At 59.9% G+C, this 171734-nt stretch carries 152 protein-coding genes, 4 tRNA genes and 1 pseudogene (1 of these 157 only partly in view); 69 read left to right on the plus strand and 88 right to left on the minus strand.

Going from position 1 to position 171734, the window contains the following annotated elements:
* The 16 genes from JJB09_RS09040 to JJB09_RS09115 form a co-directional block, all read right to left on the minus strand.
* Positions 1–730 carry the 5' portion of an FGGY-family carbohydrate kinase gene (locus JJB09_RS09040; protein ID WP_201656356.1) on the minus strand. The gene continues 782 nt to the left of window position 1, outside the view, so 730 of the gene's 1512 nt are visible here — the first part of the coding sequence; its start codon is at positions 728–730; its stop codon lies off the left edge, out of view.
* A gap of 31 nt (positions 731–761) precedes the next feature.
* On the minus strand, positions 762–1604 hold the full coding sequence (locus JJB09_RS09045) for a class I fructose-bisphosphate aldolase (protein ID WP_246748632.1): 843 nt from the start codon (positions 1602–1604) through the stop codon (positions 762–764).
* Complete coding sequence (locus JJB09_RS09050; RefSeq protein ID WP_201656359.1) at positions 1577–3319, minus strand: glycerol-3-phosphate dehydrogenase/oxidase; 1743 nt, start codon at positions 3317–3319, stop codon at positions 1577–1579. The genes JJB09_RS09045 and JJB09_RS09050 overlap by 28 nt, the downstream gene beginning before the upstream one ends.
* Positions 3320–3336: 17 nt before the next feature.
* Positions 3337–4332: an aldo/keto reductase gene (locus tag JJB09_RS09055; protein WP_201656362.1), complete on the minus strand. Its 996-nt coding sequence runs from the start codon at positions 4330–4332 to the stop codon at positions 3337–3339.
* Positions 4329–5339 (minus strand): sugar-binding transcriptional regulator, encoded by a 1011-nt coding sequence (locus JJB09_RS09060; RefSeq protein ID WP_201656365.1) that lies wholly within the window; start codon positions 5337–5339, stop codon positions 4329–4331. Before JJB09_RS09060 ends, JJB09_RS09055 begins: the two co-directional genes overlap by 4 nt.
* A 2-nt stretch (positions 5340–5341) precedes the next feature.
* Complete coding sequence (locus JJB09_RS09065) at positions 5342–6331, minus strand: ABC transporter permease (protein WP_201656367.1); 990 nt, start codon at positions 6329–6331, stop codon at positions 5342–5344.
* Between the two features lie 28 nt (positions 6332–6359).
* Positions 6360–7892 (minus strand): sugar ABC transporter ATP-binding protein, encoded by a 1533-nt coding sequence (locus JJB09_RS09070; protein ID WP_201656370.1) that lies wholly within the window; start codon positions 7890–7892, stop codon positions 6360–6362.
* Positions 7893–7951: 59 nt separating this feature from the next.
* On the minus strand, positions 7952–8980 hold the full coding sequence (locus JJB09_RS09075; RefSeq protein WP_201656373.1) for a substrate-binding domain-containing protein: 1029 nt from the start codon (positions 8978–8980) through the stop codon (positions 7952–7954).
* Between the two features lie 467 nt (positions 8981–9447).
* Positions 9448–9522 (minus strand) — tRNA-Val (locus JJB09_RS09080).
* Between the two features lie 153 nt (positions 9523–9675).
* Positions 9676–10704: a histone deacetylase family protein gene (locus tag JJB09_RS09085; RefSeq protein ID WP_201656376.1), complete on the minus strand. Its 1029-nt coding sequence runs from the start codon at positions 10702–10704 to the stop codon at positions 9676–9678.
* A gap of 67 nt (positions 10705–10771) precedes the next feature.
* A complete protein-coding gene (locus JJB09_RS09090; protein ID WP_201656379.1) occupies positions 10772–11806 on the minus strand; it encodes an ABC transporter substrate-binding protein in 1035 nt (344 codons plus the stop codon).
* Between the two features lie 19 nt (positions 11807–11825).
* Entirely contained in the window at positions 11826–12626 is an 801-nt protein-coding gene (locus JJB09_RS09095; RefSeq protein ID WP_201656382.1) for an ABC transporter permease, read from the minus strand.
* Positions 12619–13539 carry an ABC transporter permease gene (locus JJB09_RS09100; protein WP_201656385.1) on the minus strand — a complete coding sequence of 307 codons (921 nt, stop codon included), beginning with the start codon at positions 13537–13539 and terminating at the stop codon, positions 12619–12621. The genes JJB09_RS09095 and JJB09_RS09100 overlap by 8 nt, the downstream gene beginning before the upstream one ends.
* Position 13540: 1 nt before the next feature.
* Positions 13541–14635: an ABC transporter ATP-binding protein gene (locus JJB09_RS09105; RefSeq protein WP_201656388.1), complete on the minus strand. Its 1095-nt coding sequence runs from the start codon at positions 14633–14635 to the stop codon at positions 13541–13543.
* A gap of 207 nt (positions 14636–14842) precedes the next feature.
* Entirely contained in the window at positions 14843–16516 is a 1674-nt protein-coding gene (locus tag JJB09_RS09110) for an amidohydrolase (RefSeq protein WP_201656391.1), read from the minus strand.
* A gap of 21 nt (positions 16517–16537) precedes the next feature.
* A complete protein-coding gene (locus tag JJB09_RS09115; protein WP_201656394.1) occupies positions 16538–17896 on the minus strand; it encodes a glutamine synthetase family protein in 1359 nt (452 codons plus the stop codon).
* A gap of 202 nt (positions 17897–18098) precedes the next feature.
* On the opposite strand from JJB09_RS09115, the gene JJB09_RS09120 reads away from it, so the two are divergent.
* Both JJB09_RS09120 and JJB09_RS09125 read left to right on the plus strand, forming a co-directional pair.
* Positions 18099–19460 carry an aspartate aminotransferase family protein gene (locus tag JJB09_RS09120; protein WP_201656397.1) on the plus strand — a complete coding sequence of 454 codons (1362 nt, stop codon included), beginning with the start codon at positions 18099–18101 and terminating at the stop codon, positions 19458–19460.
* Between the two features lie 130 nt (positions 19461–19590).
* Positions 19591–20397: a phosphodiesterase gene (locus tag JJB09_RS09125; protein WP_201656401.1), complete on the plus strand. Its 807-nt coding sequence runs from the start codon at positions 19591–19593 to the stop codon at positions 20395–20397.
* Between the two features lie 108 nt (positions 20398–20505).
* Here the strand turns inward: JJB09_RS09125 and JJB09_RS09130 are convergent, their stop codons facing one another.
* Genes JJB09_RS09130 through JJB09_RS09145 form a run of 4 tightly spaced genes read right to left on the minus strand, consistent with a single transcriptional unit; the run spans position 20506 to position 25581 of the window.
* Entirely contained in the window at positions 20506–21867 is a 1362-nt protein-coding gene (locus tag JJB09_RS09130) for an FAD-linked oxidase C-terminal domain-containing protein (RefSeq protein ID WP_201656404.1), read from the minus strand.
* Positions 21864–23048: an alpha-hydroxy acid oxidase gene (locus JJB09_RS09135; protein ID WP_201656407.1), complete on the minus strand. Its 1185-nt coding sequence runs from the start codon at positions 23046–23048 to the stop codon at positions 21864–21866. Before JJB09_RS09135 ends, JJB09_RS09130 begins: the two co-directional genes overlap by 4 nt.
* A 20-nt stretch (positions 23049–23068) precedes the next feature.
* On the minus strand, positions 23069–23992 hold the full coding sequence (locus tag JJB09_RS09140) for a dimethylarginine dimethylaminohydrolase family protein (protein ID WP_201656410.1): 924 nt from the start codon (positions 23990–23992) through the stop codon (positions 23069–23071).
* Positions 23993–24009: 17 nt separating this feature from the next.
* Positions 24010–25581, minus strand: coding sequence for a zinc-binding metallopeptidase family protein (locus tag JJB09_RS09145; protein ID WP_201656413.1), 1572 nt, complete (start codon positions 25579–25581; stop codon positions 24010–24012).
* Between the two features lie 135 nt (positions 25582–25716).
* On the opposite strand from JJB09_RS09145, the gene JJB09_RS09150 reads away from it, so the two are divergent.
* From JJB09_RS09150 to JJB09_RS09185, 8 genes are all read left to right on the plus strand, one after another.
* On the plus strand, positions 25717–26622 hold the full coding sequence (locus JJB09_RS09150; protein ID WP_201656416.1) for a LysR substrate-binding domain-containing protein: 906 nt from the start codon (positions 25717–25719) through the stop codon (positions 26620–26622).
* Between the two features lie 106 nt (positions 26623–26728).
* Complete coding sequence (locus tag JJB09_RS09155; RefSeq protein ID WP_201656419.1) at positions 26729–27802, plus strand: ABC transporter ATP-binding protein; 1074 nt, start codon at positions 26729–26731, stop codon at positions 27800–27802.
* 67 nt (positions 27803–27869) lie between these two features.
* Positions 27870–28985 (plus strand): ABC transporter substrate-binding protein, encoded by a 1116-nt coding sequence (locus JJB09_RS09160; protein WP_201656422.1) that lies wholly within the window; start codon positions 27870–27872, stop codon positions 28983–28985.
* Between the two features lie 203 nt (positions 28986–29188).
* Positions 29189–30013, plus strand: a complete 825-nt coding sequence (locus JJB09_RS09165; protein ID WP_201656425.1) for an ABC transporter permease — start codon at positions 29189–29191, stop codon at positions 30011–30013.
* A 9-nt stretch (positions 30014–30022) separates the two neighbouring features.
* Positions 30023–30826: an ABC transporter permease gene (locus JJB09_RS09170; protein ID WP_201656428.1), complete on the plus strand. Its 804-nt coding sequence runs from the start codon at positions 30023–30025 to the stop codon at positions 30824–30826.
* Between the two features lie 76 nt (positions 30827–30902).
* Complete coding sequence (locus JJB09_RS09175; RefSeq protein WP_343229002.1) at positions 30903–32519, plus strand: 5-guanidino-2-oxopentanoate decarboxylase; 1617 nt, start codon at positions 30903–30905, stop codon at positions 32517–32519.
* A 206-nt stretch (positions 32520–32725) separates the two neighbouring features.
* Positions 32726–33670: an agmatinase gene (gene speB, locus JJB09_RS09180; protein WP_201656431.1), complete on the plus strand. Its 945-nt coding sequence runs from the start codon at positions 32726–32728 to the stop codon at positions 33668–33670.
* 125 nt (positions 33671–33795) lie between these two features.
* Positions 33796–33957, plus strand: a complete 162-nt coding sequence (locus JJB09_RS09185) for a hypothetical protein (RefSeq protein ID WP_201656434.1) — start codon at positions 33796–33798, stop codon at positions 33955–33957.
* A 2-nt stretch (positions 33958–33959) separates the two neighbouring features.
* Here the strand turns inward: JJB09_RS09185 and JJB09_RS09190 are convergent, their stop codons facing one another.
* Positions 33960–34619, minus strand: coding sequence for a TetR family transcriptional regulator C-terminal domain-containing protein (locus tag JJB09_RS09190; protein ID WP_201656437.1), 660 nt, complete (start codon positions 34617–34619; stop codon positions 33960–33962).
* Between the two features lie 314 nt (positions 34620–34933).
* On the opposite strand from JJB09_RS09190, the gene JJB09_RS09195 reads away from it, so the two are divergent.
* The 6 genes from JJB09_RS09195 (at position 34934) to JJB09_RS09220 (ending at position 41894) form a co-directional block, all read left to right on the plus strand.
* Positions 34934–36079, plus strand: coding sequence for an aromatic ring-hydroxylating oxygenase subunit alpha (locus tag JJB09_RS09195; protein ID WP_201656440.1), 1146 nt, complete (start codon positions 34934–34936; stop codon positions 36077–36079).
* 73 nt (positions 36080–36152) lie between these two features.
* Complete coding sequence (locus tag JJB09_RS09200; protein ID WP_201656443.1) at positions 36153–37256, plus strand: polyamine ABC transporter substrate-binding protein; 1104 nt, start codon at positions 36153–36155, stop codon at positions 37254–37256.
* Between the two features lie 24 nt (positions 37257–37280).
* Positions 37281–38441: an ABC transporter ATP-binding protein gene (locus JJB09_RS09205; RefSeq protein WP_201656446.1), complete on the plus strand. Its 1161-nt coding sequence runs from the start codon at positions 37281–37283 to the stop codon at positions 38439–38441.
* A 2-nt stretch (positions 38442–38443) separates the two neighbouring features.
* Entirely contained in the window at positions 38444–39406 is a 963-nt protein-coding gene (locus JJB09_RS09210) for an ABC transporter permease (protein ID WP_201656449.1), read from the plus strand.
* Positions 39403–40242 (plus strand): ABC transporter permease subunit, encoded by an 840-nt coding sequence (locus JJB09_RS09215; protein WP_201656452.1) that lies wholly within the window; start codon positions 39403–39405, stop codon positions 40240–40242. Before JJB09_RS09210 ends, JJB09_RS09215 begins: the two co-directional genes overlap by 4 nt.
* A gap of 17 nt (positions 40243–40259) precedes the next feature.
* Positions 40260–41894: an amidohydrolase gene (locus JJB09_RS09220; protein ID WP_201656455.1), complete on the plus strand. Its 1635-nt coding sequence runs from the start codon at positions 40260–40262 to the stop codon at positions 41892–41894.
* Between the two features lie 146 nt (positions 41895–42040).
* Here JJB09_RS09220 and JJB09_RS09225 read toward each other — a convergent pair whose 3' ends face one another.
* On the minus strand, positions 42041–42478 hold the full coding sequence (locus JJB09_RS09225; RefSeq protein ID WP_201656458.1) for an EamA family transporter: 438 nt from the start codon (positions 42476–42478) through the stop codon (positions 42041–42043).
* Between the two features lie 96 nt (positions 42479–42574).
* Between JJB09_RS09225 and JJB09_RS09230 the strand changes: the two genes are divergently transcribed.
* The 12 genes from JJB09_RS09230 to JJB09_RS09285 all read left to right on the plus strand — a co-directional run bounded on the left by JJB09_RS09230 (position 42575) and on the right by JJB09_RS09285 (position 63181).
* Positions 42575–45895 carry a transglutaminase family protein gene (locus JJB09_RS09230; protein WP_201656461.1) on the plus strand — a complete coding sequence of 1107 codons (3321 nt, stop codon included), beginning with the start codon at positions 42575–42577 and terminating at the stop codon, positions 45893–45895.
* 15 nt (positions 45896–45910) lie between these two features.
* The gene (locus JJB09_RS09235) at positions 45911–48295 is read left to right on the plus strand and encodes a circularly permuted type 2 ATP-grasp protein (RefSeq protein WP_246748633.1); all 2385 of its coding nucleotides are present in this window, start codon (positions 45911–45913) and stop codon (positions 48293–48295) included.
* 4 nt (positions 48296–48299) lie between these two features.
* Positions 48300–49181: a transglutaminase family protein gene (locus JJB09_RS09240; RefSeq protein ID WP_201656468.1), complete on the plus strand. Its 882-nt coding sequence runs from the start codon at positions 48300–48302 to the stop codon at positions 49179–49181.
* A gap of 120 nt (positions 49182–49301) precedes the next feature.
* A complete protein-coding gene (locus tag JJB09_RS09245; protein ID WP_201656471.1) occupies positions 49302–50471 on the plus strand; it encodes a vWA domain-containing protein in 1170 nt (389 codons plus the stop codon).
* 275 nt (positions 50472–50746) lie between these two features.
* Complete coding sequence (locus JJB09_RS09250) at positions 50747–53212, plus strand: glycogen/starch/alpha-glucan phosphorylase (RefSeq protein ID WP_201656474.1); 2466 nt, start codon at positions 50747–50749, stop codon at positions 53210–53212.
* Positions 53213–53266: 54 nt separating this feature from the next.
* Positions 53267–55522: a 1,4-alpha-glucan branching protein GlgB gene (gene glgB / locus JJB09_RS09255; RefSeq protein WP_201656477.1), complete on the plus strand. Its 2256-nt coding sequence runs from the start codon at positions 53267–53269 to the stop codon at positions 55520–55522.
* Between the two features lie 25 nt (positions 55523–55547).
* The gene (gene glgC, locus JJB09_RS09260) at positions 55548–56807 is read left to right on the plus strand and encodes a glucose-1-phosphate adenylyltransferase (protein WP_201656480.1); all 1260 of its coding nucleotides are present in this window, start codon (positions 55548–55550) and stop codon (positions 56805–56807) included.
* Positions 56808–56811: 4 nt separating this feature from the next.
* Entirely contained in the window at positions 56812–58263 is a 1452-nt protein-coding gene (gene glgA / locus JJB09_RS09265) for a glycogen synthase GlgA (protein ID WP_201656483.1), read from the plus strand.
* Positions 58260–59888 carry an alpha-D-glucose phosphate-specific phosphoglucomutase gene (locus tag JJB09_RS09270; RefSeq protein ID WP_201656486.1) on the plus strand — a complete coding sequence of 543 codons (1629 nt, stop codon included), beginning with the start codon at positions 58260–58262 and terminating at the stop codon, positions 59886–59888. The genes glgA and JJB09_RS09270 overlap by 4 nt, the downstream gene beginning before the upstream one ends.
* Positions 59885–60103, plus strand: coding sequence for a DUF6500 family protein (locus JJB09_RS09275; RefSeq protein WP_201656490.1), 219 nt, complete (start codon positions 59885–59887; stop codon positions 60101–60103). The genes JJB09_RS09270 and JJB09_RS09275 overlap by 4 nt, the downstream gene beginning before the upstream one ends.
* Positions 60104–60136: 33 nt before the next feature.
* Positions 60137–62083, plus strand: a complete 1947-nt coding sequence (gene glgX / locus JJB09_RS09280; RefSeq protein WP_201656493.1) for a glycogen debranching protein GlgX — start codon at positions 60137–60139, stop codon at positions 62081–62083.
* 45 nt (positions 62084–62128) lie between these two features.
* On the plus strand, positions 62129–63181 hold the full coding sequence (locus JJB09_RS09285) for a DUF2332 domain-containing protein (RefSeq protein WP_201656495.1): 1053 nt from the start codon (positions 62129–62131) through the stop codon (positions 63179–63181).
* Positions 63182–63187: 6 nt separating this feature from the next.
* Here JJB09_RS09285 and JJB09_RS09290 read toward each other — a convergent pair whose 3' ends face one another.
* The 4 genes from JJB09_RS09290 to JJB09_RS09305 are packed head-to-tail and all read right to left on the minus strand — an operon-like array spanning position 63188 to position 68305.
* Positions 63188–63733, minus strand: coding sequence for a sarcosine oxidase subunit gamma (locus JJB09_RS09290; protein WP_201656498.1), 546 nt, complete (start codon positions 63731–63733; stop codon positions 63188–63190).
* Positions 63726–66722 carry a sarcosine oxidase subunit alpha gene (locus tag JJB09_RS09295; RefSeq protein ID WP_201656501.1) on the minus strand — a complete coding sequence of 999 codons (2997 nt, stop codon included), beginning with the start codon at positions 66720–66722 and terminating at the stop codon, positions 63726–63728. The genes JJB09_RS09290 and JJB09_RS09295 overlap by 8 nt, the downstream gene beginning before the upstream one ends.
* On the minus strand, positions 66719–67039 hold the full coding sequence (locus JJB09_RS09300) for a sarcosine oxidase subunit delta (protein WP_201656504.1): 321 nt from the start codon (positions 67037–67039) through the stop codon (positions 66719–66721). Before JJB09_RS09300 ends, JJB09_RS09295 begins: the two co-directional genes overlap by 4 nt.
* 12 nt (positions 67040–67051) lie before the next feature.
* Positions 67052–68305: a sarcosine oxidase subunit beta gene (locus tag JJB09_RS09305; RefSeq protein WP_201656507.1), complete on the minus strand. Its 1254-nt coding sequence runs from the start codon at positions 68303–68305 to the stop codon at positions 67052–67054.
* A 295-nt stretch (positions 68306–68600) separates the two neighbouring features.
* On the opposite strand from JJB09_RS09305, the gene rpsU reads away from it, so the two are divergent.
* Both rpsU and JJB09_RS09315 read left to right on the plus strand, forming a co-directional pair.
* Positions 68601–68840 (plus strand): 30S ribosomal protein S21, encoded by a 240-nt coding sequence (rpsU, locus tag JJB09_RS09310; RefSeq protein ID WP_201656510.1) that lies wholly within the window; start codon positions 68601–68603, stop codon positions 68838–68840.
* Between the two features lie 113 nt (positions 68841–68953).
* Complete coding sequence (locus tag JJB09_RS09315) at positions 68954–69844, plus strand: tetratricopeptide repeat protein (protein ID WP_201656513.1); 891 nt, start codon at positions 68954–68956, stop codon at positions 69842–69844.
* A 100-nt stretch (positions 69845–69944) separates the two neighbouring features.
* Here JJB09_RS09315 and JJB09_RS09320 read toward each other — a convergent pair whose 3' ends face one another.
* The 6 genes from JJB09_RS09320 to JJB09_RS09345 form a co-directional block, all read right to left on the minus strand.
* Entirely contained in the window at positions 69945–70316 is a 372-nt protein-coding gene (locus JJB09_RS09320) for a glyoxalase/bleomycin resistance/dioxygenase family protein (RefSeq protein WP_201656516.1), read from the minus strand.
* Between the two features lie 194 nt (positions 70317–70510).
* Positions 70511–71911, minus strand: coding sequence for an NAD(P)(+) transhydrogenase (Re/Si-specific) subunit beta (locus JJB09_RS09325; protein ID WP_201656519.1), 1401 nt, complete (start codon positions 71909–71911; stop codon positions 70511–70513).
* An 11-nt stretch (positions 71912–71922) separates the two neighbouring features.
* Positions 71923–72330 (minus strand): NAD(P) transhydrogenase subunit alpha part 2, encoded by a 408-nt coding sequence (locus tag JJB09_RS09330; RefSeq protein WP_201656522.1) that lies wholly within the window; start codon positions 72328–72330, stop codon positions 71923–71925.
* Position 72331: 1 nt separating this feature from the next.
* A complete protein-coding gene (locus JJB09_RS09335; RefSeq protein ID WP_201656525.1) occupies positions 72332–73492 on the minus strand; it encodes a Re/Si-specific NAD(P)(+) transhydrogenase subunit alpha in 1161 nt (386 codons plus the stop codon).
* A 94-nt stretch (positions 73493–73586) separates the two neighbouring features.
* A complete protein-coding gene (locus tag JJB09_RS09340) occupies positions 73587–73808 on the minus strand; it encodes an aa3-type cytochrome c oxidase subunit IV (protein WP_201656528.1) in 222 nt (73 codons plus the stop codon).
* A 244-nt stretch (positions 73809–74052) separates the two neighbouring features.
* Positions 74053–75159: a TRAP transporter substrate-binding protein gene (locus tag JJB09_RS09345; RefSeq protein ID WP_201656532.1), complete on the minus strand. Its 1107-nt coding sequence runs from the start codon at positions 75157–75159 to the stop codon at positions 74053–74055.
* 239 nt (positions 75160–75398) lie between these two features.
* On the opposite strand from JJB09_RS09345, the gene JJB09_RS09350 reads away from it, so the two are divergent.
* Complete coding sequence (locus tag JJB09_RS09350; protein WP_201656536.1) at positions 75399–76178, plus strand: gamma-glutamyl-gamma-aminobutyrate hydrolase family protein; 780 nt, start codon at positions 75399–75401, stop codon at positions 76176–76178.
* Here JJB09_RS09350 and msrQ read toward each other — a convergent pair.
* The 6 genes from msrQ to JJB09_RS09380 all read right to left on the minus strand — a co-directional run bounded on the left by msrQ (position 76130) and on the right by JJB09_RS09380 (position 80315).
* Positions 76130–76720, minus strand: coding sequence for a protein-methionine-sulfoxide reductase heme-binding subunit MsrQ (gene msrQ / locus JJB09_RS09355; RefSeq protein ID WP_201656846.1), 591 nt, complete (start codon positions 76718–76720; stop codon positions 76130–76132). The two genes, JJB09_RS09350 and msrQ, sit on opposite strands and share 49 nt — an antisense overlap.
* Before the next feature lie 68 nt (positions 76721–76788).
* Complete coding sequence (gene msrP, locus JJB09_RS09360) at positions 76789–77736, minus strand: protein-methionine-sulfoxide reductase catalytic subunit MsrP (RefSeq protein WP_201656539.1); 948 nt, start codon at positions 77734–77736, stop codon at positions 76789–76791.
* 148 nt (positions 77737–77884) lie between these two features.
* Positions 77885–78088: a hypothetical protein gene (locus tag JJB09_RS09365; protein ID WP_201656542.1), complete on the minus strand. Its 204-nt coding sequence runs from the start codon at positions 78086–78088 to the stop codon at positions 77885–77887.
* The gene (locus JJB09_RS09370) at positions 78085–78777 is read right to left on the minus strand and encodes a GNAT family N-acetyltransferase (RefSeq protein ID WP_201656545.1); all 693 of its coding nucleotides are present in this window, start codon (positions 78775–78777) and stop codon (positions 78085–78087) included. The genes JJB09_RS09365 and JJB09_RS09370 overlap by 4 nt, the downstream gene beginning before the upstream one ends.
* Positions 78778–78865: 88 nt before the next feature.
* Complete coding sequence (locus JJB09_RS09375) at positions 78866–79579, minus strand: tellurite resistance TerB family protein (RefSeq protein ID WP_201656548.1); 714 nt, start codon at positions 79577–79579, stop codon at positions 78866–78868.
* Between the two features lie 97 nt (positions 79580–79676).
* Positions 79677–80315: a 2-dehydro-3-deoxy-phosphogluconate aldolase gene (locus tag JJB09_RS09380; RefSeq protein WP_201656551.1), complete on the minus strand. Its 639-nt coding sequence runs from the start codon at positions 80313–80315 to the stop codon at positions 79677–79679.
* A 147-nt stretch (positions 80316–80462) separates the two neighbouring features.
* On the opposite strand from JJB09_RS09380, the gene JJB09_RS09385 reads away from it, so the two are divergent.
* From JJB09_RS09385 to JJB09_RS09395, 3 genes are all read left to right on the plus strand, one after another.
* A complete protein-coding gene (locus tag JJB09_RS09385) occupies positions 80463–81167 on the plus strand; it encodes an HTH domain-containing protein (RefSeq protein ID WP_201656849.1) in 705 nt (234 codons plus the stop codon).
* A gap of 65 nt (positions 81168–81232) precedes the next feature.
* Positions 81233–81601 carry a VOC family protein gene (locus JJB09_RS09390; RefSeq protein ID WP_201656554.1) on the plus strand — a complete coding sequence of 123 codons (369 nt, stop codon included), beginning with the start codon at positions 81233–81235 and terminating at the stop codon, positions 81599–81601.
* Positions 81598–82023, plus strand: a complete 426-nt coding sequence (locus tag JJB09_RS09395; RefSeq protein WP_201656557.1) for an EVE domain-containing protein — start codon at positions 81598–81600, stop codon at positions 82021–82023. The genes JJB09_RS09390 and JJB09_RS09395 overlap by 4 nt, the downstream gene beginning before the upstream one ends.
* Before the next feature lie 6 nt (positions 82024–82029).
* Here the strand turns inward: JJB09_RS09395 and JJB09_RS09400 are convergent, their stop codons facing one another.
* The 3 genes from JJB09_RS09400 to JJB09_RS09410 all read right to left on the minus strand — a co-directional run bounded on the left by JJB09_RS09400 (position 82030) and on the right by JJB09_RS09410 (position 84761).
* Entirely contained in the window at positions 82030–82479 is a 450-nt protein-coding gene (locus JJB09_RS09400; RefSeq protein WP_201656560.1) for an RrF2 family transcriptional regulator, read from the minus strand.
* Between the two features lie 183 nt (positions 82480–82662).
* Positions 82663–84090 carry a hypothetical protein gene (locus JJB09_RS09405; RefSeq protein ID WP_201656563.1) on the minus strand — a complete coding sequence of 476 codons (1428 nt, stop codon included), beginning with the start codon at positions 84088–84090 and terminating at the stop codon, positions 82663–82665.
* 188 nt (positions 84091–84278) lie between these two features.
* Complete coding sequence (locus JJB09_RS09410; protein WP_201656566.1) at positions 84279–84761, minus strand: Lrp/AsnC family transcriptional regulator; 483 nt, start codon at positions 84759–84761, stop codon at positions 84279–84281.
* 145 nt (positions 84762–84906) lie between these two features.
* Here JJB09_RS09410 and JJB09_RS09415 point away from each other — a divergent pair, with 145 nt between their 5' ends.
* Positions 84907–85647, plus strand: coding sequence for a tryptophan 2,3-dioxygenase family protein (locus JJB09_RS09415; protein WP_201656569.1), 741 nt, complete (start codon positions 84907–84909; stop codon positions 85645–85647).
* A 139-nt stretch (positions 85648–85786) separates the two neighbouring features.
* On the opposite strand, the gene JJB09_RS09420 is transcribed toward JJB09_RS09415, so the two are convergent.
* Positions 85787–86254, minus strand: a complete 468-nt coding sequence (locus tag JJB09_RS09420; protein WP_201656572.1) for an Rrf2 family transcriptional regulator — start codon at positions 86252–86254, stop codon at positions 85787–85789.
* An 89-nt stretch (positions 86255–86343) separates the two neighbouring features.
* On the opposite strand from JJB09_RS09420, the gene hmpA reads away from it, so the two are divergent.
* A complete protein-coding gene (hmpA, locus tag JJB09_RS09425; RefSeq protein WP_201656575.1) occupies positions 86344–87579 on the plus strand; it encodes an NO-inducible flavohemoprotein in 1236 nt (411 codons plus the stop codon).
* Between the two features lie 316 nt (positions 87580–87895).
* Here hmpA and JJB09_RS09430 read toward each other — a convergent pair.
* Together JJB09_RS09430 and JJB09_RS27035 are read right to left on the minus strand one after the other, a co-directional pair.
* Positions 87896–87970: transfer RNA gene (locus JJB09_RS09430), tRNA-Gly, on the minus strand.
* Positions 87971–88097: 127 nt separating this feature from the next.
* Positions 88098–88787 (minus strand): FCD domain-containing protein, encoded by a 690-nt coding sequence (locus tag JJB09_RS27035; protein WP_201656578.1) that lies wholly within the window; start codon positions 88785–88787, stop codon positions 88098–88100.
* Between the two features lie 321 nt (positions 88788–89108).
* Between JJB09_RS27035 and JJB09_RS09440 the strand changes: the two genes are divergently transcribed.
* Both JJB09_RS09440 and JJB09_RS09445 read left to right on the plus strand, forming a co-directional pair.
* Positions 89109–90095: a phosphotransferase gene (locus JJB09_RS09440; RefSeq protein ID WP_201656581.1), complete on the plus strand. Its 987-nt coding sequence runs from the start codon at positions 89109–89111 to the stop codon at positions 90093–90095.
* Positions 90096–90099: 4 nt separating this feature from the next.
* Positions 90100–91416: an aspartate aminotransferase family protein gene (locus JJB09_RS09445; RefSeq protein WP_201656584.1), complete on the plus strand. Its 1317-nt coding sequence runs from the start codon at positions 90100–90102 to the stop codon at positions 91414–91416.
* Between the two features lie 240 nt (positions 91417–91656).
* Here the strand turns inward: JJB09_RS09445 and JJB09_RS09450 are convergent, their stop codons facing one another.
* Both JJB09_RS09450 and JJB09_RS09455 read right to left on the minus strand, forming a co-directional pair.
* Complete coding sequence (locus JJB09_RS09450) at positions 91657–91893, minus strand: hypothetical protein (protein ID WP_201656852.1); 237 nt, start codon at positions 91891–91893, stop codon at positions 91657–91659.
* 211 nt (positions 91894–92104) lie between these two features.
* A tRNA-Gly gene (locus tag JJB09_RS09455) sits at positions 92105–92179 on the minus strand.
* A 251-nt stretch (positions 92180–92430) separates the two neighbouring features.
* Between JJB09_RS09455 and JJB09_RS09460 the strand changes: the two genes are divergently transcribed.
* Genes JJB09_RS09460 through JJB09_RS09475 form a run of 4 tightly spaced genes read left to right on the plus strand, consistent with a single transcriptional unit; the run spans position 92431 to position 94860 of the window.
* Complete coding sequence (locus JJB09_RS09460; RefSeq protein ID WP_201656587.1) at positions 92431–92940, plus strand: prolyl-tRNA synthetase associated domain-containing protein; 510 nt, start codon at positions 92431–92433, stop codon at positions 92938–92940.
* A gap of 39 nt (positions 92941–92979) precedes the next feature.
* The gene (gene trxA / locus JJB09_RS09465; RefSeq protein ID WP_201656590.1) at positions 92980–93942 is read left to right on the plus strand and encodes a thioredoxin; all 963 of its coding nucleotides are present in this window, start codon (positions 92980–92982) and stop codon (positions 93940–93942) included.
* A gap of 44 nt (positions 93943–93986) precedes the next feature.
* The gene (locus JJB09_RS09470) at positions 93987–94664 is read left to right on the plus strand and encodes an LON peptidase substrate-binding domain-containing protein (RefSeq protein ID WP_201656594.1); all 678 of its coding nucleotides are present in this window, start codon (positions 93987–93989) and stop codon (positions 94662–94664) included.
* 7 nt (positions 94665–94671) lie between these two features.
* On the plus strand, positions 94672–94860 hold the full coding sequence (locus tag JJB09_RS09475; protein WP_201656597.1) for a Trm112 family protein: 189 nt from the start codon (positions 94672–94674) through the stop codon (positions 94858–94860).
* Here the strand turns inward: JJB09_RS09475 and JJB09_RS09480 are convergent.
* From JJB09_RS09480 to rplU, 8 genes are all read right to left on the minus strand, one after another.
* Complete coding sequence (locus JJB09_RS09480; RefSeq protein WP_201656854.1) at positions 94857–95453, minus strand: nicotinate-nucleotide adenylyltransferase; 597 nt, start codon at positions 95451–95453, stop codon at positions 94857–94859. The two genes, JJB09_RS09475 and JJB09_RS09480, sit on opposite strands and share 4 nt — an antisense overlap.
* A 41-nt stretch (positions 95454–95494) precedes the next feature.
* Complete coding sequence (locus tag JJB09_RS09485; protein WP_201656600.1) at positions 95495–96772, minus strand: glutamate-5-semialdehyde dehydrogenase; 1278 nt, start codon at positions 96770–96772, stop codon at positions 95495–95497.
* The gene (gene proB / locus JJB09_RS09490; RefSeq protein WP_201656603.1) at positions 96765–97925 is read right to left on the minus strand and encodes a glutamate 5-kinase; all 1161 of its coding nucleotides are present in this window, start codon (positions 97923–97925) and stop codon (positions 96765–96767) included. Before proB ends, JJB09_RS09485 begins: the two co-directional genes overlap by 8 nt.
* Positions 97915–99015 carry a GTPase ObgE gene (obgE, locus tag JJB09_RS09495; protein ID WP_201656606.1) on the minus strand — a complete coding sequence of 367 codons (1101 nt, stop codon included), beginning with the start codon at positions 99013–99015 and terminating at the stop codon, positions 97915–97917. The genes proB and obgE overlap by 11 nt, the downstream gene beginning before the upstream one ends.
* A gap of 210 nt (positions 99016–99225) precedes the next feature.
* Positions 99226–99906 carry a GNAT family N-acetyltransferase gene (locus JJB09_RS09500; RefSeq protein ID WP_201656609.1) on the minus strand — a complete coding sequence of 227 codons (681 nt, stop codon included), beginning with the start codon at positions 99904–99906 and terminating at the stop codon, positions 99226–99228.
* The gene (locus JJB09_RS09505; protein WP_201656612.1) at positions 99903–100538 is read right to left on the minus strand and encodes a GNAT family N-acetyltransferase; all 636 of its coding nucleotides are present in this window, start codon (positions 100536–100538) and stop codon (positions 99903–99905) included. The genes JJB09_RS09500 and JJB09_RS09505 overlap by 4 nt, the downstream gene beginning before the upstream one ends.
* A 131-nt stretch (positions 100539–100669) precedes the next feature.
* A complete protein-coding gene (gene rpmA / locus JJB09_RS09510; protein ID WP_201656615.1) occupies positions 100670–100942 on the minus strand; it encodes a 50S ribosomal protein L27 in 273 nt (90 codons plus the stop codon).
* Positions 100943–100972: 30 nt separating this feature from the next.
* Positions 100973–101284, minus strand: a complete 312-nt coding sequence (rplU, locus tag JJB09_RS09515) for a 50S ribosomal protein L21 (protein ID WP_201656618.1) — start codon at positions 101282–101284, stop codon at positions 100973–100975.
* 324 nt (positions 101285–101608) lie between these two features.
* Here rplU and JJB09_RS09520 point away from each other — a divergent pair.
* Positions 101609–101698: transfer RNA gene (locus tag JJB09_RS09520), tRNA-Ser, on the plus strand.
* Between the two features lie 295 nt (positions 101699–101993).
* Here the strand turns inward: JJB09_RS09520 and JJB09_RS09525 are convergent.
* From JJB09_RS09525 to JJB09_RS09540, 4 genes are read right to left on the minus strand one after another with little or no spacing between them, the layout of a single operon-like run.
* Positions 101994–103019: a branched-chain amino acid ABC transporter permease gene (locus JJB09_RS09525; RefSeq protein ID WP_246748635.1), complete on the minus strand. Its 1026-nt coding sequence runs from the start codon at positions 103017–103019 to the stop codon at positions 101994–101996.
* Positions 103016–103882, minus strand: a complete 867-nt coding sequence (locus JJB09_RS09530; RefSeq protein ID WP_201656621.1) for a branched-chain amino acid ABC transporter permease — start codon at positions 103880–103882, stop codon at positions 103016–103018. The genes JJB09_RS09525 and JJB09_RS09530 overlap by 4 nt, the downstream gene beginning before the upstream one ends.
* On the minus strand, positions 103882–104598 hold the full coding sequence (locus tag JJB09_RS09535) for an ABC transporter ATP-binding protein (protein WP_201656624.1): 717 nt from the start codon (positions 104596–104598) through the stop codon (positions 103882–103884). The genes JJB09_RS09530 and JJB09_RS09535 overlap by 1 nt, the downstream gene beginning before the upstream one ends.
* Positions 104579–105319 carry an ABC transporter ATP-binding protein gene (locus JJB09_RS09540; RefSeq protein WP_343229004.1) on the minus strand — a complete coding sequence of 247 codons (741 nt, stop codon included), beginning with the start codon at positions 105317–105319 and terminating at the stop codon, positions 104579–104581. Before JJB09_RS09540 ends, JJB09_RS09535 begins: the two co-directional genes overlap by 20 nt.
* 191 nt (positions 105320–105510) lie before the next feature.
* Here JJB09_RS09540 and JJB09_RS09545 point away from each other — a divergent pair, with 191 nt between their 5' ends.
* From JJB09_RS09545 to JJB09_RS09565, 5 genes are all read left to right on the plus strand, one after another.
* Positions 105511–106374 (plus strand): intradiol ring-cleavage dioxygenase, encoded by an 864-nt coding sequence (locus JJB09_RS09545; RefSeq protein ID WP_201656630.1) that lies wholly within the window; start codon positions 105511–105513, stop codon positions 106372–106374.
* 62 nt (positions 106375–106436) lie between these two features.
* A complete protein-coding gene (locus tag JJB09_RS09550; protein ID WP_201656633.1) occupies positions 106437–107609 on the plus strand; it encodes a muconate/chloromuconate family cycloisomerase in 1173 nt (390 codons plus the stop codon).
* Positions 107610–107612: 3 nt separating this feature from the next.
* Positions 107613–108005, plus strand: coding sequence for a hypothetical protein (locus tag JJB09_RS09555; protein ID WP_201656636.1), 393 nt, complete (start codon positions 107613–107615; stop codon positions 108003–108005).
* Entirely contained in the window at positions 108002–108877 is an 876-nt protein-coding gene (locus JJB09_RS09560; protein WP_201656639.1) for an alpha/beta fold hydrolase, read from the plus strand. The genes JJB09_RS09555 and JJB09_RS09560 overlap by 4 nt, the downstream gene beginning before the upstream one ends.
* On the plus strand, positions 108858–109766 hold the full coding sequence (locus JJB09_RS09565; protein ID WP_201656642.1) for a LysR substrate-binding domain-containing protein: 909 nt from the start codon (positions 108858–108860) through the stop codon (positions 109764–109766). Before JJB09_RS09560 ends, JJB09_RS09565 begins: the two co-directional genes overlap by 20 nt.
* A 13-nt stretch (positions 109767–109779) precedes the next feature.
* Here JJB09_RS09565 and JJB09_RS09570 read toward each other — a convergent pair whose 3' ends face one another.
* From JJB09_RS09570 to JJB09_RS09585, 4 genes are all read right to left on the minus strand, one after another.
* The gene (locus JJB09_RS09570) at positions 109780–111063 is read right to left on the minus strand and encodes an ABC transporter substrate-binding protein (RefSeq protein WP_201656644.1); all 1284 of its coding nucleotides are present in this window, start codon (positions 111061–111063) and stop codon (positions 109780–109782) included.
* Positions 111064–111206: 143 nt separating this feature from the next.
* Entirely contained in the window at positions 111207–111761 is a 555-nt protein-coding gene (locus tag JJB09_RS09575; protein WP_246748636.1) for a flavin reductase family protein, read from the minus strand.
* Between the two features lie 27 nt (positions 111762–111788).
* Positions 111789–112391 carry an FAD synthetase family protein gene (locus JJB09_RS09580; protein WP_201656649.1) on the minus strand — a complete coding sequence of 201 codons (603 nt, stop codon included), beginning with the start codon at positions 112389–112391 and terminating at the stop codon, positions 111789–111791.
* 4 nt (positions 112392–112395) lie between these two features.
* The gene (locus JJB09_RS09585; protein ID WP_201656652.1) at positions 112396–113196 is read right to left on the minus strand and encodes an IclR family transcriptional regulator; all 801 of its coding nucleotides are present in this window, start codon (positions 113194–113196) and stop codon (positions 112396–112398) included.
* 330 nt (positions 113197–113526) lie between these two features.
* Between JJB09_RS09585 and JJB09_RS09590 the strand changes: the two genes are divergently transcribed.
* On the plus strand, positions 113527–115080 hold the full coding sequence (locus JJB09_RS09590) for a 4-hydroxyphenylacetate 3-hydroxylase N-terminal domain-containing protein (RefSeq protein ID WP_201656655.1): 1554 nt from the start codon (positions 113527–113529) through the stop codon (positions 115078–115080).
* Between the two features lie 226 nt (positions 115081–115306).
* Here JJB09_RS09590 and JJB09_RS09595 read toward each other — a convergent pair whose 3' ends face one another.
* The 11 genes from JJB09_RS09595 to JJB09_RS09645 all read right to left on the minus strand — a co-directional run bounded on the left by JJB09_RS09595 (position 115307) and on the right by JJB09_RS09645 (position 133050).
* Entirely contained in the window at positions 115307–116404 is a 1098-nt protein-coding gene (locus JJB09_RS09595; protein ID WP_201656658.1) for a GSCFA domain-containing protein, read from the minus strand.
* 396 nt (positions 116405–116800) lie between these two features.
* Positions 116801–118660, minus strand: a complete 1860-nt coding sequence (gene recQ / locus JJB09_RS09600; RefSeq protein WP_201656661.1) for a DNA helicase RecQ — start codon at positions 118658–118660, stop codon at positions 116801–116803.
* Between the two features lie 177 nt (positions 118661–118837).
* Positions 118838–123619, minus strand: coding sequence for an NAD-glutamate dehydrogenase domain-containing protein (locus JJB09_RS09605; protein WP_201656663.1), 4782 nt, complete (start codon positions 123617–123619; stop codon positions 118838–118840).
* Between the two features lie 330 nt (positions 123620–123949).
* A complete protein-coding gene (locus JJB09_RS26905) occupies positions 123950–124312 on the minus strand; it encodes a cupin domain-containing protein (RefSeq protein ID WP_201656665.1) in 363 nt (120 codons plus the stop codon).
* 27 nt (positions 124313–124339) lie between these two features.
* Positions 124340–125728, minus strand: a complete 1389-nt coding sequence (locus JJB09_RS09615; protein ID WP_201656666.1) for an NAD(P)/FAD-dependent oxidoreductase — start codon at positions 125726–125728, stop codon at positions 124340–124342.
* Between the two features lie 143 nt (positions 125729–125871).
* The gene (locus tag JJB09_RS09620) at positions 125872–127539 is read right to left on the minus strand and encodes an amidohydrolase (RefSeq protein ID WP_201656668.1); all 1668 of its coding nucleotides are present in this window, start codon (positions 127537–127539) and stop codon (positions 125872–125874) included.
* A 57-nt stretch (positions 127540–127596) separates the two neighbouring features.
* Positions 127597–128625: an extracellular solute-binding protein gene (locus tag JJB09_RS09625; RefSeq protein ID WP_246748637.1), complete on the minus strand. Its 1029-nt coding sequence runs from the start codon at positions 128623–128625 to the stop codon at positions 127597–127599.
* 24 nt (positions 128626–128649) lie between these two features.
* The gene (locus JJB09_RS09630) at positions 128650–129456 is read right to left on the minus strand and encodes an ABC transporter permease (RefSeq protein WP_201656670.1); all 807 of its coding nucleotides are present in this window, start codon (positions 129454–129456) and stop codon (positions 128650–128652) included.
* Complete coding sequence (locus tag JJB09_RS09635; RefSeq protein WP_201656673.1) at positions 129453–130349, minus strand: ABC transporter permease; 897 nt, start codon at positions 130347–130349, stop codon at positions 129453–129455. Before JJB09_RS09635 ends, JJB09_RS09630 begins: the two co-directional genes overlap by 4 nt.
* A 9-nt stretch (positions 130350–130358) precedes the next feature.
* Positions 130359–131435 carry an ABC transporter ATP-binding protein gene (locus tag JJB09_RS09640; RefSeq protein WP_201656676.1) on the minus strand — a complete coding sequence of 359 codons (1077 nt, stop codon included), beginning with the start codon at positions 131433–131435 and terminating at the stop codon, positions 130359–130361.
* Between the two features lie 82 nt (positions 131436–131517).
* A complete protein-coding gene (locus tag JJB09_RS09645; protein WP_246748654.1) occupies positions 131518–133050 on the minus strand; it encodes an aldehyde dehydrogenase family protein in 1533 nt (510 codons plus the stop codon).
* A 412-nt stretch (positions 133051–133462) separates the two neighbouring features.
* Here JJB09_RS09645 and JJB09_RS09650 point away from each other — a divergent pair, with 412 nt between their 5' ends.
* Together JJB09_RS09650 and JJB09_RS09655 are read left to right on the plus strand one after the other, a co-directional pair.
* Positions 133463–134194: a TetR/AcrR family transcriptional regulator gene (locus JJB09_RS09650; RefSeq protein ID WP_201656681.1), complete on the plus strand. Its 732-nt coding sequence runs from the start codon at positions 133463–133465 to the stop codon at positions 134192–134194.
* A 368-nt stretch (positions 134195–134562) separates the two neighbouring features.
* A complete protein-coding gene (locus JJB09_RS09655; protein WP_201656684.1) occupies positions 134563–135468 on the plus strand; it encodes a LysR family transcriptional regulator in 906 nt (301 codons plus the stop codon).
* Between the two features lie 14 nt (positions 135469–135482).
* On the opposite strand, the pseudogene JJB09_RS09660 reads toward JJB09_RS09655, so the two are convergent.
* Positions 135483–135685: pseudogene (locus tag JJB09_RS09660) on the minus strand (IS30 family transposase); the annotation flags it as partial.
* 102 nt (positions 135686–135787) lie between these two features.
* Between JJB09_RS09660 and JJB09_RS09665 the strand changes: the two are divergent.
* The 4 genes from JJB09_RS09665 (at position 135788) to JJB09_RS09680 (ending at position 140583) form a co-directional block, all read left to right on the plus strand.
* Positions 135788–136573 carry a DUF2092 domain-containing protein gene (locus JJB09_RS09665; protein ID WP_201656686.1) on the plus strand — a complete coding sequence of 262 codons (786 nt, stop codon included), beginning with the start codon at positions 135788–135790 and terminating at the stop codon, positions 136571–136573.
* Positions 136574–136744: 171 nt separating this feature from the next.
* Positions 136745–138226, plus strand: a complete 1482-nt coding sequence (locus JJB09_RS09670; RefSeq protein ID WP_201656689.1) for a DUF3300 domain-containing protein — start codon at positions 136745–136747, stop codon at positions 138224–138226.
* 21 nt (positions 138227–138247) lie between these two features.
* Positions 138248–139192 carry a DUF2950 family protein gene (locus JJB09_RS09675; RefSeq protein WP_201656691.1) on the plus strand — a complete coding sequence of 315 codons (945 nt, stop codon included), beginning with the start codon at positions 138248–138250 and terminating at the stop codon, positions 139190–139192.
* A 197-nt stretch (positions 139193–139389) separates the two neighbouring features.
* Positions 139390–140583 (plus strand): hypothetical protein, encoded by a 1194-nt coding sequence (locus JJB09_RS09680; protein ID WP_201656694.1) that lies wholly within the window; start codon positions 139390–139392, stop codon positions 140581–140583.
* 63 nt (positions 140584–140646) lie between these two features.
* Here the strand turns inward: JJB09_RS09680 and JJB09_RS09685 are convergent, their stop codons facing one another.
* The gene (locus tag JJB09_RS09685) at positions 140647–141453 is read right to left on the minus strand and encodes a transporter (RefSeq protein WP_201656697.1); all 807 of its coding nucleotides are present in this window, start codon (positions 141451–141453) and stop codon (positions 140647–140649) included.
* A gap of 320 nt (positions 141454–141773) precedes the next feature.
* On the opposite strand from JJB09_RS09685, the gene JJB09_RS09690 reads away from it, so the two are divergent.
* Positions 141774–143708 carry an adenylate/guanylate cyclase domain-containing protein gene (locus JJB09_RS09690; RefSeq protein WP_201656700.1) on the plus strand — a complete coding sequence of 645 codons (1935 nt, stop codon included), beginning with the start codon at positions 141774–141776 and terminating at the stop codon, positions 143706–143708.
* 19 nt (positions 143709–143727) lie between these two features.
* Here JJB09_RS09690 and JJB09_RS09695 read toward each other — a convergent pair whose 3' ends face one another.
* Positions 143728–144315, minus strand: coding sequence for an IMPACT family protein (locus tag JJB09_RS09695; RefSeq protein ID WP_201656702.1), 588 nt, complete (start codon positions 144313–144315; stop codon positions 143728–143730).
* 249 nt (positions 144316–144564) lie between these two features.
* Here JJB09_RS09695 and JJB09_RS27105 point away from each other — a divergent pair, with 249 nt between their 5' ends.
* From JJB09_RS27105 to JJB09_RS09735, 8 genes are all read left to right on the plus strand, one after another.
* Positions 144565–144651 carry a potassium-transporting ATPase subunit F gene (locus JJB09_RS27105; protein ID WP_201656864.1) on the plus strand — a complete coding sequence of 29 codons (87 nt, stop codon included), beginning with the start codon at positions 144565–144567 and terminating at the stop codon, positions 144649–144651.
* A gap of 27 nt (positions 144652–144678) precedes the next feature.
* The gene (kdpA, locus tag JJB09_RS09705; protein ID WP_201656705.1) at positions 144679–146388 is read left to right on the plus strand and encodes a potassium-transporting ATPase subunit KdpA; all 1710 of its coding nucleotides are present in this window, start codon (positions 144679–144681) and stop codon (positions 146386–146388) included.
* Between the two features lie 28 nt (positions 146389–146416).
* A complete protein-coding gene (gene kdpB / locus JJB09_RS09710) occupies positions 146417–148456 on the plus strand; it encodes a potassium-transporting ATPase subunit KdpB (protein WP_201656708.1) in 2040 nt (679 codons plus the stop codon).
* Positions 148457–148458: 2 nt separating this feature from the next.
* Complete coding sequence (gene kdpC, locus JJB09_RS09715) at positions 148459–149028, plus strand: potassium-transporting ATPase subunit KdpC (protein ID WP_201656711.1); 570 nt, start codon at positions 148459–148461, stop codon at positions 149026–149028.
* Between the two features lie 15 nt (positions 149029–149043).
* The gene (locus JJB09_RS09720; protein ID WP_201656714.1) at positions 149044–151737 is read left to right on the plus strand and encodes a sensor histidine kinase; all 2694 of its coding nucleotides are present in this window, start codon (positions 149044–149046) and stop codon (positions 151735–151737) included.
* Positions 151734–152426 (plus strand): response regulator, encoded by a 693-nt coding sequence (locus JJB09_RS09725; RefSeq protein ID WP_201656717.1) that lies wholly within the window; start codon positions 151734–151736, stop codon positions 152424–152426. Before JJB09_RS09720 ends, JJB09_RS09725 begins: the two co-directional genes overlap by 4 nt.
* 99 nt (positions 152427–152525) lie before the next feature.
* Positions 152526–152807, plus strand: coding sequence for a hypothetical protein (locus JJB09_RS09730; protein WP_201656720.1), 282 nt, complete (start codon positions 152526–152528; stop codon positions 152805–152807).
* 57 nt (positions 152808–152864) lie between these two features.
* Positions 152865–154073 (plus strand): TIGR03862 family flavoprotein, encoded by a 1209-nt coding sequence (locus JJB09_RS09735; RefSeq protein ID WP_201656723.1) that lies wholly within the window; start codon positions 152865–152867, stop codon positions 154071–154073.
* Positions 154074–154078: 5 nt separating this feature from the next.
* On the opposite strand, the gene JJB09_RS09740 is transcribed toward JJB09_RS09735, so the two are convergent.
* A complete protein-coding gene (locus JJB09_RS09740; protein WP_201656726.1) occupies positions 154079–154480 on the minus strand; it encodes a (R)-mandelonitrile lyase in 402 nt (133 codons plus the stop codon).
* Between the two features lie 153 nt (positions 154481–154633).
* Here JJB09_RS09740 and ggt point away from each other — a divergent pair, with 153 nt between their 5' ends.
* Positions 154634–156379, plus strand: a complete 1746-nt coding sequence (gene ggt, locus JJB09_RS09745; RefSeq protein WP_201656729.1) for a gamma-glutamyltransferase — start codon at positions 154634–154636, stop codon at positions 156377–156379.
* Here the strand turns inward: ggt and JJB09_RS09750 are convergent.
* From JJB09_RS09750 to JJB09_RS09785, 8 genes are all read right to left on the minus strand, one after another.
* Positions 156373–157110 (minus strand): copper homeostasis protein CutC, encoded by a 738-nt coding sequence (locus tag JJB09_RS09750; protein ID WP_201656732.1) that lies wholly within the window; start codon positions 157108–157110, stop codon positions 156373–156375. The two genes, ggt and JJB09_RS09750, sit on opposite strands and share 7 nt — an antisense overlap.
* A complete protein-coding gene (locus JJB09_RS09755) occupies positions 157094–158017 on the minus strand; it encodes an ROK family protein (RefSeq protein ID WP_201656735.1) in 924 nt (307 codons plus the stop codon). The genes JJB09_RS09750 and JJB09_RS09755 overlap by 17 nt, the downstream gene beginning before the upstream one ends.
* 211 nt (positions 158018–158228) lie before the next feature.
* Positions 158229–159230, minus strand: coding sequence for an ABC transporter ATP-binding protein (locus JJB09_RS09760; RefSeq protein WP_201656738.1), 1002 nt, complete (start codon positions 159228–159230; stop codon positions 158229–158231).
* A 15-nt stretch (positions 159231–159245) separates the two neighbouring features.
* Entirely contained in the window at positions 159246–160304 is a 1059-nt protein-coding gene (locus JJB09_RS09765) for a Gfo/Idh/MocA family protein (protein ID WP_201656741.1), read from the minus strand.
* Positions 160301–161140: a carbohydrate ABC transporter permease gene (locus JJB09_RS09770; protein WP_201656744.1), complete on the minus strand. Its 840-nt coding sequence runs from the start codon at positions 161138–161140 to the stop codon at positions 160301–160303. Before JJB09_RS09770 ends, JJB09_RS09765 begins: the two co-directional genes overlap by 4 nt.
* 10 nt (positions 161141–161150) lie before the next feature.
* Positions 161151–162101, minus strand: coding sequence for a carbohydrate ABC transporter permease (locus JJB09_RS09775; RefSeq protein ID WP_201656747.1), 951 nt, complete (start codon positions 162099–162101; stop codon positions 161151–161153).
* A 182-nt stretch (positions 162102–162283) separates the two neighbouring features.
* Positions 162284–163543 carry an ABC transporter substrate-binding protein gene (locus tag JJB09_RS09780; protein ID WP_201656750.1) on the minus strand — a complete coding sequence of 420 codons (1260 nt, stop codon included), beginning with the start codon at positions 163541–163543 and terminating at the stop codon, positions 162284–162286.
* A 58-nt stretch (positions 163544–163601) separates the two neighbouring features.
* Positions 163602–164492, minus strand: coding sequence for an N-acetylmuramic acid 6-phosphate etherase (locus JJB09_RS09785; RefSeq protein ID WP_201656753.1), 891 nt, complete (start codon positions 164490–164492; stop codon positions 163602–163604).
* Positions 164493–164698: 206 nt separating this feature from the next.
* Between JJB09_RS09785 and JJB09_RS09790 the strand changes: the two genes are divergently transcribed.
* The 4 genes from JJB09_RS09790 to nagA are packed head-to-tail and all read left to right on the plus strand — an operon-like array spanning position 164699 to position 168549.
* On the plus strand, positions 164699–165586 hold the full coding sequence (locus tag JJB09_RS09790; RefSeq protein ID WP_201656756.1) for a glucosamine kinase nucleotide-binding domain-containing protein: 888 nt from the start codon (positions 164699–164701) through the stop codon (positions 165584–165586).
* Complete coding sequence (locus tag JJB09_RS09795; protein WP_201656759.1) at positions 165583–166347, plus strand: GntR family transcriptional regulator; 765 nt, start codon at positions 165583–165585, stop codon at positions 166345–166347. The genes JJB09_RS09790 and JJB09_RS09795 overlap by 4 nt, the downstream gene beginning before the upstream one ends.
* Before the next feature lie 28 nt (positions 166348–166375).
* Positions 166376–167398: an SIS domain-containing protein gene (locus JJB09_RS09800; protein ID WP_201656867.1), complete on the plus strand. Its 1023-nt coding sequence runs from the start codon at positions 166376–166378 to the stop codon at positions 167396–167398.
* Complete coding sequence (gene nagA / locus JJB09_RS09805) at positions 167395–168549, plus strand: N-acetylglucosamine-6-phosphate deacetylase (protein ID WP_201656762.1); 1155 nt, start codon at positions 167395–167397, stop codon at positions 168547–168549. The genes JJB09_RS09800 and nagA overlap by 4 nt, the downstream gene beginning before the upstream one ends.
* On the opposite strand, the gene JJB09_RS09810 is transcribed toward nagA, so the two are convergent.
* From JJB09_RS09810 to JJB09_RS09820, 3 genes are all read right to left on the minus strand, one after another.
* Complete coding sequence (locus tag JJB09_RS09810; protein WP_201656764.1) at positions 168550–170463, minus strand: FUSC family protein; 1914 nt, start codon at positions 170461–170463, stop codon at positions 168550–168552.
* Positions 170460–170909 (minus strand): MarR family winged helix-turn-helix transcriptional regulator, encoded by a 450-nt coding sequence (locus JJB09_RS09815; RefSeq protein WP_201656766.1) that lies wholly within the window; start codon positions 170907–170909, stop codon positions 170460–170462. The genes JJB09_RS09810 and JJB09_RS09815 overlap by 4 nt, the downstream gene beginning before the upstream one ends.
* Before the next feature lie 125 nt (positions 170910–171034).
* Positions 171035–171262 (minus strand): hypothetical protein, encoded by a 228-nt coding sequence (locus JJB09_RS09820; RefSeq protein WP_201656767.1) that lies wholly within the window; start codon positions 171260–171262, stop codon positions 171035–171037.
* Between the last annotated feature and the right edge of the window lie 472 nt (positions 171263–171734).

Below are 171734 nucleotides of genomic sequence, written 5' to 3' on the forward strand. Positions count from 1 at the left end.
TAACATCGAACAGCCCGCCCACGACAGGCGTACCCGCAGCCAGGCCGGTCAGCGCGGCGGCGGTCTGTGTGACACGGCCGGCGATCTCGTCGCTTTCCACCAGCCGCGGCAGAAGATCCATGCAGTCACCGAGACCATAGGCCTCCATCAGCCGCTGGTCGTAGCGCCGTTCGACGACATTCAACAACCCGCAACCGATCATGTCGGAGACTTCGCTGATCCGCTCGCCGGTCAACCGGTTGGTGATGAAATCCTTGCACAGCAGCACCGTGCCGATCCGGGCGAATTGTTCCGGATCGTGGCGCTTCAACCAGGCAAGCAGCGTCGGCGTCTGCGACGGCCACGGCCGCTGCTGGCAAATCGGATAGGCGATATCGCCAACCCCTGCCGCCTCCAGCTCGTCGGCGAGCTGCGAGGCGCGCGTATCGAGAGACTGGATGGCGATCAGCGGTTCGCCCGCCTTGTCCAGGGCATAGAGACCGTTGCCGTGGCCGGCACAGCCGATCGCGGCGATTTCGTCGGCCGCGATACCGGATTTCTCGATGCAGGCGCGGATGACCGTCTGGGCATTTGCCCAGAGCTCGCCCAGCCCACGCTCGACATGACCGGGCTTCGGCATCCGGCTATGGCCTTCCTCCGCGACATAGGCCAGTTCCCGGCCGCCAAGGTCGAAGATCACGGCTTTGATAACGGTGTTGCCGGCATCGAGGCCGAGCAGGTACTTACCCATGCGGAACCCCTCCCAAGGTTCGAATATACAATTATCCCTGCTCATACACCGAGTAGGCATCCGCGCCGCTGGCGTCGTCATGGATGATGGCCATCAGCCCCCTCACGACAGCGCTCGGATTGGCGTGCTGGTAGATGTTGCGGCCATAGACCATGCCCTTCGCACCCTGCTTCATCAGCGCCGCCGACTTGTCGAACACGACACGCAGATCCTCCTTGCCGCCACCGCGCACTAGAACCGGGCATCGCGCCGCCTCGACCACCTTATGGAAATCTTCCGCATTGTCGGTCGGGTCGGCCTTGATGATATCCGCCCCCATTTCACGCGCAAGCCGGGTCAGCGTGACGATCTTTTCGCAATCGCCGTCGACCATGTAGCCACCCTTCTCGGTAACCGGCTGCATGACGAGCGGTTCAATCATCAGCGGCATGCCGTATTTGTCGCAATCGGCGCGAACGCGTGCAATGTTCTGGACGCACTGTTTGAACAGTTCCGGCTCGTCCGGCAGCATGAACAGATTGACGACGACGCAGGCTGCATCCATGGCCAGCGCGCCGATCAGCGGCTCGGCTTCGTTCTGCAGCACGGCCCACATGTGGCTATGGCGGATCTTGTTGTAGGGATTGCCCATGTCGATGCGCATCACCAGCGCCGGCTTGTCCTTGCCGGCGATGTCCTGCAGCAGGTCGGCCTGGCCGAAATTCATCTGGATCGCATCGGGGCCGGCATCCACCAGTGCCTTGACCACGCCTTCGACATTCTCAAGCCCATTGAGGAAGGTCGGTTCGTTGCAGACACCGTGGTCGATTGCGACATCGAGGCAGCGGCCACCGCCGAACAGCCGGTTCATCCGGACTTTGCTGTTGTTTCGCATGGGATACTCCTGTCTGTGTTCCTTAAGTGTAGTGTCTGTTCGCTGACGCCGTGGCGCTCGGCAAGCAGGATGAGAAAACGTTTGTGCTCCGCGAGCCTGCGGCCCAGATCCCAGCCGCGTTCGGCGGCAAGGAGGTCGAGCGCCGCATCGGCCATCGCCAGCGAAAGCTGGCCGGAAATGGCCAGCGTCGTCCGACGAAGCAGAAGATCGTCGAGATGCTCAACACCTTCGCTGCGGATGAGGAAGAGCATTTCGCGGGTGGTGTAGTCGGCGTCCGGCAGCGCCGCGTCCGCCTGCCGGGCAATGAATTCCGCCACCTGTGTCGCAGCGGTTCCATAGCGCTCGAACAGTTGTTCGATCCGGGTTGAAGCCAGGCCGGTCGTCGCCGCGAGCGCTGCAATCCAGCTTTTCCGACTGGTAGGGAATTCGCGGCCGCCGCCGATCTGTCTGTCCTTGGTGTCGATACGGCGCGATTTCCCCAGACGTTTCAGCGTCATGTCGGCCGCGAGTTCGCCGAAGGACCGGAAGGTCGTCCATTTGCCCCCGATCATGCAAAGCACCGGCGGAGTTCCATCGGCTTCGACGAACGTACAAAAGTGATCGCGCGGAATGCGCCCGGTAAAGCTGTCGTTGCTGGCCGGCAACGGCCGGACGCCGGCAAACTGGAAGACGATATCCTCGGGCGCAATACGGATGTGCGGCAGCACGAAAGCGAGCGATTGCAGGATATAGTCCCGCTCGTCGGCTTCGCAGCGCACCGTGCCGGGATCGTCGACGCGAATATCGGTCGAGCCAACCAGAACCTTGCCGAGATAGGGAAACAGGATGCAGATGCGCCCGTCCTCGTTTTCATAGTAAAGCATATGCCCGCCGAGCGCGGCCATCAGCTCGGCATTGTCGATCATCAGGTGCGAGCCCTTGGTGCCGCCCATCAGCGGCCGCGCCGGTTTTTCGGCAAGGATCTGGCGATTGGTCAGATCGATCCAGCCTCCAGTTGCGTTGATGACGATCTGCGGTTCGATTGGCGTGGTGCGACCGAGCACGGCATCATGGAGCATGAGCGACCCGTCAGCCTGCCGCGTGACCTCCGCATAGTTCAGCGCGCGGGCATGCAGTCCGGCGGTCAAGCCATCGTCAAGGAGTTCCATGCCCAACCGTTCCGGATGGCTGACCTGCGCATCGTAGTAGGTCGCCGAGGCGATGAGATCGGGGTTTATCGCCGGCCACTTCGCCAGCGTCTTGCGCTTGCCGCGAAAGGTGTGCTTCGGCATCATGGCCCGGGTGCGGGTGAAGAAATCGTAGATCGCCAGCCCGGTCTTGATGACCACCGCGCCGCGTCGGCTCGGTCGGCGCCCCAGCCCGAGAAATCGCACGGCGCCATTGGCTATGCCCGAAAAGGCATCGAAGACCGGCACCGTCGTCGGTAGCGGCGAGACGTAGTGCGGGGCATTGGCGAGCAACCGGTCGCGCTCCTCAAGCGATTCCCGAACCAACTTGAATTCACCGTTTTCAAGGTAGCGCAAGCCGCCATGCACCATGCGCGAAAGTGCGGCGCTGGCGCCGGAACAGTAATCGTTCCGCTCGACCAGCAGCACGTCGATGCCCTGCAGTGCCAGCTCGCGGAACACGCTGATGCCGTTGATGCCGCCGCCGATAACCAACACTTCTGCCTTCGGGCGTCTTGCGAGCCCGTTGAATATCTCTTCGCGATTCATTGGTGCCTGTTTCCCCGTCACCCGTCGATGACGGATAGCCATGAGGCTATGGCCGCATCGATGGTGGAAATCTCTTCGCTCGAAAGCCTTATGGTTCCGGCGCGCGCATTATCGCGCGCCTGTGCCGGATTGCGCGCGCCGCACAGCGCAAACGTCACGCCGGGTTGGCCAAGCGTCCAGGCAATGACCACCTGTGCGATTGTTGCGCCATGCGCTTCGACGACCGCCTGAATGGCCTGAGCAAACCCCGCAACCTTCCGGCGGTTTTCGACCGAAAAGCGCGGATTGTCCTTGCGCTGGTCGTCACCGCTGAAAACCCGCTCAGGCCCGATCATGCCCGATAGCAAGCCAAGCGCCAGCGACGAATAGCTGAGCGTTGCAATGCCATTCGCACGCGTCAAGGGCAGCAGGTCCGCTTCGATTCCGCGATCGATCATGCTGAAGCGTTCCTGGATCGCGTTCAGCCCGCCAACATCGATATAGGCCTTGAGATCCTCGGTGCTGACATTGCTGGCGCCGATTGCCCGGATCTTGCCGGCCTTCTTCAGATCATGAAGCGCTTCCATCGTCTCGGCGACCGGCGTCGTCGGATCCTGCCAATGGGTAATGTAGAGATCGATGTAATCGGTCTTGAGCCGGCTCAGGCTTTCGTCGACCTCATGAAAGATCGCGTCGCGCCCGAGAAAGCGATGTACCGGCTTGCCGTCCTGATCGAAGAAGTGCCGGCCTTTCTGCGTGTGCCAGACCAGACCGCATTTGGTGGCGATGACGGCCTTGTCGCGGCGACCAATGAGCGCCTTGCCGACGATTTCCTCGGCGCGGCCGAGGCCATAGGCCGGCGCCGTGTCGATCAAGGTTACGCCCTCGTCGAGCGAAGCCTGGATGGCGGCGATCGATTCCGCCTCGTCCGTGCCGCCCCACATCCAGCCGCCGATCGCCCAGGTGCCCAGGCCGACCGCCGATGCGTTCACTCCGGATGCGCCGATCGCGCGCGTAATCTGCGTTGCTGTCATGCGCCAATTCCTTCTGCATTCGCAATTTCAATAATTTTCGCGCCCGTGGCTTCGTCCGTCACCAGCGTATCGAGGTGGCCGCCGCGCATGACGCTGAGGATCGGCCCAGCCTTGTTCGGGCCGCTGGCAATACCGATCTTGGTCGGGATCTGCGCGAATTCCTCAAGCGTCAGCGACACCAGCGACCGGTTGAGCGCGTAGTCACAGACCTGTCCCTGCTTGTCGAGAAGATGCGCGAGCAACTCGCAATAGGCCCCCGACTGCTCGATCGCGGCACGATCCATCCCGGAAGACGGATGCAGGTCGTAGTAACTGGAATCGTCAGACAGGATCGAGCCGATGCCGACCACGGCGATCTTGGCCTCGCGTGCCTTGCGAAAGACATCGGCCACCGAACGCATTCCGATCAGCATCGCCTGCTGGCCGGCATCGTCGGCAAACAGCGGCGCGTGGATCTGGTAGGATTTGCCGCCGAGCCGTTCAGCCATCAGGGCAGAGACGTGATTGACGTCGGTGTAGTGCTTTCCCTGCACGCAGCCGGTCGCCGGGATCACCTCGACATTGAAGCCGTGCGGCCCATGCAGGCCGGCAACAACGGCGCTCACGCCCTTGCCGCCGGTGATGCAGATCGTGTCACCATCGGCGATCAGCTCCAGCAGCAGCCGTCCGGCGGCCTCGCCGACCGCCTGTAAGGCTGTCTGCGGATTGTCGGAAACCGTCGGCACCACCACGGCGCGGGAAATCCCGCCAAGCGCCAGCAACTGCTCCTCCATGTCGACGAGCGGCTCCATCGGCGACTTGATCTTGATCTCGACCAGGCCGAGCTGACGGCCGCGCTTGATCAGCCGGTTGACCGTCGCATGCGAGATGCCGAGCCGGTCGGCGATCTGCGCCTGGGTCAGTCCCTCGAGAAAATGCATGACCAGCGCCTGGTGCATCTGGCGGGCGATGACCGCCTCCTCGCGCGGAATGCTGACGACTTTGGATTTGGGTCTGGCGATGGCCATGGTCATGCCTTGCGCTTGTGGAGATAGTGATCGACGGAGACTGCGGCGAGCAATATGCAACCTTTGATCATGTCCTGCCAATAGACGGATACGTCGAGCAGGATAAGCGATGACGACACGACGGACAGCAGCGCGATGCCGAGGATCGCGCCGAAAATAGTGCCCGATCCGCCATTGAGCGACGCCCCGCCGATGACGGCCGCGGCAATGATGTTGAGCTCCATGCCGACGCCGAAGGTGGGCGTGGCCGAGCCGAAGCGCGACATGTAGATCACGCCTGCCACGCCGGCGAGCGTCGAGCACATGACGGTGACCCAGAACTTCACATGGTTGGTCTTGATGCCGGAATAGAGCGCGGCCTTTTCGTTGCTGCCGGTGTAGAACACCTTGCGGAACGCGGTGGCCCGACGCAGCAGGAAGTCGAAGATCACGACGACGGCGAAGAAGATCAGGATCACATAGGGAATGCCATAGATCGAGCCCTGCCCGACCGCCTTGAACGACGGCGGCAGCGTAAACAGCGAAATCGGCGTGCCCTTGGTCACGGCCAGGCAAAGCCCGCGAACGATGACCATGGCCGCCAACGAGGTGATGAAGTGATTGAGACCGACCACGGTGACGAAGAAGCCCATGATCGCCCCGATCACCGCGCTCATCAGGATACCGAGCAGCGACGACGTCCACGGATCCAGCCCCAGCATGAACATCGAGCCGGCAAACACCATCGCGAAGCACACGACCGATCCGACCGCCAGATCGATGCCGCCGACGATCAGCAGCACCGTCATGCCGACCACCACGATGCCTTCGACGGAGAAGGACATCAGCATCGCTCGGAAATTGCCGAGCGTCAGGAAATGCGGCGAGGCAAACGTCATCACCACGCAAAGCGCCAGGATGATCGCAACCAACCCCGCCTCGCGCATCGAGCCCACCCGTTTCCACGTCGCAACGCGCCGCTCGGATTGTGCCGTCATCGTATCGACCGCCATGTCTTCTCCTCCCGTATTCCTAACTGTCTCAGGCAGCATGATCCGCCGCCTGTCTGCTGCCGGCCGGCCCGACGCCCGATGCGAGCATCATCACCGCCTCCTCCGACATGTCTTCTGCGACGAGCTCCCCCGCCAGCCGCCCCTCATGAATGACCACCACCCGGTCGCAAAGTCCGAGCAGCTCCGGCAATTCGGACGAGATCACGATAATGCCGATGCCGCTTTGCGCCAGTTCGCGCAGCAGCTTGTGAATTTCCGATTTCGCCCCGACATCGATGCCGCGCGTCGGCTCGTCCATGATGATGACCTTCGGGCCGACAGCGAGCTGCTTGGCAATCGCCACCTTCTGCTGGTTGCCGCCGGAGAGCGAGGAGACGGGATAATCGATCCCGCCCATCCGGATCCCCAGCCGCGCCGCAAAGCGCCTGGCCATATCCGCCTCGGCCTTCTTGTCTACGAGGCCGAGCCGCGTGACCTGGCCCAGATCCAGAACCGAAATATTGCTGGCGATGGGCAGATCGAGAAACAGCCCCGACCCCTTGCGGTCCTCGGAGAGGTAGACGATACCCGCCGCAACCGCATCGGCATATCGAGCGATCGACTGCCTGGCGCCCGCGAGCACGATCTCGCCCGACTTTATCGGCCGCAAGCCGCAGATGCCTTCGGCGATCTCGGTGCGGCCCGAACCGATCAGGCCGCCGATGCCAAGGATTTCGCCCTTTTTCAGATCAAAGCCGATATCGGCAAACCGTGCGTCATCGCCGAGGCCGCGCACCGACAGAACCGCATCTTCAGAGCGGTCCTGGTCAGCGAGCTTGGGCGGATAGAGCCGCGTGATCTCGCGGCCGACCATCCGGCGCACGACATCGTCAGGCGTGATCTCGGCAATCTTTTCGGTGCTGACGTAACGCCCGTCGCGAAACACCGTCACCCGATCGCAGAGCGAAAAGATCTCGGCCATGCGATGGCTGATATAGATGATGGAGATGCCCTGCGCCTTCAGGCCCCGGATGATGCCGAACAGCACCTGCGCCTCGGTTTCGGTCAACGCCGCCGTCGGTTCGTCAAAAATCAGCACGCGACAATCGAGCGTCAGTGCCTTGGCGATCTCAACGAGCTGCTGGCTGGAGATCGGCAGTTCGCTCACCTTGCGGCGCACATCGATCCTTGCCAACCGGTCCATCACGGCTTGTGCATCCCGCACCAGAGCCTTGTAATTCATGAGGAATGAGCGACGACGGCCGGTCGCGGCCATGTACATGTTCTCGGCAACCGTCGCATCCGGGCAAAGCGCGATTTCCTGATGGACGAGCCCGATCCCTAGCGACTGGGCCGTCGAGGGCGAACTGACGACCACCTTGCGGCCATCCATCCGGATCTCGCCTGCATCCGGCTGCAATACGCCAGCGATGATATTCATCAGCGTCGACTTGCCGGCGCCGTTTTCACCGCAAAGCGCGTGGATTTCGCCTTTTTCCAGCGAGAACTCGACGTCCGTCAGCGCCTTGACCGCACCGAAATGCCTGGAAACACCGCGTATCTGCAAAACCGGCTCTGTCATCGCCCACTCCTTCGCGTCTTCAAGGGGCGCATTTGCGCGCCCCTCGTACTTGGCTGCTATTATTCCTCGATGCCCTTGGTGCCGCGACGCTTGAGGTACTTGTCCCAATAGAAGTCGTCGGCATTTTCCGCCGTGACAATCGACAGGCCGTTATCGACCACCGGAATGCTCATCGCGTTGAAGCCCGAGCGCTTGGCGTCGTTCATTGGATCGATCAGTTCCGGATGCTTGGCAAGCCACAGCAGCATGAAGCCCATGTAACCCTGCATGCCCTGGTTCGGATTGATCGAGCCGAACACTTCGCCGGCCTTGATCATGTCGAGGATGTTGGCGTTGACGTCGGCGCACATGACCAGAACCTTACCGCCGTTTTCCTTGCTGGCCTGAGCCGCGCCGATGGCCGAGTTGGCTTCCGGCATGAACACGGCGTTCAGGTTGGGATTGGCCTGAATGAGGCTCGACAGGGCCTGATAGGCCTTGGTCGGGTCCTGGTTGGAGGCGGCACGGCCGACCAGCTTCATGTCAGGATACTTTTCCTGCATCCGGGCAACGAAAGCGGCGATGCGCTTGTCGTGATTGTCCTGGCCCGGATTTTCGAGCACCGCATACTCGCCCTTGCCGCCCAGCTTGGTGGCGATCGCATCAGCGGCGTAAGTGCCTTCGCGGGTGTTGTCCGAAGTGATGAAGGAGATGCGCTTGGAGAGCGGCGCGTCAGCCGCGAAAGTCACGACCGCCGTGCCCTGATCGATAGCACGATTGATCGGCTCGATGAACGGATCGGAATTCATCGGATGGACGAGGATGCCGGCCGGGTTCTGGGCAAGCGCCTGATCGAACGAAGCGATCTGCTTGTTGACGTCATATTCCGGCGTGCCGGTATAGGCGGTTTCGCAGCCCATTTGCTGGCCGGCCTGCTTGAACATTTCATAGACCGGGAACCAGTATTCGACGCCCGAGACCATGACGTTCATGACGTATTTCTCGCCGGGCTTGCACTTGAACGGGCTGTCGGCGGCGAGAGCCGCACCCGACATGAATGTCGCCGATGCCAGAACGGCCAAAGCGGTTGTGCTGAAAAATTTGCGCAAAGTTCCTCCTCGAGGCCGAAGCCCCTCCCAAAAAAGCCCGTGGCGCCTGAAAAGGCTGCCTTTGATCATGTGGATCCGGCGCTCCTCCTCGAGCCCCGGTGAGAGGACATAAACACACCGAAAATATCCCGTCAATATAATTCATGCCGAGAAATATATTTCACAAACTAGCAGCATTCAATGACGTCGGGAAAGCTGCGGCACCAACTCGGGTAAGGGTATAGTTGTCAGTGGAATGATGCTGCCCGGATGGATCTCCCCAATCCTAGTCGCCTGGCGAGGTTCGGCAAGGAAGCGAATGGCATTTTCGACTTGCGTGGGACCAGCGCCCCATCACTCGCCAACGCATCCACGCAGCTTGACTGAAAGTCTTTAGCTGAAAAGGCTGTAGGTTCACCCGAAACTGCGGAGCACTTCGTAAATTGCGTTGCGAAAGTCGTCAACGAACTGGAAATCTCGGGCTAGGATGGTGGGCGTGACAGGGATCGAACCTGTGACCCCTTCGGTGTGAACGAAGTGCTCTCCCGCTGAGCTACACGCCCATCCCTTTGAAAAACAACGACAAACCATTGCTCTTCATCTGCGGTGCCATGCCACTAGCAGCTTTCGCCAATCAATGCAAGCGCCGCATTTGAAAATGACAGGCGAGATGCGGGTGGCCGGGATCGTCCTCGATAACAGCCACCTGCAAGATGTCAGCTTTCGAAGCCGGTCAGCACGCCCACGGCGTTGACGCCGATATCGGCCACCGCATAGCCGCCTTCCATGACGAACAGCGTCGGCAGGCCGAGCTTGGCGATACGCGCGCCGATCTTGGGGAAATCCTCGGTTTTCAGCTTGAACTTGGAGATCGGATCTTTTTCGAACGTGTCGACGCCGAGCGAAACGACCACCACGTCGGGCGCATAGTCCTCGAGTTTCTTGCAGCCATCATCGAGTGCAGCACTCCAGGTTTCCCAGCTCGTGCCCCAGCGCATCGGATAGTTGATGTTGAACCCCTCACCGGCGCCCGCCCCCTTCTCGTCGGCATGACCGAGGAAGTAGGGATATTCCTGCATCGGATCGGCATGCAGGTTGATCACCTGCACGTCTGCGCGCTGGTAGAAGATCTCCTGGGTACCGTTGCCATGGTGATAGTCGACATCGAGGATCGCGACACGCTTGGCGCCTTGGTCGAGGAACCATTGGGCGGCGACGGCGGCATTGTTGATGTAGCAATAGCCCGCCATGAAGGCGGCACCCGCATGATGGCCCGGCGGTCGGCAGAGCGCAAAGGCGGTCCGCTCGCCGCCATGCACGAGGCCGGCAGCCGTCAAGGCAACATCATGCGACGACTTGATTGCATCCCAGCTGCCTTCGACGATGCCGCAGCCACCATCGAAGGAATAGTAGCCGAGCTGGCCGTCGATGAACTCCGGCACCACGTCGCCGCGCAGTCCGCGCGTTGGCCAGGTGAACGGGATGGCGGTTCCATCGCGCCCTTCCGCCTTCCAGCGTGCGTAAATGGTCGGCAGGAAATCGAGATAGGCCTTGCTGTGCACCTTGGCGGCGGTGGACAAGTCATGCTCGACCGGATCGATCACCGGGCCAAGCTTCACCTCTGTCAGGCGGTTCATGATGAACTCGGCCCGGGACGGCATTTCGAAAGCCGGTACGATGGCACCGGCGACAAGCTCCATGTTGCCGGAATGACCGAGGTGGCGGGGAGAAAATACAGTTTTCATGATGTACTGCCGCAATTGAAAAGGAAAAGGCCGCCCCGCATGGTGTGCGGAGCGGCCCGGTCACAGATTACTTCTGCAGTTCGGTCCAGATCTTGGTGTAGATTTCCTGGGTTGCCGGTTCGCAAAGCCGCATGAACTCGGCCTTGGACTTCATGTCCTCAGGCACGTTGAGTTCCGGCGCGCCCTTCATCTCGGCAGGCATGAATGGCTCGGAACCCTCGATGCCGTTGGCGTAGCGGGCAAATGCCGAAATCATCGCCGCATTTTCCGGATCCATGATGAAGTTCTGGAAAAGCTTGGCGTTCTCGACATTCTTGGCGTCCTTCAGCACCACCGCATTGTCGGACCAGTAGGTGAAGCCTTCCTTGGCATAGCCGTAGTGGATCGACGGCTTCTGCAGACGCTGGCGCAGCACCGAGCCGTTCCAGTCGGTGGAGGCGGCGATGTCACCGGCGAGCATCTTGTCGATGACCGCATATTCCATCGAGATCCAGTTGGGCTTGGCGTTGACAAGCGCATCGCGTGCCTTCTTCAGCACGGCCTTGTCGTCCGTGCACCAGTCACCACCGACATACTTGATGGCTGCATAAATCACGTCGTTCATTTCCGGTACGACGTTGATCTTGCCCTTGAGTTCGTCGGGCGTATCGAACACCAAGCCCCAGGTGTTGATGTCGCCCTTGTAGACGTCGGAGTTCACTGTCACGCCGACCGTGCCCCACTGCCACGGAACCGAGTACTTGCGGCCCGGATCGAAATCGGGATTGGCCCATTCCTTGGCAATGTTCTTGCCATTTTCCATCTGGGCAGGATTGGTTTCGAGCAACAGCCCCTCAGAGATCCAGATCGGCAGATGGCTCTGCGACGGCATCACGACGTCGAAGCCGGAGCCGCCTTGGCGCACCTTGGCAAGCGCCGTCTCGTTGGAATCGTAGTCCGTCACCGTGACCTTCACGTCATAGGCTTTTTCGAACTTCTTGATCATGTCGGGGCTGGTGTAATTGCCCCAGTTATAGATGTGCAGTTCGCCTGCCGCATGGGCAAAGCTGACGGATGCAAGTAGCATCGCACCCGCCGTCAGGATTGTCCTACTGTTGTTCATTATGGTTCCCTTTCCGCTTTTATTGAGCGCGTTTCTGATTGATGAAGAAGAAGATCGTCACCGCCGCGATGGACAGCAGCAGGAAGACGGCCGAGATCGCATTGATTTCCGGCGTCGTCGAACGGCGGATTTGCCCGAGCATGTAGGTCGGCAGCGTATCCTGGCCACCGGACTTGACGAATTCGGTGATCACCACGTCGTCGAGCGAGATGACGAATGCCAGCATGAAGCCGGCAATGACACCGGGCCATAGCAGCGGCAGCGTCACATAGCGGAATGCCTTGATCGGCGTTGCGTAAAGATCCGCAGCCGCCTTTTCGAGCGTCAGGTCCATGCTTTCCAGCCGCGCCCGGATTGGCAGGTAGGCGAAGGGAATGCAGAATGCCGTATGCGCCGCAATCAGATAGCCAAGGCCGGTATAGCCGGTCCAGATCTTCACCCGCGAGAAGAAGATCAGCAACGCCACCGCGGTGACGATTTCCGGCACCATCAAAGGCAGGTTGAGGAACGCATACTTTGCCGTCATCCCCCGATAGGCCGCGGTTCTCGTCGTGGCAAGCGCCGCCAGCGTCGCGGCGAATGTGGCTATGACGGCAGCGGTTACGGCGATCTTCAGCGAATTGATCGAGGCATCAATCACCTCGCTGTTTTGCGCCGCCTTGCCGAACCAGCGAAACGAAAACCCCTGCAATGTCGATAGGCTCTCGCCGGCATTGAAGGCATAGACGACCAGCACCGCGATCGGCAGATAAAGTGCGAAGAACGAGATCATCGCGATGGTGGTGAAGCCGCGCTGGCGACGAACGCTGAAGCTAGCCATGGGCGCGTCCTCCGGAACTGGCATTGCGCACATAGGCGAGCAGCGCCACCATCACGATCAGCATCAGCGCGATCGACAGAGACGATCCCAGCGGCCAGTTTCTGCCCTGCCCAAACTGAAGTTCGATCAGGTTACCGATCATCATGTTTTTGCCGCCGCCAAGCACCGACGGCGTCACATAGGCGCCGAGCGAGGGGATGAAGACGAGGATCGAGCCCGCAATCATGCCGGGCTTGACGAGCGGAATGATGACATTGGTCAACACCTTGAATGGCGTGGCATAGAGGTCATAGCCCGCTTCCACCAGCCGGAAGTCAATCTTCTCCATGCTGGCGTAAAGCGGCAGCACCATCAGCGGCAGATAGACGTAGATCATCCCGATCAGGATGGCGCCATCGGTAAACAGCATCTGGATCGGCGTATCGATCAGGCCAAACTTCATGCCCAGCGTGTTGATGACGCCCTCGTTGCGGATCACCTGCATGACAGCGAAAGTGCGGATGAGAAGATTGGTCCAGAAGGGGATAGTGACCAGAAACAGCCAGAGTTCGCGGCTGCCGGCCGGGCGCGTCGCAATGAAATAGGCGGTGGGGAAACCGAAAACGAGGGTCGCGACCGTCGTGATCAGCGACAACTTCACCGAGCGGATGAAGATCGTCATATTCGCATCGGCGAAGGTCAGCGTATCGTCGAAGATATCGCGTTCCATCAACACCCCGAACCAGCCATCGGTCGAGAATTTCCACACCACGTCGCCATAAGGCCCCGGTGTCAGAAAGGAATAGACAAGTACGATCAGCAGCGGCCCGACGGCCGCCAGCAGAATGATCAAAAGGGCAGGAAGCGACAGGAGCCAGCGATTGCGGATGTCGCGCCTCTGTTCATTTTCGATGAGTGCGCTTTCACCTGCCATGTCAGCCTCTCAGCACCCGTATGGCATCCGACGGGAAGCTGATCCCGACAATATCGCCCTCGGAGCGCCCGCCTTCCTCGCCGGGACGATTCTGCTGGCGCACGGTAAACAGGCTGCCGTCGGACAGGCTGACGTTGAAATAGGTGTCGGTACCGAAATAGATGATATTGGCCAGTGATCCGGTGAGTATCGCATTCGGATCGTCAGCGCCGACCAGCCGCGCATGTTCAGGCCGCAGCATGACGGTAACTTCGTCCCCTGCCCGGCTCGCTTCGGGCGCCGGTGCAGACAGCGTCGCGCCGCATGTCATGGCAACCTGGGCTTTTCCTTCGTTCAGCGCAGTGATCTTGCCCTTGAGGAAGTTGGTCTCGCCGATAAAATCTGCGACGAACCGATCCGCTGGACGGTCGTAGATATCACGTGGCGCGCCGACCTGCAGGATCTTGCCTGATGACATGACCGCGATGCGGTCCGACATCGTCAGCGCCTCTTCTTGGTCGTGCGTCACGAACACGAAGGTGATGCCGGTCTCGGCCTGCAGACGCTTGAGCTCGATCTGCATTTCCTTGCGCAGCTTGTAATCGAGCGCCGACAACGGCTCGTCAAGAAGCAGCACTTTGGGCGACGGCGCCAGAGCGCGGGCGAGCGCCACGCGCTGCTGCTGCCCGCCCGAAAGCTGGCTGGTGGCGCGTTTGGCGAGATGCTCCATCCGCACGAGTTTCAGCATTTCGCTGACGCGGGCCGCAATGACGTCCTTGCCCTTGCCGAGCATCTTCAGTCCGAAGCCGATATTTTCGGCCACCGTCAGATGCGGAAACAACGCGTAGTTCTGAAAAACGGTATTGATGGGCCGCTTGAAGGGGGGCATCGCAGCGATATTTTCGCCATGCAGAACCAGTTCGCCTTCGCTCGGAAACTCGAATCCGGCGATCAGCCGAAGAAGCGTAGTCTTGCCGCAGCCGGAAGGCCCAAGCAGCGTGAAGAACTCATTTTGTCGGATGGAGAGATTGGCGCCGTCGACTGCGGCAAAACGGGCTTCTCCGTGCCCAAAATGTTTGAAAACGTCGCGAATGTCGATCGCGCTCAGGTCCGCCATAAAGCTTTGCCCACCATCCAGTTGTATCCCGGCTCCCTCATGGGCCGGGCGTCCCCGCCCCGCTAACCTGCCCGTTATTTTAATGTTTTCGGAACAGGCCCTTCAACAGAGGCCGGGCTAGATGATCACAGCGAAACAAAATTGACAACGGGGATTCGGAGTGCAGTCACGGAATTTTTCCGCAACTGCACAACCGTTACGCGACCATCAGGCCTGATAGGTAACGCGGCCCGCGCAAACCACGACGGCCGGCCGAATCTCGGCGATCCGATCCATAGCCTGATCCTCGATCGAACTGTCGAGCAGCGTCAGATCGGCAAAATAACCCTTGCGGATCATTCCCTTACAGCCTTCCTTGAACTCGGCATAGGCGCCCTCGCTGGTATAGGCAGCAATCGCCTCCTCCAGCGAGAAGCTCTGGTCGGGATCGCTCTCCGCCCACTTCTTGCGTGTCACAGCCGCCTGAATTCCATGCAGCGGATCGATGGGCGACACGGGCCAGTCCGAGGCAAAGGGAATATGCGCGCCGGCGTTCTTGAGCGTCCGCCAGGCATAGGCATAGGGCCAACGCTCCCGGCCGATCATCGATACGGTCGGTTCGAGCGGCAGGCCCATCGCACCCGGCGGATGCGGAGGCTGCATGGAGGCGATGATCCCCATTTCGCCGAACCGGCTGATATCGTCGGGATGTACGACCTCGATATGCTCGATGCGGTGTCGGCTGTCCCTTTTGCCGTTCGCCTTCTCGGCCGCCTCGACACCGTCGAGCACGGCGCGCACCGCGCCATCGCCGATCGCATGCACGGCCACCTGCAGCCCGCGCCGGTCGATTTCGACCACCGCCGCCTTCATTTCCTGGGCAGTAAACAGGCTTGGACCACCCAGGCTGTCGGGCTTGTTGGCATAAGGCTCGACCATGACTGCCGTCCAGCTTTCCAAGACGCCGTCATAGAACATCTTGACGACGCCGGAACTCAGGAATTCGGACTTGTAGGTCGCCGCCATGTCGGATGCCTTTTCCAGCATGCTAAGGGGCATGAAATTCTTGAGATGGAACGGGATCTGCACGCGGCACGGAAGGAAGCCATCACGCTTCTCTATCTCCGCCAGCAACTGCAGCTGATAGAGGTTTCCATCCATGCATTGCAGCGAGGTGAAGCCATGACGGGCGCAATAATCCAGCCCGCGCCGCATCACCAGGATGTCCTTCTCCCACTCCGCCCCCACCGGATAGGGATCGGGCTCGCCACCGGTTGACAGTCCCAGCCTGTAACGGTCGAAGCCGGAGGCCGCGAACACCGGGCCGAATGCCTCCATTTCACGCAATTCACCGGTTGCCAGCCCATCCTCACCCATGACGACTTCGTTGCCCGGACCAAGCTTGCGGCCATGCATCAGCCCGGCCAGTTCAAGCGCCTTGGTGTTGGCCCAGACGGTGTGGTGGTCGTAGGCGACGATGGCAAACGGTCGGTCTGCGATGATCCGGTCGAGATGTTGACGGGTCAGCCGTTCACCGGCACCCATGATGGTGTAATCGGCGCCCTGCGCGTAAAGCACGGTTTCCTCAGGCCTTGCTGCGGCATAAGCCAGCGCCTTTTCCTTCAGCGCTTCGAAGCCAAACACGCCGCCCAATTGCAGGTGATCGAGCTCGGCAGACCCCGAGAACAGATGCAGGTGGTTTTCGGAAAAACCCGGAATCAGCGTGCTGCCCTTGGCATCGATCACTTGCGCGTCCGCGCCAGCAAGTGCCTGCATTTCGCCATTGGTGCCGACACCGACGATCCTGCCGCCCTCGGCATATACGGCTTCCGCACGCGGGCTGTCCGGGTCCATCGTCAGAACCTTGGCATTGAGAATAAGAAGTGGTTTGAGGTTGGACATTGGGTACTCCAGATATGCAAACTAGATGCGCGGCAGATAGGCTTTGTAGTCGAAGTCCGAGACCGTCCTCAGATAGGTGATGGCTTCCTTACGTTTCGTGTCGGCATAGAGCTTCTGGTATTGCTTGCCGAAGATATCGCCGATGAACGCGGATGCCGCGAAATCCTCGACTGCCGTCAGGAAGTCATGCGTAAGCCGATCGCATTTTTCAGGCCGCGACGTGGGCGTCGTGACCGGACCGGGATCGAGCGTTTCCTCTATGCCGAGCAGCATGCCGCCGAGGATTGCCGTCAGCAGGAAGTACGGATTGGCGTCGGCGCCGGCAACGCGGTGTTCGACGCGTGCGCCCGGCCCGTCCTTTTCCGGGATGCGGATCGCGGTGCCGCGGTTTCCGTAGCCCCAGTCGACATCCACAGGCGCAAACGACCCCGGCTGGAAGCGCCGGTAGGAATTGGCGAATGGCGCAAAGATGAGTTGCGCCTCGCGCATTGTCTTGAGCATGCCGGCGGTCACAGAGCGCAACAGCACATCGTCGCCACCCTTGGCATCCAGCACGTTGTTGCCGTCCCTGTCGATCAGGCTCGCATGCACATGCAGGCCGGACCCCGCCTGGTCTGAATAAGGCTTGGCCATGCAGGTGGACTTCAGGCCGAACTTGCGCGCCGCCTGCTCGACCACCCGCTTGAGATAGATGCAATCGTCGGCAGCCGACAAAGCGTCAGGCTTGTGGTTGAGATTGACCTCGTATTGCCCTGGCCCGAATTCGGCGATCGTTGCATCCGCCGGCAGGTTCATTGCTTCGCAATAGGCACGCACGAGATCGAGATAGGGCTGCATGTTGTCGACCGCGTCCATCTCGTAGAGCTGGAAGCCGTTCGGCTCACCCTTGCAGGTCAGGATCGAGGGCGGCACGGGAATGCCGGTCTCGCGCGATGAGCCGTCCATCACATAGAATTCGAGTTCGGTGGCCACGACCGGCGTCAGTCCCTTCGCCTCAAAGCGCTTGAGCAGGGCGGCCAACATGCCGCGCGGATCGCAGAAATGCGGCTCCCCTTCCAGCGTGTGCATCGTGGCCAGCACCTGGCTTGAACCAGCAGGCGCCCAAGGAATGGCCACATGCGATTTTTTGTCCGGGATCACGGCACCGTCCGGATCGCCGAGCGTCAGCGAAATTCCGGTGAGATCGTCGTTGTCGTCGCCCCAGATATCCAGAGATTGCGTCGAGGCCGGCAGCCGCACGGCGCCCTGCCAGACCTTCTTTTCGCCTTCCAGCGGGATCTGTTTTCCGCGTAGTCTCCCATTCATGTCAGCCAGCAGGATTTCAATTCGCGGCGGGGTGGAGACGTCCGCAAGTAATGCAGCCGGTTTCTTGTCATTCATGATGGGAATTGGCCTCGCTGGAAGTAACTAGAAGGGATTTGCGGACTCAAAACGGCAAAAGGCTTGCCAAAATCGCCCGACAAGGCCATTTTCGTAGCTGATAACACGCCGCCTTTCAATCAGGCAAAAGCACAGCATGCAACAACCTGCGATAAGACCATCGCCGGACAAGCATACTGTGGAACAGGGGAAACGAGAAAAAATGACTACACCGAATGCCGTATTGTCCAATCTTGGCGCCATCGACGCCGCTCATCACATTCATCCCTTCTCCGACATGAAGAAGCTGAATGCGGCCGGCACGCGTATCATCCAGCGTGGCGAGGGCTCACATATCTTTGACAATCACGGCAAGAAGTATCTCGACGCCTTTGCCGGCCTGTGGTGCGTCAACATCGGCTACGGCCGTCGCGAAATCGCCGACGCCGTTTTTGCGCAGATGAACGAATTGCCCTACTACAACTGTTTCTTCGGCACCACGACGCCGCCGACCACGTTGCTGGCCGAAAAGATCGTTGCCCATGCCGGACCGAATATCAACCACGTCTTCTTCACCAATTCCGGTTCCGAGGCGACTGACACCTGGTTCCGCATGGCGCGTGTCTACTGGGCCCATCTCGGCAAACCGACCAAGACGATGGTGATCGGCCGCAGAAATGGCTATCACGGCTCGACCGTGGCCGGCGCCAGCCTCGGCGGCATGAAATACATGCATGAGCAGGGCGCGCTGCCGATCGAGGGCATCCATCATATCGGCCAGCCCTACTGGTATGCCGAGGGCGGAGATCTCACACCGGCCGAATTCGGCCTCAAGGTCGCGCGCGAACTCGAAGCCAAGATCGACGAGCTGGGCGAAGACAATGTCGCCGCTTTCGTCGCCGAGCCGATCCAGGGCGCCGGCGGCGTGATCGTGCCGCCGGAAACCTATTGGCCCGAGATCAAGCGCATCTGTGCCGCCCGTAACATCCTGCTGGTTGCCGACGAAGTGATCTGCGGATTCGGCCGCACCGGCAGCTGGTTCGGCCATCAGCATTTCGGTTTCGAGCCGGACCTCGCGCCTGTGGCCAAGGGCCTGTCTTCAGGTTACCTGCCGGTCGGCGGTGTGCTGGTCAGCGACAGGGTTGCCAAGGTCATCACGTCCACCGACTTCAACCACGGCTACACCTACTCCGGCCATCCGGTCTGCGCAGTGGCGGCTATCGAGAACCTGCGCATTCTCGAAGAGGAAAAGCTCGTCGAGCGCGTCCGCGACGATATCGGCCCGTATTTCGCCAAGTCCTGGTCGAGCCTTCTCGATCACGACATGATCGGTGAAGCCCAGTCCGTCGGCCTGATGGGCGGCCTGCAGATGGCCTTCGACAAGAAGACCCGCCAGCGGTTTGAAAAACCCGACGATGTCGGCACCTGGGTGCGCAACAAGTGCATCGAGGCCGGCCTGATCATGCGCGCCACCGGCGACCGCATGCTCGCCTCCCCGCCGCTGATCATCACCCACGAGGAAGTGGATTTCATGACGAGCACGCTGCGCACAGCGCTCGACGCGGCGTGGAAAGAACTGAAATAAGACTGTCATAGTCGCAGTTTAATAAGCTCCCCCATGGGCTTCTTGATAGCTTTTATCGAACGATCCGGCGCATATCGCGCCGGATCGTTCGCAGTCCTACGATTATCGAATTGCCGCCTGGGAGCCTCGCATGAAATTTATTCACTTTACCGACCTGCACCTCGTTGCGCCGGGCGCAAAACTCTGGGGTCTCGACCCCTCGGCAAATCTTCGTGCATGTCTTGACGATATTGCAAAGCATCACCCGGACGCAGAATTTTGCGCCATCACCGGCGACCTGACTGAACGGGGCGACACGGAAGTCTACAGCTTTCTGTCACAGACGCTCGCCGCCTTTGCGCTGCCAACCCACGTCATCCTCGGCAACCACGACGACCGCGACAACTTCAAGACCGCCAATCCGGACCATCCAGTAGACCATGCTGGTTTTGTCCAGCATGCGATCGAGAAGGACGGGCGCGTGTTCCTGTTTCTCGATACGCTCAAGGGCCCACCCTCGTCGGCCGGACTCTATGACGCGCCACGCCGGGAGTGGCTGAAATCCGAGCTGGAAAAGGCTGCGGGCAAGCCGGTCTATCTGTTCATGCATCATCCGCCGTTTGCCATCGCCCATCCCCTGATGGACCTGATCATGCTTGATGATCCGGAAGATTTCGCCGCCCTGCTGAAGGGCCACGATGTCAGGCACATCTTCTTCGGCCACGGCCATCGCGCCGTCAGCGGCACCTGGCGCGGCATCAGCTTCTCGGCGCTGCCGTCGCTCAACCACCAGCTACCGCTTGTCGGCGGATCGGTGCAGACGGTCTATAGTGTCGAACCGCTGGCCTATTCGGTCGTCCACATCACCGATGACGGCATCATCATCCACAACGACGCCTTCCTCGACCGGCAACCGGCGGCGATGGCAGCCGATGCCGAACGCGGCAATTGGTATTGAATCACCATGGGCCTTGATGGACCGGGGAGCCGATGCGGCTTCGGCGTTCGAACGCTAACGATCATCCGGCACTATTGCGCCGGATGATCGTTCTTGCGATACCGTCATTCAAGCGACCGGCAGAACCTTTCCGGGATTCATGATCCCGTTCGGATCCAGCGCCGCCTTGATCCGCCGCATCAAGTCCAGCTCCTCGGCACTGCGCGAATAGGGCAAATAGTCACGTTTCAAGGTGCCGATGCCATGCTCGGCCGAGATCGAACCCTGATACTGGCGGACATGCTCGTAGACCACGGTATCGATGCGATGCTCGGTAGCTTCGTCGATCTCTCCTGCCGACGCACAAAGGTGGATATTGCTGTCGGCGACGTGACCGAAGACCGACACATGGATGCCAGGAAACTCCTGCTCCAGCGACGCGGTCACCTCGGTGGCAAATTGATCAAGCACTCCGATCGGCAGGCTGACGTCGAAGTTGATCAGCCGCGGCAGGCTGTCGAATGTCGCGCCTTCGCGGACCTTCCAGAACCGTTCGCGATCCTTTTCGGATTGGGCGATCAGCGCATCCGATATCAGCTCCTTCTCGAACATTTCGCCGAGAAACGCTTCGAAAGCCTCGTCGCTGCCGCCGGATTGCTCGATGATGACAGTGAAGGGATAGTCCGCCTCGAAGAAGCTCAACCCTTCGCCTTCGCGGCTGAAACGGAAGTAGGCTTCCCACATCAGTTCGAACGCTGAAAGTCCGCTCAAACCCTTGCGCGCTTCGTGCAACAGCGCAAGCACATCCTCGAAGCGGTTCAAACCGCACAAGGCCGTTGCCCGCCCATCCGGCAGTGGCTTCAGCTTCAGCACGGCGCGGGTGATGATGCCGAGCGTGCCCTCCGAGCCGATAAACAACTGCTTGAGGTCATAGCCGGTATTGTTCTTCTGCATGCGGTTGAGCGAGGAAATCACCGTGCCATCGGCCAGCACTGCCTCCAGCCCCAGCACGTTGTCGCGGGTGACGCCATGGGTGATGACCCGGATGCCGCCGGCATTGGTGGAAAGATTGCCGCCGATCTGGCAGGAACCGCGCGCTCCGAGATCGATCGGCAACAGGAAGCCAGCCTCTTCGGCCGCCTTTTGCGCGACTTCCAGCACGGTTCCGGCAAAAGCCGTCATCGTACCGGCAGCGGCATCGATATCCTCGATACCCGCGAGACGATCGAGCGAGATCACCACATCGCCGGAACGCGGGTTTGCCCCGCCGGCCAGCCCGGTCATGCCGCCTTGCGGCACGACCGCCTGCCCATGCGCATTGCAGATCCGAAGCGCGGTCGCCACCTGCTGGACGGTCGTCGGTCGGATGACCGCAAGCGGCAGGTGCTTGCCCGACAAACTCTGGTCGCTGCGCGACTTCTCGGGAATCCGGTCGCCGGCAAGCACGATCGCTTCGCCAAGCTCCGCAGTTAGGGCGTTAACCACAGTCACGGCTTGATAACTCCAAATGGATTGACATGCAGGAACTCTGCAAGATCGCTGAGCCGCTCGCAACCCATCTGCGCCATGGTCAGCGTCAACTCCTGCTTCAATACGTCGATCAGGTGCGCGGGGCCGGGATCGCCGATCGCGGCGGAGGCAAAGATGAACGGGCGGCCCATAAACACATAGTCGGCGCCGAGCGCGAGCATCCGGGCAACATCGAGGCCGGAACGCACGCCCCCATCGACCATGACGATCGCATCCTTGCCGAGACGCTGGCGAATTGCCGGCAACATCGAGACGGAGGATGGCGCCGCATCGAGCTGACGGCCGCCATGATTGGAAACCACGATGCCATCGGCGCCGAGCGCAACGTAGGCTGCGGCCTCCTCCGGATCGAGAACGCCCTTGACCACGATCTTGCCGGGCCATTGGTCGCGAATGCGCTTGAAGCGCTCGGAAGTGATGTGACCGGCCAGCAGCCCGCCGAGGAACTCTCCGAACTCCTTGATCGACAGGCCTTTCGGCGCATAGGGCTCAAGGTTTTCAAAGTGCGGAATACCGTGCTTCGCCAACCGCGCCAGCCAGTGCGGCCGCGCCAGCATGTGCAGTCCCGTCCGCAATCCCAGTTCGGGCGGCACCGACAGGCCGTTGCGGATGTCGCGGTCCCGGCGGGTGGAGGATGGAATATCGACCGTGACCACAAGCACATCGTAGCCGGTGCGCTTGGCCCGGTCGATCATGTCGGCTTCGATCTTGGCATCGTTGGGCGCGTAGAGCTGGAACCAGCCGACCGGCCCGGAATGCACCTTCATCTTTTCCAGGCTCTGGGTCGCATGTGTCGACAGCACATGCACGACGTTGTGGGTCCGCGCCGCCTTGGCGATCGGCGGCTCACAACCAGGCCACTGCAATCCGGCCAGCCCCACAGGCGCGACCCCGAAAGGAGCCGCGTACTGCTGGCCGAAGATTTTGGTGGAAATATCCGGTGCGCCCGCGTCGCTGAGGTAGCGGGGCATGAACTGCACCTGCTGGAGATCGTCGGCATTGCGCCGGACATTTTCCTCCAGGCCGATGCCGCCGGTCATGTATTCCCATGCGAAGCCCGGTATGCGCCACCGGGCTTTCGCTTTCATGTAGGGGATCGATGGAAACCGCTTTGGTATTTTAGCCAGTGATCCGCCGTGCATGCACTTTCCTCTTGATGCCTTTATGCCGCCTCGCGGCGCAGCGCCTGCGCCATGCAGTGGATGCCGCCGCCGGTCTTGGAGATTTCGGCGGTATCGACAGCCGCAACCTCGAAACCGCGTGCCTTCAGCTGTTCGATCAGCGTCTTGCTTGCGGTCGGCGCGATGATCTTGCTGTTGCCGAGCGACATGAAATTGCAGCCCAACGCCATCGTATCCTGGAACGGAACGTTGACGATATCGTGCCCCTTGCCCTTCAGCCAGGTTACGATTGCCGGATCGGTGCAGTCAAGGCAGACGGCCGTCAGCTTGTCGGCAATCGGCACCACCATCAGGTCGATATGCACATAATATTCATCGATGAAGGCAAGCCGTGTTTCCCAGCCTTCCTTGTCGAACCATTCCTTGACCTGGCGGGCGCCGTCTTCATTGGTGCGGGCGCCACCGCAGCCGATCAACACCACGCCATCCTCGATAACGTTGAAATCGCCGCCTTCGAAGGTTCCGGCGGTGACCATGTCGTAGATCGGAATGCCGAGCTTTTCAAAGGTGCGGATCGCCGCGTAGTTTTCGCCACGGCGCCAGGGCTGCGACATGGCGGTGATGATCATGCCATAGGGCGTCATGACGGCGGAATCGCGCGAATAGACCTGCATCGGCAGTTCGGGCGTCGGCTCATGCCAATGCACACGCACGCCGAAATGCTCATAAGCCGAGACAAGTTCCTTGTGCTGGGCTTGTGCAGTCTGGATGTTGCAGGGATTTTCCCTGAGGTGCTTGCGCGACAGCGATGAGGTGGCGAGATGGCGCAGATAAGCCGGCGAGCCGAGCAGGACGTCGGTCAGCTTGTCGGTCTCATTGGCGAAACCCCAATGCTTCAGGCGTTCGGTCTTGCCCTTGAGGTTGCGGCGCTGCAGGGAAAACGGTTCATTGAAAGTCGTCGTCATCGAGATATCTCCAACGTTTAGAATGAGGGAATCCACCAGTCGCGACCACGCGGCGTGGTCACATATTCAGGCCAGCGGAAGTTGATCGGCGGGTCGTAATCGCAAAGCGGCGCAATCCATTTGCTTCCACCCACACCGCCGCCGGTCCGGGTCTTGAACTCGTCCATCGCCGCGTTGCGGGCAACTTCATCCTCGAGCAGGCGCAATGCCGACGAAGCCAAAACCTTGGCGGCCGTCGTCACCATCGGGTCGATGGTCGCAGGAATACCGCCGAGCGCATTCATTACCCAGTTGGGGTAACGATAGCCCGAAGGGGCCTTGAGCGCCGGACGGGCGATGTAGAAACGGGCCAGCGGTGCATGCCAGGACATGTCGGTATAGTCGTCCGATGTCGAGTTGCGCTGCGACGGCGGCAGATCATTCCGCAGAATCGCCTCGGCGGCTTCCGGGTCGATCAACCGCTCGAGCTCGTCGATGAACGGATTGTCCATCGGTTCAAGGCCGAGATTGGTCTGGATCTCGCGGGCGACGGAACGAGCCCTCTCATCCCAGGTCGGCGCGCCGACGTCGCGCATCGAATCCCACACGACATTGGCCATGGCGTGATTGGCAAGGCCGGGACGCGACTTGCACACCCAGTGGCGTTCCCAGCGGCAACCGGTCATGTCGGCAGCGGCCTGGGCATTGCGGTCGAACACCGCCGTCACCTGCTCGGCCATCTCGATCGTCGGCACACGCATCATGTACTGGATTTCGGCGAGACCGGCCGGCAGATTGTCTGCCGTCGCCTGCCCTGCCGTCAGGAAGGCTTCGCTGATCGACCAGCCGCCCTGGTGCGGCAGCATGGAATCGCGCAGCGCCTTGGAAGCATTGTACATTGTCATTAACGCATCGTTGGCGCCTGGCGCCCGCACGGCGGAATGCGACTGCGGGATCGGCGCACCGTCGTGACGGCCCCAATTCTCAGGCTGATCACAGATGAACCGGTAGATCATCGAATAGGCCGCGCCGCAATGTGTCTCCCAGCGGACAGTATTGCACATCGGCAGCATGTAGAACGGATGAAACGACAGCATTGCATCCAGCCCGTCATAATACCCCTTGGCGGCATGGATCGGCTTGGAGCCGCGCACCTTTTCCGCTGGCTCACCGGTGAAGCGCAACGTGCCCTTGATGCCATGGTGCTCCATGGCTGCCTTGGTGGCGAGCAGCCCGCCAAGGCCGGCCAGCCCTAGCCCGGAATGCGGATCCGTATGCCCGCCGGCATGTATGGAAAGACCTTTGCGCGGCTCGCTTTTCGTGGACGCTGCCTGGCAATTGCCGGGCACCGCATCATATTCCGCATACATGCCGATCGAAGGGCCGGCACCATTGGTCCAGTGCGCGGCAAAAGCGGTCGGCATACCGGCCGAGCCTTCCTCCACGGAAAAACCGTTCGCACGCAATGTCTTCACATACCAGTCGGCCGATTGGTATTCGCGCCAGGCGGTTTCGCCGAAATCGAAAATCTTGGCGGTCCAATCGGACAGATCCTGCCGGATGCTGTCGACATGGTTGCTGGCAAAAACCTGCGCGGCCGAATGGGACATTGCAATTCTCCTTTATGCGGCCAGTGAAACCCAGTTCGAAAATTTGAAAAAGTGAAATATTTTCCACGGACCGGCAAATTTTGTTCACCATTGCCCAATTTGTGGGTAGGGTTTGCAGCCTTGGGGGAGCAGACAATGAAACATATCCCGTCGACACAGTCGCTGAGGGCGCTCGACAGTTTTGCGCGCCACGGCTCCGTGTGGAAGGCAGCCGATGAACTGCATCTGACCCGCAGCGCCGTCAGCCACCAGCTACGGCTGCTGGAGCGTGACCTGGGCTTTCAATTGCTCAACCGGGTCGGCACCAAAGTCGAATTGACCGAACAGGGATTGGGATATGCGCTCGACATTCGCCGGGCACTCAATACGATCTCCGGCTCGGCGGTTCGTCACTCCAATCGCGGCCTCACGGGCACCGTCAATGTTTGCTGCTCTCCCGGTTTCGCCTCAAGCTGGCTTTGCGCGCGCATAGCCAGCTTTCAGGAGGCCCATCCCGACGTACGGCTGATGATCCAGACGCCACACCGGCTGGACGACGTCAGCAATCCCGATGTCGACGTCTTCATTGCATTCGGCACCGGCTACTGGCCGGACATGCAGGTGGAACTGCTGGTGGAGGTCGAGTTCACCCCGCTCTGCAGCCCCGTGCTGCTCAACAAGACGGTCAGCCTCGCCGATCCTTCGGACCTCAGAAAAACCTGCCTCCTGCATCTGGTGGACAACGACGATTGGGAAAGCTGGCTGACGATTGCCGGCGTCGATCCGTCACTCGCCCAGACAGGCATCGTCTTTTCCGACATGAACCTTGTCTATTCCGCTGCGATGTCGGCGCAGGGCGTGGCAATGGGCGACGAATTCATCTGCCGCAATGCCATGGCCAACGGCTATCTGGTCCGGCCGTTCGATATAAACATCAAGTCGAAGCGATCCTACTACCTGGTGGTCTCGGAAGCCAAAGCCGATAGCAAGGCCATCATGGCCTTTAGCGACTGGATAAAGGAAGAAGTGCTGAAAAATGATGCGGGTTCGATATCGAGCTGACGCTTAAATTAGCTGATAGGTGAATAGAATTTGTCAAATGGGCGAAAATATTTCGTTTGCCCTGCGATAATTTCCTCCATACGCTCAATAAAAAAAGGGAATGGCTATGCAGGCTACAAAGCGGGCGGCAGAACTCAACGCCCAGGGGATTGGCAAGACCTATGGTGATTTCCACGCGCTCAGCGATATCTCGCTGACCATCGGGCGTGGGGAGTTTCTGACATTGCTGGGACCATCGGGCTCCGGCAAGACGACTTTTCTCATGATTCTTGCGGGCTTCGTGTCCGCCACTTCGGGCGTGCTCCTGAAGGATGGAAGCGAAATCACCAAGCTACCCGCAGAAAAGCGCGCTTTCGGTATGGTATTCCAGGGATATGCGCTCTTTCCGCACATGTCGGTCGAGAAGAATATCGCCTTTCCCTTGCAGATTGCCGGCAAGAGCGGTCCCGAAATCCAGGCGCGCGTCAACGACATGGTCGACAAGGTGGGCCTTCGTGGTCACGAGAAGAAGCGCCCGGCGGATCTTTCGGGCGGCCAGCAGCAGCGCGTGGCGCTTGCCCGCGCGCTCGCCTTCGAGCCATCAGTCCTTCTGCTCGACGAACCGTTCTCGGCACTCGACAAGAACCTGCGCGGCTCGATGCAGGACGAGGTTCGTCGGCTGCATCAGGAAACCGGCACGACGTTCGTCTTCGTCACCCACGACCAGTCCGAAGCCTTGGCGCTGTCGACGCGCGTGGCGATCTTCAATCAGGGCAAGCTGCAGCAGGTGGCGACGCCGCGCGACATCTACGAGCGCCCAACCAATCGCTTCGTTGCCGAATTTCTCGGCGACATCAACATCCTGCCGCTGTCAGGCGCTTCGGCGATTGCCAACGGAGCCGAGGCAAAGTGCGGCGATCAGGTGATCCGCGCCGCCGCCAGCGCAGGCACGCCGACGGCCAACCTCGCCATCCGTCCCGAACATATGTGCCTGCAGGCAGAAAAGCCGGCGACAGGTAACGCCCTGCCGGTGACCATCGAAAGCGTCACCTATCTGGGCTCGGTGACCCGTTTCGCCGCCCGGTCGAACGTCGGCCCGGCACTGGTGCTCGAAACACCTACCCACGCCGCGGCTCCGGGCCTAGTAGCCGGCAGCCAGGCCTGGGTCGGCTGGAAGGAGGAACAGGGCTACTTCCTCTAGGAACAGCCCCGTGAAATCCCGGCAACTGAATCCAAGCATGTCAACCATAACAATAGAGGTGAACACTATGACTGACAATTTCGAGAAAGATTGCCTTGCTATTCTGGAGCAGAAAGCCGCGCGTGGGGAGATTTCGCGCCGCCGTTTCACTCAGCTTGCCGCCTTCCTGCTGATCGGCGCTCCTGCCGCGTTGAAGGCCAAGGGCGCGCTCGCCGCTGCCAATGAACTGGTCTTCGTCAACTGGGGCGGCGATGCCGGCACGGCCTACGACAAGGCCTATGGCGCACCGTTCCTCGCTGAAGCCGGCGTCACCGTCAAGCAGGACGGTTCAGGCCCGACCGAAGGTGCCATTCAGGCGCAGTTCGAAAGTGGCAAGCCGAGCTGGGATATCGTTGACGTCGACCCCTTCTCTGCCGAAGCGCTCGGCAAGAAGGGCATGATGGAGCCGATCGACTATTCGATCGTCGACAAGAACAAATTCCGCCCCGGCTTTGGCTGGGAATATGCAGCGTCGACCTACTTCTTCTCCTATATCATCGCATACGACGCTTCCAAGTTCGGCGACAATGTGCCGACCGGAATGGCCGACTTCTTCGACGTCGAGAAATTCCCGGGCAAGCGCGCGCTCTACAAGTGGGGCGTTGGCATGTGGGAAGCTGCCCTGCTGGCCGATGGCGTGCCGGCCGACAAGCTCTACCCGCTCGATCTCGACCGCGCCCACAAGAAGATCGCGGCCTTCAAGGACAACATCGTCTCCTATTGGGGCGGCGGCTCCGAAAGCCAGTCCGTGCTGTTGAACGGCGAAGCCTCGATGGCACTGATCTGGTCGACCCGCGCCGGCCTGATCGAAAAGGATTCCGGCGGTTCGATCAAGTTCGTCTGGGATCAGGGCCTGATCTCGCCGGGCGCAATGGGCGTCATCAAGGGCAACCCGGGCGGCAAGGAAAATGCGATGAAATTCATCGCTTCCGCCCAGGATCCGAAGAAGCAGGTCATCATGTTCGACATGCTCGGCCAAGGCCCGGCAAACCCTGAAACCGATGGCCTTCTGACCCCGGAACAGGCTCGCCTGAACCCGGTCGATCCAGCCAACATGTCCAAGCAGATCGCCCTCGACATGGCCTGGTACGAAACCAACTACGGCCCGGCACTCGACGCCTACACGAAGATCATCGCGGCTTGATCTCAGGGGATAATTGCCCCTCACCCTAACCCTCTCCCCGTTGAAACGGGGAGAGGGAATCTGCTCCGAGCTTGTGCAGCTGCACGTCTTTCCGCGGCATCTTATGGAGCCACGAAGCGATCGCCCATCGTCCCCTCGCCCCGCCTGCGGGGAGAGGGCCAGGGTTAGGGACATTTTATTTTCACTGGAAAGGAGGCGGTGCCATGCGCGACTACCTGAAACCCACGCTCTTGATAGCGCCGCTTTTGCTGTTCCTGGCCGTCGCCTATATCGTGCCATTCCTCGGAGTGGTCAGCTGGAGCTTTACGCTGCCGCAACCCGGTATCGGCAACTATACGAGCGCCGTGACCGATCCGTTGATCATTTCCGTTTTTGTCAGAACGTTCCGCATCTGCCTCTTCGTCACCGTCTTCGCTGTGATCATGGCCTATGCCATCGCGCTGATCTGGGTGCGCGGCACGCCGACGCAACGACTGATCGCCGAACTTTGCATTCTCATTCCCTTCTGGATCTCGGTGCTGACGCGTGCTTTCGGCTGGGTGGCGCTGCTGTCCAACCGTGGCCTGATCAACACCTGGCTGACCCAACTTGGCGCCATTTCCGAACCGCTGACACTTGTTCGCAACGAGTTCGGCGTCATCCTCGGCATGGTGCATTTCCTCATTCCCTTCGCCGTCTTCCCGATTGCTTCGGCCATGCGCAGCCTCGATGAGCGCGTGCTGCTGGCAGCGCGCGGCATGGGCTCGTCGCGTACCCGCACCTTCTTGCAGGTCTTCCTGCCGATGACTGCCCCTGGCATCCTCGGCGCCGCGATCATGGTATTCGTTTTCTCGCTCGGCTTCTTCATCACGCCAGCCATCCTCGGCGGTGGCCGCTCGGTCATGGCAGCCGAACTGATCTATCTGCGCATCTTCCAGAGCCCGAACTGGGGACTGGGTGCAGCGATCAGCGTGTTGATGATGGTGATCGTCGGTCTGCTGCTGACGTTGCTGATGCGCTATGCCCGCCCCAAGAGCATGCTGAGCTGAGGTAAGACAATGTACAAGCCAAGCACCCTCGCCCTCGTCCTCGCAGCTTTCGTGGCGATCTTCCTGCTGCTGCCGCTGTTCGCCGTTGTGCCGGTGTCGTTCACCCCGGCGCGCTTCCTGTCGATGCCGAACGGCAACTGGTCGCTTCGGCACTATCAGTCGCTGATCGACAACCCGGCCTGGCTGACCGCGACCTTGCTGTCGATCCGCATTGCCATCATGAGCGCGACCATCTCGACAGCGCTGGCGCTGGCCTTCAGCCTCGGCATCTGGATGTTCCGCCCGTGGTTTGCCAGCCTGCTGATCGGCCTCGTGCTGATGCCGATGGTTGCTCCGCCGGTCGTCTCGGCCATCACGCTCTATTTCTTCCTGATCTCGCTTTCCCGGCTCAATGATTTCGTCGGCTACGATACACCGGTCGGCGTCGCCATCGCCCATGCGGTGATGATCGCCCCGTTTGCAGTCGTATTGATCACGGTAGCGTTGGCGCAGGTGGACCGCCGCATCGATCTGGCCGCACGCGGCTTCGGCGCCGGCATCTTCCAGCGCGTGTTCAAGATCATCGTTCCCAATATCCGTTTCGGCCTGCTGACCGCCTTCTTCCTCGCCTTCGTGCTGTCATGGGAAGAAATCGGCGTCACGCTGTTCATCACCTCGGTCAACGCGGTGACGCTGCCACGCATGATGTGGATGGGCCTGCGCGACAACATCGACCCGGCCATCGCCGCCATCTCGGTCCTGCTGATCATTCTGGTGGCAGCCGTCATCCTCGGCAAGACAGCGATTTCCACCCTCGCCTCCGGCAAGAAGTGAAAATCCCTCTGGCGCACAGACGCGCTTAGAATTATACAATTGTAGAATTAAAAGAATCCTGGACTGGGAGAATGACGTGATTAGCACCGGTATGTATCTGACGAAGCTTCTTGAGGCCTATGGGGTGGATACCGTCTTCGGCATTCCCGGCGTCCACACGGTCGAACTCTATCGCGGCCTCGCCGGCTCCAATGTGCGCCACATCACCCCCCGCCATGAACAGGGCGCCGGCTTCATGGCCGATGGCTATGCGCGCGTTTCCGGCAAGCCGGGCGTCTGCTTCATCATCACTGGCCCCGGCATGACCAATATCGTCACCGCCATGGGCCAGGCCTACGGCGATTCCATCCCGATGCTGGTGATTTCCACCGTCAACAGCCACGGCCACATGGGCTCGGGCGAAGGCTGGCTGCACGAATTGCCGAACCAGCAGGCGCTGGTCAACAATGTTGCGGCCTTCAGCTACACGGTCAACCGCCCGGAAGAATTGGCGCCGGCGCTGGCGCGCGCTTTCGCGGTGTTCGACAGCGCCCGGCCCCGCCCCGTGCATATCGAGCTGCCGATCAATGTCATGCTCGCGGCAGCTGACCACCTGCCTGTTCCGGAGAAGGTTGCGCGCCTGAAGCGCCCTGCCGCGCAAGCCGACGAGATCGCCGCCGCAGTAGCCCTTCTCGATGGCGCCAAGGCTCCGATTATCCTTGCCGGTGGCGGCGCGGTCCGTGCTTCCAAGGAAATTCGGGGGCTCGCCGAGAAGATCGATGCCCCCGTCTGCATGACCACCAACGGCCGTGGCATCCTGCCGCCGGCCCATCCGCTTGGCATTTCCACCTCAGCGAGCTTCTCTGCTACCCGCCAGTTGATCGAAGCCTCTGATGTCGTGCTCGCCATCGGCACCGAATTCGGCCCCACCGACTACGACATGTACGAGGACGGTTTCTTCAAGATCCCCGGCAAGGTGATCCGTATCGACATCGACCCCAAGCATATCATGCGCACGGTGCTGCCGGAGATCGGCATTGTCGGCGATGCGGCAACCAGCGCCGCCCAACTCAGCGCTGCGGTGGCTTCAGGCAAGCGCGACGGCGCCGCCCGCGCCGCCAAGGTTCGGACCAATCCGAACAGCGACCTGACCCCGGCGATGCTCGGCGACATCCACATCCTCGAAGCCATCCGCGACCAGTTTCCGGATGTGATCTTCGTCGGCGATTCCACCCAGTTGGTCTATTCCGGCAACCTCGGCTACACCTCGGCCTCGCCGTCCTCGTATTTCAATTCGGCAACCGGCTACGGCACGCTTGGTTATGGCATGCCCGCGGCGATCGGCGCCAAGGCCGCGGCACCGAACCGGCCGGTGATCGCGCTTGCCGGCGACGGCGGCTTCCAGTTCTCGGTCGCCGAACTCGCATCGGCCAAGGAAGCGGGCCTACCGATCATCGTCCTGCTGCTCAACAACAATGGCTACGGCGAGATCAAGTCCTACATGGTGTCGAAGAACATCCCGACACTCGGAGTCGACCTCTACACGCCCGATTTCATCGGCATCGGCAAGGCCTATGGCTGGACGACAGAGACAGCCGGCAATCTTGCCGACCTGCTTGCCATGGTCGAGAAAGCCGCCTCCAGCACCGAGCCGACGCTAATCGTCTTCGGCGAGGACGTGCGCAAGGAAGCTGTGACGAAGACGACGAAGTAGAGTTTTTACCTTGGGACAAGTCCCCTCCCCACCCCCTCCCCACAAGGGGGAGGGGCGAACTGAGGCGCCGCCTCGCTTGCTATCAACCTACACTCATAGTGCTGGCGTTGTTGCAGGGTGAGCGAGCGCCGCAGGTTAAACCCCTCCCCCTTGTGGGGAGGGGTTGGGGAGGGGTTCTATCCCAACAAAGCGCGAAGGATTTTACCATGACCACCTTCAATCAGCCGCTCGGCGGCAATGAAATGCCCCGTTTCGGTGGCCCCGCCACCATGATGCGGCTGCCGACGCAGGCGACCGCCGAGGGCCTCGATGCCTGCTTCGTCGGCATTCCGCTCGATGTCGGCACCTCCAACCGTCCCGGCACCCGCCTCGGGCCACGGCAGATCCGGCAGGAATCCTGCATGCTCCGGCCCTACAACATGGCGACGGGTGCGGCGCCTTTCGAGCATCTGCAGGTGGCCGATATCGGCGACGTCGCCATCAACACCTTCGATCTCAAGAAGACCGTCGACATCATCACCGAGGCTTATCACAAGATCCTCGCGCACAATTGCATCCCGCTCACCCTCGGCGGCGACCACACGCTGACCTACCCGATCCTCAGGGCGATCGCCAAGAAGCACGGCCCGGTGGCACTGATCCATGTCGATGCCCATGCCGACATCAACGACGAAATGTTCGGCGAAAAGATCGCCCATGGCACGCCGTTCCGTCGCGCGTTCGACGACGGCCTGCTCAACAACGACAAGGTGTTCCAGATCGGCCTGCGTGGCACCGGCTATTCACCAGAGGACTTCAACTGGGCCCGGTCCCAGGGCTGGACGGTGATCCAGGCGGAAGAGTGCTGGGGCAAGTCGCTGAAACCGATGATCGACGACATCCGCGCCAAGATCGGCGACACGCCCGTCTACCTGACCTACGACATCGACAGCCTTGATCCGGCATTTGCGCCCGGTACCGGCACGGTCGAGATCGGCGGCCTGACGACCTGGCAGGCGCTGGAAATCATTCGCGGCTGCGCCGGGCTCAACCTCGTCGGCTGCGATCTGGTGGAAGTATCGCCGCCGTTCGATCCCTCGGGCAATACCGCACTGATCGGCGCCAACCTGTTGTACGAAATGCTCTGCGTGCTGCCAGGCGTGAAGCGTTAGCCATTGTGCTGGGGATCCCGGATGGGAGATCCCTGGCATTTTCCGCCCTCGCAATCATCACGGCCTGATTGCAGACGGTGATTAATGTCGCTATTCTCTCCGCGAAATAGTGGAGAAAAATCAAGATGAAGACACTGCCCGTCTTGCTGTCGTGCCTTGCAGCTATTGCAATCCTGCTTTCGAGCTGCGTCGGCGGCCGAACAGCCGCAGACGATGAGAAGCATCCCGACTCATGGAAGCGGAAAGAGTCGCGCTACAATTCGCGTCACAACGGCACGCAATACTAGGGTCAGTCCGTTATCGCTCCATGTTTGCCGAAATGTTTCGGGAAGAAGGCCATGGCCAGTTGGAACATGGCCTTCAGCGCTTCACCAACCGGATAGGGCTCGACGGTGTTCATCAATTCGAGCCATAACCCTTCGAGCGACACGCGCACAACGCGCGAAACAGCCTCGACATCGCATGGGTAGCCGCCCTCCTGGATCAGTTCTGAGCAGAGCCTCCTGACGGTTGCCGCATATTCGACATCGAAATCGGCGCCGTGCTCACGATATATAGGTCTGCTCTGGATCTCGCCCCACAGCGCCGACCAGGCACCCAGCCGCTCTGGATTGCAGATCGAATCGACGAAGTCCGCACGCATCAGCGCCTCGAGTTGCGCCGCCGGACGTGCCGGCGCCTGCGCCAGCGACTGCGTCCAGTTGTCCCGATATTCCCTGGCAAGGTAAATCAACGTTTCGGTGAGCAGCTTCTCCTTCGTCTCGAAATGGAAAATGATCAACCCATGCGACAGGCCTGCGGTCTGGGCGACTTCGGTCAGCGTCGTTCGCGCATAGCCGTTGCGCGCCAGCGTCGCGATCGTCGCCTCGATGAACTGCTGGCGCCGCATCTCGCGACTGGCCTTTCGGGAACCCGCCTCAGGGCGCGTGATTTTATTGGCAGCAGTCATTGGCGAGCCCCGTGGTTATGCGCCTTCAATCCCTTGCATGGACGCAAGCTCGATGAAAAGCAGAATCTGCCCGCCCACACAATTATACTGATTGACAGTTCAGTCAAAATGCAAAAAACTGACCTTGTAATCACGTCTGGCGCTGCTAGGCTGAACATGCCTTCAGGGCTGACCGAACAAAAAGAACGGGAACACTAGATGCCATCACCGGGACGCGATTTGCGATTTGGTGTGCTTGAGGAGTGCCGGATGGCCTCACGAGCAAGCTTCTGCCTTTCCCGCTTTGGCGCGATGCGCTAACCGGGGTGGCTGACATGAACCAGATGCACATGCCCGATACCGCCTCCCCGCTTCTGGATCATTGCCCACCGACACTCCCCGCCGAATGCTATTTCGATCCTGACTGGTTCGCGTGCGAGCAAAAACTGATCTGGTCCCGGCAATGGGTCTACGTCGGCCGCTTCAACGACCTGCCCGAAATGACGATGCGCCGCATATCGGTTGCCGGCGAAAACCTGATCCTGATCCGCGACCGCGACGACAACGTCACCTGCTTTCACAACACCTGCCGGCATCGGGGATCGGAGCTCTGCACCGCCCAACAGAAGCAGCTATCCTCCAAGCTGATTTCCTGTCCGTACCATCAGTGGAGCTATGGATTTGACGGGCGTCTGGTCAGCACGCCGTTCATCTCGCTCACCGACGATTTCCGCAAGGAGGATCATGGCCTGTTCCGGGTCGCGGTGAAACTCTGGAATGGCTTCCTTTATGTTTGCCTCGCCGATGATCCTCCGGATTTTGATGCCGCGCCGGACCTGGGTCCCCATGCCTTCGACAATTGGCCGATGGCTCGCCTCGTCACCGGCCACGTCATGACCAAGGAACTCGCCTGCAACTGGAAGATCTTCTGGGAGAACTACAACGAATGCCTGCACTGTCCCGGCATCCACCCCGAGCTTTCAGACATGGTGCCTATCTATTCCAGGGGCTACATGGCGCCGAACGAAGCCCCGGGATGGACGCCCGAGGCCAATCATGACCAGCACGTCCTGAAGCAAGGCGCCCGCACGTGGTCGATGAATGGTCAAACCTGCGGCCCTGAATTTGAAGGGCTGACCAACGCCGAGCGTGCTGCTGGTCAAACGTTCGTAACCCTGCTGCCGACGATGTTTGTCGTCGCCCATGTCGATTACGTCAGGACGGTTGCGCTGCGGCCGCTTGGCCCCGAGCGCACCGAACTTCGAGCCGAATGGCTGTTCTCCCCCGAGACCCTTGCCCAACCGGATTTCGATCTCGCCAACGTCGTCGATTTCGCCACGACGGTCATGCTGCAGGACGGAGACGCCTGCGAAATGAACCAGCGTGGCCTACGGAGCTCAAAGTATCGCCAAGGCCGGCTGATGCCGCAGGAGTTCGACGTCTTCCGCTTTCAGCAATGGATCCGGGAGCAGATGAAATAACAAGAAGAAGGCGCCGTGCTTGCCGGCGTCCGCATGAAGTCAGGGACGACAAAAACAAAAAAGGGAACATATCATGCCACTTCTGAATAGACGCACCGTACTCACGCTCATGGGCGGCACTGTGCTCGCGGCTCCTTTCGTCAAGCGCGCACGCGCCGAAGGGACGCTGGCCGTCTACAACTGGGCCGATTACATCGGCGAGACCACGGTCGAGGATTTCCAGAGCGCCACGGGTATTCCCGTCACCTATGACCTCTATGCCTCTGCAGAAGAAATGCAGGCCAAGATGCTGGCCGGCGCCACCGGCTACGACGTGGTGGTGCAATCGGGCCTCGGCATGCCGAACCTTCTCAAGGCGAACATCTACGAAAAGCTCGACCGATCCAAGCTGCCGAACTGGAAAAACCTCGATCCCGCCATCCTGAAGATCCTCGAGAGCTGGGATCCCGGCAACCTTTATGGCGTCCCCTACATGTGGGGTTCGGTCGGCATGAGCTACAACGTCGACATGGTCAAGGAACGGCTGCCGAATGCTGACCTTGAATCGCTGGACGTCATCCTCAAACCGGAAAATGCCGAAAAGCTGGCCGATTGCGGCATCTCGATCCTCGATAGTCCGACGGACTTCCTGTTCATGGTGCTGAAGTATATCGGCAAGAACCCCGACACGGCCACCGAAGCCGACTTCAGAGCGGCCGCCGAGGTCCTCAAGCCGGTCCGCAAATACATCAAGACCTTTGACAACGCCAATTACCTCAACGCGATCCCCAACAAGGAACTCTGCGCCATCAACAACTGGTCGGGCGACTACGCCACCGCGCAGACCCGCGCCAAGGAGGCTGGCGTCGAGATCAATCTCGCCTATTACGTCCCGAAGACAGGCGCGCCCGCATGGGTCGACAATGTGTGCATTCCGAGCGATTCCGCCAACAAGGACAATGCCCACGCATTCATCAACTACCTGATGGACCCCGAAGTCATCGCCAAATGCTCGAACTTCACCAACTACGCCAACGGCAACCTCGCCTCGAAGCCATTCCTCGACAAGGCGATCATCGATAATCCGGCAGTCTATCCCGATGCCGAGACGATGAGCCGCCTCTATGCGCCCAAGGCGCCAACCGAGGAACAGGAGCGCATCTTCACCCGTGTCTGGACGGACATCAAGTCCGGCTGATCCAGCTTTCAAGCGAGGTGAAAAATGAACGTCATTGCTCCTTCGAAGACCGGCAAATCCAGCACTAGCCCGGCGCCGGACACCAATCCAGCCTCCTCCTTCGTCAAGATCGACAAGGTCACCAAATCCTTTGCCGGCATTGTCGCCGTCAACGAAGTCAGCATCGATATTGCCAAGGGCGAGCTTTTCGCCCTGCTCGGCGGCTCGGGTTGCGGCAAGACTACCCTTCTTCGCATGCTGGCCGGCTTCGAGACGCCGACCAGCGGTCACATCCTGATAGATGGCAGGGACATGACCGACGTGCCGCCCTACGAGCGCCCCGTCAACATGATGTTTCAATCCTATGCGCTCTTCCCCCATATGACGGTCGAAAAGAACGTCGCCTATGGCCTCAAGCACGAGCAGATGACGGATGCGCAACGAAAGGACCGGGTCAGGCAGATGCTTGACCTGGTCCAGCTCTCCGAACTCGGCCACCGCAAGCCGCACCAGATCTCCGGCGGACAGCGCCAGCGTGTCGCACTCGCCCGCTCACTGGCAAAGAGTCCCAAGGTGCTGCTGCTCGACGAGCCGCTGGGCGCGCTCGACAAGAAGCTTCGCGAACACACTCAGTTCGAGATTGCCAACATCCAGCACAAGACCGGCATCACCTTCGTCGTCGTCACCCACGACCAGGAAGAGGCGATGACGCTCGCAACCCGCATCGCAGTCATGGACAAAGGCGTTGTCCGCCAGATCGGCTCGGCAACCGAGGTCTACGAATACCCCAACAGCCGGTTCGTTGCGGGCTTCATCGGCTCCATCAATCTGTTCGACGGCGAGGTGCTATCGGTCATCGAAAACATGGCGACCGTGCGGGTACCGGCGCTGGGCGTCGATGTCACCGGCGTGGCACCGCGCCACATCGCCACCGGCCAGAAGATTTCCGCAGCCATCCGCCCGGAAAAGATCCACATTTCGCGCGAAGCCCCACCGACATCAAGCAATGTCGTACAAGGCACGGTCGATGACCTCGGCTATTTCGGCAAGGATTCGCTCTACCGCATCCGGCTGGATACCGGCACCGTGCTGGCCGTCAATTCGGTCAACGCCCGTAGGCGCCCTGAAAACGAACGTGTCGCGCAATGGGAAGACAGGGTTTGGCTGGCCTTCGACCCCACGTCCGTCATTCTCCTGAAGGATTGATCATGGCGACCATCGAGCAATCCCCGAGCGTCGCGCCGCTGGGCGAGACCGGTATCAGGCACTGGTTCAACCGGGTTGGCTGGCGGCAGACCATCATCGCCACGCCTTACATATGGTTGTTCTTCTTCTTCTTCGTGCCGTTCCTGATCATCTTTGCCATCAGCCTGGCGAAGACCGCGCCCACATCGCCACCGTTCCAGTACCAGGCGGAGTGGCCCTACATCTATCTCGACGGCTACCAGAGGCTTTTCACCGACAGCCTCTATATCAGGTCCTACCTGATTTCGGTCTACAATGCCGGTATCGCCACCGTACTTTGCCTGCTGATCGGTTATCCGATGGCCCTGGCGCTGACGCGGATCAGCCGCACATGGCGGAACTTTTTCCTGATCCTTGTGATCCTGCCCTTCTGGACGTCCTTCCTGCTTCGCGTTTATGCCTGGATCGGACTTTTCGGCTCCAACAGCTGGTTCAACAAGGGACTGACCTCTATCTACAATGTCGTCGTGCCCTCGCAATGGGCGCTCACCAGCATTCCCATGATGAACACGAACTTCGCCGTGGTGCTGGTGATGGTCTATTCCTACCTGCCGTTCATGATCCTGCCGCTCTATGCGAACCTGGAGAAGCTGGACCTGACCCTCAACGAGGCGGCGATGGATCTCGGTTCCCGGCCCTCGCAGGTGTTCCGCGACGTAACCTTGCCACTGTCGATTCCCGGCATCATCGCCGGGGGGCTGCTCGTCTTCATTCCGGCCTGCGGCGAGATGATCATCCCGGGCTTGGTTGGCAATGCCTATGACCCGATGATCGGTCGCGTCATTTCTGACGAATTCTCCTCGGCGCGCGACTGGCCGATGGCCTCGGCCGTTGCCGTGGCGCTGCTGATGCTGCTCGTCCTGCCGATGATGGCCTACAACCATTTCGATGCGCGGGCGCAGGCTGGAAGCGAGGGCCGCAAATGAACCGGCGCCCCGCCTTCCTGCTGACCTGCCTTTGGCTTGGCCTAGCCTTCTTCTACATCCCGATCTTCTCGATGATCGTCTATTCCTTCAACAAGTCGCGGCTGGTAACCGTCTGGGGCGGCTTCTCGACGCAATGGTACGGAAAGCTTTTCGCCAACAACCAGATCATCGATGCAGCTCTTTTGTCTCTGAAGATCGCACTGGTCAGCGCCACCTTCGCTACCATCCTCGGTACGATGGCTGGCATCGCGCTCGCCCGCTTCGGTCGTTTCAAGGGTCGCACGGTGTTTTCCGGTTTCGTCACCGCGCCGCTGATCCTGCCGGAGGTGATCACCGGCATTTCGATGCTGATGCTGTTCATCCTGATGGCGCAATGGATCGGCTGGCCGGGCAAGCGCGGCTTCACCACCATCACGATGGCGCATATCACCTTCTCGATGACCTATGTGACGACCATCGTGCAGTCGCGGCTTTCGAGCATGGACGCTTCCATTGAGGAGGCCGCACTGGATCTCGGCTCCAAACCCTGGCAGGTGTTGAGGGACGTAACGCTGCCGATCATCTTTCCGGCCATCATGTCCGGCTGGCTGCTGGCGTTTACGATCTCGCTCGATGACGTGGTGATCACCAGCTTCACCACCGGACCGGGATCGACCACGCTGCCAATCCTCATCTGGAGCAAGGTGAAGCTGGGCGTTACGCCCGACATCAACGCGCTCGCGACCCTGATCATCGTCAGCGTCGGCTTCTGTGTCGCCGTGGCAGGCTTCATCATGAGCCGCGCGGAGCTGCGCAAGCAGCGCGATTACCATCTGGCAGCCGCAGCGAATGAATAGCAACAATGGATAGTATTATGCCTACCCCTGACCTGATCCTTTTCAATGCCAATATTGTCACCATGGACCCGCTGACACCGAAGGCGCAGGCACTCGCAGTCAAAAACGGGCGTGTCATTGCGCTCGGTGCAGATAAGGAGATCCGTGCGCTTGCGAGTGAGAACACGCGCATCGTTGATGCGGGTGGACGACTGGTTTTGCCAGGCTTTCAGGATACCCATATCCACTTGCAGGACAGCGGTCGCGACTATGCCCAGAACGCAGGCCTGGACGCGGCACGCACGATCGACGAACTGGTTGCGACGATGAAAACCTTCAGCGAGAGCCATGATGGCACATGGGTCAACGGCGTCGGCTGGTACACGGGCATCTTCCATGACGGCAATCTCACGCGGCAGGTGCTGGATCTCGCGGTACCCGACCGCCCCTCCTTCATCCTCGCCTCCGACGGCCACAATGCCTGCCTGAACTCCCGGGCGTGCGAACTGCTCGGGCTGGTCAGCGGGATCGACGATCCCTTCAACGGCCACTTCGTACGCGATGAAAACGGCGTGCCGACGGGCATGCTGCATGAAGACGCGATCAAATGGGCCGAGGCGAAGATGCCGCAGCCGACGGACGAGGATTTCGTCTTCGGCATCAAGTTTGCGCAGTCCCTCGCCAATCGCCATGGCATCACCGGCGTGCTCGATGCCTCGGTTCGCGAACGCCATGCCCGCGTCTATTCCGGCATGCAGGAACGTGGCGAGTTGACGGTCCGCGTCTGCGCCACCGCCCGTGTCGAACCCTACGAAAAGACGGTCGACGCCGTTGCCCGCCTTCAAGCGCTGCGTGCCGCCAATCAGTCCGAGATGTTCACCATACACTCGGCCAAGTTCTTCCTCGACGGCGTGATGGAAAATCGCACCGCTGCAATGATCGAGGACTATTCGGATGCTGCCGGCGGCAATGCGCCGCTGATGTTTTCGCATCCGCAAATCCTCGAACTGTTCACCGCTTTCGATGCCGCCCGCTTCCAGATCCATGTCCATGTGATCGGCGATTATGCTGTCCGCGCCGCCCTCGACGGGCTGGAAAAGGCACGATCTGTCAACGGCCGCTGGCCGAGCCTGCACCAGCTGGCGCATATCCAGTGCATCGATCCGTCAGACATTCCTCGGCTCGCCGAACTGGGCGCCGTGGCCAATGTCCAGGCGCTCTGGGCCCGGCACGAGCCGTCCGTCACCGATATCGCCCTGCCGATCGTCGGCGAGGTGCGCGGCAAGTGGATGTATGCCTTCCGCTCTCTGATCGACGCCGGCGCACCCTATGCGTTGTCCTCGGATTGGGGCGTATCGACGCTCAACCCCTTCGAAATTATCGAAACCGCGATCACCCGCCAGCCGCCGGGCCGGCCGAACACACATCCGGTATTCCTGCCCGAACAGCGGATGACCCGCGAGGAATGCATCAAGGCCTATACGATCCATGCCGCCGCAGCGGCCTGGCGCTCAGCCGACACGGGCTCCCTGAGCCTCGGTAAATATGCCGATCTGATTGTGCTCGACCGCGACATTCTCACCTGCGATGTCTACGATATCGGCGACACCAATGTGCTTCTGACGCTGCTTGGCGGCAGGCAAGTGCATCGGGATGTGGGGTTTGCGGGATAAGTTGGATCGAGGTCCAAGTCCAAGCCCTTCCGGACGACATGGGCGCGAGTGCGCCACCCTGCCCCGGCTGAACGGGCCCCGATGTTCCCGGATCTTCCGATGCCGCGAGATGGCCGGCGCACCGTTTTCGAAAGGCTCGGAAGGACTCATGCTTTTTGCGCGATCAGCACGACGCCGAGAAAGATCAGCACGATGCCCGCCCAGTTGACCAGCGACGGCCGCTCGCCGAGAAACAGGAAGGCGAAGATCGCCACCAGCACCACGCTGAGCTTGTCCACCGGTGCGACCTGCGCCGCATTGCCGATTTTCAACGCCCGGAAATAGCAGAGCCAGGATGCCCCGGTGGCAAGCCCCGACAGGATGAGGAAGGTCCAGGTCCGGCCTGAAATCTCGGCCGGCGACTGCCAACCGCCCAACATTGCAAGCAGCGCGCCGACCACGACAAGGATGACGATCGTGCGGATGAACGTCGCGAAATCCGAGTTGATGTTCTCGATGCCGATCTTGGCGAAGATCGCCGTCAGTGCGGCAAAGGCGGCGGAAAGCAGGGCCCATACCTGCCATGACAGAAGAAGATTTTTCATCTAGTCGGCACCCGTGTTGAACTGCGTCAAATACCTGCTTGCTTTCCTTGTTTGCATTGCACAAACTCCAGTACAAAACAGGGAACGGCTGAGCATATGTCCATCAAGGCCAGTATTTATCATCTGACCCACTATATCTACGACAATCCGGTCATGTTGAGCCCGCAGATCATCCGGCTGAAGCCCGCGGCGCATTCGAAGACCAAGGTTTTGAGCCATTCTCTCAAAATCTCGCCCGAGAATCATTTCGTCAACCTGCAGCAGGATCCCTACGGCAACTACCTCGCCCGCTTCGTCTTTCCCGAACCGGTGCGCGAACTGAAGATCGAAGTCGATCTCGTCGCCGACATGACGGTCTACAATCCCTTCGATTTCTTTATCGAGGAATCCGCCGAGATGTGGCCCTTTGCCTATCCGGAGGATCTGAGCGAAGACCTGTCGATCTATATGAAGCCAGAGCCAGCAGGGCCGCACCTGCAGGCCCTGCTCGACACAATCGATCGCTCTTCAATGAAGACCATCGACAAGGTCGTCGGCCTCAATCATCAGCTTCAGCAGAAGATCGGCTATGTCATCCGCATGGAGCCCGGCGTCCAGGAACCGGAAGTGACGCTTTCGAGCGCGCTTGGATCCTGTCGTGACAGCGGCTGGCTACTGGTGCAGATCCTGCGCCATCTGGGTTTTGCGGCGCGCTTTGTCTCGGGTTACCTGATCCAGCTCGCGCCCGATATCAAGGCGCTCGACGGCCCCTCGGGCACCGAGGTCGATTTCACCGACCTGCATGCCTGGTGTGAAGTTTATCTTCCCGGCGCAGGTTGGGTCGGTCTTGACCCGACATCGGGCCTACTGACCGGGGAGAGCCACATCCCGCTGGCCGCCACCCCGCATTACAAAAACGCCGCGCCGATCTCCGGCGGCTATTTCGGCCAGGCCAACACCTCCTTCGATTTCGACATGAAGGTGACGCGGGTGTCCGAACATCCGCGCATCACCAAGCCTTTCCCCCAGGATAGCTGGGAGCACCTCAATGCGCTCGGCGGGGAGGTCGATGCATTCCTGAAGAGCGAAGATGTCAGGCTGACGATGGGCGGTGAGCCGACCTTCGTATCGATCGACGATTTCCAGTCCGAGGAATGGAATACCGATGCGGTCGGACCGCAGAAACAAGGCCTCGCCGATACGCTGATCCGGCGACTGCGCGACCGTTTCGCCCCGGGCGGCTTCCTGCACTTTGGCCAGGGAAAGTGGTATCCAGGAGAAAGCCTGCCGCGCTGGACCTTCTCGCTCTACTGGCGCCGCGACGGCAAGTCCGTATGGGAAAATGAAACGCTGATCGCCGAGGAAAGCAAGACCTATCCGGTGGGCGCGGAAGATGCGGAAAAGTTGCTGGCCGCGATCGCCACCGAGCTGCGCGTCGATCCGGCTCTGGTCGTGCCCGCCTTCGAGGACCCCGCCGAATGGGTCATCAAGGAAGCCAACCTGCCGGAGAATGTCGATCCGGCCAACTCAAAACTGGAAGACCCGGAAGAACGCGCCCGCATCGCCAAGGTCTTCTCCAACGGACTGACAAAGCCCTCGGGTTTCGTGCTGCCGATACAGGCGTGGAATGCCCGCGCCGAACGGCGGCGCTGGATCTCCGAGAAATGGGAAACCCGGCGCGGGCGTCTTTATCTGGTGCCTGGCGATTCCCCTGTCGGCTATCGCCTGCCGCTGGGTTCCCTGCCCTATGTGCCGCCGTCACAGTATCCCTATATCCACCCCGTTGATCCCACCGTCCCGCGTGCCGCTCTGCCGGATTTCCACGACAGCCCGGGCCGGGCACTGTCCGCTCATTCGACGCAGTCGGCCACGCCGCATCAGACCCAGACGGGACAATCCCTGGAGGAAATAGACGGCCGCGTGCGAACCGCCATCAGCGTCGAGGTGCGCGACGGCCGGCTCTGCGTCTTCATGCCGCCGACAGAAGCGCTCGAGGATTATCTCGACCTCATCGCGTCGGCGGAGCGCGCAGCCGCCGCCTTCAAGCTGCCCGTCCACATCGAAGGCTACACGCCCCCGCATGACGAGCGGCTGAACGTCATCCGTGTCGCTCCCGATCCTGGTGTCATCGAAGTCAATGTCCATCCCGCCTCGAACTGGCAGGAATGCGTCGACATCACCACCGCGGTCTATGAGGAGGCGCGGCAGTCCCGCCTCGGCGCTGAAAAGTTCATGATCGACGGCCGTCACACCGGCACCGGCGGCGGCAACCATGTCGTGGTCGGCGGCGCCAACCCGAATGACAGCCCGTTTCTGCGCCGGCCCGATCTGCTGAAGAGCATCGTGCTTTTTTGGCAGAGGCACCCCTCCCTCTCCTACCTGTTTTCGGGCCTGTTCATCGGTCCGACCAGCCAGGCGCCGCGCATCGATGAGGCGCGCCACGACGGGCTTTACGAGCTGGAAATCGCGCTATCGCAGGTGCCGGCGCCGGGTGGCGATGCGGCGCCGTTGCCGTGGCTGGTCGATCGCCTGTTCCGCAACCTGCTGGTGGATTCATCGGGCAATACCCACCGCGCCGAGATCTGCATCGACAAGCTGTTTTCGCCGGATGGGCCGACAGGTCGTCTGGGTCTTGTCGAATTCCGCGGCTTCGAGATGCCGCCGGACAGCCGCATGAGCCTGGCCCAGCAGCTTCTCATCCGGGCGCTGATCGCCCGTTTCTGGAAGGCGCCGCTGGATGGCACGTTCACACGGTGGGGCACCACGCTGCATGATCGCTTCATGCTGCCGCACTTCGTCTGGCAGGATTTCCTCGACATCCTCGCAGACTTGAAAAGCCATGGTTTCGCCTTCCGCCCGGAATGGTTCGAGGCGCAACTCGAATTCCGCTTTCCTTTCTATGGCGAGGTGGAATTCGAAGACACCAGGCTCGAACTCCGGCAGGCGCTCGAGCCGTGGCATGTCACCGGCGAAACGGGCGCCGTTGGCGGCACGGTGCGCTTTGTCGACTCCTCGGTCGAACGTCTGCAGGTGAAGCTCGATACCGGCAATCCGGAACGGTTTGCCGTCGCCTGCAACGGCCGGCCGGTGCCGCTTCGCAAAACCCACGCCGGCGGCCCGGCTGTCGCGGGCGTCCGTTTCAAGGCGTGGCAGCCGGCGTCGGGCTTCCATCCGGTGCTGCCGGTCAATACCCCCTTGATCTTTGATATCTACGATCGCTGGACCGAAAAGGCGGTTGGCGGTTGCGTTTATCACGTTGCCCATCCGGGGGGACGCAGCTATGACACTTTCCCAGTCAATGGCTATGAAGCGCAGGCGCGACGGCTCGCACGCTTCGAACCCTGGGGGCACACAGCAGGCGGCTACCCGCTCCAGCCGGAGACGCCTCACCCGGATTTTCCGCTGACACTGGATCTCAGAAGGCCGCCGGGAGCGTAAATGTCGGGTACAGGTATGAGCGCAAACGCAGCAACGAATTCGCAACAGGCGCTGGATTACACATTGATCCCCGGCACGGCGGACGAGATGCTGGGGCCGGATGGCACAGTGCGGCCGGTCTGGCGACATTTCGTCTCCTCCCTTTCACGGATGGGTGGCACAGACCTTGAAGGCCGCATCGCCCGCGCCGACAGATATCTTCGCGACGCCGGTGTTTTCTACCGTGCTTACGGTGGCCAGCCGAATGCGGAACGATCCTGGCCGCTTTCCCATATCCCCGTATTGATCGATGGCCGGGAATGGCAAAACCTTTCGGCAGGCCTAACCCAGCGGGCTGAGCTGCTGGAACGCATCGCCGCCGACATATATTCGGAAAACCGGCTGGTACAGGAAGGGCTCCTGCCGCCGGGCCTGATTGCCGCCAACCCTGAATACCTCCGGCCCGTCGCCGGCTTGACGCCCGTCGGCGGCCACTATCTGCACTTCATCGCCTTCGAGATTGGGCGTGGCCCGGATGGCAACTGGTGGGTGCTTGCCGACCGCACACAGGCGCCTTCGGGGGCAGGGTTTGCGCTGGAAAATCGCGTCGCGACAACACGCGCCTTTTCCGACATCTATGCCGAAACCCATGTCCACCGGCTGGCTTCGTTCTTCGGCACCTTCCGCGATGCTCTGCAGATGCACAAGAAGAATGGCGACGACCGGATCGCGGTGCTGACACCCGGCCCGGCCAATGAAACCTATTTCGAGCACGCCTATATTGCCCGTTACCTCGGCTTCATGCTGCTTGAGGGCGAGGATCTCGCTGTCGTCGACAACAAGGTGATGGTCCGCACGGTCGCCGGCCTCAAGCCATTGAGCGTATTGTGGCGCCGCCTGGATGCAACCTACGCCGATCCGCTGGAGCTCGACCAGACGTCGCAGATCGGCACGCCCGGCCTCGTGCAGGCACTTCGGGCGGAAAGCGTGGCCATCGTCAATGCGCTGGGCTCGGGTCTGCTCGAGACTCGAGCTTTCCTCGCCTTCATGCCCGCCATCTGCCGCCGGTTGCTCAACGAGGACCTGAAATTGCCATCGATCGCGACATGGTGGTGCGGCCAGCAGGCCGAGCGGGAGCACGTCGCGCGCAATCTCGACCGGATGATCATTGGCCCCGCCTATTCCCGCCTGCCGTTCTTCGATGACGGCGGCGAGTCGGTCGCCGGCTCTGCACTGGGCGAAAACAGGAATGCGCTGCTGAAGCGGATTGCCGAGGAAGGCAACAGGCTGGTCGGCCAGGAGATCGTCAAGCTTTCCACCACGCCGGCCTTTGTCGACGGCAAGTTCGCACCGCGGCCGATGAGCCTGCGTGTCTTTGCCGCCCGCTCCCGCGACGGTTGGGAGATCATGCCGGGCGGCTTCGCCCGCATCGGCGCGGGCGACGACGTCTCGGCCATCGCCATGCAGAAGGGCGGCTCGGTTGCCGATGTCTGGATCGTCTCCGACACCCCGGTCAAATGGTCAACGCTGCTGCCGTCCGAGGAGAATTTCACCCGCAACATGCCCGGCAGCCTACCGAGCAGGGCAGCGGACAATCTTTTCTGGCTCGGCCGCTACATCGAGCGTGCCGAAGGTGCATTGCGCATTCTGCGCGCCTGGCACGGCCGCTACGCCGAATACGCCGACCGCAACCAGCCGCTGCTTGCCAATGTCTCGGACTATCTCGCCGCACTCGATATCGACACCAACGAGACGCTGCCGGAAAGCCTGGTCAACAACATATCCAGCGCGCTCTATTCGGCCTCCAACATTCGCGACCGGTTCTCGCCAGACGGATGGTTGGCACTCAACGACCTGGCAAAGACCACCCACGAGTTCCGCGAAAAGGTCCAGCCCGGCGATGACGCATCGAGCGCCATGACGGTGCTCTTGCGGAAGCTTGCAGGCTTTGCCGGCCTCGTACACGAGAACATGTATCGCTTTACCGGTTGGCGCTTCCTGTCGATCGGTCGCTATCTCGAACGCGGCCTGCACATGTCGCGGCTGCTCGGCCACCTCTCCGGACCCGACGCGCCCGACGGTGCGCTCGATATGCTCATCGAGATCGGCGACAGCGTCATGACCCACCGGCGCCGCTACAATGTCGCCACGACGCGATTGACAGTGACAGACCTTCTGGCGCTCGATTCGCTCAACCCACGTTCGGTTCTCTATCAGCTCAATGAAATCAAGACCGAAGTGGAGCAACTGCCGAATGCGATCGTCAACGGCCAGATGTCGCCCTTCCACCGCGAGGCGCTCAGGCTCTACTCGACGCTGGCGCTGATGACCCCCGAAGGCATGGACGGAGCCGTTTACGACCGGCTCGAATCGGAGATGGAACGATTCTCCGACCTGTTAGCCCGCACTTATATCGGTTGATGCCATGCTCTACGACGTCTCGATGAAGATCGAATATGCCTACGACGTCGCCGCCTCGGGCGCCCGACATGTCGTGCGCGTTTTGCCGCTGACACTGGCCGCCGGACAACGGTTGATCGCCGGCAGCCTGACATTCTCGCCGACACCTGACGAACGCAGCGATTTCATCGACTTCTTCCGCAATCCGGCAACTGCGGTGAACTTCCGCACGCAGCACGACCGGCTGGAGATCCGCATGCAAGCCCGCGTCCTCGTGGAGAACCTGAGCCAGCAGGTCGATTTCTCCCCGGCGATCAGCAGGATCGGCGCCGAGGTGGCCGGGTGCTGGACACTGGAACCGGAAGCGCCGCATCACTTTCTCGGCGACAGTCCCAGGCTGGCGCAATCGGCGTCAATCACCGAGTGGGTAAGCTCCATTGCATTGCCCGACATGTCAACGAGAGAGGTCGCGACGGCGGTATGCAGGATGATACATGAGCACTTCACCTATCTCCCCGGCGCCACGACCGTGGATACGCCTGCAGAAGCTGCCTTCCGGCTGAAAAAGGGAGTTTGCCAGGATTTCGCCCACATCATGATCATAGCGCTGCGCGCTATCGGAATTCCCGCCGGCTACGTCAGCGGATTCCTGCGGACCATCCCGCCACCCGGCGCGGAACGTCTTGAAGGTGCCGATGCAATGCACGCCTGGGTGCGCGTCTGGTGCGGTCGGGCGACCGGTTGGATGGAATGGGACCCGACCAACAACATGATGGCAGGCAGCGATCACATCCGAGTCGCCTACGGGCGCGACTACTCCGATGTCGCCCCGGTCATCGGCATCCTCAAGAGTTACGGCAGCCACAAGACGGAGCAGGCTGTTGACGTGATTCCGGTCAAAACCTGAACTTTTCGAGCATTTGGTCACATTTTTTGTTCAAATGTTAACAAATTCCGCAACGGTAACAAAACACATCGCTGTTAACTTCTCGTTCAAAGGTAACCCCAAACCGTTGAGAAGCGCCCCATGCGATCATTTACTCCTTCGCTTGCAGTCCTGCGACGTTTCATCAAAAACAAGAACGGTAATTTTTCAGTCATGGCTGCACTGATCCTGCCTGTCGGCCTTGGCGCCGCCGGGCTTGCGCTGGATGCATCCAAGATGATCGCCTCGAAGGCCGCCTTGCAAAACGCGGCGGATTCTGCGGCGCTCGCGGCAGCCTCGGCTCTGGCCAACAAGGGCATCACCCCGGCGCAAGCGCAAAAGCTCGCCGCCGACTTCGTCAGCGGCCAGATGTCCAATCAGATCGACAGCCCCGAGGAACTCGAGACACCGTTCAATTTCGGCGATTGCACCAAAGTCGACGTTCACGATCTGTCCACAGTGGGCAGCGCGAAGAAGTACAACGTCAAGGTAACGACCTGCTACGACGTACAGTACACCGCCCTTTCGGCCTTCCTCGGCAAAGAGGGGGGGCGGCTGACTGTCACCAGTTCTACCGAGTCGACCACCGAGTCCAAGAACGCGTTGTCGATGTATCTCGTGCTTGACCGCTCCGGCTCGATGTCCGAATACACCGAAACGGTCTCGGGCAGCTACACCTGCCGCTACGGACGCAAGACCTACACTTGCTACACCTATTACGACAAGATCACCGCGCTTCGGATGGCCGCCACCAACCTGATGAGCCATCTCAAGGCCTCGGATCCGGCGACCACGCTCGTGCGTACCGGAGCGGTCTCCTACAACGCCGAAATGCAGCCGGCCCAGGCCGTCAGTTGGGGCGTTTCCAACGTGTCCACCTACATCAGCAAGCTGACGGCGACCGGTGGCACCGACTCGAGCCTAGCGTTCAAGACTGCCTATCTTGCCCTTTCAGCCGCCACTGAGGATACTGCCCATCACGACAAGAATGGCCAGGTTCCTTCCAAATACATCGTCTTCATGACTGACGGCGACAACAACTACACCTCTGCCGACACGGCAACCAAGCAATGGTGCGACAAGGCGAGAACCGCCGGCATCGAGGTTTATTCGGTCGCTTTCATGGCACCGTCCCGCGGGCAGGCTTTGTTGAACTACTGCGCGACCTCAACTGCCCACTACTTCGCCGCTGAAGACGCCGACGATCTCAATGCAGCGTTCGAATATATCGGCGAGCGCGCGACGGAGACCGCCACCCGCCTCACTCAGTAGCCCAATACGTCCCCTTACTGCCCAACTTGCAGCGCCGGCATCAATTGCCGGCGCTCTTTTTTCGTTTGTCCGATGGCGCAAGGCCTCACCCGAACAACGGAGTTGTCTCTATTTAGCCCCGACAGTCTCTTTGCTTTCAGCGTCTGGGCTTTTTATGCCGCAACGCGAATAAACCGTTGCATGTATATTTGAACGGTGCAAATCTCGGCTGATGCTGCGATGCCTTGACCTCCCACACGGCACCGGTAACAATAACGGAAGTGATTGAGCCGCCTATGAAAAATTTATCCGAGCCGTCTGAAATCTCTTACCCGCCGTTGCGATCCAACGACCCTGTTACTCTCGCGGCCGACATCATCGAACGCCTGACGTATCGCATCGGCAAGGATGCAAAGGTCGCAAAGCCGCACGACTGGTTGACGGCCACCATTCTCGTCGTGCGCGACAGAATCATCGACCGCTGGATGGAGTCGACCCGCAAGACTTATGAAACCGGCGGCAAACGGGTCTATTACCTTTCGCTCGAATTTCTGATCGGCCGGCTAACGCGTGATGCACTGTCGAATCTTGGATTGATGGAGGAGATTCGCGAGGCCCTAAAGACGCTTGGCGTGGATATCGACGTGGTCGCGGCGCTCGAGCCTGATGCTGCCCTCGGCAATGGCGGCCTGGGACGTCTGGCGGCCTGTTTCATGGAATCGATGGCCACCACCGATATCCCTGCCTATGGATACGGCATCCGCTATGTGCATGGCCTGTTTCGCCAGCAGATCGCCGACGGCTGGCAGGTGGAATTGCCGGAAACCTGGCTGGCGCACGGCAATCCCTGGGAGTTCGAGCGACGCGAAAGCGCTTATGAAATCGGCTTTGGCGGAACGGTGGAATCGATCATATCGCCGGATGGCGACGCCCGTTTCGTCTGGAAGCCCGCCGAGCGAGTCATTGCGGGAGCCTACGACACGCCGATCGTCGGTTGGCGCGGCAAGCGCGTCAACACGCTGCGGCTCTGGACCGCCCAGCCGATCGACCCCATCCTGCTCGATGCATTCAATGCCGGCGACCATATCGGCGCGCTCAGGGAGAGCAACAAGGCCGAAAGCCTTGCACGGGTCCTCTATCCCGCCGACGCTACGCCCGCCGGCCAGGAATTGCGCCTCCGCCAGGAGTTCTTCTTCTCCTCGGCATCGCTGCAGGACATTCTTCGTCGGCATCGCCAACAGTACAACACATTTGACAATCTTGCCGACAAGGTTGCCATCCAGCTGAACGACACCCATCCCGCCGTCGCGGTCGCCGAATTGATGCGGCTGCTCTGCGACGTGCACGGCTTCGAGTTCAACGCGGCCTGGGAAATCACCCGCAACACCATTTCCTACACCAACCATACGCTGCTGCCCGAAGCGCTGGAAACCTGGCCTGTGCCGCTGTTCGAGCGTCTTCTGCCGCGGCACATGCAGATCATCTACGGCATCAACGCCAAGATTCTGCTGGAGGCTCGCAAGGAGAAGAACTTCACCGACCAGCAGATCCGCGCCATTTCGCTGATCGATGAGAGCGGAAACCGCCGGGTTCGCATGGGCAATCTCGCCTTCATGGGATCGCATTCTATCAACGGCGTCTCTGCCCTGCATACGGAGCTGATGAAGGAGACGGTATTTGCCGACCTGCACAAGCTTTATCCGGACCGGATCAACAACAAGACCAACGGCATCACGCCGCGCCGCTGGCTCAACCAGTGCAATCCCGGCCTTACCAGCCTGCTCCGAGAAACCATCGGCGACAAGTTCCTCGATGAGACCGAAGCATTGCAGAGCCTCAACGACTACGCCGAGAATGCCGAATTCCAGAAGAAATTCGCGGCAGTGAAACGCGAAAACAAGATCAGGCTCGCCCAACTCATTCAGAGCCGCATGGGGCTCAAGCTCGATCCATCGGCGATGTTCGATATCCATGTGAAGCGCATTCACGAATACAAGCGCCAGCTGTTGAACATCATCGAGGCGGTTTCTCTCTATGACCAGATACGATCACATCCGGAACTGGACTGGGTACCGCGCGTTAAGATCTTCGCCGGCAAAGCGGCGCCGAGCTACCACAATGCCAAGCTGATCATCAAACTCGCCAACGACGTTGCCCGCACCATCAATTCCGATCCGGCTGTGCGCGGCCTGCTGAAGGTCGTGTTCGTTCCGAACTACAATGTCTCGCTCGCCGAGATGCTTGTCCCGGCCGCCGACCTGTCGGAACAGATATCGACCGCTGGCATGGAAGCATCGGGCACCGGCAACATGAAGTTCGCGCTCAACGGCGCATTGACCATCGGCACGCTGGACGGTGCCAACGTGGAGATGCGCGACTGGGTCGGCGCCGAGAACATCCAGATTTTCGGCATGAATGCCGAGGAAGTCGCCCAGGCACGGCTCGACGGACACAACCCACGTGCCATCATCGAAGGCTCGCGTGAACTCGCCCAGGCACTGCACGCCATCGGTTCAGGCGTTTTCTCCCCGGACGATCCAAACCGCTTCTCCAGCCTCGTCGACGGGCTCTACCAGCATGACTGGTTCATGGTCGCAGGTGACTTCGATGCCTATGCGGCCGCCCAGCGCGCAATTGACCAGACCTGGACCGACGAGAAGAGCTGGTTCGCCAAGGCGATCCGCAACACCGCCCGCATGGGCTGGTTCTCCTCGGATCGGACGATCCGCCAGTATGCAAAGGAAATTTGGAAGGCTGGCTAGGGCCGGCCAGACAAGTCCAGAAGCGCAAGACAGTTCGGTTTGGGGGGAAATGAAATGAAGGATGCCAAGCCTGGTAAATCCACCGCCAACCCGGCGGAAGATGGGCACAAAGCACTCAAGCCCGGGGCCGCGAACGACTTTCGCATCTTCAACGAGGAAGTGGCGGCCATTGTCGCCGGCGTGCACGCCAACCCGTTTGCGGTGCTGGGCGTGCACGAATTCGGCAAGGAATTCGTCGCCCGCACCTTCATCCCGGGCGCAGACGAGGTTACCGCCTATACACTGACAGGCGAAAATGCCGGGCCGGTCCCTCGCCGCGACGAAGCCGGTTTTTTTGAGGGGCTGGTGGCAATCAAGTCCCGTCAGCCGCTGCGCTATCACGCCCGCAACGACGATGGCGAATGGGATGTCGTCGATGCTTACGGTTTCGGGCCTGTCCTCGGGCCGATGGACGACTACTACCTGCGCCAGGGGTCGCATCTCCGGCTGTTCGACAAGATGGGGGCGCATCCCATTCATCACCAGGGGGCCGACGGGTTTCATTTCGCCGTCTGGGCGCCGAATGCGGCGCGCGTGTCCGTGGTCGGCAGCTTCAACGACTGGGACGGCCGCCGGCATGTGATGCGGCTGAGAAGCGACACCGGCGTCTGGGAAATATTCATTCCCGGGATCGCTGCCGGCGAGACCTACAAATACGAAATCCTCGCACGCGACGGCAAGCTGTTGCCACTAAAGGCCGATCCGTTCGCACGGCGCTCCGAACTGCGTCCGCATACCGCCTCGATGACAACGGCGGAAATGCATCAGGACTGGGAAGACAAGGCTCACCGCGACTGGTGGTCGTCGGTCGACGCGCGCCGCCAGCCTATTTCGATCTACGAGGTGCATCCCGGTTCCTGGCAGCGCAACGCTGATGGCAGCATGCTGAGTTGGGATGAGATGGGCGAGAGGCTGATCCCCTATTGCGCCGACATGGGCTTCACCCATATCGAGTTCATGCCGATAACCGAACACCCCTACGATCCATCCTGGGGCTATCAGACTACCGGCCTTTTCTCCCCCTCGGCGCGCTTCGGAGAACCCGAAGGCTTTGCGCGCTTCGTCAACGGCGCCCACAAGGCCGGCATCAGCGTGCTGCTCGACTGGGTGCCTGCGCATTTTCCCACCGACCAGCACGGTCTCAGGCATTTCGACGGCACTGCGCTTTACGAACATGAGGACCCACGCCAGGGTTTTCATCCTGACTGGAACACCGCGATCTACAATTTCGGTCGCAACGAGGTCGTCAGCTTCATCATCAATTCGGCACTTTACTGGGCTGAGAAATTCCACGCCGATGGCCTACGCGTCGATGCCGTGGCGTCGATGCTCTATCTCGATTACTCCCGCAAGGAAGGCGAATGGGTTCCCAACAAGTATGGCGGGCGCGAAAACCTCGAAGCCGTCGAATTCCTCAAGGACATGAACCGCCATCTCTACGGCTCGCATCCCGGCATCCTGACGATCGCCGAGGAATCGACGTCCTGGCCGAAGGTGTCGGCCCCCGTTCATGACGGTGGACTGGGCTTCGGCTTCAAATGGAACATGGGGTTCATGCATGACACGCTGCAATATCTGGCGCGTGACCCGATCCATCGCAAGCACCACCACAACGAACTGACCTTCGGCCTGCTCTATGCCTTCTCCGAGAATTTCGTCCTGCCGCTTTCCCATGACGAAGTCGTCCACGGCAAGGGTTCGCTGATCGCCAAGATGGCCGGCGACGAATGGCAGAAATTCGCCAACCTGCGTGCCTATTACGGCTTCATGTGGGGCTATCCCGGTAAGAAGCTGCTGTTCATGGGACAGGAATTCGCCCAGTGGAACGAATGGTCAGAAGCCCGCTCGCTTGACTGGAACCTGCTCGATTTCCCCAATCACGACGGCATGCGCCGGCTGGTGAAGGACCTCAATCACCTTTACCGCACCAAACCGGCATTGCATGCACGTGACTGCGAAGGCGAAGGTTTCGAATGGAGGATCGCCGACGACCACGAAAACTCTGTCTATGCCTGGATCCGCAAGGCGCCGGGCGAAAGGCCGATCGCGGTCATCTCCAACTTCACCCCGATCGTGCGTGAGAATTATGGCGTGCCGCTGACGGCTGAGGGCACGTGGCGGGAGATACTCAACACCGATGCTGCCACCTACGGCGGCTCAGGCAAAGGCAATTCCGGGGCGGTACAGGCCAGCAGGGAGGACGACGGGCGGATCGTGGCGCGTTGCGTCCTGCCGCCACTTGCAACCATATGGCTGGAACTGGCAGACTGATAAAAGCAATAGGGAGGACAAAGACATGATAGATAAAAGAGTTCAGCCGCTCGCCCGCGATGCTATGGCCTATGTTCTCGCCGGTGGCCGGGGAAGCCGCCTCAAGGAACTGACGGACCGGCGTGCCAAGCCCGCCGTGTATTTCGGTGGCAAGACACGTATCATCGACTTTGCCCTCTCCAACGCGCTCAATTCGGGCATCCGCCGCATCGGGGTTGCCACCCAGTACAAGGCCCACTCACTGATCCGCCACCTGCAGCGCGGCTGGGACTTCTTCCGCCCCGAACGAAACGAGAGTTTCGATATCCTGCCTGCATCCCAGCGCGTGTCGGAAACCCAGTGGTACGAAGGCACGGCCGATGCCGTCTACCAGAACATCGACATCATCGAGCCGCACAATCCCGAATACATGGTCATCCTCGCGGGCGACCATATCTACAAGATGGACTACGAGTTGATGCTGCGCCAGCATGTGGACTCCGGCGCCGACGTGACCATCGGCTGCCTGGAGGTACCCCGAATGGAGGCGACCGGCTTCGGGGTCATGCACGTCGATAACAAGGATGTCATTATCGACTTCATCGAAAAGCCTGCCGACCCTCCCGGCATCCCCGGCAACGAGGACATGGCGCTCGCCTCGATGGGCATCTACGTGTTCCACACGAAGTTCCTGATCGACCTGCTGAAACGCGATGCGAACGACCCCAATTCCTCGCGTGACTTCGGCAAGGACCTGATCCCCTACATCGTCAAGAACGGCAAAGCGGTGGCGCATCGTTTCGCCGAGTCCTGCGTGCGTGCCGAACTTGAAAAGCAGGCCTACTGGCGCGATGTCGGCACCGTGGATGCCTACTGGCAGGCCAATATCGACCTGACCGACGTGGTGCCGGAGCTCGACCTCTACGACAGCAACTGGCCGATCTGGACCTATTCCGAAATCACTCCGCCGGCGAAATTCGTCCATGACATGGAAGGGCGCCGCGGCTCGGCGGTGTCGTCGCTGATTTCAGGCAATTGCATCGTGTCCGGCGCATCGATCAACCGGACGCTGCTGTTTACGGGTTGCCGGGTGAATTCCTATTCGCAACTCGACCATGCCGTGGCCCTGCCGGAAGTGATCGTCAATCGTGGTGCGCGGCTGAAGAATGTCGTGATCGATCGGGGCGTCAATATCCCGGCGGGCCTGGTCGTCGGCGAGGATCCGGAATCTGATGCCAAGCGCTTCCGCCGCACGGAATCGGGCATCTGCCTGATTACCCAGGCGATGGTCGACAAGCTGGGATAGTCGCATGAAAATCCTGTCTGTCGCCTCGGAGCTTTTCCCGCTGGTCAAGACCGGGGGGCTCGCGGATGTCGCGGGCGCTCTTCCGCTTGCGCTTGCTCCCCTGGGTATCACGGTGCGCACCCTGCTGCCGGGCTACCCCTCGGTGATGGCGAAACTGACCAATCCGCGAAAGATCGCCGATCTGCCTGCCCTTCTCGGGGAGCCGGCAAGCATCCTGTTCGTCAAGCATGCCGACCTCGAACTCTACATTCTCGATGCGCCCTTCTACTTCGATCGCGAGGGCGGCCCTTACACTGACGTGACCGGCCTGGATCACGACGACAACTGGCGACGGTTTGCAGCCCTGTCGCTTGCGGGCGCCGAACTCGCCAACGAACTGGACCCGAACTGGTCACCGGACCTCGTGCATGTGCATGACTGGCAGGCGGCGCTGACACCTGTCTATCTGAAATACAGCCCACGCGGCGCGCACATTCCGTCGGTGATCACCATCCACAACATCGCCTTCCAGGGCCAGTTCTCGCCGGCGATTTTTCCGGAGCTCTCGCTGCCGGAAGACGCGTTCGATGTTGCCGGGGTCGAGTATTACGGTGATGTCGGCTTTCTCAAGGGGGGTATGCGCACCGCCTGGGCGCTGACCACGGTCAGTCCGACCTACGCTTCAGAGATCCTCGAGCCGCAATTCGGCATGGGCCTGCAGGGCCTGGTGGCCGAGCGGGTCGAAGACCTTGTCGGCATCGTCAACGGCATAGATGACGATGTATGGAATCCCGCCACCGACAAACACATTACCCAAACCTATGATGCTTCATCGCTGAAGAAGCGAGCCGATAACCGCAAGGCGCTCTGTTCCCGCTTCGGGCTTACTCCCGGCAGCGGGCCGGTTTTTTGCGTGATTTCGCGCCTGACTTGGCAGAAGGGCATCGATCTGATTGTCGCTGCCGCGGATTTCATTGTCGAGAACGGCGGCAGCCTGGCAATCCTGGGTTCGGGGGATCCCGCACTCGAGGCCGCGCTCAAGGATGCCGCCGCACACCATCCCGGCCGCATATCGGTGATCTTCGGCTATGACGAACCGCTGTCGCATCTGATGCAGGCTGGCTCCGACGCCATTCTCATCCCATCACGCTTCGAGCCCTGCGGCCTCACCCAGCTCTACGGGCTTCGTTACGGTTGCATCCCTGTCGTCGGCCATACGGGCGGCCTTGCGGACACCATCATCGACGCCAATGGTGCGGCGATATCGGCCAAAGCCGCCACCGGTGTCGAATTCACCCCGGTGACCGCAGAGGGGCTGATCGGCGCTTTGCGCCGGACATTCCGGCTGTTTGCCGAACCGAAGACATGGACTGGTATGCAAAAGGCTGCGATGAAGGCTGATGTGTCCTGGGCATCAAGCGCCCGCCAATATGCCGATCTCTACAAGACACTTCTCACGAAGGTGCACAAGCCATGATCAAGATCGTTCCGACCACGCCCTATCCCGACCAGAAGCCCGGCACATCGGGCCTGCGCAAGAAGGTGCCGCAGTTCCAGCAGAAGAACTATGCGGAGAACTTCATCCAGTCGATCTTTGATTCGCTTGAGGGTTTCGACAACAAGATCCTGGTGATCGGCGGGGACGGCCGTTACTACAACCGTGAGGTCATCCAGATCGCCATCAAAATGGCAGCGGCCAATGGCTTCGGCAAGGTGATGGTCGGCCGCGGCGGCATTCTGTCCACGCCGGCAGCCTCCAATCTTATCCGCAAGTATGGCGCGTTCGGCGGCATCATCCTCTCGGCGTCGCACAACCCGGGCGGCCCAACCGAAGATTTCGGCATCAAGTACAATGCATCAAATGGCGGACCGGCCTCGGAGAAGATCACCGACGCCATCTATGCCCGTACCAAGGTGATTGACAGCTATCGGATCTGCGACGATCCGGATATCAGCCTTGATGTGCCGGGCATCAAGCATGTTGACGAAATGGAGGTCGCGGTCGTCGATCCGGTCGAGGATTATGCGGCCCTGATGGAGACGCTGTTCGATTTTCCGGCAATCAAGACAATGATCCAGTCCGGCTTCCGGGTCGCCTTCGACGCCATGAGCGCGGTGACAGGCCCCTATGCCAAGGAAATTCTCGAGAACCGGCTGGGCGCCGCGAAGGGCTCGGTGAAGAACTTCATGCCACTGCCCGACTTCGGCGGTCACCACCCCGACCCGAACCTGGTGCACGCCAGGGCGCTCTATGACGAAATGATGGGCCCGGATGCGCCGGACTTCGGCGCCGCCTCGGATGGCGACGGCGACCGCAACCTGATCATCGGCAAAGGCATCTTCGTCACGCCTTCCGACAGCGTGGCAATGCTGGCGGCCAATGCACATCTGGCGCCCGGCTACGCCGCGGGTCTTGCGGGTATCGCCCGCTCCATGCCGACCTCTGGCGCGGCCGATCGCGTCGCCGAAAAGCTCGGCATCGGCATGTACGAGACGCCGACCGGCTGGAAGTTCTTCGGCAACCTTCTCGATGCCGGCATGGTCACGATCTGCGGTGAGGAAAGTGCAGGCACCGGCTCCAGCCACGTGCGCGAGAAGGATGGCCTCTGGGCCGTGCTGCTCTGGCTCAACATCCTTGCGGTGCGCAACGAGAGCGTCAAGGACATCGTCACTAAGCATTGGGCGGCGTTCGGCCGCAACTACTATTCGCGCCACGACTACGAGGAGGTCGACAGCGACGCCGCCAACGGGCTGGTGGACAATCTCCGCGACCAGCTCGCCACCCTGCCCGGCAAGAAGTTCGGCGAACTGGTTGTCCAAACGGCCGACGACTTCGCCTATATCGACCCGGTGGATCATTCCGTCTCGAAGAACCAGGGCATCCGCATCCTGTTCGAAGGCGGCAGCCGTGTCGTCTTCCGTCTTTCGGGCACCGGCACGTCAGGTGCGACGCTGCGCGTCTATATCGAGCGCTACGAACCGGATGCATCGCGTCACGACCTCGATACGCAGGAGGCCCTTGCAGACCTGATCGCGGTGGCAGACGAAATCGCCGAGATCACCAAGCGGACCGGACGGCTCAAGCCGAGCGTGATTACGTGAGGGCATCGCTACGCCACAAGATCATTGCCGTTTGCGATCGCAAGATATCCGAGAAGGGGCCGAATGTCGGCTTGTCATTTTATGCATTTTTCGCAAACAGGAACGACGATCCCGAGCTTCTGATGGAAGCCGCCGAATGGTGGATACGCACACATCGGCTGGATCACTTCGAGAAGGCCGAGAAGATAAAATCCATGGTTCAGGCGATGTCGTAGGCCCCGTCCAGTTCCGACCAAAGGCTTTCACCTATGTCCCACACGAAACTCGGCGCTGCCCTCTCCGCTAAGGGTGTCGATTTTAGCGTCTATTCGGCCGGCGCGAGCGCCATCGATCTCTGCATCTTCGGCGACAATGGCAACCAAGAACTCTGCCGCCTGCCAATGAAAAGGAACGAAGGCGACATCTGGAGCGCGACCTTGGAAGGCGCACACGCCGGTACGCGTTATGGCTATCGTGCCAATGGCCAATACGAGCCCGATCGCGGCCTCTGGTTCGACCCGTCAAAGCTGCTGGTCGATCCCTACGCGATCGAACTCGACCGCCCGTTTGCCTATGATCCGTCACTCTCCGCGTATAGCAAAGATACGGCTGGGCTCGTACCACGGGCGATCGTCGGTGAATATCCTGATGCCGTGCGACAGGCGTCCCACTTTTCCCCAGGCGGCTTGATCTACGAAGTCAATGTACGCGCACTGACCATGCTGCATCCGGATATTCCTGAAGTGGAGCGCGGAACGGTCAAGGCGCTCGCGCATCCCGCCATAATCGCCCATCTGAAGAAGATCGGTGTCAGCGCCATCGAACTGATGCCGATCACCGCCTGGATGGATGAACGGCACCTGCCGCCGCTCGGACTGAAGAACAGCTGGGGTTACAATCCGATCGCCCTGATGGCGCTCGACCCGCGCCTTTGCCCCGGCGGTGTCCGGGAACTCGCGGAGAGTGTAGCAGCGCTGCATGCCGAGGGCATCGGCGTCATTCTCGATCTGGTCTTCAACCATACCGCCGAAAGCGACCAGCTCGGCCCGACCGTTTCGATGCGCGGCCTCGACAGCCTCGCCTACTACAGATTTCCGGAGGGTCATCCTGGGCTGCTGGTCAACGACACCGGCTGCGGCAACACGCTCGCCTGCGACGCGCCGATCGTCCACGATCTCGTACTCGCTTCGCTCCGACATTTTGTACGGACTGCCGGCGTCGACGGCTTCCGTTTCGACCTCGCCCCGATCATGGGCCGCGATCAAAACGGCTTCAACCCAGATGCAGCGCTACTCAAGGCAATCCACGGCGACCCTGTTCTGGCTGACCGAATCCTGATTGCCGAGCCCTGGGATATCGGCCCCGGCGGCTACCAGCTCGGTAACTTTCCGCCTGCGTTTCTCGAATGGAACGACCGCGCACGCGATAACTTCAGGATGTTCTGGCGCGGCGATGGCCGCAAGATCGGCGATCTCGCCACCGCCCTTTCCGGCTCATCGCCGATCTTTGGGCGCAATGGAGCGAGTTCTACAAGGACAGTTAACTTCATCGCCGCCCATGACGGCTTTTCGGTGATGGATCTGGTCTCCTACGAGAACAAGCACAACGAATTGAACGGCGAACACAACCGCGACGGCCACAACGAAAACTATTCCTGGAACAATGGTGTCGAGGGGCAATGCGAGGATCTTGCTGTCCTCAACGCCCGTGAGGGCGATGTACGCGCGCTGCTCTCCACCCTGTTTTCAAGCCGCGGCACCATCATGCTGATGGCCGGCGACGAGATGGGCCGCAGTCAGCGAGGCAACAACAATGCCTATGCGCAGGACAACGCGCTGACATGGATCGACTGGCCCCATATCGATGAGGAGTTGCTGGCCCATACAACGCAGCTATCGGCCATACGGCAGCGATTTACGGCTTTTTCCGAAACCGCCTTTCTGACCGACGGCGACGTCCGATGGCTGACACCGGATGGTCAACCGATGCAGGTGAGCGACTGGGAGAACCCGGCCGGCAGTGCGTTGGTGATGCTGCTCGAAACGCTGGATCGGCAGACTGGCAGGCCGGCGCGGGTTGCGGTCGCCTACAATAGAACAACCATTGAGCTGGACCTTCATTTGCCCGGCAATACGTCGGACTGGAAGATCCTGCTGGGCAGTGAGATGAGTCTTCCTGCGCGATCCGTCAGTGTTTTTGTAGAAGATATCATCTAGAATTGGTTGCGCTCAACGCCGATCTCATTGCGGAACATCAATCCAATGTCCCCAGATACCGTCCGGCAGGCCTTCATCCAACAGGCACAGGCTTGCGAGGCTCTCGGCTCGCCCTTCACTGCGCAGCTAAGCCGCCTGTTTGCGCGACGCCTGAAGCCGGGAACGGCCGTTGCCGATCGCATTCTGAACTGGCCGGGCGACCCTTCGCCCAAGGCAGATTCGGTGCCGCTTCGTGCCGCAGGCTGCCTTCACGCACTCGTCCTGGAGGGAAAGGATGCGGCCCTCACCGCCGCCTATCCACCCTGTTTGGCCGATGGCGATGCCCTTTGGCAGGCTGTCGCTGCAGCCTGCATCTCGCATGAAGGTTTCATTCTCGAACGCCTGAAATCCGCGCCGCAGACCAACGAGGTCCGGCGTTCGGGCGCATTGCTGCCCGGTTTCCTGAGCGTCGCCAACCTGTTCGGAAAACCACTGGTTCTCTCCGAAATCGGAGCAAGCGCGGGCCTGAACCTGCAATGGGACCGGTATCGCTACCGGCTGGATGGACGCCAATGGGGTGATCCGTCTTCGGCGGTATCCATCGAACCAGACTGGCACGGCACCCGGACGCCGGAAGGCGATACATGGGTCGCGGAACGGGCGGGGTGCGACCTGAACCCCATAGATGCGTCAAATCCCGAACATTGCCTGCGCATGCTCTCCTACATCTGGGCCGACCAGGCGGATCGACTGGCGCGCACCCGTTCAGCGCTACAGCTTGCAGCGTCGCACAATCTGCGTGTCCAAAAGGCGGATGCAATCGATTGGCTTGCGGAGCGCTTGGACCGTCCCTTCCCGGGACAGGTCCATGTGATCTTCCATACCATCGCGTGGCAATATCTGCCCAAATCCTCCCAGAACAGAGGCGAGGCACTGATAGCAGACGCGGGCGCCCGCGCCACCATCGATGCGCCACTCGGCCGGCTGTCGCTCGAAGCCGATGACGGCCACGAAGGCGCAGCACTCAGCCTGCAGGTCTGGCCATCCGGTGAGAAGCAAGAGATCGGCCGCGCCGACTTTCACGGCCGATGGGTCAGGTGGAAGGGCTGGGCAACCTGACGCAAATCAGAGATCCGCGTCAGCCGCACCTTCCGACAGCATGCCGAAGCAGTAGTCCGCAAACGACCGCCAGCATTCCACCCTGTAAGTGTCTTCTTCCGGCCGGTAGAGAACGATTTCCATCTTGCCGAACACCGTGCGCGAGCAGGCGCCGACGGGGAAAACCGACGGCGACAGATCCTGCGGGCAGGCCGAACTGACGGCCGTCGCAGCACCCGGACCGGATACGACGATGCCGATATTGCGGTGGGAAATGTCCACTGCCGAATGCAGCACGCCGGACTTTGCGGCAAGGCCGACGAAATCCGTACCGTCAGGACCGATCAGCAGCCACTCGTCCGGACCGAGCCAGAGCGCATGGCGATCGTTGCCGCTGGCCGAGGTCTTCGGCTTCTGCGGCAGCGTCACACCGAGTGCCGATGACAGAGCTGCAACATCTTCGGGCGCGGCACGCAGCGAGGCGCGTGCGGCGGCAGGCGCCAATGTCAAGCGAACGGTGGCCGAACCGCCATGGGGCGAAGCGAGAGCAGGTTTGCGCATTGCGTCAGCCATTGATCCGGCCTCCATCCTTGTCATAGAACACGGCATCGCAGACTTCGACTGCAATAACCCGGTCTGCCATCGGCACGTAGAGCGTCTGGCCCATCTTCGACTTGCCGCCGGCGACCAGCGCCATGGCAATCGAGTGACCGCAGTTTTCCGACCAGTACGACGACGTCACGTGGCCGAGCATCTTCATCGGGATCGGCTGGTTGGGGTTGTCGACGATCTGCGCCCCCTCCTCCAGCACGTCCTTCGGATCCTTGGTCCTCAGGCCGACAAGCTGCTTGCGCCCCTCGGCGACGAGGTCGGGACGCTTCAGACCGCGAATGCCAACAAAGTCAGCCTTCTTCTTGCCGACAGCCCAGCCGAGACCGGCATCGTCGGGCGTCACCGTGCCATCGGTGTCCAGACCGACGATGATATAGCCCTTCTCGGCGCGCAGCACGTGCATCGCTTCCGTACCGTAGGCGCAGGCGCCCATCGGCTCGGCACGCGCCCAGATCGCTTCCCATACAGCCTGGCCGTAATCAGCCGGCACGTTGACTTCGTAGCCGAGTTCACCGGCAAACGTCATGCGGAAGAGACGCGTCGGCACACCGGCGATCTTGCCTTCGGCGACGCTCATATGCGGGAAGGCTTCAGGCGACATGTCGATGCCCTCCACCAGCGGCTCGATGATCTCGCGCGCCTTCGGGCCCTGCACGGCGATGACGGCCCACTGCTCGGTGGTGGAGGTGAGCCACACCTTGAGATGCGGGAATTCCGTCTGCAGATAGTCTTCCATGTGGTGCATCACCCGCGGCGCGCCGCCAGTGGTGGTGGTAACGTGGAAGCGATCTTCCGCCAGCCGCCCGACCACGCCGTCGTCATAGACGAAACCATCTTCGCGCAGCATGATGCCGTAACGGCAGCGGCCCGGCTTCAGCGTATCCCAGCTGTTGGTGTAGAGCAGGTTCATGAAGGTGGCGGCATCGGGACCGACGACCTCGATCTTGCCGAGTGTCGACGCGTCGAACACGCCAGCGACGGTCCGGACGGTCTTGCACTCGCGGTTGACGGCCTGATGCATGTCCTCGCCCGGCTTCGGATAGAACCAGGCGCGCTTCCAGATGCCGACATCCTCAAACATCGCGCCATGATCTTCCGACCATTGGTGCATCGGCGTCTTCCTCGCCGGATCGAAGAGCGGGCCGCGCGCGTGGTTGACGATCGCACCGAACGTCACCGGCGTATATGGCGCACGGAATGTGGTCAGCCCCACTTCCGGGATCGCCTTGCCGAGCGCCTCGGCGGCGATTGCCAGGCCGTGGACGTTGGAAAGCTTGCCCTGGTCGGTGGCCATGCCGTTGGTGGTAAAGCGCTTAATGTGCTCGATGGAATGCATGCCTTCCTGGACGGCAAGACGGATGTCCTTGGCGCAAACGTCGTGCTGGAAATCCACGAATGCCTTGGCAGAGGTGCTTTCAGGGCCTGCGCCCTCGCCTGCTCCGGCCATGCCGCCGGTCCATTCAAAGGCCTGCGTGGCGTTGATGGAAAGTGCCGAGGCTCCTTCGGCACCCGCCGCACGCGCCATCAGCTCGCCCGCGCCAAGCGCTTCCTCGATGGTTGCCGCAATCGAATTGGTGCCGTTGCAGGCGCCGACCGACAGGCAATCCTGGGCATAGGTGCCCGGCAGGAAGCGCTGGTTTTCCACATCGAAAGACAGCTTGCCGCGCGACTGCGAGAACAGATGCACCGACGGTGTCCAACCGGAGGAAACGATCAATGCGTCGACGACAATCTTCTCACCGCTCCGCATGCCCTTCCGGGCAACCTTCATCGAGGATATCCGCAGCTTGCCGCCGGTTGAGACGACGGCATGGCCGGTCATCACGTTGATACCGAGCGAGCGCGCCTTGGCCAGAACCGCTTCGCCGGGCTTGTCTCTGGCATCGACGATTGCGGGAATCTGCACGCCGGCCGCCTTGAGGTCGAAAGCGGCCTCATAGGCGGAATCGTGGGCGGTGTAGACACCGACCTTGGCACCGACGGCCACGCCGTAATGGTTGAGATAGGTGCGGGCTGCGGAAGCCAGCATGATGCCCGGCCGGTCGTTGCCGTCGAACACCATGTGCCGCTCGATCGCACCCGTTGCGAGGATGACGCGCTTGGCACGGACCTGCCAGAGCCGTTCGCGAGGCGCATGCCGGTCGGGGTTGGCGACGTGATCGGTGACCCGTTCGACCAGTCCGATGAAGTTCTGGGCGTAGTAACCGAACACCGTGGTGCGCGGCAGAACCCGGACATTGGGCATGGCGGCAAGTCTGGCGGTCATCGCCTGCGCCCAGGCAAAGCCTTCCTGGCCATCGATCGTTACGCCGTTATCGAAGTACAGCGCGCCGCCGAATTCGGCGCGTTCATCGGCGATGATCACCGAAGCACCAGTTTCCGCCGCGGCAAGGGCCGCCGCGATGCCGGCAGCACCTCCGCCTGCGACCAAGACGTCGCAATGCGCAAAACGGTTGGCGTAATGGTCGGGATCGGCCTCCTTCGGCGCCACACCGAGGCCGGCGGCTGCGCGGATGCGCGGTTCATAGATCTTGTGCCATGCAGCCTTCGGCCACATGAATGTCTTGTAGTAGAATCCGGCCGCGAAGAACGGCGAGAACAGGTTGTTGACGCCGCCGATATCGAAGGCCAGCGACGGCCAGCGGTTCTGCGACTTGACGATCAGCCCGTCGTAGACTTCCTGCATCGGCCCACGGACATTGGGCGTGGACCGACCGGCATCGCGGGAAATGTCGAACAGCGCGTTGGGTTCTTCTGGGCCTGATGTCAGGATGCCGCGCGGGCGATGATACTTGAACGAGCGGGCGGCAAGATGAATGCCGTTGGCAAGCAGCGCCGAAGCGACGCTATCGCCCTCGAGCGCCGTCAACGTGCGTCCGTCATAAGAGAAACGCGCGGTCTTGGCGGGCGTCAGACGACCCTTGCCGGCGATACGGTTGGCTCCGCTCATTTCTGGCCTCCATTGCCGGCAAGCTTGGCGTCGATGACATCCTGTTCCGGCTTGGGCTCGTCCTGCCGGTAGGTCATCACGAATTTATCGGTCACAGTGTGGCGCACGGCCCGGAAGAACTTTCCGCAGCCCGAAATGTGCCGCCAGCGTTCGAAGACGATTCCCTTGGGGTTGTCGCGCAGGAAGAAGTAGTTCTCGAACTCGGCATCCGATATTTCCGTGATGTTTCCAGGACGCACGATGTGGGCCTCGTCGCCATTGCGGAACTCGACTTCGGGACGCTCTTCGTTGCAATAGGGGCAGTTAATCAAAAGCATTGGAACACCCTCTCAGTGCGCGACGGCGGCAGCGGCCGCCTCGTCGATCAGCCGGCCGTTGCGGAAACGCTCCAGCGTGAACGGTGCGTTGATCGGATGTGGCTCGTCGCGTGCGATGGTGTGGGCAAAGACGTGGGCCGAGCCGGGAGTCGCCTTGAACCCGCCGGTACCCCAGCCGCAATTGACGAAAAGGCCCGGAACCGGCGTCTTGGCAATGATCGGCGAACGGTCGGGCGTGACGTCAACGATACCGCCCCAGCTGCGCATCATTTTCATGCGAGTGAATATCGGGAACATTTCGCAAATTGCATCCAGCGTGTGATTGATGATGTGCAGGCCGCCGGTCTGCGAATAGGACGCATACTGGTCGGTGCCGGCGCCAATGACCAGCTCGCCCTTGTCAGACTGCGAGATATAGGCGTGCACCGTGTTGGACATCACCACGCAGGGGAAGATCGGCTTGATCGGTTCGGAAACCAGCGCCTGCAGCGGATAGGACACCAGCGGCAGCTTGAGGCCCGCCATTTGCATCACCACCGAGGTATGGCCTGCGGCCACCACGCCGACTTTCTTGGCCCCGATGGAGCCCTTCGTGGTTTCCACGCCCGTCACCCGGCCATCCGGGCCACGGGTGATTCCCGTCACTTCGCAATTCTGGATGATGTGAACGCCGCGGGCGGATGCGCCGCGGGCATATCCCCAGGCAACGGCGTCATGGCGCGCCGTGCCGCCCTTGCGCTGCAGCGCAGCCCCGATGACCGGGTAGCGCGCGCCCTTGGAAATGTTGAGCGGCGGGCAATAGTCCTTGGCCTGCTCCGGCGTCAGCCATTCATTGTCCACGCCATTCAGGCGATTCGAATGAATGTGGCGCTTGAAGACCTGCTCGTCGTGGATGTTGTGGGCCAGCATCATGACGCCGCGCGGCGAATACATGACGTTGTAGTTCATGTCCTGCGAAAGGTTGTCCCACAGCTTCAATGCGTGATTATAAAGCGCGGCGCTCTCGTCATAGAGATAATTCGACCGGATAATGGTGGTGTTACGGCCGGTGTTGCCGCCGCCGAGCCAGCCGCGTTCGATAACCGCCACATTGGTGATGCCGTATTCCTTGGCCAGATAATAGGCAGTGCCCAGCCCATGTCCGCCGGCGCCGATGATGATGACATCGTATTCCTTGCGCGGCTCCGGCGAGGTCCATTGCTTTTCCCATCCGGTATGACCCCTCAGGGCTTCCCGGGCGACGGCGAAAACCGAATATTTGCGCATCCGCATTAATCTCCAGATGAGAGGCAAGCGCCTCAGGCTGGCTCAAGCAAATCGCAAAAATATCACCCTGACAACGTTTCTTTTGCGACGCGCAACGGCGCGGCCTCGTCTAATGCGACATGCCCGCCAGCGACGGAACATGAGCAAATTGTATTGGGGGTCTGGACTCGGAATCATCAATCTGGTATCGCCTAACATCAATCGCTTGGCCTTAGGCCTTGCGGAACAATTATGGCTTGCTTCCGGAAACTGCATAGTTCCGGAATATCAACTCGAGATAAGGAACGGGATTCACGTGCAGGTACTGGTTCGCGACAACAATGTTGATCAGGCGCTCCGCGCTCTTAAGAAAAAGATGCAGCGCGAAGGCATTTTCCGTGAAATGAAGATGCGCGACTACTACGAAAAGCCGTCGCAGAAGCGCGCTCGCGAAAAGGCTGAAGCCGTTCGTCGCGTCCGCAAGCTCGCACGCAAGCGCGCTCAGCGCGAAGGTGGCATCGTCACGGGCAGCCGCCCTGCAGCGGCTGCTCGCTGATCTGCCGTCGTCTTGACGAAATCTCATGTCTGTGTGGCGGGGGCGATACGAATCGCCGCCGCCTTTTTTGTTGACTAAGCTGCCCGGCGCAGTTTGTGGGAAGAATACTGACGATGGCCAAGTTAATTGCAGATTTCCCCGTCCAATTCGGTTTGGGAAAACGCATTTCGCCTTCCGCATCCACGCTGCGCACGGGGCTTGTCCTGCTGGCGCTGAGTTCGGCGCTCGCAGCCTGCAGCACCGCTGATACAACAGACACGATCCGGATCAACAAGGAACAGGGCAGCGAGGAAAACATCGACTCGCTGACTGCGGTGATCAACTCCAATCCTTCTGATCCGGAAGGCTACAACACCCGTGGCTCCGCCTACGGCCGTGCAGGTGAATTCAAGCGGGCGCTTGCCGATTTCAATCGCGCCTTGGAACTCAATCCACGCTTTTATCAGGCCTATGCGAATCGTGGCCTGATCTACCGCAATCTTGGCGAACCAGAACAGGCACTGCAGGACTACAACATGGCCTTGCAGTTGAGCCCCCGCTACGACGTGGCGTTCATCGGTCGCGGCAATGTCTACCGCCAGGCCGGCCAGCTCGATCAGGCGATGAACGACTACAACAAGGCGATCGGCCTGGATACGACAGATCCGCGCGCCTATCACAATCGCGGCCTGATCTACCAGAAGCGCGGCAACCACGCCAAGGCGATCGAGGACTTCTCGACGGCGATCTCGCTGTCGCCGAACTCCGCCGAACCCTATAACGGTCGCGGCATTTCCTACGTCGCCATGAACGATGACGACAATGCGTTTGCCGACTTCAACCATGCCATCGAACTTGACGGCAAGCTTGCCGAGTCCTGGGCAAACCAGGCGCTGATCTATGAGCGGAAGGGCGATCTAAAGCGCGCATATAAGTCGTATTCCCACGCGCTATCGCTCGATCCCAAGTACCAGCCGGCCAAGGACGGTGTGGCGCGCACGCGTGGTGCTGTCGCGGCGAACTGATCACTTCCCAAATCTGAACAGCAAAAGGGCGCGCTGGAAATTCCGTCGCGCCCTTTTGCTTGGCCGCAATTGAGTGTCCGTTTCTTCCGACGGTCTCTGATCAGCTTGTTGCGCGCGGCCCTCGCAAACCGATGCAGTTGCCCCAGGGATCGCGGACCTGGCACATCCAGATGCCCTGGTCGATTTCCATCGGCCCGCGGTAAAGCCTGCCGCCGACGCTCTGCATGTGAGCGAGCGACCCGTTGAAGTCCTCCACCCACCAATAGACAACGGTTCCCGCTGAGCCGCTCTGCACCTTCCCGTCAGCCGGGACGATCTCCAATTGCACGTCGCCGATTCGCAGAAACTCAAAACCCGAGGGCAGGCTGACTTCCGCAACCGCATCGGGAAATACAGCCTGATACCAGGCGAGAGCCGCCTTCACATCCGGAACGGGGACCAGAACCGCCGATACAGGATTTCTCGTGAACACAATCAGGCTCCATTCTTCAAGCGAGATAGCCGTGCACCTTGTTCCCGAGGAGAGGCGGGCAAGCGGGCGTTGAAAAAGCCCTAAAAAGAAAAGCCCCTCACAAGCTGCGCCGTGAGGGGCTGACAATTCTGGTCGCTATCGTCTCAAGCGACCAGCTGGATAGATGAGCCGAGATTTTCGGCGCCATGCATCGCTCAGTGGTTCATGGCCTTGACGATGTCTTCCGTTACCTTCTTGGCATCGCCGAGCAGCATCATCGTGCCGTCCTTGTAGAACAGCGTGTTGTCGATGCCGGCATAACCCGAACCGAGCGACCGCTTGACGAACAGGCAGGTCTTGGCCTTGTCGACATCGAGGATCGGCATGCCGTAGATCGGTGACGATTTGTCGTCGCGCGCCGCGGGGTTGGTGACGTCGTTGGCGCCGATGACATAAGCGACATCGGCCTGGCCGAAATCGGAGTTGATGTCTTCGAGTTCGAACACGTCGTCATATGGCACGTTGGCTTCGGCCAGCAGCACGTTCATGTGGCCGGGCATGCGGCCCGCAACGGGATGGATCGCATACTTCACCTCGACACCGGCAGCCTTGAGCTTGTCGCCCATTTCGCGCAGCGCATGCTGGGCCTGGGCGACCGCCATGCCGTAGCCCGGCACGATGATGACCTTGGAGGCATTCGCCATCAGATAGGCCGCATCGTCGGCGGAACCCTGCTTGACAGTCTTGTTCGAGTTGTCCTCACCCGCAGATGCTGCGACGTCGTTGCCGAAGCCGCCGAGAATGACCGAGATGAACGACCGGTTCATGCCCTTGCACATGATGTAGCTGAGGATGGCACCCGACGAGCCGACCAGCGCGCCGGTGATGATCAGCGCGAGGTTGCCGAGCGTAAAGCCGATGCCGGCTGCCGCCCAACCCGAATAGGAGTTCAGCATCGAAACCACGACGGGCATGTCGGCACCGCCGATCGGCACGATCAGCAGCACGCCGAAGGCCAGCGACAGGAGCACGATGATCCAGAACACCGTATAGCTTTCGGTGGCGACCAGCACGCCGATCAGCACGACGATCGCAACAAAGATCGCGGCGTTAAGCACGTGGCGGAAGGGCAGCATGATCGGCTTGCCGGACATGCGCCCGTCCAGCTTCAGGAAGGCGATAATCGAGCCGGTGAACGTGATGGCACCGATTGCCACGCCAAGCGCCATTTCGACCAGCGCCTGACCATGGATCTGGCCGATTTCACCGATGCCGAACGAATTCGGCGCATAAAGCGCGGCCGAAGCCACCAGCACGGCGGCGAGACCGACGAGCGAGTGGAAGCCGGCGACCAACTGCGGCATCGAGGTCATCGGAATGCGCCGCGCAATGACGGCACCGATGCCGCCGCCGATGGCGAGACCGAGCACGATCAGCGCAAGACCACCGAACGACGGCTTGGCGAGCGCCAGCGTCGTCAGAATGGCGACTGTCATGCCGACCATGCCGTAGATGTTGCCCTTGCGGCTGGTGGATGGGTGGGACAATCCCGACAATGCCATGATGAACAGCACGCCGGAAACGAGGTAAAGGAAGGCTGCGATATTGACTGACATCTAGCGCGACCTCACTTCGACTTTTTCTTGTACATGGCAAGCATTCGCTGGGTCACCAGGAAGCCACCGAAGATATTGATGGAGGCAAGGATCAGCGCCACGAAGCCGAAGCTGGTCGCCCAGCCGCTCATCGACAGGCCGACCGCAAGCAGCGCGCCGACGACGATGACCGAGGAAATCGCGTTGGTGACGGCCATCAGCGGCGTGTGGAGTGCAGGCGTAACCGCCCAGACGACATAATAGCCGACGAAGATCGCCAGCACGAAGATCGCCAGGCGAAAGACGAAAGGATCGATTGCGCCGCCCGACAGCGCATGCGCGGCATCGGCAATCGAAGGCTGGGTGGCGACTGCGTCATGCACCGCGCCAATGGCCTTGTCGAGATTATCGAGTGCAGTGTTCAAAGCTTCACTGGCCATCTCAGCCCTCCTTCTTGCTGCCGGCATCCGGCTGTGCACCGAAATTTGGATGAACGACGTCGTTACCATGCGTCAGCATGGTGGCTTTCACCAGTTCATCGTCCAGTTTGAGCGCCAGTTCCTTGGTTTCCTTGGAGATCATCGTCTCAAGGAAAGTCATCAGGTTCTTGGCATAAAGAAGGGACGCGGAGGCCGCGACCCGACCGGGCACATTGAGATAACCGATGACCCTGACGCCCTCGACATCGGCGATCTGGCCGCCCACAGCGCCTTCGATGTTGCCACCGCGCTCGACTGCAAGATCGACGGCAATGGAGCCCGGCTTCATTGCTTTCAGCATATCACGCGTCACCAGACGCGGCGCTGCCCTGCCCGGGATCAGCGCCGTGGTGATGACGATGTCCTGCTTGGCAATGTGTTCGGCGACGAGAGCCGCCTGCTTGGCCTGGTAGGCCTCCGACATCGGCTTGGCATAGCCAGCAGCGGTTTCGGCCGCCTTGAATTCTTCGTCTTCAACGGCGATGAACTTGGCGCCGAGCGAGGCGACCTGCTCCTTGGCCGCGGGACGAACGTCGGTGGCCGAAACGACCGCACCGAGGCGACGGGCGGTGGCAATGGCCTGGAGACCGGCAACCCCTGCACCCATGACGAAGACCTTGGCGGCCGGCACGGTTCCGGCGGCGGTCATCATCATCGGGATGGCGCGATCGTATTCCGAAGCCGCATCGATGACGGCCTGGTAGCCGGCCAGGTTGGCCTGCGATGACAGCACGTCCATCGACTGCGCGCGGGTGATGCGCGGCATCAACTCCATCGCGAAGCTCGACAGGCCGGCCTTGGCCATCGCGGCGATCTCTTTTTCGTTGCCATAAGGATCCATGATCGCAATCACGATCGCGCCGGACTTGTAGCCCTTGATCTCCTTGGCCGTAGGACGGCGAACCTTCAGCACCACATCGGCAACGGCAGCGTCCGCTGTCGAACCGATCCGGGCGCCTGCCTTTTCGAACTCGCTGTCGGGTATGCGCGACAATGTGCCGGCGCCGGCTTCGACGATCACGTCGAGCCCCAGACCCTTCATTTTCTTGACCGTATCGGGCGAACCCGCAACGCGCGGCTCCTCCCCTTCGATCTCCTTGGCAATAAATATAGTAGCGGTCACAAACATCTCCCCCCGCACGATGATTTAGACACAACAAGGCTCCCTCGCGAAAGCCATGGCCTCGCGAGCAGCACCTACCGAAATGTATGCAAGGTCAGAGTACGAAGAAACCGACGATGGTAAGAACGATGAAAAGCAACGTGGAGAAGAGCATACCGGCGCTGGAAAAGAAGCCGACCGCCATGCAGATCAGCAGAATTACCAGGATCATCGAGCCGTATTTCGCGGCATTGAGGAAGCCTTTGTAGGTTTTCTCATGTTCGGCGTAGTCCATGGCAGCGCCCAATTCCACCGGTCCCGAATGATGTTCAGCCATTAATGTCTCCCAAGGCAAAGATGGCGGTCGCTATGGACTTCGCCAGATCGTATGCATTCACATATAAGGATTCCCAAGCCGTAGGCCGGCCCCCTTATGTCTGGCCTTACACAATGCAAGAATGAATCGCAATGCGGTGAATTAGCAGTATGCGTCATCAAATCGATTTTATGCGACAACCCATCAAAAAAGGCTCCGGATTGTCGGATCCGGAGCCTGAGAACAAATGCGATTGCCAGTGACGTCAGATTTTGCCGGAACGTTGCTGGATCATCATGAAGGTATCGAACGTGTATTCACCGATCTGTGCCCAGAGGTAGGCGTCCTTCTTGAAGGCCAGCTGATCGTCATAGATCTTGGCGAAATGCGGGCTCTTTTTCTTCAGCTCGGCATAGGTCGCAAGCGACGCGTCATAGGCGGCGTTGAGAATTTCCTGGCTGTAAGGCTTGAGCACCGCCCCACCTCCGACCAGTTCCTTGAGCGCGATCGCATTCTTGGCGTCGTACTTGCCGAGCATGTTGGAGTTGGCGGCGGCGCAGGCATCGTTCAGGATCGCCTGGTAGTTCTTCGGCAGCTCGTTCCACTTGTTCAGATTGATCACCGCATGCACCACCGGGCCGCCTTCCCAGAAGCCAGGATAGTAGTAGTATTTGGCGACCTTGTTGAACCCGAGCTTGTTGTCGTCATAAGGCCCGACCCATTCCGCTGCATCGATCGTGCCTTTTTCGAGCGCCGGATAAATATCACCACCTGGCAGCTGTTGGGGAACAACGCCGAGCTTTTGCATGACGACACCCGCGAGACCGCCGATGCGCATCTTCAGGCCCTTGAGGTCCTCGACGGTATTAATCTCCTTGCGGAACCAGCCGCCCATCTGCACACCGGTGTTTCCGGCCGGGATGCCGAAGAGATTTTCCGTGGCCAGAAATTCGTTCATCAGCGTGCCGCCGTTTCCGGCATAATACCAGGCGTTCTGCATCCGGGCATTGAGACCGAATGGAATGGCCGCGCCGAGCGCGTAGGTCGGCTCCTTGCCGTAATAATAATAGAGAACGGTATGCGCCATCTCCACGGTTCCGGCGCCGGCAGCATTGGCAGCTTCGAGCCCTGGCACGATTTCGCCAGCGGCAAAAACCTGAATGTCAAAATTGCCGTTGGTGGCCGCGCGCACCCGGTCTGCTATGTCGACGCCACCGCCGTAGATCGTGTCCAGCCCCTTCGGGAACGACGACGTCATCCGCCAGGAGATCTTGGGGTTTTCCTGCGCGATTGCGGGCGCGGCGAGTGTGGTTGCGGCAGCAGCGCCAGCAGCGGCCGTGCCAGCCTTCTTGAAGAATGTGCGGCGATCCATAAATATCCTCCCGGTTGAATAATTGCAGGCAAGCCGTACGTTGTCGCACCCGGTGCTCCCTACGACGCGTCGATGAGATAATCATGTTCATGCGCGCCCGACAAGCTTGACGCTGCAAAATTGCGCAAGGCTAACACCATGTAAAACAGTCCTTACTGAGACTTGATGGATAAGATATTGACAGACGCGACGCGACCCGGCACTCAGAGCGCAGCTATATGAAAATCCCGGAGACCATGATGCCCAGCCCGATTATCGCCATTCCCGCCGACACGCGCGAACTGGACGGTTACAACTGGCATGCAACCCCGCACCAGTATGTCAACGCAGTGGTCAAGGGTACAGGCGCCACCGCCATCATCATCCCCGCACTGATCGAAGGCAACGATTTCGACGCCATCCTCGACCGTGTCGACGGCGTGATGCTGTCGGGCTCGCGAACCAATGTGTACCCTACCCTCTACGGTCGCGAGGTCAATGAGAGCGACGCTCCCTTTGACCGGCCACGCGATGCCACAGCACTCGAATTGATCCGCCGCACGATCGATCGCGGCATACCGTTGCTGGCGATATGCCGTGGCATCCAGGAACTCAATGTGGCACTGGGCGGGACGCTCGAATCCGAGATCCAGGATAAGCCGGGCAACTGGGATCATCGTCGTCCGGACGTGCCGGAACGCGACCGCATGTATGCGATCCGCCAGAAGGTTCATGTCAAGGAAGGCAGCTGCATCGCCGGCGTTCTCGGCACCGGCGAGTTCGAGGTCAATTCCCTGCACCGGCAGGCGATCGGCGAGACCGCGCCGCGGCTTGCGGTTGAGGCTGTCGCCGATGACGGTACTATCGAGGCCGTCTCGGTCATCGATGCCAAGAACTTCGCCGTTGGCGTCCAGTGGCACCCAGAATACTGGGTCGAGAGCGACGCCACCTCGGCACGCCTGTTCAAGGCCTTTGGCAATGCCGTCAAGGCCTACGCGGCCGCCCGTCGCTGGTCCAGCAGGAGCTTTACAAGGCGATAGCCAAGCAGGACGCCGATGATCGTCGCGTAGACGAACGGTCGCGGCGGCCAGCTTTTTACCGCCATGAAGAAATGGACCACGCCCAGCGTGGCAATGAGATAGACCAACTTGTGCAGCCTGCCCCAGCCGCGCCCGAGCGTGCGGATCGACCAGGTGTTCGAGGTCGCCGCCAGTGCGATCAGACCGACGAAAGCCGTCATCCCGAGGATGATATAGGGCCGCTTGAGGATATCCACGAAGATGACCGGCAGGTTCATCCCCCGATCGAGGATGAAGTAGGTCAGGAAGTGCATCAGCACGTAGTAAAACGTCATCAGTCCCAGCGCCCGACGGAAGCGAATGAAATTCACGCGCGTCAGGTCGCGGAGAGGCGTGACCAGCAGGGTGGCGATCATGAAACGGAGCGCCCACTCTCCCAAGAGATGTTCGAATGTCTGGATCGGGTTGGCGCCGAGATCGTTGATCGCACCGTGGTAGAAGTACCAGGCAGCCGGGATGAACCCGATCCCATAGATCCACCACGGCGAAATCTTCGCAAGCATCTTGTTGATCTGCCTGGGATAGTCGGCCTTGCGCGGCTTGGCGCCGGCTGCTTCGAGGGTCGCGTTCATCAGTAGTCGACCATCAGATCCATGCCGGCGTAAAGGTGCGCGACCTCCTCGCCATAGCCGTTGAATTTTTCGGTATCGCGCTTGCCGGTACCACCGAAGAACCCGCCGCCAGTACCCAGCACCCGCTCCTGCGCCTGGCTCCAGCGCGGATGATCTCGCTCAGGATTGACGTTGGAGTAAAAGCCGTATTCGCCGGGCGCCGCGACATTCCATGCCGTGACCGGCTGTTTGTCGGTGAGCGTGATCTTCTCGATCGATTTGATGCTCTTGAACCCGTATTTCCACGGCACCACAAGACGGATCGGGGCACCGTTCTGATTTGGCAACACATCACCGTAGATGCCGACGGCCATGATCGCCAGGGGGTGCATGGCCTCGTCCAGCCTCAGCCCTTCGCGATAGGGCCAGTCGAGCACCGGGGTAAAACCGCCGACGCCCGGCATTTCCTCTGGCCTGAGCGCAGTCTGGAACGCCACATACTTGGCACTACCGAGCGGCTCGGCTTGTTTGATAAGTTCCGAGAGTGCAAAGCCGGTCCACGGCACGACCATCGACCAGGCCTCGACGCAACGGAAACGGTATATACGTTCCTCGAGCGGCATCTTGGCTATGAGGTCAGCAACATCGAATTCCATCGGCGTCTTGACCAGGCCGTCGATCTTGATTTTCCAGGGCATCGGCTTGAAGTCGCCGGAATAGGCGGCGGGGTCGCCCTTGCTGGTGCCGAACTCGTAGTAGTTGTTGTAAGTCGTCGCGTCTTCCCGGGGCGTGATCTTGTCATTGACGATATAGGTCGACTGACTGGCCTTGAGGGCAGCCTCTGCGGATGTCGCCGCACCGATCAACCCGGCAGCGATCGCTCCCGTCATGAATTGCCGACGCTTCATGAAAAGCAATTTCGGCGTGATCTCGGAAGAGGGTATGTGGGGAACTTTGTAAGCCGGCATGACGATCCTCGATCCTGATTGGTTCGGGGAGTATACGTCAAACCGGCCAGAGAGTTTCGCAACTCTTGTCACAACGGTGTGAAATCGTTGTCTGGCCGCGATCACGCTGCAGTGTGCGCACGGCACCGTTTCGTGATCGCGATGCACATCATTTCTTCAGGCGCGAGCGAACCCAGAAGATCAGGAAGAACGCCAGCACGATCGCCACGCCTGCGGCAAAGCCGAGCACCGGCGAGTAGGCGCCGATTGCCAGCACGATCTTCGGCATGAAATAGAGCGCGGAGCCCGCGGCCAGCAGGATGATCGCCGCTGCTATGGCGGTGTTGCGCGTTTCGTTGCGATCGCTAGTCACTGTTCTATCTCCTTGGCGATACCCGAGCGAATAGCGACAAGCGTCTTCTTCTGCATTCCGTCGGCATCGAAATTTGCCGGGTCGAGCCAGGCTTCGAAAGCGGCATTCAACAGCGGCCATTCGTCATCGATGATCGAAAACCATGCCGTATCGCGATTGCCGCCACGCGAGACCGAGTGTTTACGGAAAACGCCTTCGAAGGTAAAGCCCAACCGCTCGGCCGTTACCTTGCTTTTGGCATTGCCGTTGTGGCACTTCCACTCATAGCGCCTGTATCCCAGATCCTCGAACACATGCTTGGCCATCAGGTAGTGGACTTCAGTGGATATCGGCGAGCGGGCCATGGCCGGACCGTGTGCCACGCCGCCCACTTCGGTGACGCCGTTGGCCGTATCGGTGCGCATGTAGTTGGCCATGCCAAGAATCTTGCCGGACGTGTTGTCCCTGAAGATCTCGGTTATCCAGCCGGTCTTGGCGACCGCATCGAGCCAATCGCCGAAAGCAGCCTCGTCGGCGAAATCGGGTGCAGCAAAATATTGCAGCAGCTGGTTGATGCCCTCCTGCCCCAGCGCATCCCACAAGCCTCCGAGATGCTCTGCACGCTTGTAGGGCTCCACCGTCACATAGCGGCCCTTGAGAGTAACAGGCTGTACGGCGGGGCGCGGCTTCCAGTTCTTCAGATCTTCCATGAAAGGGCTCTCTCAAATGCGAAATCGGAGGCGATATTCATCGCCTCCGACCATGATAGACAAGTCAAATTTGTTGATGGATACCGGCTTATGCAACCTTCGCGCTGGAGACCGTCGCTTCGATATGGTCGACGAGGGCATCCGCGAGGCCGAGGCGGCCGGCGAGCAGATCGAGATAACCGCGTTCGGCACGCGAATCCGGCTCGATCGCAATACGGGAAGCCGTGTAGAGTTCGACCTTCTGGCTGTCGGTACGGGCAGCGCCGACGATCGCATCGAGATCCACCGGACTGGCAAGTTCGCTTTCGAGGAAGGCCTGTGCATCGGCCCCTAGCCCCGCGAGCTTGACCTTGCCGAGAATGGCTTCGCGTTCGGCGTCATCTATATGGCCATCGGCGCGGGCGGCGGCGATCATCGCGCGAACGAGAACGACGGCGAAATCGGCACTGTTGGCATCGTCTTCCACGCCGAACCCCGTCCCGGTCGGTGCAGGCAGCAGTTCGGGGCCGTTCGACGCCGCCGCGCCCGCATCCGCCGTCTGCGGTTGCTGACCATCCTGCCAGTTCTTGTAGGCCTGATAGCCGAGGCCGGCGATGGCAGCCAGTCCACCCAGCTTCAGGGCGGAACCGGTCAGCTGCCGACCAGTGCCTGTGCCGAGCAGCACGGCAGCAATTGCGCCTGTCACAAGCGGATTATCCTTCGCCATCTGGCCGAGTTGCCCGGCCCGGTCCTTCACCGTTCCGCCTGCCCCTGGAACCTGGCTGCCCAGAAGTTGATCCAAGAGCTTCCTTGCGTCGAACATGTATTCCTCCTAGCGGGTTTGCGTCAGATACGCTTCAACATAGGAGTGCTATCACGGCTTTGCAAAGGCATGGCCGCAATCATTTCTGGCAGCTTTTTCAGCTGCGCAACCCGGAGGCCTCTGCGGCAAGCCTTGTAATTCCTGCCCAATCCCCTGCTTCGACCATGGCCTTGGGGGCCACCCAGGAGCCGCCGACGCAGACAACATTCGGCAGGCTGAGATAATCGCGGGCGTTCTTTAGCGAGATGCCGCCGGTGGGGCAGAACAGGATGCCATTGAGCGGCGAGGACAGCGCATTGAGATAGGGCGCGCCGCCAGCCTGCTCGGCAGGGAAAAACTTTATCACGCTATAGCCGCGGTCACGCACGGTCATGATTTCGGTCGCGGTCGCCGTACCGGGCAGCAGCGGAATATCGCTCTGGTCTGCCGCATCGAGCACGGCAGGGCCTGCGCCCGGCGACACGATGAATTTCGAACCAGCCTTGACGGCCAGGTCCCACTGCTTGGCGTCGAGCACGGTGCCTGCACCGGCAACGGCACCCTCGACTTCGTCGGCGACGGCCTTGATGGCGTCCAGCGCAGCGGGTGTCCTCAGGGTAATTTCGATCGCTTTCAGACCGCCGGCGACGAGCGCGCGGGCAAGCGGTACCGCCGACTTCGCATCATCGATGACAATGACCGGCACGACAGGCTGGAGCCGAAGAGTGGAGAGAAGAGCATCTGTTTTGCCACTCATGGCGCAATCCTTTCAAACGATTGAATTCGGGGCAACTGATAAAGGAGGCAGCCCATCATGTCGAGATAAAATTGCTTGTTCAACGCTGCCACGCCATGACAGTATCGCAGGCAGATTCCTCGCAGTTGCCATTCAAGGAGAGTCGCAATTTCTCGCTCCGAACGTTTGCTGGAACTTATCCAGACGCTTCGACGGCACCGTCGTCCGGTCAGCGGCCAAACGCTCGCAGACGAGACGGGCGTGAGCCTGCGCACGCTTTATCGCGACATTGCCACGCTGCAGGGACAGGGCGCCGACATCGAAGGCGAACCCGGGCTCGGCTATATCCTCAAGCCGGGCTTCATGCTGCCGCCGTTGATGTTCTCCGAAGATGAGATTGAGGCGCTGGCACTCGGCGCACGCTGGGTGGCCAGTCGCACGGATGACGAATTGGCTCGGGCAGCGGCAAATGCGCTGACGAAGATTGCCGCAGTGCTACCGGAAGACCTTCGGCCACGCATCGAAAGCGAAGGGCTGCGCGTTGGACCCAACCCCGCGCTGGAACCGGTTTCGGTCGATCTTGCCGTCATCCGAAAGGCGATCAGGCAGGAGCACATGCTGGAGATCAACTATCTCGACGCAGCATCGCAGGAAACCACCCGGCGCATCTGGCCGTTCATGCTTGGATATATGGAACGCGTGCGCATCCTCGGCGCCTGGTGTGAGTTGCGCAACGGCATAAGGCATTTTCGGACCGACCGGATTCTCAGCCTTGAACAGACCGGAAAGCGCTATCCGCAGCGCAAGGCCGTGCTCCTCAAGGCCTGGAAGGAGCAGCAGGGCATGAGCGAATCCAATACTGACAAAATTTGACAGCATATGGATATATTCCTTTCCGCGAGGGCCGCTGGCGGCCGAACCGGGAAAAGAATATATCCATGATGTTGAACTATGTACTGCTCTATGTCGAAAACGTGCCCCGCAGCCGCGACTTCTACGTCCGACTGCTCGACTTGCGGCCGGTCGAAGAGTCCGGGAACTTCGTGTTGTTCGTGCTGCCCTCGGGCGTCAAGTTCGGGCTTTGGGCCAGCCATGCTATCAAGCCATCAGCAAGTGCGCCGGGAGGATGCGAACTCGGCATCCCCGTCGAAAGCCGCGCAGATGTCGATCGGCTGGCATCCGAATGGCATCAACAAGGCATCGAAATCATCCAACGCCCTGAGGACATGGATTTCGGACGCACCTTTACAGCATTCGATCCCGATGGCCACCGGCTGCGGGTCTTGCATCTGGACATTGGACAATGAGCGCCTGGATCGGGGTCGCCTCCGCCGATCATGTCGGCCGAGGTCGCCAGGGCGGCTTCATGCAGGTGTGCCACGGCAAAGGCGGCCCGCTATCCCGCATCAAACCCGGCGATCACGTATTCTACTACTCGCCATCCACGACTATGGGCGGCGGCGTTGCCCTGCAAGCGATAACCGCAGCCGGTCGGGTGAGAGATGGCGTGCCCTACCCCTTCGACATGGGTGACGGCTTCGTGCCCTATCGGCGCGACGTAGACTGGCTCGACGCAAAAACGGTGCCGATCCGGCCGCTGCTGGACGCGCTTGAACTGACGCGCGGACGCGCCGCTTGGGGTGCGGTCTTTCGGTTCGGCATCGTCAAGATCTCCGAACACGACTGCAAGCTGCTTCTGCATGCAATGCAGGCCCGGCAAGGACGGTGACGCGGATCAGGACGCGGTTTCTTTCTCGGCAGCGGCGCTTTGGTCGCTGTCGATGAATTGAGAGAGCGTCATGTTGTCGAGGATTTCGGCCATGGCATCTCGCACCTCCGTCATCGACAGGCGCACCAGACATTCGTCCGGGTTGGAACAGTCGTCGCAGACTTCAAACGCCGTTCGGCTGGCGCAGCGGATCGGCGCAAGCGGCCCGTCCAACGTCCGGATCACCTGACCGATACGGATTTCGTCAGCCGTCTTCGAAAGAGAGTATCCACCGCCCGGACCTTTTTTCGAGCGGAGAATGCCGGCCTTTCGCAATTCGAGCAGGATCGCGTCGAGAAACTTCTTCGGAATATTATTGCGCTCGGCGATGTCGGTGATGAATGCGGTCTCGCCCGGCGGGAGCTTCGCCAGGTCGGCAAGTGCCTTCAGCCCGTATTTTCCCTTTTTGGTCAGCATGACAGCCTCTTTTCGAACCAGCGGCTCAGTCGCGATTTCAGCACGGCAGGCCCACAATGTTCTTCTTCATCCATATATTTAGTATAAATAATGAATTTTGCAAGGTTTTTGCCGTGGCTGACACGAAAAACCGCCGTTCCCCACGCGTTTTGGGCAGACATAGACAAAAAACCGGCACTTCCGTCAATTGAGCGGAAAATTGACGACACGGCTGCCGCGGAAAATTTCGTGAAACGTCGCTGACGGAAGCGGTTCATCAAAATCCTTGTACAGGCAGCGGGCCTCGACGATGATGTCGTAGCCGATCATTGCAGCGTCTTTTCCGAGCGAAAGTGATGGCATGAGACCGTCCCACACTTCGCCATCGCAATGGAATGGCAGCGCTTGCGGCCGTTCCTTCTGCGGCACGGCCATTTCCTCAGCCAGCGACGCCCGCCAATCGGGTTTGTCGGTTTCGCAATCGGCCTTGCAGCTCGCCAGCGCGATCTGATTGTTGGCGGTGATCATCGCAATGTGCGGACGACCTTCGGCATCGAGCGCCAGATCGGTCCCCTCGCCGACCCCTTTTCCAGGATTGACCGCGTTGGCCGACCAACTGTCCTCCTTGCCGCAGTCGGACTTGCACCAGGCATACAGCAACTGGTGGCTGAGCTCGGGCGAATCCGTGCCGTCGCCAAAGAACAACGCCAGCCGTGGCTGTCCGTCCGACGTAAAGGCCAGGTCCCAGGTCGGGCTCGGAAAGGAGCCGCTTCCCTGGTTGACCACGAATGTCCGGGTCCAGCTGGCCTTGTCGGTGCAATCTTTTTCGCAGCCGTAGAAATACAGCCCGTCCTTGAGCTCCGTACCGTCTTCCTCGAAGGCGTAGACGTTGGCGACCAGACCCATTGCTCCATTTTCAGCCACCGCCAGCACGGGCTTTCCGAACGATTCCGTCGCATAGCCCTCGCTACGATGCACCGCGAGGTCGACTTCCGCCCAGTTGGCTTTGTCGAGACAGTCGGTATCGCACGACATCACAAATGCACCGTAGTGATCCGGCTCGATCGAGTAATTCGCATCAGTGTAGACAAAGCGCGGTCGGCCCTTTGCATCCAGAACGAAGGTTCTGTCCGGGATCCTGAGCGTCAATACCTCGCTCAGCAGATTGTCGCCGCTCGCCGCGATCTCGGTGAATTTCCAGTTTCCGGCATCCGCGCAGTCCTCATCGCATTCGCCGTAAGAATACGTGCGATTGTAAAATGCCCGCCCCGGCGCCGTCCGGCTCACAACATAGATGCGTGGCTTGCCTTCCGGCGTTACGGCCAGCTGCACTTTCATCGCACCCGGCAGCTCGATGAGCGCTTTTTGCCAATTGTCTCCACTGGTGCCGCAATCTGCCGCCTTGCAGACCCCATAGAAAACCTGATCCTTGGTCTTGCCGTCATACCCGGTGAAGGCCATGTGCGACGTGCCGTCCCGATCCTTTGCCAGCGAGATGGAGGACGATTCGTGATCCGGTGCGGGAAAGAGACCGCCTGTTTCCGCAGAGGCGGCGCTGTCGCCACTCCAGAGATGAATGACGAGCATGACCATGCCGAAGCCGGCACAAGCCAGCGCAATGCGTTTCAACACCAGGAACCCTTCCAGAATCGACGTCGGGGAATCGCTTGGGCGGCAAGGACGACGCCGGAATGTCCCGGTCAGCTGTCGATGGCTGCCCGACGAATAGATCCCCGGACTTGTTATGACTGCAACTTGTTCTGGGTTCTTGACGTTTGAGGTGCCGGCAACATTCGGCCGACAACGCCAAATTCGCATCTTCAGCCGGCGAGTCTGCCTGCACCATGCGCGCGACGCATCGCATCGGAATAAGAAACCGCACCCTTGATCTCGCGTGTCGCCATGGATGTCACGGTTCGCCGGACCCCGGGAAGCCGGCTGATTTCCTTGCGCAACACATGGTCGAGCGCGATCATGTCAGCCGCCACGATATGCAGCAGATAATCCGCCTCGCCGGTGGTGGCATGGCAACTGAGGATGAACGGCTCCTTGAGGACAGCCAGCTCGAACGCCTCCGAAAGCTCAAACTCGACCGATGCCTGCACGAACGCCTCGATCCCGAAGCCAAGCTTGGCAGGGTCGAGGCGCGTGGTGTAGCCGCGAATGATGCCTGCGTCCTCGAGTGCCTTTACCCGCTTCCAGCATGGCGTTTTGCTCAATCCAACCTGTTCGGCAAGCGCCATGAAGGAAATGCGGGCATCGGCCTCCAAGGCGGCAACGATTTTCCGGTCCAGTGCATCCATGCTCGATCGTTCCACCCATCTGCAAAAATTAAGTCGATCATTCTACATATCCCAGAGATCGGATAACGAAAAGGAACAATGTTCAGCGAGAAAGGACTAGAATGGCAAGATCGACATCCTTCAGCCATTCAGGGGAACAACGACAATGGACCGGAACGAATACCACGCACTGATCGAGAATCCTGAAATGCGCGACTACGGCGTCTACCTGCAGGTCGACAAGCTGCTGGAATGTCAGAAGCCGTTGGCCGAGATGGCCAACGCCGACGAATTGCAGTTCCAGATTGTCCACCAGGTGGAAGAACTCTGGATGAAGCTGATGGCTTACACGCTGGCTGACGTGCTCGAATACATGGGCAAGCAGGATACCCACCGGATCGTCACCCTGATGGGCCGCGTGCATCGCCTCATGCGGCTGATGACCGCCCAACTGGATGTACTCGAAACCATGTCTCCCAAGGAATACCAGCAGATCCGGCTGCAGCTCGGCAATGGCAGCGGTCAGGAGTCACCCGGCTTCCGGCTGCTGCTGCGCATGCCGTTCGATCTCTGGGAAGGCTACAAGGCCGCCTATCTCGATGGCCGTGGCCTGACGGTTGCCGAAGTCTATGACGCAAAATACGACCATGGCGACAGCTATGTGGTTGCCGAAGCGCTCATCGAGTTCGATGAACTGTTCCAGAAGTTCCGCGCCAACCACGTCTATCTCATCCATCGCTCCATCGGCATGGGTTCCAAGTCTCTGAAGGGCCGCCCGGTGGATCTGCTTCAGGCTGGCGCCCGCCACCGCTTCTTCCCCGAGCTCTGGGATATCCGCTGCACGATGACCGACGAATGGGGCAGCCAGTACGGCGTTGTGCGCGATTCGATCAGTCAGCCCGAATAACCTCTTGCATCCTATTTTCTAGCAAACGCGAGCCGCCCGCTTTGTCGAGCGGCTTGCAATGCCTTGTCTGAGGCCCTGGCCTTGCGGAACGCTACGTCCTTGGCGTTTTGCTTGGCAAATTTCGGAAGCACCTGAACGCCTAACTCTGCTTGTGGCGATCCGGATTGGTGGGTTGCGGAAGCGCAAATATCTCCAGGAACGATTTCCCGCTGACGATCGTGTCGCTCAAGGTGTATTTGTTGAGAACATCGATGAAAGCCTGATTGGCTTGCCGAAAGAAATCCTTCGCCTTGCAGATTGCGGTAATCGCGCAGCAATTGGTCGATTTATCAAAGCATTCAACGATATGCATGTTCGGTTCCAACTTGAGCACGATATCCCCCAGCCGCATGGACGCAGGTTCGCCCGAAAGCCGAATGCCCCCACCTCGTCCTTTGGTGCTGTCGATGAAACCGAGTTGTGAGAGCCGGTGCGCCACTTTCACCAGGTGATTGCGGGAAATTCCGTAATGGTCCGCGACCTCGCGCACTGAGCACTGCTGCTCGGGCTGGGCCGCCAGATACATCAACATACGCAAACCGTAGTCTGTGAAAGTCGTTAGCTGCATTTCTCGAATCTTTTTTCTCAACCTCTTGCAAATTAGAGGATGGTGCGTATTTTTAAATATGTATGTAAGATACATATTTAGGAGTTGCAATGCTTACCCCCGAGACGATCGCCATCGTAAAATCCACTGCCCCGGTGCTTGCCGAGCATGGCGAACTACTGACACGTCACTTCTATACGCGGATGTTTACGCACAATCCCGAAGTGCTGCCGTTCTTCAATCCCACCAACCAGCACAAGGGAAGCCAGCAGCGAGCGCTCGCGGGCGCCATTGCCGCCTATGCCGCAAACATCGACAATCTCGGTGTACTGATGGGCGCAGTGGAACTGATCGCCCAGAAACATGCCTCACTGATGATCAAGCCGGAGCACTATCCGATTGTCGGCGCAAATCTGCTCGCATCCATCCGGGAAGTGCTGGGAACGGCTGCGACCGACGACATCATCAACGCCTGGGCGCAAGCCTATGGCTTCCTGGCGGACATCCTTACGAAGCGCGAAGCAGAAATCTATGCTGACAATTCCGAGGCCGCCGGCGGCTGGGAAGGCTTTAGAAAATTCCGGTTGATCCGCAAGGAAACCGAAAGCCTGAACATCGTTTCCCTCTACCTCCAACCCGCTGATGGCTTACAGTTGAAGACGTTCAAGCCGGGGCAGTATGTGACCGTTCGCGTGACGCTTCCGAACGGCATGACGACTATGCGCAACTACAGCCTCTCGGACAAACCGGGCATGGACTGGTATCGCATTTCCGTAAAAAGGGAAAAGGCGACGGTACAGAGTGCACCGGATGGTTATGTCTCCAACCACCTTCACGACCATTTCCATATCGGCGACGAAGTCGAGATTGCGCCACCCTGCGGCGAGTTCTGCCTCGATGCGAGCAAGGCGGACAAACCTCTGGTCCTCATGGCCGGCGGCGTCGGCATCACTCCGCTCATCAGCATTCTGAAGAACGCTCTTGAGCTCGATCCGCAACGCGAAATTCTCTTCATCCATGCCTGTGTCGATGAAGAGATGCAGGCATTTAGGCAGAAGTTGCATTCCATCGAAGCAACGCATCCCAATGTGAGGGTCCATTCCCGTTATAGCGACCGCGACCATGGAACCGACGACACGAAGAGCTTTGGGCTGTTGAGCGAGGAATTTCTCGACGCCCAGATCAGCAATCGTGGCGCCGATTTCTACTTTTGTGGCCCCAAGCCGTTCATGCAGATCGTCTATGGCGTGCTGAAGAATTGGAACATCCCCACCGACCAGGTCCATTTCGAGTTTTTTGGCCCGGTCCAGGATCTTGAGGCGCAGCCATTGTCGAACGCCGCCTGAGATCGACTAAGGATCCCGCATCGCTTCACCGAAGCCAATCCAGTCGGGCGCAGAGTGATGATCGCTCCGCGCCCGAGAGGCTTCCTGTGGCAGCCAGGCTGAAATGCCTGTTCTGGCACAAAGCGGAAATGTCGCATTAGGCTGGGCACGGCACGGCGATCAGCACCGATTTGAACTGCTGGCGCGGGTTGCAAAGGCAGATCAGGGGATTGATCAATCCTCCCATTCGCCGCATCGTTCCGCAACACGCTGCGGATTTGCGCGCGGCAGCTTTTAGACCAAGGCGGCATTCAGTTTTGAATCTTGGAGATTTTTTTGGAGCGGGCGAAGGGATTTGAACCCTCGACCCCAACCTTGGCAAGGTTGTGCTCTACCCCTGAGCTACACCCGCTCAATTACGACGATCCGGGGTAGGCTGGACCGAAGCACGCTGCCGTCCGGCGGCGTTGAGCGCTATATGACCCAAGCCGTTTGAAATTGCAACAGGGTCCTAGGCGACTTTTTTTGAAAAGTTTTGATCAAATTTCTCTCTGCGTCTCCAGGCTCGTGGATGTCAGCAGTCCGGATGCGCGGAGAATTTCGGCCGTTGCATTAATATCCGCTTGTATTGCCGCTTCCGCAGCCACTGGGTTGCGCTCCTGCAGAGCAGCCAGAATTTCGTAGTGGTACGCGATCATCGCCCTGCCGCCTTTGTCGTATATTGCAGAAATGATCGGACCCATTCTAAGCCACAGGTTTTCGATCATATCTGACAGCATCGGCAAGCCCGAAAACTCAGCCACCTTGGAGTGGAAAAGGCGATTCAACCGAACCGCCTCGGCAAGCGCACCTTGCTCTCGAGCAGTCTCGTTTTTCTCCAGAATCTCAACAAGGATTTTTTCAGCCGGCTCCTGGAATGTCGTGGCTGCCAACGACGCTGCCAGTCCCTCGAGTCTAAGGCGAATCATTCGAATTTCCTCGAATTGCTCCAGCGTCATGTTCGGTACACGGACGTCCTTGTAACCGCGCATTTCCAGCGCACCGTCGCGAACCAGGCGAAGTACCGCGTCGCGCACCGGTGTGACGCTGACCCCCAACTGCGCGGCTACCGCGCGTATGCGTATTTTGTCGTTCGGCTGAAGTCTTCCTTCGACAAGCGCCAGGCCGATTTGCGAATAGATCGCATCGTAAAGACTGCCCTTGTCGATCTGTTCGAATGTCTCTTTCACAGCGGCCCTCTGCTCATGAAGCGGCTAGGCTTAACGCGAATCACCAATTCTCGCCAACCGTATCCGGTTTCGTTCGGCTGCTTGTCGTGGGCAGTACCTCGAGAAATAACCCGATCCCCGCAAGAATTCCCCCGACATGCGTTCAAAAAATTGCGTTAATTCATCTTTTTGATGCATCAAACATCAAAAAAGCCATTGACGCATGATGCATCAAACGCATTATGCCGCGTATATTGTTTACAGGAATTGAAGTTGATGCAGGAGCATAGTTCGAATTCGGCGAGACAGGATGTGCTGAACGCCCGATGGGAGCCATTTCCGTTGCCGGAGGTCGAGTCGCTCGTTCACCGAATTTACGGCGTAACAGGCAGGGCGCAACGTTTGTCGAGCGAACGGGACGAGACGTTCAGAGTGAACTGCGATTCCGGGCTTACCTGCACGTTGAAAATCGCCAATCCCATGGAAAACCCTGAGGCCCTCGCGTTTCAGGACGGTGCGCTGCTGCACTTGGAAAAGGCGATGCCAGAGGTGCCCGTCCCGCGCCTGATCCGGACCCGTGAAGGCGAAAAATCCTTCCAACTGCTCCAGTCCGACGGCAGCATCCGTATTGTGCGCATGCTGTCATTCCTGGACGGAAAGCTCTTGCACCAGACTGAACCATCGTTCCAGCAATGTGCCTCCATCGGCAAATCGCTGGCCTGGCTCGGAAGAGGCCTGTCAAATTATCGCGGCCGCCCCCCAGAAGCAAAACTCTTGTGGGACATATCGCATACCCCGGATTTACGGCGCCTTCTGGCCTATGTGGATCCGGCGCGGAGAGCCCTGACGGAAGATGCGCTCGCAAGTTTCGACACTCGTTTTCTGCCGATCGCGCCGTCATTCCGCCGCCAGATCATTCATAATGATTTCAATCCGCATAACATTCTCGTGGACCCGCTCCATCCGCAGCGGATTGCCGGCATCATCGATTTCGGCGACATGGTCCAAGCGCCCCTCGTCAACGACGTCGCGGTGGCCGCAGCCTATCATGTCGCGTCCGCTGACTGGCTCGATACGCTTGTCGCATTGGTCAAGGCCTATCACCTTGTTACACCGATGGACCACGAGGAGTTTCTCGTCTTGCCAACGCTTATCAAGGCCCGGCTCGCCATGACCGTGACGATTACCGAATGGCGCTCATTCGAGAGACCGGACGAGAGCGCTTACATACTTCGTAACCATTCTGCTTCGTGGCAGGGCCTCCAGAGGCTGAACACAATGACTGAACAGGACTTGGCACGCGTTCTGATTCAAAGCTGCAAGGAATAATACAATGGCGATGGTGAATGCTTTCAACGCTGAGAATTTCGAGAAGCTCTCTGCGGAAGAGCAAAGGCTCATCGAACGGCGCGAGCGCGTCCTTGGCCCTGCATATCGTCTCTTTTACGAGCGACCGGTTCACATTGTGCGCGGCGAAGGCATCTGGCTTTACGACGCCGCCGGTCGCAAGTACCTCGATGCCTACAACAACGTTGCGTCCATGGGACACTGCCATCCGAGGGTCGTCGACGCCATCGCACGCCAGACGGCAACGCTCAACACGCACACCCGCTACATGCACGAAGGCATTCTGGAATATGCGGAACAACTGGTGGCGACATTCCCTTCGCATCTGAGCCAGGTGATGTTCACCTGCACCGGAAGCGAGGCAAACGATCTCGCAGTCCGCATCGCGCGCCAGTTCACGGGCGGGACCGGCATCATCGTCACAAGCCTCGCCTACCACGGCCTGACCGGCGCCGTTGCGGAATTCTCTCCGTCCTTAGGCGAGTTCGTGAACCTTGGCCCGCACGTCCGGACGGTTCGCGCGCCAGACGCCTATCGCGTCTCGCCCGAAGAAGCGAAGACCCGCTTTGGCCAGGACGTGCAGGCCGCTATCGATGACCTCGAGCGTCACGGCATCAAACCCGCAATGCTGATCGTGGATACTATCTTTTCCAGCGATGGCGTTGTCCCGGACCCGAAGGGCTTTCTCAAACCTGCGGTCGATGCCATCAGGGAGGCTGGGGGCCTGTTTGTCGCAGACGAAGTCCAGCCCGGATTCGGCCGCACCGGCGAGACCATGTGGGGTTTCCAGAGGCATGGCGTCGCGCCTGACATCGTAACCCTCGGCAAACCGATGGCAAACGGATATCCGATGGCAGGCGTCGTTCTCCGGCCGGAAATCGTGGCCGAGTTCGGAGCAAAGGCCCGTTACTTTAACACATTCGGCGGAAATCCCGTCGCCGCTGCGGCAGGCATGACTGTACTTGAAATCATCAAGGACGAAAGGCTTCAGGAAAACGCGGCAGAGGTCGGCCGTTATATCATGGACGGTTTCAAGGATCTTGCTCGGGATTTCGAATGCATCGGCGACGTGCGCGGCAGCGGTCTCTTCATCGGCATCGAACTTGTTTCCGATCGCCAGCGCAAGACACCCGACGCATCGAAGACATCCGGCTTGGTCAATGGCCTACGCGAGCGAGGCGTCCTGATAAGCGCGTCAGGTCCATTCGGCAACGTGCTGAAAGTGCGACCTCCCCTGGTGTTCTCGCGCGCCAACGCAGATCAACTTCTGGAGGCGTCGAGAGATACACTCGCAAATCTTTGAACCGGCTTGGATGGCTGTCGCGGACAACTTGCTTAGGTCAGCATCCAAGCTGGGCACGAGCGAATTCACTCATCAAAAAGCGACTTGTGGCGCAGGCGTTTGCTGCAGACGAACCTGCGGTGGGCGCGCCCGTTTTGGGCCGGAACGGACGCGGCACATCAGTGCGCGTCCGAAGGCCATGCTTTGTGCAAGCCTCATTGTGGGTGATCAGGTCGGCCGGTTTAGCGTCATAGGAAGGCTTCACGAATCCGAGAATTTCACCGTCACGCCGCGCTGCCGAAAGTAGGCCTGCATTAGCTTCCTGCCAGAACGGTTATTCTGCACGAGCCTGCTCGGGTCGAATACGGCTTCTTTCAAACCCGCCCGAGTCAACGCTGCCTTGAGAGTCGCAATATGCACATCGATGTCGACATTGTCCGCCTGGAGCGATTCATAAATGCGGTTTGTTGCATCCACTACGGTAGGTTCACTCACTATTACACTCCTGTTGCTGCTTGGCTGGCACTCACCAAATTCTTCGCCTTGACCCTATTGCGATGAAAAATGCCTACGTCAATGGGTGCCATGTCAGCAGTTTCGGCCAGCGGTGGAGAAACTGTCCAACAGTTCCCGACGCCAGTGCGACAACCCCCAGAGATGAAACGACAAAAGCCTCGGCTTGGCCGAGGCTTCGAACATCTTGGAAATTTGGAGCGGGCGAAGGGATTTGAACCCTCGACCCCAACCTTGGCAAGGTTGTGCTCTACCCCTGAGCTACACCCGCTCAACTGCGACGATCCGGGGTAGGCTGGACCGAAGTTCGCTGCCTGTCCGGCGGCGACGGGGGCTATATGGCTTAACCCCTTTCGAAATGCAACAGGGAAATGACATTTTCTGCAGCTATTTTGTTGTTGCAGCCGTATCCATATGATTTATATGCATATTTACGATACACACCTATCCACAGAAGCCATTGCCCGACGACGGAAAGCGTCGTATCAGTCTGGTCGTCCGAAGACAGGGAACAGGAATGCGATGAGCGAAAAATCGGCCAAGGGCGCAAAGGAACTGTTTGAATTTCTCGATGGTCTGGGCATTTCCCACACCACCAAGGAGCATGAACCGGTGTTCACCGTGGCAGAATCGGTAGCGTTGCGCGACGAGATTCCAGGCGGCCATACGAAGAATCTCTTCCTCAAGGACAAGAAGGACCAGTACTTCCTGTTGACAGTCGAGGAAAATGCGGCGGTGGACCTGAAGACCGTCCACACGCTCGTCGGCGGCGCTTCGAAGTTCTCCTTCGGCAAGGCTGAAAAGCTCGAGGAATATCTGGGTGTCGTACCGGGCGCGGTGACAGCTTTTGGCGTTTTCAATGACGCCGGCAACAATGTCACCATTGTGCTCGACGCCGATTTGATGAAAAATGACATCATCAACTGCCATCCCCTGTCCAACGATGCGACGACGTCGATCGGGCGCGACGACCTGATCCGCTTCATCGAGGCCACCGGCCACACGGCAAACGTCTTGAAAGTGACCGTCTGACATCCGACATAGGGCGCACGTATTTGGGAGCGATTTTAGATGACCGGCTTTGACAACTCATTCGACGCAAGCTTTGGCAACCAGATGTCGGCGTCAACAGGCAAGAATGGCGCCGCTGGCGACCTGATCAAGGACACCACGACGGCGGGTTTCCAGCGTGATGTGCTGGAAGAATCGGTAAAGCAGCCGGTGCTGGTGGATTTCTGGGCGCCATGGTGCGGCCCGTGCAAGCAACTCACGCCAGTGATCGAGCGCGTCGTCAACGAGGGCGCCGGCAAGGTAAAGCTCGTCAAGATGAACATTGACGAGCACCCGTCGATCGCCGGCCAGCTTGGCATCCAGTCTATTCCTGCCGTCATCGCCTTTGTCGGCGGCCGGCCGGTGGATGGCTTCATGGGCGCGCTGCCCGAGACGCAGGTCAAGGCCTTTATCGACAAGATCGCCGGTCCTGGTGCGGGACCGGGCGATGAAGCGGCAGAAATCGAAGCCGTGCTGACCGAAGCCGAAGGGCTGCTTGCATCCGGCGATGTCGCCGGCGCGGCCGATCTCTATGGCGCCGTACTCCAGGCCGATCCTGAGAATCTCAAGGCCCTGACTGGCATGGCGAACTGTATGGTTACCGCCGGCCAGTGGGAACGGGCCCGCGACCTGCTCGCAGGGCTGAGCGACGAACAGAAAGCGGATGCCGCACTCGCCGCCCTGCTCACCAGGATCGCCCAGATCGAGGAGGCCCGGAAACTCGGCGATCCGCGCGCCCTGGAACACGAGTTGGCGCTTAATCCCGACCACCACGAGGCGCGCATCAAGCTCGCCAAGATCCTTAACGTCGAGGGTGACAAGGATGCCGCCGCCGAGCAGCTTTTCTACGTGATGAAGCGGGATCGCGCCTTTGACGATGATGGCGCACGCCGCCAGCTGGTGCAATTTTTCGAGGTCTGGGGCCCGAAGGATCCTGCAACCGTCGCGGCCCGCAGGAAGTTATCCTCCATACTGTTTTCATAAGTCCGGTAAAGCGGGCGGCAGTTCGGTGAACGGAGACAAATGCGATGCAAGTGGGGAATGCCCGATATCTGAGCGAATCGGATCTGCCTGATACGATCGCCCTGTTTCCGCTTTCGGGGGTGCTGTTGCTTTCCGGCGGCCATCTCCCCCTCAACATCTATGAGCCGCGCTATCTCTCGCTGATCGACGATGCGCTGAAGGGAAACCGGCTGATCGGCGTCATCCAGCCGGTTTTCAGCGAGACGGACGAGAGCCCCGCAGGCACACCCGAACTCTGCAAGGTCGGCACCATCGGACGCATCACTACATTCGGGGAGACCGGCGACGGCCGCTATGTCATCGACCTCAGCGGTGTCTGCCGCTTCCGCATGATGGATGAGCTAAGTTCGGCGCATTGCCCCTATCGTCGGGCAAAGGTGACACCGTTCGTCGCCGACCTGCACGAACCGGAAGACGATCCGGCAGTCAATCGGGACGCCCTGCTCGGCGCGTTCCGCAACTATCTCGACTCCAACAAGCTGGAGGTCGATTGGGACGCCGTCACGAAAACCTCCAACCGCACGCTGGTCAATTCGCTTTCAATGATGGCGCCGTTCGGCCCGCGCGAAAAGCAGGCGCTTCTCGAAACCCCGGACCTCAAGACACGCGCTGAAACGCTGGTCGCGATGACGGAAATGGTGCTGGCCCGCGCGTTCGGCGATGCGGCCAAAACACTGCAATAGGCGGCCGATGGATCAGAATATATCCAGACCCGATCCCAAGATGCTCGAGTTGCTGGTCTGCCCGGTAACCAAGGGACGGCTGAGCTATGACAGGGAAAAGAACGAGTTGATCTCGGAAAAGGCCAGACTCGCCTATCCGATCCGGGATGGCGTTCCCATCATGCTGGAATCGGAAGCGCGTCGAATCGAGGATTAGTCCTTTATCAGCCCGTTTTCTTTGCGAATCGCAGTGGAACTGAGCGTCGAGCGCGGCCCGTGGATGAAGGTCCATGCCGGAGCTGGCGTGCGGCCAAGGGTATTGGCATCGTCCTCATCCACCCGGGCATGATCGAAGGTCTTGGCCATCGTCGACGACAGAAACGACAGCGTATCGCCCGGCCTGTCGATCACTGCAATCGGGAACGTAAGGGCGATTTTCTTCCAGTTCTGCCAGCGATGGAAATCGCGCAGATTATCCGCTCCCATGATCCAGATGAAGCGCACGCCGCTGTTGCGGGCCTTGATGCGATCGAGCACCTCTGCGGTGTAGTTGAGGCCGAGGGCTTTTTCGAAAGCCGTAACGCGGATCCTTGGATCGGTGGCCATCTTTTCCGACAGAGCGATGCGTTCGGCTAGCGGTGCAAGATAGCGTTTGGATTTCAACGGATTGCCCGGCGTCACCATCCACCACAGCTGATCGAGCCCCAGCCGGCGTATGGCAATTTCGGCGACCAGCCGATGCCCCTCATGCGGTGGATTGAAGGATCCGCCGAACAGCCCAACCAGCATGCCTGTCTCGACATGCGGCATCCTGAGATACTGTTGGCCGACCTCCTCCGATCCCACGTCTGTTACGGCCTTGTCTGGCCGTTTCCACGGACCCGGTATTTGAAGGACGTCAGTTGTTCGACGCCAACCGGCCCGCGCGCATGCATTTTGCCCGTCGCAATACCGATCTCGCCGCCCATGCCGAACTCGCCGCCATCGGCAAACTGCGTGGAAGCATTGTGCACCAGAATTGCAGAATCGATTTCATTGAAGAACCGCTCTACAGCCTTGGGATCTTCCGAGATGATCGCTTCGGTATGATGCGACGAATAGCGATTGATGTGGGCAATGGCACCGCCTACGCCGTCTACGATCGCCACGGAAATGATCGCGTCGAGATATTCCGTTGACCAGTCCTCCTCGGTTGCCGGCTTCAGGCCGGGAACGATCTTGAGCACGGTAGAGGACGCCCGGATCTCGCAGCCGGCCTCGGTCAATGCTTCCAGCAGCGGCACCAGATGGCTGCCGATCACGGCGCTGTCGACCAGCAGCGTCTCGGCTGCGCCACAGATGCCAGTCCGGCGCATCTTGGCATTGACGACGATCTTCCTCGCCATGTCGAGATCGGCCGAGCCGTCGACATAGACATGGCAAATGCCTTCGAGGTGGGCGAAAACCGGAACGCGGGCTTCGGACTGCACGCGTGCTACGAGGCTCTTGCCGCCACGCGGCACAATGACGTCAATCGTGCCGTTCAGGCCGGTCAACATCGCGCCGACCGCGGCCCGATCCGTCGTCGGCACGTACTGGATTGCATCCTCGGGCAATCCGGCATCCCTAAGTCCCCGGGCAAGGCATGCATGGATCGCGCGCGAGGAATGGACCGAATCCGAACCGCCGCGCAGGATGACAGCATTGCCCGCCTTGAGGCAAAGCGCGCCAGCATCTGCCGTCACGTTCGGGCGGCTCTCATAAATCACGCCGATGACACCGAGCGGCGTGCGCACGCGCTCGATGTGCAGGCCGTTGGGCCGATCCCATTCTGCAATGATATCGCCAACCGGATCGCGCAGTTCGCCAATGGCGCGGATGCCGTCCGCCATACCGCGAATACGCGTCTCGTTCAGCGTCAAGCGGTCAATCAGCGCCGGCGTCATGTCAGTGGCGCGGGCATTTTCGAGGTCGATGGCGTTGGCGGCGAGAATCTCGTCCTTGCGCTCGACGATGGCGGCCGCCATCGAAATTAGGGCGGCATGCTTGCGTTCGGCAGTAGCGATGGCGAGAGGCTGAGCGGCGGCGCGGGCACGTGCCCCGATTTCCAGCATCAGCGACTGAACGTCATCCTTCACCACGTCAAGCATCCGCCTGTTCCTTGCTCTTGACACTCTTGCCTGATGTCATCACCAGATCGTCCCGGTGCACCATCGCGGCGCGGCCGGCGTAACCGAGGATAGAGGCAATCTCGATCGATTTCTTGCCGGCAATCTGCCGGGCTTCCTGGGCATCGTAGCCAGCAAGGCCGCGAGCGATTTCGGCTCCCGAAAGGCTCATGATAGCAATCGTGTCGCCTCGGGAAAATTCACCCGTGACAGAACGCATGCCCGCCGGCAGCAGGCTCTTGCCGCTATGCAGGGCGCGCTCGGCACCCTCATCCACGGTCAACCGGCCGGCCGGAAGCAACTGACCGGCGATCCATGTCTTGCGTGCCGTCACAGGCTCGCTGGACGCTGCAAACCAGCTATGCCGAACGCCGTCGGCAATCGACTTCAGGGGATGGTCGACCTTCCCCGAGGCGATGATCATCGCGCAGCCCGCTGATGTTGCGATCTTGCCGGCATCGATTTTGGTGCGCATGCCGCCGCGCGACAGTTCGGACGCTGCACCGCCCGCCATCGCCTCGATGTCGGGCGTAATGGTGGGGATGAAGTCAAGAAACTGCGCGTCCGGATCGAGATGCGGTGGGGCTGTGTAAAGCCCGTCTATGTCGGACAGAAGCACAAGCAGGTCGGCGCCTACCATGGTGGCGACGCGAGCGGCTAGGCGGTCGTTGTCGCCATAGCGGATTTCGGTCGTCGCAACCGTATCGTTTTCATTGATGACCGGAACCGCCTTCAGCTTCATCAGCTGGGAAATCGTCGCACGCGCGTTGAGATAGCGACGCCTCTCCTCGGTGTCGCCGAGTGTCAGCAGGATCTGGCCGGCGACGATATCATGCCGGGACAGGCTTTCCGACCAGGCGCGAGCCAGCGCAATCTGGCCGACGGCGGCGGCGGCCTGGCTCTCCTCGAGTTTCAATGCGCCCGATGGCAGATCGAGCACCGTGCGACCCATGGCGATGGCGCCCGAGGACACCACCAGCACCTCGACACCCCTGGTGGCAAGGTCCGCAATATCCTGGCACATGGCATCGAGCCAGGATTTCTTCAGCCCCGACTTGCGATCGACCAGCAGCGCCGAACCGATCTTGATGACGATCCGGCGGCAGCCGGCAAGCGACGGGCTGTTACTCGACATTGTCGTCGTCTTCCCAATCCTCATCGTCCATCGGCTGCATCTTGAGCTTGCGATTGAAGCTGATCGCGCTATCTGCCTTCGGCAGGGTCGGGTCCTCGGCCTTGCTTGTCTCGATCACGCCGGCGAGTTCGCGCAGCACGTCCTGCATGCCGGAGCCGGTGACCGCCGAAAGCACGAAGGGCGTCTGCCCGCAGGCCCGCTTCAGCGAAGCCTTCTTCTTCTTCAACTCGTCGGCATCGATGGTATCGACCTGCGACAGCACCACGATTTCATGCTTGTCCTCAAGACCCGCCCCATAAGCGTCCAGCTCGGCGCGAACGGTCTTGTAGGCCTTGCCGGCATTCTCTTCCTGCGCCGAGATCAGATGCAACAGCACGCGCGTACGCTCTACATGGCCGAGGAAGCGATCGCCAAGGCCGATGCCTTCATGGGCACCCTCGATCAGGCCGGGAATGTCGGCAAGAATGTATTCCTTGCCGTTGACGGTCGCCACGCCAAGATTGGGATGCAGCGTCGTGAACGGATAGTTGGCAATCTTCGGGCGCGCCCGCGTGCAGGTTGCAAGGAATGTGGACTTGCCGGCATTCGGCAAGCCGACGAGACCGGCATCGGCGATCAGCTTGAGCCGGAGCCAGATGGTCTTTTCCTCGCCTTCCTGGCCGGGATTGGCCCAGTCGGGCGCCTGGTTGGTCGAGCTCTTGAAATAGGAATTGCCGAAGCCGCCATTACCGCCCTTGGCGATGCGATACTTCTGGCCGACCTCGGTCAGGTCACAGATCAGCGTCTCGCCGTCTTCCTCGAACACCTGGGTACCCGCAGGCACCTTCAGCGTGACACTGTCGCCCTTGGCGCCATGCCGGTTGCGGCCCATGCCGTGAACTCCGGTCTGGGCGCGGAAATGCTGCTGATAGCGATAATCGATCAAGGTGTTGAGACCATTGACCGCCTCGATCCAGACATCGCCACCACGCCCACCGTCGCCGCCGTCGGGACCGCCGAACTCGATGAACTTCTCGCGCCGGAACGACACGGAACCGCCGCCGCCATCACCGGACCTGATATAAACTTTACACTGATCGAGAAACTTCATCTGCCCGCCGTAAATTGTATGCCGGCTTGCCATCCGGCCTTTAGGCTGTTGGATATAGCGGCTAACCCCGAAAGGTCAAAGAATATCATGAAAATTATGAGCTTTAACTTCAATATGGCATCGATCTGGACGGTCTATACGACCCCGGCAGGATCGCTGCAGCGTTGATCGAGATCGTCCGAGGGCGGATCGCTCCGCCCTCGTCTGTACCTACATCGGCATATAGCTGCCGAAGGTCAGTTCGGTTGTGATCAGCCGGACCTGCTCGGCGCGAGGAACGCAATAGACGTCCTCGACGCCGGTGATGTCGAAGCCGAGCTTCTTCTGGATGCGCAGCGATGCCGCATTTTCCGCAATGACGCTCGAAAACAGCACCTCGCCCATCAGCCCATGGAAGAACCGGGCGATGACGGCATTGACGGCTTCGGTCATGATGCCCTGCCCCCAATGTGGCTCGTCCAGCCAGTAGCCGATCTGCCAGCCTTCCTGGCCATGTCGCCGTTGCCAATCGATACCGACGACGCCGACCAGTCGGTCGTCATCGGCAGCCTTCGGCGGCTGGCCGGACAGCAGGATCCGGCGCAGACCACCGAGCGTGATGGCAAACACCCAGCCCGGCTGGCCATCGGCGTTGAGCGCAGCAAGCCACTCTTCCGCATCCTCGCGATAATAAGGCTGCGGAACCGGCAGCAGCATCCGGGCAACCCGGTGGTTGCCCAGCGCCGCCGCGATCGCTTCGGCATCACCTGCTGCCGGCCGCCTGAGCGTCAGCCGGCCGGTGCGGATCAACGGCTGGTTGGCCGCCGTCAACCGGGCGGTTGTGGGGTCGGCGTCGAAAGCCGGCATCCGGACTTGCTGCGGCAGGTCGAACTTGTGGTTCAGCGCATTCATCTTGCACCTCCCCAAGCCCGAAGCGAACCCCAGGTCTTGCGATCGAGGCGGAACCACTCGACGGCCACCGTGCCACCAAGTGCCAGGCTTGGCGACATGCCGGTTCCCTGGAACTGGAAGCCACATTTCTGCAGCACCCGCCGCGAACCGATGTTCATCACCCGGACGCGTCCGTCGATGAAATCGATGTCGAAATGCCGGAAGCCGAAATCGATCAGGGTCTGCGCGGCTTCCGTCGCAAAACCCTTGTTCCAATATGGCTCGCCCAGCCAATAGCCGATCTCCAGCCCATTGCCCTCTTCCTGCGCCTGCAGGCCGCAGCAGCCGATGAAGTCACGGGTTTCGTTGCGAGTGATTGCATAAACGCATTTGCCCATCGCGCCCGAGGCAACGCGGGCGACGAATGCTTCGGCGTCCTTTTCCGTATAGGGGTGCGGCATGCGCGACACTTTGGACGCGACATTGATGTTGTTGGCGAGATGGGCAATTGCGTTGGTGTCGGTCGCAGCGGGCGCGCGCAGGACGAGCCGCTCCGAAACCAGCAATGGCGTTGATAAATCCTGCGGCAACAGCCGCTTCTCGCTGGGAAGGCCGCCGAGACTTTGGCCCTCCATGAGTAGTTGGCATTCCATGACTACCTCCTGGGTTGAAAACGAAAAGGGAAGATGGGCATTACCCCATCTTCCCTTTTGAACCCTGGAGGTCTGAAGACCTGAAGTGCCAGCCGGGCCGATGAGGCGCCGGCTGTTTAAAGAGCTCCGGCTTACTCTGCTGCGGCCGCCGTTTTCGGCATTACGGACACGTACACGCGGCCATTGGCCTTCGTACGGTACGCAACTGTGCCTTCGGTGGTCGCAAAAATCGTGTGGTCCTTGCCGAGGCCAACATTGGTGCCCGGATGCCACTGCGTGCCGCGCTGGCGCAGAATGATGTTGCCAGAAATCACAGCTTCGCCGCCGAACTTCTTGACGCCGAGACGCTTGGAATTGGAATCGCGACCGTTACGCGAAGAGCCGCCAGCTTTTTTGTGTGCCATGGGTGTTCTCCTTAGTCCTCTTTAACTCGTTCAGGCTGCAATCGCGATGATGCGAACCTTGGTGAAATGCTGGCGATGGCCCTTCTTGCGCTTGGAATTCTGACGGCGGCGCTTGACGAAAGAGATGGTCTTCCGCTTGCGGCCCTGCTCGACGACTTCCGCAGTCACGACGGCACCTTCAACAAAAGGCGCGCCGATCTTGGCACTGGCACCCTCGCCAACAACGAGGACTTCCTTGAATTCGATCTTTGTACCGGCTTCGCCCTCGAGCTTTTCGATCGAGATGACGTCGTCTGCAGCAACCTGGTACTGCTTACCGCCGGTCTTGATGACTGCGAACATTTTATATCCTTTCATGTTCTGTAAACGCGCCTCGAACAACCCTGAAGCCATCCGGACGGTCTTTTTGTCAGTCGTATGTTTTGGCGGATTTCCGCCGGTGGATGCCTGCCTTTCGGCAAACACTTATTTCGGCCGTGGATATGGTTATCCGCAGCTTCATGGATACGCGTGTACGTGAGGGGCAGGAGTCTGTCAAGACAAGCGTCTGCGAAGAAAGTCGTTTCCGCCGTTTTTTTGGCTTGCGCTCCCGATTTTTCGTCGCTATATCGCGGCCATGCTTCGCTAGGCAAGGGCACCACACCCGTCAGTCAGCGCAGTATCTGCGGAGAGGTGGCAGAGTGGTTGAATGTACCGCACTCGAAATGCGGCGTACCTGCAAGGGTACCGTGGGTTCAAATCCCACCCTCTCCGCCATATTCAAACGCCAACCAATTGCAGTGGCTGCGTGTTTCCAACGCACTAATTTGACATCCTCACTTCTTCCCCACCTTCTATGTTTTTGCCTATGCTGACTTCAGCCAGATCTTTCGTTTTGTGAATGCGTCTCTTCGGCTTGATTGCACTGCGATTTACGGCTCATTGGCAGGCCAATCACATTGATTCAGCGGGACGAGAAAACGGAAGTATCGTCACGCAACAACGGCTATCCGGCAAGGCAAAGGGGACCTTTAAGACAACGCCATGGTCAAAACGTTTCGCCCCAGCTGATCTATCCGATAAACGTTCGCTTTGTCCGAAACAGCGGGGGGACACCACGGGCAGCCAGCGCTCCCCATATGCCTCGTTTGTCGATCAGCATGACGGCTATGGCCACCAGGCCCATGATTATGAAGTTCCAGGTACCCAAGTCAGCGAGCAACTCACGCAGGACGAAAAACGCGATGACGCCAATGATCGGACCTTCGATCGTGCCGACGCCACCAATCACGACAATGAATATTACGAAGGCTGTCCAGTCGTTGATGCTGAAGGCGGCATCCGGCGAGATTCGCAGCTTTTGCAGGAAGATGAATGCGCCAACGACGGCCGTGAAGCCCGCGACCAGGACGAAAACGATGAACCGGGTCTGCCATATCTTCACGCCCAGAGATTCGCTGGCGATTTCGGAGTCGCGGACCGCGGTTAGTGCCAGGCCCCAGCGCGAGCGAAGAAGTCGCCAGACCACGAGAATTGAAGCCACGGCAAGTCCCAGCGCGATCCAGTAGAAGATCATTTCACGCACATCGCGGTCGGTGGCAACCGACTTGACGATGTCGGTCGGGATCGAGATCCCGGAGCCGCCGCCGAGGCCGGGAACCTGTCCGGCCAAAATCCTCAGGACCTCAGCGATCACCCATGTGCCGATGGCGAAATAGGCTCCGCGCAGCCGCAAGGCCAGCCAGCCTATGGGCAGAGCCAGAACCATGGCGACGAGGCCCGCCGCCGGCAAGGCGAGGAGTACCGGCACGCCCGCCAGCATGGTCAGCGCGAAGAACAGATATCCGCCGACACCGACGAATGCCTGCTGTCCAACCGATACCAGTCCGGCATAGCCGGCCAGCAGGTTCCACATCTGCGCCAAAGCCAGATAGGAGAGCACTTCCATCATCAACCTCAGCTCTGCGCGGCCGAGAAACAATGGCCCGGCGAGCAGCAACAGGGTCAGGAGCGCGGCGATTGCGATCGACAATCGCGCCCTCGCCGTCAGTTTGGCCATACCGTCGGTGACCGGTCTTGTTTCGCTGATCGCGGTCATGGTGTGCCCTTTGACAGAAGCCCCTGCGGTCTTGCGGCAAGGATGGCCAGGAAGATGAGATGTCCGGCGAGCAGCTGGAAACGCGGATCGATCTGGCCGCCCACGGTCTGTGCAATGCCGAGCACAATGCCACCCGCAAGCGTGCCCCAAAGGCTGCCGAGGCCGCCTATGATCACCACTTCAAAGGCAAAAAGCAGCCGGATCGGTCCGGCCGAGGGATCGAAATTCGTCCGCATTGCAAACAGGCCACCGGCGATCGCCACGACGGCAGTGGCGATCGCTGTCGCAATCGCGAATGTGTGCGCGTTGTTGGCCCCCATCAGCCCCACAGTTTCAGGATCGTCGGCGGTGGCGCGCAGCATCCGGCCGATCGGCGTGTGATAGGAAATCAGGCCGAGCAGCAGGATGACGAGGACCGCCGCGGTAAACATCAGCATCGGCAGAGCGCCGATTGCAACATTCGGCCCCAGGCTTAGCGACGCCGTCTCCAAAGCGCCGGCCGACAGCCGCTGGCTGTTGCCGCCGAAATATTCCAGCAACACATTCTGAAGGACGATGGATAGCCCGAATGTCACCAGCACTGGCGGCAGGATATCCTGGCCGAGGACACGGTTGAACAGAAAGCGTTGCAAAAGATAACCAGCCAGCGCCATGGCCGGCACGATCAGCAGCACCGCCGCGAAGGGATTGAACCCGACGACATCGACCGTACAAAGGGCCATATAGGCGGCGACGACGATAAAGTCGCCATGCGCAAGATTGATAAAGCGCATGACACCAAACATCAGCGACAGGCCGGCTGCGAACAGCGCATAGAGCCCACCGAGAAGAACACCCTGCAATATCGCGTTGATCCAGACCATCACACCGCCTCCCGCACGCCGAAATACGCCTCGGAAATCTGCTTCCGCGACAGATTGGCCGGTCTGCCGGTCAGCGACACCCGGCCTTCCTGAATACAGTAGACCCGATCCGATATTGCCAGTGCCTGACTGATATCCTGTTCGACCACGACGACTGCCGTGCCGTGTTCGCGAATGCGCGGCACGGCACGATAGATGTCCCTGATCACTTTCGGCGCCAGCCCAAGGCTGAGTTCGTCACAGAGCAGGAGGGCGGGGTTGGACATCAGGGCGCGGCCGATCGCAACCATCTGCTGCTGGCCTCCAGAAAGGGCGGTGCCCGGATTGTGCCGCTTTGAGACCAGATCGGGAAACAGCTCGTAAATGCGTTCCAGCGTCCAATGGCCGGAACGGCGGCAATAGGCTCCGGCCTTGAGATTTTCCTCGACCGAGAGCGAGGCAAACAGTCTCCGGCCCTCCGGCACCAATGCTACCCCAGCCTGAACCGCCTCATACGCCCGCCAGCCGCCACGGTTGACGCCGCCAACGCGTAGCGTCTGTCCCTTGGATGAGACCTGGCCGGCCAGAGCCTTAAGGAATGTCGACTTTCCTGCGCCGTTGGATCCAATGATGGCGATGGTCTCGCTTTCGGAGATTTCAAAATCGATCCCAAACAGAGCCTGGAAATCGCTATAAAATGCGCTGAGCGCGCGGGTTTCAAGCAGCGGCGTCGGCATGATCGTCCATTCCCATGTAGATTTGCTGAACCATGTCACTGGCCATGACTTCACGCGGCTCGCCTTCGGCCACCTTGCGACCGTAGTTCAGGACCACCAGCCGATCGACGACAGCCAGCAGGGCATGGACGACATGCTCGATCCAGACGATGGCGACACCGCTGGCATGTACCTCGCGGACGGTTGCCACGAGTTGGTGACACTCCTCCTCGGTCAATCCGCCGGCAATTTCGTCGAGCAGCAACAGTCTGGGCCTTGTGGCCAGCGCCCGCGCCATTTCCAGCCGCTTTCTATCGAGAAGGCGCAGGCTACCCGCCGGCAGGTTGGCTTTACTGGCGAGCCCGGTGCGATCGAGGATCTCGCCACAGCGTCGCATCGCGTCGCGCTCGCTTTCCCCGCCGCCGAAGATCGCGCCGACGAGCAGGTTTTCAAAGACGCTCATGCCGACGAACGGGTGCGGCACCTGAAAGGACCGCGCAATGCCGAGGCGGCAGCGACCGGCGGCATCCAATCCGGTTATGTCTTGTCCATCATAGAGGATCGTTCCAGCATCTGGCCGCAGGCTCCCGGATACAAGGCCGAAAAGCGTCGACTTGCCAGCGCCGTTCGGACCGATAATGCCCAGGGCGTCGGTCTGCCCGACGGCGAGATCGACGTTATCGGCGACCTTCACCGCGCCAAAGCTTTTGTTGACGCCGGCAATCTGCAGCAACTCTCCCACGCATGTTCCTCCCAAAACGCTGCGACCGCATTCAGCACACAGCAGCATGTGTTCGGGAGCAATGCGCAGGGAGGCATCATGTCATACCCCGGCGGGGCCGTGCTAAGGTATGATCGGATATCAATACAGGTATTGAGGTTTCATCCAACGACGACCAGCATTGCGATATCGAATACTTTTGGGAGGAAGAAATGCGAAACGTTACGATCGACAATATTAGCGATGTTGTTATTCACGCGCTTGCCGACGATATCACGCCACGCCGGCGCGAGATCCTGACCAGTTTCATCCGTCATGCACACGATTTCTGCCGGGAAGTGAAGATCACCCACGGCGAATGGCTTGAAGCCTGCGAGTTCATGCGCCGCGCAGGCGATATCTCCGACGAGAACAGAAATGAGTTCATTCTGATCTGTGATATTCTCGGCATCGAGGTTCTGGTCGACATGATCGATCATCCGGTGACCGAGGGCGAGAGCTGTTCGACGGTTCTTGGTCCTTTCTATCGCGAAAATCCTCCGGTGCTTCCGAATGGCGCCAGCATCATTCAAAAGGATTTTCCGGATCAGGAAACCGTGCTCGTGCGGGGTCGCATCCTCGGCACCGACGGCAAGCCGCTCGCCGGCGTCACGATCGATGTCTGGGAAGATGCACCGAACGGCCTTTACGAACAGCAGGATCCGGACCAGCCGGATTACAATCTGCGTGGCCGGTTCCATTCGGATGCCAGTGGCGATTACAGCTTTGTCGGCATCCGGCCAGTGCCTTATCCGATCCCCTATGACGGGGCTGCGGGCGAATTGCTCAATTATATGGGCCACCATCCGTGGCGGCCGGGTCATATCCATTTCATGATCACCAAGGACGGCTATCGCCCGCTGATCTCGCAGATATTCGACTCCGAGACGGAGTATCTCGACAAGGACTCCGTGTTTGCCGTCAAGGAAGACCTGATCGGCGAGCTAAAGAAGGCGCCCGCCGGCTCGAAGACCGACTATGTCATGGATTTCGACTTCATCCTCAAGCGTGAAGCCATGGCGATGGCGGCCGAATAGCACCCCCGTTGCGCCTCCAATCGGGGGCGCAACTTCCCTTTGATACTGGAGTAAAGACGAGTATGGCCCTTGCAGTCCCGATGGCGCTGCTCGACGAAAGCGTCTCTTGGCGTGATCTTGCGATCCGCAGCATCGCTTCGTCGATCATCGATGCCCCCACAGTGCGCAGGCACAAGCTTTCCAACACCGAGATTTCGAACCAGAACTACGTTCTTGTGCGGGTGATGCTGGAAAACGGCGTGGAAGGTTATGGCGAGGCGGCCACGCTCGGCGGCCCGCGCTGGGCCGAGGAAAGCGTGGAATCGATCAAGTCGGCGATCGACGTCTATCTCGCACCCGTGCTGATCGGCCGTCACGCCGCCAGCTTCGAGGAAAATGCTCTGCGACTTTCCAAGGCCGCCAGCCGCAACAATGCCGCTAAGGCAGCAATCGAGGCGGCGATGTTCGACGCGGTCGGCAAATCGCTCGGCCTGCCCGTGACAACACTTCTGGGCGGCGCCGTCCGTTCCAGCTTCTCTATCATCTGGGCCCTGGCGTCGGGAGATGCTGGCCAGGAGATCGAGGAGGCGCAGGCCAAGATAGAGCGTCGCGAGCATCGGCGCTTCAAGATCAAGATCGGCTTCGCCGAACCCAGCGTCGATATTCAGCGGCTGCGCAAGATCCGCACGGCGCTTGGCTCCGACGTCGAAATCATCGTCGATGTCAACCAGGGCTGGAGCGAGGCGACGGCGATGCGCTGGATGCCGGCCTTTGCTGATCTCGGCGTCAGCCTGATCGAGCAGCCCCTGCCCGCAGCCCAGATCGAGCAACTCGGCCGCATTGCCGCCCGCACCTCCATTCCGATCATGGTGGACGAAGCTGTCTTCACCTCTGCCGAAATTATCCGGGCCGGGCAAGCCGGATCAGGCAGCGTGATTTCGTTGAAGCTGGTCAAGAGCGGTGGGTTGCTGGAGTTGAAACGGGCCGCAGCCGTGGCCGGCGCGGTCGGCATGGAACTCTATGGCGGCTGCCTGCTGGAAAGCGGCATCGGCGCCGCCGCCCATCTCGCGGTCTTCTCCACATTGCCCAAGCTCGAATGGGGCACCGAACAGTTCGGACCGAAAATCCTCGCCAACGATCTGGTGCTCGAGGGACCGACATTCCGCGACTTCGAAGTGCACCTGGCGCAAGGTCCGGGCTTAGGCATCGTGCTGGACGAAGAGCGCATCAAACACATGACCCGGACGGGAAATTGAACCATGAGCAGCGCACCGAACGTCCTGTCGACACTCGAAATGATCGCCGCCCGCCTCGACGACATGCCGCATCTGTTGCGTATGGGCAGCCTGTTCAGCGAAACCGTGCTGATCGAAATCGATGCGGAGTGTTATTACCTGACATTCCATCGGGGGCATATCGAGTCGATCGCCCATGGTCGGAACCGCAAGACGCCCTGGCGCTTCGCGATCCGGACCGATGCGGAGGCGCTATCGCGCTTCTGGCAGAAACTGCCAGCGCCGGGATTTCATGACATTTTCGGACTCGTCAAGCTCGGAAGGGCCAGCATTGACGGCGATATCCTGAGCCTCGTGAAGAACCTGCGGTTCTTCAAGGAGATACTCGCCATACCACGGGATGGACAAACAGCATGAAGAGCGTGGTGGAAGACATTGTCGGCCGTTACCTGACCGTTGAAATCGAAGGCAGGTCGCAGCGGATATTTTTCGAGGAAAGCGGCACGGGGAGACCGGTGCTTTGCCTGCATACGGCTGGCGCGGATACCCGCCAATGGCGGCATATTCTCAACGACCGCGAATTCAGCGCCAATCACCGCATTATCGCCTTCGACATGCCCTGGCACGGCAAATCGCTGCCGCCGGAGGGCTTCGAGACGGAAGAATACCTGCTGACCACCGACCTCTATATCGAAACAGTGCTGGCCGTCGCCGATGGCCTAGGGCTCGAAGATCCCATCCTTGCCGGCTGTTCGATGGGCGGCCGCATTGCACTGCAGATCGCAGCCCTTCATCCGGGCCGCTTTGGAGGCTATATCGCCATAGAAGCGTCGGATTTCCAGCCCGCCTGGTATGATATCGATTGGTTTCATCGTCCCGACGCTCATGGCGGCGAAATGGGTGCGGCCCTGGTTTCCGCCAACATCGCGCCGCATGCGCCTAACACCGAGCGGTGGAATACGCTCTGGGTGTTTATGCAATCCGGCCCTGGCGTCTTTCGTGGCGATCTCAGTTTCTACACGAAGGACGACAGCCTCGTCGGCAATATCGCCAAGATCGACACGACACGTGGCCCAGTGCACATCCTTTGTGGCGAATACGACCTCACCTGCACGCCGGAGGATGCGACACGAACGCACAGGGCAATCGCCGGTTCCACTCTTGAGATTATGACAGAACTCGGCCATTTTCCGATGAGCGAAAACCCGGTGCGTTTCCGGCCGTATTTCGCGCGGGCACTGGCGGTCATCACGGGAGGGAAGTCCGCGGTTGGAACTGAAGCGGCTTAAATATTTCATCGCCGTGGCCGAGGAACTCCACTTCGGCAGGGCGGCCGTGCGCCTCGACATGGCCCAACCACCCCTCAGCCGGCAGATCGGCCAGCTGGAAAAGGATATCGGCGCGCTGCTGTTCGATCGCTCGCGCAGCCAGATCCGCCTGACCCAGGCGGGCGAGGTATTGCTGCAGCGATCCCGAGACCTGTTTGCCAACCTCGACAGCACTTTTGCCGAGGTGCGGCGCATCGGCAGCGGCAGCGAGGGCAGGCTACGGATAGCCTTTGTCGGCTCCTCGACCCATGGCGCCGTGCCGACCCTGATCAAGTCTTACCGTTCCCATTACGCGGACGTCGATCTCGTCCTGACCGCCATGAACAATGCGGAGCTCAAGCGGGCGCTGATCCAGCGCGAGATCGATGTGGCGATCGCCCGGCCGTCGATCGAGGATGACGAGGTCAAGTCGGAATTCCTGCATCACGAACCGCTGATCCTAGCATTACCGGACAATTCGCCGCTCAATTCGCAGGTCCTGCCGAACCTTGCCGACCTGCGCGAGGAGACATTCATCCTCTATCCGAGCAGTCCCCGGCCGAGCTTTGCCGATTATGTGCTCGGCATCTGCAACGATGCCGGCATCGACCATATAAAAAAGGTGATGGCGATGGATTACCAGACGGCTATCAGCCTGGTCTCGGTCGGTGTCGGCGTATCGATCGTGCCGGAATCCGTGTCCGGAACCCAACGCGCCGGCGTCAGCTACCGCAAATATGCCGGTCCGAATCCCGGCACGGCATTGTCAGTGAATTATCGGCTCGACAACCGGTCGCCGCAGCTTCGTAACTTTGTGGAAATCGCCCGCCGCTATGCGCGCGAGAGCGTGGTCAAGCGCAAAGGCGCCTGACCACTCCTTTCCGTCAACTGATGGCAACCATCTGGCCGCCGATCGGGATTTCCGGATGATCGCCATTTTCGACGATGGCAAGAACCGGCTTGCCATCCTTGATACTCCACTGTCCGCCGACGAGCGGTGTCTTGGCGATGTTCGGCACGGGCCCCTTGGAGAAGTCGACCGGCCCGACGATCGACTGATACGATGTCGCCTTGATCGCGTCACGGATCGAGGCCGGATCCGTTGGGTCCTCGGTGCGCTTGAGAGCATCGAGCGCGACCTCGAACAGCGAATGCTTGAAGGCGAGCGGCATCGTCCAGGGTTGGCCGGTCGATTTTTCGTAATCCGCGGCGAGTTCGGCCGATGTCTGGCCGGTGAACCCCGACGAGAACGGATGCGACGGGGACCACCAGACTTCGACGGAAAGTCCGTTGCCACGGTCGCCAAGCGCCTGGATTGGTTGTGGAAATTCCAGGGCTTTGGCAACGGTGACGACTTTCGGCTTGAAGCCCTGCTGGGCCGCCTGCGTCCAGAAGGTCGTGAAATCCGGCGGAACGACCACGCCGGTGACAATCTCTACACCGGCAGCCTTGAACGCCGAAATCTGGGCGGTGAAATCGTCTGACATGCCCTGGAAGCGGCCGGTATCGACCAGTGAGAAGCCCTTTTCTTTCAGGATCGGTGGGAAGCCCAACTTGCCGTCGCCCCAGGCATTGCCGTCCGGATCGTTCGGCCACAGGGCGCCAACCACTTTCGACGTGTCGGTCTTCGACCACAGTCCAGTGAAAACCGAAATGACGTCCTCGAGACCCCAGAAGAAATGGTAGGTCCATTCAAATCCTTTGGACGGGTCCCCCTGACGGCCGAAGAAGTGAGGCTGCCAGGGCGTGTCGTTGGTGATGCAGGGAACACCATTCAATTCAGCCTGGTCGGCGACCGGATTGGTGGTGTCCGGCGTCGAGGTGGCGGTAATGATGTCGACTTCTTCACCAAGGATCAGTTCCTGGGCGACGGAGGATGCGCGATTCGAGTTGGATTGGCTGTCGCGGACCACAAACTCGACCGGATGCGTGGCACCGTTGATCTTGATGCCCGAAGCCGTCGCCTTGCGGAACTGTTCAAGCACATAGGCGTCCGGTTGGGCGAATACCGCGAGCGGACCCGTCGCGGGTGTTACGAAACCTATCTTGATGGTCTTCGGTGCCGAGATCGCCGGCATCGGGAAACTTCCTGCAGCCGTCGCAATGCCAAATGCACCGGCGCTTTTCAGCAATCCACGGCGCGAGATTCTTCTGGGGTGAATGATCATGGCTTCCTCCTCTTGTCATGACAGGAGGAAGTATTGTTCGATGCTCCGGCCGGGGACATGCCCCAGAAGGTATCTGGCGATACGGTGGCAAGTTACAAGTGGCGTCAGATTTCCGAGAAATCAGCCAGGCATGCCTGCACTCGCTACCAATGGGCACCCTCGAAAGGGAAATCGGCATTCAGGATCGGGTTTGGGTGTTCCTCGTGCAACTTTCCGAACCGGCCACGATGGAATATCAGAGGAATGATGTCCGGATTGGCTTGCATCTGCTGAACGCGCCCCACGAAGATTACATGATCGCCCGCATCGACCCTCTGTTCTACTTCGGCCGTGAACACCGAGCAGGCCTCGCGTGCCACGGGCAGGCCGCCGAGTTGCCGCAGGGGGTCGATGACGTTGTCATCGGGCCGGCCTGCAAAATGCATTGCGGTAGCCTCCGTTCCGCTCGCCAGGATCGAGACGGCAAACCGCCCTGATTTCGTTATGTAATCCAGCATTCTGGTCTTTTTGGCGATGGATATCGCGATCAGCGGTGGATCGAGCGAAATCGACATGAAGGCATTCGCCGTCATGCCATGTTCGGTGTCGCCCAATTTCGTGGTGATCACCGTGACCCCGGTCGCAAACCCGCCACAGGCGTTGCGAAAAGCAATGGGATCAATCCCCTCGGATTTCGCTGCCGCTGCCATCTCTCCCATGATCCGTCCTCCATGTTAAGTTTTATTTCAAAGTGCAGTTCCAGGCAGGCATCCGGCGTCAGGCCATCCGTGCAGGAGACGTGCCTCTTCGTGCCGGCCTTCGCTGATCAGAGCCCGGAGACGGCTGCTGGAAATTCGCTCGCCTTCGCAGGCTGCGACATCCGCCAGGATGCGGACCGGAAAGTAGCGGTCCAGCAGGGCCACGTCCCCGAGCCGTTCCTTCCCGAACCGAAAATCGGTGCCGACCCAAAGCCCGCGCGGATTGATCCGCCCGAGTTCCTCGATAAACGAAGCTGCCGGGCGCGATGCATAGTCACGGTCAAAACGCGCCATGATGATATGGTCAACCTCGAACAGACTGAGCCTGCGGATGCGCTCGGCCGGGGGCGTCAACTGGATGACGCGGCCGAGCGCGACCTTGGGCGGGGTTTCGAAAGTATAGACGACCGAGGGCACGCCATGCTGTCGGGCCTCGCTGACCACGCGCGCAAGCAGGGCCTGATGCCCGCGGTGAACACCATCGAATGCCCCTATCGTCACAATGGAGGCCGAAAGCGAAAGTTCACATTCCCGGTGAACAACGGTGCGCGCAAGCGATTGTACTGCCTCTCCGGAATCGAAGCCGATCATTCCGCTACTCCTTTTCCCTGTGTCGCCGAGTGCCGGTCGTCTGGCTGCTGGAGGGCGCGGCCGGATCCCAGCCCAGCCGTGCCGAAATCTGGGTCGCGGCCTCCCTGGTAATGCTCGCATAAGCCCTTGGCTGAGCCTCGTAGCGTGCAACGGGAATGAAGAGGCAAAATGCTCCCATGCAGAAGCCCGCATGATTTCGGATGGGCGCCGCGGTCGAAGCCAGATCCGGAATGTATTCCCCCACCTCTTCAGCGTAGGCAGCCGCGCTAACTTTGGCGAGCGCTTCTTCCAGCACCGATTTCTGCGTAATTGTGCGCGAAGTTATCGGCGTGAATTCCATTCGCGCCAAAAGCAATTGCAACGCCGGGGCAGGCAGTTCGGCCAGCAGAACCCGTCCCGGCGCTGTGGCGTGCACGGGAGTTGCGGCCGAAATGATATTTCGGGATACTCGGACTGGTGTGTCGCTTTCCTGCGCGATAAGCGAGAGCAGACGCCGGTCCATCAACTCGACGACATGGCAGGTCTCGCCGTAGCGACGCGCAAAATCAGACACGATCGATTGCGCGGCGCCAATGATCAGGTCTGTGCTGGTCATGATCTGGCTCAGCGCGGCAATCATCGGGCCGAGCCGAAAGCGACCGGGTGCCCTCCTGCGCAAGAGGCCTGTATCCGAAAGCCCATTGAGGACTTCATGCGCTGACGATGTGGCGATGCCAAGAAGCCGAGCGACTTCGGACGTGCCAAGCTCGGGGCTTGTCAGCGTGAATAGCCGGAGAACTTCTGCGGTTCTTTCCGTGGACTTCAAAACACCACCCCCCTCAGGTTTATCAATAACGTCCAACGTGAACAGCGTGCGAACGCGGGCAACCTGCGCTCGGGAAATACCGTCGATGCCGGCGGACCGCCCGCAGGAGGCAGCATTCTTCCTGCGCTGGATGTCACTCCTGCCGAACACCTTCTTACTCACTATTCGGAAAAAAGGACCTCTTGGCACGGTATTGACCGATACCTTTTGGAATTTTCGAATTGCGCTATCGATGCCGTCCAGGTTCTGCTCCTCGCGGCGGTCATGGGAAGACCACTGCAACCGATCTCGGGAGAAGAATGCGACAGATTTTTTGCTAGGGAGGATATCATGGACGTACATATCGGCAGCAAGACCGCGGCCTATACCGGGGCGGAATATATCGACAGCCTGAAGGATTCTCGTGAAATCTACATTCACGGCGAACGTGTCAAGGATGTTACGACCCATCCCGGGTTCCGGAACTCCGTCAGGATGGTGGCGCGTTGGTATGACAAGTTCCATGAGGCGAAGGACAAGATCGGCGTCATGACCGACAACGGATCGGGCAACCTGACCCACCCGTTCTTCATTGGCGACAAATCCGCCGCGGACTGTGTCAAGAGCCGCGATGCGGTCGCGGAACTGCAGCGCGTCGCCTATGGCTGGATGGGCCGTTCACCCGACTACAAGGCGTCGTTTCTCGGGACGCTCGGCGCTAATTCAGGATTTTACGGCGAGTACGCGCAGAATGCCAAGAACTGGTATTCCAAGTCGCAAGACAGGCTGGACTATTGGAACCATGCCATCGTCAATCCGCCGATCGATCGCCACAAGGCGATCGAAGAGGTCCGCGACGTATTCATCCATGTCGAAAAGGAAACCGATGCCGGCCTGGTGGTCTCGGGCGCGAAGGTCGTGGCGACCGGCTCCGCTCTGACGCATTACAATTTCATCGCCCATTACGGCATTCCGATCAAGGACAAGTCATTCGCAGTGCTTTTCACCGCTCCGATGGGCTCGAGCGGCGTGAAGCTGATTTCGCGGACGTCCTATGAGCTGAATGCAGCAGTCGCAGGTACGCCCTTCGACTATCCGCTGTCGTCACGTGTTGACGAGAACGATTCGATCCTGGTGTTCGACAAGGTTCTCGTGCCTTGGGAAAACGTCTTCATCAATGGCGATATCGAGAAGCTGAACATGTTCTTCCCGGCATCCGGCTTTGTTCCGCGCTTCACGCTGCACGGATGCACGCGGCTTGCGGTGAAGCTCGAATTCATCGCCGGACTGTTTTCGAAAGCAGTCGAGGCGACGGGTTCCAAGGATTTCCGCGGCGTTCAGACGGCGGTCGGCGAAGTCTTGGCTTGGGTCAATCTGTTCAAGGGCCTCAGCGATGCCATGGTGCACAATCCGATCCCTTGGGAAGGCACGCAGGGCTATGTTCTGCCGAACGTGTTCACCGGACTATCTTACCGCGTCTTCGCGCCCATGGCCTATGGTCGCATCAAGGAACTGATCGAGCGGCATGTTGCCTCCGGGCTAATCTATCTGCCCGGATCGTCGCTCGATTTCGAAAGCGAGGCAGTGCGCCCCTATCTCGAGCGTTTCGTGCGCGGTTCCAACGGCTATGCGGCGATCGACCGCGTCAAGCTGCTAAAACTCCTGTGGGATGCGCTGGGTTCGGAATTCGGCGGTCGCCATGAACTCTATGAAACCAACTATGCCGGCAATTACGAAAACATTCGCATCGAGACCCTTCTCACGGCCCAGGCGACTGGCCAACTCGATGCGATGCACAAATTCGCCGAAGAATGCATGAGCGAATATGATCTCGGCGGCTGGACCAAGTCGGACCTGATCAATCCCTGGGACGTCAATGTCCTGAAGGCCGTCGCCAAAATGTAATTTTGGCGCGCTCCGGCGGATAATTCCGCCGGAGCGCCGCCTATAGCGATATGTCGGGCGCACCCACTGGGATTTTACCGATGTCTCCGAGTAGGAGGCTTTCCCTACCGGCAACTTGCAGCCCGCAAGACACTCCGCGCCCGCGCTACGCCTTCCGCCGGCACGTCGTGAAGATCGAACACTAGAAAAGGGGTAGGAAACTCAAATCGATGCAACAACACTGCCTTCAACTCTTCGAAGATCTGTGCGTCCTTTTTGTATCGTCATCCTGACCCGGTCGAGCAACCGCTCCGCCACCCCTGGGCGAAAAGGTCCGCGGCACCGCAAAATGACCGTCACAGGCCACCTGATAGTCAAGCAATTGTGCTTGGGCAAAGCTCGCATCCAAATCATCGTCCGAGATGCTCGAATTGCAGAAGTACTTCTCGAAGATCCGCATATTGATATCGATCACATGCGCGTGCGGATGCTTCCGATCCTCCATGAAAGGGCTCATGAACAGACCCGTGACAACCTCGTAAGACGGGAAGTAGTGGGTGTATGTATCGGTGCCCGCGGGGCCCTGCATGAACTCGTCAATCGCCGCCCGCAGAACGGATTTTGATACTGCATTGGCGCTGATGCAGCTCATGTCTCTGAACGTTGCAGTCAACGGCACCGGAGATAGCGTGAAGATCAATCTGGCGTCCGGACGATACTTCCGAATGAGCAAGCGGATACGTTCAAGATTGGAACTGTTCTCCGCGACGCTGCTAACTCTGAACTTGTGCCGCGCCGGGTCGAAATTCTCCTTGGGCACTGCTCGCCAAAAAACGGACTGCGTCGGCTCATCGAACCAGACCTCGGAAAGCCCGAGTGTAATAATGAAAACGTCACACTCATTCAGCATGTCCACGGTGCTCTGGCGCACTGCTTCGTCATATCCGAAGACCTCGGCCTTGTAGCCGTGCCACAGGTCGACCTGCGGCACCTTGCCTTCCCAGGCCCATTCAAACTGCTGAAGGATGGCGAAGGTGTTAACCATTCCATCCCCCATCCAGCTGATGTAATTCTTTCTTCCGGTCTTGGTGAGGACGTTGTAACCGCGATCAACAAGGTATTGCTGGATGTTGGAGGCAAAGCACGAGCCGAAGGGCACGATCGGCGTCTCCTTGGAAATCGGAGGTACGTCGGGAAGCAAGCCGTTTACGACATAATCCCTCAGGAAGCCGGATCTGGTGAGGCTTTCATCCGTGGGATGGAAATTGGCAGTGTCGCCACGGAAGAACGTATAAGTGGTCTTTTTGACTTGGCCATCTTGTTCGTATTTTATGAAATCGCTCATTGATGCCTCTCGAAGTTTGGCTGCATCTATGAATGACAAATACCTGCCGTCAAGGTCGCCACCCGGGCGACCACGCGCCGACTTTGTCCTTCATCCGATGTTTTGCGTGGACGACGATGCGTTGATGCTTCCAGCTTCATCGCTATTTGAACGTGCTGCGAATTGGGTGGAGAAGCATTTTCACATCATGTTGACCAGCATCTTAAGGCGTTCCCCAGTTTCTGCAACATCGAGCCATATCCGGTGCGCAGGTATCGCAATTCGTGCTCGACCTCAAACCACGGCAACGGCTTGGTTTGGCAATGCCGGTCGTCCATATCGTGCGCTTACTCAAAGCTGGCGATGACCGCAGAGTTTCCGCACATCCCGATGCTGCGGCTTTCCCGGGTCGCCTCCCTATCTCTGGTGCGCCCGAATTACCTTCAGGAAGGCATCGCCATAGCGCTCCAGCTTTGACTGGCCAACGCCTGAGATGCCGAGCAGGGCGTCGCGGCTCGTCGGCCGGTCGGTCGCGAATGCGACCAAGGTTGTGTCGGGAAAGACGACGTAGGGTGGGACCGAGAGTTCCTTGGCGATCGCCATGCGTGCGGCGCGCAGCGCCTCGAAAAGCTCCATATCGGACCCTTCCAGCGCAGCTTTGGCATTGGCCGAACTCGGTGACGCCGATCTCGATGCCTTTCCCTTGGTCGGCCGGTCCGTGCGGAAGCGAACCTCGCGTTCGCGTTTGAAGACGGCACGGGCCTCGGGCTCCAGCTTGAGTGCGCCGTAGGCCTCGTGATCGACGCTGATGAAGCCGGCGGCGAGAAGCTGGCGATAGACCGACTGCCAGGTTTTGGAAGCAATCTCCTTGCCCGCACCGAACACCGGCATATCGGCGTGGCCGAAGCGGGTGGTCTTCTCATTCTCGTTGCCCAGCAGCACGTCGATGAGGTGGCCGGTGCCGAAGCGCTCGCCAGTCCGGTAGATCGCCGCCAATGCCTTGATGGCAGCGTCGGTGCCGTCCCAGGTTTCGACGGGTTTGAGGCAGGTGTCGCAATTGCCGCATCCACCCGCATGCGCCTCGCCGAAATGGCCGAGGATTGCCTGCCGGCGGCAGCCGGGAGTTTCGCAGATTGCAAGCAGCGCATTGAGCTTGGCGCGTTCGACACGCTTGATATCGTCGCCCGAGGTGCCGCCGTCGATCATTCGTCCGCGCTGGATGACATCGGCCATGCCATAGGCCATCCAGACATCCGACGGCAGTCCGTCGCGCCCGGCGCGGCCGGTTTCCTGATAATAGGCCTCGACCGAGCCCGGCAGATCGAGATGGGCGACATAGCGCACGTTCGGCTTGTCGATGCCCATGCCGAAAGCAACGGTGGCGACCAGGCAAAGATCCTCCTCCTTCAGGAAGGCATCCTGATTGGCGTCGCGAACGCTACGGTCCATACCGGCGTGATAGGCGAGCGAGCGCACCCCTTGGGCGTTCAGCCATTCGGCCGTGTCCTCGACCTTGGCGCGCGACAGGCAGTAGACGATGCCGCTTACCCCTTGGTGGCGCGACAGGAAGCGTAAAAGCTGCTGGCGCGGCTGGTCGCGCTCGACGATCTCATAGGCGATGTTGGGGCGGTCGAACGAGGTCGTGAACACCTCCGCCGAACCAAGCGCCAGTTTGTCGATGATATCTTCGCGGGTATGGGGATCGGCCGTCGCCGTCAACGCCATGCGCGGCACGCCGGGATAAGATTCGGCGAGTTGGCCGAGTTCTCGATATTCCGGCCGGAAATCGTGCCCCCATTGGGAAACGCAATGCGCTTCGTCTATGGCAAACAGCGCAATCCTCGCATCGCCGATCATCTCCTTGAAGGCGGGCGTGACGATGCGCTCGGGCGTGACGTAGAGCAGATCAAGCTCGCCGCTGGCAATGGCGCGGCGGACATCTACGAACTCTTCGCGCGTCAGGGAGGAATTGAGCGCGGCGGCGCGCACACCCAGCTGTTTTAGCGCCTCCACCTGGTCGCGCATCAGCGCGATCAACGGCGAAACGACAATGCCGACACCATCGCGGCAGAGCGCCGGAATTTGGAAGCACAGCGATTTGCCTGCACCGGTCGGAAACAGCACGACCGCATCGCCACCCGAGACCACCTGGCTGACCACGGCAGCCTGCTTGCCCCGGAAAGAGGAGTAGCCGTAGACCCGCTTGAGGATGGCAAGCGGATTTCGGGTGCCCTCGTCGTCAAACAGGGGATCGATGCGGTCTTGTAGCTGCGTCATGGGGTCGCTTTCGTAAGAGGACCCCGTTATGGCACAAGTAGAGCGCAGGCCGCGAGTGCCTGCGGGAACGGTACCCAAATTAATGTCGCCCCCCGGGAAAAGTGACTCTGACGCTCCACAAGATCCACACCGCGGCGCTACGTCCGGCTCTTAGGCGGTACGTGCCAAAGCGCAAATCTAATCCTTTCTCACCATGTCGCGTGCAAGATCGGTCAGCAAACCGGCGGCAACGGTCATCCGCGCAAGATTCAGGTCGCCGCTGTCGCTGAGGCCAGACAGCTCCTCGGCAATGCGATTGATGCGGACACGATCTTCAGCGTGCCAGGCCTGTACCGGCAGTTTCTCTTTGCCGTAGTCCGCGAGTGCCGCAATGACGATGTCGCGCCGGGAACTGGCGATCTGGTCGATGCTGCGAGCCAGAGCCAGATTTTCATAGTGGTCCGAGGTGACGATCCTGCTGCCTGCAACGAGAAGGCGGCCGACACGGAAAGTCTGCGACACGGCAAAGTAGCTTTCGGCGGCGCGTGCGAGCGGCTCGCCGGTGCGATCGGCAATCTGCATGATCTCCGGCACCAGTGCCAGGCTCAAGAGACCGGCAATTTCCTCGGCAAGCTTCTCCGGCACTCCGGCCTCCTGATACTCGGCCTTGCGTGCGGCGATTTCCGGCGGCATCTGGCTGGCGAAAATCGGCTTGAGTTTCTTGAGAGCGACCTGAACCCGGCTGACGATTTCCGACGTATCACCCTTCAGCGTGCCGGTCTTCAGAAGCAGGCGCGTCAGCAGCGTGAAGACATGGCCGGTTTCCTCATAGATGCGGTTTTGCATCTGGCCGGAGATTCGACCGTCAAGTGCATCCGTTTCAGTCCAGAGCCGCGCAAGGTCGAAACCATCACGGGCGACGATCGAGGCCCGTACCACGTCCGATGCCGAGGCCGCGGTCGCGTCCATCATGCTGACAGCAAAGGCCGGGCCACCGCGGTTGATCGCCTCGTTGGCCAGAACGGTTGCAACGATTTCACGCTTCAGCCGATGGCCAGCAATATCGGCAGCATGCGATTTCTGCATTTTGGCCGGGAAGTATTCGGCAAGGGTCGCGGCGAAATAGGGATCATCAGGCAATTGGCTTGCCACCAGCGCGTCGAAGAGCACGATCTTGGCATAGGACAGCAGAACACCGATCTCCGGACGGGTTAGCGGCTTTCCGGCGGCGTAGCGTTCGGAAAAAGCAACATCATCAGGCAGTGTTTCAACTTTGCGGTTCAGTTGCTTGGCGCTTTCGAGCACGGTCATGAAGCGTGCGAGCTCCAGCCCGTTTGCCGTACCCTTGCGTTCAGTCAGCGAAATCGCCAACGATTGCAGGTAGTTATTGCGAAGAACGAGCGCGGCAACCTCTTCGGTCATCGACGGCAGAAGCTGGTCGCGCTTTGCCCGTGTCAGCCGTCCATCGTGCATGGCTGCGGCAAGCGCAATCTTGATGTTCACCTCGACGTCCGAGGTGTTGACGCCGGCTGAGTTGTCGATGGCGTCGGAGTTGCACCGTCCGCCGTTCAGACAATAGGCGATACGCCCCCTCTGCGTGACGCCGAGATTGGCGCCCTCGCCGATCACCTTGGCGCGCACCTCCTCAGCAGCAATGCGGATCGGATCGTTGGCGCGGTCGCCGACTGCAGCGTCCGATTCCGCCAGCGATTTGACATATGTGCCGATGCCGCCGAACCAGAGCAGATCAACCGGGCTCCTGAGGATCGCGGTCATGATCTCGAACGGCGTCGCAACGGTCTTGTCGATGCCGATCGCGGAGGCCGCCTCCGGTGTCAGCGTCACGGATTTCGAAGCGCGCGAAATGATCATGGCTCCCTTCGACAGGATGGTCTTGTCGAAATCCTGCCAGCTGGAGCGAGCGAGATTGAACAGCCGCTGCCGTTCGGCAAGCGTTTTGTCCATATCCGGATCCGGATCGATGAAGATGTCGCGATGGTCGAAAGCGGCGACAAGCCGGATTTTCGGCGAAAGCAGCATGCCATTGCCGAAGACATCGCCGGACATGTCGCCGACACCGGCCACCGTGAAAGGCATGGTCTGGATATCGATATCCATCTCGCGGAAATGGCGCTTGACCGTTTCCCAGGCGCCGCGAGCCGTGATGCCCATCTTCTTGTGGTCGTAACCCGCCGAGCCGCCGGAGGCGAAAGCATCGTCCAGCCAGAAGCCTGCTTCCTGCGCCAGGGCATTGGCGGTATCGGAAAAGGTTGCCGTGCCCTTGTCAGCCGCGACGACGAAGTAGGGATCGTCGCCGTCGAGGCGAACGGTGTCTGGTGGCGGCACGATATCGAAGCCTGAAATATTGTCGGTGATCGACAGCAGCGTGCGGATGTAAGTCTTGTAGGCATCGCGGCCGGCGTTGAAGATCTCGTCGCGGTTGCCGCCGACAGGAAGTTTCTTCGGATAGAAGCCGCCCTTGGCACCAACAGGCACAATGACAGCATTCTTGACCTGCTGGGCCTTCACCAAACCCAGCACTTCCGTCCGGTAATCCTCTGCGCGATCCGACCAGCGCAGTCCACCGCGCGCCACCCGTCCAAACCGCAAGTGCACGCCTTCGACTTCGACGCCGTATACGAAGATCTCCCGGAACGGCCGTGGTTCCGGCAGCCCGTCGACCAGCATCGGATCGAGCTTGATTGCGAGCATCGCCTTCGGCGAGCCATCCGGATTGCGCTGGAAGTAGTTGGTGCGAAGCGTCGCGTCGATGCTGTTGACATAACGGCGAAGGATGCGGTCATCGTCGAGGCTTGGCACTTCGGCGAGAGCTGTTTCGATCATTGCGTGCAGGTCTTCGAGCGTCTTTGGGCGGGACTTTTCGGCCAGCTTGGTGTCGAACGCATCATGGAAGAGGCGGAACATGGCAGCGGCAATGGCCGGATATTTATCCAGTGTCGCGGCAATATAATCCTGCGAGTAGGCGATGCCTGCCTGACGCAGATAACGCGCATAGGCCCGCAGCACATTGGTTTCGCGCGCCGACAAACCCGCAGACAGGATCAGCCGATTGAAGCTGTCATTGTCGATCGTCTCGTCAAAGGCGGAAACGAAGGCTTCTTCCAATGCGGCCCCGTGCCGCTCCAGATCAATCGTGCCGCCGTTGCGGGCTTCGATTTCCATATCGTGCAGGACGACGAGTGTCGTCACACCCTCGGCAGCCGGCACCTCTATATCGAATGTTTGCTCGCTGACGACGTTGAAGCCGAGATTTTCAAGGAGCGGAACGCGACGTGACAGTGCCAGTTGGCCGCCAGCGTGGAAGATCTTCAGCGACAGGACCGGGTCGGGCTCTTCCTCGCGGTAATAGAATTCGATGCGGATCGGCTCGCCGCCAGCGCAGGCAAGGATGTTGGCGAGATCGGATACAGTTTCTTCGGGTGTGAAGGAATCCTGAAAGGCGTTGCTGACGCCGATCGCCGGGGCCTTGTGTCCCGCCAGTGCCTGGAAGCGATCGTCCCAACGCGCGGTGATGCCGCGGATCGTCTCTTCGAGCTTCGCCTGGGGAATTCGCGGTGTCTCGCCGCCTGAGCGTCCGATGATGAAATGCACGCGCGCGACCCCACCTTCGGGAAAGGCCGGATAGTAGGCGGAGACGCGGCCGTCATAGACGGTCTTCAAATAGGTGCCGATCTTCTCGCGGACAATGGAATCATACTCTTCGCGCGGCACGTAGACGATGACCGAGACGAAACGGTCGAAGTGGTCGATGCGCGGCAGCACCCGCACCCGCGGCCGGTCCGCCAGATCATTGATCTGCTCGGCGAAGGTTGCCAACAAAGTCGTATCGATCTGGAAGAGATCGTCACGCGGATAGTATTCCAGCGTATTGGCCAGCATGCGGCCCGAATGGCTCATCGGGTCGAAGCCAAAGTGGGCCTTTACCCGCTCGATCTTCGAGCGCAGCAGTGGGATCTCGTCTGCGGCCGACGTGTAGGCCGTCGACGTGAAGAGGCCGACAATGCGCAGCTCGCCGGTGACGTTGCCCATGTCGTCGAAACGCTTGACGCCCACGTAGTCCATGTAGCTGCGTCGGTGTACGACCGATTTGACGTTGGCCTTGGTAACGATCAGGAAATCCTCGCCATCGAGAAATGCGAGGATTTCGGGCGTGGTGGTCACGGCATCCTTGCCCGCGCGCAAGACGCGCACATCCGGATCCGACAGGATGCCGAGACCAGCACCTTCGTCGCGCTCGACTTTCGCATGCAATCCCCTGCCGGAATAGATATATTCCCGCATGCCGAGGAACGTGAAGTTCTCGTCGCGCAACCATCTGAGGAACGCGAGTGCCTCGTCGCGATCGGCCCTGTTGTAGCCCGCACTATAGGCCGATAGCTCGGCAATCACCGCATCCAGCTTGGTGAGCATCGGCCTCCAGTCGGTGACGGTAAGCCGTACCTGTTCCAGCACCGATTTCACGCGCTTCGTCAGCTCGGCAGATTGTAGCGTTGTCAGAGGCGCGAGGTGAATTTGAATGTGACTGACGCGATTTGCCGGAGCACCCCGACGTTCGGCTGAATAGAGTTCCGGAGCCTTGCCTTCCTCGGTCACCAAGATTGGATGAACCGCCATATGGAGATCGCGATAGCTGCTTGTCACCTCCCCCATGACCGACTCGTAGAGGAACGGCATGTTGTGGTCAGTCACGGAAAGCACGGAGACAGCCACTCCGCCCGGCTCGACGTTCGCGATCGGTTCGATGCTGACGCGCGGCACCTTGCCGTTCCATCTGGCGAGCTCACCGGCCGAGTGCACGGCCGCATATGCCAGCATTTCAGGAGTATATTGTTTGAGATCGTCGTCGCTGGCCCGTTTGAAGAGAATTTCGGGGTCGAGGTAAAGACCGCCGGTCGCTGCAGCAACTTTCGCCGCAATGTCGAATTGCTTTTCCCGCTTGGCATCAAGTCTTTCAGCCACTGATCTCTCCTCCGCTTGGCATGCTCCGTTGGTCAAGATACCCGGCGATCGTGGCCACTGCCACTTTTCAATTCATGTTTCGGAAATTATTCTTTTACACCCCCGCAGCGAGGAACACCCTTCGCTACAACTCGCACAACTAACCCGAACGGAACCGAGGACCCACCGCCTTGGCAAGATCCAATGTCGCGCCGCGGTCGTAGGCATCTGCTACACCCTGTGTAAACGCCAGAGTTGAAGGGGCAGTTCGACTAGAATGCTCCGGATGCGCGTCTGCATTCCTAGATACATATCACGTCACACAAACAGGCCGGAGGCGTGACAGCACCGTTAGGCTTTGGCAAGGATGAAAAACACCTTGCGAACCGGCGTCAGATTTTCCCAAGTTCCTTCAAAGCCTGCCGACACCACGAAGGTATCACCTGGACCAAACACGCGAGATATGCCTGCCTTATCGGTAAGCCGCACGGAGCCTTCAAGGATATGGCACAGCTCGTCATAATCGCAATGGCAGCGCTCGAGATGCGGTTCAGCCTCCCAGATGCCCGCGATCGCCCCTCGATCCCGCGCCTCGAAATGGCGCCAGCTCTGCGCGCGATAGGGCGTATCGACGACGGTCGGGTCGGATGTTTCCGTGGTGCGCGGCGCAATTTTCGCAGCGTCAAATCCAATGACATTGGCTGGATCGGTCACTTTCAGTCCTCTTTCTTGTTCGTAGCCTTAGGAAGCAAAGCCGACGCCGATGCGATCGAGCGCGCGCAACATCGGGGAACGCCGGCCGGTCTCATCCTCGCGAGCAAGATCGCGTTGGGTCCACCGGACGGCAATGTCGCAGAATGGCTCCGGTGGGAAGGGCACAGGACGGCTGCGCAACATCCGCAATTCCGTCCGCTCGGTACGCTTTCCCTCAAGAAGATCGAGCATCGCCAATGCCGCGAAACGCGAGGCCGATACGCCTTGGCCGGTGAAGCCGAGCGCATAGGCAAGATGGCCAGCGTACGCGGTTCCGGCAAAAAACGTCGTGCGTGCTGACGTGTCGATAATGCCGCCCCAGCGATGGTCGAACCGTACCCCTGCGAGCGCCGGGAATGCCGCCGAAAAGTTGGCCTCGAGTGTCGCAAAGCTTTTCGCGCGATCCAGCAGTTCAGGGTCTCGGCGTCCGCCGCGATGATAGATTGCATCAAACCCGCCCCAAAGAATCCGGTTGTCTGCCGTTTTCCGGGAGTAATGGAACTGATTTCCGCAGTCTGCCACGCCGTAATTGCCACTCCATCCGATGGATCGGAACTGTTCGTCGGACAACGGCTCGGTCACGAGCGAATAATCGAACACGGGAAGAATGGTCGGGCGCAGACGGCGCAGCAGCGGAATATCGGCATTCGTTGCCAAAGCCACTTTGGGCGCCTTCAATATCGCGTCAGGAGTGCCAAGATAGATGTGGTCGTTCCGTCGCGAGATCGAGGTCACTCTCGAGTTTTCGTGGATTGCAACTCCGGCGGCAAGGCAGGCCGCGCGAAGGCCGGAAACGAGTTTTCCAGGGTGAACAAGTGCATAATTCGGTTCGAAAAGGCCAGCGACATAGAGCGGGCTGTCCAGTCGCTCCGCGAGATCGCGCCCCGCCAAAAGCTGCGCATCGATGCCGAAGGAGCCATAGAGCTCCTTCATTGCCCGGAGGGAATCGACCTGCCACGGCTTCGCCGCCACGTTCAGCTTGCCGGAACGCTGGAACTCGGCGTCAATGCCGTAAGTGCCGAGATCGGCTTCAAGCGCGTCAAGGTTCTGCCGGCCCAGACGAACGAGGGTTTCGGCCTCCCCCGGCCATCGTGCGACCGCATTGGCTACACCATGCGAAATGCTCGGCGCGCAGAATCCACCGTTGCGGCCGCTGGCAGCCTCGCCGCAACATGCGGCCTCGATCACCACGATTTGCGCATCAGGCCAGCGCTCTCGTGCCTTCAACGCGCTCCAGAGCCCTACGAACCCGCCGCCGACAATGGCGATGTCGGCAGATGTGTCCTGCGCCAGCGGCGGGCAAATGGTCTGCTCGGGCAGTCCCTGCCGCCAAACCGGAAAGCGAAACGCGTCATCAAAGTGGGATTGGCCAGACATCATATTTCCTTGGATACAGGCTGCGTAATTCAATGCCGGACATACCAGCCCCCTGCTCGGCTGAAATGTCAGGCGTCCCAATCCCATTGGTTCCGGTTCGTGCTACGCCCAATCCCACTTGCATGGCAATCCCGGTTTTCCGGTCACGCCTCCCAAGTCACCGCGCCTCCGCAAATCGTCATGCGCGCAGTCGCCTGCCCGAGTGCCTCCGGTTCCAGCGCCTCGATATCCATATCCATGAGCACGACGTCCGCGAGCATCCCGGGTCGAAGCCTGCCGAGCCGGTCTTCCGCAAATTGCGCATAGGCATTGCCGGCGGTGTAGGAATACAAGCTCTCTTCCAGGCTCTGCGATTGCGGTTCCCATGGGGCCGGCATCTCGACGGGCACGACTGCGGCCCGGATATTGCCCATGGCATCCACCGGCATGACGGGCCAATCCGTCGAGAATATCACCTTCGCGCCGCTGTCACGGAGCTGCTGACCGGCAAAAGCAAAAGGCTTCTGTTCCGGGTAAAGCAGACTGTTCAAGCCCTCCTTATCGAAGAAACCGCCAAACGGCGCATGACCGGGCTGAAGGGACGCGATGACATCAAGCTCTGCAAAACGCGGCAAATCATCAGGATGCAGCGTTTCGATATGCTCTATCCTGTGCCTGGAGTCGCGTGATCCGTTGGCTGAGCGGGCTGCCTCGAACCCGTCAAGGACCCGGCGCACAGCCAGATCGCCGATGGCATGCACTGCGATCTGGAAACCCAACGCATCAGCTCGAATGCAGGCCTCGTTGAACTCCTCTACCCCGAAGACCGCGTCGCCATGGTGAGTGGTTCCCGGGTAGGGGCGGACCATCAATGCCGTCCGGCTTTTGATTACCCCATCCAGGAACATCTTCACGCGGCGGCACCAGAGCATGTCATCGTTCCACCGGCGGCGCATCTCCTCCGCCTCCGCGAAGCGCTCGAGGCCGTCGGTGTTCTTGAAGTGGAACGGAACTTCGACGCGGCAGACAAGACGGCCCTCGGAGCGAAGCTCGTCCAGCAATTCAAGAGTATAGAAATTGCCGTCCATGTTATGCAGGCCGGTGATGCCGTGGCGGGCACAGTGTAGCAGCCCTTGAGCAAGGGCTTCCTTGTCTCGAGCCCGCTGTTCAAGCGTGGGCGTTGGAACCGGATCAGCCCCGGTGGTCATGCCGGCCAGTTCACGCCCGCCGAAACGTGTGCGCAGAAGGATAGCGGCGAATGCACTGGCTTCCCGCAACTCGCCTGTAGCCCTGCCATCCGCCGCCATCACGATTTCGGCGCCCTGGTCGACCGCTGCTCCATGAAGAATGCCGGCCAGTTCCAGCGCCGATGTGTTTGCCCAGACCGTATGATGGTCAGTTGAAATCATGGCGAAGGGTCGGTCAGGGGACACCAGATCGAGGTCTTGCCGCGTTGGGTGACGGTCGGGGCCGATTACCTGATAACTTGCCCCAACACCGAACAGGATTTCATCGTCGGGATACTGGATCGAATATGCGGAAACCAAATCACGCAGCTTTTCGATGCCGTATACCCCGGCGAGATCGAGATAGCCGAGTTCCGCCGCGCCGGCGAACAGGTGAACGTGACTGTCGATGAAGCCGGGCAGAATGGTCGCTCCCATTGCGTCGATGATGCGCGTATCTTCGGTGGCGAGTGCCCGCATATCGCTTGAACCGCCAACCGCCACGATCTTGTTGCCGGAGATTGCCACGGCTTGGGCGCGAGGCTGTTCAGGGTCGAACGTAATGGCTTTGCCGTTCAAAATTATCAAGTCGGGCCTTACGACCATTTCCAGCTCCATCATTCTTTGGGAGGGGCGCACCTTAGCGGTGCGCCGTTTTGGTACTTACTGCTGAAGTTCTGTCCAGATCGCGCTGTAGAGGCGCATGATCTCGGGAGAGCATCCCTCTTCAACAAAGCCGGCGGACTTCACATCGTCGGGGATGGTAAGTTCAGGTGCGGAAACCATATCCTTGTCCATGAAAGCTTCAGATCCAACGATACCGTTGGAATAGCGGGTAAAATTCGAGTTCAGCGCAGCGTTTTCCGGCTTCATGATGAAGTTCATGAAGAGCTTCGCATTTTCGACGTTCTGGGCATCGGCGAGAATGGCGAGATTGTCCATCCAGATCTTGAATCCGGATTTCGGAAGCGCAAACTTGACCTTGGGATTCGCCTGCCGGACACGCATGGAAGCGCCGTTGTAGAACAGAGCCGCGTCGTAATCGCCATTCGCGAAGCTCTCGATGGAGCCGTATTCCATGGACCGCCAATGCGGCTTGGCCGCCACCAGCGCATCACGCACTTTCTTGAGAATGGCGGGATCCGACGTACATTGCTGGCCTCCCATCGCGACGGCGACCATCGGCAACAATGTTCCCATATCCGGAACAACGTTGATCCTTCCGTCGAGTTCCTTCGGCGGATTGAGGATAATGTCCAGGGTGCCGATGTCGCCGTTATAGACGCCGGTGTTTACCGCAAGCCCGTTCGTACCCCAGTGCCACGGGACTGTGTAGTGCCGGCCCTTGTCGAAGTCGACGTCAACCCAGCGGGGGTCGACATTCCTGAAGTTTTCCATGCTGTTGGGCTCGGACTTCATCAGCAGCCCTTCGGCAATGTAGGCCTGCACGAAGCCGCCGGAAGGCACGACGACGTCAAATCCATGCCCGCCGGCCTTGATCTTGGCCAATGCGCCTTCATTGCTGTCGTAGTCGGTCATCGTGACCTTGACGTCAAACTGCTTTTCGAATTTCTCGATCAGCTTGGGATTGGTGTAGTTGCCCCAGTTGTAGATATTGAGCACGCCTTCGGCATGAACCGGAGTGAAACAGGTTGCCGTCATCACGAGGGCCGACATCAGTGCTAGTCTCATTTTCGTATCTCCTCTGTTGGTCGTTTATTCTTCTGTGGGTTTTCGGCTCAGGAAAAAAACCGCCAGAACCATGAGCACGGAGAGCGCAAGCAGCGCCGTGGCGATGGCGTTGATTTCGGGCGTGATGATCCGGCGGATCTGCCCGAGCATGTAGGTGGGCAGCGTGTCCTGCCCAGCCGACTTGAGGAATTCTGTTATGATCACGTCATCAAGGGAGATGACGAACGCCAGCATCGCACCGGACAGAACGCCCGGATAAAGGAGCGGCAGCGTTACGTGGAAAAACACTTTCGCAGGCGGAGCGTAAAGATCTGCGGCGGCCTGTTCGAGCGACAGATCCATACCCTGAAGACGCGCACGGATCGGAAGATAGGCGAACGGAATGCAAAAGGCGGTGTGCGCGAGGATCAGGTAACCCATGCCGGTATATCCCGTCGCCTGCTTGATCATGGCAAAGAACACCAGCAACGCCACGGCAGTGACGATCTCGGGAACCATCAAGGGTTGGTTGATCATGGCGGACATGAGGTTTTGGCCCCGCCAGGGAGTACCCCGCGTCGTCGCAAGCGCTGCAAGCACCGCGACAGTGGTCGAGATGACCGATGCAATGGCCGCCAGTTGCAGCGAGCGGAATGTAGCATCCTGAACGCGAACATTCGCCCAGGCCGTCGCATACCATTTCCAGGAAAACCCGGCCCAGATCGAAAGCGACTCGCTTGCATTGAACGAATAGACGCCGAGCACCAGAATGGGCAGGTAAAGCAAGATAAAACCGGTGATCGCAATTGTCGTAAAAGCGCCTTGCCGTTTGACGTCAAACGTTCTGCTCATTTGCTGTCTCCGACATTGTTTGACGAGCGCGCGTGCAAGAAGAGGGCGATAGCGACCACCACGACCAGGGTTATGGAAAGTGCTGCGCCGAGCGGCCAGTTCCGCACCTGGCCAAACTGCATCTCGATGAGATTGCCGAGCATCAGCTGCTTGCCGCCGCCGAGTACGCGGGGCGTCACGTAGGCCCCGAGACTGGGCACGAAAACGAGGATGATACCTGCGACGATCCCCGGTTTCACAATAGGAAGGATCACCTTGGTGAGAACCTTTGAACGCGGCGCGTAGAGGTCGTAGGCGGCTTCGGCGATCCTGAAATCGAACCGTTCCATGGCCGAATAGATCGGCAGGACCATCAGCGGCAGATAGACATAAACCATGCCGACCAACACCGCGAAGTCGGTGTAGAGCATCTGCAACGGCTTATCGACCAGACCGAGGCCGAGCAGGATCGAATTGACGGTGCCTTCGTTTCGAAACAGTTGCATGATCGCGAAGGTTCGAATGAGCAGGTTGGTCCAGAACGGGATCATCACCAGCAGCATCCAGACATCGCGGGTCCTTCGCGGACGCGTAGCGATGAAATAGGCGATCGGGAAGCCGACGATCAGGGTCAGGATCGTCGTGACGATCGACAACGAGATGGAACGCCAGAAGATCATGAGATTGTCGGTGGCAAACCCGATTTCGCTGGTGAACATGTCGCGCTTGGCGACGACACGAACCCAGCCATCCGTCGAAAACTTCCAGACCACGCCTCCGTAGTCGCCGGGTGTCAAAAACGAGTAGATCACCACGATGCCGAGTGGCAGGATTGCGGCGATAAGCAAGATGAATGTCGCGGGCGCGAGCAGCAAGGTACGTGTCCGCACGATATTCGTGGAAGAATTGCTCATTGGATCGCCTCAGTCTTTCAGGAGAAATCCGGCGACATCGGGCACGGCGATGCCAACGCGCCCGTCGACAACCATGCCGGTGGCAAGCTCAGGTCGCGCATTCTGCTGCCGGACGATGAAGAGCGCCTCGGTGTCGAGTACGACGTGGAAATGGGTATCTGTGCCTGAATAGACGACCTGCCGCAGTTCACCTTGAAACACGCCGACTTCAGGAGCGCAGAGGGTTGCCTGTTCCGGCCGAACAACCAGTGTCGCCGCCCCTGAAGAGGCCGACATGTCAGCTCCCCTTGTCCGCACAATGGCCCCGGACGGAAGGCGCACCTGGATATCCTCCCCCACGGACCCGACAATCTCGACCTTGAGGAAATTGGTTTCCCCGATGAAATCAGCCACGAACCGTTCGGTCGGGCGATTGTAGATCTCTTTCGGCGGGCCGATCTGGCGCACTGTTCCGTGACTCATCACCGCGACCCGGTCGGACATCGTCAATGCCTCTTCCTGATCGTGGGTAACGAAGATGAATGTGATGCCGGTGTCCGCCTGCAGCCGCTTGAGTTCGAGTTGCATTTCCTTGCGCAGCTTGAGGTCCAGCGCCGAAAGAGGTTCGTCGAGCAGCAGAAGCTTGGGATGCGGCGCAAGCGCCCTGGCCAATGCCACACGTTGCTGTTGGCCTCCCGACAGCTGGCTGACCTGCCGGTCGGCAAGATCAGATAGTCGCACCAGATCGAGCATCCTGGCGACGGTTGCGTCGATTTCCGTTTTCGGCTTTCCAAGCATTGTCAGCCCGAAGCCGATATTCTTGGCGACGTTCATATGCGGAAAGAGGGCGTAGGACTGGAACACCGTGTTTACGGAGCGCCGGTGCGGCGGCAACGCGACAAGGCTTTCGCCATTGAGGCGGATGTCACCGTTCGTGGGGCTCTCAAAGCCTGCAATGGTCCTCAGGAGCGTGGTCTTGCCGCAACCCGACGGTCCGAGCAGCGTGAAGAATTCATTCTGCCTGATATCGATCGAAACCGAATCCAGGGCGCGGTAGCCGGTGGATTTCGGCCCGTAAATCTTGCTGATTTTTTCAACTTCAATCATCGAAGGAGGTATCCGGAAAAGGTCACAATGAGCGCGACGTCGTTCACTTGCGGCGCGGTGAAGGGAGAGATATCCGCGGACCTCATCCCCATGCGAGCGGCTCATCGAGCGGCGAATGGCGGATCATGATGTGCCGGCTCACCGTGTATTCGGCGATAACCTCCGCGCTCATGTCCTTGCCGAAGCCACTGCCCTTGACGCCGCCGTGCGGCATCTCGGAGGTTATAGGCAGGTGGGAGTTGATCCACGTGACCCCGACATCCAGCTGGTGCGCGGTGCGAAGCGCGCGGCCCCCATCCATGCTCCAGACAGACGAAGCGAGGCCAAAGCGCGAATTATTCGCGAGGCGAATTGCCTCGTCATCGCCGCCATCATAGGGGACCACGACGAGCACCGGACCGAAGATCTCGTCCTGAACGATCTCGCTGTCCTGGGCAGCGCCGGTCACCAGTGTCGGCGGATAGAAGTAACGCTGCCCGTCCGGAATTCGTCCGCCGCCTGCGAGACGCGCGCCGGCAGCAACCGCCCGCTCGACGAAGCCATGCACTCGATCGCGATGCGACGGAGAAATCAACGGACCGACTGTTGTCGCTGGGTCGAGGGGATCACCCACGACAAGCTTGTCCATTTCCGCGAGCGCAGCATCGACAAAGGCGTCGTGCAGATGGCGCGGCACATAGGCCCGGGTGGCGCTCGTGCAATCCTGACCGGTATTGTAGTTGGCCCCGAAAACAATCGCACTCGCGGCAGCGGCCAGATCTGCATCGTCGAGAAGCAAGGCGGGCGCCTTGCCGCCGAGCTCGAGATGCACCCGCTTCATGCTCTGGGCAGCCTGCTCCATCACCAGACGACCGGTTGTGCTGGAGCCGGTCACGCTCACCATGTCGACCGAACCATGTGAAGCAAGCATGCGGCCGGTATCGGCACCGCCTGTGACAACGTTGAACACGCCTGCGGGCAGACCAGCCTCGATGGCAAGCTCCGCCAGTCGCAGCGTCGTGCTTGGTGTCTGTGGCGCCGCCTTGACGACGACTGCGTTGCCGCCGGCAATTGCCGGAACCGCTTTCCAGATGCCCATGATCAGTGGAAAATTCCACGGCGCAATGCCGGCGACCACTCCCACTGGCCGGCGCGTCAATACCGACGTGAACCCCTTGGCGAAAACACCGGCGCCGGTTCCGTCAAGCGCCCGAAGAGCGCCGGCAAAATAGCGGATATTATCGGCAGCGGTGACGATTTCCCCGAAACGCATGAAGCTCACGGGCTTGCCGGTCTCCGCCACCTCCAACGCCGTCAATTCATCGGCATGCTCCTCCACGAGATCAGCAAGCTTGAGCAGGATCCGCGCTCGCTGTTTGGGTTCCGTGGCGGCCCATGCGGGTTGCGCCATTCGACAATCGAGAATGGCATTGGCCGCATCATCGGGCGTGGAAGGGATTATCCGCCGCGCAACCTCGCCCGTTGCCGGATTGAAGAGGTCGACAGGATCCGCGTTGGAGGCATGAAGGCGCCCATGAATGAACGTGCCGCAATTGATCGCCATGTGGGTGTTACAGCTTTCCGAAATGTGAGTGTAGGGGTTCACGAGAGCGGCGACTGATCCTCGCCACTGCATCACTGCTGGTACTCGAGGCGCTTTCTTTTGCGCCGGAAACGATGAGACGGGCGTTACTGCCGGAGATGCGGATCGCTCAGGCTTGCGGCACTGATTTCGGCCAGAAAGCGGCAAAGCGCACGCGGCGCCAAAGGACTGGAGTGTCCAGGGCCGACAATTGCAACTTGATAGTGATCAGGTGACATCTCTTAGAACTCCCAGCTGTTGACCGTCGGCCGGCGATTCGGCCCGCATTTTCCTGCGCATCCCTGCTCGCGGCTTCTTAGTGCTCGTTGGCACCTTGGTTCCGTCCTCGGTGGTTATAAATACACACCGAAACATAGCTGTCAACAATGTTGACATCTATGTTGATTGACAGGCAATGTGAGCGCGCTAAACGGTAATCTGTAAATGTTAGGAACAGGATCTCAACATGGCGAACACTCGGTCTCGCGCAACGTCCAACGAGACAGAAACCGTTTCCCTCAGTGAGGAAACCATCGTCGAGTGCGCCCTCGGCCTTGCGCAGGACCTCGGGCTGCGGGGGCTGACGGTGCGGCGCATCGGCCAGGAGCTTGGCGCCGATCCCACGGCGTTCTATCGTTATTTTCGGGATAAGGACGAGCTTTTGCTCGCATGCATGGATCGAGTAATCGACCGGGCCTTCGATCGTTTCTTGAGCCAATCCAAGGGGCTAAGTGCGCCGCGTGATTGGCGTGAGATGATGCGCATCAGTGCACATGCCGTTTGGACAACGTCTCGCGAATATCCCGCCATAACGGCGGCGTGCTTTTCACGCGTGACGGGTCGGGCTGCTGAACTGAGATGGGTGGAGTTCTACATCAACATCCTCTCGGGGCTTGGGCTCCGGCCAGATGATGTCATACTCTGCTATCGCACCCTGGTTGACGCAGTTCTGTCTTTCTCCGCCCTTCGGGTGACGGTCGAAACCCTGCCGGAACCGGCAGCTAAAAAGAATGTGTCTGCCTGGTCCGCGGTCTATGGCGCAGTCGATCCCGCAAAATACCCGATGATCTCCAGTCATTCCAAAGAGCTGCAATCCGTCAAGCCAGAAGCCATCTTCGAAGTCGTGATCGATTCAATCCTCGATAGAATTGAAACGATATCCAGGCCCGTGGCAAACTTGTCGGCTGAACCCAGATAGGGGTGAGGATGAACCGAACCGCGGCAAGCAGTGCTGAGTGATGAGGAAGCGCGCGTCAGTATCACTAAATACCGTAGCCAGTATTGTCGGCGTCGCTGGCAAAGACATAAGCTATCGCCAGCCCTGCGTATGAGGAGGTTTGCGCAGCGAAGGACCCGAAGCGAGGAGGCGTGCACGTAACGCGCCCATCAAAATGCCTGACGTGGTTGGTTCACCAGGGGACTTGTGGTGCCTCACCGATCCACAAGTCGGTGGCGTATGCTATCCGTAGAAGGTTTGTCCGCCAGGCAAAAAAACAGTAATAGGTTCATCTTTCTGGCGTGAAATTCGGTGTGGATTCTTCGAGAAAACTCCAGGCTGGGAGATAAATGGAAAGTCCTCAAATAAAAGATCTCGTATATTTGTTGACCTTGTCAGAAGAACTGCACTTTGGTCGTGCAGCAGAACGACTGGGTATTGCTCAACCACCTTTGAGCCGGCGTATACAGCAGATCGAGGAGGATTTAGGGGTTCAACTTTTCAATCGTGGTCGCAGCAGCATAACGCTCACCCAAGCGGGCGAAGCCTATAGCCAGCGAGTAGCAGCGATCTTGCAGGATATTGACGATGCCCGGCTTGAAGCCCGCCGCATCGGTCAGGGTGCAGAAGGCCGATTGCGTATCGGATTTGTGGGGTCGGCGACTTACGGGGTCTTGCCGACGATTCTAAAATCCTTTCGATGTGATTTTCCACAGATCAGCCTCAGCTTGACCCCTATGAACAATGCAGGGCTGCGGAGAGCGTTGATCCGGCGCGAGATCGACATTGCTATAGCACGTCCGCATATAAAGGATGCCGAGATCATTTCCCGTCCGTTGATGGAAGAGAGATTAATTCTTGCAGTTCCGGACATTCATCCACTGGCAGAAAGACGAGAAGCTCGGCTCGACGAAGTGACAAACTGTCCCATCATACTTTACCCTGAAGCGCCTCGTCCAAGCTTTGCCGACACAGTCATTGATATCTTTCAATACCGCGGCCTAGATCTGAGTGACCGCGTATTCGCCATGGATTTTCAGACTGCGATTTCGCTCGTTTCGGTTGGGGAGGGAGTTTCGATAGTCCCGGCGTCAGTGGGAGAAGCCGAGCGCAAGACTATACGTTACATTGGTATCGACGATGAGCGGGCAACGACAAGAATTTCTCTCAACTTCCGCATCGATGCGCAAAGCATACATATCCGAAGATTTGTCGATCTTGCCTTGGGCGCAGTACGGACATCAATTAATAAGTGATATGCTAGGCGGATTCAAACGGTCGTCGCCACACCGGCGTCATACCGTCTCGCGAGAAGCTGGCCGAGGACTTCGGCAGGTGTTATCCAGCCGAGCGTTTTGTGCAGTCTCGTGTTGATCGCATGGGCTACCCGTTGGCCGTGTAACGGCTAAGATCAGTTCCCTTTGGAAAGTACTGTAGCAGCAAGTCGTTGGCATTTTCATTCGCGCCTCGCTGCCGAATTTACGCGCAATGTTACCGTTACGTACTTGTTTTTTCGGGCGCAAAAGCGGGATGCATCGGGTGGCGAAATCCGATGATCAATCATGGGGAAGTTTTATGGCATCTTTTCTCAGCGACCATGCATTTCGAAAAGTCCTGCTCTCGGCCGTGGCAACGCTCGGACTATCTGCGCCAGCCCATGCCGACGATGCCAAGGCGTTGCTGAAAGCAATGTCTGACTATATGGCGGCGCAAAAGTCCATTTCGTTCGACTACCAGTCCACTGTCGAGACGGTGACGCCGGACTTCGAGAAGATTCAGTTCGTCAGTTCCGGCACCACGACCATCGAGCGTCCGGACAAGGCGCGCGTGACGCGGAGGGGCGGCATAGCCGACCTCGACATGAGCTTTGACGGCAAGGTCCTCACCATTCACGGAAAGAACCTCGATGCCTATGCAAAGATCGACGCAAAGGGCACGCTCGACGATCTCTTCGACAAACTCACAGAGGCGGACGTCGGGGCGCCCGGTTCGGATCTTTTCAGTGCCGATGCCTACGGCATACTCACGCAGGAAGTGACCGAGGCCAAGCACATCTCAAGCGCCGTGGTCGATGGCGTCGATTGCGAATACCTGACCTTTCGTACCCCCGAAGTCGATTGGCAGGTCTGGGTCCAGAGTGGCTCCAAACCAATCCCGTGTCGCTATGTCGTCACTATGAAGCATGTTGCGCAAGCGCCGCAATACACGCTCCAGATCACCAATTTCAAGGAAGGCGCCGAAGCCGCGAAGGCGAGTTTCAACATCGAAATCCCGAAGGACGCCAAAGAGGTTGAACTCAACCAGATAGAGAATTTCAATGAACTCCCCGGGCCCGCCAAGGACGGCGCGAATCCGCAATGAGAACCAGGAGGTGACACGCACTGATTTTAGGCTCAACATATCTCTGGCTGAGACCTCCGGCAGTGGCGTCGGAGACCAGGACGCAATCGACCATGGCTCGGATCCGTTTTTCGGGTTCTTGATCTCGCGGCATCGGAAGATGTCAAGCTACATTGATGAAGGGATGTTGAAATGTCTCGAACGCCAATAGCTTATCTATCGCTGAAATCCCTGACGGCACTTGGCCTCTCCCTGCTGCTTGGGGTACCGATACCCACCAGTGGCTGGTCGCAGGCCGATAACCAGCAGATTGCCGCCGCCGAAGCGGACAACGATGCCCAGACTGCCGACACGCCTGCCGCACCGTCTCCGATGAGCGAAGACGAATTGGAAGTGCTGGTGGCCCGTATCGCGCTCTATCCGGACGATCTCGTGGCGCTGGTCACCTCCGCCTCGCTCTTTCCGGTGCAGATCATCGACGCCGAGCGCTATCTCGAAAGATCCGCCAAGGACAAGTCGTTGAAGCCGAAGGACAGCTGGGATGCGAGCGTGATCTCGCTTCTGAACTACCCACAGATCGTCAAGATGATGAGCGAGGATCTCGACTGGACGCAGCAGCTTGGCGATGCGATTGCCAATCAGCAGGCGGATGTGCTGGATGCCATCCAGCAACTCCGCGATGAAGCCCAGGCGAAGGGCATCATCAAGTCCGACGACAAGATCAAGGTTGTCCATGAGGCGGACAACATCATCATCCAGTCAGCCAGCACCGAAAAGATCTACGTTCCGAAATACGAGCCGCAGATGCTCTATGAACCCAGCTATGCGCCCGAGCCAATCAGCTACTATTCCGACCCCTACCCCTACTACTACTATCCCAATGCACCATACTTCGCCGCTGCGGTCACCGGCGTCGCATGGGCCGCGGCGGTCAACTGGGCCGGCAACGGCATCTGGGGCGGCGCCTGGAACGGCAACGACGTGGATATCGACTGCAACAAGTGCTTCAACAACATCAACGGCAAGGTCAACTGGAACAATGTTGACTGGCGCAACGTCGACCGCAGCAAGGTCGGCTTCAATTCCAAAAACTTCAACCGCAACGAATTCAACAATCGGATAGAAAACAACAGCCGCAACAATATCGGCAACAAGGCGCAGAACGTCCGCAATTCCGGCAACCGCAATGCCGGCAATCGCGTGTCGGTCGACGATGTGCGCAAAGCGAAGAATTCCGGCAACCGGGAACGGGCCGACAATCGCAAGGGCAACAACAACCGGGTGAACGCCAACGATAACAGGCGCGATCAGGCTAACGCCGGCAACCGGTCCGACAGGGGCAAGGCCAATGCCAACCGCTCAAACAAGGGCAAGGCAAGCGCCAATCGCGCCAACAAGGGCAAGGCAAACGCCAACATCAACAGGTCGAAAAACAAAAGCGCGAACCGTCAGAACGTAAACCGCTCCAAGAACTCTCGCCCGGGTCAATATTCGGACCGCCGCGGCAAGTCGCCATCGGCTTTTGGCGAGGTGCGCAACGGCCGCGCGACGCGGGCAACATCAAATCGTGGACGCCAATCCATGGGCGGTCGCAGCATGAGTCGCGGACACGGCGGCGGCGGCCCTCGTCACATGGGCGGCGGCGGACGCGGTGGACGCGGTGGACGTCGTTAGGTAGAGAGAGGAAAAACGACCATGTTCAAGTTCATGAAATCCCTCCTCGTTTCCACCGTGCTCGCCAGCATGGGGTTTATGGGCAGCATATCCCTGGCAGCGGAGGCAGGCTCACCACTCGACGATCTCGCCTCCGAGAAAGCCCCGACCGAATTTGCGACTGCTGATGAAGTCGTTGCAAATTTCAAGTCAGCGGTGACCGCGGGCGATGCCGACAAGCTTGCAGAACTTCTCGGCCTCGACGCGGCCAAGGCCAAGGCGACGGAAAACGCCAAGGAGACATTCGAACTCATCCAGTTGGGCGTGAAGAACCACGTGGAGCTGCGCGATGAAGATGACGCGAAAATCGTCGTCATCGGTGACCGAATGTGGCCGTTCCCGTTCCCGATATCCAAGAAGGATGACGGCAAGTGGTCCTTCGACACCTATGCCGGACTTGAGGAAATCGTGGCGCGGCGCGTCGGCGAAAACGAGCTTTTCGCGATCGACACCTTGGGCGAATATGTGGATGCGCAGATGGCGTATGCCGCGGAAGATCGCGATGGCGACAGGGTACTCGAATATGCCCAGAAGCTCATGTCTACCAAGGGCATGAAGGATGGCCTGTTTTGGGAGACGGAAAAGGGCGATGCCGATGAGGAAAGTCCCGGCGGTGCAGCGCTTTCCGCAGCAGACTATGCCAAGGCCAAGCGCGGTGAGGGTTACTTTGGCTATCGCTACCGCGTCCTGACCTCCCAGGGCGAGAACATAGCCGGCGGCAAGTTCGACTATATCATCAACGGCAACATGATTGCCGGTTTCGCGGCCGTGGCATGGCCGGTGAAATACGGTGAGACAGGGGTTCACACTTTTGTCGTCAACAAGGAAGGCATCGTCTACCAGGCCGATCTTGGTGAGAATACCGACAAGCTCGCGCGTGACATCAGGACTTTCAATCCGGGCGACAAGTGGGAAATTGCCGACTGATCGTCGGACTGTTTTGCTGAATGTCAGCCTTAAGGCGCGGCAAGGAAACGATCACATGCGGCACGACGTTATGCCGCATGTGCTTTGTCAAATCGCCCGGCAGACCCACCAACGCATTCGAACATCGGTATGTGCTTCGTCGCTGCATGCGCATTATTTACTCAGATCCCACGGAGATTTCATTATTGGGAGACCAGATGACGGAAGCGCAGCCGGCTGAGAAACAAAATATTCCGGAGTTTCTCGCTTTTCGGGGCGGGCCATTCTACGAGCTACAGCGCCGGCTGAAAATGCTGCGCGAGAATTCACTGGATGCCGGCAGACGAGCCGTCATTTACACAGCACTGGCCTGGGCGGTCCCGCTGCTGCTGGCGCTGGCGGCGGGCCTGTCGCTTGATGGCTCGGGATATTCCTATTTCTCGGATCCGGCAGCATGGGCGAGATTTCTCATCGCAATCGGCGCTTTTGTGCTTTCTGAACAGCAAGTCGAAAAGGCGCTGCGAGCGAAGCTAAGCCATTTCCAGACTTCGCGACTGATCGCGGACACGTCGCTCCAAAAGGCGACCGAAGCCGTCAATCACGCCCTGAAACAAAGGAATTCCTTTGGCGCGGAACTGATCTGCGCTTTGATCGCCGCAATCGCGGCCATCGCTGTCTATACAAACCTGCATGCGGCGCCGGTCTCCTCCTGGGCCGTGTCGATCACTACGGAGGGCCACAGGATAACCCCTGCCGGCTGGTGGTCGATCCTCGTCAGCATGCCTCTCTTCGTGTTTCTGTTCGTGCGGGGCTTATGGCGACATCTCGTCTGGTCCCAGCTTCTGCGTCGGATCGCAAAGCTTGAGCTTCGACTCGTTGCGACCCATCCCGATGGAAAGGCAGGCCTCGCCTTTCTTGCCCACTACCCGAATGCCTATGCGTTCTTTGTTTTCGGCATCAGTTGCGCACTCGCCGCCGGGCTTGCCAAGCACCTCCTGAACGAACAGTTGTCGGTGACGACATTGACTGTCGTCATGGGTGGCTGGCTGGCGATCGTGCTGGCGGTTTTCGCTTATCCGCTAGCGGCTTTCACGGCGCCCCTCTTTATGCTGAAGGAGAAATCCCTGCTTTTGCTGTCTGCCAAGGCCACCGAGTACAATCGGCTTGCCGAGCGCACAGCACTGGGTCGAAACATCTTTGCCAACAGCGATGCGGAAGCTGGGGACAGCGCTGATATCGACGATCCAACCAAGCTATACGGAGTGACCGGCAAGCAGTCCACAATCCTGCTGACCCGCGCTGCAGTGATCCCTGTTGGCCTTGCCTCACTCGCGCCGTTCGCCGCCGCTGCCGCAACACAGCTTCCGTACAAGGAGATCTTTTCGGTGCTGAAAAAGCTACTGTTGCTTTGAGGAGCCTTAGACGACGGAGCGTGCTTTAGTTCGCGCACACGCTCGCCGGCTTCGCCGCGTCCATCATTTCGGAAACAGGAACGTCACGACCGCTCTCACACCAAAGCCATTCGGGCCACCATCCGGGCTCGCGGCCCAGTAGCGCACGCCTGCGCCAAGGCTGATCGGCTGCTTGTCAACCATCACAAGCTTCGACACGTTGAAATTGATCGGAACAGACCATTCGTGAGCTTTCCAGTTGTAGGTGGATTCCGTATTCAGGGCGAAAGTCCATGCATCATGCGTCGTGTAGGACAAGAAGGGCTGCAGGAATGTCGAGCTTACATCTGCCCGATCACTCGGCCCGGCAAATGACCAGATATGGTTTGCAAGCGCGCCGTAGGTCCACGGGCCCTCCTGCTTCAGGACGACGGCAGTCGGTCCCGCTCCCCATTTTCCGCCGCCCAGAAGTTCATCCGTCGCGGTCGGCAGCAGGAAAGCGGGCCCTACCCCCCAGATGATACCGCTGGCAGTCGGTTTGGAGGGAGAAAAGAAGAAACTCTGCAGCGTATCCCCCAGACCGAACTGTGATCCCGACGGACCGGCGATGTCATACTGCCAAGTGACTGGAACGATCGTGCGGGAAATCACATTCCAGTCTTCGTTCAACGAGAACGGGATGACAGGTTGAATGTTGAGCGTTGCCTTTTCCCCGTTGTTCGGACCGTAGCTGTTGTCGTAGTTGAACTGGAAAGGCACGCTGATAAGCGACGCAATCGGATTGGAGAGCTTCTTTGCCAGATCGGCGGAGTTTTCCTGCGCCACCGCAGAAAACGTCGAACATAGAAATGCAGGTATGAAGATCAGGTGCTTGAGTGAGATAAACGACATCGATACCCCCGCTGTTCCATCACACCGGCACAACCTTTTATTAGCCCAGCATGATAACTTCAATTTCTACGATCCACACGAAAAACGTCAAGCCAAAAAACCTGCGTCAACACGCTGTTCCGCACCGGCTACAAGCTCCACGCAAGCGACGAAATGAGGTCATCTACGCCAGCGGCAATGGTCGACAAACCCACATCGGCAACGGCAAAATCACCCTGGCGCGATCACCGGCTCAAATTGCCTCGTCATGTGGTGTTGGCATGCACTATGTTTTGTGACAACCATCAGTGCAACTCAAAGATGGGCTTCAAAGGAATGCCATGGCCAACAGCGGCGGGGATACGGATCGTGTAACTCGACGTGGCTCGCTGAGATTGTTCCTCAGCCTCGTCATGGTCGCGTTGCTGACGGCTATGTCGACAACACTTGTGGGCATTGCCTATTTTCGTTCACGCGATTCAGCACTCGTGCGCGTCGAAGAGAATATGCGGAGCTTTTCTGATCGCCTCGCTGCGCGGTTGGAAGTGCTCTCGGGCAATACTGCCGCGCTGGTCGGAATGGTCGCCTCCGTGCCGAATTCGTTCCTTTCCAAGGCGACCGAACGAATGAGCGACAAGGTCACAGTACTGCGTGAGGTGATAGAACATTCAAGAGATATCGAAAGCGCCTATGCCGGCTATCCGGACGGTTCTTTCTTCCACGTCGTGAACCTTGCAAGCTCGGCATGGCGCAAGGCGCTTGGCAGCCCCAGCGATGCCAAACTTGCGGTCAGGCTCTTCGTCCCCACGGGCAGCGGAGGCTCCACGGTTCATACCGTTTTCTTCGATACGGACGGCAAACGGCTGCCGGAGGAAAAGGTAGCATCCTCAAGCTATGATCCCCGCGCCCGCCCTTGGTACATTAAGGCAGTCGACCGCAGCCAGCCTGTTGCAACCGGCCCCTATGAAATGGCCACCACCGGGGCATTCGGCATGACGATCTCGCAGGCGCATGAGGGCAACCGGAAAATCGTCATCGGCGCAGATGTCGTGCTACAAAGATTGCTGGACTTCTTTACACAGGCGAAGATGACGCCTGGTACCACAGCTTTCCTGGTCAATGCAGATTCGAAGCTGGTCATCCATTCTGATCAGACAATCAACGCTCGCATACTGGCCGCCAGAACCGAAAGGGATTTCGACCAATCTATACTCTCCGACCCGCTTTTGCGGAAGCTCAAGGCCGAACCTCCGGTGGCAGACAAAACCAGTTTCGTCGACGTCGAGGGCCGCACTTTTGTCGTGATGGTAACGCCGATCAAGTCGAAGGTCCTGTTTTCGGGTGACAGGCTCGTCATCGCGGCGCCGCTGGATGAATTGATGGTATCCGCCAGAGAGGGCTTTCTGCAGGGCCTTGCAATCGCAGCGCTCGTTGTGGCCCTGGCGATCCTCTGCGCACTTGTCGTGGCCCACCTGATCACCAAGTCGCTTTATCAATTGACCGAGAGCGCCAACCGTTTTCACAACTTCGACTTCAAGACACCGATCGACGTGTCAAGCCGCGTGCACGAGATCAGCACGCTCAGCAACGCGATGAACAAGGCACGTGATGCGATACTGACGTTCACGCTTTATGTTCCGAAGGAGTTTGTCCGCAAGGGGATTGAATCCGGACATTTCGCCGGCCGTTCCGCCCGTCGCCAGGAAGTGACGGCCATGTTTACTGACATCTACGACTTCACCTCGATCAGCGAGCAACATTCGCCGGAGCACGTCGTGGCCATGCTGTCGGAATATTTTGACATTCTCAACGAGAGCGTCGAGGCTCATGGCGGCACGATCATCCAGTTTCTGGGAGACTCCATCTTCGCCATGTGGAATGCTCCGGTCGCCGATCCCCGTCATGCCGAAAACGCCTGCCGCGGCGCGATCGAGATGAATCGACGGCTGAAAATTTTCAACGACAGGCAACGAAGCCGAAACCTTCCGGAGTTCCGCACTCGCTGTGGAATCCACACGGGCATGGCGGTGGTTGGCAGTGTCGGAGCAACCGACCGCCTCCAATATACCGCCATGGGAGACACGATCAACGTCGCCTCGCGGCTCGAGGGGATAAACAAGACCTATGGCACGTCAATCCTGGCAAGTGCCGCTGTCGTTGCTGAATGCGAAGACAAGTCCCTGTTCAAACCCCTGGGCCAAGCCGTGGCGAAGGGGCGTACCGGCGCGCTGGATATCTTCGAAGTCATCGACGTCGACACTGCAAAACACGCCTGATCCATCGTCTCGCGTTCACTCAGTCCGCAAGCTTCATATGCGAACGCCCGCTGGTAAGATCGACGATCCGCCGGACGATCTCGTCAGCTTCGACTTCAGGCATCACGACAACAAGTTCCGCGCCATCGGCAAGATAAGTTTCTCCGACGATCCGGACGCCCGGTGACGCCGCAAGCCTTGCTTTCACAAGGGCCAGATCGGAAAAGCCGCAAGCGACCCTGCCCTCGGTTTCCGAGACATAGACAACCTTTTCAGCCGCCCTCAGACATGCGGCAGCCGTGCCGCCATAAGCGCGCATCAACCCGCCGCTACCGAGCAAAATACCGCCGAACCAGCGCGTCACGACCACCACGGCATGATCGAGTGATTGGCCGTCGATCGCCTGCAGGATGGGTTTGCCGGCCGTGCCGCTCGGCTCGCCATCATCGTTGAAACGATAGTTTTGCCCGATGCGCCAGGCCCAGCAATTGTGGTTAGCGGCTGGATCAGAATGCGCTGTTATGAACGCCTTGGCGCTCTCCTCATCGCTGATCGCACCGGCAACCGCCCTGAACCGGCTCTTCTTGATTTCCTGATCTGATGTCTCGGTGCCTGCCAGCCTGAACATGAACCTCTGCCTCTCAACCTTGGAATACCGGATCGCACCAGCCGCCGCCAGCCGCATCCTTATGTTTTCCTTATGCGATCGGCACACCTTCACAATCGAGATCTGATGCCGATGAGGTTCATGGTGCAAGCCTGATCAATCCCTGGAGCCTGAAATGCCTGACCTGATTTTCCTTGCCATTGGCCTCGCCGCCTTTGGCATTTTTGCCGTTTACACCAGCCTGATCGGGCGCATCTGAGGAGACGACCCATGCTCGAAGTCTTTATCGGCCTCTCCGTGGCGCTGGCGCTCGGTATCTACCTCGTCGTCACACTTATTCTTCCCGAGCGCTTCTAGCGCTCGCTGTTCATTCGGAGAACCATCATGTCTCTTGTCGGATGGCTGCAAATCGGCCTCCTCTTTCTGATCGTTTTCGTGCTCATCAAGCCGCTGGGCCTGTATATGGCAAGCGTCTTTGCCGGTGAGAAAACCTGGGCATCCCCCGTGCTAAAGCCAGTCGAACGACTCTTTTACGCAACTGCCGGTGTCAAAGCCGACAGCGAACAGGGCTGGATCGCCTACACGTTCGGCATGCTCGCCTTCAACATGTTCGGCTTCGTGGCTCTCTATGGCTTGTTCAGATTGCAGGGCTATCTGCCTTTCAATCCACAGGGCTTCGGCGCCGTGGCGCCTGATCTCGCCTTCAACACCGCCGTCAGCTTCGTGGCCAACACCAACTGGCAATCCTATGGTGGCGAGACCACCATGAGCCATTTCAGCCAGATGGCCGGGCTCACTGTTCAGAACTTCCTGTCCGCAGCCACCGGCTTTGCAGTCGCCATCGCGGTCACCCGTGCGTTCGTGCGCTCCAACGCATCAACCGTTGGCAACTTCTGGGTCGATATGACCCGCGCCACCCTGTATGTCCTGCTGCCGCTCTCCATCCTCGTCGCGCTCACATTCGTGGCCATGGGTCTGCCGCAGACGCTTGATGGTTCCGTGGTCGCCACCACCCTCGAAGGTACAAAGCAGACGATTTCGCTCGGTCCGGTCGCGTCGCAGGAAGCCATCAAGCAGCTCGGCACCAATGGCGGCGGTTTCTTCAATGCCAATGCCGCTCACCCGTTCGAAAACCCGAATGCGTTTTCGAATTACCTCAACATCTTGTCGATGGTCACGCTTTCGGCGGCTCTGGCCTACGCGTTTGGCCAGATGGTCGGCGATCGTCGCCAGGGCTGGGCGTTCGTCGCAACCATAGCGGTGCTGCTGATCAGCGGTGTAGCGGCTATCTACTGGGCGGAAAGTGCTGGCAATCCAATCCACACCTCGCTTGGCCTCGATGGTTCGCTCGGCAACATGGAAGGCAAGGAAATTCGCTTCGGCCAGGCGATGACCGCGGCCTATGCGGCCGTCACCACTGGTGTTTCGGATGGTGCCGTCAACGCCATGCACGGATCCTTTACGGGTCTTGGCGGCCTGGTGCCGATGTTCCTGATGCAGCTCGGCGAAGTTTTGCCGGGTGGTGTAGGCTCGGGTCTCTACGGAATGATTGTGTTTGCCATTCTGACCGTGTTCGTCGCGGGTCTTATGGTTGGCCGCACACCGGAATTCCTCGGCAAGAAGATCGAAGGCCGCGAGATGAAGTATGCGATGCTCGCAGTCCTCATCCTGCCGCTTTCCATCCTTGGCTTTTCCGCTGTCTCGGCAGTCATGCCCTCTGCACTCGCCTCGATCGGCACCGCCGGCCCGCATGGCCTGTCGGAAATCCTCTATGCCTATACGTCCGCGACCGCCAACAACGGTTCGGCCTTTGGCGGGTTGTCGGCCAATACCCCCTGGTACAACACCACCCTCGGCATAGCGATGCTGCTCGGCCGGTTCGCCTACATGGTGCCGGTGCTGGCGATTGCGGGATCGCTTGCCGCCAAGACGCGGATCTCCGCCTCCAAGGGCACGTTCCCGACCAACACGCCACTGTTCGTCGGCCTGCTGATCGCCATCATCCTCATCCTCGGAGGGCTGCAGTACTTCCCCTCCCTCGCTCTTGGTCCGATCGTCGAGCATCTGCTGATGCTTTCCGGACAGACCTTCTGAAGACGCCATTCTGAAAAGGCTTTTCACCATGAGTAGAAAAACAACGACGCACCTCATGGATCGTGCCATCATCGTGCCGGCTTTTCGCCAGGCCTTCTTGAAGCTCGATCCACGTGCGCTCTATAAAAACCCGGTCATCTTCGTCACCGAAGCGATCGCCGCGCTGGTCACGCTGTTCTTCATACGCGACCTCGTTGCCACACCGGCCGACGCATTATTCTCGGGCCAGATCGCAGCATGGCTGTGGTTCACCGTACTGTTTGCCACCTTCGCCGAAGCCGTTGCCGAAGGACGAGGCAAGGCGCAGGCCGAAAGCCTGAAGCGCGCCAAGACCGATCTGATGGCCTATCGCCTGCCCAGGAATGGCGAAGGGCTGGAGGAACTCGTTCCCGCAGCCAGCCTCAAGGTCGGCGATATCGTATTGGTCGAAGCCGGTCAGCTTATCCCCGGCGACGGCGAAGTCATCGACGGCGTAGCATCGGTCAATGAAAGCGCGATCACCGGCGAATCCGCCCCGGTGATCCGCGAGGCCGGTGGCGACCGCTCGGCTGTGACCGGCGGCACGCAGGTGCTGTCGGATTCCATCAAGGTCAAGATCACCGTGCCGCCGGGCGGAACGTTCCTCGATCGCATGATCGCGCTCATCGAAGGCGCCGAGCGCCAGCGCACCCCCAATGAAATCGCCCTGTCGATCCTGCTGTCCGGCCTGACTCTGGTCTTCCTGATCGCCGTCGTCACCCTTGGCGGTCTGGCATTCTATTCGGGTACGATCCTCTCGATCACCGTCCTTTCGGCACTGCTGGTCACGCTGATACCCACCACGATCGGCGGCCTGCTTTCGGCCATCGGCATCGCCGGCATGGATCGCTTGGTGCGTTTCAACGTCATCGCCATCTCCGGCCGTGCGGTCGAAGCAGCCGGCGACGTCGACACACTTCTGCTGGACAAGACCGGCACCGTCACCTTCGGCAATCGCATGGCGACTGACTTCATTCCGCTGGCGGGCGTCAGCGCCCAGGAATTGGCCGAAGCCGCCATGCTCTCCAGCCAGGCCGACGAAACCCCGGAAGGTCGTTCGATCGTCGCATTGGCGAAGGGCGATTTCGCCGTAACAGAACCGCAACATAAGGTCGATGCAGTGATCCCGTTTGCCGCCGAAACCCGCATCTCGGGCGTCGATATCTGCGGCAAGAGCTATCGCAAGGGTGCCGTCGATGCGATCCTGCGCTTTGCAAGGCTTGACGATGCTTCAGCACCGCAGGGCTTCCGTCAGAGCGTCGAAAAGATCGCCCGGACCGGCGGCACGCCGCTGGCAGTGGCGGAAGGCTCGCGGCTTCTCGGTGTCATTCACCTGAAAGACGTCGTGAAGCCTGGTATCAAGGAGCGCTTCGCGGAACTCCGCGCAATGGGCATCCGCACCGTCATGGTCACCGGCGACAACCCAGTGACGGCCGCAGCGATTGCCTCCGAAGCCGGCGTCGACGATTTCCTCGCCGAGGCCACTCCTGAGGACAAGCTCACCTATATCAGAAACGAGCAGAAGGGCGGCAAGCTGATCGCCATGTGCGGCGACGGCACCAACGACGCACCCGCACTGGCCCAGGCCGATGTCGGCGTGGCGATGCAGACCGGCACCCAGGCGGCACGCGAAGCCGCCAACATGGTTGACCTCGATTCGAGCCCAACCAAGCTGATCGAGATCGTCGAAATCGGCAAGCAGCTGCTGATGACCCGTGGCTCGCTCACCACCTTCTCGATCGCCAACGACGTCGCGAAATACTTCGCCATCATCCCGGCGCTGTTCATCGCCACCTATCCGGCGCTCGGAGCCCTCAACATCATGGATCTGGGCTCGCCGCGCTCTGCCATCCTGTCGGCGGTGATCTTCAACGCATTGATCATCGTTGCGCTGATCCCGCTGGCGCTCAAGGGCGTCAAGTATCGTCCGGTGGGCGCGGCGGCACTGCTGCGGCGCAATCTCACCGTCTACGGCCTCGGCGGCCTGGTCCTGCCCTTCGCAGGCATCAAGATCGTCGATGTCATCGTCAACACGCTTCATCTGGTGTGATCATGACCAATATCTATCGTCCTGCCTTTACGTTTGTCGTGCTGTTCACCCTTCTGCTCGGTATCGCCTATCCTCTATCGATCACCGGCATCTCGCTGGCGCTGATGCCTGCTAACGCCAGAGGCAGCCTGATCGTGAGCAACGACAAGATCATCGGCTCGAGCCTGATCGGCCAAGCCTTCACCTCCGAACGGTACTTCTGGCCACGTCCTTCGGCCACCGGCGAGTTCCCGTACAATGCGGCGGCTTCATCCGGCACCAACCTCGGCACGACCTCGCAAAAGCTCAAGGACATGGTCAAGGTAGAAATCGACCGCCTGCATTCCGCAGGCATCATCGGCGCTCTGCCTGTTGATGCGGTCACGTCGTCGGGTTCCGGCCTCGATCCGCACATCTCGCCGGACTATGCCCGTGACCAGGTCGCCCGCGTCGCCAAGGCACGAAACCTGGACGTAGCAAAGGTCGGAGCACTGGTCGAAAGCCATATCGAGGGCCGCAGTTTCGGCTTCATCGGCGAACCGCGTGTCAATGTTCTGAGGCTCAACATGGCGCTCGATTCTCTTCAACCTTAAGACTAGAAAGAGCGCATGGCTGATAGAGATCGCGATTCAATCGTACGCCCTGATCCCGACGCCCTGCTGGCACTTGCCGGCAGGGAAAGTCGCGGCAAGCTGACGATATTCCTGGGGGCCGCCCCAGGTGTTGGCAAGACTTATGCAATGCTCGCGCGCGCTCGTGGCCTGAAGGCCTCGGGCGCCGACATCGTTATCGGCTATGTCGAAACGCATGGGCGCAGCGAGACGGCCGAACTGCTGAGCGGACTGGAAATCCTGCCGCGCCGGCAGATAGACTATCGCGGCCGGGTGATCGAGGAATTCGATCTGGATGCAGCGCTGGCTCGTAAGCCGAAAACTATCGTGGTCGATGAACTCGCCCATACGAACGCCGAGGACTGCCGGCATCCCAAACGGCATCAGGATATCGAGGAACTGCTGGAAGCCGGCATCAACGTCTGGACCGCGCTGAACATCCAGCATCTCGACAGCCTGTCCGACGTCGTCTCCCGTATCGCTGGCATCACCGTTCGCGAGATTGTCCCCGACAGCGTCGTCAACAATGCCGATGAAGTCATTCTTATTGACCTGCCGACCGCCGAACTGATCGAACGCCTGCACCAGGGCAAGGTCTACCTGCCTGACAATGCCCGCCGTGCGACCGAGAAATTCTTCCGTGTCGGCAATCTTACTGCGCTGCGTGAAATGGCGCTGCGCCGCACCGCCGATCGTGTCGACGACCAGATGGTCGACTATCTCCGGCAAAATGCCATCGAAGGCCCTTGGCAGTCAGCGGAGCGACTACTCGTCTGCATCGCCGCCGATGGTCTGGCCGAGAAAGTCATCCGGACGGCGAGCCGGCTCGCGCTCAGCCTAAACGCGCCGTGGATTGTGCTGCATGTGGAGCGCCCGGACCGGGCGACGCAAGGCGAGACGGTCCGTAGCCTCGACGAAGCGTTCCGGCTTGCCGAACGGCTGGGTGCTGAAACACGCCGGTTGCGTGGCAATGATTTCGTTGTCGAAATCCTCAAGCTGGCACGCAAGGAACATGTCACCCAGATCGTCATTGGCAGACCCCATAATCGCGGCCTGACCGCACTGTTCCGTCAATCGCTCGCCGATGCGCTGATCAACAAGGCGGACGGTATTGGAATCCATCTTATCACGGATAGCGCCGCAAAGTCGACCGGCGGCAAGTTTGCCATCAATTGGCGCTGGAAGGCGCTCGCGGCCGACCTCGCCCCGGCGGTGGTCACAGTAGCCGCAGCCACCTTTATCGGCATGGCCATCAAGATGGTTATTCCGCTGCCGAATGTGTCGCTGATCTATCTACTGGCCGTGGTGGTTTCGGCCATCCGTGGCGGATACCGAACCGCATTCTTCGCAGCGCTGCTATCTGCGCTTGTCTACAATTTCAGCTTCATCGACCCGATTGGCACATTGTCGATTGCCGGCCCGCACGAAGTTTTCGCCTTCGTGATCTTCGTCATTACAGCCATCGTCGCAGGTGGAATCGCGTCGCGCATCCGCGATCAGGCTGCGATCGCCACCGAGCGGGCAAGAGTGACGGAAGCGCTTTATGACCTGTCGAGCAAGCTTTCGGGAACCGCGCGCGCCGATGATGTGGTCTGGGCGGCAGTTTCGCAGTTGAATGGCTTCCTGAGGCGGCCGATCGTGCTGCTTCTGCCCAGGGAAAGCGAACTTGAAATCTCTGCCACGTGGCCGCCGGATTCCGCTCTGGAGGTGATCGACACGGCGGCGGCGCGCTGGACATTCGAAAAGAACGAAGCCGCCGGTGCCGGCACCGGTACGCTGCCGTCGAGCGCCTTCCAGTTCAGGCCACTCATGAGCCCGCAAGGCGTGATCGGCGTATGCGGATTCCGCTACGACAAGCTACCGCTTGACAGCGGCGAGGAACGTGTCTTCGGCGCCACCATCCATCAGGCCGCAATAGCCATCGACCGGGCGCGGCTTTCGAAGGAGGCGATGGAACAGACTGCCCGGCTTGCCAGCGAACGCTTCAGGTCGGCCCTGCTCTCCTCGATCTCCCACGATCTCAGGACGCCACTGGCTACGATCACCGGTTCGGTGACCAGCCTTCGCCAGTTCGGCGACAGGATGACACCGGAAAGCCGCGACGATCTGCTCATCTCCATAGAGGAGGAGAGCGGGAGGCTGGCCCGTTTCGTCGCCAATCTTCTCGACATGACGCGGATCGAGGCGGGAACCGTCAACCCGAAACACGACTGGGTCGATCTCAGCGACGTTATCCGCGATACGACCGAACGCGCCCGCAAATATTTCCCCGGAAGCGAGATCGAGACCAGCATTGCAGCGGATATGCCGCTGGTTCACGGCGACAGCGTGTTGCTCGGACAAGTTCTGTTCAACCTCATCGACAACGCGGTCAAATATGCCGGCGACGAGCCGATCTCCATCTATTCCCGGCGCGATGGAGACTGCGCCATTGTCTCGGTGACCGATCAAGGCAAAGGCATCCCGGAGAAGGACCTGGAAAAGGTCTTCGAGAAATTCTTTCGCCGCGGTGGAAAGACCGATGGCGGAAAATCGGGTACAGGTCTCGGACTGGCAATCGCCCGGGGCTTTGTCGAAGCGATGGGCGGCACGATCAAGGCGGAGAGCCCGGCGGTGCGCAAACGTGGCACCCGCTTCACACTGCGCTTTCCCGTGCCGGAGCAGCCCAGGCTTGAGGACATGAACACATGAGCGGACATCGCGTACTGATCGTCGACGACGAGCCACAGATCCTGCGCTTTCTGCGCCCCGCCCTCGACGCCGCAGGCTACGACGTGATCGAGGCCGAAACCGGTGCCGCCGCGATCCGCGATGTCGCGACGAAAGCGCCTGACATCGTCATTCTCGACCTCGGTCTGCCTGACATGGACGGCAAGGAAGTCGTCACACGGCTGCGCGCCTGGACGCAGATCCCGATCATCATCCTGTCTGCCCGCGACCGCGAAAGCGAGAAGATTGCCGCGCTCGATATTGGCGCCGATGACTATATTGAAAAACCGTTCGGTATCGGCGAGCTGACCGCCCGCATTCGCACCGCGCTGCGCCATAAGATCCGGAGCGACGCCGGCACGGACAAGATCCAGTCCGACGGGCTCGTTGTGGATATGCTCAATCGCCGGGTCGACCGCGACGGCACGACAATCAGGCTGACGCCCAAGGAATACGACCTTCTTGCCCTTTTAGCCCGGCATGTCGGCAAGGTGGTAACCCACAAGATCCTGCTGACATCCGTCTGGGGACCGGCCCACGCCGACGACATGCAATATCTTCGGGTGTTCATCGGACAGTTGCGCGCCAAGGTCGAGCGCGATCCTTCCGACCCGAAGATCATCGCCACCGAGCCCGGCGTCGGCTATCGTTTCATCGAGGTGGAACAATAGGGAAGCGCTCCGGATTTGACCATTGAACCCCGGCGCGATACAAGCACGGGCGACATGGGGAGGATAACCCGCATTCCGATGCGCCAAAGGGACACTTCCATGACAACGACGCCACTGAACCTCTGGTTCGATCTCTCCCGCCTTGCCTTCGAATCCAACATGGTGGTTGCACTGCGCATGGTGCGGCTCGCCGGCGGCGATCAAAAGGCCTGGTCCGAGGCGCAATTGATGGTTTCGGAGAAAGTCCAGACCGCCATGGCACTCGCCGTTGAAAACTCGTTTGCGCTGGCGGGCGGAAAATCCATGAACGCGATCGGCAGCCACAGCGTCGCGAAATACCGCACGGCGGTTCGCAAGAACCATGAGCGCCTGTCGAGGTAGCTTGCACGACGAAGCCTTGCGGTCCATGACTGGACCTGAAGGAATCGGGCAAAGCAAATGGACAAGTCAAATATCGCGATTATCGGTGGTGGCCCAGCTGGGTTGATGGCGGCGGACGTGTTGTCGTCGTCAGGTCATCGAGTGACTGTCTATGACGCCATGCCGACAGTGGGTCGCAAATTCCTGCTCGCCGGCAAATCCGGCCTCAATCTTACGCATTCGGAAGACTACGCGCGGTTCACATCACGGTTCGGCGAAGCTGGAGACAGGCTGCGGCCGGCATTGGATGGCTTCCGCCCCGAGGATATCAGGGCATGGGCCGCAGGACTCGGCACCGAGACATTCGTCGGCACCTCGGGACGCGTGTTTCCCACCGTCATGAAAGCCTCACCGCTGCTGCGTGCATGGCTTCGCAGGCTGGAAGCCCAAGGCGTAACGATCCGGACGCGCCACCGCTGGACGGGCTTTGATGGCGACGGCCTGCAGTTCGTAACGCCAGAAGGCGTGACGACCGTCAGCAGCGACGCAACATTACTTGCCCTGGGCGGCGCAAGCTGGCCACGGCTTGGATCGGACGCCGCCTGGACGCCATGGCTCGGCGAAAGAGGCGTGAAGATCGCCGGCTTCCGGCCCGCCAATTGCGGTTTCGATGTCGACTGGACCGAGAATTTCCGTGAACGTTTCGCCGGCGCGCCGGTCAAGTCGGTGACCGCAGCCTCGGACGCGGGCACTATCCAGGGCGAATTCGTAGTCGGCCAGCATGGCATCGAGGGCAGTCTGGTCTATGCGCATGCGGCAAGCCTGCGCGACCGGCTGGAACGCGGCGAAGAGGCGGTGCTGACAATCGACCTTCTGCCGGGCAGGACCGCCGAACGGATTGCCGGCGACCTGGCGAGACAGCCGTCCAAGGCGAGTTTTTCGACGCGGTTGCGCAAAGGTGCAGGTCTTGAAGGCGTCAAGGCAGCATTGCTGCGCGAGGTCGAGCCGGACTGCGCCCGCCTTGATGCCGGCCAGCTGGCAAAACGCATCAAGGCCTTACCGCTGAAAGTGCTGCGACCACGACCGATTGCCGAGGCAATCTCCTCCGCGGGCGGCATCGCGTGGAGCGATGTCGATGAAAACTACATGCTCAAGGAACTACCCGGCATGTTCGTCGCCGGCGAAATGCTCGATTGGGAAGCCCCGACCGGCGGTTACCTGTTGACGGCGTGCTTCGCCACCGGACGCGCAGCGGCGCAGGGCATGCAGGCCTGGCTGCGCCGCTGAATTGCTCACACCTTGGCTGAGTATTGCGCGTCGCTGACCGGCTCCAACCAGTCGGCCGTTTTGCCCTCGAGTGCCTCCTGGATGGCGAGATGGGTCATGGCCGTGGTAGGCGATGCACCGTGCCAGTGCTTTTCTCCGGGTGCAAACCAGACCACGTCTCCCGCACTGATGACCTGAATGGGACCATCCCAGCTCTGGGCAAGTCCCGAGCCGGCCGTCACCACCAGCGTCTGCCCAAGCGGGTGGGTGTGCCACGCCGTGCGCGCGCCCGGCTCGAATGTGACGTTGACGGCGCGCACCTGCGACGGCGCCGGCGCCTCGATGATCGGGTCCTGCCGGACAGAGCCGGTGAAATAGGCCGATGACGGCGTGACCGATGGCCGCGAGCCACAACGCTTGATATCCATTTTCATCTCCTTTGCTCGCAGAACCGCGAAAGCAATTGCATACGTTACTACCGTGTTCACGCTTCCCTGCGCAATCGCCAGCAGGCTCCACTGGACAATTGTCGCGCGAGGCCTAAGATTTCTGCACGAGTTCAAACCGGTCAGGAGAGTGCAATGTCCAGTCGTGGCAGATCCTTCTTGGCGGCAGTGCTGTCAGCCACCCTCGTTCTCGCCCCACCGCAGATACTGCTTGCAGCCTCCCCGCAACCGGTCGGCGCTCAAAACGGCATGGTCGTCACCGCCCATCATCTGGCCTCCGAGGCAGGTGTAGAGGCACTGAAGAGCGGTGGCAATGCAATCGATGCCGCCGTTGCCGTCGGCTACGTGCTGGCGGTCGTCTATCCCGTGGCAGGCAATATCGGCGGCGGCGGCTTCATGACGATCCGACTGAAGGACGGCAAGACGGCGTTTCTCGATTTTCGCGAGCGCGCGCCGCTCGCCGCCACGAAAACCATGTATCTCGATGCCAACGGCGATGTGGTCAAGGGTGCCAGCACCAATGGCTATCTCGCTGTCGGCGTGCCGGGCTCGGTCATGGGGCTGGAGACCGCCCGCGAAAAGTACGGCACCAAATCCCGCGCTGAATTGATGGCGCCAGCCATCAAGCTTGCGCGGGACGGTTTTTCGCTGGAACAGGGCGACGTCGCCTCGCTGGCTTCCGGTTTCAAGAAACTCTCCAGCGACAAGGCCGCCGCCGCCATCTTCCTCAAGCCAGATGGCAAGCCGCTGGAAATCGCGGACACACTCAAGCAACCGGACCTCGCAACAAGCCTCGAGGCGGTATCGAAAGACGGTCCGGACGCTTTCTACAAGGGCGCGGTCGCCGACAAGATCGTGGATGCGAGCCGCGCAACGGGCGGCATTCTCGCAAAACAGGATTTCGAACAGTATGCAGTGCGGGAGCTTGAGCCGGTCACCTGCAGCTATCGCGGCTACCAGATCCTGTCATCGCCGCCGCCAAGCTCTGGTGGCATCATCATCTGCGAAATCCTCAACATCCTGGAAGGTTATCCACTCTCCTATCTCGGCCAGAGTTCGTCGGCGACAGTACATGCGATGGTCGAGGCCATGCGTTACGCTTTTGCCGACCGCAACGCCGCGCTCGGCGACCCGGACTTCGTCAAAAACCCGGTATCGACCCTGCTCGACAAGACCTATGCCAAGGCGATCCGCGACAGCATCAATCCCTACAAGGCTGGCAAATCAGCCGATGTGACGCCGCTTGGATTGGCGGAAAGCAACGAGACCACCCACTACTCCATCGTCGACAAGGACGGCAATGCCGTCGCCGTGACCTATACGCTGAACGGCTCGTTCGGCGCAGGCGTCGTTGCGCCGGGCACCGGCATCCTGCTCAACAACGAGATGGACGATTTTACATCCAAGCCCGGCGTCGCCAATCTTTACGGTCTGGTCCAGGGCGAAGCCAATGCGATCGCGCCGAAGAAGACCCCGCTATCCTCCATGAGCCCGACAATCGTCACCAAGGACGGCAAACTGTTCATGGTCATCGGCAGCCCCGGAGGCGCTCGCATCATCACAATCACGCTGGAAGCGATCATCAATGTCATTGACCATGGCATGACCATTCAGGAAGCCATCGATGCACCGCGATTTCATCACCAGTGGCAGCCGGACCGCGTGGTCATGGAGCCTTACGCCCTTTCGTCCGACACACTGAAAATGCTTGCGGAAATGGGCCACAATGTCCAACTCGACCTGGGATGGCCTATCTGGGGCCAGGCGGCGGGCATTCTTGTCGGCGGCAAAAGCCTGTCGGAAATCGAGCAAGGCGGAGGTGCGCGGCTGAATGGTGCGATGGACAGCCGCGCCGCATCAGGTGCAGCCAAAGGCTACTGAGCTGCCTTCAGCCGCGTCTTCAACGCGCGTACGAGCTTGACATCGGTCACCTTGACCGTGGGTTCGGAAAAGCCGAGCGCCACGATCCGCGGATCGGCAATGGCGCTATTTGCCGAACAGGAGGAATGCACCTCGGTAACATCGAGCCGGGCCAGTATCGCTTCGATCGTCTTCAGGTTGATGCCTGCGCCCGGCATGATCGAGATTCGCCCACCGGCAATGCGAACCGCCTCTGCCAGATCATCCAGCCCCTCCGGTGCCGTCTTCTTGCGGCCCGATGTCAGGATGCGCTCGAAACCGCATTCCACAGCCAGATCGATCGCCTCGGCGAGGTCAGGCACCAGATCGAAAGCCCGGTGCAATGTGCGCGGCATGCTGCCGACGGCATCGCACAACGTCCTCAATGTCTCGGCATCAAGCCGGCCGTCGGGCAGACTGGCACCGAACACGACACCCGCAAGCCCCGCGGACGCGGCGAAGAAGATATCGTTGGTCATCATGTCGATTTCGCGCGCCGTATAGGTGAAATCGCCGGCACGGGGACGGATCATCGCATAGCAGGGTACCGGCGAACGCGCCGCTACGCTCATCAGTCCCGCCGAAGGCGTCAAGCCGCCGAGCGCCAGTGCGCTGCAAAGCTCGATCCTGTCTGCCCCACCTTCGATCGCCGCGTTGAGCCCCGCAACGTCGTCGACGCAGACCTCGAGAAGTATTCTAGTGTTCGACGCCATTCCGTATGTGCTCCAGTCCCAGCATAGCCGCTCCAACCAGCCCGGGCTCGATATCACATTGAGCCCGAACAATCAGGGGCCGATCAAATCGCCGCAGGATTCGATTCCGGACTGTTTTGTCAATTTCAGTCAAAAGTGCGGCGGAGTTCGCAAGTCCGCCTCCAGCAGGCACAATAGTTGCACCCGTGATGTTTATCGCAAGTGCAAGCGGCGAACTCAAGAGATCGACATAGACGTCCACGGTCCGCGTTGCGTTCGGCTCATCCGCCTCCCAACCGGCGACAATTTCCGTGCTCGGCAGATCCACGCCATGGATCAGGCCATGCAGCCGCTCGAGACCCCGTGCGCCGCCCACCGTGTTGACGCATCCCTTCTGGCCGCAAGTGCAGGGATAGGCAGGAATCGCGACAGGCGGGTCGCCCGCGGCCTGCGCAATGATCGGCCCATGCCCCCATTCGCCGGCGAAACCGCCAGCAGCGTTGGCAAGCCGGCCATCGACCACCAGTCCGCCGCCCACGCCTGAGCCCAGGATGATGCCGAGTACAATGCGGTTGTTCCGGCCAGCGCCCTGCCCGGCTTCGGCCAGCACGAAACAATCGGCATCATTGGCAACCAGAACCGGAACGCCGAGGCGTGCTTCCAGATCGCCTGCCAGCCGCCGCTGGTCGATGCAGGGTATGTTGGCGCAGGTAATCACGCCGCTATCGGGATCGACCACGCCGGTCATCGAAATCGCCACGCATTGCGGCCGCTCGGGCAACCCGTCCAGTTTGGCTTTAAGGATATCGGCAAAGGCTGCGAAATCCTCAAGCGGTGTCGGATGCTTGTCGCCTATGGCGATATCATCGGCGGATCGCGCCACCGCGCTCTTGATCCAGCTTCCGCCAATGTCGAAGCAGAGGATCATGACAAGCCCCGGGCGAAGCTTTCACCCCCCTCTGCCCTGCCTGATATCTCCCCCTCAAGGGGGGAGATTGGATGGAGCGCACACTTTACCCAAACAACTCCCCTCACATCCTCAGCACGCACCTGTTCGGAGCCGGGGGATCGCCTCGAGTCGATCTCCCCCCTTGAGGGGGAGATCCCCGGCAGGGCAGAGGGGGGTGCGAACAGTCCTGTCATCTCATCGCTTTGCCGTTGGCGTCGAAGCGGTGCGTCGTGCCATTATTAGCCGATGCATAGACGACATCGTCGGGTGCATAGGCATGCTCGCCAAACAGGCGGACCGTCAGCAAGCCGGCCTTTTCGCTTTCCATGTAGACGATCGTGTCGGCGCCCAGGTGTTCGACATGGATGACCTTGCCGGACCACTGGCCGCTGTCGCGAGACAGCGACATATGCTCGGGACGGACACCAAGCGTCTTGTAGCCACTCTCGCCCAGACGATCCACGTCGATGAAGTTCATCTGCGGCGAACCGATGAAGCCGGCAACGAACAGGTTGTCCGGCCTGTTATACAGTTCCATCGGCGAACCGACCTGCTCGACCCGGCCAGCATTCAGCACCACGATCTTGTCTGCCAGCGTCATCGCCTCGACCTGGTCGTGGGTCACATAGATCATCGTCGCCTTGAGCCGGCGATGAAGCCGGGCGATCTCGAGCCGGGTCTGTACGCGCAGCGCGGCATCCAGATTGGAAAGCGGCTCGTCGAACAGGAAGAGCTGTGGCTCGCGCACGATGGCGCGACCGATGGCAACGCGCTGGCGCTGGCCACCTGAAAGTTCGGCAGGGCGCCGTTCGAGATAGGGATCGAGCGACAGCAGTGCCGAAGCTTCCTGCACTCGACTTTCGATCTCGGCTTTGGGCGTGCCGGCTTGCTTGAGGCCAAGGCCCATATTGTCGCGCACCGTCAGATGCGGATAGAGCGCATAGGACTGGAAGACCATGGCAATGCCGCGCTTGGCGGGCGGCACCGCCGAGACTTCCTTGCCGTCGATGACGATCTGGCCTGAGGTGATGTCCTCAAGCCCGGCGATCGAGCGCAGCAGCGTGGACTTGCCGCAGCCGGACGGGCCGACGAAAATGACGAACTCGCCGTCCTTGACTTCGAGATCGATGCCCTTGAGCACGTTGACTTGGCCAAAAGACTTGCTGACCGATTTGAGCGTAAGGTTACCCAAGGAGCCTCTCCAGGTTCAAAGATCTATCATTTTGCCGGTGCGCACGCTCTCATCCGCCGCAAGGCAGATCCGCAGCGATTGCACGGCATCATTCATATGCCGGGTCAGGTCGATATCCTCGCGGATCGCCTTGAGCACATAGGCTTGCTCGAGGTCGCAAAGCTCCTGATGACCGGGCTCGCCCGCCATCTGCAGCATCTGGTCGGCTTCGAGGAACTTGCCGTCAGGGCCTGTCTTGGCCTTGTGCAGGCGGATCGTCGAGGTCTTGGTGTGAGTGTCGATGTCGTCTGATTTGGCGTTCGGGTCCATGACGATCGACACGCTGCCGTTTGGCGACATCACGTCCTTGACGAAGAAAGCGGTCTCCGAGATCATCGGACCCCAGCCGGCTTCGTACCAGCCGATGGAGCCGTCGTCGAAGGTCACCTGCAGGTGGCCGTAATTGTACATATCAGGCGCAATTTCGTCGGAAAGCCTGAGGCCCATGCCGCGCACCGAAACCGGCTTGGCATCGGTGATCTGGCACATCACGTCGACGTAATGCACACCGCAATCGACGATCGGCGGCGTGGTCTGCATCAGCGCCTTGTGGGTGCCCCAGGTTTTGCCTGAGGACTGCTGGTTGAGGTTCATGCGGAAGACGAAGGGGCCACCCAGATCGCGCGACAATTCGATCAGCTTGATCCACGACGGATGATGGCGGAGGATGTAGCCGATCACCATTTTGCGGCCATTGGCCTTGGCGCAGGCGACGACGCGTTCGGCATCGGCCACAGTGGTCGCCAACGGCTTTTCCACGAACACATGGCAGCCCGCTTCCATTGCCTTGATCGCATAGGCGGCATGGCTGTCTGAATAGGTGTTGATCGAGCAGAGCTCGGGCTTCAATTCCGCCAGCGCCTCGTCGAAGGACGGCAGGATCTCGCGACCGGCAAGCGGCGCCGGCAGCTCGGGCTTGGAGCGGTTGACGAGACCGACGATCTCGAAGCCGGGATTGTTGGCATAGGCGAGCGCATGGCTCATGCCCATATTGCCGAGACCGGCGACGAGAACCCGGATGGGCGATGCACTCATTTAACTGCTCCTGCCGTAATGCCGCGGATAAGCTGCCGCGAGAAAATCATGTAAAGTACGAGGACGGGTGCGATGGCGAGCGACAGAGCCGCCAGCACTGCGTTCCAGTTGGTGACGAATTGGCCAATAAAGATCTGCGCCCCCAGCGTGATCGTCTTGGTGCTTTCACCCGGCGCCAGGATCAGCGGGAACCACAGGTCGTTCCAGATCGGGATCATGGTAAACACTGCGACCGTGGCCATGGCCGGACGGATCAGCGGCAACACCAGCCGGAAGAAGATCCTGTATTCCGAAAGCCCGTCGATGCGGCCGGCATTCTTCAGGTCGTCGGAAACCGTCTTCATGAATTCCGACAGGATGAAAATCGCCAGCGGCAGACCTTGCGCGGTATAGACCAGGATAAGCGCCGTCAGCGTGTTGACGAGCCCAGTCGCCACCATGCCCTGCAGGATGCCGATCGTGCCGAGGCGGATCGGGATCATGATGCCGAGGGCCATGTAAAGACCCATCATCGTATTGCCGCGGAAGCGGTATTCGGAGAGTGCGAACGCCGCCATGGCACCGAACAGCAGCACGAGCGCGATCGCAACAACGGTGACGATCATCGAGTTCTGCATGTAGTGGACGAAATCCCCCTGCCCCAGCACTGTCTGGTAGCCGATCAGATCGAAGGTCGACGGGGTCGGCGGCTGCATCGGATTACGGAAAATGGCATTGCGCGACTTGAACGAGTTGATGATCGTCAAAACGACGGGAAACAGGGCGATCGCGGTATAGGCGAGCAGCACTGCATGGGCTGCGATCGACTTCGATGTCGAGGTGCGGGCCTTGGACATATCGCTCTCCTCAGAACTGGTAGTGGCGCATGCGCCGCTGGATGGCGAACAGATAGAAGCTGACGCCGGCGAGGATGATCAGGAACATCACGGCGGCAATCGTCGCGCCCATCGAGCGGTCACCGAGCTGCAGCTGGAAGCCGAAGAAGGTGCGGTAGAGCAACGTGCCGAGAATATCGGTCGATCCATCCGGCCCGGCGAGCGCGCCCTGCACGGTGTAGATCAGGTCGAACGCATTGAAGTTGCCGACGAAAGTCAGGATCGAGATGATGCCGATCGCCGGCAGCACCAGCGGCAGCTTGATCTTCCAGAACTGGCTCCAGCCGGTGATGCCGTCCATTTCCGCCGCCTCGATGATCTCGTCGGGAATATTGAGAAGCGCCGCGTAGATCAGCATCATCGGGATGCCGACATATTGCCAAACCGAGATCAGCGACACGGTAATGAGCGCGGAGCTCGGCTTGCCGAGCCAGGGGGCGAACAGGAATTTCAGGTGCATCACGTCGAGCAGGTACGGCGTCACGCCCCAGATCGGCGACAGGATCAGCTTCCAGATAAAGCCGACAATGACGAAGGACAGCAGCGTCGGAAGGAAGATGGCGGTGCGATAGAATGCCGAGAAGCGCAGCCGTGGCAGCGACAGCAGCGCCGCGAGCGCAATGCCGATCGGGTTCTGCACCAGCATATGAATGATGAAGAAAATGACGTTGTTTTTCAGGGCGTTCCAGAAATCTGCCGCCCATCGCGGCTCGCCGAACAGCGTGGCGAAATTGCCGAAGCCCACGAACACCCGTTGTCCGTCGACCTGGTTGAAGAAGGAGAGCCAAAGCGTGTTCGCCAGGGGAATGATCATCACTGCCGTGTAGACGATGACAGCCGGCAGAAGAAAAAAGATGATGTGCCAGCGAAACGGTCGCCGGACCGGGCTGACTGCGTTGATCATGTCGGCTGGATCGGACATTCGAAATCTTCCGTCTACTGGTGAAGGAACCTGGCCCCGCGCGTGCGCGTGTCCGCCAAGTATGGCCCAAGCCCTCTGGCTTGTCATGCATCCCCGAAGTGGCGGGGGGAGCCTATAGCAGTCCACTTGCAAATATGGCGGCGCTCTATTGGATGCGCCGCCACAATGTCATGCCTTGAGGCTTACTTGGCCGGCTTGTACCAGCTGTCGAGGCCCTTCTGCAGCTTCTCGGCGGCAACAGCCGGAGTATCCGTGCCGTTGATCACGTTGGCGGATTCAACCCACGTTTCGTTTTCGAGGTTCGGCGTGCCACGCGACAGGATCTGGTAGGTCGAGCGGATCGTCGACTTGCACTTTTCGCGCCAAGAGACGAATTCCTGAGCGAGCGGATCCTGCATCTTCACGGCCGTCTTGTTGAGGCTGAAGAAGCCCGGCAGGGAGTTGGCGTACATGTCGGCGAATTCCGGCGAGGAAATCCAGGTCAGCAGCTTTTCGGCTTCTGCCTTGTGCGCCGTCTTTGCATTCATGCCGACGCCGATATCAGTGTGGTCGGAGATGTAGCAATCGTCACCGTCCTTGGCGACCGGCGGAGCGAACGCGCCCATCTTGAACTGCGCCTGGGTGTTGAAGCCGCCGATTTCCCAAGAACCGGCCGGGTAGATCGCCGCGCGGCCGAGCGTGAAGAGATTCTGGCTGTCAGGATAGGTCTGGGCTTCGAAACCGTCACCGAGGTAATCCTTCCACTTGGCGAGCACTTCATACGGCTTGACCCACTGCTCGTCAGTCAGCTTCTGCTCACCCTTCAGCAGCGCGTTGCGGCCTTCTTCACCCTTCCAGTAGTTCGGACCAATGTTCTGGTAGCCCATAGTGGCAGCTTCCCAGAGGTCCTTGGTGCCCATCGCCATCGGAATGTAGGTGCCGTCTGCCTTGATCTTTTCAAGCGCAGCGAAGAACTCGGCTTCGGTCTTCGGCGGGGTGATGCCGAGCTTGTCGAAGGCGTCCTTGTTGTAGATGAAACCATGGATGACCGAAGCCATCGGCACGCAGAAAGCTGCAGAGCCATCGTCCGTCGTCCAGGCGGACTTGGCGACGTCGGAGAAGTTCTCCATGCCCGGGTTCTTGGTGATGTCGGCCAGATAGCCCTTCTTGTAGAGTTCAAGCGAGGCATCGAACGGACGGCAGGTGATCAGGTCGCCAGCCGAACCGGATTCAAGCTTCGCATTCAGCGCAGCGTTGTATTCGGTCGGAGCGGACGGCGCGAACACCACCTTGATGCCCGGGTTCTTGGCTTCGAACGCCGGGATCAGCTTGTCCTTCCAGATCGCCAGGTCGTCGTTGCGCCAGCTCTCGATCGTCAGCGTGACATCCTCGGCGGATGCCGCGCCGGCATAGGCCAGCACGCTGGCACCCAGAAGGAGTGCCTTGATAGTGGTACGGGTCATGTGGTTCTCCCTGTTATTTCGACGCCACCATGGCGTTCTCTAAACCTTTGTTCCCATTCTATCTGCCGAGCATGCCGAGCGCGCGCCGAACGTTGTGGCCGCTTTCCCGAAGCATTGCTTCAGCCGAATTCCTGTCTTCCGCGCCCGCAGCAAGTAGAATTGCTGTTTTGACCGATCCCGAGGCGACATCGACGAACCGCACAGCCTGCGCGATTTCGATGCCGGCGATCTCGGACACTATCCGGGCCGCGCGGTTTTGCAATTTCTTATTGTCTGCCTGCAGATTGACCATATAGCCGTCATGGACGTGCCCCAGGCGCACAGCCATCAACGTCGAAAGCATGTTGAGTGCTATTTTCTGTGCTGTGCCGGCGCCCATGCGGGTCGAGCCCGACACCATTTCAGGCGGCGTCTCGAGCAGCACCGCAACATCGGCGCCCTCAAACAACGTTGCACCCTGATTGTTGGCGATCGCGACGATCTTGGCGCCCTTGGCACGCGCCACCTCGACCAGCGCCAAAGCGTAGGGCGTCGAGCCGCTTGCCGACACGCAGATGACGCAGTCTCCGGCATCGATCTGCTGCGCATCCTCCTTGGCCTGCTCAAGATCGTCCTCCGGAGCGCCAGCCAGATTGGAGAGCGCGCCGAGTCCGCCTGCAAGCAGGATGACGATCTGAGACTGGGGAATTCCATAAGTACCATGAAGCTCGAGCGCATCGGCCATGGCCATCAGGCCGGAACTGCCGGCACCCGCATAGATGAGCTTGCGGCCAGATGAGACGGCCTGCGCCGCAAGCGCCGACGCTTCGGCGATCGCATCGAGCGCCCCATCGACGGATTTTGCGGCCTGCTGCTGGGCGGCGCTCAAAAGTCGGAGGATTTCGGTCGGCACCTTCGTGTCGATCCCCCGCGCATTTTCGTTTTGTGCCTCAGTACCCCGTGCGGCCATACAATTTCTCCTCTGGTCCGGATAATGCCAAAAAAATACCACTTGTCCAGAAAAAATTACTCAACCATTAAATTTTCGTCACACCGATAACAAAGCGCGAAAATAAACCTCACAATTTCAATGGAATAGGGAAATTGTTGAAAATCCCATAATTCCGGCTTGGTTATTGGTATTTTTTTGGTATGCTTTCTAACAGGAGGCTTTTCATGCGCGAATTTCTCATTGGTATTGACGGAGGCGGCACAAGTTGCCGCGCGGCAGTTGCCGATGCCGAGGGGCGTATCCTCGGCTACGGCAAGAGCGGCGCCGCCAACATCATGACCGCTCCCGACACGGCGCTGGCCAATATAGAGAAAGCCGCGCGCGCCGCCTTCCTAAACGCAGGTCTGAGTGAAGACCTCGTTAACAGCGCCCGTGCCTATCTCGGCCTGGCCGGCAACAATGTCGAGGACACCGTCGCCTATATTTCGGCACGGCTTCCCTTTGCCGAATCCACCATCGAGTCGGACGGCTTCATCGCACTTCAGGGCGCGCTGGGCGATGGCGACGGCGCGGTCGCCATTCTCGGCACCGGCAGTATTTTTATTGCCAGATGCGACACATCTGTTCATTACATCGGCGGCTGGGGCTACCATATCGGCGATCTCGGCAGTGGCGCCAGACTCGGTCAGATGGCGCTGGTCGAGAGCCTGCTCGCTTACGATCTTATTTCCCCTCCGTCGCCAATGACCACCGCGCTTCTCGGCGAGTTCAACAACGAGCCACCCAAGATGGTGGGGTTTTCTCAACGCGCCAAGCCGGGTGATTTCGGCCGCTACGCCCCGTATGTCTTCGACTACGCCAGCCAGGGCGACCAGACCGCCAACCGCATCCTCACACTATCCGCCGGTTGGGTGGATGCCGCTTTGGACCGCGTCTCCGATCTGACCAACGGCGGGCGGCTGTGCCTGCTGGGCGGTCTGGCCACGCTCTATCCGCCCTATCTCGCCGAACGACATCGCGAGCGGCTCGTCGTACCGGCAGCCGATGCGCTGACCGGCGCCATAGCACTTGCCAAATCGACCTATGGCTCCAGCATGGAGAGGTCGCGATGAACGAGGTGCTTTCAGCCATCCTCACGCCTGCCGATCTGCAAACGGGCTCCTCGGGCCCGCTGTATGTAAAACTTCGGCAATCGCTGGAAGACGCGATCCTGAGCGGCAAGCTGGCGCATGGCCAGGCGCTGCCGGCCGAACGGGATCTGGCGGAGTTCGCCAATGTCAGCCGCGTTACGGTGCGCAAGGCGGTCGATGAACTGGTGCGGGACGGCCTGCTGACCCGCAAGCACGGCTCCGGCACCTTCGTCAACAAGCCGGTTTCCAAGATGCAGCAGCCGCTTTCGCGACTGACTTCGTTCAGCGAAGACATGGCGCGGCGCGGTTACGTCACGCGCTCGGAATGGCTTGAGCGGGGCCTGTTTCACCCTTCACCGGACGAAATGATGAAGCTCGGCCTCAAGGTTGACATGATGGTGGCGCGTCTTGCGCGTTTGCGCATCGCCAACGACCTGCCGCTTGCCATCGAGCGCGCCAGCCTTGCTGCTGACATTCTGCCCGACCCGGCTGCCGTCGAGATTTCGCTTTACGCAGAACTGCAGCGTCTGGGCGCAACGCCCGTACGCGCTGTCCAGCGGATCTCGGCCTGCAATGTCGATGGCCAGGATGCCGCGTTGCTTGCGGTGCCGGTCGGTGCGGCCGGACTTTCCATAGAACGCGTCTCCTATCTCGCCTCGGGTCGGGTGGTCGAGTTCACACGCTCCCTCTACCGAGGCGATGCCTATGATTTTGTAGCGGAAATGACGCTCACCGATGTCTGACCGCGGTTTTGAAGAAGAGAGAATGACCATGACCACCCACATGCGCCAGGAAATCGACGAAATCCCGCAAGCCGTCGCGCGCCTGCTTCAAGGATCGGCGGCGAGCCTGAAAAAGGCGGGCCATTCACTTCGGGAGAAGGATCCCGCTTTCCTCATCACGATTGCCCGCGGCTCCTCGGACCATGCCGCTCACTTCATCAAATACGCAATCGAGCAGCAGGCAGGCCGCGCGGTCGCCTCGATCGGACCGTCGCTGGCCTCGATCTACGGCAAGTCGCTCAGGCTCGACCGGGCCGGTGCGATCAGCATTTCCCAATCCGGCAAAAGCCCCGACATCGTCGCCATGGCACAGTCGGCGACCGCCTCCGGGGCCTTGACCATCGCACTCACCAACACGCTGCCCTCACCGCTCGCGGAGGCATCGGCACATCCAATCGATATCAACGCCGGCCCTGAACTGGCTGTTGCGGCGACAAAGTCCTTCGTCAACTCTATTGTCGCCGGCCTCGCAATTCTCGCCGAATGGACTGCGGACAAGGAACTCGCCCACTCAATCAACAACCTGCCGGAAAAGCTCACCCACGCCACCAAGCTCAGCTGGCAGGAACTGCATGACGAACTCGGCGAGGCGGAGTCGCTCTACATGCTGGGCCGAGGGCCCGCGCTGGCCATCGCCAGCGAAGCCGCATTGAAGTGCAAGGAAACCTCGGAAGTTCATGCCGAGGCCTATTCGAGCGCCGAAGTGCTGCACGGACCTGTGGCGCTGGTCGGGCGGCGCTTTCCGGTCATCACATTCGCGGCACGTGACGCGGCGGAAAAATCCGTCATCGAGACAGCCGATGGCCTGACGGAAAAGGGCGCCCTCGCCTTCATCACCGCCGATGGCGCAAAAGCCGCCCGTCGTCTTCCCTTCGTCGAAACCGGCCATCCGCTTACCGACGCGGTTGCGCTGATCGTGCCGTTCTACGGCTTTGCCGAAGCCTGGTCACGGTCACGGGGCTTCAATCCCGATGCACCACCCGCCCTCAAGAAAGTCACGGAAACACGATGAGCGATCTTACTGCGCTGACCAATGCCGACATTTTCGATGGTGCCGAATGGCATCGCGCCACCTCGCTCGTCATCGAAAACGGCAAGATCAAGACGGTCGGCGCGGACGTGCCGGCAGGCGCCCGGGTCATTGATGTGCAGGGCGCGCTCGTCGTGCCCGGCTTCATCGACCTGCAGGTCAATGGCGGCGGCGGCGTCATGCTCAACGATGAGCAAACGGTCGAGGGCCTTGCGCAGATCTGCGCCGCGCACGCGAAGTTCGGTACGACGGCGCTTCTGCCGACGCTGATTACCGACACACGGGAAATCACGGCGGCGGCGATCGCCGCCGGCAAGGATGCCAAGGCGAAGAAGGTGCCCGGCTTTCTTGGTCTGCATCTCGAAGGCCCGCATTTGTCAATCGCCCGCAAGGGAGCGCATGATCCCCAACTCATCCGGCCAATGGAACAGGTCGACCTCGAGCGGCTTCTGGCTCTCAAGGGCGAGTTTGATGGACTGATGATCACCGTTGCGCCTGAAAACACCACCGAGGATCAGGTTCGGCAGCTTGCGCAGGCAGGTTTCACCGTCAGCCTCGGCCACACCAACACCGCCTACGAGACAGCGGAGGCCTATGTGAAGGCCGGTGCGCGCACCGCGACCCATCTTTTCAACGCCATGAGCCCGCTGGAAAACCGCACGCCGGGCCTTGTGGGCACCGTCCTTAATGTCGGTAGCCTTTATGCAGGCATTATTGCTGACGGCTTCCATGTTCATCCGGCATCGATGAGCATCGCGCTCAGGGCCAAACAGGGCTCGGGCAAGATCTTCATCGTCTCTGACGCCATGTCGACCATCGGCACGGACCTGACGGGGTTCATGCTCAACGGAAGACAGATCTACCGCAAGGATGGCAGGTTGACGCTTGCCGACGGCACGCTCGCCGGCGCTGATATCGATATGCTCTCCTCAGTGCGGTTCGTGCATGAAAAGATCGGCCTTCCTTTCGAGGAAGCCTTGCGCATGGCCAGCCTTTATCCCGCCGAGGCTATCGGCGTGGCGGATCGCAAGGGCTTGCTGAAGCCCGGCTTCGATGCGGACTTCGTCGTTCTGGGCAGGGACCATGCAATGAAAAGCACATGGATCGGCGGCGATCAGGTGTTTTCCGCCTGATCAGCGCAGTCGAAAGAATTCCGCATTCTCTGCAAGGTATCGGGCGGCCACCCGGAACAATTCGGGTTGGGCCGCCGGTTCTGACGTGATCCTTGCAGCGGCAATTTCCAGCACTCGGCCGGCGCGTTCGGGCGCATGCTGCAACGACTTTAGCCGTCGCAATACTGCGATCACGACACGCTGCGCGCTTTCAGCCAGGCCGGGCTCCCGCAGCAGCTCATCCATATGCAGGATTGCATTGCCCACCGCCAGCACCGCCAAACCTCCCTCGGCTTCCGCCATCTCGCCGGACCCGATCTTGTCGCTCCAACGCACAAGCCGCAGCACCCGGTGATTGAGGCGCGCCAACCAGACATCCCTGTGCCTGGCAACACCTGCAGTGCCTGCCATTGTTTCCAGTTCACGCACCATCATGGATACCAGCGTATCGCGGCGACGTTTGAGATCGGTGGGAAATACCAGCCTGTAGGCGATGAATGCGATCAGCGGCCCGGTCACAACGGCCGCCGCCATAGCAAGCGACTGGCCAAACGTTCCCGCAAGTGGCAGTGCCGGATGCGAAAGCAGCAGCAGCACCATGTTGTAGTCGAAGCCCATCAAAGCCGTTGACCGATGCGATTGCAGGAACGGCCCGACCAGCATGAAGGGCAGCATCATCGCAACCAATTCGAGCTCACCGCCCGCATGCGGCCAGGCAAGCCAACGCAGCGCGATGGCACTGCAGGCACCGATGATCTGGCCGATGAACACGAAGCGCACGATGTAAGCCGGGTTGTCGGCGGGAGAAAACACCGATGCCATGACCGAGACGCCCAACATCATGAAGGGGCCGATGCTCCATCCGGTCACCAGCCAGAGCAATCCCACCGCCAGCATCGCGCTGGCTGCCCGAATCCCGGCCTGCGATGCGCCCACCCAGTCCCGGTGCAGCACGGGCAGCAACGGCGACGCGCGGCTTGCTTCCTCGCCTGGCAGATCGACTATATAGATCCGGATTGCGTCGATGAGATCCGTAAGGCTTTGCGTGGTGGCTGCGGCTTCGACATCGTGCAGAGCTGCCAGCAGATCTTCTGGAGAGCGATGCGCGTCGATCGCCGATCCAAATGCCTCCAGGGCCTCGGCCAATCGCGTGTTGGACTGTATCTCGCCATTCTTCAGCCGGAGAATTACCGAAACCTCGGCCGATATCAGCAACCGGATCGCCCTGATCGAGCGACGCGCTTTGATCGAACCGGCAGCATGCGGCTCAAGAACATCATCAATGTCGGCAAGTTCGGACAGGATGGCACGATGATTGTCGCCTGACCCAGTAGCGCCGCCGCGCAACGACGACACCAACTCTGCCAGCAGGCGGGCTGTAATACGACGCACGCGAAGCGCAAGGCCGCTTTCTTGGGTCCGGTCGGCGAAGATCCAGCCGATGGCCAGCGCCACCAGAACGCCGACGGCAACGGTCAAAAAGCGATCGAAGCCGAGGGCAAAGACCTGTTCCGGATGGGGCGTGTCGAGCAGCGCCACCATGGCTGCCGAATAGCCCGCGAGAATTGTGCCATAGGACAAGAAACCGCGAACTGCATTGCCCGCGCCCACGCAAAGACCAATCCACAGCACCAGTCCGGCGACCAGGACAGCTGCATTGCCATGCGAATATGCCACGAGGCCGACCCCGAACACCGTGCCGACCACAGTTCCCACGAGACGATAGCCGCTCTTTTCGAGCAACTGCCCGCGCACCGGCAGCGATGCCGACCAGACAGTCATGCCAGCCCATTGCGGATGCTCGAGCCCCAGCCTCCAGGCGATAGCCACTGCAATCAGCGCAGCAACCGCGGTGCGCAGGTTAAAGCCGAGCCTCGGCACATCGAAACCCCGGCGCGATAGCGCATCGGCAATGTCAGTCCTTGCGAATGTCACTCTTGCGCCGGCGAAAGCCGCCTCTCTATCTTTTCAAACACCGCCAGCGCAGAGGCAATTTCCGCGTCATCGAGATCAGCGAGCAACTCGGTCTCAGCCCGCACGAGAATGGCCCTTAGATCACGCTCGGCTGCCCTGCCCGCTTCTGTCAGAAAAAGCCTTTTTGAGCGTCGATCGATGGGATCGGGACGACGCTCCACCAGCCCGCGCGCCACCAGCATGTCGAGAAGCCGCACCAGGCTTGAGCCGTCTATGCCGACCCGCGCCGCAAGCTCCGTCTGGTTAAGCCCGTCCCCCGCCTCCCCCAGATGGATCAGCGGCGCCCAGGTGGCATCGGCCAGCCCGGCGGCCGCCAATCTCTCCTCGATTGCGCGCCGCCAACGGCGGGCGAGACCCGAAAAGGTGATGCCGAAGCGGAAACGTACGGTGTCTTGCATGTTGCTCATGCAGACTTGTTGCATATTATTGATTTGAATTCAAATGATTTACATTCAAGTTAATAATGGTGCACGCGCGTAACTATCGACCAAATCCTTGGGCAGCCATCAACGACACCTGCATGTTGGTAGGATCAGTGAACCGAGCGGGCGCGTGCGCGGATGACGCAGGCAAGCGCATAAAGGATGAGGCCGCCATTGAAGCCGATGACCGTCAGAACGAAAAGGAATATCGGCGTACCAAACGCGATGAAGGCGCTGAGAAATGTCGCGGCAATCAGGAAGGCGACAATGATCACGGCAAACAGCGACCGCAGCATGGCTGCGACCAGTCCTGTCAGCAATGATGTCATCAATACCATGGTTACCCCCGGCGCCTGTTCTGCGCTGAGATTGCCCCAACCTTTTTAAGAAAGGTTTATTCGCTGTTCTCGCATTCTAACGAAGAGCATATTAGTCGGACCGATATTTTCCCGCCGCTCTTCCTGTGCCACAATGCTACATCGTCAGTCGTTTGCAAGACATTTCCTGACTACCTGCAGATCCGCTTTAATTACAACAACTTGATATTCACTTCTGACGTACGGATTTTCTGCCCTCCTCGCCATAATCCGGCCGGTGATTAATCAATTGGATGGAGTGATTCGTGGTCGCGACAGGCCGCTATACATTCAGCTGGCACAGGCAATCTTTCTCGCTACAAGCCGGCAAAAGTCATGACCTCCACCAAAGGTGGAGGTTTGAAACGCTGCGCTTGAACCGCTAGAAGCGGTTTTGCTATAGATTAGTAGCTACGATTAAAGAGGTCGGTAAAGTCGGAAGCTTTGTCGACCT

Source organism: Phytoamicus setariae (assembly GCF_016722925.1).
Lineage (GTDB): Bacteria > Pseudomonadota > Alphaproteobacteria > Rhizobiales > Rhizobiaceae > Rhizobium_E > Rhizobium_E setariae.

Excerpts from the sequence above, each read along its gene's own strand:
- JJB09_RS09070 (WP_201656370.1), bottom strand. The coding sequence starts at position 7,892 with ATGACAGAGCCGGTTTTGCAGATACGCGGTGTTTCCAGGCATTTCGGT.
- JJB09_RS09795 (WP_201656759.1), top strand. The coding sequence starts at position 165,583 with ATGAACGAGGTGCTTTCAGCCATCCTCACGCCTGCCGATCTGCAAACG.
- JJB09_RS09055 (WP_201656362.1), bottom strand. The coding sequence starts at position 4,332 with ATGACAGCAACGCAGATTACGCGCGCGATCGGCGCATCCGGAGTGAAC.
- JJB09_RS09525 (WP_246748635.1), bottom strand. The coding sequence starts at position 103,019 with ATGACCGCGATCAGCGAAACAAGACCGGTCACCGACGGTATGGCCAAA.
- JJB09_RS09680 (WP_201656694.1), top strand. The coding sequence starts at position 139,390 with ATGACGGAAGCGCAGCCGGCTGAGAAACAAAATATTCCGGAGTTTCTC.
- JJB09_RS09555 (WP_201656636.1), top strand. The coding sequence starts at position 107,613 with ATGAGCAGCGCACCGAACGTCCTGTCGACACTCGAAATGATCGCCGCC.
- JJB09_RS09815 (WP_201656766.1), bottom strand. The coding sequence starts at position 170,909 with ATGAGCAACATGCAAGACACCGTACGTTTCCGCTTCGGCATCACCTTT.
- JJB09_RS09240 (WP_201656468.1), top strand. The coding sequence starts at position 48,300 with ATGCTCTACGACGTCTCGATGAAGATCGAATATGCCTACGACGTCGCC.
- JJB09_RS09105 (WP_201656388.1), bottom strand. The coding sequence starts at position 14,635 with ATGGCGGACCTGAGCGCGATCGACATTCGCGACGTTTTCAAACATTTT.
- JJB09_RS09205 (WP_201656446.1), top strand. The coding sequence starts at position 37,281 with ATGAACGTCATTGCTCCTTCGAAGACCGGCAAATCCAGCACTAGCCCG.
- JJB09_RS09290 (WP_201656498.1), bottom strand. The coding sequence starts at position 63,733 with ATGGCTGACGCAATGCGCAAACCTGCTCTCGCTTCGCCCCATGGCGGT.
- JJB09_RS09460 (WP_201656587.1), top strand. The coding sequence starts at position 92,431 with ATGAGCGAAAAATCGGCCAAGGGCGCAAAGGAACTGTTTGAATTTCTC.
- JJB09_RS09145 (WP_201656413.1), bottom strand. The coding sequence starts at position 25,581 with ATGTCCCATTCGGCCGCGCAGGTTTTTGCCAGCAACCATGTCGACAGC.
- JJB09_RS09230 (WP_201656461.1), top strand. The coding sequence starts at position 42,575 with ATGTCCATCAAGGCCAGTATTTATCATCTGACCCACTATATCTACGAC.
- JJB09_RS09420 (WP_201656572.1), bottom strand. The coding sequence starts at position 86,254 with ATGCAGCTAACGACTTTCACAGACTACGGTTTGCGTATGTTGATGTAT.
- JJB09_RS09685 (WP_201656697.1), bottom strand. The coding sequence starts at position 141,453 with ATGTCGTTTATCTCACTCAAGCACCTGATCTTCATACCTGCATTTCTA.
- JJB09_RS09690 (WP_201656700.1), top strand. The coding sequence starts at position 141,774 with ATGGCCAACAGCGGCGGGGATACGGATCGTGTAACTCGACGTGGCTCG.
- JJB09_RS09270 (WP_201656486.1), top strand. The coding sequence starts at position 58,260 with ATGATCAAGATCGTTCCGACCACGCCCTATCCCGACCAGAAGCCCGGC.
- JJB09_RS09195 (WP_201656440.1), top strand. The coding sequence starts at position 34,934 with ATGAACCAGATGCACATGCCCGATACCGCCTCCCCGCTTCTGGATCAT.
- JJB09_RS09330 (WP_201656522.1), bottom strand. The coding sequence starts at position 72,330 with ATGGCCAGTGAAGCTTTGAACACTGCACTCGATAATCTCGACAAGGCC.
- JJB09_RS09790 (WP_201656756.1), top strand. The coding sequence starts at position 164,699 with ATGCGCGAATTTCTCATTGGTATTGACGGAGGCGGCACAAGTTGCCGC.
- JJB09_RS09150 (WP_201656416.1), top strand. The coding sequence starts at position 25,717 with ATGAAACATATCCCGTCGACACAGTCGCTGAGGGCGCTCGACAGTTTT.
- JJB09_RS09480 (WP_201656854.1), bottom strand. The coding sequence starts at position 95,453 with ATGCCGCATGTCGAGACAGGCATGCTGGTTGGGCTGTTCGGCGGATCC.
- JJB09_RS09505 (WP_201656612.1), bottom strand. The coding sequence starts at position 100,538 with ATGGAATGCCAACTACTCATGGAGGGCCAAAGTCTCGGCGGCCTTCCC.
- JJB09_RS09650 (WP_201656681.1), top strand. The coding sequence starts at position 133,463 with ATGGCGAACACTCGGTCTCGCGCAACGTCCAACGAGACAGAAACCGTT.
- kdpA (WP_201656705.1), top strand. The coding sequence starts at position 144,679 with ATGTCTCTTGTCGGATGGCTGCAAATCGGCCTCCTCTTTCTGATCGTT.
- JJB09_RS09345 (WP_201656532.1), bottom strand. The coding sequence starts at position 75,159 with ATGGATCGCCGCACATTCTTCAAGAAGGCTGGCACGGCCGCTGCTGGC.
- trxA (WP_201656590.1), top strand. The coding sequence starts at position 92,980 with ATGACCGGCTTTGACAACTCATTCGACGCAAGCTTTGGCAACCAGATG.
- JJB09_RS09090 (WP_201656379.1), bottom strand. The coding sequence starts at position 11,806 with ATGAACAACAGTAGGACAATCCTGACGGCGGGTGCGATGCTACTTGCA.
- glgC (WP_201656480.1), top strand. The coding sequence starts at position 55,548 with ATGATAGATAAAAGAGTTCAGCCGCTCGCCCGCGATGCTATGGCCTAT.
- JJB09_RS09550 (WP_201656633.1), top strand. The coding sequence starts at position 106,437 with ATGGCCCTTGCAGTCCCGATGGCGCTGCTCGACGAAAGCGTCTCTTGG.
- nagA (WP_201656762.1), top strand. The coding sequence starts at position 167,395 with ATGAGCGATCTTACTGCGCTGACCAATGCCGACATTTTCGATGGTGCC.
- JJB09_RS09350 (WP_201656536.1), top strand. The coding sequence starts at position 75,399 with ATGCCCAGCCCGATTATCGCCATTCCCGCCGACACGCGCGAACTGGAC.
- JJB09_RS09100 (WP_201656385.1), bottom strand. The coding sequence starts at position 13,539 with ATGGCAGGTGAAAGCGCACTCATCGAAAATGAACAGAGGCGCGACATC.
- JJB09_RS09560 (WP_201656639.1), top strand. The coding sequence starts at position 108,002 with ATGAAGAGCGTGGTGGAAGACATTGTCGGCCGTTACCTGACCGTTGAA.
- glgA (WP_201656483.1), top strand. The coding sequence starts at position 56,812 with ATGAAAATCCTGTCTGTCGCCTCGGAGCTTTTCCCGCTGGTCAAGACC.
- JJB09_RS09635 (WP_201656673.1), bottom strand. The coding sequence starts at position 130,349 with ATGAGCAATTCTTCCACGAATATCGTGCGGACACGTACCTTGCTGCTC.
- JJB09_RS09085 (WP_201656376.1), bottom strand. The coding sequence starts at position 10,704 with ATGAAAACTGTATTTTCTCCCCGCCACCTCGGTCATTCCGGCAACATG.
- JJB09_RS09775 (WP_201656747.1), bottom strand. The coding sequence starts at position 162,101 with ATGTCCGATCCAGCCGACATGATCAACGCAGTCAGCCCGGTCCGGCGA.
- JJB09_RS09595 (WP_201656658.1), bottom strand. The coding sequence starts at position 116,404 with ATGAGCGATTTCATAAAATACGAACAAGATGGCCAAGTCAAAAAGACC.
- JJB09_RS09340 (WP_201656528.1), bottom strand. The coding sequence starts at position 73,808 with ATGGCTGAACATCATTCGGGACCGGTGGAATTGGGCGCTGCCATGGAC.
- rpmA (WP_201656615.1), bottom strand. The coding sequence starts at position 100,942 with ATGGCACACAAAAAAGCTGGCGGCTCTTCGCGTAACGGTCGCGATTCC.
- speB (WP_201656431.1), top strand. The coding sequence starts at position 32,726 with ATGACCACCTTCAATCAGCCGCTCGGCGGCAATGAAATGCCCCGTTTC.
- JJB09_RS09045 (WP_246748632.1), bottom strand. The coding sequence starts at position 1,604 with ATGCGAAACAACAGCAAAGTCCGGATGAACCGGCTGTTCGGCGGTGGC.
- kdpB (WP_201656708.1), top strand. The coding sequence starts at position 146,417 with ATGAGTAGAAAAACAACGACGCACCTCATGGATCGTGCCATCATCGTG.
- JJB09_RS09115 (WP_201656394.1), bottom strand. The coding sequence starts at position 17,896 with ATGAATGACAAGAAACCGGCTGCATTACTTGCGGACGTCTCCACCCCG.
- recQ (WP_201656661.1), bottom strand. The coding sequence starts at position 118,660 with ATGACGCAGCTACAAGACCGCATCGATCCCCTGTTTGACGACGAGGGC.
- JJB09_RS09250 (WP_201656474.1), top strand. The coding sequence starts at position 50,747 with ATGAAAAATTTATCCGAGCCGTCTGAAATCTCTTACCCGCCGTTGCGA.
- JJB09_RS09235 (WP_246748633.1), top strand. The coding sequence starts at position 45,911 with ATGAGCGCAAACGCAGCAACGAATTCGCAACAGGCGCTGGATTACACA.
- JJB09_RS09370 (WP_201656545.1), bottom strand. The coding sequence starts at position 78,777 with ATGGAAGATCTGAAGAACTGGAAGCCGCGCCCCGCCGTACAGCCTGTT.
- JJB09_RS09210 (WP_201656449.1), top strand. The coding sequence starts at position 38,444 with ATGGCGACCATCGAGCAATCCCCGAGCGTCGCGCCGCTGGGCGAGACC.
- JJB09_RS09305 (WP_201656507.1), bottom strand. The coding sequence starts at position 68,305 with ATGCGCAAATATTCGGTTTTCGCCGTCGCCCGGGAAGCCCTGAGGGGT.
- JJB09_RS09200 (WP_201656443.1), top strand. The coding sequence starts at position 36,153 with ATGCCACTTCTGAATAGACGCACCGTACTCACGCTCATGGGCGGCACT.
- JJB09_RS09665 (WP_201656686.1), top strand. The coding sequence starts at position 135,788 with ATGGCATCTTTTCTCAGCGACCATGCATTTCGAAAAGTCCTGCTCTCG.
- JJB09_RS09225 (WP_201656458.1), bottom strand. The coding sequence starts at position 42,478 with ATGAAAAATCTTCTTCTGTCATGGCAGGTATGGGCCCTGCTTTCCGCC.
- JJB09_RS09245 (WP_201656471.1), top strand. The coding sequence starts at position 49,302 with ATGCGATCATTTACTCCTTCGCTTGCAGTCCTGCGACGTTTCATCAAA.
- JJB09_RS09170 (WP_201656428.1), top strand. The coding sequence starts at position 30,023 with ATGTACAAGCCAAGCACCCTCGCCCTCGTCCTCGCAGCTTTCGTGGCG.
- JJB09_RS09415 (WP_201656569.1), top strand. The coding sequence starts at position 84,907 with ATGGACCGGAACGAATACCACGCACTGATCGAGAATCCTGAAATGCGC.
- JJB09_RS09185 (WP_201656434.1), top strand. The coding sequence starts at position 33,796 with ATGAAGACACTGCCCGTCTTGCTGTCGTGCCTTGCAGCTATTGCAATC.
- JJB09_RS09050 (WP_201656359.1), bottom strand. The coding sequence starts at position 3,319 with ATGAATCGCGAAGAGATATTCAACGGGCTCGCAAGACGCCCGAAGGCA.
- JJB09_RS09220 (WP_201656455.1), top strand. The coding sequence starts at position 40,260 with ATGCCTACCCCTGACCTGATCCTTTTCAATGCCAATATTGTCACCATG.
- JJB09_RS09695 (WP_201656702.1), bottom strand. The coding sequence starts at position 144,315 with ATGTTCAGGCTGGCAGGCACCGAGACATCAGATCAGGAAATCAAGAAG.
- JJB09_RS09755 (WP_201656735.1), bottom strand. The coding sequence starts at position 158,017 with ATGATCCTCTGCTTCGACATTGGCGGAAGCTGGATCAAGAGCGCGGTG.
- ggt (WP_201656729.1), top strand. The coding sequence starts at position 154,634 with ATGTCCAGTCGTGGCAGATCCTTCTTGGCGGCAGTGCTGTCAGCCACC.
- JJB09_RS09285 (WP_201656495.1), top strand. The coding sequence starts at position 62,129 with ATGTCCCCAGATACCGTCCGGCAGGCCTTCATCCAACAGGCACAGGCT.
- JJB09_RS09475 (WP_201656597.1), top strand. The coding sequence starts at position 94,672 with ATGGATCAGAATATATCCAGACCCGATCCCAAGATGCTCGAGTTGCTG.
- JJB09_RS09485 (WP_201656600.1), bottom strand. The coding sequence starts at position 96,772 with ATGCTTGACGTGGTGAAGGATGACGTTCAGTCGCTGATGCTGGAAATC.
- JJB09_RS09630 (WP_201656670.1), bottom strand. The coding sequence starts at position 129,456 with ATGAGCAGAACGTTTGACGTCAAACGGCAAGGCGCTTTTACGACAATT.
- JJB09_RS09135 (WP_201656407.1), bottom strand. The coding sequence starts at position 23,048 with ATGCACGGCGGATCACTGGCTAAAATACCAAAGCGGTTTCCATCGATC.
- JJB09_RS09575 (WP_246748636.1), bottom strand. The coding sequence starts at position 111,761 with ATGGGAGAGATGGCAGCGGCAGCGAAATCCGAGGGGATTGATCCCATT.
- JJB09_RS09470 (WP_201656594.1), top strand. The coding sequence starts at position 93,987 with ATGCAAGTGGGGAATGCCCGATATCTGAGCGAATCGGATCTGCCTGAT.
- JJB09_RS09740 (WP_201656726.1), bottom strand. The coding sequence starts at position 154,480 with ATGGATATCAAGCGTTGTGGCTCGCGGCCATCGGTCACGCCGTCATCG.
- JJB09_RS09325 (WP_201656519.1), bottom strand. The coding sequence starts at position 71,911 with ATGTCAGTCAATATCGCAGCCTTCCTTTACCTCGTTTCCGGCGTGCTG.
- JJB09_RS09570 (WP_201656644.1), bottom strand. The coding sequence starts at position 111,063 with ATGATCATTCACCCCAGAAGAATCTCGCGCCGTGGATTGCTGAAAAGC.
- JJB09_RS09770 (WP_201656744.1), bottom strand. The coding sequence starts at position 161,140 with ATGTCCAAGGCCCGCACCTCGACATCGAAGTCGATCGCAGCCCATGCA.
- JJB09_RS09295 (WP_201656501.1), bottom strand. The coding sequence starts at position 66,722 with ATGAGCGGAGCCAACCGTATCGCCGGCAAGGGTCGTCTGACGCCCGCC.
- JJB09_RS09375 (WP_201656548.1), bottom strand. The coding sequence starts at position 79,579 with ATGTTCGACGCAAGGAAGCTCTTGGATCAACTTCTGGGCAGCCAGGTT.
- JJB09_RS09125 (WP_201656401.1), top strand. The coding sequence starts at position 19,591 with ATGAAATTTATTCACTTTACCGACCTGCACCTCGTTGCGCCGGGCGCA.
- JJB09_RS09785 (WP_201656753.1), bottom strand. The coding sequence starts at position 164,492 with ATGGCCGCACGGGGTACTGAGGCACAAAACGAAAATGCGCGGGGGATC.
- rplU (WP_201656618.1), bottom strand. The coding sequence starts at position 101,284 with ATGTTCGCAGTCATCAAGACCGGCGGTAAGCAGTACCAGGTTGCTGCA.
- JJB09_RS09730 (WP_201656720.1), top strand. The coding sequence starts at position 152,526 with ATGACAACGACGCCACTGAACCTCTGGTTCGATCTCTCCCGCCTTGCC.
- obgE (WP_201656606.1), bottom strand. The coding sequence starts at position 99,015 with ATGAAGTTTCTCGATCAGTGTAAAGTTTATATCAGGTCCGGTGATGGC.
- JJB09_RS09820 (WP_201656767.1), bottom strand. The coding sequence starts at position 171,262 with ATGGTATTGATGACATCATTGCTGACAGGACTGGTCGCAGCCATGCTG.
- JJB09_RS09300 (WP_201656504.1), bottom strand. The coding sequence starts at position 67,039 with ATGCTTTTGATTAACTGCCCCTATTGCAACGAAGAGCGTCCCGAAGTC.
- JJB09_RS09615 (WP_201656666.1), bottom strand. The coding sequence starts at position 125,728 with ATGTCTGGCCAATCCCACTTTGATGACGCGTTTCGCTTTCCGGTTTGG.
- JJB09_RS09065 (WP_201656367.1), bottom strand. The coding sequence starts at position 6,331 with ATGGCGGTCGATACGATGACGGCACAATCCGAGCGGCGCGTTGCGACG.
- JJB09_RS09750 (WP_201656732.1), bottom strand. The coding sequence starts at position 157,110 with ATGGCGTCGAACACTAGAATACTTCTCGAGGTCTGCGTCGACGACGTT.
- JJB09_RS09670 (WP_201656689.1), top strand. The coding sequence starts at position 136,745 with ATGTCTCGAACGCCAATAGCTTATCTATCGCTGAAATCCCTGACGGCA.
- JJB09_RS09640 (WP_201656676.1), bottom strand. The coding sequence starts at position 131,435 with ATGATTGAAGTTGAAAAAATCAGCAAGATTTACGGGCCGAAATCCACC.
- glgX (WP_201656493.1), top strand. The coding sequence starts at position 60,137 with ATGTCCCACACGAAACTCGGCGCTGCCCTCTCCGCTAAGGGTGTCGAT.
- JJB09_RS09765 (WP_201656741.1), bottom strand. The coding sequence starts at position 160,304 with ATGAGTGCATCGCCCATCCGGGTTCTCGTCGCCGGTCTCGGCAATATG.
- JJB09_RS09120 (WP_201656397.1), top strand. The coding sequence starts at position 18,099 with ATGACTACACCGAATGCCGTATTGTCCAATCTTGGCGCCATCGACGCC.
- JJB09_RS09445 (WP_201656584.1), top strand. The coding sequence starts at position 90,100 with ATGGCGATGGTGAATGCTTTCAACGCTGAGAATTTCGAGAAGCTCTCT.
- JJB09_RS09545 (WP_201656630.1), top strand. The coding sequence starts at position 105,511 with ATGCGAAACGTTACGATCGACAATATTAGCGATGTTGTTATTCACGCG.
- JJB09_RS09165 (WP_201656425.1), top strand. The coding sequence starts at position 29,189 with ATGCGCGACTACCTGAAACCCACGCTCTTGATAGCGCCGCTTTTGCTG.
- JJB09_RS09190 (WP_201656437.1), bottom strand. The coding sequence starts at position 34,619 with ATGACTGCTGCCAATAAAATCACGCGCCCTGAGGCGGGTTCCCGAAAG.
- JJB09_RS09645 (WP_246748654.1), bottom strand. The coding sequence starts at position 133,050 with ATGCAGTGGCGAGGATCAGTCGCCGCTCTCGTGAACCCCTACACTCAC.
- JJB09_RS09395 (WP_201656557.1), top strand. The coding sequence starts at position 81,598 with ATGAGCGCCTGGATCGGGGTCGCCTCCGCCGATCATGTCGGCCGAGGT.
- JJB09_RS09675 (WP_201656691.1), top strand. The coding sequence starts at position 138,248 with ATGTTCAAGTTCATGAAATCCCTCCTCGTTTCCACCGTGCTCGCCAGC.
- JJB09_RS09735 (WP_201656723.1), top strand. The coding sequence starts at position 152,865 with ATGGACAAGTCAAATATCGCGATTATCGGTGGTGGCCCAGCTGGGTTG.
- JJB09_RS09590 (WP_201656655.1), top strand. The coding sequence starts at position 113,527 with ATGGACGTACATATCGGCAGCAAGACCGCGGCCTATACCGGGGCGGAA.
- JJB09_RS09625 (WP_246748637.1), bottom strand. The coding sequence starts at position 128,625 with ATGAGACTAGCACTGATGTCGGCCCTCGTGATGACGGCAACCTGTTTC.
- JJB09_RS09060 (WP_201656365.1), bottom strand. The coding sequence starts at position 5,339 with ATGGCCATCGCCAGACCCAAATCCAAAGTCGTCAGCATTCCGCGCGAG.
- JJB09_RS09535 (WP_201656624.1), bottom strand. The coding sequence starts at position 104,598 with ATGCCGACGCCGCTGCTTGAAACCCGCGCGCTCAGCGCATTTTATAGC.
- JJB09_RS09155 (WP_201656419.1), top strand. The coding sequence starts at position 26,729 with ATGCAGGCTACAAAGCGGGCGGCAGAACTCAACGCCCAGGGGATTGGC.
- JJB09_RS09500 (WP_201656609.1), bottom strand. The coding sequence starts at position 99,906 with ATGAATGCGCTGAACCACAAGTTCGACCTGCCGCAGCAAGTCCGGATG.
- JJB09_RS09160 (WP_201656422.1), top strand. The coding sequence starts at position 27,870 with ATGACTGACAATTTCGAGAAAGATTGCCTTGCTATTCTGGAGCAGAAA.
- JJB09_RS27105 (WP_201656864.1), top strand. The coding sequence starts at position 144,565 with ATGCTCGAAGTCTTTATCGGCCTCTCCGTGGCGCTGGCGCTCGGTATC.
- kdpC (WP_201656711.1), top strand. The coding sequence starts at position 148,459 with ATGACCAATATCTATCGTCCTGCCTTTACGTTTGTCGTGCTGTTCACC.
- JJB09_RS09580 (WP_201656649.1), bottom strand. The coding sequence starts at position 112,391 with ATGATCGGCTTCGATTCCGGAGAGGCAGTACAATCGCTTGCGCGCACC.
- JJB09_RS09140 (WP_201656410.1), bottom strand. The coding sequence starts at position 23,992 with ATGACGACGACTTTCAATGAACCGTTTTCCCTGCAGCGCCGCAACCTC.
- JJB09_RS09725 (WP_201656717.1), top strand. The coding sequence starts at position 151,734 with ATGAGCGGACATCGCGTACTGATCGTCGACGACGAGCCACAGATCCTG.
- msrQ (WP_201656846.1), bottom strand. The coding sequence starts at position 76,720 with ATGCTTGCGAAGATTTCGCCGTGGTGGATCTATGGGATCGGGTTCATC.
- JJB09_RS09530 (WP_201656621.1), bottom strand. The coding sequence starts at position 103,882 with ATGGTCTGGATCAACGCGATATTGCAGGGTGTTCTTCTCGGTGGGCTC.
- JJB09_RS09655 (WP_201656684.1), top strand. The coding sequence starts at position 134,563 with ATGGAAAGTCCTCAAATAAAAGATCTCGTATATTTGTTGACCTTGTCA.
- JJB09_RS09095 (WP_201656382.1), bottom strand. The coding sequence starts at position 12,626 with ATGGCTAGCTTCAGCGTTCGTCGCCAGCGCGGCTTCACCACCATCGCG.
- JJB09_RS09390 (WP_201656554.1), top strand. The coding sequence starts at position 81,233 with ATGATGTTGAACTATGTACTGCTCTATGTCGAAAACGTGCCCCGCAGC.
- JJB09_RS09380 (WP_201656551.1), bottom strand. The coding sequence starts at position 80,315 with ATGAGTGGCAAAACAGATGCTCTTCTCTCCACTCTTCGGCTCCAGCCT.
- JJB09_RS09315 (WP_201656513.1), top strand. The coding sequence starts at position 68,954 with ATGGCCAAGTTAATTGCAGATTTCCCCGTCCAATTCGGTTTGGGAAAA.
- JJB09_RS09110 (WP_201656391.1), bottom strand. The coding sequence starts at position 16,516 with ATGTCCAACCTCAAACCACTTCTTATTCTCAATGCCAAGGTTCTGACG.
- JJB09_RS09800 (WP_201656867.1), top strand. The coding sequence starts at position 166,376 with ATGACCACCCACATGCGCCAGGAAATCGACGAAATCCCGCAAGCCGTC.
- msrP (WP_201656539.1), bottom strand. The coding sequence starts at position 77,736 with ATGCCGGCTTACAAAGTTCCCCACATACCCTCTTCCGAGATCACGCCG.
- glgB (WP_201656477.1), top strand. The coding sequence starts at position 53,267 with ATGAAGGATGCCAAGCCTGGTAAATCCACCGCCAACCCGGCGGAAGAT.
- proB (WP_201656603.1), bottom strand. The coding sequence starts at position 97,925 with ATGTCGAGTAACAGCCCGTCGCTTGCCGGCTGCCGCCGGATCGTCATC.
- JJB09_RS09410 (WP_201656566.1), bottom strand. The coding sequence starts at position 84,761 with ATGGATGCACTGGACCGGAAAATCGTTGCCGCCTTGGAGGCCGATGCC.
- JJB09_RS09620 (WP_201656668.1), bottom strand. The coding sequence starts at position 127,539 with ATGGTCGTAAGGCCCGACTTGATAATTTTGAACGGCAAAGCCATTACG.
- JJB09_RS09720 (WP_201656714.1), top strand. The coding sequence starts at position 149,044 with ATGGCTGATAGAGATCGCGATTCAATCGTACGCCCTGATCCCGACGCC.
- JJB09_RS09215 (WP_201656452.1), top strand. The coding sequence starts at position 39,403 with ATGAACCGGCGCCCCGCCTTCCTGCTGACCTGCCTTTGGCTTGGCCTA.
- hmpA (WP_201656575.1), top strand. The coding sequence starts at position 86,344 with ATGCTTACCCCCGAGACGATCGCCATCGTAAAATCCACTGCCCCGGTG.
- JJB09_RS09780 (WP_201656750.1), bottom strand. The coding sequence starts at position 163,543 with ATGACCCGTACCACTATCAAGGCACTCCTTCTGGGTGCCAGCGTGCTG.
- JJB09_RS09400 (WP_201656560.1), bottom strand. The coding sequence starts at position 82,479 with ATGCTGACCAAAAAGGGAAAATACGGGCTGAAGGCACTTGCCGACCTG.